Origin of the sequence: Anaerosporomusa subterranea (assembly GCF_001611555.1) — a bacterium.
Lineage (GTDB): Bacteria > Bacillota > Negativicutes > Sporomusales > Acetonemataceae > Anaerosporomusa > Anaerosporomusa subterranea.
On the sequence record NZ_LSGP01000025.1, the window covers coordinates 115344 to 346029 of the forward strand.

General features: G+C 45.4%; 213 protein-coding genes, 1 other RNA gene, 8 pseudogenes, 2 riboswitches and 1 other annotated feature (2 of these 225 only partly in view). Of the genes and pseudogenes, 50 read left to right on the forward strand and 172 right to left on the reverse strand.

What is annotated here, in order from left to right:
* Both AXX12_RS15490 and gcvH read right to left on the reverse strand, forming a co-directional pair.
* Window positions 1–1563: the 5' portion of a putative manganese-dependent inorganic diphosphatase gene (locus AXX12_RS15490; RefSeq protein ID WP_066244721.1), read on the reverse strand. The gene continues 66 nt to the left of window position 1, outside the view; the window shows 1563 of its 1629 coding nt (coding positions 1–1563); the start codon lies at window positions 1561–1563; the stop codon falls past the left edge of the window.
* 591 nt (window positions 1564–2154) lie between these two features.
* Window positions 2155–2538: a glycine cleavage system protein GcvH gene (gcvH, locus tag AXX12_RS15495; RefSeq protein ID WP_066244723.1), complete on the reverse strand. Its 384-nt coding sequence runs from the start codon at window positions 2536–2538 to the stop codon at window positions 2155–2157.
* 209 nt (window positions 2539–2747) lie between these two features.
* Here gcvH and AXX12_RS15500 point away from each other — a divergent pair, with 209 nt between their 5' ends.
* Both AXX12_RS15500 and AXX12_RS15505 read left to right on the forward strand, forming a co-directional pair.
* Window positions 2748–4364 (forward strand): peptide ABC transporter substrate-binding protein, encoded by a 1617-nt coding sequence (locus tag AXX12_RS15500; protein WP_066244725.1) that lies wholly within the window; start codon window positions 2748–2750, stop codon window positions 4362–4364.
* A gap of 22 nt (window positions 4365–4386) precedes the next feature.
* Window positions 4387–5661: an SH3 domain-containing protein gene (locus AXX12_RS15505; protein ID WP_066244727.1), complete on the forward strand. Its 1275-nt coding sequence runs from the start codon at window positions 4387–4389 to the stop codon at window positions 5659–5661.
* A 141-nt stretch (window positions 5662–5802) separates the two neighbouring features.
* On the opposite strand, the gene nirJ2 is transcribed toward AXX12_RS15505, so the two are convergent.
* The 3 genes from nirJ2 to AXX12_RS15520 all read right to left on the reverse strand — a co-directional run bounded on the left by nirJ2 (window position 5803) and on the right by AXX12_RS15520 (window position 8530).
* On the reverse strand, window positions 5803–6783 hold the full coding sequence (gene nirJ2, locus AXX12_RS15510) for a putative heme d1 biosynthesis radical SAM protein NirJ2 (protein ID WP_066244728.1): 981 nt from the start codon (window positions 6781–6783) through the stop codon (window positions 5803–5805).
* Window positions 6783–7961, reverse strand: coding sequence for a radical SAM/SPASM domain-containing protein (locus tag AXX12_RS15515; RefSeq protein WP_066244730.1), 1179 nt, complete (start codon window positions 7959–7961; stop codon window positions 6783–6785). Before AXX12_RS15515 ends, nirJ2 begins: the two co-directional genes overlap by 1 nt.
* Window positions 7962–8089: 128 nt before the next feature.
* Window positions 8090–8530, reverse strand: coding sequence for a C-GCAxxG-C-C family protein (locus AXX12_RS15520; RefSeq protein ID WP_082816917.1), 441 nt, complete (start codon window positions 8528–8530; stop codon window positions 8090–8092).
* Between the two features lie 147 nt (window positions 8531–8677).
* Window positions 8678–8890, forward strand: a binding site (T-box leader).
* Between the two features lie 57 nt (window positions 8891–8947).
* Between AXX12_RS15520 and AXX12_RS15525 the strand changes: the two genes are divergently transcribed.
* Window positions 8948–9427, forward strand: a complete 480-nt coding sequence (locus AXX12_RS15525; protein WP_066244734.1) for an Lrp/AsnC family transcriptional regulator — start codon at window positions 8948–8950, stop codon at window positions 9425–9427.
* Window positions 9424–10593 carry an aminotransferase class I/II-fold pyridoxal phosphate-dependent enzyme gene (locus tag AXX12_RS15530; protein WP_066244736.1) on the forward strand — a complete coding sequence of 390 codons (1170 nt, stop codon included), beginning with the start codon at window positions 9424–9426 and terminating at the stop codon, window positions 10591–10593. The genes AXX12_RS15525 and AXX12_RS15530 overlap by 4 nt, the downstream gene beginning before the upstream one ends.
* Before the next feature lie 156 nt (window positions 10594–10749).
* Here the strand turns inward: AXX12_RS15530 and AXX12_RS15535 are convergent, their stop codons facing one another.
* The gene (locus tag AXX12_RS15535; protein WP_066244740.1) at window positions 10750–10998 is read right to left on the reverse strand and encodes a hypothetical protein; all 249 of its coding nucleotides are present in this window, start codon (window positions 10996–10998) and stop codon (window positions 10750–10752) included.
* A 175-nt stretch (window positions 10999–11173) separates the two neighbouring features.
* Between AXX12_RS15535 and AXX12_RS15540 the strand changes: the two genes are divergently transcribed.
* Window positions 11174–11845: a TerC family protein gene (locus AXX12_RS15540; protein ID WP_066244741.1), complete on the forward strand. Its 672-nt coding sequence runs from the start codon at window positions 11174–11176 to the stop codon at window positions 11843–11845.
* A gap of 206 nt (window positions 11846–12051) precedes the next feature.
* Here AXX12_RS15540 and AXX12_RS15545 read toward each other — a convergent pair whose 3' ends face one another.
* From AXX12_RS15545 to hisG, 10 genes are all read right to left on the reverse strand, one after another.
* Window positions 12052–12468 (reverse strand): YkvA family protein, encoded by a 417-nt coding sequence (locus tag AXX12_RS15545; protein ID WP_197470752.1) that lies wholly within the window; start codon window positions 12466–12468, stop codon window positions 12052–12054.
* A 90-nt stretch (window positions 12469–12558) separates the two neighbouring features.
* Window positions 12559–13794 carry an LL-diaminopimelate aminotransferase gene (locus AXX12_RS15550; RefSeq protein WP_066244743.1) on the reverse strand — a complete coding sequence of 412 codons (1236 nt, stop codon included), beginning with the start codon at window positions 13792–13794 and terminating at the stop codon, window positions 12559–12561.
* A gap of 136 nt (window positions 13795–13930) precedes the next feature.
* A complete protein-coding gene (hisIE, locus tag AXX12_RS15555; protein ID WP_066244747.1) occupies window positions 13931–14584 on the reverse strand; it encodes a bifunctional phosphoribosyl-AMP cyclohydrolase/phosphoribosyl-ATP diphosphatase HisIE in 654 nt (217 codons plus the stop codon).
* A complete protein-coding gene (gene hisF, locus AXX12_RS15560) occupies window positions 14581–15339 on the reverse strand; it encodes an imidazole glycerol phosphate synthase subunit HisF (protein WP_066244749.1) in 759 nt (252 codons plus the stop codon). The genes hisIE and hisF overlap by 4 nt, the downstream gene beginning before the upstream one ends.
* A complete protein-coding gene (hisA, locus tag AXX12_RS15565; RefSeq protein ID WP_066244750.1) occupies window positions 15333–16073 on the reverse strand; it encodes a 1-(5-phosphoribosyl)-5-[(5-phosphoribosylamino)methylideneamino]imidazole-4-carboxamide isomerase in 741 nt (246 codons plus the stop codon). Before hisA ends, hisF begins: the two co-directional genes overlap by 7 nt.
* Window positions 16074–16087: 14 nt before the next feature.
* Window positions 16088–16711, reverse strand: a complete 624-nt coding sequence (hisH, locus tag AXX12_RS15570) for an imidazole glycerol phosphate synthase subunit HisH (RefSeq protein WP_066244752.1) — start codon at window positions 16709–16711, stop codon at window positions 16088–16090.
* Window positions 16711–17298, reverse strand: a complete 588-nt coding sequence (gene hisB / locus AXX12_RS15575) for an imidazoleglycerol-phosphate dehydratase HisB (RefSeq protein ID WP_066244755.1) — start codon at window positions 17296–17298, stop codon at window positions 16711–16713. The genes hisH and hisB overlap by 1 nt, the downstream gene beginning before the upstream one ends.
* A gap of 6 nt (window positions 17299–17304) precedes the next feature.
* Entirely contained in the window at window positions 17305–18369 is a 1065-nt protein-coding gene (gene hisC, locus AXX12_RS15580; protein WP_066244757.1) for a histidinol-phosphate transaminase, read from the reverse strand.
* On the reverse strand, window positions 18366–19712 hold the full coding sequence (hisD, locus tag AXX12_RS15585; protein ID WP_066244759.1) for a histidinol dehydrogenase: 1347 nt from the start codon (window positions 19710–19712) through the stop codon (window positions 18366–18368). The genes hisC and hisD overlap by 4 nt, the downstream gene beginning before the upstream one ends.
* A complete protein-coding gene (gene hisG / locus AXX12_RS15590) occupies window positions 19709–20374 on the reverse strand; it encodes an ATP phosphoribosyltransferase (RefSeq protein WP_066244761.1) in 666 nt (221 codons plus the stop codon). Before hisG ends, hisD begins: the two co-directional genes overlap by 4 nt.
* A 177-nt stretch (window positions 20375–20551) precedes the next feature.
* Here hisG and AXX12_RS15595 point away from each other — a divergent pair, with 177 nt between their 5' ends.
* Window positions 20552–21505, forward strand: coding sequence for a D-2-hydroxyacid dehydrogenase (locus tag AXX12_RS15595; RefSeq protein WP_066244764.1), 954 nt, complete (start codon window positions 20552–20554; stop codon window positions 21503–21505).
* Window positions 21506–21677: 172 nt separating this feature from the next.
* On the opposite strand, the gene AXX12_RS15600 is transcribed toward AXX12_RS15595, so the two are convergent.
* Genes AXX12_RS15600 through AXX12_RS15610 form a run of 3 tightly spaced genes read right to left on the reverse strand, consistent with a single transcriptional unit; the run spans window position 21678 to window position 23706 of the window.
* Window positions 21678–22205, reverse strand: a complete 528-nt coding sequence (locus AXX12_RS15600; RefSeq protein ID WP_066244765.1) for an HD domain-containing protein — start codon at window positions 22203–22205, stop codon at window positions 21678–21680.
* Window positions 22206–23393 (reverse strand): ATP phosphoribosyltransferase regulatory subunit, encoded by a 1188-nt coding sequence (gene hisZ, locus AXX12_RS15605; RefSeq protein WP_066244767.1) that lies wholly within the window; start codon window positions 23391–23393, stop codon window positions 22206–22208. It lies immediately after the preceding gene.
* Window positions 23380–23706: a YerC/YecD family TrpR-related protein gene (locus AXX12_RS15610; protein WP_066244769.1), complete on the reverse strand. Its 327-nt coding sequence runs from the start codon at window positions 23704–23706 to the stop codon at window positions 23380–23382. The genes hisZ and AXX12_RS15610 overlap by 14 nt, the downstream gene beginning before the upstream one ends.
* A gap of 337 nt (window positions 23707–24043) precedes the next feature.
* Window positions 24044–24148: riboswitch (SAM riboswitch) on the forward strand.
* Between the two features lie 71 nt (window positions 24149–24219).
* On the opposite strand from AXX12_RS15610, the gene AXX12_RS15615 reads away from it, so the two are divergent.
* The 6 genes from AXX12_RS15615 to AXX12_RS19075 all read left to right on the forward strand — a co-directional run bounded on the left by AXX12_RS15615 (window position 24220) and on the right by AXX12_RS19075 (window position 28029).
* A complete protein-coding gene (locus AXX12_RS15615) occupies window positions 24220–25278 on the forward strand; it encodes a methionine ABC transporter ATP-binding protein (protein WP_066244771.1) in 1059 nt (352 codons plus the stop codon).
* Window positions 25247–25897 carry a methionine ABC transporter permease gene (locus AXX12_RS15620; protein WP_066244773.1) on the forward strand — a complete coding sequence of 217 codons (651 nt, stop codon included), beginning with the start codon at window positions 25247–25249 and terminating at the stop codon, window positions 25895–25897. The genes AXX12_RS15615 and AXX12_RS15620 overlap by 32 nt, the downstream gene beginning before the upstream one ends.
* Before the next feature lie 146 nt (window positions 25898–26043).
* Complete coding sequence (locus AXX12_RS15625) at window positions 26044–26850, forward strand: MetQ/NlpA family ABC transporter substrate-binding protein (protein ID WP_082816919.1); 807 nt, start codon at window positions 26044–26046, stop codon at window positions 26848–26850.
* Between the two features lie 489 nt (window positions 26851–27339).
* Complete coding sequence (locus tag AXX12_RS15630; RefSeq protein ID WP_066244775.1) at window positions 27340–27684, forward strand: hypothetical protein; 345 nt, start codon at window positions 27340–27342, stop codon at window positions 27682–27684.
* Between the two features lie 22 nt (window positions 27685–27706).
* On the forward strand, window positions 27707–27853 hold the full coding sequence (locus AXX12_RS19660; RefSeq protein WP_197470753.1) for a hypothetical protein: 147 nt from the start codon (window positions 27707–27709) through the stop codon (window positions 27851–27853).
* Between the two features lie 23 nt (window positions 27854–27876).
* A complete protein-coding gene (locus AXX12_RS19075; protein ID WP_082816920.1) occupies window positions 27877–28029 on the forward strand; it encodes a small acid-soluble spore protein P in 153 nt (50 codons plus the stop codon).
* Between the two features lie 40 nt (window positions 28030–28069).
* Here AXX12_RS19075 and AXX12_RS15635 read toward each other — a convergent pair whose 3' ends face one another.
* The 26 genes from AXX12_RS15635 to thiL all read right to left on the reverse strand — a co-directional run bounded on the left by AXX12_RS15635 (window position 28070) and on the right by thiL (window position 56560).
* Complete coding sequence (locus AXX12_RS15635) at window positions 28070–28693, reverse strand: TetR/AcrR family transcriptional regulator (RefSeq protein ID WP_066244777.1); 624 nt, start codon at window positions 28691–28693, stop codon at window positions 28070–28072.
* 389 nt (window positions 28694–29082) lie between these two features.
* On the reverse strand, window positions 29083–29550 hold the full coding sequence (locus AXX12_RS15640; RefSeq protein WP_066244780.1) for a hypothetical protein: 468 nt from the start codon (window positions 29548–29550) through the stop codon (window positions 29083–29085).
* 31 nt (window positions 29551–29581) lie between these two features.
* The gene (locus AXX12_RS15645; protein ID WP_066244781.1) at window positions 29582–29905 is read right to left on the reverse strand and encodes a zinc finger domain-containing protein; all 324 of its coding nucleotides are present in this window, start codon (window positions 29903–29905) and stop codon (window positions 29582–29584) included.
* Window positions 29906–30432: 527 nt separating this feature from the next.
* Complete coding sequence (locus AXX12_RS15650) at window positions 30433–33621, reverse strand: protein kinase family protein (protein WP_066244783.1); 3189 nt, start codon at window positions 33619–33621, stop codon at window positions 30433–30435.
* A complete protein-coding gene (locus AXX12_RS15655; protein ID WP_066244785.1) occupies window positions 33618–34808 on the reverse strand; it encodes a hypothetical protein in 1191 nt (396 codons plus the stop codon). Before AXX12_RS15655 ends, AXX12_RS15650 begins: the two co-directional genes overlap by 4 nt.
* Before the next feature lie 225 nt (window positions 34809–35033).
* A complete protein-coding gene (locus AXX12_RS20040; RefSeq protein WP_269448411.1) occupies window positions 35034–35162 on the reverse strand; it encodes a hypothetical protein in 129 nt (42 codons plus the stop codon).
* Window positions 35163–35492: 330 nt separating this feature from the next.
* The gene (locus tag AXX12_RS15660; RefSeq protein ID WP_066244789.1) at window positions 35493–36011 is read right to left on the reverse strand and encodes a DUF456 domain-containing protein; all 519 of its coding nucleotides are present in this window, start codon (window positions 36009–36011) and stop codon (window positions 35493–35495) included.
* A gap of 19 nt (window positions 36012–36030) precedes the next feature.
* Complete coding sequence (gene purD, locus AXX12_RS15665; RefSeq protein ID WP_066244792.1) at window positions 36031–37299, reverse strand: phosphoribosylamine--glycine ligase; 1269 nt, start codon at window positions 37297–37299, stop codon at window positions 36031–36033.
* Window positions 37300–37484: 185 nt separating this feature from the next.
* Window positions 37485–39023: a bifunctional phosphoribosylaminoimidazolecarboxamide formyltransferase/IMP cyclohydrolase gene (purH, locus tag AXX12_RS15670; RefSeq protein WP_066244793.1), complete on the reverse strand. Its 1539-nt coding sequence runs from the start codon at window positions 39021–39023 to the stop codon at window positions 37485–37487.
* Entirely contained in the window at window positions 39023–39649 is a 627-nt protein-coding gene (gene purN / locus AXX12_RS15675; RefSeq protein WP_066244794.1) for a phosphoribosylglycinamide formyltransferase, read from the reverse strand. The genes purH and purN overlap by 1 nt, the downstream gene beginning before the upstream one ends.
* Complete coding sequence (gene purM / locus AXX12_RS15680; RefSeq protein ID WP_066244796.1) at window positions 39642–40712, reverse strand: phosphoribosylformylglycinamidine cyclo-ligase; 1071 nt, start codon at window positions 40710–40712, stop codon at window positions 39642–39644. Before purM ends, purN begins: the two co-directional genes overlap by 8 nt.
* A 1-nt stretch (window position 40713) precedes the next feature.
* Window positions 40714–42162 (reverse strand): amidophosphoribosyltransferase, encoded by a 1449-nt coding sequence (gene purF, locus AXX12_RS15685; RefSeq protein ID WP_066244798.1) that lies wholly within the window; start codon window positions 42160–42162, stop codon window positions 40714–40716.
* 26 nt (window positions 42163–42188) lie between these two features.
* Entirely contained in the window at window positions 42189–42899 is a 711-nt protein-coding gene (gene purC, locus AXX12_RS15690) for a phosphoribosylaminoimidazolesuccinocarboxamide synthase (RefSeq protein WP_066244800.1), read from the reverse strand.
* 18 nt (window positions 42900–42917) lie between these two features.
* Window positions 42918–43412 (reverse strand): 5-(carboxyamino)imidazole ribonucleotide mutase, encoded by a 495-nt coding sequence (gene purE, locus AXX12_RS15695; RefSeq protein WP_066244803.1) that lies wholly within the window; start codon window positions 43410–43412, stop codon window positions 42918–42920.
* An 81-nt stretch (window positions 43413–43493) separates the two neighbouring features.
* Window positions 43494–44864 carry an NCS2 family permease gene (locus tag AXX12_RS15700; protein WP_066244805.1) on the reverse strand — a complete coding sequence of 457 codons (1371 nt, stop codon included), beginning with the start codon at window positions 44862–44864 and terminating at the stop codon, window positions 43494–43496.
* A 250-nt stretch (window positions 44865–45114) separates the two neighbouring features.
* Window positions 45115–45216, reverse strand: a riboswitch (purine riboswitch).
* Between the two features lie 87 nt (window positions 45217–45303).
* Complete coding sequence (guaA, locus tag AXX12_RS15705; RefSeq protein ID WP_066244807.1) at window positions 45304–46845, reverse strand: glutamine-hydrolyzing GMP synthase; 1542 nt, start codon at window positions 46843–46845, stop codon at window positions 45304–45306.
* A gap of 353 nt (window positions 46846–47198) precedes the next feature.
* Window positions 47199–47939 carry a polysaccharide deacetylase family sporulation protein PdaB gene (pdaB, locus tag AXX12_RS15710; protein WP_066244808.1) on the reverse strand — a complete coding sequence of 247 codons (741 nt, stop codon included), beginning with the start codon at window positions 47937–47939 and terminating at the stop codon, window positions 47199–47201.
* A gap of 246 nt (window positions 47940–48185) precedes the next feature.
* On the reverse strand, window positions 48186–49832 hold the full coding sequence (gene groL / locus AXX12_RS15715; protein WP_066244811.1) for a chaperonin GroEL: 1647 nt from the start codon (window positions 49830–49832) through the stop codon (window positions 48186–48188).
* A gap of 34 nt (window positions 49833–49866) precedes the next feature.
* A complete protein-coding gene (groES, locus tag AXX12_RS15720) occupies window positions 49867–50154 on the reverse strand; it encodes a co-chaperone GroES (RefSeq protein ID WP_066244813.1) in 288 nt (95 codons plus the stop codon).
* 307 nt (window positions 50155–50461) lie between these two features.
* The gene (locus AXX12_RS15725; RefSeq protein WP_066244815.1) at window positions 50462–51037 is read right to left on the reverse strand and encodes an ANTAR domain-containing response regulator; all 576 of its coding nucleotides are present in this window, start codon (window positions 51035–51037) and stop codon (window positions 50462–50464) included.
* A gap of 3 nt (window positions 51038–51040) precedes the next feature.
* Window positions 51041–52456: a histidine kinase N-terminal domain-containing protein gene (locus tag AXX12_RS15730; protein ID WP_066244817.1), complete on the reverse strand. Its 1416-nt coding sequence runs from the start codon at window positions 52454–52456 to the stop codon at window positions 51041–51043.
* Between the two features lie 306 nt (window positions 52457–52762).
* Window positions 52763–53812 (reverse strand): tRNA (adenosine(37)-N6)-threonylcarbamoyltransferase complex transferase subunit TsaD, encoded by a 1050-nt coding sequence (gene tsaD, locus AXX12_RS15735; RefSeq protein ID WP_066244822.1) that lies wholly within the window; start codon window positions 53810–53812, stop codon window positions 52763–52765.
* Window positions 53813–53934: 122 nt separating this feature from the next.
* Window positions 53935–54396 carry a ribosomal protein S18-alanine N-acetyltransferase gene (gene rimI / locus AXX12_RS15740; RefSeq protein WP_407922277.1) on the reverse strand — a complete coding sequence of 154 codons (462 nt, stop codon included), beginning with the start codon at window positions 54394–54396 and terminating at the stop codon, window positions 53935–53937.
* Window positions 54389–55099, reverse strand: a complete 711-nt coding sequence (gene tsaB, locus AXX12_RS15745) for a tRNA (adenosine(37)-N6)-threonylcarbamoyltransferase complex dimerization subunit type 1 TsaB (protein ID WP_066244824.1) — start codon at window positions 55097–55099, stop codon at window positions 54389–54391. Before tsaB ends, rimI begins: the two co-directional genes overlap by 8 nt.
* A gap of 2 nt (window positions 55100–55101) precedes the next feature.
* Complete coding sequence (gene tsaE / locus AXX12_RS15750) at window positions 55102–55557, reverse strand: tRNA (adenosine(37)-N6)-threonylcarbamoyltransferase complex ATPase subunit type 1 TsaE (protein ID WP_082816921.1); 456 nt, start codon at window positions 55555–55557, stop codon at window positions 55102–55104.
* Between the two features lie 16 nt (window positions 55558–55573).
* Window positions 55574–56560, reverse strand: coding sequence for a thiamine-phosphate kinase (gene thiL, locus AXX12_RS15755; protein WP_066245227.1), 987 nt, complete (start codon window positions 56558–56560; stop codon window positions 55574–55576).
* Window positions 56561–56796: 236 nt separating this feature from the next.
* Between thiL and alr the strand changes: the two genes are divergently transcribed.
* The gene (gene alr, locus AXX12_RS15760; RefSeq protein WP_066244826.1) at window positions 56797–57912 is read left to right on the forward strand and encodes an alanine racemase; all 1116 of its coding nucleotides are present in this window, start codon (window positions 56797–56799) and stop codon (window positions 57910–57912) included.
* A gap of 320 nt (window positions 57913–58232) precedes the next feature.
* Here the strand turns inward: alr and AXX12_RS15765 are convergent, their stop codons facing one another.
* The 10 genes from AXX12_RS15765 to motA form a co-directional block, all read right to left on the reverse strand.
* Window positions 58233–58805 (reverse strand): GerMN domain-containing protein, encoded by a 573-nt coding sequence (locus AXX12_RS15765; RefSeq protein WP_066244829.1) that lies wholly within the window; start codon window positions 58803–58805, stop codon window positions 58233–58235.
* Window positions 58805–60280: an N-acetylmuramoyl-L-alanine amidase family protein gene (locus AXX12_RS15770; protein ID WP_066244831.1), complete on the reverse strand. Its 1476-nt coding sequence runs from the start codon at window positions 60278–60280 to the stop codon at window positions 58805–58807. The genes AXX12_RS15765 and AXX12_RS15770 overlap by 1 nt, the downstream gene beginning before the upstream one ends.
* Window positions 60281–60447: 167 nt before the next feature.
* Window positions 60448–60672: a DUF3006 domain-containing protein gene (locus AXX12_RS15775; RefSeq protein WP_066244833.1), complete on the reverse strand. Its 225-nt coding sequence runs from the start codon at window positions 60670–60672 to the stop codon at window positions 60448–60450.
* 2 nt (window positions 60673–60674) lie between these two features.
* A complete protein-coding gene (locus AXX12_RS15780) occupies window positions 60675–61577 on the reverse strand; it encodes a ComEC/Rec2 family competence protein (protein ID WP_066244835.1) in 903 nt (300 codons plus the stop codon).
* A 48-nt stretch (window positions 61578–61625) separates the two neighbouring features.
* Window positions 61626–61976: a type II toxin-antitoxin system PemK/MazF family toxin gene (locus tag AXX12_RS15785; RefSeq protein ID WP_156478699.1), complete on the reverse strand. Its 351-nt coding sequence runs from the start codon at window positions 61974–61976 to the stop codon at window positions 61626–61628.
* 2 nt (window positions 61977–61978) lie between these two features.
* Window positions 61979–62254: a CopG family ribbon-helix-helix protein gene (locus AXX12_RS15790; protein WP_066245232.1), complete on the reverse strand. Its 276-nt coding sequence runs from the start codon at window positions 62252–62254 to the stop codon at window positions 61979–61981.
* Window positions 62255–62428: 174 nt separating this feature from the next.
* A complete protein-coding gene (locus AXX12_RS15795) occupies window positions 62429–63982 on the reverse strand; it encodes a bifunctional ADP-dependent NAD(P)H-hydrate dehydratase/NAD(P)H-hydrate epimerase (protein ID WP_066244839.1) in 1554 nt (517 codons plus the stop codon).
* Entirely contained in the window at window positions 63960–64361 is a 402-nt protein-coding gene (acpS, locus tag AXX12_RS15800) for a holo-ACP synthase (RefSeq protein WP_066244843.1), read from the reverse strand. The genes AXX12_RS15795 and acpS overlap by 23 nt, the downstream gene beginning before the upstream one ends.
* A gap of 257 nt (window positions 64362–64618) precedes the next feature.
* Entirely contained in the window at window positions 64619–65389 is a 771-nt protein-coding gene (locus AXX12_RS15805; protein ID WP_066244845.1) for a flagellar motor protein MotB, read from the reverse strand.
* A 1-nt stretch (window position 65390) separates the two neighbouring features.
* Window positions 65391–66170, reverse strand: coding sequence for a flagellar motor stator protein MotA (gene motA, locus AXX12_RS15810; RefSeq protein ID WP_066244848.1), 780 nt, complete (start codon window positions 66168–66170; stop codon window positions 65391–65393).
* 258 nt (window positions 66171–66428) lie between these two features.
* On the opposite strand from motA, the gene AXX12_RS15815 reads away from it, so the two are divergent.
* On the forward strand, window positions 66429–66896 hold the full coding sequence (locus AXX12_RS15815) for a hypothetical protein (protein WP_066244850.1): 468 nt from the start codon (window positions 66429–66431) through the stop codon (window positions 66894–66896).
* 210 nt (window positions 66897–67106) lie between these two features.
* Here AXX12_RS15815 and AXX12_RS15820 read toward each other — a convergent pair whose 3' ends face one another.
* The 8 genes and pseudogenes from AXX12_RS15820 to pdxR all read right to left on the reverse strand — a co-directional run bounded on the left by AXX12_RS15820 (window position 67107) and on the right by pdxR (window position 74977).
* Window positions 67107–68312 carry a molybdopterin molybdotransferase MoeA gene (locus tag AXX12_RS15820; protein WP_066244852.1) on the reverse strand — a complete coding sequence of 402 codons (1206 nt, stop codon included), beginning with the start codon at window positions 68310–68312 and terminating at the stop codon, window positions 67107–67109.
* 119 nt (window positions 68313–68431) lie between these two features.
* Window positions 68432–68920: a ferritin gene (locus AXX12_RS15825; RefSeq protein ID WP_066244854.1), complete on the reverse strand. Its 489-nt coding sequence runs from the start codon at window positions 68918–68920 to the stop codon at window positions 68432–68434.
* A 111-nt stretch (window positions 68921–69031) separates the two neighbouring features.
* Window positions 69032–71116 (reverse strand): thioredoxin domain-containing protein, encoded by a 2085-nt coding sequence (locus AXX12_RS15830; RefSeq protein WP_066244856.1) that lies wholly within the window; start codon window positions 71114–71116, stop codon window positions 69032–69034.
* Between the two features lie 233 nt (window positions 71117–71349).
* Window positions 71350–71667, reverse strand: coding sequence for a hypothetical protein (locus AXX12_RS15835; RefSeq protein WP_066244858.1), 318 nt, complete (start codon window positions 71665–71667; stop codon window positions 71350–71352).
* Between the two features lie 21 nt (window positions 71668–71688).
* Window positions 71689–71934, reverse strand: a complete 246-nt coding sequence (locus AXX12_RS15840) for a DUF1871 family protein (protein WP_066244859.1) — start codon at window positions 71932–71934, stop codon at window positions 71689–71691.
* Window positions 71935–72135: 201 nt separating this feature from the next.
* Window positions 72136–72315, reverse strand: a pseudogene (locus AXX12_RS18905) (DUF255 domain-containing protein); the annotation flags it as partial.
* A 454-nt stretch (window positions 72316–72769) separates the two neighbouring features.
* Window positions 72770–73462 (reverse strand): YjjG family noncanonical pyrimidine nucleotidase, encoded by a 693-nt coding sequence (locus AXX12_RS15845; RefSeq protein ID WP_066244861.1) that lies wholly within the window; start codon window positions 73460–73462, stop codon window positions 72770–72772.
* Between the two features lie 117 nt (window positions 73463–73579).
* A complete protein-coding gene (gene pdxR / locus AXX12_RS15850; protein ID WP_066244862.1) occupies window positions 73580–74977 on the reverse strand; it encodes a MocR-like pyridoxine biosynthesis transcription factor PdxR in 1398 nt (465 codons plus the stop codon).
* 188 nt (window positions 74978–75165) lie between these two features.
* Here pdxR and AXX12_RS15855 point away from each other — a divergent pair, with 188 nt between their 5' ends.
* Window positions 75166–75543, forward strand: a complete 378-nt coding sequence (locus AXX12_RS15855) for an FMN-binding protein (protein WP_066244864.1) — start codon at window positions 75166–75168, stop codon at window positions 75541–75543.
* A 519-nt stretch (window positions 75544–76062) separates the two neighbouring features.
* On the opposite strand, the pseudogene AXX12_RS20225 reads toward AXX12_RS15855, so the two are convergent.
* The 4 genes and pseudogenes from AXX12_RS20225 to AXX12_RS15870 all read right to left on the reverse strand — a co-directional run.
* Window positions 76063–76499, reverse strand: a pseudogene (locus AXX12_RS20225) (GNAT family N-acetyltransferase).
* 102 nt (window positions 76500–76601) lie between these two features.
* Window positions 76602–76976: a pentapeptide repeat-containing protein gene (locus AXX12_RS19675; protein ID WP_197470757.1), complete on the reverse strand. Its 375-nt coding sequence runs from the start codon at window positions 76974–76976 to the stop codon at window positions 76602–76604.
* Window positions 76959–77042: pseudogene (locus AXX12_RS20265) on the reverse strand (pentapeptide repeat-containing protein); the annotation flags it as partial. The pseudogene AXX12_RS20265 and the gene AXX12_RS19675, both read right to left, overlap by 18 nt.
* A gap of 761 nt (window positions 77043–77803) precedes the next feature.
* Window positions 77804–78151 (reverse strand): annotated as a pseudogene (locus tag AXX12_RS15870) (TetR-like C-terminal domain-containing protein); the annotation flags it as partial.
* Between the two features lie 110 nt (window positions 78152–78261).
* Between AXX12_RS15870 and AXX12_RS15875 the strand changes: the two are divergent.
* Window positions 78262–79449 carry an MFS transporter gene (locus tag AXX12_RS15875; protein ID WP_066244866.1) on the forward strand — a complete coding sequence of 396 codons (1188 nt, stop codon included), beginning with the start codon at window positions 78262–78264 and terminating at the stop codon, window positions 79447–79449.
* Between the two features lie 671 nt (window positions 79450–80120).
* Here AXX12_RS15875 and AXX12_RS15880 read toward each other — a convergent pair.
* Window positions 80121–80735 (reverse strand): dienelactone hydrolase family protein, encoded by a 615-nt coding sequence (locus tag AXX12_RS15880; RefSeq protein ID WP_066244868.1) that lies wholly within the window; start codon window positions 80733–80735, stop codon window positions 80121–80123.
* Window positions 80736–80882: 147 nt separating this feature from the next.
* Complete coding sequence (locus tag AXX12_RS15885; protein ID WP_197470758.1) at window positions 80883–81980, reverse strand: efflux RND transporter periplasmic adaptor subunit; 1098 nt, start codon at window positions 81978–81980, stop codon at window positions 80883–80885.
* A gap of 171 nt (window positions 81981–82151) precedes the next feature.
* Here AXX12_RS15885 and AXX12_RS20080 point away from each other — a divergent pair, with 171 nt between their 5' ends.
* The gene (locus tag AXX12_RS20080; RefSeq protein ID WP_066244872.1) at window positions 82152–82793 is read left to right on the forward strand and encodes a M23 family metallopeptidase; all 642 of its coding nucleotides are present in this window, start codon (window positions 82152–82154) and stop codon (window positions 82791–82793) included.
* A gap of 641 nt (window positions 82794–83434) precedes the next feature.
* Window positions 83435–83771, forward strand: a pseudogene (locus AXX12_RS15895) (winged helix-turn-helix transcriptional regulator).
* Between the two features lie 583 nt (window positions 83772–84354).
* On the opposite strand, the gene AXX12_RS15900 reads toward AXX12_RS15895, so the two are convergent.
* A complete protein-coding gene (locus AXX12_RS15900) occupies window positions 84355–85788 on the reverse strand; it encodes a multicopper oxidase domain-containing protein (protein ID WP_066244874.1) in 1434 nt (477 codons plus the stop codon).
* Between the two features lie 366 nt (window positions 85789–86154).
* Here AXX12_RS15900 and AXX12_RS15905 point away from each other — a divergent pair, with 366 nt between their 5' ends.
* A complete protein-coding gene (locus tag AXX12_RS15905; protein WP_066244876.1) occupies window positions 86155–86973 on the forward strand; it encodes an alpha/beta fold hydrolase in 819 nt (272 codons plus the stop codon).
* A 259-nt stretch (window positions 86974–87232) separates the two neighbouring features.
* On the opposite strand, the gene AXX12_RS15910 is transcribed toward AXX12_RS15905, so the two are convergent.
* Together AXX12_RS15910 and AXX12_RS15915 are read right to left on the reverse strand one after the other, a co-directional pair.
* A complete protein-coding gene (locus AXX12_RS15910) occupies window positions 87233–88711 on the reverse strand; it encodes an Lsa family ABC-F type ribosomal protection protein (protein ID WP_066244878.1) in 1479 nt (492 codons plus the stop codon).
* Between the two features lie 635 nt (window positions 88712–89346).
* The gene (locus tag AXX12_RS15915; RefSeq protein ID WP_066244880.1) at window positions 89347–90189 is read right to left on the reverse strand and encodes an amidohydrolase family protein; all 843 of its coding nucleotides are present in this window, start codon (window positions 90187–90189) and stop codon (window positions 89347–89349) included.
* Window positions 90190–90450: 261 nt separating this feature from the next.
* Between AXX12_RS15915 and AXX12_RS15920 the strand changes: the two genes are divergently transcribed.
* Window positions 90451–92139, forward strand: a complete 1689-nt coding sequence (locus tag AXX12_RS15920) for a hypothetical protein (protein ID WP_066244883.1) — start codon at window positions 90451–90453, stop codon at window positions 92137–92139.
* Between the two features lie 510 nt (window positions 92140–92649).
* On the opposite strand, the gene AXX12_RS15925 is transcribed toward AXX12_RS15920, so the two are convergent.
* From AXX12_RS15925 to AXX12_RS15990, 15 genes and pseudogenes are all read right to left on the reverse strand, one after another.
* Window positions 92650–92976: a nuclear transport factor 2 family protein gene (locus AXX12_RS15925; protein ID WP_066244885.1), complete on the reverse strand. Its 327-nt coding sequence runs from the start codon at window positions 92974–92976 to the stop codon at window positions 92650–92652.
* A 29-nt stretch (window positions 92977–93005) separates the two neighbouring features.
* The gene (locus AXX12_RS15930) at window positions 93006–93809 is read right to left on the reverse strand and encodes an SDR family oxidoreductase (protein WP_066244888.1); all 804 of its coding nucleotides are present in this window, start codon (window positions 93807–93809) and stop codon (window positions 93006–93008) included.
* A gap of 169 nt (window positions 93810–93978) precedes the next feature.
* Entirely contained in the window at window positions 93979–94803 is an 825-nt protein-coding gene (locus AXX12_RS15935) for a nitroreductase family protein (RefSeq protein WP_197470773.1), read from the reverse strand.
* A 70-nt stretch (window positions 94804–94873) separates the two neighbouring features.
* Window positions 94874–95794: a helix-turn-helix transcriptional regulator gene (locus AXX12_RS15940; RefSeq protein WP_066244892.1), complete on the reverse strand. Its 921-nt coding sequence runs from the start codon at window positions 95792–95794 to the stop codon at window positions 94874–94876.
* Window positions 95795–96190: 396 nt separating this feature from the next.
* On the reverse strand, window positions 96191–96343 hold the full coding sequence (locus tag AXX12_RS19450; RefSeq protein WP_156478700.1) for a hypothetical protein: 153 nt from the start codon (window positions 96341–96343) through the stop codon (window positions 96191–96193).
* Between the two features lie 69 nt (window positions 96344–96412).
* A complete protein-coding gene (locus AXX12_RS15950) occupies window positions 96413–96847 on the reverse strand; it encodes an N-acetyltransferase (RefSeq protein WP_066244895.1) in 435 nt (144 codons plus the stop codon).
* Between the two features lie 387 nt (window positions 96848–97234).
* Window positions 97235–97762 (reverse strand): hypothetical protein, encoded by a 528-nt coding sequence (locus AXX12_RS15955; protein ID WP_066244897.1) that lies wholly within the window; start codon window positions 97760–97762, stop codon window positions 97235–97237.
* A 70-nt stretch (window positions 97763–97832) separates the two neighbouring features.
* Complete coding sequence (locus tag AXX12_RS15960; protein ID WP_231881921.1) at window positions 97833–98276, reverse strand: MarR family winged helix-turn-helix transcriptional regulator; 444 nt, start codon at window positions 98274–98276, stop codon at window positions 97833–97835.
* A 31-nt stretch (window positions 98277–98307) separates the two neighbouring features.
* Entirely contained in the window at window positions 98308–99342 is a 1035-nt protein-coding gene (locus AXX12_RS15965) for an Acg family FMN-binding oxidoreductase (protein ID WP_082816923.1), read from the reverse strand.
* A 24-nt stretch (window positions 99343–99366) separates the two neighbouring features.
* A pseudogene (locus AXX12_RS20230) lies at window positions 99367–99450 on the reverse strand (twin-arginine translocation signal domain-containing protein); the annotation flags it as partial.
* 383 nt (window positions 99451–99833) lie between these two features.
* Entirely contained in the window at window positions 99834–100502 is a 669-nt protein-coding gene (locus AXX12_RS15970; protein WP_066244901.1) for a hypothetical protein, read from the reverse strand.
* A gap of 228 nt (window positions 100503–100730) precedes the next feature.
* Entirely contained in the window at window positions 100731–101174 is a 444-nt protein-coding gene (locus tag AXX12_RS15975) for a universal stress protein (protein WP_197470760.1), read from the reverse strand.
* A gap of 58 nt (window positions 101175–101232) precedes the next feature.
* Window positions 101233–104307 (reverse strand): efflux RND transporter permease subunit, encoded by a 3075-nt coding sequence (locus AXX12_RS15980; RefSeq protein ID WP_066244903.1) that lies wholly within the window; start codon window positions 104305–104307, stop codon window positions 101233–101235.
* Entirely contained in the window at window positions 104304–105422 is a 1119-nt protein-coding gene (locus AXX12_RS15985) for an efflux RND transporter periplasmic adaptor subunit (protein ID WP_066244905.1), read from the reverse strand. Before AXX12_RS15985 ends, AXX12_RS15980 begins: the two co-directional genes overlap by 4 nt.
* 203 nt (window positions 105423–105625) lie before the next feature.
* On the reverse strand, window positions 105626–106255 hold the full coding sequence (locus AXX12_RS15990) for a TetR/AcrR family transcriptional regulator (RefSeq protein ID WP_066244906.1): 630 nt from the start codon (window positions 106253–106255) through the stop codon (window positions 105626–105628).
* A 231-nt stretch (window positions 106256–106486) separates the two neighbouring features.
* Between AXX12_RS15990 and AXX12_RS15995 the strand changes: the two genes are divergently transcribed.
* Window positions 106487–107014, forward strand: coding sequence for a CarD family transcriptional regulator (locus tag AXX12_RS15995; RefSeq protein ID WP_197470761.1), 528 nt, complete (start codon window positions 106487–106489; stop codon window positions 107012–107014).
* Between the two features lie 555 nt (window positions 107015–107569).
* Window positions 107570–108751 (forward strand): annotated as a pseudogene (gene gltS / locus AXX12_RS19905) (sodium/glutamate symporter).
* A gap of 70 nt (window positions 108752–108821) precedes the next feature.
* Here the strand turns inward: gltS and AXX12_RS16005 are convergent.
* Both AXX12_RS16005 and AXX12_RS16010 read right to left on the reverse strand, forming a co-directional pair.
* Window positions 108822–110126: a metal-dependent hydrolase family protein gene (locus AXX12_RS16005; RefSeq protein ID WP_197470764.1), complete on the reverse strand. Its 1305-nt coding sequence runs from the start codon at window positions 110124–110126 to the stop codon at window positions 108822–108824.
* A 134-nt stretch (window positions 110127–110260) separates the two neighbouring features.
* Window positions 110261–112825, reverse strand: coding sequence for a carboxypeptidase regulatory-like domain-containing protein (locus AXX12_RS16010; RefSeq protein WP_066244907.1), 2565 nt, complete (start codon window positions 112823–112825; stop codon window positions 110261–110263).
* Between the two features lie 272 nt (window positions 112826–113097).
* Here AXX12_RS16010 and AXX12_RS16015 point away from each other — a divergent pair, with 272 nt between their 5' ends.
* From AXX12_RS16015 to AXX12_RS19695, 3 genes are all read left to right on the forward strand, one after another.
* Window positions 113098–116181 (forward strand): ATP-binding protein, encoded by a 3084-nt coding sequence (locus tag AXX12_RS16015; RefSeq protein ID WP_066244908.1) that lies wholly within the window; start codon window positions 113098–113100, stop codon window positions 116179–116181.
* Between the two features lies 1 nt (window position 116182).
* The gene (locus AXX12_RS16020; RefSeq protein WP_066244910.1) at window positions 116183–117349 is read left to right on the forward strand and encodes a response regulator; all 1167 of its coding nucleotides are present in this window, start codon (window positions 116183–116185) and stop codon (window positions 117347–117349) included.
* A 456-nt stretch (window positions 117350–117805) separates the two neighbouring features.
* Window positions 117806–118639 (forward strand): hypothetical protein, encoded by an 834-nt coding sequence (locus AXX12_RS19695; protein WP_066244912.1) that lies wholly within the window; start codon window positions 117806–117808, stop codon window positions 118637–118639.
* Window positions 118640–118728: 89 nt separating this feature from the next.
* On the opposite strand, the gene AXX12_RS20085 is transcribed toward AXX12_RS19695, so the two are convergent.
* Window positions 118729–119637 (reverse strand): radical SAM/SPASM domain-containing protein, encoded by a 909-nt coding sequence (locus AXX12_RS20085; RefSeq protein WP_066244914.1) that lies wholly within the window; start codon window positions 119635–119637, stop codon window positions 118729–118731.
* A gap of 316 nt (window positions 119638–119953) precedes the next feature.
* Here AXX12_RS20085 and AXX12_RS20320 point away from each other — a divergent pair.
* Both AXX12_RS20320 and AXX12_RS20325 read left to right on the forward strand, forming a co-directional pair.
* Window positions 119954–120997, forward strand: a pseudogene (locus tag AXX12_RS20320) (glycosyltransferase family 2 protein); the annotation flags it as partial.
* Window positions 120998–121129: 132 nt separating this feature from the next.
* On the forward strand, window positions 121130–121624 hold the full coding sequence (locus tag AXX12_RS20325; protein WP_461781736.1) for a methyltransferase domain-containing protein: 495 nt from the start codon (window positions 121130–121132) through the stop codon (window positions 121622–121624).
* A gap of 259 nt (window positions 121625–121883) precedes the next feature.
* On the opposite strand, the gene AXX12_RS20235 is transcribed toward AXX12_RS20325, so the two are convergent.
* Entirely contained in the window at window positions 121884–122030 is a 147-nt protein-coding gene (locus AXX12_RS20235; protein WP_407922279.1) for a DUF6506 family protein, read from the reverse strand.
* A 91-nt stretch (window positions 122031–122121) separates the two neighbouring features.
* The gene (locus AXX12_RS20240) at window positions 122122–122331 is read right to left on the reverse strand and encodes a DUF1858 domain-containing protein (protein WP_066244919.1); all 210 of its coding nucleotides are present in this window, start codon (window positions 122329–122331) and stop codon (window positions 122122–122124) included.
* 112 nt (window positions 122332–122443) lie between these two features.
* Between AXX12_RS20240 and AXX12_RS16045 the strand changes: the two genes are divergently transcribed.
* Window positions 122444–123670, forward strand: a complete 1227-nt coding sequence (locus AXX12_RS16045) for a DUF438 domain-containing protein (protein WP_066244921.1) — start codon at window positions 122444–122446, stop codon at window positions 123668–123670.
* A gap of 370 nt (window positions 123671–124040) precedes the next feature.
* On the opposite strand, the gene AXX12_RS16050 is transcribed toward AXX12_RS16045, so the two are convergent.
* The 4 genes from AXX12_RS16050 to AXX12_RS20245 all read right to left on the reverse strand — a co-directional run bounded on the left by AXX12_RS16050 (window position 124041) and on the right by AXX12_RS20245 (window position 126631).
* Window positions 124041–124727 carry a hypothetical protein gene (locus tag AXX12_RS16050; protein WP_066244925.1) on the reverse strand — a complete coding sequence of 229 codons (687 nt, stop codon included), beginning with the start codon at window positions 124725–124727 and terminating at the stop codon, window positions 124041–124043.
* Window positions 124728–124796: 69 nt separating this feature from the next.
* The gene (locus AXX12_RS16055; RefSeq protein ID WP_066244927.1) at window positions 124797–125264 is read right to left on the reverse strand and encodes a pyridoxamine 5'-phosphate oxidase family protein; all 468 of its coding nucleotides are present in this window, start codon (window positions 125262–125264) and stop codon (window positions 124797–124799) included.
* Window positions 125265–125356: 92 nt separating this feature from the next.
* Window positions 125357–126226, reverse strand: coding sequence for a LysR family transcriptional regulator (locus tag AXX12_RS16060; RefSeq protein WP_066244929.1), 870 nt, complete (start codon window positions 126224–126226; stop codon window positions 125357–125359).
* A 270-nt stretch (window positions 126227–126496) separates the two neighbouring features.
* Entirely contained in the window at window positions 126497–126631 is a 135-nt protein-coding gene (locus AXX12_RS20245; protein WP_156478708.1) for a hypothetical protein, read from the reverse strand.
* A gap of 290 nt (window positions 126632–126921) precedes the next feature.
* On the opposite strand from AXX12_RS20245, the gene AXX12_RS16065 reads away from it, so the two are divergent.
* Window positions 126922–127692: a M48 family metallopeptidase gene (locus tag AXX12_RS16065; protein ID WP_066244931.1), complete on the forward strand. Its 771-nt coding sequence runs from the start codon at window positions 126922–126924 to the stop codon at window positions 127690–127692.
* A 109-nt stretch (window positions 127693–127801) separates the two neighbouring features.
* Here the strand turns inward: AXX12_RS16065 and AXX12_RS16070 are convergent, their stop codons facing one another.
* The 4 genes from AXX12_RS16070 to eno all read right to left on the reverse strand — a co-directional run bounded on the left by AXX12_RS16070 (window position 127802) and on the right by eno (window position 131808).
* The gene (locus tag AXX12_RS16070; protein ID WP_066244933.1) at window positions 127802–128347 is read right to left on the reverse strand and encodes a glutathione peroxidase; all 546 of its coding nucleotides are present in this window, start codon (window positions 128345–128347) and stop codon (window positions 127802–127804) included.
* A 313-nt stretch (window positions 128348–128660) separates the two neighbouring features.
* Entirely contained in the window at window positions 128661–129569 is a 909-nt protein-coding gene (locus AXX12_RS16075) for a D-isomer specific 2-hydroxyacid dehydrogenase family protein (RefSeq protein ID WP_066244935.1), read from the reverse strand.
* Between the two features lie 13 nt (window positions 129570–129582).
* A complete protein-coding gene (locus tag AXX12_RS16080; RefSeq protein WP_066244937.1) occupies window positions 129583–130368 on the reverse strand; it encodes an aspartate dehydrogenase domain-containing protein in 786 nt (261 codons plus the stop codon).
* 144 nt (window positions 130369–130512) lie between these two features.
* The gene (gene eno, locus AXX12_RS16085) at window positions 130513–131808 is read right to left on the reverse strand and encodes a phosphopyruvate hydratase (RefSeq protein WP_066244939.1); all 1296 of its coding nucleotides are present in this window, start codon (window positions 131806–131808) and stop codon (window positions 130513–130515) included.
* 344 nt (window positions 131809–132152) lie between these two features.
* Here eno and AXX12_RS16090 point away from each other — a divergent pair, with 344 nt between their 5' ends.
* A complete protein-coding gene (locus tag AXX12_RS16090; RefSeq protein ID WP_066244940.1) occupies window positions 132153–132974 on the forward strand; it encodes an AraC family transcriptional regulator in 822 nt (273 codons plus the stop codon).
* A 326-nt stretch (window positions 132975–133300) separates the two neighbouring features.
* Here AXX12_RS16090 and AXX12_RS16095 read toward each other — a convergent pair whose 3' ends face one another.
* Entirely contained in the window at window positions 133301–134539 is a 1239-nt protein-coding gene (locus AXX12_RS16095; RefSeq protein ID WP_066244942.1) for a hypothetical protein, read from the reverse strand.
* Between the two features lie 509 nt (window positions 134540–135048).
* Here AXX12_RS16095 and AXX12_RS16100 point away from each other — a divergent pair.
* From AXX12_RS16100 to AXX12_RS16115, 4 genes are all read left to right on the forward strand, one after another.
* A complete protein-coding gene (locus AXX12_RS16100; RefSeq protein ID WP_066244943.1) occupies window positions 135049–135711 on the forward strand; it encodes an RraA family protein in 663 nt (220 codons plus the stop codon).
* A gap of 13 nt (window positions 135712–135724) precedes the next feature.
* Window positions 135725–137005, forward strand: a complete 1281-nt coding sequence (locus AXX12_RS16105; protein WP_066244945.1) for a hypothetical protein — start codon at window positions 135725–135727, stop codon at window positions 137003–137005.
* Window positions 137006–137195: 190 nt separating this feature from the next.
* Complete coding sequence (locus AXX12_RS16110; protein WP_066244947.1) at window positions 137196–139331, forward strand: hydantoinase/oxoprolinase family protein; 2136 nt, start codon at window positions 137196–137198, stop codon at window positions 139329–139331.
* The gene (locus tag AXX12_RS16115; protein ID WP_066244949.1) at window positions 139321–139971 is read left to right on the forward strand and encodes a hypothetical protein; all 651 of its coding nucleotides are present in this window, start codon (window positions 139321–139323) and stop codon (window positions 139969–139971) included. The genes AXX12_RS16110 and AXX12_RS16115 overlap by 11 nt, the downstream gene beginning before the upstream one ends.
* A gap of 232 nt (window positions 139972–140203) precedes the next feature.
* On the opposite strand, the gene citF is transcribed toward AXX12_RS16115, so the two are convergent.
* From citF to AXX12_RS20055, 14 genes are all read right to left on the reverse strand, one after another.
* Window positions 140204–141751 (reverse strand): citrate lyase subunit alpha, encoded by a 1548-nt coding sequence (citF, locus tag AXX12_RS16120; protein WP_066244951.1) that lies wholly within the window; start codon window positions 141749–141751, stop codon window positions 140204–140206.
* Window positions 141748–142659, reverse strand: coding sequence for an HpcH/HpaI aldolase/citrate lyase family protein (locus AXX12_RS16125; protein ID WP_066244952.1), 912 nt, complete (start codon window positions 142657–142659; stop codon window positions 141748–141750). The genes citF and AXX12_RS16125 overlap by 4 nt, the downstream gene beginning before the upstream one ends.
* Before the next feature lies 1 nt (window position 142660).
* Entirely contained in the window at window positions 142661–142945 is a 285-nt protein-coding gene (citD, locus tag AXX12_RS16130; protein ID WP_066244954.1) for a citrate lyase acyl carrier protein, read from the reverse strand.
* A gap of 113 nt (window positions 142946–143058) precedes the next feature.
* Window positions 143059–143259, reverse strand: coding sequence for a hypothetical protein (locus tag AXX12_RS16135; protein WP_066244956.1), 201 nt, complete (start codon window positions 143257–143259; stop codon window positions 143059–143061).
* Between the two features lie 70 nt (window positions 143260–143329).
* Complete coding sequence (locus tag AXX12_RS16140; protein ID WP_066244959.1) at window positions 143330–143803, reverse strand: aldolase/citrate lyase family protein; 474 nt, start codon at window positions 143801–143803, stop codon at window positions 143330–143332.
* Entirely contained in the window at window positions 143791–144105 is a 315-nt protein-coding gene (locus AXX12_RS16145; protein ID WP_066244961.1) for a hypothetical protein, read from the reverse strand. The genes AXX12_RS16140 and AXX12_RS16145 overlap by 13 nt, the downstream gene beginning before the upstream one ends.
* Before the next feature lie 39 nt (window positions 144106–144144).
* A complete protein-coding gene (locus AXX12_RS16150) occupies window positions 144145–145809 on the reverse strand; it encodes a thiamine pyrophosphate-binding protein (RefSeq protein WP_066244963.1) in 1665 nt (554 codons plus the stop codon).
* 22 nt (window positions 145810–145831) lie between these two features.
* Window positions 145832–147757, reverse strand: coding sequence for an aconitate hydratase (locus AXX12_RS16155; protein WP_066244965.1), 1926 nt, complete (start codon window positions 147755–147757; stop codon window positions 145832–145834).
* Window positions 147758–147914: 157 nt separating this feature from the next.
* Window positions 147915–149441 carry a tripartite tricarboxylate transporter permease gene (locus AXX12_RS16160; RefSeq protein WP_066244968.1) on the reverse strand — a complete coding sequence of 509 codons (1527 nt, stop codon included), beginning with the start codon at window positions 149439–149441 and terminating at the stop codon, window positions 147915–147917.
* Window positions 149442–149454: 13 nt separating this feature from the next.
* Complete coding sequence (locus tag AXX12_RS16165) at window positions 149455–149901, reverse strand: tripartite tricarboxylate transporter TctB family protein (protein ID WP_066245238.1); 447 nt, start codon at window positions 149899–149901, stop codon at window positions 149455–149457.
* Between the two features lie 78 nt (window positions 149902–149979).
* Window positions 149980–151011 (reverse strand): Bug family tripartite tricarboxylate transporter substrate binding protein, encoded by a 1032-nt coding sequence (locus tag AXX12_RS16170; protein ID WP_082816930.1) that lies wholly within the window; start codon window positions 151009–151011, stop codon window positions 149980–149982.
* Window positions 151012–151727: 716 nt separating this feature from the next.
* Entirely contained in the window at window positions 151728–151922 is a 195-nt protein-coding gene (locus AXX12_RS19465; protein WP_331711627.1) for an aspartate/glutamate racemase family protein, read from the reverse strand.
* Complete coding sequence (locus AXX12_RS19470) at window positions 151861–152073, reverse strand: hypothetical protein (RefSeq protein ID WP_066244970.1); 213 nt, start codon at window positions 152071–152073, stop codon at window positions 151861–151863. Before AXX12_RS19470 ends, AXX12_RS19465 begins: the two co-directional genes overlap by 62 nt.
* Window positions 152074–152392: 319 nt before the next feature.
* Complete coding sequence (locus AXX12_RS20055; RefSeq protein ID WP_269448412.1) at window positions 152393–152527, reverse strand: hypothetical protein; 135 nt, start codon at window positions 152525–152527, stop codon at window positions 152393–152395.
* A 134-nt stretch (window positions 152528–152661) separates the two neighbouring features.
* On the opposite strand from AXX12_RS20055, the gene AXX12_RS16180 reads away from it, so the two are divergent.
* The gene (locus tag AXX12_RS16180; protein ID WP_066244972.1) at window positions 152662–153546 is read left to right on the forward strand and encodes a LysR family transcriptional regulator; all 885 of its coding nucleotides are present in this window, start codon (window positions 152662–152664) and stop codon (window positions 153544–153546) included.
* Between the two features lie 449 nt (window positions 153547–153995).
* Here the strand turns inward: AXX12_RS16180 and AXX12_RS16185 are convergent, their stop codons facing one another.
* Window positions 153996–155675, reverse strand: a complete 1680-nt coding sequence (locus AXX12_RS16185) for an MDR family MFS transporter (RefSeq protein ID WP_066244974.1) — start codon at window positions 155673–155675, stop codon at window positions 153996–153998.
* 291 nt (window positions 155676–155966) lie between these two features.
* Between AXX12_RS16185 and AXX12_RS16190 the strand changes: the two genes are divergently transcribed.
* Both AXX12_RS16190 and AXX12_RS16195 read left to right on the forward strand, forming a co-directional pair.
* A complete protein-coding gene (locus tag AXX12_RS16190) occupies window positions 155967–156386 on the forward strand; it encodes a MarR family winged helix-turn-helix transcriptional regulator (protein WP_066244976.1) in 420 nt (139 codons plus the stop codon).
* A 27-nt stretch (window positions 156387–156413) separates the two neighbouring features.
* On the forward strand, window positions 156414–157307 hold the full coding sequence (locus AXX12_RS16195; RefSeq protein ID WP_231881924.1) for a cation diffusion facilitator family transporter: 894 nt from the start codon (window positions 156414–156416) through the stop codon (window positions 157305–157307).
* A gap of 71 nt (window positions 157308–157378) precedes the next feature.
* Here AXX12_RS16195 and AXX12_RS19095 read toward each other — a convergent pair whose 3' ends face one another.
* Together AXX12_RS19095 and AXX12_RS16205 are read right to left on the reverse strand one after the other, a co-directional pair.
* Entirely contained in the window at window positions 157379–158242 is an 864-nt protein-coding gene (locus tag AXX12_RS19095; RefSeq protein ID WP_082816933.1) for a CDGSH iron-sulfur domain-containing protein, read from the reverse strand.
* A gap of 150 nt (window positions 158243–158392) precedes the next feature.
* A complete protein-coding gene (locus tag AXX12_RS16205) occupies window positions 158393–158590 on the reverse strand; it encodes a CDGSH iron-sulfur domain-containing protein (RefSeq protein ID WP_066244982.1) in 198 nt (65 codons plus the stop codon).
* A gap of 352 nt (window positions 158591–158942) precedes the next feature.
* Between AXX12_RS16205 and AXX12_RS16210 the strand changes: the two genes are divergently transcribed.
* Window positions 158943–159494, forward strand: a complete 552-nt coding sequence (locus tag AXX12_RS16210) for an HD-GYP domain-containing protein (RefSeq protein ID WP_066244984.1) — start codon at window positions 158943–158945, stop codon at window positions 159492–159494.
* Between the two features lie 199 nt (window positions 159495–159693).
* Here AXX12_RS16210 and AXX12_RS16215 read toward each other — a convergent pair whose 3' ends face one another.
* The 3 genes from AXX12_RS16215 to AXX12_RS16225 form a co-directional block, all read right to left on the reverse strand.
* Complete coding sequence (locus AXX12_RS16215) at window positions 159694–161355, reverse strand: ribonuclease J (RefSeq protein ID WP_066244986.1); 1662 nt, start codon at window positions 161353–161355, stop codon at window positions 159694–159696.
* Window positions 161356–161875: 520 nt separating this feature from the next.
* Window positions 161876–162313, reverse strand: coding sequence for a RidA family protein (locus AXX12_RS16220; RefSeq protein WP_066244988.1), 438 nt, complete (start codon window positions 162311–162313; stop codon window positions 161876–161878).
* The gene (locus tag AXX12_RS16225; RefSeq protein WP_066244990.1) at window positions 162310–163527 is read right to left on the reverse strand and encodes a pyridoxal phosphate-dependent aminotransferase; all 1218 of its coding nucleotides are present in this window, start codon (window positions 163525–163527) and stop codon (window positions 162310–162312) included. The genes AXX12_RS16220 and AXX12_RS16225 overlap by 4 nt, the downstream gene beginning before the upstream one ends.
* A gap of 406 nt (window positions 163528–163933) precedes the next feature.
* Between AXX12_RS16225 and AXX12_RS16230 the strand changes: the two genes are divergently transcribed.
* Window positions 163934–164818, forward strand: a complete 885-nt coding sequence (locus tag AXX12_RS16230) for a LysR family transcriptional regulator (protein ID WP_066244992.1) — start codon at window positions 163934–163936, stop codon at window positions 164816–164818.
* 279 nt (window positions 164819–165097) lie between these two features.
* On the opposite strand, the gene AXX12_RS16235 is transcribed toward AXX12_RS16230, so the two are convergent.
* The 8 genes from AXX12_RS16235 to AXX12_RS16270 form a co-directional block, all read right to left on the reverse strand.
* Entirely contained in the window at window positions 165098–165595 is a 498-nt protein-coding gene (locus AXX12_RS16235) for a DUF134 domain-containing protein (RefSeq protein ID WP_066244993.1), read from the reverse strand.
* Window positions 165596–165736: 141 nt separating this feature from the next.
* The gene (locus AXX12_RS16240; protein ID WP_066244995.1) at window positions 165737–166615 is read right to left on the reverse strand and encodes an MBL fold metallo-hydrolase; all 879 of its coding nucleotides are present in this window, start codon (window positions 166613–166615) and stop codon (window positions 165737–165739) included.
* 229 nt (window positions 166616–166844) lie between these two features.
* Window positions 166845–167048 carry a DUF1657 domain-containing protein gene (locus tag AXX12_RS16245; RefSeq protein WP_066244997.1) on the reverse strand — a complete coding sequence of 68 codons (204 nt, stop codon included), beginning with the start codon at window positions 167046–167048 and terminating at the stop codon, window positions 166845–166847.
* A gap of 33 nt (window positions 167049–167081) precedes the next feature.
* Complete coding sequence (gene spoVAE / locus AXX12_RS16250) at window positions 167082–167435, reverse strand: stage V sporulation protein AE (RefSeq protein WP_066244999.1); 354 nt, start codon at window positions 167433–167435, stop codon at window positions 167082–167084.
* Window positions 167436–167450: 15 nt separating this feature from the next.
* The gene (gene spoVAD / locus AXX12_RS16255) at window positions 167451–168452 is read right to left on the reverse strand and encodes a stage V sporulation protein AD (protein WP_066245001.1); all 1002 of its coding nucleotides are present in this window, start codon (window positions 168450–168452) and stop codon (window positions 167451–167453) included.
* Window positions 168453–168932, reverse strand: coding sequence for a stage V sporulation protein AC (gene spoVAC / locus AXX12_RS16260; protein WP_066245245.1), 480 nt, complete (start codon window positions 168930–168932; stop codon window positions 168453–168455).
* 12 nt (window positions 168933–168944) lie between these two features.
* Window positions 168945–169805: a DUF421 domain-containing protein gene (locus tag AXX12_RS16265; RefSeq protein WP_066245003.1), complete on the reverse strand. Its 861-nt coding sequence runs from the start codon at window positions 169803–169805 to the stop codon at window positions 168945–168947.
* A 14-nt stretch (window positions 169806–169819) separates the two neighbouring features.
* Entirely contained in the window at window positions 169820–170026 is a 207-nt protein-coding gene (locus AXX12_RS16270) for a DUF1657 domain-containing protein (protein WP_066245005.1), read from the reverse strand.
* 137 nt (window positions 170027–170163) lie between these two features.
* Between AXX12_RS16270 and AXX12_RS16275 the strand changes: the two genes are divergently transcribed.
* On the forward strand, window positions 170164–170877 hold the full coding sequence (locus AXX12_RS16275) for a YetF domain-containing protein (protein ID WP_066245007.1): 714 nt from the start codon (window positions 170164–170166) through the stop codon (window positions 170875–170877).
* Entirely contained in the window at window positions 170850–171233 is a 384-nt protein-coding gene (locus AXX12_RS16280) for a DUF4363 family protein (RefSeq protein ID WP_066245009.1), read from the forward strand. Before AXX12_RS16275 ends, AXX12_RS16280 begins: the two co-directional genes overlap by 28 nt.
* Window positions 171234–171435: 202 nt before the next feature.
* Here the strand turns inward: AXX12_RS16280 and AXX12_RS16285 are convergent, their stop codons facing one another.
* The 4 genes from AXX12_RS16285 to AXX12_RS16300 form a co-directional block, all read right to left on the reverse strand.
* On the reverse strand, window positions 171436–175722 hold the full coding sequence (locus AXX12_RS16285) for an acyl-CoA dehydratase activase (protein ID WP_066245011.1): 4287 nt from the start codon (window positions 175720–175722) through the stop codon (window positions 171436–171438).
* A gap of 300 nt (window positions 175723–176022) precedes the next feature.
* Window positions 176023–177114 carry an acyl-CoA dehydratase activase-related protein gene (locus AXX12_RS16290; protein WP_066245012.1) on the reverse strand — a complete coding sequence of 364 codons (1092 nt, stop codon included), beginning with the start codon at window positions 177112–177114 and terminating at the stop codon, window positions 176023–176025.
* Window positions 177111–178016 (reverse strand): acyl-CoA dehydratase activase-related protein, encoded by a 906-nt coding sequence (locus AXX12_RS16295; protein ID WP_066245013.1) that lies wholly within the window; start codon window positions 178014–178016, stop codon window positions 177111–177113. Before AXX12_RS16295 ends, AXX12_RS16290 begins: the two co-directional genes overlap by 4 nt.
* 29 nt (window positions 178017–178045) lie before the next feature.
* Entirely contained in the window at window positions 178046–179008 is a 963-nt protein-coding gene (locus AXX12_RS16300) for an acyl-CoA dehydratase activase (RefSeq protein ID WP_066245015.1), read from the reverse strand.
* Window positions 179009–179636: 628 nt separating this feature from the next.
* Between AXX12_RS16300 and AXX12_RS16305 the strand changes: the two genes are divergently transcribed.
* The 3 genes from AXX12_RS16305 (at window position 179637) to AXX12_RS16315 (ending at window position 184499) form a co-directional block, all read left to right on the forward strand.
* Window positions 179637–180218, forward strand: coding sequence for a TetR/AcrR family transcriptional regulator (locus AXX12_RS16305; protein WP_066245018.1), 582 nt, complete (start codon window positions 179637–179639; stop codon window positions 180216–180218).
* A 90-nt stretch (window positions 180219–180308) separates the two neighbouring features.
* Window positions 180309–181406: an efflux RND transporter periplasmic adaptor subunit gene (locus tag AXX12_RS16310; protein WP_066245021.1), complete on the forward strand. Its 1098-nt coding sequence runs from the start codon at window positions 180309–180311 to the stop codon at window positions 181404–181406.
* Between the two features lie 21 nt (window positions 181407–181427).
* Window positions 181428–184499, forward strand: coding sequence for an efflux RND transporter permease subunit (locus AXX12_RS16315; protein WP_066245023.1), 3072 nt, complete (start codon window positions 181428–181430; stop codon window positions 184497–184499).
* 84 nt (window positions 184500–184583) lie between these two features.
* Here AXX12_RS16315 and AXX12_RS16320 read toward each other — a convergent pair whose 3' ends face one another.
* The 10 genes from AXX12_RS16320 to AXX12_RS16365 all read right to left on the reverse strand — a co-directional run bounded on the left by AXX12_RS16320 (window position 184584) and on the right by AXX12_RS16365 (window position 194874).
* The gene (locus AXX12_RS16320; RefSeq protein ID WP_066245025.1) at window positions 184584–184985 is read right to left on the reverse strand and encodes a pyridoxamine 5'-phosphate oxidase family protein; all 402 of its coding nucleotides are present in this window, start codon (window positions 184983–184985) and stop codon (window positions 184584–184586) included.
* Window positions 184986–185427: 442 nt separating this feature from the next.
* Window positions 185428–186462 (reverse strand): ABC transporter substrate-binding protein, encoded by a 1035-nt coding sequence (locus tag AXX12_RS16325; protein WP_156478709.1) that lies wholly within the window; start codon window positions 186460–186462, stop codon window positions 185428–185430.
* Window positions 186463–186478: 16 nt separating this feature from the next.
* Window positions 186479–187558: an ABC transporter ATP-binding protein gene (locus AXX12_RS16330; RefSeq protein WP_066245029.1), complete on the reverse strand. Its 1080-nt coding sequence runs from the start codon at window positions 187556–187558 to the stop codon at window positions 186479–186481.
* Between the two features lie 50 nt (window positions 187559–187608).
* Window positions 187609–189312 carry an ABC transporter permease gene (locus AXX12_RS16335; protein WP_066245031.1) on the reverse strand — a complete coding sequence of 568 codons (1704 nt, stop codon included), beginning with the start codon at window positions 189310–189312 and terminating at the stop codon, window positions 187609–187611.
* 137 nt (window positions 189313–189449) lie between these two features.
* Window positions 189450–190106 (reverse strand): response regulator, encoded by a 657-nt coding sequence (locus tag AXX12_RS16340; RefSeq protein WP_066245033.1) that lies wholly within the window; start codon window positions 190104–190106, stop codon window positions 189450–189452.
* 4 nt (window positions 190107–190110) lie between these two features.
* Entirely contained in the window at window positions 190111–191541 is a 1431-nt protein-coding gene (locus AXX12_RS16345; RefSeq protein WP_066245035.1) for a HAMP domain-containing sensor histidine kinase, read from the reverse strand.
* Window positions 191538–192473: a substrate-binding domain-containing protein gene (locus AXX12_RS16350; RefSeq protein ID WP_082816935.1), complete on the reverse strand. Its 936-nt coding sequence runs from the start codon at window positions 192471–192473 to the stop codon at window positions 191538–191540. Before AXX12_RS16350 ends, AXX12_RS16345 begins: the two co-directional genes overlap by 4 nt.
* A gap of 115 nt (window positions 192474–192588) precedes the next feature.
* Complete coding sequence (locus AXX12_RS16355; protein ID WP_066245039.1) at window positions 192589–193326, reverse strand: sulfite exporter TauE/SafE family protein; 738 nt, start codon at window positions 193324–193326, stop codon at window positions 192589–192591.
* Between the two features lie 43 nt (window positions 193327–193369).
* Window positions 193370–194308: a DUF1848 domain-containing protein gene (locus tag AXX12_RS16360; RefSeq protein ID WP_066245040.1), complete on the reverse strand. Its 939-nt coding sequence runs from the start codon at window positions 194306–194308 to the stop codon at window positions 193370–193372.
* Complete coding sequence (locus AXX12_RS16365) at window positions 194305–194874, reverse strand: bifunctional transcriptional activator/DNA repair enzyme AdaA (protein WP_066245043.1); 570 nt, start codon at window positions 194872–194874, stop codon at window positions 194305–194307. Before AXX12_RS16365 ends, AXX12_RS16360 begins: the two co-directional genes overlap by 4 nt.
* Before the next feature lie 168 nt (window positions 194875–195042).
* Here AXX12_RS16365 and AXX12_RS16370 point away from each other — a divergent pair, with 168 nt between their 5' ends.
* Complete coding sequence (locus AXX12_RS16370) at window positions 195043–195726, forward strand: DNA alkylation repair protein (RefSeq protein WP_066245049.1); 684 nt, start codon at window positions 195043–195045, stop codon at window positions 195724–195726.
* Between the two features lie 273 nt (window positions 195727–195999).
* On the opposite strand, the gene AXX12_RS16375 is transcribed toward AXX12_RS16370, so the two are convergent.
* From AXX12_RS16375 to AXX12_RS16395, 5 genes are all read right to left on the reverse strand, one after another.
* Window positions 196000–196620 (reverse strand): DNA-3-methyladenine glycosylase family protein, encoded by a 621-nt coding sequence (locus tag AXX12_RS16375; protein WP_066245051.1) that lies wholly within the window; start codon window positions 196618–196620, stop codon window positions 196000–196002.
* A 1-nt stretch (window position 196621) separates the two neighbouring features.
* A complete protein-coding gene (locus AXX12_RS16380; protein ID WP_066245053.1) occupies window positions 196622–197080 on the reverse strand; it encodes a methylated-DNA--[protein]-cysteine S-methyltransferase in 459 nt (152 codons plus the stop codon).
* A gap of 299 nt (window positions 197081–197379) precedes the next feature.
* Window positions 197380–200631 (reverse strand): DEAD/DEAH box helicase, encoded by a 3252-nt coding sequence (locus AXX12_RS16385; RefSeq protein ID WP_066245250.1) that lies wholly within the window; start codon window positions 200629–200631, stop codon window positions 197380–197382.
* A 129-nt stretch (window positions 200632–200760) separates the two neighbouring features.
* Window positions 200761–201258 (reverse strand): ferritin family protein, encoded by a 498-nt coding sequence (locus AXX12_RS16390; protein ID WP_066245056.1) that lies wholly within the window; start codon window positions 201256–201258, stop codon window positions 200761–200763.
* Between the two features lie 55 nt (window positions 201259–201313).
* Window positions 201314–202219 (reverse strand): PHP domain-containing protein, encoded by a 906-nt coding sequence (locus tag AXX12_RS16395; RefSeq protein ID WP_066245058.1) that lies wholly within the window; start codon window positions 202217–202219, stop codon window positions 201314–201316.
* Window positions 202220–202439: 220 nt separating this feature from the next.
* Here AXX12_RS16395 and AXX12_RS16400 point away from each other — a divergent pair, with 220 nt between their 5' ends.
* The gene (locus tag AXX12_RS16400; RefSeq protein ID WP_066245059.1) at window positions 202440–202718 is read left to right on the forward strand and encodes a hypothetical protein; all 279 of its coding nucleotides are present in this window, start codon (window positions 202440–202442) and stop codon (window positions 202716–202718) included.
* A gap of 56 nt (window positions 202719–202774) precedes the next feature.
* On the opposite strand, the gene AXX12_RS16405 is transcribed toward AXX12_RS16400, so the two are convergent.
* Complete coding sequence (locus AXX12_RS16405) at window positions 202775–203953, reverse strand: M20 family metallopeptidase (protein WP_231881926.1); 1179 nt, start codon at window positions 203951–203953, stop codon at window positions 202775–202777.
* Between the two features lie 271 nt (window positions 203954–204224).
* On the opposite strand from AXX12_RS16405, the gene AXX12_RS20060 reads away from it, so the two are divergent.
* The 3 genes from AXX12_RS20060 to AXX12_RS16420 all read left to right on the forward strand — a co-directional run bounded on the left by AXX12_RS20060 (window position 204225) and on the right by AXX12_RS16420 (window position 206449).
* Window positions 204225–204764 (forward strand): 3D domain-containing protein, encoded by a 540-nt coding sequence (locus AXX12_RS20060; RefSeq protein WP_066245061.1) that lies wholly within the window; start codon window positions 204225–204227, stop codon window positions 204762–204764.
* A 277-nt stretch (window positions 204765–205041) separates the two neighbouring features.
* Entirely contained in the window at window positions 205042–205719 is a 678-nt protein-coding gene (locus AXX12_RS16415; protein WP_066245064.1) for an N-acetylmuramoyl-L-alanine amidase family protein, read from the forward strand.
* A gap of 16 nt (window positions 205720–205735) precedes the next feature.
* Window positions 205736–206449, forward strand: coding sequence for a polysaccharide deacetylase family protein (locus AXX12_RS16420; protein WP_066245066.1), 714 nt, complete (start codon window positions 205736–205738; stop codon window positions 206447–206449).
* Between the two features lie 154 nt (window positions 206450–206603).
* Here AXX12_RS16420 and AXX12_RS16425 read toward each other — a convergent pair whose 3' ends face one another.
* From AXX12_RS16425 to AXX12_RS16485, 13 genes are all read right to left on the reverse strand, one after another.
* On the reverse strand, window positions 206604–207362 hold the full coding sequence (locus AXX12_RS16425) for a nitroreductase family protein (RefSeq protein ID WP_066245068.1): 759 nt from the start codon (window positions 207360–207362) through the stop codon (window positions 206604–206606).
* Between the two features lie 178 nt (window positions 207363–207540).
* Window positions 207541–208278, reverse strand: coding sequence for an NADH-quinone oxidoreductase subunit B family protein (locus AXX12_RS16430; protein WP_066245070.1), 738 nt, complete (start codon window positions 208276–208278; stop codon window positions 207541–207543).
* A gap of 12 nt (window positions 208279–208290) precedes the next feature.
* On the reverse strand, window positions 208291–209814 hold the full coding sequence (locus AXX12_RS16435; protein ID WP_066245072.1) for a hydrogenase large subunit: 1524 nt from the start codon (window positions 209812–209814) through the stop codon (window positions 208291–208293).
* A gap of 5 nt (window positions 209815–209819) precedes the next feature.
* On the reverse strand, window positions 209820–211277 hold the full coding sequence (locus AXX12_RS16440) for a hydrogenase 4 subunit F (RefSeq protein WP_066245074.1): 1458 nt from the start codon (window positions 211275–211277) through the stop codon (window positions 209820–209822).
* A gap of 10 nt (window positions 211278–211287) precedes the next feature.
* On the reverse strand, window positions 211288–211914 hold the full coding sequence (locus AXX12_RS16445; RefSeq protein WP_066245076.1) for a hydrogenase: 627 nt from the start codon (window positions 211912–211914) through the stop codon (window positions 211288–211290).
* Between the two features lie 11 nt (window positions 211915–211925).
* Entirely contained in the window at window positions 211926–212831 is a 906-nt protein-coding gene (locus AXX12_RS16450) for a respiratory chain complex I subunit 1 family protein (protein WP_197470766.1), read from the reverse strand.
* Window positions 212828–214855: a proton-conducting transporter transmembrane domain-containing protein gene (locus tag AXX12_RS16455; protein ID WP_066245080.1), complete on the reverse strand. Its 2028-nt coding sequence runs from the start codon at window positions 214853–214855 to the stop codon at window positions 212828–212830. The genes AXX12_RS16450 and AXX12_RS16455 overlap by 4 nt, the downstream gene beginning before the upstream one ends.
* Before the next feature lie 187 nt (window positions 214856–215042).
* On the reverse strand, window positions 215043–215471 hold the full coding sequence (locus AXX12_RS16460) for a HutP family protein (protein WP_066245082.1): 429 nt from the start codon (window positions 215469–215471) through the stop codon (window positions 215043–215045).
* Window positions 215455–216897: a sodium:solute symporter family protein gene (locus AXX12_RS16465; protein WP_082816937.1), complete on the reverse strand. Its 1443-nt coding sequence runs from the start codon at window positions 216895–216897 to the stop codon at window positions 215455–215457. Before AXX12_RS16465 ends, AXX12_RS16460 begins: the two co-directional genes overlap by 17 nt.
* Before the next feature lie 313 nt (window positions 216898–217210).
* A complete protein-coding gene (locus AXX12_RS16470; RefSeq protein ID WP_066245084.1) occupies window positions 217211–217891 on the reverse strand; it encodes a TerC family protein in 681 nt (226 codons plus the stop codon).
* A gap of 343 nt (window positions 217892–218234) precedes the next feature.
* Window positions 218235–219365 (reverse strand): HD-GYP domain-containing protein, encoded by a 1131-nt coding sequence (locus AXX12_RS16475; protein WP_066245086.1) that lies wholly within the window; start codon window positions 219363–219365, stop codon window positions 218235–218237.
* Between the two features lie 136 nt (window positions 219366–219501).
* Window positions 219502–220173 (reverse strand): phosphate signaling complex protein PhoU, encoded by a 672-nt coding sequence (phoU, locus tag AXX12_RS16480; protein WP_066245088.1) that lies wholly within the window; start codon window positions 220171–220173, stop codon window positions 219502–219504.
* A 135-nt stretch (window positions 220174–220308) separates the two neighbouring features.
* The gene (locus tag AXX12_RS16485; protein WP_156478704.1) at window positions 220309–220836 is read right to left on the reverse strand and encodes a hypothetical protein; all 528 of its coding nucleotides are present in this window, start codon (window positions 220834–220836) and stop codon (window positions 220309–220311) included.
* Between the two features lie 213 nt (window positions 220837–221049).
* Between AXX12_RS16485 and AXX12_RS16490 the strand changes: the two genes are divergently transcribed.
* A complete protein-coding gene (locus AXX12_RS16490; protein WP_066245091.1) occupies window positions 221050–221295 on the forward strand; it encodes a TIGR03905 family TSCPD domain-containing protein in 246 nt (81 codons plus the stop codon).
* A gap of 50 nt (window positions 221296–221345) precedes the next feature.
* Here the strand turns inward: AXX12_RS16490 and AXX12_RS16495 are convergent, their stop codons facing one another.
* The 10 genes from AXX12_RS16495 to modB form a co-directional block, all read right to left on the reverse strand.
* Complete coding sequence (locus tag AXX12_RS16495) at window positions 221346–221900, reverse strand: nitroreductase family protein (RefSeq protein WP_066245093.1); 555 nt, start codon at window positions 221898–221900, stop codon at window positions 221346–221348.
* Between the two features lie 319 nt (window positions 221901–222219).
* Window positions 222220–222541, reverse strand: an RNA gene (rnpB, locus tag AXX12_RS16500) — RNase P RNA component class B.
* A gap of 237 nt (window positions 222542–222778) precedes the next feature.
* Window positions 222779–223993: an ABC transporter permease gene (locus AXX12_RS16505; protein ID WP_066245094.1), complete on the reverse strand. Its 1215-nt coding sequence runs from the start codon at window positions 223991–223993 to the stop codon at window positions 222779–222781.
* Window positions 223994–223997: 4 nt separating this feature from the next.
* Window positions 223998–224678 carry an ABC transporter ATP-binding protein gene (locus AXX12_RS16510; protein WP_066245096.1) on the reverse strand — a complete coding sequence of 227 codons (681 nt, stop codon included), beginning with the start codon at window positions 224676–224678 and terminating at the stop codon, window positions 223998–224000.
* Window positions 224679–224690: 12 nt separating this feature from the next.
* Window positions 224691–225764 carry an efflux RND transporter periplasmic adaptor subunit gene (locus tag AXX12_RS16515; protein ID WP_066245253.1) on the reverse strand — a complete coding sequence of 358 codons (1074 nt, stop codon included), beginning with the start codon at window positions 225762–225764 and terminating at the stop codon, window positions 224691–224693.
* Between the two features lie 35 nt (window positions 225765–225799).
* Window positions 225800–227065: a TolC family protein gene (locus AXX12_RS16520; protein WP_066245097.1), complete on the reverse strand. Its 1266-nt coding sequence runs from the start codon at window positions 227063–227065 to the stop codon at window positions 225800–225802.
* A 297-nt stretch (window positions 227066–227362) separates the two neighbouring features.
* On the reverse strand, window positions 227363–228622 hold the full coding sequence (locus AXX12_RS16525) for a sensor histidine kinase (RefSeq protein ID WP_066245099.1): 1260 nt from the start codon (window positions 228620–228622) through the stop codon (window positions 227363–227365).
* Between the two features lie 2 nt (window positions 228623–228624).
* On the reverse strand, window positions 228625–229299 hold the full coding sequence (locus tag AXX12_RS16530) for a response regulator transcription factor (RefSeq protein ID WP_066245101.1): 675 nt from the start codon (window positions 229297–229299) through the stop codon (window positions 228625–228627).
* A gap of 388 nt (window positions 229300–229687) precedes the next feature.
* A complete protein-coding gene (locus AXX12_RS16535; RefSeq protein ID WP_066245104.1) occupies window positions 229688–230344 on the reverse strand; it encodes an ATP-binding cassette domain-containing protein in 657 nt (218 codons plus the stop codon).
* On the reverse strand, window positions 230337–230686 hold the 3' portion of the coding sequence (gene modB, locus AXX12_RS16540) for a molybdate ABC transporter permease subunit (RefSeq protein WP_066245106.1). 343 nt of this gene lie beyond the right edge of the window; only the last 350 of its 693 coding nucleotides appear in the window; the start codon falls outside the window, past its right edge — the gene reads right to left on this strand; the stop codon is at window positions 230337–230339. The genes AXX12_RS16535 and modB overlap by 8 nt, the downstream gene beginning before the upstream one ends.

Below are 230686 nucleotides of genomic sequence, written 5' to 3' on the forward strand. Positions count from 1 at the left end.
CAGATGGACAACTCCATTGGCATCAGGCTGACCAAACGCTGCTGCGATCAGAGCAGCCGGCTGGCCTGCGAATATCAGATTAGATGCTTCATGCATGATATCTGTGACCATCAAAACTGAGATGTCATAACCTTCGCGTCTTCTTTCGTCTTCCAACGCGGTTTGAATCTCATTGCGGCGCTTTAGCACAGCCGCTGGATCGAGTGCGGAAAATTGGCTAATCGATACTCGGAACTCGCCGATTTGGAACTCCTTAAGATCATTTTGCACAATTTCAATTGGCAACAGTGAATCCATTTGCGATCCCGCCCGCAACACTTCCATACCATACGCTTCTAGCGAAAGACCAGCGATTTTCGCTAATTTCTCAGCAACTTCCTTATCCTGCGCTGTCGCAGTGGGAGATCGGAACAAGAAGGTATCTGAGACAATTGCTGATAACAGAAGCCCAGCAATTGGCGGCGGAATCTCAATACCCCGCCGCCAATGCATACTGGCGACAATAGTTGACGTGCTGCCCACCGGTTCGTGGCGTATGTAAATCGGCTCGCTGGTTTCCAAGCCACCTAATCGATGATGGTCAATAATTTCAATGATATGCGCTTCTTCAATACCTTCGACAGCCTGCGACTTTTCGTTATGATCGACGAGAATAACTCTCTCTTTTTGCGGTACGATCAGTCGATCCCGATTAATCATGCCCACTAGTTTCCCATGATCAACGACTGGGTAATTGCGGTAGTTTGTATTGATAATGACTTGACGAATATCGGCCAATAGATCACTCGGTTTAAACGAAATGACCTTCGGCTGCATCACCACCCGCACAGGAATGCTTTGATTGACAAGGCGAGCACTCGTGTATGTATCGTACGGGGAACGAATAACAATCGTATTCATTGTCTTGGCAGCTTTTAGGACCTCGCTGGTTAGGTCGGCATCACCAGTAATAATTAGGCAAGCGATTCCCTGTTCAATACACGCTAGCTGAGCGGTATGACGATCCCCGACAAGGACGATGTCACCCGGCTGAATAAACTTTGGCATAGTTGCAGTGCGCGCAGCGGCAATTCTGACCTTTCCCCGAATCGTTCTTTCTAAATCTTGTCCATACAGCAATTCCCCATCCAGCGCCCGTAAAACTCCGGCAAAATCGACTCCTGCCTCTGATAAATCCTGCATCTCGAGTTCATCAAAATAGCGTTTGGCCAAGTCACTTACACTGACAATGCCGATTAAGCTTTGGCCATTGATGACAGCAATCGATTTTGCATTAGCATCTTTCATGAGTCCGCCCAATTCACGCAGGGTGGCCGTCGGGCTAATTGTCGCAGGCACTTCCTGCATTACCGCAGAAACACGAGGATATAAATCGGTGACTAACGGCGGAGGTTGTACGCCAAAGCGTTCGAGAACAAATTTAGTTTCTTGATTAACCTTGCCAGCCCTAGCCGGATAAGCGTTTTCCCCGAGGGCCTGCTTAAGATGGGCATAGGCAATTGCTGAGCATATTGAATCCGTATCCGGATTGCGATGACCGATGACGAGAATAGGTTTTGACATACTGCCTCCTTATCGCTCGGACAACTAGAATTTCGTCCGTAGAAATTTTCTTTTGTTTTCTTCGTTTCGTTAGTTTGTGCAAAAATCCCTTTATAGTTTCTACAAAAAAAATCATGGAAAAAATTCCATGATTTTTTCAGACCGTTGATAAACGCCCATCTGCGACGCGCACGGACGCGCTAGTGTCGAACGCGCCAAGGATGGCATTAGCGTTCGGCCGTTGGCACCCGCAAGGGGTATGCCGCCAACTCCATTGAACAGGACGTTCAGGTGCCGCGCAGGCCATGGACGGCCGAGAGTTGCGCAATAGGCCCGCCAACCCCTTGCTAGCGTACCCTCTAGTACGCGTACCGGCACTAGCCAGCTTGGCTTCATCAGTGTGTGGTATTGCGTCTCGTAGGTAACGCGCTACTGGGTCGGCGAGCCTGCCTAGTGATGCTATCAAACCCAGCGCTTCATTTTAGTAACTTGTCTCATAGGTGACAACATCTGGGCATTTCTAAACGGTCCGGGAACGAAGTTTCTCGACAAGGCTGAATAAATCATAGAAAGTTGACTTATACTGAGCGGATTCACCAAGTCTTTTGACGTCTAGTGTTTTCCCACCAATTCGCCATATTGGGCAGCATCAAGAAGTTGTCCTACTTCAACAAGGTTTTCCAGTTCAATGACAAATATCCAGCCTTCGTCATAAGGCTGTTGATTCACTAGCTCTGGATTGTCATTCAATTGATCATTGACTTTAATGATCGTTCCTGACAAAGGCGCAAAAATATCAGATACTGCTTTAACTGATTCAATCGTTGTGACAGTGGTATGCGCTTTGGCTTTTTTCCCTATCTCGGGAAGCTCGATAAAAACAACGTCTCCCAGTTCGCCTTGCGCGTAGTCGGTGATTCCGACTATTGCCTGCGTTCCCTCAATACGCACCCATTCATGGTCTTTGGTGTAGCGTAAATCCTCAACAATTTTCATTTTAGTACCCCCTATAAAATAATTGCAACTAAGCTCGCATTTTTCTGTCTTAAATTTTATCATAATTTGAATAAAATGAAAGTAAGAATTCGTTTCTCACCTCACCAAGCTCCAGTAGTTATACACCCCAATATTTCCAATTAATGCAGGGAATACCATAACAACCGCGAATACAGTGTTTTGTCAGTTAATCTGAAGGAGGAGTCATTATGCTCTGGAAAAAAGTCTTTTGTTATACCCTGATCCTCATACTAGCGACCAGTTTGTCAGCCGGTTGCGGCGGGGCAAAAGACGGTGCCAAGCAAACCGCGAAGCCGTTACGAGTAGCCATCGGTGCTGAGCCCGAGACTCTCGATCCTCGAAAATCTACCGGCATTCCCGAATCCTATGTGGAGAATCAAATTTTCGAGGGCCTGGCTGCCAGAGATCAGAATGGCAACGCAATCCCCGGGGTAGCCGAGAAGTGGGATATCGCAGCCGACGGACTAAAATATACATTTCACTTACGCGCCAATGCCAAATGGTCAAACGGCGACCCGGTAACTGCCCACGACTTCGAGTATGCCTGGAAAACGACACTAAGCCCTGAATTGGCCAGCAAGTATGCAGATCAGCTCTACTACCTGAAGAACGGCGAATCGTATAATAAGAAGAAAGGCGCTTCGGCTGACCAAGTTGGCGTAAAAGCAATAAACGACCGCACGCTTGAAGTAACCCTAGAACGACCTACAGCGTATTTTTTGTCGTTGATGGCATTTCATACCTATTTCCCAGTCCACAAAAAAACTGCTGAAGCCAATACCAACTGGGCTAAAGACCCCAAGACCTTGATTGTCAACGGACCGTTTACGATAACCAACTGGGTCCATAACAGCAAAATAGAACTGACTAAACATGAAAGTTACTGGGATAAAGCCAACGTAAAAAGTGAGAAGCTGGAATTGGTTCTCTCAGATAGCAATACTACCGTCATGTCTATGTTTGAAAACAATCAGTTAGATATCGCTGAATTTCCGCCGCCAGTGGCAGAAACGCCTCGGTTACTAAAAGAAGGCAAACTCAAAATCTATCCCTATCTCGGCACTTACTATTTCGCTATTAATGTGAATAAAGCTCCCTTTGACAATCCGAAAGTTCGTCAAGCATTTGCATTAGCCATTAACAGGAAAGCGATTGTTGAAAACATCACCCGCGCTGGCGAGAAACCGGCCACGGCTTGGGTCCCCTTTGGCCTCCCCGGCGCCAAAGCTGGCGAGGATTATCGCAAAGCCAGCGGCGACTATTTTAAGGATAATGATGTGGAAACAGCCAAGAAGCTTTTAGCTGAAGCAGGCTATCCGGAGGGAAAGGGTCTGCCGCCGGTCACCATTCTCTATAATACCAACGAACAGAATAAAGCGATTTCGGAAGCGATTCAAGAAATGTGGAGGAAAAATCTCGGCGCAGTTGTCAATCTGACCAACCAAGAATGGAAAGTTTATCTTGCGTCTCGTAAACAGGGCGACTTCCAAGTTGCCCGATCCGCTTGGATCGGCGACTATGTTGACGCCATGACCTTCGCTGATGTTATGATGAGTGGCAATGGTAACAATGTATCGAAATGGACAAATCGACGATATGACGAGTTAATCCGGCAGGCGCAGTCCACTATCGATCAACCTGTGCGCATAAAAGCTATGCAGGAAGCGGAAAAGCTGTTGATGGAGGAAATGCCGGTCATTCCCATCTATTTCTATGTCAGCCGCGTTTTAGAAAAGCCGAATGTCAAAGGTGTCACTCGTGGTGTCGACGGCGGCGTTTATCTGAAAGGCGCTTATTTGCAATAGAATCAACCGAAGGGGTGGTTTCATGGACAATGTGGCTTTCTGGCTAAAAAAATACCCGAATGCAGAAGATCTTCTTTGCACCCCGGAAAGCATGCGTGAAATAAATCAGTTGACCTGCCACTGTCTGTCTAATTTGGTCTTCGACCTAAGCCAATACCCGGCTTATGTTTCGGCATCTGCTATTAGCAGTATGATTCTCGAAAACGAGTTCACTGAAGAAGCTAGATATGTTAACGGCGAGGCAGTAACACCAAATTACTATGCGAACCTGGATAAAGCAATGAATCTTGGCGCCTTGCAAGGCATGGTGCAAGCCGAGTACGGGTTCACGCTGCGTCGCTCAAATATCCGCACCTTTCCGACGAACGACTTTTATGTAAAAAGCCCGGAGGACAGGGAGTTCGACCGGTTTCAGGAAACAGCTCTTGATCCGGCGGAGCCTCTAATCTGCCTACATCATAGCGTTGATGAAAAGTGGTGGTTTGTTCAGGCTGCAAATTACCGCGGCTGGGTAGAGGCAAATTCAATAGCGGTCAGCAAAGACCGTTCTCTCTGGCTAAACTATAGTCAAGCGTCCGATTTCCTGGTTGTTACAGGCAACCGTCTAACTCTAAGCGAAGATCCACACCTGCCGGAGTTTTCCGGGCTAGTTTTTGCCATGGGTGCCAAATTGCCACTAGTACAAGAACAATACATTCCTGCTCTAGTCGGCAACCGTGCGCCAGAAGGCTGTCATGTTGTCTGGTTGCCAGTTCGTGATCATGAAGGAATGCTTGATTTTCGGCCTGCCCTAGTTCCGAAATCCGCTGACGTCCACCACGGCTACCTGCCTTTCACTCGTGCCAATTTGCTGCGTCAGGCCTTCAAACTGCAAGGCGGTCGTTACGGTTGGGGCGGTCTATTCGGCAGCCGCGATTGCTCAGCACTCGTCCAAGATGTTTTTCGTTCTGTCGGCATTTTCTTGGCACGAAACGCGGGAGAACAAGCGCAAGGCGCTGGCAGGCAAATCTCACTCGCCGATAAATCGTCAGATGAACGGGCAGCAATCCTGCGGTCCTTACCACCAGGAAGCACACTGCATTTCCCTGGCCATGTTATGCTCTACTTGGGAGAACATGACAGCCAGTTTTATGTGATACACGCGATCGCCGCTTGCGGCAACCCCGCCCGCCCGCAACCAGACGGCACTCTCGCCCCACTGCCGCTAAACGGCGTCATGGTAACCGACTTGTCCCTGCCGCGTGTCAGTGGCAAGAGCCTATTCGAGTCACTGACTGAAGCGAACTGTATCCCCTAAACCTCGTTCCGTCCCCGAGGGCGTTCAGATGCCCCAGATACTAGGCAGCCCCGGAAATCCCGCCGCGCCGCGTACGGTTTGGTACGCAAGCAAGGGATTTCCGGGGCTAACAACGTAGATGGGGTATATCAACGCCCGAGGTCAGCGTCCGAGGCCGCACCAAGGTTCTTCGGCTAAGTAGTCGCCTGAATAATGATACGCACGCGCCCGACAGCCGCCGCAAACATCATCAAAGCCGCATTCGCCGCAGCCACCTTTCAAGGGCTGGGTGCGCAACTCTTGGAAAAGTGGGCTATCCTGCCAAAGCGCGGCAAAATCGGTTTCCTTGACATTACCGACTTTAATTGGCAGATAAGGACAAGGATGAACATCGCCATTGGGAAGAACAACGCAATAATGGGTGCCGGCCAGACAACCGCGGCTATAGCGCATCGGAATGCCTCTTTGCTTGGCTAGACGCATGAATTGCGGAGCGCAGGTCGGCTTAATCTCGATGGGAACTTCTAAACGCTTGTCGAGAATGCGATTAAGCAGCTTTTCATATTGCGCTGTCTTTAGTGAATCGTCTTCCAGATCCTTGCCTCGTCCTGTTGGCACCAGGAAAAAGATATGGTGCGCGATTGCTCCTAATTCAACAGCTAAATCAGTGATATCGGTAATCTCTGCTTCATTCCAGTTGAGCACAGTGGTGTGTATCTGAAATGGCAATCCTGCCTCTCGGCAAGCTTCCATCCCAGCTAATGTTTTCTCCCATGCTCCTTCCGATTGGCGAAACCAATCATGCTGTTCCTTGCGACGGCTATCTAAACTAATGCCCGCGGTCCCCAAGCCGGCTTCTTTTAGCCGTTTTGCGGTATCAACATCAATCAAGATACCATTGGTTCCCAAAACCGGACGCAAGCCGATGCTTTTCGCATAGGCAATTAACTCATAAATATCAGGCCGCATCAGCGGCTCGCCGCCGCTCAAAATCACAATTTTGAAGCCTGCCCGCGCCATGCCTGATAATAAGTCTTTCCCCTGTTCTGTGGTCAGTTCATCCTGGCGGCGCGTGCCGGCATCGCGATAACAGTGAATGCAGCGAATATTGCACGCCTGGGTGGTGTTCCAGGAGATGATCATCAGCTCTGCTCCTTCCAATCTTCCAGATAGCACGCCGGGTCTTCGCCCCAGAGATCTCCATGAAACGCTTCAGCCCGAATCCGGCAGCCGCCGCAAAAATCCTTATAGCGGCACTCAGCGCAGCGACCTGTGACATGTTCGGTTTTGCAGCGAAGCGCTTGCAGGAATTCATCGTTCGCGCCTTTCCATATCTGACTGAGGGGAGTCTGCCGGACATTGCCGAGCGGTCTGTGGCCCCAGAATTGACAGGCATGTACATTGCCGGTGGGGCCCACATTCGCCATTTTGGCACCGGCGGAGCAGCCACCATGCATGGCTAACAGCTCTTTTATCTCAGGCACTCGTTTCGGCTGGTGTTTTTCCATGTACTGCAAAATGGTTGCACCATCTGCGTGATTGTCGGTTGTTAGAATCTCCACTTCAACGCCGCGGCGATACAGATCTTCAGTTCGCTGCATCAAAAACTCAATCGCCTGCCGCTTTTCCTCATGACCTAAGTCCAGAGCAGCCATTTCCTTGCCTCTGCCTGCATAGACAAGATGGTACATACAAAAACGCGGAATTTTTTCTTGTTCGACTAAGTCAAGAACTGCGGGCAAAGTATGTACATTTAATCGATTAATCGTAAACCGTATCCCGGTTTTATTACCTGCGGCGATGGAATTACGGATCCCTGCCAACGTCTCCCGGAAGGCTCCTTGCCTGCCGCGAAATTGATCGTGAACAGCCTCATCGCCATCTACGCTGACACCGACATATTGAAAACCAATCTCCCGAATTTTCTTGGCTATCGCCGGAGTAATTAAGGTTCCATTGGTCGAGATAACCGGTCGAACCCCACGCGCGCCAGCATAAGCGCCCAACTCAAATAAATCGTCTCTGACTAAAGGCTCGCCGCCGGAAAAGAGCAACACTGGCACACGCATTTCGGCCAGGTCATCAATGAAAACTTTGGCCTCGGCGGTTGATAACTCACCTGCGTAGTCGCGGTCCTCGGCATTGATATAACAATGCTGGCAAGACAGATTGCAGCGATTCGTCATATTCCAGACAACAATCGGCGTCGCATCTGACGAAAATTGGAGCATGTGCGGCGGCAAACGGTGGGAATGTCCCCCATATTTCACGATTTCGGAAACTGTAGCCCCGCCGCAGAGCAATTTTGTAAATCCAATCATGCGTTCTCTCCTTAGGCTGTAGCCTTGTCTTGATTTGTTAGTAATTACTATTAACTGCTATGTATGATTCTCTAAATTTTGTGAAAAAACCTTTTGCAATTAATTTTCTTTTGTCAAAACATGCTATTCTAAGAACGTAAGCCAAGTACCTCTTCTGCTATATCGACGGAATCCTTCACAAAACAAGCGCAATGGGTCTCGCGTAAATTCTTTTCTTTCATCAGTGCCTTACCCTCAGCTGAACTGATATCACAGCCAAGAAGAACATTACAGTTGAGTTCACTATGTCTCTCACGAAATTTTCGAGTAAATTCCTGAACTTTTTCATATACTTTCCCCTTTGCCACAGGGTCAGTAGGATCATAACCCATGCCGATAACCATGTACGCGCCACTCACAGCACCGCATTGGCCTCCCATCCCGCCCATGCCGCCGCCAAATCCCCGCGAAAGCTTCAGGATCGTGTCTGGATCGATTCCATAGTGTTCGGCAAATGCCACTGCTACCGCCTGGGAGCAGGTAAGACCTCTACCAAATACCTCGGTTGCCATGTCTTTGCGTTCCATCATTATTCCTCCTCCACTCCGGTCATTATGCGTATGGCACCATTATAGCGCTAAGTGTTTAATCAGAGAAGCAATCAACTGATATTTTTTTACGTTCAAGCACTTGCATCCACTGCCTGCATATGATAGGATTTAGAAAAGTAAATATTCAAATAAGCGATGACAGGAACAGTACGGAATCCGTTTTTCCTCAGAGAGCCGGGCCAGGTGCGAGCCGGTGAAAAAGGAATTCCCGAACGCCCTCCTTGAGCTGCGGGCTGAAATTGAGTAAGCTTAGCCGTCTTCCGGCGTTATCGGAGTTGAGTGAGCCGTACAATTAACGGCTAATACAGGTGGTACCGCGGGAGCAATCTCGTCCTTAATGGCAAATGCTTAAAAGGACGGGATTTTTTATTTTGCAGAAAAAAAGGAGTGGTTTCGATGAAAGAACTATTGGAACTGTTAGAAAAAGATCATACTCTGACACCAGAACAACTGGCAGTCATGTTAGGTATGTCAAAAGACAAAGTTACCGCGGAGATCGAACGTCTTGAACGCGAAAAAGTTATTGTCAAGTACCATACCATCATTAACTGGGAGAAAGCCGGAGTAGACAGTGTATATGCGATTATTCACGTCAATATCGCTCCACAGAGGGAAGTCGGTTTTGACGCTATCGCCGAACGCATCTATCGGTTCCCAGAAGTTAAGAATCTCTATTTAATGTCAGGCGCCTTTGATTTGTCGGTCATGGTAGAATGCAATTCACTGAAAGAAGTCTCCCAATTCGTTTTCTCAAAACTTGCCACCATCGAGGGCGTGGTCAGCACGACGACTCACTTCTTACTCAAACGGTACAAGACGGAAGGCGTCATTATGGAAGACGAAGAAGAAGACCGCAGACTGGCGGTGACGCCATGAGCTGGTCTGACCGCCTCTCCCCTACCGTTAAATCGATCCCGCCTTCTGGAATACGCCGTTTTTTCGACATTGTCGCAGAGATGAAAGGTGTAGTTTCCTTGGGCGTTGGCGAACCTGATTTCGTAACACCCTGGCATATCAGAGAAAGCTGCGTGTATGGTCTGCAACGAGGTTATACAGCCTATACGTCGAACCTTGGCCTGCTGGAACTTCGGGAAGAAATTGCCCGGCTAATCCATAACCGCTACAATGTTATGTATAATCCCAGAAACGAAGTCCTGGTCACAGTCGGGGTCAGTGAAGCGCTTGATCTCGCCATGAGAGCAATTGTCTCATCTGGAGATGAAGTGCTGGTTCCTGAGCCCTGCTATGTCTCGTATAAAGCTTGCGTTACATTGGCCGGAGGCACTGCAGTTCCTGTCCCCACTTCGGTCGAAAACGATTTCCGGCTACAGGTCGCAGATCTCGAAGTGAGAGTAACACCTCGTACCAAAGCAATCTTGATTGGCTATCCTAACAATCCGACCGGTGCAATCATGACTCGGGAAGAATTGCTTAAAATCGCCGAATTTGCCACCAAACATGACTTAATCGTTATCTCTGATGAAATTTATGGTGACTTAACCTATGAGGGAGTTCATACCTGTTTTTCCTCTCTGCCTGATATGCGCGACCGGACGATTTTGCTGAATGGTTTTTCAAAAGCCTATGCCATGACCGGCTGGCGAATCGGTTATGCGTTAGCGAATCCGGAATTCATCGCAGCGATGAACAAAATTCATCAATATACCATTCTCTGCGCCCCGATAACAGCACAGGTCTCAGCCATTGAGGCCTTAAAGAACGGTGAGACAGCAATGAGCAAGATGGTTGATGAATATAACCGCAGACGCCGTCTAATGCTTGAAGGGTTACGCTCAATAGGGCTTGATTGCTTTGAGCCGAAGGGAGCTTTCTATATCTTCCCATCGATTGAGAAAACCGGCCTGACAGCGCTGCAATTCGCCGAAGAACTTCTGAAAGAGGAAAAAGTTGCGCTGGTACCCGGAGATGCGTTTGGCGATTGCGGCCAAGGGTTTGTCCGTTGTTCGTATGCCGCCTCCTTCAGCAACCTTTCAACTGCATTAGAGCGAATCGAGCGCTTTGTCAGTCGCAGACTGGGTTAGTACCGTGTCAACCCTAATCTTGCGTATTCTGGCGGTAGATTTTCCTCAAAACTGCGTTGTCGTCAATCGGCATACTGCCGGTATGCCTCTCTCCTCCGCCTTGCCTTGCAAAAAATCTCCTCGCCAGCTTATCACATTTTTAGAGTTGACACGGTACTAGCTGCCGCGAACATCCTCAAAAATGATACCTTCATGGTCACAGTTGAACACTTTCGGTATTAATCGCCGAATATCTTCAACTAGCCAGCCCTTCTCCTGCGCGGCTAACAGTTCCAGCGCCCGTTCCAGGGTCTCGGCAGCGACAATGGCGACCGCGTCTGTATATAAATCCTGATGCACATTTGGCTCGTTGATCATACTATAACTATGAAACTTCCGGTTATGACGCCAAACGAACAACTTCATCAATAAATCCCCGCTTTCTGAAGCCCAGTATGTTTGTATTTTTTTACAGACATTGCTGGGCTTTACATTTTTCGTCCTAAATCTGCATGCGCTGATTAAGGTATACGCCGAGTTCAAACTGTGTATCTTAAACGCGAGTTATCGACAACGGATTTCATTATGTCAGGAGGCTAAAATGGACTTTTTTTCGATTTCCTTTCTTTCCTCCTTGGTGTCCATTGTCGTAATTGATTTAGTTCTAGCTGGGGATAACGCACTCGTTATCGGCATGGCTGCCCGGAACATCGCCAAGGAACAACAAAAAACAGCCATCATTTGGGGAACAGCTGGCGCGGTAATTATTCGTGCACTGGCAACACTAATCGTTGTTTGGCTGCTGAAGATTCCCGGTTTGTTGGCTGTCGGTGGAGTTGCGCTGATTTGGATTTCCTATAAAATCTTGACAGAGAAAAAAGAGATTGAAAATGTCCAGGCTGCTCCGACTATCGGGGCCGCAATCCGCACGGTCATTATAGCAGACGCGGCTATGGGAATTGACAACGTAATCGCCGTCGCCGGAGCGGCTCACGGCAATTTTATGCTGGTTATTTTCGGTTTAGCCATCAGTGTCCCGGTTGTTGTTTGGGGCAGCACGCTATTTATCCGTCTGCTTGACAGATTCCCTGCTCTCATCTATGTTGGCGGTGGAATTTTAGCCTGGACTGCCGCTAAGATGTTAGTTGATGAACCGCTGTGGCGTTCGTTCTTTACAGACAATCCAATGCTGCGGTGGCTAGTCCTGCTGCTTATTGTTGGCAGCGTGTTGGGAGTCGGAGCGATGAAGCGGCGTGAAGTAGGTGTACAGTAGGCATCAGTTAAAAGCTATCGGGTTCTAAAAAACGCCCTGCAGGGCGTTAAAAAACATAAGGAACGGAGCACTAGCGCCACTAACCGCACGAGCGCCACTATGATTACGGCGATAATAATCATCGGTTCTTTTGTGTCGCTAGTGTATCGCTAGTGTATCGCTAGTGCCGCTTGTGTTCATCGTACTATAGGGTTATTCTTGGCGTGTCAGTTGAGAACAAAGCGCCAAAACAGGTAGAACAAGATAGCCAGCCAACTCACTACGATAATAGCGCCTGCAGCCCAGATTTTCACTTTTTTGCTCAATGGATTCAAAGCAGCCTGGCGCCTGCAATCTGCCAGCACCTGCTGTGGAATCAATCGAAGCGCCAGCATAATGCCCAGCGGCACTAATATTATCTCATCAACATAACCTAACAAAGGAATAAAATCAGGAATAAAGTCAATCGGGCTGAACGCATATCCGACTACCACAGCGGCAATGATTTTAGGCAGCACCGGAGTCCTGCCATCACGAGCCGCTAAGTATAACACATAGAGTTCAGCCTTCCACTTTCCGGCTTGTTCTGCTAGTTTGCGTAAGACACCCCACTTGAAAAAACGACTTAGCAAGCGACTTCCCACGTTTGTACCACCTAACAATAGTATCATAATTTGAATAATGGCAGACTAAGAATAACGCACGTGCGTATATTGCTCAGTCTGCCATTACACTTATAGCTTGAGACGAGTTTTCAAGCGTTCCACAGCCTCAAGCGTGTTTTCTGCCTTGCCAAACGCTGTAAGGCGGAAATAACCCTGGCCGCTCGGGCCGAAGCCAACCCCGGGAGTGCCCACAATGTGAGCTTCATTTAACAATTTATCAAAGAATGTCCAAGAATCCATGTTTTGCGGCGTCTTTAACCAAATATATGGTGCATTCACGCCACCGAAGACTTCAAGGCCGATACTTTGCACTCCTTCACGAATTGCTTTGGCATTTTTCATGTAGTAGGCAATGATTTCGTGAATCTGCTTTTGTCCTTCAGGAGTATAGACTGCTTCTGCGCCCTTTTGCACAATATAGGGAGCTCCATTGAATTTAGTAGTCTGCCGACGATTCCAGAGCTTATTAAACGGATAGGCCTCACCGCTTGCCGTATAACCCATGACAGTTTTAGGCACAACGGTAAAGGCGCAACGGGTACCGGTGAATCCTGCGTTCTTTGAAAAGGTGCGGAATTCAATCGCCACTTCTTTGGCGCCTTCTACTTCATAGATGCTGTGAGGAATATCATCTTCTTGAATATAGGCTTCATAGGCAGCGTCGTATAGAATAACAGCCTTATTCTCCCGCGCATAATCAACCCATTTTTTCAGTTCAGACTTCTTCAATGTTGTACCTGTCGGATTGTTCGGGAAACAGAGATAGATGAGATCGACTTTTTCTTTTGGCAGCTCGGGAACAAATGAATTGCCAGCATGACAAGGAATGTACACAATATTAGCATAGCGGCCGTCTTTGCCGAGTAGACCGCTGCGTCCTGCCATGACGTTTGTGTCAATATAGACCGGATAAACCGGATCAGTCATAGCCACCTTAGTGTCCAGGCTGAATATCTCCTGAATATTGCCGGTATCGCTTTTTGAGCCATCACTAACGAAAACCTCGTCAGTGTCGAGTTGAATTCCGAGGGGAGCATAATCAAATTGAATAATTTTTTCGATAAGGAATGTGTAGCCTTGTTCCGGTCCATAACCACGAAACGTTTCGTCACTGCCCATCTCATCCACCGCTTTGTGCAAACCATCAATGATGGTTGGGGGAAGTGCCTTCGTGACATCGCCGATTCCTAACCGGATAATGTCTGCCTCAGGATGGGCTGTTTTATAAGCTGCCACCCGCCTGGATATTTCTGCGAACAGATAGCTTCCAGGTAAGTTAAGATAATTCTCATTAATTTTTGTCATGCGGTTGCTCCTTTCGTCCAATCACAGTTCACGTAGTCTGTTCTCATTAATAGAGTGTTGCCCCAGGGGCTCACACTATACATATTTTCGCTGCACTCCCCACTTTTTCCTTTTGCAGCACCGGCAATTTGTTTGATTACTTACGTCTCCCTTGCAGTTCCTCTAGCAATTCTGCTGGTGTAATATTATGATAGCCGAGCAAAACCAAACAGTGATACCATAGATCGGCCATTTCATAGAGAATTTCACTCTTGCTCTGGTTTTTCGAGGCGATGATGGTTTCCGCCGCTTCTTCGCCAACCTTCTTCAGAATTTTATCCTGTCCTTTATCAAACAGATAATTCGTGTATGAGCCTTCTTTACGATTGGTCTTACGACCAATAATGACTTCGTAGAGTTCCTGGAGCACGACTGCCGCAGGGCGTTCGTCAGCAGGCTGACTTCCGTTAGTTTCGTCGACAGGTATGGCCGCAGTTTCAATCCGCCGGCTGAAGCAAGAATAGGTTCCCTCATGACAGGCAGGGCCTGTTTGTTCCACTTCAACCAAGAGTGTATCAGCATCACAATCATAATGGATTGACTTCACCTGCTGAATATGACCAGAGGTTTCGCCCTTTTGCCACAAGCGATTACGACTGCGGCTGTAAAACCAAGTCAGACCGGTAGCCAGTGTTTTTTCCAAAGACTCCTTGTTCATATAAGCAAGCATCAATACAGTCCGCGTATTTACGTCCTGGATAATCGCCGGTACTAGGCCCCTATCATCAAATTGAATCATGTCAACAGTCATAACCGAACCTCCAAACCATTTTTTTGTAGATACTCTTTTACTTTCCGAATGGAAAATTGGCCATAGTGAAAGACTGAGGCGGCCAATACAGCATCAGCGCTACCGGTTGTCAGAGCGTCAGAGAAATGCGTCAAACAACCGGCGCCCCCAGAAGCGATAACCGGAACGTTGACCGAGTCAGACACTGCCTTCGTCAGATTTAAATCATAACCATCCTTGGTTCCGTCGCAATCCATACTGGTTAGTAGAATCTCACCAGCGCCAAGCGCCGTGCCGCGCTTTACCCAATCGATAACATCGATGCCGGTAGCCGTCCTGCCGCCATGAATATATACTTCCCAGCGGTTATCACCCGCCCGGCGGGCATCCACCGCTAATACAATGCATTGGCTGCCAAACCGTTTGGCGCCTTCGGCAATGAGCTCCGGATTTTGCACAGCCGCAGTATTTAGCGATACTTTATCCGCTCCCGCCATCAACAACTGGCGGATATCTCCCATGGTGCGGATACCGCCGCCAACAGTAAAGGGAATAAATACAGCCGCCGCTGTTCGTTCCACCACGTCAAGCATAGTAGCCCGTCCATCTGACGAGGCGGTGATATCAAGAAAGACCAACTCATCAGCAAGTTCTCGGTCATAAAAGGCAGCAAGCTCAACCGGATCACCGGCATCGCGGAGACTAACAAAGTTTGTGCCTTTTACCACTCTGCCGTCCTTCACATCCAAGCAAGGAATAATTCGCTTCGTTAGCATGGACTGCCTCCCTCGCCGCGAATTGTCTTTAACGCTTCCGGCAGTGACAATGTCCCCGCATACAGCGCTTTACCGACAATGACTCCCTCAATGCCACTAGGAGCAGATTGCAGGGCGCAAATATCTGTCATGTCTTTGACGCCGCCGGAGGCGATCACTTTGATATTTGCTTGTCTAGCCAAATCTACGCTAGCAGCAATATTCACTCCCGACAAGGTGCCATCGCGACTGATATCGGTAAAGATTATCCTCTCCACACCAGTTTTCGCCATCGTGGAGGCCAATTCGACCGCCGTAATGCCACCGCTTTTCCCCCAGCCTTCCACTGCAACCATGCCATTACGAGCGTCGATGCCGACAACAATCTTTTCACGATAGCGGCGACAAGCTTCGGTTACCAAGTCTGGTTGCTTGACTGCCACTGACCCGAGAATGACGCGGTTAACCCCGGCGCTGAGTAACGATTCGATGGTATTCAGATTGCGAATACCGCCGCCGACCTGCACGGGAACTTTGACAGCGCTAACAATAGCCTTAATGATGGCAAAATTGACTGGCTTTCCCGCCAATGCGCCATCGAGATCAACAATATGGAGAAATTCGCCGCCCTCTGACTGCCAGCGCACCGCCATCTCAACCGGGTTTTCCGCAAATACAGTTTCTCGGTCAAAACGCCCTTCCGTCAGCCGCACGCATTTGCCGCCGCGAATATCGATTGCCGGAAATAAAATCATGCTTGTATCTCCTCTCATTCCACAGCCAGGAAATTGTTCAGTATGCTCATTCCGCTGGCGCTTGACTTCTCAGGATGAAACTGCACTGCCTGGACCTTGCCTCGCCCGACAGCGGCTGTAACGATCCCGCCATAAGTCGTGCTAGCAGTTAGCAGAGATGGATCAGCGGGAACTGCATGATAACTGTGCACAAAGTAAACGAAAGGAGCGGCCGAAAGCTGGTTAAACAACAGACTGGTTTGATGAAACTGAAGACTATTCCACCCCATATGTGGCACCTTCAAGCCTGATGCTTCAATCTTTCGAACAAAGCCGGGGAAAATTCCTAATCCTTTCACACCAGGCGCTTCGTCACTACCTTCAAATAACATTTGCAGTCCCAGGCAAATGCCAAGAAATGGCTTGTCATCAGCAATTAGCTGATAAATTACTGTATCTAGTCCGTATTGACGGATATTATCCATACAATCGCCAAAAGCGCCAACTCCTGGCAACACCACCCGTTTGGCTGTCACTATAACCTCAGGAGAACGAGTTACTGCGACAACAGCGCCAAGTTTTTCAAACGCCTTGGCAACGCTGCGGAGATTGCCCATACCATAGTCAATAATTGCCACATCGGCTGCAGTCTGCCCCATTACACCAACACTCCTTTAGTGGATGGCACTCCCTTGACGCGAGGATCAAGACTTGTCGCCTCATCGAGCGCCCGCCCCAGGGCTTTAAACACAGCTTCGATAATGTGGTGAGTATTTTTGCCTGCCATCTGCTTAACATGCAGAGTAAGCCCGGCATTCACAACCAAGGCGCGTAAGAACTCTTCCACCAGCTCGGTTTCAAAGCCGCCAAGATTAGCGGCTGGAAGCTCTAGGTCACAGGCAAGGAATGGCCTGCCACTGATATCAATTGATACCATAACCAGCGCTTCATCCATCGGCAAAAACACCGTCCCGTAGCGGCGAATTCCCTGTTTGTCGCCCAAACATTTGGCGAGCGCCTGTCCTAATACAATACCGCAATCTTCTACTGTATGATGCCCGTCAACACACAAGTCTCCCTCTGCCTTCAGCGTCAGGTCAATCAAGCCATGCTTTGACCAAAGAGTAAGCATATGATCGAAAAAGCCGATGCCGGTACTCAGCGTTGAATTTCCTTCACCATCAAGACAGAGACTGGCGTAAATTCGGGTCTCCCCAGTTTGACGTTCAATTGTTGTCTCACGCATAGCATCTCACTCCTGTCGATTGCCTTGTAATCGGCTAAACCTCTCAATAACCGAGAAGACTAAATTATTTTCCGATGGTGAACCAATCGAAATCCGTAAGCAATTAACAAGTCCTGGCGATCGGCTGAAATCCCGGATACCGATGTCTGCAGTTGCCAACAGCGCAGCCAAATCCGCGGATCGCTCTGTTTTTATTAATAAGAAGTTAGTTTCTGAGGGGAAAACAGTAATCCCTGGCAAGCCAGCTAGACGATTAGCCAATCGACTACGTTCACAGATGATCTGTTCGATACCCGGAACGAACTCAGCCTGGTAGTCGAGAACAGTTTCCGCAGCAAGTAGCGAGAGCGCATTGACATGATAAGGTAGCAGGACTTTGCCAACCGCGGCACTGATATCGGTCGATGTTAACAAGTAACCGATCCGTGCTGCTGCCAGACCATAGGCTTTGGAAAAAGTGCGTACAATGATCAAATTCTTATTTGTCTTGAGCAAATCGACTGCCGAAGTTTTATAAAATTCGAGGTAGGCTTCATCCACCACCAACGGGCAGGTGAGCTCTCGGGCCAACTCAGCAATACTATCTGGCGGTAGCACATTGCCAGTCGGATTATTGGGATTGCAGACAATGGCCAAATCGGCATATTGCGCCTGATTCCGAAACGCATCAATAGACAGTGAATAATCGCTTTCCAGTTTTACAGGAACTGGCTGACTGTCAGCTAAACGGATATAAACAGGATACATGGAGAAGGATGGTTCCGGATAGACAATCTTGTGGCCTGATCCGCCAAACACATGACATATCGCCGCCAGCAGTTCGCTGGAGCCGTTGCCAACCTGGATTTGTTCCACCGTACAACCCACCGCAGCGGCGAGCTTCTTACGCAGCGAGTACGCAGTTATTTCCGGATAGCGGTTAAACGGCAGTGCAGCCAAGCGTTCACTAATTACCTTAGCGACTGTTGGCGGCAAGCCATCAGTCCGCTCATTCGCATCCAGTTTTATCGGCCAATTGGCCTCTTCGATACTGTAAGGTTGTAATGCCTCAAGTCCTGACCGAAACTTCATTCTTCTTCCCTCCGCACAGCCACAGCTCTGGCATGAGCGTCAAGCCCTTCTGCGCTGGCTAAGGCGATAATATCGCTGCTCGCAGCTTGCAGCGCCTCACGAGTATAGGCAATAATGCTGCTGCGTTTCATAAAGGTTTCGACATTCAAAACAGAATAAAAGCGGGCCGTACCGCCGGTTGGCAGTACATGGTTCGGCCCGGCGTAGTAGTCACCGACCGGTTCCGGCGACCAGGGACCCAGGAAAACTGCTCCCGCATGTCTGATCTGGGGTAACAGTAAAAACGGTTCCGCGGTCAGGATTTCTAAATGCTCAGGAGCGGCAATATTAGCATATTCTACGGCATCGTCTAGGTTGGACGCAATAAGGATCAACCCCTGCTTTTCGAGCGAAGCTGACGCAATCTCTCGTTTAGGCAAGTCTGTCAGCTGCTTTGCTAATTTGATCTTCACCGCGGCCGCCAGTGTTGCGCTATCGGTAATCAAGATTGCGGCGGCTAATTCATCATGTTCGGCTTGGCTAAGCATATCTGCCGCGATATAACGCGGATTGGCGCTAGCGTCGGCAATGATCAAAATCTCGCTGGGGCCGGCCAACATATCAATATCACAATAACCGTAAACTGCCTTTTTAGCTAACGTTACAAACAGATTACCAGGACCAGTGATTTTATCCACCTTAGGAATTGTCGCCGTGCCAAAGGCCAAAGCAGCGATAGCCTGGGCGCCGCCCATGCGAAAAACTCGCGTAACCCCAGCCTCACGCGCTGCGATTAGCACAAGTGGATTAACCGAACCATCCTTTGCCGGCGGTACTGCCATGATAATTTCTTTGACACCGGCGACCGTAGCCGGTACGGCGTTCATTATCACTGATGAGGGATAGGAAGCCTTGCCGCCAGGTACATAGATACCTACCCGATCAAGCGGCAGACATGTCTGCCCAAGCATTGCCCCATGCTCCCGGTAGGTCAAAAAGGATTTGGGTTTCTGCTCCTGATGATAGCGTCTGACATTGGCGACTGCGCGTCGCAGCGCAGCCAGCAGCTCTGGCTCAACAGAGGCAAACGCGGCAGAAAACTCCTCCTCGCTGACCTCTATGTTATCCGTGTTAATAACGGCGCCATCAAGGGCGGCTGTATAATCAAAAACGGCTTTATCGCCAACGGTACGCACGTCAGCTACGATTTGATTAACCACCTCTTGGGCAGTCATATCTCGCCCAAACATCTCAAACACGCGCCGTCTCGCCGACGCATTCAGCACTACTGAGTCGAACGCCGGTTTAATCAATAAGCGCTCTATTTCTTGACGGCTAATGTCTGCCGCTACAACAGTTCTCACTTGACAACCCTTCCTTCCATCTGTTGTTTCAAACCAGCAGTCAATTGATGAATCCGCTCAAATTTCATCTTAAAACTTACCCGATTCGCAATCAGGCGAGCAGTCGTTGGCAGCACAGAGGCGATCTCAACCAGATTATTTTCTTTTAGCGTGCGGCCTGTTTCCACCAGATCAACAATTAATTCAGACAGGCCTACCATCGGCGCCAGCTCAATTGAACCGTTTAGTTTGATAAATTCTACTTGAACTCCCTTATCCCGAAAAAACTGTTCGGCGATGACAGGATATTTGGTGGCCACCCGCATGTGCGCATAATCACTCAACTTTTCTCGCTGCAGATGTCTAGGCACTGCGACTACCATCCGGCAAAAGCCAAATCCCAGGTCGATCAGTTCGTACACGTCACGCTTGTCTTCGACGAGTACGTCTTTACCGATAACACCGATGTCAGCAGCGCCATATTCAACATATGTAGGCAAATCTGACGTTTTGGTGATGATAAAGCGGAGTTTAGCATCTTCGTTTGTAATAACCAGTTTTCGCGAGTTTTCGCTCAAATCTTCTGCGCTGTAGCCTAATTGAGCCAACATATCGGTTGCTGGTTTGAATAACTTGCCTTTTGGCAAAGCTATTGTCAAATAATTCATATCAACTGAGGTCATTATATTCCTCCGTATTCTTTATTACGTTAAATTATTAATATGATAACATGGTATCATGGGATATTCTTAGAGTCAACAATTTTCTAATCTTCATTTGCCTAATCAGGAAATGTAGGACTTTTCAATTTTTTGTAGAAGTATACTTAAAATAGTGAAGCTTGAAGGGGGCTTATCGTTATGACACCCACACTTAATGTGCTGATCCTCAATCCCCTGAGTGATCGCCACATCACTACCATCACGAATTTGGTTCCACAAGCTCGAATCACCGTTAGTGATTTGGAAAGTGCTCGAGAGTATATAGAGAATACCGACGTAATCGTTGCCATGGGGATGACTGATATTCGTCCGCTGTTTTCGCAAGCGCCGAAATTAAAGTGGGTTCATGCCTTAACTGCAGGAGTGGAGAATCTAGTTTTCCCCGAAATGCAAAATAGCAATGTAGTTTTAACCAATTCGCGCGGTATACATGGCATCCCGGTATCTGAGCATGTCTTATCACTCATCCTTGCGTTCAGCCGTTGCCTACATGTATTGATTAGGCAGCAAATCGATAAAAAGTGGAAGCGAACTTTACCTGATGAAATTCATGAAAAAACCATTGGCATTATCGGCTTAGGCAGTATTGGCCGTGAAATTGCCAAAAAGTCCAAGGGACTGGGCATGCAAGTATTAGCGACAAAGCGCAGAGCTTCCCAAGAGATTTTTGTTGATAAAATGTATGCTCCTGATAAACTGCTGGAAATGCTCTCCTTTTGCGACTTTGTTGTTGTTTCTCTGCCGCTAACGGAAGAGACGAGGGAGTTATTGCGTTTAGAGCACTTCACCGCCATGAAGCGGTCTGCCTATCTGATCAATATCGCCCGCGGCGATGTCATTCGTCAATCAGACTTGGTTCAGGCACTTCAAGAGGGATTAATTCGCGGCGCTGGCCTTGATGTCTTTGACCAGGAACCGTTGCCTGAGGACAGTCCCTTATGGGATATGCCAAATGTCATCATTTCTCCCCATGTTGCCGCCAGTTCGCCATATTATTTAGATAGGGCGATCAAGACCTTCGCCGATAATCTTGCCCGCTATGCAAACGGCGGAGAGATGTTTAATATTATCGACAAGTCCAAGGGATATTAAATAACAAAAAACCCGGCCGAAGCCGGGTTTTTGCTATTTCAGGGTAGAGGCTGTTACAAAATGTTCAGATGCTAGGCGCGACGAGGATTACGCCGCGCCGCGTACGATACGGGTACGCAAGCAAGTAACCGCAGGAGCAACAACGCAGATGGGCGTTTTGCAACAGCCTCTATTAATTCAAATCATCTGCTTGGCGCAGCAGGCTAAGTTCCTTTGAATCGGCCATGCCGGCAGGGTGATGATGATAGCGGACTAAATTGATGACCTGTTCTTCGGTTCCGGCTTGTCGCAGCAGTTTGGCGCCAATTTCTGGATGGTTCGCACTTACATAGAACGCATGGCGTAAGTTTTCCCAAGCACCGCCTCGTCCCTGTTTGCCCCACTTTTGAGCAAATCCGCTACCGAACACAGCCCTGCTGATAACAGCCATGATCTTATCGCTGGTGCTGACATCGCCTCGCCTGCGCCCAACATCATGTAACAGAGCTGCTTTGATCAAAACCGGCTGGTTAACTTCGCGCAGTCCACCAGCCAGCTCTGCTACAGTGTTTGCCACATTAAGACAATGCCGTTGATCTGGAAGGCTCATCTGCCTAAACAGCTCAAGTTCTGACTGAGTGAGATGCTTGGCGACAAAAGCCGCATCTTGCGGTGTAACTTCAGCCCGTATCGCTGATAACACTTGTTTAACGCGTCGCATTTACTCACCTATATACAGCAATTCCCGAAAACCGCGTTGACGTTGATTCTGTTCTGCCTTTGCTCTTAATTCAGCGATCGGTGAGAGTTCAACAACTGCGCCATCTTCGCGTAGTCGCCTAGTTGCTGCGATTGCCTCAAGTAGTTTTCCCTCTTGCCAACTTACATAAACGTCGCGCATGCCCTCTTGCTGATTGAGACCTTGCCGGTTAAGCGCCAGCAATAACCGCTCAATGCCCATTGCAAAGCCTGTGGCCGGACACTCCAGACCAAACGAAGCCAGCATGCGATCATAGCGTCCGCCGCCGCAGAAGGGGAACCCTAGTCCGGGAGTATATCCTTCAAACACCATGCCGGTGTAGTAATCGAAGTCACGAATAATGCCTAAGTCGAACGAAACATATTGCTGCAAACCATACGCGTGCAGCAATTCGAAAATAGCTTCCAAATTGTCGAGAGCGGCTCGGCTCGCAAAGTTAGTCACAAGGTCTCTAGCCGCGCTCAGTGCTTCCCGTCCACCACTCAAAAGTGGTATCTGACAAATTGCCGCTTGCTTTTCATTAGTCAGTCCACTCAGCTTCGTAGTGCGCTCGAGTCCCACTAAATCCCTTTTCACCAGACATTGTTTAATTTCTTGGCGTTCTTGCTCACTCAAGCCACCATCAGCCATGATACCGTTGATAAAATCCACCTGTCCCAGGCAAATGCGGAAATCGCGCAACCCGGCTGCAAGAGCGGCAGAAATAGCCAAGCCGATGACTTCAGCGTCAGCAGAAGGCTCAGATGCTCCCATCAACTCCACTCCAGCCTGGTGAAACTCGCATTGCCTGCCGGCTTGCGCTTCTTCATGGCGAAATACGTTTGTCAGATAAAACAGCCGCAACGGCAACGGCTTTTCCCGCAGCCGAGTCGCAGCCAATCTGGCAATTGGTATGGTCATTTCCGGTCGTAGCGCCAGTATTCGATTGCTACGATCAAAAAGGACAAACATTTGCTCAGACAGGTCTAAGCCCGTTCCGGTTGTTAAGGTCTGGAGATATTCCATTGTTGGAGTAACTACTTCCTCATAACCCCAAGAACCGAACTGGGTTGCCAACTTTTCCTCCAACACGCGTTTACCTCTGGCCTCAGCGGGCAAAAAGTCCTTAGTGCCATAGGGAATCTTGATTGCCGGCTCATTTGGTTTCATTGTCTCCTCCTTGCGCGAGTTGTTCCTCCAGACGCGTTAGCACGATATTATATCCGTCAGCGCCATAGTACAAACAGCGTTTAACACGACTAATTGTCGCTGTGCTTGCACCTGTTCGTTCGACAATTTCTTCATAGGTGTGACGCCGTTTTAACATACCCGCCACCTCAAGTCGCTGCGCTAGAGCCTTAATTTCACCAATGGTACAAACGTCTTCGAAAAATTGGTAACACTCTTCTTCTGTACGCAACAGCAAGATCGCCTTTACCAACTGATCGGTCAGTTCATCTTTCAGCTTTGGGTTTACCGTCATGACAGAATCCTCCTTTGTCTACACATATAACGCTAATTCGCCAATCATAACCATTTCCCTGCTTTACTTCTTTTATTCTTTACAAAGAGAAAATATAACAGAATAAGAGAACCGCTGTGGCGTCTTTGGGATATGGGCGAAACGATTTAGCGGTTAAAGCGTGCACTAAGATCGCTAGCGGCGCAAAGATAGTTATTATTCCGCTTTGCGGCGCTTGCGCCCTTCGCGGGCTTCGCGCTAACGACTTCTACGGTTATAGTTTCTGGACATTATAAAAAAGTATTGACTCCATATATTCAGTGTGCTAATATATATTTCATCAACTTCACACATTACCCATTCATCATGAGTTAGCTGAGGGACTGGCCCGATGACGCTGCGGCAACCATCGCTTTTGCGAAACGGTGCCAATTCCAACAGGAGTAATCCTGAGAGATGAGGGGAGACGGTATGTCTGCGTACCTCTTCACTCAGTGAAGAGGTTTTTGTTTTTTGTAGAAAGGAGAACAGCCTATGATTAACCTAAGTGGCATTGTAAAAACTTATCCGGGATCGTCGGGGCCGGTTCACGCGCTTAAAGGGGTCAGCATCCAGGTAAACAGCGGAGAAATATTCGGCGTCATCGGCAAAAGCGGCGCTGGTAAAAGTACGCTCATCCGTTGCATTAATATGCTGGAAAAGCCGACTGTTGGTACAGTCGTCGTGGATGGTCAGGAACTTTCATCCATGTCTGAAAGAGATTTGCGGGATGCCCGTAAGAAAATTGGCATGATTTTTCAGCACTTCAATCTATTGTCTTCACGTACGGTGTATGACAATATCGCTTTTCCGCTGGAATTAGTCGGCTGGGATAAGAAAAAGATTGAAGACGCGGTTTTACCTTTGTTAGATCTGGTCGGACTTAGCGACAAACGCAATCAATATCCTTCCCAACTAAGTGGCGGTCAAAAGCAGCGTGTCGGCATCGCCAGAGCGCTGGCAAGCCGGCCAAAGGTGCTGTTATGCGATGAAGCCACCTCTGCGCTTGATCCTCAGACCACACAGTCGATCCTGGAATTGCTAAAAGATATCAATAAAAGGCTTGGATTAACCATTGTCTTGATTACCCACGAAATGCAAGTCATTAAACAAATTTGCGACCGGGTTGCTGTGATCGAGAACGGTGTAATCATCGAACAAGGGCCTGTCATCGATTTGTTCGCCAAGCCAGAGACTACCACTACCCGCGAATTCATCCGGACGATTATCAACTATGATTTACCGGATATTTTCAAAGATACGGCCTTCTCGCCGGTTCCCTTGACAGACAGTCACTTAATCGTTCGCGTATCGTTTCTGGGAAAGGCCGCGAAAGAGCCGATCATCGCCTCCCTGATTCGCCACTGCAACGTCGATGTCAGTATTTTGTTTGGCAACATTGACCACATTCAGAACATACCGTTTGGAACATTAATCATTGAAGTAACTGGTGACACAACCTCAATGCAAAGCGCTCTAAACTATTTAGAAGCAAGAGAATTAGGAGTGGAGGTGATTGGCTATGTCAAACGAGATGCTCTTGCTATTAGCTGAATCACTGCTTGAAACGATATATATGGTTGGCGTCTCATCCTTCATCGCTACCTTGGTTGGCCTGCCGCTGGGAATAATCTTAGTGACAACTGCCCGCGGCCATATCCTGGAAAATATCGCACTCAACCGAACATTAGGCGCAATCGCTAACGCCGCCCGTTCCACTCCATTCATCATCCTAATGGTTGCGATTATTCCTTTAACCCGGTTGCTCGCCGGAACCTCGATCGGCACCAATGCCGCCATTGTGCCACTAAGTTTAGCGGCTATACCGTTTGTTGCGAGAATTATTGAGTCCGCACTGCAGGAAGTTGATCGCGGAGTAATTGAAGCAGCACAGGCGATGGGCGCGTCACCGACTCAGATTATCATCAAAGTTCTAGTCCCAGAAGCGCTGCCCGCAATTATTCTCGGTCTTACTCTCACGATTATTAATCTAATCGGTCATTCGGCCATGGCGGGCGCCATCGGTGGCGGCGGACTGGGCGATCTGGCCATCCGCTATGGCTATCAGCGTTTCCGGGCCGACGTTATGCTCATCACTGTCATTATCTTGATTGCTCAGGTTCAGATTGTACAATCCTGCGGTGATGCACTCGCCAAGAAGTTTAGGAAATAAGAAAAACGCTGCCACGGTCTTTGAGAACGAAAGAACGGTTTTTGGGCCGCGAAAACGCGAAAGGCGCTGCGTGTCTTTCGCGTTTTCGCGGCCAATCACTTTCACCGAGCGCAAAGGGATTGTGTTAAAATGGAGGATTATTAAAAATGAAAAAACTTTCCGTATTACTTCTTGTCGTATTTGCCGCCACTGTGTTCGCGGGTTGCGGCGGCGCCAAACAAGACGCGTCGAAAGCCAGCTCGATCAAAGTAGGCGTCACAGCAGGTCCGCATGCCGAGATCATGGATGTAGTGAAGAAAATCGCCGAAAAAGACGGCCTCAAGATTCAGGTCGTTGAATTTAATGATTACATTCAGCCCAATGTTGCTTTGAACCAAGGCGACATTGATGTAAACAGTTTCCAACATGAGCCGTATCTTGACAACATTGTTAAAGATCGCAAATTTGAACTTGTTTCCATTGCCAAGACTGTAATCTTCCCCATGGGACTGTATTCAAAAAAAGTGAAGAACCTGACTGAGATTAAGCCTGGCTCGGTTGTCGCCATCCCTAATGACCCGACGAACGGCGGCCGCGCATTGGCTCTGCTCGAAAGGCACGGAATGCTCAAACTCAAGCCTGGTCTTGGTCATAAAGCCACTGCCGCTGATATTCTAGAAAATCCGAAAAACCTGAAAATCAAAGAACTCGACGCTGCGCAATTGCCCCGTTCTATCGCCGACGTGGACTTGGCTGCAGTCAATACAAACTACGCCATCGCGGCTGGCATGGTTCCGGTTAAAGATGCCATTGCTCTTGAGGACGGCAACTCCCCTTACGCCAATCTGATTGTTGCGCGCATTAAAGACAAAGACAACCCAGCTTTCCAGAAATTAATCAAGGCCTATCAAACTGAAGAAGTCAGAAAGTTCATTCTCGATCACTTCAAAGGGTCTGTTATCGCAGCTTGGTAAGTTATATACTGTATACTTGTCCAGTCGCTTGAAAATTCAAACAACTCGTGTTATACTGTAATCAGAACAGAGGGAAAAGAAGCAGTTGGGCTCTCCGACAGGGAGCGATGGAGGTGATTCCATTGAAGGACGAAGGCGATTACCACCCGACAAGAAAATTCAGCGAGTTTTCTGTCGGTCAATGGAAGCCTTGCGACAATTGCATAGTCTAAGTATCACACATGTCATGACATGTTATGAACACAATCTAAATTGTGTAAGCAGCCGGCAAAACCCGGCTGCTTTTTCGTACGTTGATAAAGCCCCATCTACGTTGTTGACCTCGCAAACCCATTGCTAGCGTACCCTCTTGTACGCGTCGCTGCTGGATTCGCGAGGCCGCCTAGTATATGGGGCTTTCTAAACGCCCTTGTAAAAATATAAGGTTGATTTTTGCCACGGATAAAACCAGGCAAGTTTCTGCACGCTATAGATAGGGAGGTGACAAAAATGGCCGATCAGAATTTATCTATTAGTCAGCCTACGTTGGTTGCGGCATGGAACGAAAATTTACCGTTTCAGCTCCATCAGACAGATTCCTTTAGCGTGCGCGGCGATGCAGCTGATTCACAAGCGCTAAACATCCATGTTGACACAGCTGGTCATACAAAGTATAGCTTTGATTTCAAATGCACCTACCTTGACGACCGGTCTGTGCGAGTTGATTTAATTGATGTGGAAAAAGACGATGAATCAATAGATGAACGCACAACTATCGTCCAGGATCTAGTCGAAGATTATGTCCGTCATATCCACGAATGCGCTCAAGCAGTGCAATCCATCACTCACGATTGAGCCTGAGAACGGAGGAAAACCTATGAAAAAGCAGACAAGCCTCAACCCAGACAAAAATTTGATAAACACGGTGGATGAATTAAGCGTGCGGCCAACCAACAGTCACCAGGCCCAACAAATTCAGCAAGATCGCCGTGACAGGCGTAATGAAACCTTAAAAAATTCTTAACAGTTGCAAGAGGAGGAAACGCTATGACAAAACCCGAAGCATATCCCGTAGACCAATCCCCTGGACCAACGCGCGAAAAGAATGATGACAAAAATATGCCTGAACCCTTATCCGGGTCAAAAGAGGTTAAGAATAGAAACCACAAGGGCCAACGCCATGGCGGCCAAGGTTTCTAATGTGAAAGAGAAAATCGTCAATAAGTAACGCAAATTTGCGTTACTTATTGACGATTCCATAGAAGAATGTTTCAGTAACACGCTCGGCAGCTGCTTCGGCATCCTCTCCTACATACTTCTGGAATGCCATCATTGCAATAACGCTGAACATGCCATGGGCGGTGACAACAGTATCGCAGGGTCGGATAACTCCGGTTGCAATACCTTCGGTAAGCACCTGCTCGATAGAGCCAATCGTCCGTTTGAAGAAGCTATGGTATTTATCACGCATTTCGGCACTAATGTGAGAATATCCGTCATTGCCAAAACCGCGCATCTCGTGCATCAGCACCCGCCACAGGTCGCCATGCTTTGTGTAGAAAGACAGAATCAGCGTAACTAATCGTCTCAGCTTATCAAGCGGCTCTGTATCGGCCGTTACCGCCCGCTCTAGATCTGCCTCAAAGGGCTGACTGATTTCCTGGGTCAAGGTATAAAAAAGCTGCTCCTTATTCACAAAATAGTTGTATACTGTTCCCTTGCCAGTATCAGCTATCGCAATAATCTCATCAATTGTTGTACGATGGAATCCTTTACGGGAAAACACAATATAAGCAGCATCAAGTATTTGCCGCCGCTTGCTGCCAAAATTCTCTGAATGAGCAGAATCGCGTACTAAAGCCATGACTGCCTCCAACATGATATGTAATACGAGCATATAGAAATATTATAGATTACTCCAGCAATAAAGCCAAGATAATAATGACATTAGCCGACGAAAAGGCTTGCCACCCAATACGGAGCTGGCAAGTGCATCCCGGCAAATTGTATCTTGCTGACCGCCTGATAGGCGGGATTGCCGAATCCAACGCGCCCACACCCATGCTCGCCGCATCCATGTTTCTCCAGGCCCTGTTACCGTTATAAAGATTCACATGGAATAAACATCCACCAGTCGATGGATATTTATTCCATGTGAATGGACACTTTAACCGCAAGCGTCTAAAAAGACAGTGGATGGAAACAGTTACGCTTCCTGCCTCTTTGCCTAAAGAGGTGTTTTCCATTTCTAACTCAACCGTTTCTATTTACTTTTTTTACTTTTTTAATTTTGTTAAAATGGTTATAAGCATCCCCCATCGCTTTGGCTATTTTCTCCGGTTTTTCCCCGACACTAATCCTATAAAAATCATCCGCTAGCATCCACCCCAAGGATTCGGTAATCGCTAGCGCCGTCGCAGCTGCCACGACAGAACCAAACGGCGGATTCACCACCTTCAATAAATTTGAAACCACAAAACGCCCGGTGGTCGTAGCCAGACCGAGCCCTGCAATTGACTCAGCCATAGACCTCCCGATTGTAAGGTCAAACACTTCTCCCAATGATATAATCATTGCAATCTGAGTGGCACCGATCGGCAGCGCATCAGCGAACGGTAACGGAATCGCTCCAGCGGCACCTGCTGCCGTAGCCGCGGTATGTATTACCACATGACATTTACCAACCAAATCCTCCGGCATTGTAGTTCTGTGTTTTGCCATATCTATATCATCCTCCCAAATATTTAAATTATCATTCCTGCTCGAGTCCGCCAATTCCGTTACATATCGGGCATACATGATACCCACTTCCCCCACAGGCTAGGCAGTCCTCATCTTCACTGCCCTCAATCCCGCCACTGCAGTCACATTGAACCCGTCCCGATCCGTCGCACTCATAACATTCGTCATACTCTAGTTTGCCTGAACCGTCACAACGGGAACAACGTTCTTCTTTGAGATAACCTTCTTCGTCTTCCTCGTCAAGTTCAACATACCCTATCCCATCGCATTTAGGACAGTCATAAAATCGGGGAAGGCTATCATTATCGAAAATATCTTCGGGCTTCTTACTCATACAAAAATCCTCCTTATGCCGTAATTGTGTGGAAAGTGTTGACGATGGTCTCCGTGTAAACCGTTTACAAACTAATGCGTCTGGCGGTGGATGAAATCGACCGTCGTGGCAACAGTAGACTTTGGAACCGATTACACAACCCTCGCAGCATAAGCTGCATGTATTATTGTTTTGAATAGATAGTTCCCCCTTCCTTGGCTATATCTGTCACCCTGTAGGATGCCCTTGCCGTATCAGCTCGGTAGGTTAGCTGCCGGGAGACTCTACGCGACCCCGGCTTCGCAGATTGCTTTGTTGATGGTTTCAGTGTACATCAGGAATTTGCGGTTTGTCGGAAGCGTTTTGGTGTGTCGTTATTTTTGCTCGGATTTTGCTTAATGAGTACAGCATGAACCAGCGGGAAAAGGGGCAAGGAAGCGTCAAACCTGATGACTCTTTTTTTGAATAGTATCAGCTTAGATTTTAGGAAATAAAAAAGCCCGACTCATTGAGTCGAGCAGTTTATTGCAAGGCACGCATTTGCGCTCTTACGTTATATGTTTCAGTTCGCTTATCGCCTTCTGTATATTCTTTACTTTGATATGGTTTTCCGGGTAAGAAATCTTGTATATCCTCAACGCTTCAATATAATGCTGCCACGCTTTGGAGTATTCATCTAATTCGTAATATATAACTCCAAGGTTATAGTGTGCCCGCCCTATTTCCGGATGGCACTCATTGTAGATGGCTAATCGTATCGAAAGAGTTTTATCATAATAATCCAACGCTTTTAAATAATTCTTTTGCCTGTAGTATATAGTCCCGATACAACTACAGGAAATGGCAACAGGTGAAGATTCTTTCCCATATGACTTAACGCGGATATCTAAAGCAGTTTCGCAATACTTCAAAGCCTTGTCGTACTCGCCAATATCCGTATACAAAACACCGATGGAATTGTATGTAATCGATGTGTCGGGGTGCTCTTTTCCGTATTCGTTTTCTTTAATCTCTAAGGCTTTAAGAAAGTAATCAAGAGCTTTTTCACTATTGCCTAACTGATTGATTAATGTACCGATATTATTATACAGTAAAGCGACCGACCGATGGTTTTCACCAAGAATTCCGACAAAAATATCGGATGATTTCATAAAATACTCCAGAGCATTAGTTTGTTCATCCATCTGAATATAGATCGTAGCGATATTATTAAGTGATTTTGCAACGTCCACGCTATTAGCGCCATATAGGTCTTTTTTTAATTCCAATGATTTTCTGAAATATTTCAAGGCACTATCATATTCGCCCATTTGATCGTATGTTGATCCTATATTATTGTACACATCCGCAACATAGTGATGGGTCTCTCCAAAGCCAAACTGACATATCTCCAAGGATTTGTCAAAAGAACGAAGTGCATTATTGTACTCATCCATTTCCAAATAAACCAGACCAACGCTATTATATAAATCAGCAATGTCTTCATGCAATTCACCGTATATTTTTGTTCGGATACTAAGGGATTTAGTATAGCCGTCAAGTGCCAAGTTATATTTTGCCAGCCTAAAGCATATATCTGCATAAAAATCTAATAAATTTGCAGTGAGTTTTGTCTCGTCCGAAATGCGACCGTACGCTGTCTCAAGCATTTTTGTTCCTTCAATGTATTCGACATAAGTCTTGTCTAGACAAAGTCTCGCGCATTCCTTGATTAAGTTCCCGACAAGATCTATGCACTTCACGCTATCTGGCATCAACTCCCGACACGCTACGTCTGATATAACCGGGTGCAGGGAAACATACCGCACATTTTCGCGGATTTCCTCCTGTATCCATCTGCGGTCAACCAAGCAGTCTATATCGGTGTAATCCTCGTCATCATATTCATCGCTCCTATAGCGTTCAGAGAGCGCCCAATCATAGAATATCTTTTTTTCTAAGCCTGTATAAGGCACAATCGCCATATTGGTCATTATAAACGCATAGTTTTCATTGGCTGCTATATCTTCCAGATTGAATAGGCTACGGATATGCCCATAGACTACGTTTTCCCGATCCTCTGCGCTTATTTCTTCCTTGTCAACGGCAATTTTTGTGCGCAGTTTCGGGTCAAGTCCTTTTTTAAAACGAGCAAGCATTTCTTCGGACGTTTTGTCGCTTTTTAGCATGACGGTTGCGATAAGCATCAGAGTCATCGTATGACCAAGCACAAGGCGGATGATTTCACGTACAGCAGGTTCTTGTTCGCCCGTCAATTTATATGGTGAGTAATATTCACGGAATAACATTAGTAGGTCGTCTTCGCTTTTCATCTCCGTAATCTCAATAACGCTCCCGTTGTGTTTCTCACGCGATGTGAATATGACCTTATACTCCCCAGAGATAAACTTCGCAAAATGGTCGTCGGCAACTGTGTTGTAGTTATCGACAACGATTAAGGTTCTCTTGCCGTGATAATCTTGCTTTAAACTGCTCATCTTGTCACAAAATATGTGTTCGACGGCCTCATTGCCGTATTTGCTCTCATACTGGGCGATTTTAGCATTGTCAAAATTACGGAATTTCATTGAATATGCAACGGTTGTCTGTAAGTCGCCGCTATATGTAATGAACTGCACGATGTCATATTTTTCGCGATTCTCCCAAGCGTACTTTTTAGCCAGTTCGGTCTTTCCGATCCCACCGATTCCCTCTAATATGACATAGCTGTCCCTTTGGAGATATTCATCAATATCCGAAATCTCTTTTTCCCTGCATACGAAATGCACATTCGGTCGCTTGGGGCTGTTTTCAAGCTCAATGCGTTGTCTCAGCCTCTTTAACTCTTCAATCTTTGCCCGCATCTCCGCAACACTTTGCAGACGCAGTTTCGGATTTCTCGACAGGTTTTTTTGCAAAAAAGCGTTTGTGCTGTCAACAAGCAGCTTTGACGCACCTTTTAAATAACCTTCCTCATTGTTCAAAAACCAGCGGGATGGGATAGCCCAGTCATTTTCTTCAATCGGTCTTCCTTTAAGCATGGTAAAGAAAATTGCTGCAACCGAAAATAAGTCTGTGTCAGGGTTGAGACGTAACGATTTTGCATTAGAGATTCCTTTGAGTTCCGGAGCTGAATAACCCCTTTTGACTGACGGGAAAAATTCACCGGAAGGATCGGACGGTGAATATGCGCTGTTGTAGTCAATCATGCGCATGATGCTCAGTTTAGAGCAGTGAATGTTGTCAGGAGATATGTCCAGATGGAGATATCCTTTGTCGTGTATCGGTTCCAACGCGTCTAGGATCGCCAGGATGCAATCGCAGAGTACGGTGAAATCCTTGTCCGCATAATAACCATCGCTGATTCTCTCGGACAACATCTCCCCTTTTTCAGTTGCTATGATCGTGTATAACGTATTATTCTTTTGAATCGGTTTTTCATACAGCAAAATCCAGGGGTCGTTATTCGCCTCGGTGTGACGGAGTCTCATAGCTATTTCCGATTCGCGCATAGCACGCGACTTTCGGCTTTGAACAGCAGTGGTTTGGCCTGTCAAGAAGCGGACTGTGCCGTCTGCCTCGCGCCCTTCAGCTAAATCGTGCGGATAAAATTCCTTAACCATACAGTAATCGGAGTCGCCATCCGGGCGTGCTTTGTAAACAATTGACGACCCGCCAACACCGGCAATTTTTAGTAGCGTGTATGTTTTCTCATTCAATACCAATGTATCGGCGCCTACATCAAGCAACGAGGTCATTCTTCATCCATCCTTTTGAAGAGTTGCTCCATAACTTTATTGATTCGCTCCACCGTATCGCCCCCCTCATCTTCACCAGCACCTGTGAAATAGGCGTAATTGAGCGCGTTCATGATAACCCAGTCAAAGGGGTTGCGGAGGTCGATTAGTGGCATCCCACATGGTTCTAATAAATCATCGTTGATAGTGTAGATACATTCTGCAACTGCTGCCTGACGGTCGGAATACTCGCTATAATCCGGGTTTCCCGCCTTCACATAGAGCCACATAAGAAGAAGATGTTTCCGTTTAACCTCGGTTATCTTTTTATTGCTCCTTAATTCCTGTTTTCCGATTATCTCTGTCAAGGTTGTACGCGGGAGAGCATCTTCGGCAATTTTTTTTAGCACAGTATTAATTATGGATTGTTTGCCTTTCAACGAAGGGATATTCATGGCAAGCAGTCTGCAAATTTCCTCGTCAGTTGGGTAGTCGTCGGTTCCTTGCATCTCTCTAATCGCATCGTAGTTTTTTATCGTGTTGTACAATTCCATAAACTTTTTATAAGCCGACCTGCGAAATGAGCCGAAATTGGGTTTATTCTTTAAAATAAATTCGTTCAGTTCGTCAACAGATGAGATTCGTTGAACATTTCTATCAAGAACCTCTGTTAAACACTCACCAAATACAGCATTTTCTACCGGGTCGGGATTCGGCACATTGTCAAGATAACTGTGCTGCTTGATCAATGCCTCAGCTTGGTTATACTCTAATTTCCCATCAAGACAATACCTGTAGATTACATCCTTATAGTCGCGCATATACAGACCATCAAGCCAACAACTCTGCATTAAAAACCATGATGCTTCTTTAGCGCTCATTTGTAGAGCAAAAGCGATCTTGAGAGCGGATTCTTTGGTCAACGCTTTCGCCTTGCCGCTCAGCCAGTTATTAACATTGACCTCTCCGCACTTTTTCCGTAAATTTCTTACGATTTCATCACGTGTTGTATTCAAAGCTGCCACTCTTAATTCAATTTCTTTCTCCAATTCTTCTTTGATTGTCCGAATCGGGAAATCATCATGCAAAAAGCGGATGATTTCATTAATGTCAGCCATACCGTGCGCCTGTTTTTCAGCAAAATCGGTTAATGCAGGAACACATATATCATCATTGATTTGCATAAGCGATTTTTGTATTATGGACATTCATCATACACACCTTTCGTAAGAAATTGGTGAAGATAACCTATACTATCAGCAGACGCTGTAGTTTAGTTTTCAAGCATTTGCGACATAGGAGGCATTTCTCGTTTGTTACAGAGTATTGGCAAATTTTTTATTACATTAGCCATTCGCCAAAGTAATCCAGCCTCCTGCAACTTTTGCTAATCTTCTCTCATACGTACTCTCAATCCCCTGAAACGGTCAACCTCACGCTTCGACATAGCAATTCCACACCGACGTCACGGCTACCGCGCCCATGAGGAGCTTTTTGCCATATCCCTTATGGATAATAAATCGCTTCACCAACTCATACAGCTTGCCAAAGCTCTCATCCACTTCTGTTACTGCTGCAAGTTGCGCTGGGTGTGGCGAGCACCTGGCATAATTCAAATGGAAATCGTGTGTGAGTACAGCTAGTCCGCCTGCGGCGTGAACTTTGCCAACGAATTCTGCTATTAAGTCACATTCTGTAGTGCTACATTTTCAACCAATGCGCAAAAATTAGAAAATAAAAAACCTTGCCCCGGTATGAAACATACTGGGTGGCAAGGTTTTTTTGGTAACGTTGTGGGTCAAGCATAGCTTGTGAAAGAGGGATGGCGGCGTAGCCGTCAGAGGGATTGTGTGCCCTTTGCGTTAACGTACTAAGACCGCTACAGCGGGAGTTTAGCCACCAATCGGCAATCGCGCTAGTATCGCTACAGCCATCGCCAGACCGACAGCCAGCTTGAATACCAGGCCAAACAGTTGCCCGATCACCACATTAACGGCAACATTCCTGGCCTGCCTGCCACTGCCGGTCTGCTGAAACTCGCCCCAATAACCGGCAGCAAATGCACCAATCATTGAACCTGCTAACGTTCCGACGACAGGCAAAATGGCGGTCCCTGCCAGCATCCCCAGAAAAGCGCCTACATAGGCCGAAAAAATTGCGCGACGCGAGGCTTGAGCTCGTTTTGCGCCAATTGCCGAAGAGAAAAATTCAGCCGCCTCGCCCAGTACCCAGGCGCCTGTTAGCATTGCTAAGAAGGACCAGTTTAATTGGTTAAAGCCTTCATAGTAACCAACACCGGCGGCAAAGAGCAGAAGCAGAAAATTACCAGGTAAACCAAATATGGTAGAAAGAACTAGAATGAATACGAACAGGCCGGAGACTGCATAAAGCAACCAAAAACCTACATCCAAACGTGTCTCACCTCAGTTATCAACGCCCTTGCGCCCTATGGGCGATATCGGTTCGGTATTGCATCCCCTTAAATTGTATCTTTGCTACTGCCTGATACGCATTATTAATCGCTGAGGCAACTGTATCATTCACACCTGTCACCCCTAACACCCTGCCACCGGCGGTGACCAATTGTCCGTCACAGTTGGCGGTTCCGGCATGGAACACCATTCCACCCGCCGCCTCTGCCTCTGCAATGCCGTTGATAGCGTCTCCCTTGCGATACTCACCGGGATAGCCGCCAGCAGCCAGCACCACACAGACAGCTGATCGGTTATGCCAAACCAGATCACAATTGTCTAAAGAGCCGTCTATGCAAGCTTCCAGAACGTCAACAAGGTCGCTTGCCAACAAGGGTAGTACAACTTGAGTCTCCGGGTCGCCAAAGCGGGCGTTGAATTCAACGACCTTGGGGCCAGACTTCGTCATCATCAAGCCTAGGTACAAACATCCCTTATAGTTTCTTCCTTCACTGGTCATAGCATTCACGACAGGCTGAAGAATCGTTTCAATAATGGTATCCAGCAGCGCCGGGGTAATCACTGGCGCGGGTGCATAGGCTCCCATGCCGCCAGTATTCGGCCCCTCGTCTCCGTCAAAAATTCGTTTGTGATCTTGTGCGGCCACCATAGGGCGCACAGTATATCCGTCTGTAAAGGTAAGGATCGAAGCTTCTTCGCCTTCCATGTATTCTTCAATGACAACCTGACTGCCAGCTTGGCCAAACGCCTGTTGGCAAAGTATGGTATCAATGGCAGCCAGCGCTTCTGCTTCTGTCATCGCGACCACAACGCCCTTGCCGGCAGCAAGACCGTCAGCCTTGATGACAATAGGTGCGCCCTGCTGCCGGACATAGTCTTTCGCCGCGTCAGGTGATGAGAAGACTGCGTAAGCGGCAGTGGGAATATGGTATTTACGCATCAGGTCTTTGGCAAACGACTTAGAGCCCTCGATCTCAGCGGCGGCGCGAGTTGGTCCAAAGGCACGCAGACCATTTGCTGCAAAAAAATCAACAATCCCATTCATTAATGGTGCTTCCGGTCCGACGACAGTCAAGCCAATCGATTTTTCCTGTGCAAAGCGACAAAGCAATTCATTATCCGCTATATCTATATCGACGCACTCCGCAATGGCAGCGATACCTGGATTGCCTGGGGCGCAGTAAATCTTGGCCACTTTACGGCTTTTCGCCAATGTTGAGACTAGCGCGTGTTCACGCCCGCCGCCCCCTATGACTAGTATATTCAAAATGACCCTCTCCTCACGCAGATAGTTCAGCTTGTTGAGAAACCTATTTTTTAGACCGTTTAGAAATGCCCAGATGCTAGGCGCGCCCGCAAACCCAGCAGTGCCGCGTACGCTCGAAGGTACGCAAGCAATGGGTTTGCGGGCGCAACAACGCAGATGGGCGTTTATCAACGGTCTGTTAGTTGTTAATGACGGAAATGACGGACGCCAGTGAATACCATCGCAATACCATGCTGTTCGCAAGCCTGGATCGATTCTTCATCTCTAATCGAGCCGCCTGGCTGAATGATAGCAGTTATTCCGGCCTGTGCCGCCATATCGACTGTATCACGGAAAGGGAAAAAGGCATCAGAGGCCATAACCGCGCCGCGGGATTTTTCTCCGGCTTGTTCCATGGCGATTTTAGCCGAGCCAACCCGGTTCATCTGGCCGGCACCTACGCCAATGATTTGGCCGTCTGCTGCCGCGACAATCGCGTTTGACTTAACATGTTTAACCACTTTCCAAGCGAATTGCAGTTGTTCCCACTCAGCTGGAGTGGGTTGCTTGCTAGTAACGACCTTCATATCGTACTCAACCGCATTAGGGGCATCTTGTTGCTGGGCTAAAAGACCGCCTGACGTGTATTTCCAAGTTAGACCCGGCGCAGCGTCGCGACTAATTGGCAGTTCTAACAACCGTACATTTTTCTTTTGTTGCAGCAGCGCTAACGCATCTGCCTGATAGCCTGGCGCAATAACAGCTTCGGCAAATAATCCGGCAATTTGCTTGGCGGTATCTAAATCGACTTGTCTGTTTAACCCCACAATGCCGCCGAAGGCTGATACCGGATCGGCTGCAAACGCGTTGCCATAAGCTTCAGCAAGCGTACTGCCAATGGCAGTACCGCAGGGATTAGTATGCTTAACAATGACAGCCGCCGGTTGTTCAAACTCAGCGACCAAAGCATAGGCGGCTTCGACATCAACGATATTGTTATAGGACAATTCCTTGCCATGCAGTTGCTTAGCAGCGGCAATACCGTGGCTGGTATGCTTTTCACGGTAAAAAGCTGCTGTCTGGTGCGGATTTTCGCCATAGCGCAAGTCTTGGATTTTTTCAAAGGATAATTGCAATGACTGGGGGAATTGTCCTTCACCAAGCTGAATCCCTAGATAGCGGGAGATATGAGCATCATACTCTGCTGTATGCTCAAAGGCCGCTTGCGCAAGCGCCATGCGCGTTTGTGGACGAATGCCACCGAACTGAACTAATTCTTCCACTATGCCATCATAGCTGGCAGGGTTGACGACAACGGCTACGTCATTGAAATTTTTAGCAGCAGCCCGAATCATGGCCGGACCGCCGATATCGATATTTTCTATCGCGTCAGCCAGCATCACACCTGGCTTGGCAATCGTCTGGCGAAATGGATACAAGTTGACGACAACTAAATCAATCTGAGGAATATTATGTTTGCGCATCGCTTCCATATGTTCAGGATTATCACGTACTGCCAAAATTCCGCCGTGAATTAGCGGATTCAGCGTTTTTACCCGACCGTCCATAATCTCTGGGAAACCGGTAACATCACTTACATAGGTAACTGGCAGTCCTGCTTGGCGCAACGTGTTCATGGTGCCGCCGGTCGAAATAATTTGCACTCCCATTTCATGCAGACTTTTCGCAAAAGGCTCTAGTCCGCTCTTATCTGATACGCTGATCAACGCAGTCCTGACTTTCATTAGTCAACCTCCTCTGACTCAATGATCTTAACCTGCCGTCCGCAAATTTGCAGCCGGCCTTGACTATATAACGAAATAGCTAATGGATACAACAAATGTTCCTGTTCCAGTATCCGTTGAGCTAGTGTATCTGTCGTATCCTCTGGCAAAACAGGCACCGCCTGCTGCAAAATAACCGGTCCGGAATCCATGCCTTCATCGACAAAATGCACTGTACAACCAGATAGCTTCACCCCATAGCGAATAGCTTGGCCCTGAGGGTCGAGACCCGGAAATGCGGGTAACAGCGATGGGTGCACATTCATTACCCGACCAGTAAAACGCCGTAGAAAGACGGGTCCTAGTAACCGCATAAATCCCGCCAGTACGACCAAATCCACCTTGCAGCTCTCCAAGGCGTCGGCCAATGCGGTTTCAAACGCCTCTCGGCTGGAAAAACTCCGCCGTTCAATACATAGGGATGGAATGCCGGTGCCATCGAGCCGGGAAAATGCTTGCGCCTGCGGGTTATCACTAATAACCACTCCAACAGACGCATTAAGGGTGCCTGCGTGAATAGCATCAAGAATTGCCTGCAGATTGCTACCCCGGCCGGAAACAAACACTCCCAGCACGGTTTTAGCCACCAAACACGCCTCCCTGTAAAGTCACTTCTTTTGATCCCTGCGTGACTTTACCAATACGATAACAACGCTCTCCGGCTGCCTTCAGCGCATCGCAAATTGGCCCAGCTTCCGCTTCCGAAACAAAGAGCATCATGCCAATTCCCATATTGAAGGTGCGGAACATTTCAGGCCAGGCGACTTGTCCCCAGCGTTGCAGCATACCGAAAACCGGCGGCATTGGCCAGGAAGCGGCATCAATCTGGACAGCGCAGTCTTGCGGCAAAACGCGAGGAATATTATCATAGAATCCACCACCGGTAATATGAACCATTCCCTTGATTTCGAATTGATCCAATAGTGGCAGAACCACTTTGGGATAAAGCCGAGTCGGGGTAATCAGTTCATCCCCCAGCGTTTTCTCTAATTCAGGCACAAAGGTAGCGGGCGAAATACTCTTAATCTCGAAACAAATCTTTCTAACCAGTGAAAATCCATTAGAGTGCAAACCGCTTGAGGGAAGGCCAAGAATGACATCTCCCGCCTTGATTTGCTGCCCAGTGATTAGTTTATCCTTGTCGGCGACTCCCACGGCAAATCCGGCAATGTCGTATTCGCCTGGACGGTAAAAGCCGGCCATTTCCGCCGTTTCTCCGCCAATCAGAGCACATCCTGACTCTTTACAGGCTTGGGCGACCCCGCTCACAATCGCTGCAACTGTTTCTGGCTCGAGCTTACCAACAGCCAAATAATCGAGAAAAAATAACGGTTCAGCACCTTGGGTCAGGATGTCATTCACACACATAGCAACAGCATCCTGGCCAATGCTATCATGCCGTCCCAATCGAAACGCAATTTCCAGCTTCGTGCCGACTCCGTCTGTGCCGCTGACAAGCACAGGTTGCTTATATTTAGCACAATTGAGGGCAAACAAACTGCCGAAGCCGCCGATGTCACCAAGAACTTCCGGGCGATAGGTGGACCGGACATGCTGTTTCATCAATTCAACCGAACGATTACCAGCGTCAATATCGACGCCGGCGTCACGATAGGTCAGACCGATGCGTTTTTCATTCTTGTTTGTCATCTTAACAGCCTCCACATGATTCACACTTACTCTTCGCTTCAAACATATACTTGTCGCCGCTCTCGCTGGTCTGGGGAACGCTGCTGGGATAGTCGCAGTTGAAGCAGGCGTAACACATGTGTTTAGGGGATAAATTAGGCACAGAGCGCTCGAGCCCCTCAATCGATAAATAATGCAATGAATCAGCGCCAATGAACTGACGAATCTCATCAATCGCTTTCGATGATGCAATGAGATCTTTACGCATTGATGTATCAATCCCAAAGTAGCAGGGGTAGCCGATAGGCGGAGAACTGACACACATATGAACAGCCTTCGCTCCCGCTTCTTTCAGCATGCGCACGATTTTACCGCTTGTCGTCCCGCGAACAATTGAATCATCAACCATAATAACTGATTTGCCTTCAACGACAGAGGTAACAGAATTGAGTTTCATTCGAACACTGGTATCGCGTTTCTTCTGTTCTGGCTGAATAAAAGTACGACCGACATAGCGATTTTTCATCAGCCCTTCAGCGAAGGGGATGCCTGACTCGTAGCTAAAGCCAATAGCGGCGGTTGTGCCGGAATCAGGTACCGAAATAACGATATCGCCACGGATTCCACTTTCTCTGGCCAATTCACGTCCCATTTGCAGCCGAGCCTCATAGACACTTTGTCCATCAATGATACTATCCGGACGGGCAAAGTAGATATATTCAAAGATGCAAAGCGCCTGTCTGTCACCCTGAACAAACTGGCTAAACGTAATTGTATCTTTATCGATAACTACCATTTCGCCTGGCCGTACATCGCGATAGAACTCCGCCCCCACGGTATCGAGAGCGCAAGACTCTGAAGCAATCACCCAGCCGTCGTTGAGTTTGCCGACACACAGCGGGCGAAATCCGTGAGGATCACGAACACCGATCAGCTTTTCTTCGGTCATAATAACCAGACAATAGGCGCCCTTTACCCGTGCGAGGCTTTCCGTGATTCTTTCCTCCACTGTCGGTTTGGTAGAGCGTGCGATCAAACTAACAATCACTTCACTGTCAATCGAAGTTTGAAAAACGCCACCTTGCTTTTCCAATTCCCCACGCAGTTCACTGGCGTTGGTCAGATTGCCGTTATGAGCCAAGCTAATGCGGCCTCCCGCGTAGGAAACCATCAACGGCTGTGTATTACACAACAGACTTGAACCGGTTGTTGAGTACCGGACATGGCCAATCGCAATATGGGCAGCCATTGACGGTAACCCTTGACGAAAGACTTCGTTGACAAGGCCCATACCGCGTTGTACGTCCATTTGGCAACCATCAGTTACGGCAATTCCCGCACTCTCTTGACCACGGTGTTGCAGTGCGTACAGCCCCCAATACGTATTCAAGGCAACAGCTTCACCAGGCGCAAAGATGCCAAATACCCCGCACTCTTCCCGCAGCTTATCATCGTCTTTAGAGTAAAACACAGTACTTCTCCTTTTCCTTCTGAAGATCAGGCCTTTTCCCCTGTCAAGCGAAACAGAATCTCGTGGTATGCCTCTTCCACATTTCCTAAGTCGCGACGGAAACGGTCTTTATCCAGCTTTTCACCAGTTTCACTATCCCAGAAGCGGCAGGTATCAGGCGAAATCTCGTCTCCTAACAGAACCTCGCCATTATGCAAACCAAACTCCAATTTAAAGTCAATCAGTTCTAACTTTTTAGCTTTCAGATAGCCGCTGAGGATCGAATTGATTTTCAGCGCGTATTCGGCCATCTTTGCGACTTGCTCCGGCTGCGCCAGACCCATCGCGTAGATATGGTAATCGTTGATCAGAGGATCACCAAGCTCATCGTTCTTATAATACATTTCGAGCACTGGACGGGAGAGCTTTTTCCCTTCCTCCCAACCAATACGCTTGGCCAGGCTGCCGGCGGTGATATTGCGAACGACGACCTCCACCTTTAAGATGTCCAATCGTTTCACAAGCATTTCTCTGTCGCTCAGCAAACGGATAAAGTGATGGGGAATGCCATGTTTACCGAGAAGTTCAAAGAAGAATGTGGAAATTTTATTATTGAGCACGCCTTTATTGATGATCGTACCCTTTTTCTCGCCATTCAACGCAGTAGCGTCATCCTTGAAATACACAACCAGTTCATCGGGATTTGCGGTTGTAAAGACTTGTTTCGCTTTGCCTTCGTAAATTGGTTTCTTTTCCATGATAATTCCTCCCATTTTTTATTGTCTTTGAATAGCTTCTGCAGCCTTTTGAGCTTTTCGCTCCACTTCTTCCGCCATGCGGCTTCGGTGGGCTGTTAGCTTGGCTTGTACTTCTGTATCTTGAACACCCAAAATCTGCATGGCGAACAGAGCGGCATTCTTTGCGCCATTGATCGCCATTGTCGCTACTGGAATGCCAGCCGGCATTTGCGCGATGCTCAGCAGGGCGTCGATGCCTCCCAGTGAGGTGCTGTTTACAGGCACTCCGATGACCGGCAAAGTCGTATAAGCAGCCACGACTCCCGGCAAGTGGGCAGCCGCACCGGCGGCAGCGATGATAACTTGTACGCCTCTGTCTCTGGCTGTTGAGGCAAAGTCATGGACCTTATCCGGAGTCCGATGGGCAGATGCGATGACCACCTCATACTCAACAGCAAACTCCTTAAACGTGTCAAGTGCAGGTTGCAAGATTGGCAAATCAGAATCACTTCCCATAATGATAGCAGCTTTCAATACAATCCCTCCTAATCTATCCTCAGTTTTTAGTAAACCCAGATACCGGTTAACCGATATCTGGGTTTTAGTAGTAATTTTTTATTCAGCCAGGAAAACGAATCGCATAACCACCAGAACTGCTAGCAAGTACACGATCCAGTGCACCTCGCGAGCGCGTCCGCTAACCAGTTTGAGCAGCGGATACATGACAAGGCCCACTGAAATGCCATTGGCAATGCTGTAAGTGAAAGGCATAATTACGATAGTCAGAAAAGCTGGTAGCGCTTCAGTAAAATCGTCAAAATCGATACGTTTAACAGACTCCATCATCAGTGCGCCAACAATAATCAAAGCAGGCGCCGTCGCCGCATCAGGAATAAGGCCAGCTAGCGGAGTAAAGAACAACGCCAACATAAACAAGATGCCACAGACTACAGCCGTGAGACCAGTACGACCGCCAGCGCCAACACCGGCAGCGCTCTCGACAAACGCAGTAATTGTGCTGGTACCCAAAACCGCGCCTAGACTGACACCAGTCGCATCAACCAGCATAGCCTTGCCAATGCCGGGAAATTTACCATCCTTGTCAACCAAGCCGGCTTTTGTCGCTGTTCCGACCAAGGTCCCCATGGTATCGAATAGCTCAACAAACGTAAAGGTAAAGATAATTGTCATTAGGCCCATCTGTAGAGCGCCAGCAATATCCAAGGCAAAAAAAGCGTTATTACTAAAATCAGGAATAGACACAGGACTAAAGCCAGCGGGAATTTTTACTACCCCCATAGCTATGCCAATCAGCGTAGTGGTAAAAATGCCAACAAGCATGGCGCCACTGACGCGACGAGCCATCAAAACGCCGGTTAGAATCAATCCGAAAACAGCCAACAGAACAGGGGGATCTGCTAAGTTCCCCATCGCGATAATTGTTTCAAAATGCATTGGCGTACCATTGCCATGGGATGCGATTAGCTTTTCCAACGTCGGTGGAATCAGTGAAACACGGATAGTCATGAGTCCAGATAGTTTTAATCCAACGACGGTAATAAACAGGCCAATGCCCACAGTAATGGCGTACTTTAAGGAAGCAGGCATACCTTCCACCAGCAATTGGCGAATATGGGTTACAGTCAACAGGATGAAGATAAGACCAGAAATAAAGACTGCCCCCAGAGCAACCTGCCAGGAAACACCCATACCAAGGACAACGGTAAAGGCATAGAACGCATTTAAGCCCATGCCAGGAGCCAATGCAATCGGGTAATTAACAAACACACCCATCATTATAGTGACCAGGCCTGCGCCAATGGCAGTTGCTAGCAGCACCGCATTCTTGTCCATACCGGCAGCGCCCAAAATACTTGGATTAACGAATAAAATATAGGCCATGGTCATAAAGGTGGTTATCCCTGCCATAACCTCTGTTTTCACATCTGTCTGTCTAGCACTTAACGCAAAAAGTTTTTCAAGCATTGTCTCTCTCCTCTTCTGTTATGTACATGAGCATCCCGGAGAATGTTGCATGCAAAAGGTTCTTATAGTATCTGACTTCAAGTCTTGCCTCATACTGGCAGGTGAAGCAAAACAAAAGCCCGGAGGAGAAATTTCCGCAGTTTGAGCGAAACTTCCCCGCCCGGGCTTTTTTCCCTTCGGTGTAGCACCAACATTGGCACCTGCGACGCTTGGTCACAGCCGTGTCAGATCGCAATCCATCACGCGGAACCCTAGACGCACTTTCACCCGTAGTCAGGCAATTTACGGCTACCTGGCAACAACGTCTGAGCCATATCCTCAGAACTGTACGAGCAGTATTCAGTTTGTATGTTTATTTTAGCAGGCTGTGGCGAAGCCTGTCAACAAAAATATGAACGTTTTTTTACTTTTTCAACAAAATGTTCGGTTGTTTTTCGAATTATTCCCACTCAATCGTGGAAGGTGGCTTAGAGGTAATGTCATAAACAATACGGTTCACGTCTTTTACTTCATTAACAATCCGACGCGATATGACATCAAGAACCTCATAAGGAACCCGCACCCAATCAGCAGTCATGCCATCTTCGCTGGAAACAATACGTAGTCCTACTGTATATGCGTAGGTACGCTCATCGCCCATCACGCCGACACTCTTCATCGCCGGCAAGACAGCGAAGGATTGCCAAACTTTGCGGTACAGTCCCGCATTTTTAATTTCCTGGTGAACAATAGCATCCGCTTCCCGCAGGATGTTTAACCGTTCCTCAGTAATCTCTCCGATTATCCGAATGGCAAGACCCGGTCCCGGAAAGGGTTGACGCCAAACAATATCTTCCGGTAAGCCTAACTCTTTTGCCAATAGACGAACTTCGTCTTTAAATAAATCCCGCAGCGGCTCAACCAAACTAAATTTCATATCTTCCGGCAAACCGCCGACATTATGATGACTCTTAATCACTGCCGCAGTTTCTGTCCCGCTTTCGATGACATCAGGATATAATGTTCCCTGAACCAAATAATCGATCTCTCCCAATTTAGCAGCTTCAGTCTCAAACACACGAATAAATTCGTCGCCAATCAGTTTTCGCTTGGCTTCAGGCTCAGTCACCCCGGCAATGCGGCCCATAAAGCGATCTACGACATTTGCATAAACCAAGTTCATGTGGAAACCATCACGGAAGGTTTTTACCACCTGCTCAGGTTCACCCTTACGCAAAAAGCCATGGTTAACAAAAACACAGGTTAGTTGGTCACCGACAGCCCGGTGTACCAACACAGCAGCAACTGACGAGTCAATACCGCCACTGAGCGCACATAGCACACGCTTGTCCCCAACTTGGGCGCGGATTGAAGCTATTGCTTGGTCGACAAACGAGCCCATGTTCCAGTCCCCTTTGCAAGCGCAAATGTCGAACAGGAACGTGCGCAGCATCTTCATTCCTTCTGGGGTATGCTGCACTTCGGGGTGGAATTGCACGCCATAAATCCGACGCTGTTCATCAGCCATCGCTGCTACGGGAGTATTATCAGTTCTCGCAATGACAGAAAAGCCAGCAGGTGCCTTGGCAATAAAGTCACCATGGCTCATCAATACTTGTGTCTCCTTGCTGACGCCAGCGAAGAAGGAGCTTTCACCTTCTATGCAAAGCCGAGTGTTTCCATATTCACGCGTTTGCGCCCTGCTGACTTCGCCGCCAAGCGTATGGGCGGTAAACTGCATCCCATAGCAAATCCCAAGTACCGGGACACCCAAGGTAAAGATCGCCTCATCACAGCGAGGTGCCTTTTCGCCATACACGCTGGAAGGTCCACCGGAAAAGACAATCCCATTCGGCTTCATTGACTTGATTTTCTCGATAGGAGTCGAAAACGGAATAATTTCACAGTATACGCCGCATTCGCGGATACGGCGGGCAATCAATTGGCTATACTGACCGCCAAAGTCCATGACCAAAACCAGGTCCTGGGTTTTTGCATGCATAAGCTAAGCCTCCTCGTATTCTTTAGCATTTATATAGCTATATAAATGAAAACTATATCATACCCTGCAAGCGCTGTAAAGATATTCATAGTATCACCTTACACAAAACAGCCATACCTTTAGCGATAATTCGAGTCGGAGTGACAAATTTCCTGCAAAAAAAAGAAAGACCGCTACGGTCTTATGATACGGGAGAAACGGTTTAACACGAAGCGCGCAAAGAGCACTAGCGGCGCAAAGATATCTTTATTATTCCGCTTCGCGGCGCTTGCGCGCTTTGTGTTCTTTGCGCTATTGGTCAACTGATATTTCTAATCCTTTAGTAAAAGCAGGCCGCTAGATAAGTCTAACGCCTAATGCCTTATAACGCCGTTCTCTGCATACTTTGTCAACAGCTCACCCACTGTTACAATCTGATATCCTTCTGCTTTAATTTTCTCAACCAGAATTGGTAGTGCCTCAGCGGTTTGCACTGGCGTATCTGACGCATGCAGTAAGATGATGGCCCCTGGCTTAAGCCGCTTGACCACTCTGTCAATAATCACATCTCTCCCGGGGTTTTTCCAATCCAATGAATCGGCATTCCAGATAATCGTCTTATAGCCCATTTCCTCTGTCGCCTGTAATGAGCGGCGGCTATAGTGGCCATTCGGCGGGCGGATTAATGCCGGTTCCACACCTGTTGCTTCTTTAATTTGCGCGTGCGACTTCTTGATATCTTCCTTAACCCACTCAGCAGTCATATCGCCATAGTTCTCATGCTTATAGCCATGACTGCCAATTTCGTGTCCGTCGTCGACCATGCGTTTTGCCACATCGGCATACTTCTGTGCCCAAGGCCCCATGATAAAGAAGGTTACCTTCAGATTATTCTTTTTCAGTGTATCGAGAATCGATGGCGTGAACTTATTCCCCCAGGAATGATCAAACGTCAATGCCACCACCTTCTGCTCGGTGCGGGTTCCGGCGATGGCGACCGGACCACTGTTGGCGTACTCTGCAACTTGGACATAAAATGAACTGATTGCAAACAAGCCAACAATACTATAAAACCAATATCTGCGGTTCAACCACCGACGCAGGTCGATAAGCACACAATCACCCCCAGCTAGACTACAGTAGTATTTATGCTGGGAAACTGATCAGTATGACGACATTAATCGCCAAACTCTTGCCGCTAGCAACAAGCCGGGAGTGAGCTGATGCAAAAAGAGGTTGCCCGTGAGTTTCATCAACTCATAGACAACCTCTAATCGTTTAGCTATTCGGTAATAAAAATGGTAACATTGACGGTTTTCAGATGCCTAAGCTCGCTCCGCTACCGGGGCGATGGCTTCTGATTACATCATGCCGCCCATTCCACCCATGCCACCCATTCCACCCATGCCGCCCATGCCAGCAGCAGCGCCGCCGTCTTTTTCAGGCTTGTCGGAAACAAGAGTTTCAGTGGTGAGAACCATAGCCGCAATGCTAGCTGCGTTTTGCAGAGCAGAGCGAGTTACTTTAGCCGGGTCAACGATACCAGCTTTAATCATATCAACATACTCTTCAGTCAGAGCATTGAACCCAAAGCCTTTGCCTGCTTTCTTGACGCCTTCCACGATGACAGAGCCTTCGTGACCGGCATTGTTGGCGATTTGACGAACCGGTTCTTCGATAGCGCGTCTAACGATTTGAACACCGGTTTTAACTTCACCAGCAACATCAAGACCGTCGAGTACTGACTGGATGTCGAGGAGAGCAGTGCCACCGCCAGCGACGATGCCTTCTTCAACTGCTGCACGGGTAGCGTTGAGAGCGTCTTCGATGCGAAGTTTCTTCTCTTTGAGCTCGACTTCTGTAGCCGCGCCAACTTGGATGACAGCTACGCCGCCAGAGAGTTTAGCCAAACGCTCTTGCAGTTTTTCTTTGTCAAAGTCGGAAGTAGTTTCTTCGATTTGCGCTTTAATTTGGTTGACGCGGAGTTTGATTTCTTCTTCCTTACCAGCGCCGTCAACAATAGTGGTTTCTTCTTTGGAGATACGAATTTGGCGAGCAGTACCCAGATCTTCGAGAGTAACGCTGTCAAGCTTACGACCAAGTTCTTCGGTGATGACTTTGCCGCCAGTCAGAATGGAAATGTCTTCGAGCATAGCTTTGCGGCGGTCGCCGAAGCCAGGAGCCTTAACAGCTACAGCCCGGAAAGTGCCGCGCAATTTATTGACAACCAAAGTGGCAAGCGCTTCGCCTTCCACATCTTCAGCAATGATCAGCAGTTCTTTGCCTTGCTGTACAACCTTTTCCAGGATAGGCAGCATGTCGGCAATAGCGCCAATTTTGCGGTCAGTGATCAAGATATACGGGCTGTTGAGAACAGCTTCCATTTTGTCAGGATCGGTGATCATGTACGGGGAAATGTAGCCGCGGTCAAACTGCATGCCTTCAGCGAACTCAAGGCCAGTAACCATGGCTTTTGATTCTTCAACAGTGATAACACCGTCTTTGCCGACTTTATCCATTGCATCAGCAATCAGTTTGCCAATTTCTGCGTCATTAGCGGAAATAGCGGCAACTTGAGTGATCGCTTCTTTAGTTTCCACTTTCTTGGAGGTTTTCTTGATTTCTTCAACCAGAGCGACAACAGCTAGCTCGATACCGCGTTTTACGATCATCGGATTAGCGCCAGCAGCGACATTGCGCATGCCTTCGCGAATCATCGCTTGAGCCAAGAGAGTTGCAGTCGTGGTGCCGTCGCCAGCCACATCATTAGTTTTGGTGGCAACTTCCTTAACCAATTGAGCGCCCATGTTTTCAAACGGATCTTCCAAATCGATATCGCGAGCGATGGTTACACCGTCATTGGTGATGGTAGGAGCGCCGAATTTCTTGTCAAGGACAACATTGCGGCCTTTAGGTCCTAGAGTTACTTTAACGGCATTGGCGAGGGCATTGACACCTCTCTCCAGTGCGCGGCGGGCGTCTTCATCAAATAGAATTTGCTTTGCCATTTATTCATTCCTCCTCAAATATGTAATCGAGTAATTACTTTTCAACAATTGCCAGGATGTCGCGTTCGCTGAGGATCAGGTAGTCCTGATTGTCGATCTTGATCTCGGTGCCAGCGTACTTCGAGAAAATTACTTCCTGGCCTTCCTTAACTTCAAGCGCCACTCTTTGGCCGTTGTCGAGAACCTTACCAGTGCCAACTGCAATAATCGTGCCTTTTTGAGGTTTTTCCTTGGCAGTATCAGGAAGAACGATACCACTTACAGTCTTTTCTTCTTTTTCCAGAGCTTTAATCACTACTCTGTCGCCTAACGGCTTAATCATTGAAAACAACCTCCTTTTATCCTGTACGATTCATTTGTTTATTTGTTAGCACTCACTCAACATGAGTGCTAATTACATAATTTATCATATAGAATCTGGCAACAAAAATCAAGGGGGTCAGCAAAAAAAATGGTAGATTATCCAGTATTTTTTTAATTCCCCCCGTGACCGTTGGTAGTATCTACAGTAAACGGAAGTTTTATACAGAAGAAAAGACCGCTGTGGCGGTCTTGGTGATTTTGAGATACGTCATAGTACATTGAACACAAGCGGAACTAGCGGTACACTAGCGACACAAACGGGCCTACTATTTTGTCGCCGCTCTGATAATCATCTCTGCGATTTCTCGAATGGACTTTCGCTTGTTCATGCTATACTGCTGGATGCGGCGATACGCTTCATTTTCAGTAAAACCGTGGGCCTCAATCAGGATACCCTTGGCCCTGTCGAGCAGTTTGCGGTTAACTAATGAATTCTTTACGTCTTCCAGTTCCTTTTCCAGTTCCATAAACTCATTGAACCGAGACATAGCTATCTCCATAGCTGGGAATAAATTGGCTTCTTTAACCGGCTTGACTAAGTATGCAAGCACTCCCGAATCTTTTGCTTTTTCTACAATTTCTTTTTGACTGTATGCTGTCAACAAAAGAACAGGCGCTAAGCGCTCGTTCGAAATGAGCTTGGCGGCAGCGATTCCATCCATTTCCGGCATCTTAATATCCATAATAATTAAGTCGGGCGAATATTTTCGTGCCAGTTCTACAGCCTGCACACCATCAGAGGCTTCCGCCAGCACAGTATGACCTGCTTCCTCCAACAATTCCTTCAGATCCATGCGAATGATGGACTCGTTATCGGCGATAATAATGCGTAGTGCTTGCATGATTTAGCCTCCTCCCGAAATTCGCGGAATGATGATTCTAGCTCGCGTGCCAGCGTTAGAATAAAGGGTGAACTGACCACCAAGGTCATTTTCCACCAGGGTTTTGACGATTTGCAGTCCCAAGCTGCGCGTTGCCTGTGGCGTAAAATCAGTAGGCAGGCCAACACCATTATCATAAATTTCGATTTGATACGCATCTTTGCCGGAAGCGATATCCACGCCAATTACGCCTTCATTGAGACCGACAAAACCATGCTCTAACGAATTTTGAATGAGTTCGTTGATGGCAAGCGCCAAACTGGTTGCTTGTTCTGACGGCAGAATAACGGTGGGACCGGTAAAGACAGTTTGAATATTAAAATCAGGTTCCAACATATTCTGGATGATTAAATCCAGAATATTCTTGGCGACTTCTGCAACATCAATACTTTCCTTGTCTTGCTGAGAAAGGAATTCGTGCACTACAGAGATGCTAAGAATCCGATTCACGCTCTCCCGCAGAGCGGCCTTCACCTCAGGAAAAGTGCTGCGCCGCGCTTGCAGGCGCAACAGACTGGCAACCGTCTGCAAATTATTTTTCACCCGGTGGTGAATCTCCTGAATCACCGCCGACTTAACCAGCAGCTCTTTTTCTTTTTTCTTGATGTCTGTCACATCGGCGATAAGCAAAATGATCCGGGTAGTTTGCCCCTTTTGCACAATCGGGATAGCGCGTTGTAGCAGAGTAGTCCCGCCAAGCTCCAGCTCATGCTCTTGCGATTGGTGAGTATGAAGTGCCCTTTGCGCAATACGAGCATTAAGGTTGCGGTCATAAATGCGCCGTCCGACGATTCTGCCAACCCCGAGCATTTTGTATATACTGACAGCTGCCGCATTAGCATAAAGAATCTGGCCATGACTGTCAATAATCATAATACCATCTCTCGGCGCAAGCGGGCGCTGAGTGCCGCCTACCGATTCAGCTGAAGCTAACAGCATTTTAGCTGTTTCGACCAAACTGCTCGAGCTGCCGGCGCCTGAATCATCAATGCTAGCTTCTAAACTAACAGCAGCGATAATGTTGCCGTGAGAGTCATGCAAAGGAAACGTATGCATAACGAGGGTCTCTCGGCCCCAGGCCCACTCACGCTGTCCGGTGATTGACTCGCCAGTAGTGATAGTTCGCCAAACGAGCGGTTCCTCTGAGGAGTGAATAGTTGAACCCAGCAAGTTTGCTTTATAGTCAATAAAGCTGGTATGAGGTTTGGCTTGCGTGACAATAACCAAGAAGTGATCGGCGGCCGCACTTGCATAAACAGTAATTTGAGCACAGGCAATGTCAGCTGCCAGTTCAATCATTCCCTCAATTGCTTCCAGCCCGGCGATTTGTTCTGCAGATAAGGCGGTTGCCTTCCGACAGATGTCTGCTGTAATACTCATTACGACCACCTACAGTGTACATTGTTAATATAATTGGATTATATTCAATCAGAATTAATAAAATCCTGTTTTAAATATAGAAAAATGTTATCTAATTGTGCAATACTACTCTCCATTTCGAAAAATCCCTGTGTACAAATCCTATCACATGTTTTTCATTGTGAGGTTATTCACATATTTTGCGATCTTTTCCCCAGACTTATCCACAAAACCCACAGGTTTATCAACAGCGTTTTTTCGGGTTTTGGGTCGTTTCTTGGCAATTAGCCACAGTATCCACAATTGAAGAACAAACTGTTTTTCGCCCTATTCTCCAAGTTTAAGCGAAGGAACCGCATTTAGCGTCAGATCGGATACTTTTCCTACTAGTAGCTTATAGTTAGCTCGACAGGCAATCATCGCTGCATTATCAGTACAAAGAGCCAACGGCGGCGCAAAGAAGCGAAGATTTTCCTGTTCGCAGATAACGCTCAGTTCACGTTTCAATTCTCCGTTCGCCGCCACTCCGCCGGCGACAACAACAGTATCCACTGCCGCTTTTCGCGCCGCCTGCAGTGTTTTATTAACTAGCACAGATACAATGCTAGACTGAAAACTCGCTGCGACATCAGCCAACACCACTGGTTCACCCTTTTGTGCAGCGCTATTGAGATAATTTAACACAGCTGACTTGAGGCCACTGAAGCTGAATTCCAAATTATCCTTTCCAGCCAAAGCGCGCGGGAAAGCAATCGCGTGCCGGTTCCCTGAAGCAGCCAAACGTTCAATTTCCGGGCCACCCGGATAGGGTAATCCCATAACCCGGGCAATTTTATCAAATGCCTCGCCTGCGGCGTCATCACGCGTCTGACCCATCAGTTCAAAGGTATTGTAGCCTCTCACATGGACCAAAGATGTATGACCGCCTGAGACAACCAGCGCTACAAATGGCGGCTCCAATTCAGGAAATGCCAACAGATTCGCGAAAACATGGCCTTCCAAATGATTGACGCCGATTAACGGCACATCGAGTGCAAATGCCATGGCTTTAGCGGCTGCCACGCCAACCAGCAGCGCCCCCACCAATCCAGGACCGTAGGTAACTCCTACTGCGTCAATATCGCTGAGCTTTTTGTCTGCAGCCGTCAGTGCCTCGTCGACTACCCCAATAATATTTTCAATGTGCTTGCGCGATGCGATCTCAGGCACAACCCCGCCATATTTTCGATGCAACGGAACCTGAGACGAAATGACGTTAGATAAAATAGTACGGCCACCTAAAACCAATGCTGCAGATGTTTCATCGCAGCTTGTTTCCAGAGCCAACACCAGCCGTTTCACATCTTGGTTGGCAGCGTGTATTTGAATAGTATCCATCAGACTGTCCTCCTCAAACAGCGGTTTCTAGCAGCCTTTAGTAACACCTGGCAGGGTTCCGGCATATTGTACTATACAATCACCCTCAGCCACGAAAGTGGCTATTTTTTTTACCCTGATCATTATGCCCAACGCGCTAAGTCTTCAAGCCAAAGCAAAAGAGCATCTTCACCATTATCTGTATAGTATCCCGGTCTCACGCCGCGTTCGATAAAACCGAATTCGGCATAGAGATGGCGGGCTGTACAATTCGAACGTCTGACCTCAAGTGTCATGCTTTCAACCCCATTGCTCGCCGCAATATGAAGCATCTGTTGCATCAGAGCTTTGCCAAGACCACGGCCACGGCAAGAAGCTTCAATAGCTACATTCATAATGTGAGCCTCGTCAAGCACAAACCACATTCCCGCATAACCGACAAACTTTCCGTCTTCTTTCATTACGATATACCTAGCCAGTGGATTTGATGACAGTTCTGTTTCAAAGGCGTCCCGACTCCACGGCATGCTAAATGTGGCTTGTTCTAGAGCAACAACCGCATCAATATCATCCCAAGACATCGCATAGAAGGAAACGTTAGCCACAGACATTTCCTCCATGACGCTGCTCCCACAATACTTCGGCTTCAGAGCGACGTATATAAAGCGGTTCTAACGCTTCAATGTCATCTTGTTGACCGTTGCGCAGCCGTTCCAACCCGAGCAACGCTACGCTGCCTGCCCGGGGGATCACTGAATGCGCTGGCGGCAAGAAAAGATTGTCATATGGTTGCGCCTGATCCTGAAACATAATCGCAGCCTCGCCCAGCAGCACCACAGATGTCTCCATTTGCGACAGACGGAGCAAAAGCGAATCTGCGGCTGCAACTGCTGGAGCAGTTAGCTCGTGAAACCCGTCTAACCGCCACTGATATAAGGCAAAATAGACATTGCCCTTTTGCGCATCAAGCATTGGAGCCAAGGTGACTCCAGGTGCATAACAACCAAACGCGAGAGCAGCCATTGTCGGCACGCCAACAAGCGGCAGCTTCAGCGTATATGCTAATGCCTTGGCTGTGGCAAGACCGATACGCAAACCGGTAAACGATCCTGGCCCGATACTGACAGCAATCGCAGTCAGGTCAGACCTCTTCTGCGATGCTTTATCCAGCAAGTCGGCAATATGGGGCATCAGGTGTTCTGAGTGCGTCTTCTTCGTTTGCAAGGTTATTTCTGCTAACAGCCGATCCGACTCGGCCAAAGCAACACTAGAGACAACAGTGCTAGTATCAAGCGCTAAAATGCTCATTGTCAGCTCAACTCCTTCAGCAGAACCGAATAACGGTTTCCGTGCGGCGTAAGTGTTATCTTTCTGGCTTGTCCATCAGACTCAGGCGATAATTCTACCCACAGCGCTTCTTCTGGCATACTCTCTGGAAACATATCCGGCCATTCGATGAGAGTTACACCGCTAGGACCGCTATACTCATCAAAACCAATATCGATCAATTCCTCTGACCGGCGGAGGCGATATAAATCGTAGTGATAAACAGGCAACCGCCCTTGGTATACCTGTAATACGGTAAAGGTCGGGCTAGTTACAGGATCAGTCACACCTAATCCACGCGCAATTCCTTGCGCCAATAGGGTTTTGCCAGCGCCAAGAGTACCTGTCAGGCATAAACAATCGCCAGCCTGTAGCCGAGTCCCGATCCGAAAACCAAACTCCTCGGTTTCTTCTGGTGTCATCGTAAGTAAAGCTAACACATCGATTCTCCTTTGGTTAACGAAAATGATTATATCCCTTCGGCTTGATCGCCACTTTCGAACCATCGTTGGCAATCAAGGTTACCTGTCGTTCTGAGCAGACTTCACCTATCACTCGGCAACTTCCGGCTATCTCTAGCTGGAGAAAACACTGAGCGGCTTGTGGCGGCATAGTAAATAACAGTTGATAGTCTTCGCCGCCATAGAGAGCGTAGTCCAGGCAATCTTGCCCATTCCGGCTGGCAAAACACTGCAGTTCACTAGACAGCGGTATCTTATCAGCATATATAATGATTCCAACCTGACTGGCATTGGCAATTTCGTTGGCTTCGCTAGCCAATCCGTCACTGACGTCATCCATCGCTGTTGCTCCGGCGGCGGCTGCTGCTTGTCCTAACGACACTTGTGGTTTGGGGGTGAGATGGGCTGAAATTAGGTGAGGCGCTTGCTCAACCGGATTTTCTGTCAATAGCCACGCCAAACCAGCCGCCGAATCACCAAGACAGCCTGTTACTAACACCAGATCTCCCGGGCAGGCCCCCGAACGACGAATCATCCTCTCAGGCACTACATCACCAGTTAGCGTTACATTGATCACGATCGGACCTGGACTCGACACCGTATCACCGCCAATGATATTGACCCCATACTCTCGTCCGATCGACTTCATACCCTCATATAGTTCTACCACAAACTCAACGCTGCTAGTTTGCGGCAAAGAAAGCGACACAGCAGCCTGCCTGGGTCTGCCTCCCATGGCGGCGATATCGCTAATATTAACAGCCAGCGACTTGTAGCCGAGTTGCCAAGGAGATATCCACTTCAAATCAAAGTGAACTGTTTCCACAAGCATATCGGCAGTCAGTAGCTGCAGCCGTCCTGGCTCAGGCCAAAAAGCGGCCGCATCATCACCAATGCCAAGTTCGAGGCCGTTTGGTTCGACAATTGTTCCCTGCTTTATCAAATCAATCAGACCGAATTCACCCAGTGTTTTTAAATTCATCTGTCTCACCTGCATGAAAAAACTTCCTGTTTCGCATATCATAGTATAGCACAACAAGAAAAAAAATTGTATTCCCTAGAGGATTTAGCCCTTGAATCGCTAACACTTGACATATACAGCTTGTTGAAACTTATTTCCCAGACCGTTCAGTAAGTTCCAGATGTTGTTACCTCTGATGCTAGTCAAAGGCTTGATGCAACATAGCGGTCTGACACATACTATTCGTGGAGGTTGCTATGAGACCAACAATCGCTTATGTCGATCTAGCTGCTATTAGGCACAATATGAGTACCATCCGTAAAGCAGTTTCTCCCACGGCGGAAATTATTGCCGTTGTAAAAGCCAACGCCTATGGACATGGCGCAGTACCTGTGAGTAAAGCGGTATTAGCCTCAGGCGCTGATTCACTCGCGGTCGCCATTCCTGAAGAAGGTGGACAACTTCGTCAAGCGGGAATCACCGCCCCAATACTGATTCTAGGTCTATCTTTACCAGAGGAAGCCCCTTACTATGTCGAGCAAAATTTGACGGCAACAGTCTCGACTATCGAAGGCGTAATGGCTTTGTCCCAAGCGGCGCGTCAGTTGGGCCAGAAAGCTAACCTCATGGTCAAACTCGACACTGGGATGGGCAGAATCGGTCTTTTGCCTGCTCAAGCGTTCGATTTCATTCAGACTGTGTCCAAGCTGCCAGAAATTGAACTTCGCGGCATTATGACCCATTTGGCTTCCGCAGATGCTGCAGATAAAACCTCTGCCTATCGGCAATTGGCTGTATTTGAACAATTGGGACAGACACTCAGAGATAGTAACCTCTCTGTCCCGGTCCTGTCAGCGGCAAACAGCGCCACCATTATCGATTTACCGGCAGGACATCTGTCTGCGGTCAGACCGGGTATCATCCTCTACGGCCTGCCGCCATCAGAGCAAATGAAAAATCAGCTTGATTTACAACCAGCCATGGAGTTCAAAACCAAGATTGTGTATATAAAAAGAGTCCCCAAAGGAACTCCTGTCAGTTATGGAGGAACCTACACGACCACTAAAGATGTATATCTAGCGACACTCCCTATCGGCTACGCGGACGGCTACAGCCGCCATCTCTCGAATAAGGCGTCAGTTCTCATAAACGGCAAGCGCAGACAGCTAGTCGGTCGCGTCTGTATGGACCAGGTGATCGTCGAACTGGGAGAAACCTGTGATGCGTCCATCGGCGATGAAGTGGTATTGTTTGGCCGCCAAGGTTCTGAAGAAATTACAGTAACTGAATTAGCCGGATTGGCAGGTACAATTAACTATGAACTGGTATGCGCCGTCAGCCAGAGAGTACCGCGAGTATACCTTAATGAATAAGAAAAACTACACATCTTTCTGATAGCTAAGAAAAACTGCACGCAGTCCTTTAGGAGTTACGGAGACGGAGAACGTTAACCGCAGAGTACGCAGAGTAACACAGAGGATATCCGCAGAGGGTTACTAAATACGGTTTTCCTATAGAAATATCATACTCATTCGTTCCCTCTGTGTCCACTCTGCGACCTCTGTGTACTCTGCGGTATCATTCTTCTGTAAGCGGCGGCCCTTGTTTTATCTAAATTTGCGGTCTCAAAAAACTTATAATCTCTGTAAAAAAGGCAGCCAAACGAGTTATCTCGCCAGGCTGCCTTTTTGCATTATTTTGTGCGTTTAATAATCTTTTCCGAACGGCTGAGCGGTTCACTGATATCCAGATGTCCCCCCAGTGTTTCAACCTTTTTCCCCTCGATTAATATCTGCACAGACTTAATTTCAGGGAATTCGGTCAAGGTATTTACGATTTCCGCCACAAGCAGAATCTCGTTGGCTGAGCCACCGCCGAATCTTCTCAGATTCGAGCTAAAGTTGGCAAAAGCCACACCATCTTGAATTTTTAAGCTAAGTAATTTAGCGCTTACCGGCATGACTCGCATCAAGCTTTTATCGATTGGCTCAGCCGCTAATAACGCAATCGCAGTTCGCGCCGGATTGTCGTTTTTATCAACGACGTGGATCTCTGGTACTAAATTCATAGCATCCTTTGTTGCATGATACACCGTAATGCGCATACTTTCCTGAGCCTTACCTGCATCCGGATCTTTGGTTTTATCTGAGGTAGTTTCTGTTCTGACCAGGTTTTTCTCCAAAACCGGGGCCGAATCAGAGCAGCCAGCTGCCAGCAGGATAATGGCACACAGTGCAAGCGCAATCCATTTGCTTCTCGCTGTCACTACTCTTCACCTCCCTGTTTCGACGCCTGCGCGAAGAACTTATCAAGTCCGCGTACGATTCCTTGCGCCATTTGTTGTTGAAATTGTGGCGACCCCAGTAGTTTTTCGTCATTTTTATTTGACAAAAAGGCAAGCTCAATCAGAGCAGCCGGCATCATCGTCCGTTTGATAACATAGAAATTAGCTGAGTTTACTCGGCGGTCGGCTAATCCGCCTGCTTGCAGCAGTGATTGTTGAATACTTTGCGCCAGCATGACATCATACGGCGTCTTTTGATAAAAGTATGTAGAGGTTCCGCTAACATCCCGGTTTACGGAAGAGTTAGAATGGATGCTGATAAACACATCTGCTTTTTGATTATTAGCAATAGTCGTTCGGGATTTAAGTTCTTCCACATCACTAGCATCTGGCCCATACACATCAATATCAGTTTCACGAGTCAGCAGCACTTTCGCCCCAGCCTTCTGCAAAAGCGCTTTCGTCTGCATAGCGACAGCTAGGTTAGCGGTCTTTTCTTGCAAACCGCCAAGCCCGATGGCTCCTGGATCACTACCCCCATGCCCGGGATCGATAACAATCACTTTATTTGCCAGGCCAGGAGTAAACGTAAACTGCACCGGCGGCAGTTTTTTATCGATATCAAGAACAACTCGGAACGGCTTGTCCGCCTTTGGATCGGCAGGTAAGGTAAATAATTTGTAATCACCAGACTCCAACATCAACGGTAAGTCAACAATCAAGCGACTGCCAGCGCCCCCCGGGCCCGGTATAATTGCCGCGCGATCAATAATCTTACTATCAAACTCATACTCACGGTCAATCTTCCCAGGTGCAGCTCCCTTTACATCAACAAGCAAGCGTGGTAAAGGCGTAGAGCTGAGCGATGCCGAGGCGACCACAGGGACGCTCGAATCCAAAACCATGCGTATCTTGCTGGCTCCAGTTACAGCGTCAACATGGGTATATGACCGCATTTGCAGCAGTTGAGGACCTTGAACAACCGGTTCCACCTGCTTGTCCAACGCTGCAGAATTAGGATTGCGATTAATGTCGACAACAACGCGAAACACCTTATTCGCTTGCGGGTTTCCAGGCAATGTGAATACCTTGAAATCATTCATAGAAATCTTCTGCTTCAATTCAAGCATCACCTGAGTGCCAACTGAATTAACGGCAGAACTGGCACGACTAACTACTTCGTCTTCAACTTCCAGACCGAGTCCTTCGGCAGGCACAGCATCTTTTATGACGACCGATAGCCGGGAAGACGCACCACCAACAACGACAAAGCCTTCGGCCGTAACCGGGCGAGATACATCAAAAACATATCGCATGACATTAGTACCCAAACCCTTATCGACAAACGGACCAGAGCGGATACCGGTTATCTCAGCCTTAGCCGCCGATTCCGCCAGCGAAACTTGCGGAATACTCAGGCACCATAAAAGCAGAAACCACATTACCGTCCGACGCAAATAGCAGCACCTCCCATATTGCGACGTATTGTATACATATTCTGCTTTTATCGTAAAATTCCTGCAAAAACTGATGTAAAATGTTGTAACTCATATAAAAAGGCAAAAACAGGCGGTTTGTCCTAATAAGAAAAATGCGAGCGGCAGAAATCTGCCGCTCGCATCAATTACTTTTGATTTCCCTCCAGCAACTGTCGCAGTAAATCTTCAACTTCTTGCTTGGCTGACCGGCTAGCCTCTTGATCGATACGGAAGCTAACTTCCAGATGATCTCCCTCAGCTACTCCCTGTGGCAAATACTCACGCGGCCAAACGGAACGCGCTTCGGCCTCACCGATCAAAAGAACAGCTTTATTTTCTTCAATCCGATCAATGACGACTTTGAGCTTCATCACTACTTCTCCTTCGCGATCTTATAGGTTTTGCCATCACTAGTGATAGTCACCGTTCCATCCAGATCGGTACGGTAGATTTTCATCTTAGCATCCTGATATCGCTTCATTATCGAAGGATGGGGGTGATGATAGTCATTATTAGCTCCCACAGAAATGACTACTGCTTCAGGAGCTACTGCCTTTAAGAAGGCCTGTGACGAAGACGTGCGGCTGCCATGATGCGGACTTTTTAGCACCTGGCTCTTTAAATCAGCTCTGAAGCTCTTAAGCATTAGCTCTTCAGACTCTGTCTCCGCATCACCAGTCAGCAGCATAGAAAAATCGCCATAGGATAATTTTAGAGCAATAGAACTGTTATTGACGTCCGAATCACTGCCTTTGATAAATTCTTTTTCAGGAGCAAACGCTTTTAAAGAAATACCATCACCTAAGTCTACACTGCCCCCTGCTTGTAAGCGGGAAAAAGGAATTTTCTTCTTTTGCACCGTGGTTAGATAATTGCGGTATGTGGCTGTCGTAGCAGGAAACGCGCTATCATATACCTGTTTAATCGGTATGTTTTCCATCAGTTCGGCCATACCACCTAAATGATCAGCATGGGCATGGGTGATGATTACCTTGTCAAGAGCAGTTATTCCTGCCTTCTTTATGTACGAAACGAGTTTTTCTTTTGTACCTACATCACCTGTATCGATTAGAATTGCTTGTTTAGGGGTCTGTATCAGAATTGCATCAGCCTGACCGACGTCAAGTACTTTTACAGTAAGATTAGCCGCGGCGTTTGAGTCTAATTTTGCTCTAGACTTGGGCTCAGCAGCCGGAGCGTTGCCGCAAGCACTGACCAGCAACAAAAGGATCATCAATAAACTAATAACCAAGTGGTTAGTTCGCAATTTAGGCATATCATCGTCTCCTATGCATCAAAAACGGTATCACAAAACCTCGGCTTGCTACAGTGGAACAAGGCCGAGGCTAACGCGAATCGCTTCGTCGACTTTAGTCATCGTCTCATCAGGTAGATGAGTAATTTTTTCTTTAAGACGGCGTTTATCAATCGTTCGAACCTGTTCAAGCAGCAGAACAGAGTCTTTGTCCAAATTACATTGTTTGCCGTTAATTTCAACATGGGTTGGCAGCTTAGCTTTTGATATCTGTGATGTGATGGCAGCGACAATTACAGTTGGACTGTATTTGTTGCCAACATCATTCTGTATAATTAGAACCGGCCTGTGCCCACCTTGCTCTGAGCCGACTACCGGATTGAGGTTCGCGTAATAAATATCTCCGCGCTTTACCTGCATAGTCATTCACGCTCCGCAAACAAGACCGGCATCACGGCAAATACCTCATCATCAGCTACCGCGCCTTCCTCTGCCAGCGACAGATTAATGACAGCCATTTCCTGATAGCCCTTTTTCATCATATCCCGTACCGCCTTGCGTTTTCGGTCTTCGATGTATAGTCGCATTGCTTCACGAATAAACTGACTGCGACTGAGTTTATCCACCGCTACAATCCCGTCCACCTCCTGCAGCAGACTGTTGGGAATACTAATCATGATACGTTTCAATTCGGCCACGCCCACACCCCCGCCTCCGCAAACATACGACACGCTAGTATAGCATAATTATATGAATCACGATATACCATTGTCAATGTTTATATATATTATACATTTCTCCTCTAAAATCCTGCTGGTGATTTCAGTTAAAAATTGGGGGGTATTTACTCAGTATGGACATATAGTAAATTTTTATGCTTTTTTAGTCAAGCTGTGGATAGCGGCAGGAATCGCCTCAGCTAAATCGCCAGCCGTCATGCCAATCATGCCGCGGTCAGCAGCGATATCGCCGGCTAATCCGTGAACATAAACCCCAGCCACCGCAGCATCATGGCTAGACAAGCCCTGAGCGATAAAGCTGGCAATAATACCTGCCAAAACATCGCCGGTTCCACCGGTTGCCATTCCAGGATTACCAGTAGAATTGAGATAAACCTCGCCATCGGGGAAAGCAACGACCGTCCCTGCGCCTTTCAACACAACAATGCTCGCCCAATCAATCGCTGCTTGCCTGGCAACATATAAGCGATCCTGGCTAATCTCTTCAACCGTTAACCCAGTCAGCATCGCCATCTCACCAGGATGTGGCGTCAATACCGCCAACGCTTCCGTCTGTTGCAAGATATTTATATCAACTGATAATGCGGTTAAAGCATCTGCATCAATAACGAGTGGGCGGCGAGCCTCTTTAATAAACTGTCTAATGGCAGTTTGGGTCTCCTCGCGTCTGCCTAAACCAGGACCGATTAGAGTGACATCACTTTGCATCGCCAATTCATCCATATATGGCACAGACTTTGCGCCAAGGGCCCCGTCTGCATTCTCCGGCCAAGGACAAGTCATCACTTCAGTCAGTTTAACCTCCAGAACAGGATTCAAGCTTGCGGCAATACCGAGAGTAACTAGGCCAGCTCCCGAGCGCAACGCTCCCGTCGATGCCAATACTGCAGCACCAGTCATCCCCTGTGACCCAGCGATCACTCCTACACGACCGCAACTGCCTTTATGAGCATCTGGCGCTCGTAAAGGCAACAACGAACGAACATCTTCGGCTGTCACGGTATTTTGTTTAATTGCTCGGGACTGAAGTAAATCTGCCGGAATACCAATATCAACCACCGTTACTTCGCCAGCGTACGCAGCGCCGGGATGCAGATAGAGTCCTGGCTTAGGCAGACCGAAGGTCACGGTTTTCGCCGCTTTAACAGCGGTACGAGTTACGCAGCCAGTATCAGCTTCAACGCCGGAGGGAATATCCACTGCAATAATAGGCTTACCGGATGAGTTCATTAAATCAATGGCCGCAACCATACGCTCACTAGGAATACCGTGCAGACCTGTGCCAAGCAAGGCATCTACCAAACAGTCGGCAAAGGAAACAGCGACACCGGCCTTATCCCAATCTCGTTCTCCAGCTATCTCCAAAATATCGAGGCCCATCTTTTGCAAAACGGTAAAATAAATCAGTGCCTCCCCAGAAAGAGAAGATATATCAGCAGTTAAGCATACTTGCACTTTATAGCCGTGATTCGCCAGACGCCTGGCCACGACAAATCCGTCGCCGCCATTATTACCCTTGCCGGAAAAAACACAAACTCGCTTCCCACCAGATCTAGCTAATAGGGTTTCCACCGCAGACGCGGCTTCGATTCCCGCACTTTCCATCAAAACAGCACCAGGGATTCCGTAATCTTCCATTACCAAGGCGTCAATCTGACGCATCTCAACCGATGTGGCAACTTTCATGTTTTACACCTCCCCATGTTATTGCCTGCGCAACTGCAAAGTCTCTGGAATGGCTCAGGGATAGATGGACTTCCACGACTCCCATTTCCCGGGCAATCGCCGCGAAGAAACCGCCTAGTTTAACAGTGGGTTTACTATCTGGTGCGGATAATATCGCCACATCAAGCCAGCGCCCCTTAGACAAACCTGTTCCCAGCGCCTTCATCACCGCCTCCTTGGCAGCAAACCGAGCCGCATACGAACTAGTCTTCTGCGCCCCTCTTGACTCGCAATACTCCCGTTCCTGATCAGTAAATACCCGTTCCAAAAAACGTGGATTCTTCACCGCCTCAGCAATCCGTTGAATCTCAACAATATCTATTCCTGTTCCTAAAATCATTGTATCACCTCAAGCCTCATATACCAATGAAGGTAATATACTATTTCGTTATTCTCTGACACAGAAGCCCAAGGGCGTTCAGAAAGGTCCAGGTGCTAGGCAGGCCCGCTACCCCAGCAGCGACGCGTACTGGATGTACGCTAGCAATGGGGTAGCGGGCCTGATTGCGCAATTCTTGGCGCGTCAGCGCCTTAGAGTTGGCGGCATACCCTTTACGGGTGCAACGCAGATGGGCCTTTATCAACGCCCGACTAGCACTATTGTCTGTACTGGCGCAGTATCAGCACCTCAACCCTTCGATTTTTCGCCTGGCCCTCTGGGCTGGTATTCGGCGAAACAGGCCGGTATTCGCCATGTCCTGTTGCATTAAAACGGGCAGGGTCAAGTTGTGACTGCTGCGATAGAATAAAACGCATAAAGTTTAACGACCGCTTTGAGCTTAGCTCCCAGTTAGATGGAAACTCGGCTGTATTGATCGGGACAGTATCAGTATGCCCGGAGATCATAACCTTCTGAGGTACCGCCAGTAGAAGTTTGGCGATTTCTCCGCCTAAGCGACGTGATTCAGGCAGCAGTTCGGCACTACCGGAAGGAAACAGAGCGCTGTCTCGAATACGAAGCATTAGCCCATCACCTGTCAACATTGTGTTGAGATCTCCAGTTAGATTGTTTTGCTGAATATAGGTGTCTAGCGCTCGCTTTACTTCCAGCAGTTGCGCTGTCTCACGAACATATTGCTGCTGTTTATTATCCGCAGGATTGATTGCCTCCATCTGTTGTGGCGATTCTGGCGGTCCAGCAATAACAGTAGGAGCAGAACGGGATTCAGGCATAAGTGAATTGGTTCCCGCACCAAAAGCGGAGCCAAACGATGCTCTAATTTGCTCAAATTTTTTCGCGTCTACCTGAGCGGAAGAAAACAGCACGATAAATAATGCCAATAATAATGTCAGAATATCGGCATAGGGGATTAACCATGACTCGTCCGCATGTTCTTCATGGTGTTCTTGGTGCTTTTTCTTTGCCATATTAAGCCTCTTTCCGTCTCAGCGCATCACGCTCAGCCTGAGGAACAAAGACCAGTAGTTTCGCTTCAATCGCCAACGGCGAATCCCCTGCCTGTAACGACAGTATGCCCTCAATCATCATCCGTTTAATCTCTGCTTCTTTCTTAGACAACATTTTTAGTTTATTAGCAAATGGATTCCACAAAACATAGCCGGTAAAAATGCCCAACAGAGTAGCGACAAATGCTGCCGCAATCGAATGACCCAGCACCTCAATATCATTTAGATTACCCAGTGCGGCGATCAAGCCGACAACCGCGCCCAAAACGCCCAAGGTCGGCGCATACGAGCCTGCTTGGGAAAATATAAGCGCGCCTGTACGATGGCGATCTTCCATTGCCGCCACATCGGCATCTAAAACATCCTGCACAAACTCCGGATCCATCCCGTCGATGACCATACTCAAGCCATTTTTCAAAAATGAGTCGTTAACTTCACCCAATCGGCTTTCTAACGCTAAAATCCCCTCACGCCGGGCTGTCTGTGAAAGTTCCACAAATAAAGCTAATAAATCAGCTTTAGGCAAAAGAGTTTGTTCCTTAAATAACTGCTTAAACAACACGGGGAGCTGCTTCATCTGAGCCATTGGGAAAGCGTTGAACAAACTGGCTGCAGTTCCAGCGAATATGATCAAGAAGGCTGCCGGGTTATAAAGCGCGGCCAGGCTGGCTCCTTTCAGTACCATACCAACACCAATCGCCAGAAAACCAACGACCACCCCAATTACGGTTGACTTTTCCAAAAAAACACACCCTCCTAATAAGTCCAGGCGCAATCGGACGCACTTATTCTTTCTTCTTCAACAAAATTCTCCATGTATCCGGTATTTCCTGCCTCTAATTAACTTGAATTGGCAAAAAAACAACTATAATCAGTTAACAATTCGTTAAGATCGATTCCTTCTATTGCAATTTTGCTAAATTAGGAATACTACAAGGTATTATGCAGGTTCAGCCTGGTTATCCTAAACCTGGAAATAGAAGGCGAGGGGAGTAAACAAGTGGCGAGAAAAATATCGATTGGTTTAGCTGCCGCTGGAATCATCGGAATCATGATCAGTTTCGTTATCTGGCATTCTGCATCAACATATATGCAAAGCTTTCTTAGCAGCGGCAAACCTTTTCACGATCAGACTGTTATCACTGCCATTGTGGAAGACAGTATTCATAATCCTGACGTGCAGCAAATATTGCGCACTCAGATTATGCTGTATTTGAAATCGCCTGAAGGCAAGGCGAAGTTGGTTGAAATGATGAAGTCTCCAGAAATGATTAAAGCAACAGCCGACAACCTGAAGTCACCGGAATTACGCCCAGCGGTTATCCAGCTAATGCATGACCCCGCATTTCGCGAAACGCTAGTTGGTATTGTGCGGGATGCGCCGGAAATGCGAGTATTGCGAGTACTGGAGTCTGCGATCGAGTGGAATATACCTGCTGAATCCAGTAGCGAAGAAAGAAAAGACTGAACAGGGCAACAATGCCTCTGTTCAGTCTTCTTCTTTCTCAAAACTTCTAGAAACTATAACAGTAGAAGTGCAGTAGCGCGAAGCCCGCGAAGCGCGCAAGCGTCGCAAAGCGGAGGTAGAATTATCTCTTTGCGCACTTTGCGTGCTTTGCGATCTTTGCGCTATAAACGTTTCCCCGTTCACCAAAAAGACCAAACGACGGTTTTAAAATCACAGCAACTCGATTTCGACTTCGGCTCCAGCCGCTAGTGGTGGACTATTCGCAGGGATGATAATCAGCGCATTGGCATGACAAGTGGATTTAAGCATGCCATTTCCCTGTAGACCAAGCGGTTTAACCCAAAGCTGATCCCCGTCTTGCCGCCACTGGGCCCAGATGAATCTTGGCACATTGCTGCTTTTCTCATAAGGTTCCAGCAAATATGCTTTCAGGCGTTGTCGCGTAAAATCCCGACAGCCACCCATCTTCAAAAGAACAGGCCGAACCAACTGTTCAAAGGCGATGCTTGCCGCCGCCGGGTTGCCAGACAACCCAATGTACAGTTTGTTGTCTTTAATGCCTGCTATGACAGGCATTCCGGGTTTAATCCCTACACGTTCAAATAAAATCGTTATTCCCTGTTTCTCAAATGCTTCACCGATTAGGTCATAATCACCAACTGACGCTCCTCCGGTCGTAACTACCAAATCGCATTCTTGCGTAGACACGAGCATTTCGTCAATTACCTCGACCGAATCGCCAGCAGTCCCCAGCAAATACGCCACCCCACCTGCTTCAGATACTTGCGCGCTCAGCATGAAACTGTTGGAGTTGCGAATCTTTCCGGGAGCAAGTCGTTGATCAATGCCAACAATCTCACTGCCTGTCGCCAGTAAGGCCACGCGGGGACGGCGATAGACCAGCGGATTAGCCACACCCAAAGCGGCTAGCAGCCCCATCACACCGGGATTAATCAGCATGCCTGGGAAAAGAACCTCTTCCCCGCAAAAGATTTCCTCGCCTTGCCTGCATATACTTTTTTCTGCCCCTTCACCTGCGAACAGCCGGACAATATCACCTGACTGTTCTGTGTCCTCAAGCCGAACAACTCCAGTAGCGCCTTGAGGAATGGGAGCGCCAGTCATAATGCGACTAGCCGTTCCGTTCTCAATTGTCTTCTTCGGCACAGCGCCAGCTGGAATTGTCTCGATCAGCTTCAAGGCAACCGGCGCCGCATGAGAAGCTTGACAGACTTCACTGGCAAGAAGCGCATAACCGTCAAGCGGCGAACGATCAAACGGCGGAAAGTCCAAGTCGGATACAATGCGTTCAGCCAATACCCGATGCCAGCAGACCTCAAGCGGAATCCGTTCTGCCGTTATAACCTCAGTAGCTGCCAACAGTATTTTCCGCGCTGACTCCAACGGCAGTACCATTACATTCACTCCCTCATGCTTGTCTACAGATATACTTCCCGGAAATGTTCATCATTCCTGCAACAGGCAAAAATAAAACCCGACGGCTCATATGAGCCGCCGGGTGGTCGGACCGATAATTAGTCGCGGCCCCGTTTGCCAAGTTCTTTGTCCAGATATAGCAAAGCGCGATCGCCAGTCATGCGGATCTTTTCCAGCACTTCACTGGCAGAAGCTTCTTCTTCAACCTGCTCACTGATGAACCATTGCAGGAAAATCTGGGTTGCATAGTCTTTATTCGCGAGCGCCACTTCATACAATCCGTTGATGGAAGCGGTAACATACTGCTCATGTTCCAAAACTTGCTCAAACATTTTCAACGGAGTTCCAAAATCAGCCGGAGGAGCCTGGATAGCCTGAAGAGCCACTGTGCCGCCCCGCTCTAACAAATAATCATATAGTTTCATCGCATGGCTGACTTCTTCCTGATACTGAATCCGCAACCAAGATGCAAATCCTTTCAGGTTTTTCGCTTCACAATCTGCCGCCATGGCTAGATACAAATATGCAGAATATGTTTCTTTTTGGATTTGTGTATTGATGGCATCTTGAACAGTTTTATTGATCATTATTTTTATCCCCCTTCTTGTCGCAAGCAGGTTATGCTTGTTTCTGTGCCTTAATTATACCAAACAGTTCCAGTAAAGCGCAAGAGTTTTTTTAGTAATTAATAATAATTATTAATTGTTTCTTCCTGAGAACTCGTTCAATAGCTTTTGGAACTGCTCCACCTCGGTAATAGGCGGGCGACATTTTGTATCATCACAAATATAGGCTGCTGCCTGCCCTGAGACTGCTTCTTTTCCACTAATACTTGCAAAAGACTCGGCATCCTCACAGGGCTTATCGATGTCGCGAAACAGGAGTGTAACTTCAGGCATGTAGAATTGCTGAACAGATGCAAGCATAGACTCCGTCCGCCTATCCTCACGCGAACCTGCGATAACGATCTGTTTAGGTGGGTCCAGATACAAGTCCAGAGCCAGCAAGAAAAATACGTAGCCCATTGGCATCTGGCGGACTTCTGCTGTGAAAACGCCCATCGCCGCCTCAACGGCAGCAAGTAATGAAGAATCGCCCGTAAGCCGGGATAGTTTTACTAACGCAAAAGCCGCCACCGAGTTTCCTGACGGAATGGCACCATCGTACAGTTCCTTCGGACGTATCAGCAGTTCCTCCGCATCCTTGCCGGTAAAGAAAAAACCGCCTGCTGTCTGATCAGCGAACAAAGCAATCATATCCTCAGCGATCAGTATGGCTCGCTTTAGATATCCGATATTAAAAGTCGCTTCATATAGCTCGATCAACGCCCACAGTAAGAATGCATAATCATCTAGATAAGAAACATAAGCTGCTTCACCCTCCCTGAAGCGGGCCAAAATTCTGCCATCATCTCGTGTCAACCGAGTTTCGATGAACGTCAATGCAGACTCAGCCGCCCGCAAACAATCAGGATTCTCCAGCACTTTACTTGCTTTCGCAAGCGCAGCAATCATTAATGCATTCCAAGAGGTTAGTACCTTATCATCGCGAAACGGTCTAACCCGCTGTTCGCGTAACCCATACAGTTTTTTGCGACCTTCAGCCAACAAAGTGGCAAACTCCTGTTGATCCATGCGCAATTTGCCGGCATACTCTTCAGGATTCCGGCCAATCGCGTGGAGAATGCTCTTGCCATGTTCAAAGTTTCCCTCTGCGCTTACATGGTAATAATCCGCAAAAATACAACCTTGCTCCCACCCTAACGCATCGACGATTTCGTCTTTCGTCCAAAGGTAAAATAAGCCCTCGACTCCCTCAGAGTCGGCATCTTCGGCAGAGTAAAACGCCCCCTCCGGACTTGTCATGTCTCGCAGCACATACTCAATGATCTCTTCGGCTACCCTAGCGTACTCGACATTACCAGTTGCTTGACAAGCCTCAAGGTATGCGTAGCAAAGCAAAGCATTATCATACAGCATTTTCTCAAAGTGAGGCGCAAACCACATGAGGTCTGTTGAATAACGACAGAAACCAAATCCCAAATGATCATATATGCCGCCTTGCCGCATCCCAGTAAGCGTCTTTTCAACCATGGCCAACGCTTTTTCTTTACCCGTCCGGCGCCAATAATACAGTAAGAACAGCAGATTGTGAGGAGTCGGAAATTTCGGTGCAGAACTGAAGCCGCCGAACTCGCCATCAAAGTATTTTTTCAGACCGGCATAGGCTTGATCAAGCTGAGCCGAACCTAATCCTGTGGCAGGATTCGACACTGAACGCCGCAACAAAGACTGCACAATCTCATCACCATAGCTCGCCAGTCGCGAGCTATCTTGCCGCCACTGAGAAATCACGTTCCGCAATATATCTGTCAGACCAGGCCTGCCCCACTTGCTTTCTTTAGGGAAATAGGTACCCGCAAAGAAAGGTCTTTTGTCCGGCGTCAATAAAACAGTCAGTGGCCAGCCGCCACTGCCTGTCAGCGCCTGGCAAACTTCCATATAAATATGATCAACGTCAGGCCTTTCCTCGCGGTCGACTTTCACTGATATGAAGCCATCATTCAAGATAGCAGCTACGCCGTCATCCTCGAAAGATTCTCTTTCCATCACATGACACCAATGGCAGCACGAGTATCCACTACTGAAGAACACTGGCTTATTTTCTTGCCTTGCTTTTTCAAATGCTTCATCGCACCAAGGATACCAATCTACTGGATTATAGGCATGTTGGAGCAGATACGGGCTTTTTTCCTTTATCAAACGATTAGGCGTTTTGTCCACGAAATCACCCCTATGTATTAGTTACATTACATGGCACGTTCATGATTAGTATGTACAAAAAAACACCATCATTACGCTGATAGTGTCATATGCTTTAGCTTTATACATTCCTGTTATCCTTACATGCCGCCTAAATGGGCAAGTAAATCTCGAATGGCTTGGGCGACTGTATGTAGGGGATAGGAACCAGCTTTTACAACTGCTGCTTTTGTCATGTGCAGCACTCCATATTACTAAAATTCGTCGAAATTCACTTTATTCTCTATCTTGTAACTATTACCAACTTTTAATTCAATTAACTGAATTACTTGAGCCAATTGGCTTAAAAATTCTTTTTTCTTTACTTCGTCCGCAAACCCTTTATATCTAAACTCAATCTTATTATCAATAAAAAGACTTTCATATGTACTTTGAACCTCATTTAGCAGTTCTTCAATTGCTTTTTCACCTTTCAATTCATCAATTAAATCATTCTTTATTAGTTCACCTTGTTCATTATACACCCACATTGGATAACATTTATAATCCAAAAGCATCTTAATTTTTTTCACTTTTTACTCCTCCGCTTTAACTCATTTTTCTAATGCCATTATTTTTTTCGCAATAATGGCGCAATCCTCAACGCTCTTTTTAAATAGTTCCTTACCACATGTCTCCAGAAAAATATCATAAATTATTTGAGCTACTTCAAACTCATTAGAAATATCATTTATGATATTTCTAATCATTTTAATTTCCAATTCATATTCATCATCTGGCGCATGTGACATTAAGTCTATAGGGTCCCATTCATTTATTATTTCAGTTAATCTATCCAAACAAGACTAACCTCCTTTGGATGAAGTGATGTCTATTTAGCAACTAGTTTTATTTAGGATTAGCACAATCTTGCCGTTACCCTCAATCTACCATTTTTATAAACATTAGCCAACTATACAAATAATCCTGCAAATATAAAAACCAGCATGCAAATGCTGGCGATATCCATATAAACTATTATATATTTAGTTCCACGAGCCGACATGGCACCAGTGACATGTACTATAGCCGACACTCAAAAACACAGGTTTATTTTCAGACCTCGCCTTCGCAAACGCCTCTTCACCCCACGGATACCAATCCACGGGATTATAGGCATGCTGAAGCAAATAGGGCGATTTTTCATGTATCAGGCGATTGGGGTTACGGTTTTGCTCCATGTCCATCACCTTTCCAAACGTACGTGCTTATATTATAGCCAAAAACCGGCCTCACCATGAAAGATGATTGGCCGGTTAATTTGGAAACAAACTTATTTAATTCAACAAATAAGCCCCCGAGGGCTGGGGAGGGTATATTCATTAGGAAAAACTAAATTTGGCCAAACCATCAATAAATGATTCCTTTAGATTATAATCATATACCTAATATTCCATTACATGCCATTCCGAAAGATAAGGAATAACAATTGGCATCAGGGCTAAGTCCATAAATGACTGGCCTTCCAGCTCATCAATTTACTTCTATAACATGCGACGCTATATAACCCAATCTAAAAATAGACATTAGACAATAATTTGCCTAATGTCTATTCCTTCACCATCGATTAGAACTATTATTTAGATCACCCAGAACCCCTGGAGGCATTTCCATCAATAATGGTTCCCATTATGCTCATTTTATAGGGGTGCAGATGTCATATAATTCCACTAAACTTGTGACCGTGTATGTACTTTGAATTTCTGCAGAGCATTTTTGTGACTTTGTGTTAATCCAGCACGTATCAATTCCTGACAGAAGGCCACCTTTTATATCTGTATTTAATGAATCCCCGATAATAAGTGCTTCCTTTATATTAAAATCTTTAATATGACTCATCACGTAATCGAAAAATTCTTTTGATGGCTTTTGAAATCCAATGCTTTGAGAATCAAAGATGTCTTCAAAAAATTCATATAAGCCTGACTGCTTCAATCGCTTTATCTGAGTTTTGGTTATACCATTAGTGATAACAAACAGTCTATGGGATACAGATAAGCTCTGACACACTTCTAAAGCGCCTTCCATATGCTGACATCCATTGCCCAAAAGTTCTCTATACAGATTTTCCCATTCAATTCCATCCACAACTTTTCCCAGTCTTAACATAGTTTCTGAAAATCTTGAGTTTAGCACATCATCTAATACAATATTTCCATTTTCATAATCAGCCCATAGTTGTTTGTTGACGGAATTATATACTCGAAACAACTCATCCGAAAAAGTATATTCGTGTTGCTGAAACAATTTGTTTAACGAATCAGTTTCATTAGCGCCGAAATCTAACAATGTATCATCTAAATCAAATAGAAGTATTTTATAACTCATTTTTTCTCCCCTAAAATATCAATATGAGTATAAACTAAAGTATTTACTAGAAATCGAGACCTATGGTGCGTTCGGGAGAACTCGAACCACCGACCAAAGCATAAAAAGGAATCCATGTTACAAATTCCAGGCTTGCGACAATAGCTCAATCCCCTTTTCCAACTCATCAGGATTCATCCTACCGAATCCAAGCATTACTCTCGTGGGATAATAATTCTTGCATTGATAAGTATCGGAGAGTGGTAACATTCGGACATTTTTCTCCCAAGCACGACTAATAAGATCCTTTTCATCAAGAAAACCATTGGCTAACTCTAAAACAACATGGAGACCTGCCCCTTGCCCTAAAATCTTAACTTGATCGCCAAAATGACGATCAATGGATTGAATGAGTGCATCGTGTTTCTTTTTATACATTGTTCGCATCTTCCGCAGATGTCGTTCCCAATATCCTTGCCTCATAAATTTATATAGTGCTCTTTGTTCTAATAATGAAACCGTAGCTGCGTAATTACGGAATAGCTTGTTATATATACTAAGCAAGCGATATGGCAAAACCATATAGCTTGCTCGTAGAGCGGGAGATAGAACTTTGGAGAAAGTACCTACATATATTATGTCTCCTTCGGGATGTAATCCTTGTAGGGCAGGAATGGGTTTTCCGTGATACCTGAGTTCGCTATCATAGTCGTCTTCAATAATTACTCCCCCAACGTTTTCTGCCCAATTAATTAGCCTTAGCCGGTTTTCCACCGGCATAACATTTCCTAATGGGAATTGATGGGATGGAGTAACATGTATAACAGTGCTATTGGTTTTCTTTAAATAGTCCAAGCTTATGCCGTCTGAATTTACCGGAATGGGATTGAGGAGAAATGAATAATTTTGAAAAACGGATCTTGGAATCCAGTGACCAGGGTCTTCGAACGCAAATGCTGAGTGATTACCTAGCAATATTTGAGCTAGGATGGACATACTATCTTGTAGACCACAACAAACGACAATTTGCTCAGGATCGCAAGAAACACCGCGAAACCGCTCCAGATATCGCTGAATCTCATAGCGCAGATCAAATTCCCCTTGGGGATCGCAATATAGTGTAAACTGTTCAGGATTTTCCTGTAGACAATTCGTTAAGAGTTTACTCCAAATCTTACCAGGAAAGCTTTCTGGCGAAAGACAAGCTGGATGAAAATCAAACGAAAATGTCTTCCCATCTCCAAAAGCTGGTTCTATGAGAGTAGCTGTTTTTCGACAAGGGCGAGAAATATATTCTTGGTCTAGAAGTGAAACATAGTATCCACTTCGCGGTCTACTGTATATAAAACCCTCAGTATATAATTGTTCATAAGCATACTCCACTGTATTGCGGCTTACAGATAGTTCAACAGATAAATTCCTGATGGATGGAAGCTTAGTGTTTGGAATCAGTTTTCCTGATAAGATTTGATTTTTAATCTGATTATAAATTTTAACATGTAACGGCCGACGATCTTTGCAATCCAAAATAAACATCAAATCACCAACAAACATCTTTAATTCAGGAGCTTGCTATCGTCATTATAACTATGCGTAATAAGCAGTGTCAAGGTTAGTCGCCTAAACTGACCCCATACTATTTCTCAAATCTGTCTCTACTGTCAGGGTCAGTTTTTATATATACTATATCTTACCTGATATTCTAAATGAAAGGACGTATTATTGTGCTAAACGAAAAATTATTGGCGATTCTTTCTCATCCTGTAGATGGATGCGTTTCTATTGTAACTACCGGTGTCGATGGTCCTCATCTAGTTAATACCTGGAATAGCTATATCGAAGTAACTCCTAATGACAAGCTCCTTATTCCAGCTGCCGGCTTTGTAAAAACCGAAAGAAACCTTTCAACTCACAACGAAGCAATCCTTTCCATTGCCAACAGAGAAGTTGAGGGCTACAAAGGGACCGGAACAGGTTTTATCGTGAAAGGAGGCACTCGTTTTATAAAATCCGGTGAAGACTTTGATCGTATGAAGGAAAAATTCTCATGGATTCGCGCTGTCTTGGAGATAACGGTGACATCTGCAAAACAAATGCTTTAACATAAAGCTGGATCTTTCCATATAAATATTCTAGAATATAATTTCTAAAATTAATATGTAAAAGAAGAATATGATATACAGGTAGTACAAATTAAAGGATATCTGCGCACTTGCGCGGATATCTTTTTTGACCTTAAGCTTTATGCAAGGCCACGAATTTCATAACTCTTTAAATTATTACTTTTATGGACATGACATCACTGTCACTTAAAAAAATATTTACAAATCTTGAAGAGCCAGCAAATCCAAGCCCTGTAAGGCTCTATCGCCTCTTCTATTACATGTCATCTAATGTTCCATTACATGCCATGCAAAATCTGTTAGAACCATATGGTATCTAACTTTGTAAGTCCTTAAATTCACTTCCATAACATGCCAAGAAGCATAAATAGACATTAGTCAATAATTTTGACCAATGTCTATTTATAGCGTGAATCAGAATTACCCAGTACCTCTGGAAACAACTAAAAGTAAGTCTAATGGGAAAATATATAACCTATCCTAACGTATCGTTGAATATCAACATTTTAGTTTCTTTTTAAATCCCTTATGTGTAATAGGACTATATCCTACAGATTCATAAAAATTACAAGCATCAATTCTATTAGTTTCTGTTACAAGAATAATTTGAGTGCAATTTTTATTAGCAGCGATTTTTTCTAACTCAGAAATCAATGCTTTGCCTACTCCTTATTTCTGTGATCATTGTCAACTATCATGTTTTCCAGAACCATAAATGGTTCGCAACAGCCATATAACTCCTCACAGATAACTCCCATTACGGAACCAATCAGCCGTCCATTGTCAACAGCGCTCAATAATACATGTGTACTGCTTTCGGAAAATTTATTAAACTGATTATACATTGTATCAATACAAGAATCTTCATTCCAGAATTGTTTGTATAATTGTGCTAATTCAGGGATATCATCTGCGACCATTTGACGTATCATCATCCTTACACCTCCAAAAATGCAAAGGGCGGTTCAGTTGGATGTCAGCGGGACGGGGTTGCTGACGCTCTTAGCATTAAATGTTAATAACGCCGTCCCTCACTCCTAATCTTTGATAATCAAGCCAAATAATTTTGAAAAACCAACTGCTTGCTGTGGGGAAACGATACACCCTTGCACATCTTCTATGGTAACACCAATCTGTCTAAACTCACAGCTACTTAAATCAATGCCTGCTAGTTTAGTACCAGATAATTGAATCTGATCTAAACTTGAATTCGAAAAATGCACATGGAGTAGTGTTGATTTATAAAAATCGGCATTAGCTAATGAACTATTATGAAACTTCACCTGTTTGCAATTTACATTACGAAAGGTAGCATAGTCCCCATAGCAGTTATCAAATAGTACATTGCGCAAAGTTGCTCCTAATAGATTAATCCCTAAAATTTTACAATTTTTTATCTCAACTTGATGCATGATAGCTTCATTAAAGTCTACATTTGATAAATCACAATTTACAAAAATAACATTGGTTAATTCTAATCTGCTAAAATTAACTTTTTAAAAAATTACATTTTTAAATATGACCTTATCAAAACACACACGTTCTGTCCTTTGATTCTCAATTATACAATTACTGATTATTCCCATTTCAAAATAATCTTCATTACAAATTCATCTGTCTGAAAATATAACTTCAGCTAATTCTTCCGGAATATCTGGTAATAAAATCTTCAAATGTGTTTGTAGCTTCCTAATCCTAATAACCTCCCCCAGAATATATAAAGAGAGTGTCAGCGAGACGGGGTTACTGACACTGCTCGGCATTGGTTGTCAATAACTCCACGTTTAACTAACATATCATTTATATATTTAACTTGTTCGCTATTAACTACTAGAGCCATAGCTATCGCAATAGTAGCTATGGCTCTAGTTCGATATTTTACTTATTTCCCCTGCAAAAATGTTACTTTTATGGACGTGCCACCAATGTCACTTAAAAAACTGTTTACAAATCTTGAAGAGCCAGCAAAACCAAGCCCTGTAAGGCTCTATCGCCCCTTCTATTACATGTCATCTAATATTCTATTACATGCCATACAAAATCTGTATAAGCCATATATTATCTAACTTTGCAAACTCGTAAATTCACTTCCATAACATGCCACGCTGAAGAATCGAATCTCAAAATAGACATTAGTCAGCACTTTGACTAATGTCTATTTCCTTTACCTGTACCCTTCCCTTTCTGCCTAGAAGTAATTTAACCGACCTATATAAAGTTAAAAACTTAGTCATACAAATTATCTCTTTGACTTAATGCCTTCAAAAACATAGTTTATTAATGCTTCTATAAAAGGTTCATCTAATTTTTCACCTGTTACTAATAATCGATAAAAAAGCGGACCATAAATTAGGTCAATACTCAATTCAATATCCAAGTCTTTCTTCAATTCTCCTCGATGCACCCCACGCTCTAAGATGCGTCGCGAATCAAGTCTTCTAGGGTTAAAATATCTTGATCGATATTCCTCTGCCAACTTTAAATCAAATTGTCCTTCTGCAATTAGCTCATTGATTACTTTTCCTTCTCTGCTAGTTAAAAACCGAGCTAAATTGGTAACTTGAATTACTATATCATTGATAACTGAACGTTCAGTTTACAATAGGTCTATCGAAACCGAACGTTTAGTATTGTATTTAATTACATAATACCATATAAACGTAAAAGAAAAAAATAAACTAAGGACGGGATTGTCATATGAACAACGTACGACCAGAAACTAAGAAAGTTCCAAACTGGATTACATTCCTGTTAGCAATTGCATGTGGGGTTATTGTTGCAAATCTTTATTATGCACAACCTTTAGTTGGCCCTATCAGTGCAGATACCCATCTTCCTCTGGCGTCAGCAGGATTAATCGTAACACTGACCCAAATTGGCTATGTTTTTGGGTTGTTATTTATTGTTCCGCTTAGCGATCTCATTGAAAATCGACGATTAGTTGTGTCAGCATTAGCAGTCGTTATTTGTGCATTAGTTGCAGCACCCCTGGCATATAATGCGCTATTCTTTCTTGTGGCAGCAATGTTTATCGGACTAGGTTCAGTGGCAGCTCAAATATTGGTACCATATGCAGCCCATTTAGCAACAGAAGAGCGGCGAGGTCAAGTAGTAGGTAATGTGATGAGTGGACTACTGCTTGGAATAATGCTTGCCCGGCCGATAGCCAGCTTTATTACTGATCTTTGGGGATGGCGGGCAGTCTTTACTCTATCTGCCGCCATTACTGCAATATTGGCTGGACTGTTGGCTTTAGTTCTTCCTGAGCGTAAACCTTCACCTACCATGAATTATGGTGAATTGCTTAGCTCCTTGTGGTCACTTTTTAAAACAAAGGCTGTTTTACGCCGCCGTTCCTTATATCAAGCTTGTTTATTTGGCGCTTTTAGTCTGTTTTGGACAGTAATACCGTTATGGTTAGCTAGCCATTTCCATTTGTCACAGCAAGGGATTTCCTTATTCGCCCTTGCTGGTGTGGCCGGCGCCATAGCAGCTCCTATCGCGGGAAGATTGGCCGATAAAGGATGGACAAAAATATTGACGGGTGTGACACTTGTAATTGCGGCTCTATCTTTTTTACTTACTCATATATTTGAAGATCATTCAACAATAGCTTTAGCTATGCTAGTCATTGCAGCTATTACGTTAGATATGGCGGTATCCGGCAATCTCGTTCTCGGTCAGCGTGCGATTTATTCACTAGGAAGTGAAATACGTGGGCGCGTAAACGGAGTATTCATGGCTGTTTTCTTTATTGGTGGAGCGATCGGATCGGCATTCGGAGGCTGGGCATATGCTTATGGAGGCTGGATGTTCGCATCAATTTTAGGACTAAGCATGCCAGTTGCAGCATTATTATACTATTTCACGGAAAAAAACAATTAATGTATATTGATAGACACTCTTTTTATTTCCGATTTTTAAGTGAAAAGCCACAACCCCTCAATTTGTCAAGGGCTGTGGCTTTTTCACTATTTTCAACAATACGCATCTCTCTCACTAATCGTAGAAAGAATGTTACTTTTATGAACATGGCACCACTGTCATTTTAAATACTGTTTACAACTTTTGAAAAGCCAGTAAATCCAGTCCCTACATGGCTCTATCACCACTTCTATTACATGTCATTTAATATTCCATTACATGCCATACAGAATCTGTAGAACCCATATGTTATCTAACTTTGCAAACTCTTAAATTCACTTCTATAACATGCCACGCTGAGTTGTTGAACCTCAAAATGGGACTGACTATAAAGAGAAAAACGCAAGCCTATGCACCCAAAAGTGGTGCCAGCTTGCGTTTTTTCATGTCATTACTCTGGAACGGTGGATTATTATTTTCTAAACGCTTATTTTGGGGTCCATAACATGCCGCGCGTACAATCAAATCTTAATATAATATTAGTCAACAACTTGATCAATATTATATTAAAACGCAAATCAAAATCACCTATAACTCCAAGAATCACCCGAAATACTTAATAGGAATATATTAACCTATAAAACATGCTACTCATTGTTAAAATGATCCACACCAGCTCATATTTATCTACGTTATTGCCTTTGTCTATTAATAAAATCAATAGTTTTCCTAATTGTTTCTTCACTTACCTCTGAGCAATAATTACTGGACCATGGATCAGCAAAGCCATGTAATGCATTAACTTGTACTATGCTAATATCTTCTTTGGTTGATAGCTCTTGCGTTAAGCTATTAATGTCAAAAGCCTCTTCCTTCCTCGGAAAGAAGAGTAGAGTAGGACACTTAGGAACGATATCTTTATAATCCCTTATTCGCGAACCGTAGAAACCAACTATTCCATTATACAGACCCTCCCGCTGACTACATAGCCAAGCTAACGTAGCTCCTATACTATAACCAATAATGAAGCGGTACTTATAATCATTTCGAATTTTCAATGACAATTTTTCAACCTGTTGTTGTGCAAAGCTAAATCCTACGTTTTGTATGAAATTCTTGTAAGCAATAACCTCTTCCTCGGGGCTAAACGATTGACTTGGCAATAGCAGGTTCGGACAGATCACATCATTTTTTCCATTCGCGAGCATTTCGCAAATTTTTCTAATATGATTATTAATCCCGTATATTTCATGCAATACAATAATAACAGTATCCGAATTACATTTAAAAACTATAGCGTTATCCATTCAGTTACTCTCCCATTATTTACAAGGTTTTCCATTGTCCATTTGGCCATTGGGTCACTGAAAAGCTTATGTTCAGTCACACGAACAATCTTATCATCAGAATCCTACATCTTACTGGTGAAAGTATTTGCCCGATATAATCTAAATTTACGACGCATCTATAATTGCATAACTCTGTTTTATTTTATCAAGATTGCTCTTTATGACCCGGACTTCTGCTGGCACATTTGATGTAATCTCTGTAAACTCACCTTTCGTTTCACCAATATCCACTTGTTGGCGGACAGCTTTCCCATTATCTGCAATATAAATAAACGTTTGTCCCTGATTATCCTGTAATATTGCGGCGGTCGGGATAACAGGAACTGTCACTGAATCACCAGTGCTGATACGTATGTTAGCAGACATACCCGGTTTTAGTGTATCGGCTGCCTTGCTCGTAAATTTAATATGGACCCAAAAAGCAGAAACTTGGTTCGCCTCAACTGCTGGATAAATTGCGGCCACTTGACCCGTTATTGTTTGACTGGCTACTTCTATTGCAGCCGGAGCACTTAACTGAATACCATATAAATCAGACTGTTCTAATCTAACTACAGCCTCTATTGCTTGACCATTCCCTAAGGCCATTACTTGCTCACCTGCCTGAATCATCTTTCCCGGGGCTCTCGTTAAGCCAATCACTGTACCGTCAATGGGTGACTCAATGGTGACTGTCCGGTTTTCTGCTGTAGTTGTCGCTGATGCCGAGTTCTTGCTGCCAACCGAGCCACCCTGTACTGCTTGCAGTCGACTCTTGGCATTCTCCAGCTGTACACGGGAAATCCCCCCTAGTTCATACAACGCTTGATAACGGTTGTATTCCTCAAGCGCCTTGACATAATTAGACTGTGCTGCTTGAGATGGATTCGCCGCCGTATCACCAGCGGCACCGGGAATCGCCTGCAGCTTAAACAGTGGCTGTCCTGCCTTGACTGATTGTTTCTCTGTTACAAATACATCACTGATACTGCCGGCAAACTCGGCATTCACTGGTATAGTAACTGCGTTTTTTACAGAACCAGCACGGATAATCGTCACCGGCTTATGTATCGTACTAACCGCAGCTGTAGTAACATGAATAGGTGTACGTGAACCCGTAGTAATCGGTAAAAGCTCGCTGCGAACAGCTATAAATATGGCACATGCACATAACAATGCAGCCATTACTATGGGAGCGTATTTTTTTAGAGTATCTTTTGCCACATGAGTCATCTCCAATAATTGTGTAGTTGAGTAGTTAAGTCGTTACTATGTTCTCACTTCACACTTTTTCCGTCAAGTGTTGACATATTGCAGCCATAAGAAGAAAATAGTAAGGTGCATACCTATTGTACCACACCGGCATCGGACTTTTTAAATTTTGAGGTGTTATCCATGACTGCTTGGCACGAAAGAGTTACCAAACAGCTTGCAGGCAGTATTACTACGCCCGCTATTCCTATACCATGGCTTATTTTCTTGGGCTCCTTCCTTATCCTTATCGTAACAGGGCTTCTAGCACATTATCACCGCCCCCTGAGTGCCAACGCTATTGCCACAACATCACTGGCTTCCCGATCTGTGGGCGAGCTTGGGCAACCACAAGCCCAGGCTATAGTGACAACAAGTACAGATATGCCCATAAACACGCCCGCCCTTTGGCCGGCTAGCGGGGCAATTACCTCCGGTTTTGGCTGGCGTAATCCCCCTGTGGAGGACGGTACTGAATTACACCAGGGAGTTGACATTGCCGTAGAAACAGGTACACCTGTCGTAGCAACTGCTAATGGCGTTGTTACAAAGAGCGGCTGGACGGGAGGCTATGGCAATCTTGTACAAATTGATCATGGCAATGGCATGGAGACCCTGTACGGACACAATTCACAGCTGGCTGTCAGTGTCGGCCAGAAGGTAAAAAAAGGTCAGGTTATTGCGTACGTCGGTAGTACCGGCGTTAGTACAGGCCCACATATTCACTATGAGGTAAGAGTAAATGGTACTGCCGTAAATCCCATGAGATTCATGGTTCGTTTTTAAGTTTTTGAGTCTCTTGGTCGAGGATAAACTAGCATTATAACATAGTTAATCCGTCTATATTATGACTATATATAATACTAAAAAGGCCGTACTCACTATTTGAGTACGGCCTTTTTTCCAGCTTCCATTCCAATGGTACGGCAAGATACGAAAACAATAATATCATACTGCATACGCTCTGCAGTCGTTTCCATAACATCGTCGCTTAATGATGTGAAATGGCATATCAATTCCAGTAAAAATTACGTCAGAGGTAATAATTGTAACTTATCCATTACAAATATTACATACCATTAATGTTATTCTAAATTATGTGGAATACGACGCTCAAAATGCTTATATATCAATAATGCGGATAATATCAAAGTTAGCATTTCAGCTATAGGTACAGTTAGCCATATGCCTTTTATACCAAATATCTGCGGCAACATGACAATGCCTATACCTATCCATACAATGCCTTTACTTAAAGCAATTAATGATTACAAATAGCGGTAAAAAAAACTGATGCGACGATATTCAATCCATTTACTATAAATGCGAAAGAGTACAGTTTCGCACCGTAAATAGCAAAGTTAAGAACATGCTCATTATTAGTATCTAAAAAATGGTAACAATAGTTGCTTTTACTGGAGGTTTGAATGAAAAATATTAAACTTTGCCCGATAGAAGAAACGGTCAATCTCATAGGGCATAAATGGAAAGTACTTATCTTAAGAAACTTGTTGAATAAAAGCCCTCAGCGTTTTAGTGATCTTCTCCGGGGCATTAACGGGATAAGCCAGAAAATGCTGACACAGCAACTTCGTCAGATGGAGCAAGATGGTCTTATTTTCTGAAAGATTTATCCAGAAGTTCCACCTAAGGTTGAGTATTCTTTATCTGAACTCGGCTGGAGCCTGCAGCCTAATTAGCATTTGGGGGAAAAACTATTTAGTAACAAAAGGTAGACATCAAAATAATTTTATTGATGATTAATTTTTCTTTAGCTTATATTCCTATTTTTAAAATTTGGTGCAATTAGGTAAGCGTTTTCTAATCATGTCACAGGATATCGCCTTTCTTCTTTTGTAAACGGCTACTGTATAGCTCTTACAGGTAATAACGAATAAGATAAGAACAGGAGATGTGTCATCTACACATCTCTGTCAGCACTCATGTACTATATTTTAATCAAATCAATATTTATACTATATTCCGAATAAATATAAGTGGCTGGAAACCATAGCTTTGAATAAACATCCCCATTGTGTGACATTCCTACTTTATCACTAAATAAGGCATCCGTAAGAAAAACTGCTGGTTTTTATACGGTGATCCCTTTCTCCCGCTAATCGCAAAGACAAAAAAACGACTATTTATCCTTTAGTAGACAAATAGCCGTTCCTATTTGTGTAAAATTCTTGTATGGCAGCGGAGAGTAAACGCACCCTAACCACTGATCAGGTTGGCTAATCTATCGCTGGAATTGGTTACTTTAGCAAATGTGTCATCAATCTGAGGCAAAATCGTTCTCTCCGAATGGCGGCACCGCCTGACGTAACCGGGATAGAGCATAAGGTCACTGATCGCAGTCACCATCATCCCGTACAGGGCAGCCACAGTTACAGTCAGGAGCATCAATTTGCATAAAACAGAGTTGACCGCCGGGGTACAGACATTGATCTTCTGACTCAGGGTTAGCTAAATCCTTAGGAGTAGTCGCCTTATAATCATCATGATTATGCATGATATAAAACTGCGGGAAAAATTGATCAGGGTGCTGTCCGTAATTATAAAAGTTAAAGAGCCTATTATATGGGCCGTTGCCAGTAAACGTTCCTTCTTCAGGTATACTTTGCCAGAGTTGTTGCCCAGAAGCAATTTCGGCCGCTTTTACCTGCTCCATAAGTGAATTAATAATCCCTGCAAAGCCGTGATTGACATATTGGCCATACAACGGTTGTTTGTTATCGGCAGTTATAAGAAGATCATAGCTTTCTCCAGACCCTATAAGTTGAGTAAACGCCATTTGTGAGTTCTTAGATTTCGGATTAGCTGACATGGGATGAGCATCTTTACCGATAATACGGAAATGCCAGCCATGGATATGCCATGGTATGGCCTGATAGCCCATATTAATTAACCGGATAAGAAATCTTTCCCCAGTTTTTACGTGAACGTAGGAATCATACCCTTCCGGAATAGAGTAAGCACCCAAGCTGTCCGGTACTTGCGTAGGCAAAAGAGTGTCAGGAAAGGAACGGCCATTCACTAGCCAAGCGGTTGGTTTGAAATCCGCCGGGCAAAACCTTTTGCCTTCAAGGACATACTGGTGCCATATTTGGTCAATATCGGAAAGCAACAAAACATACTCCTTCTCAAAGAAGGTATGTTTGTTGGCATAGGCAAAATTTCTATTGCTATACCCCTCGGGTATACAGACTCCTTCACAGTGTAAATGTTCCATTGACGGGTAGACGATTAACGCACCGTACATACCCATTTGGACGTGTTCGGCAGCTTCTTGGTGGCAATGATAAAAATACGTGCCTGGATGTTCCGGTACGAAATAATATGTTATAGCCTGGTTAGGATCAACTGAAGGATCTGGCATTGCACATTTAGGCATCATTCCATCATGCATCTGCATGGGAACGCCAAAGGAGGTTTCAGGAACACCATCAAGCTGTGTGGCCACATGTCCGCCATGGATATGAATGGAGTGGACATCGGGAAGATCCGGACGGTACTTCATACCGAGATTAACCAACGTAATAAACAATTGATCTCCACAATCCACATCAATGCGCGGGGAAGGAAAACTGGCTTTACCAAAAAATTGGCCGCCATTTTCAACAGCGAACTCCGGATTTATTATGACTCCATCCTTTTCATATAGACCGCCGGCAAACCCCCAGATATAAAGCTCAGTCCTAGGGCCGCAGGGGTCCGGAGTTAAGGGAAGCATGATCTTATTATCAGTTGCAAACAGATTATATCTCACAATCGCCATTTGATCTACTCCTCTCTCCAAATCATCTGTTTTATCTTTGCGGGAGGATAGGTGCCCTAGCATTTTTACTTCCCTGCGAGTTATTTGGGACAGTATTTTGTTAATGGCAGGTATCCTCTGAGTCTTACTTGGGAAGCAAGGAGCGGGAGGCTTCCCCAGTAAGAGTTCTACCATCATATTCCATAAAATCCCTACATGCATAAATATATGGGATATCTTGCTACATAATATGTTATCTAGTTGAAAAAGGTTCAGTTGGCCTTCGGGGTAAGGCTTTATCTTGAGACCTCCTTTCGCCGGTATCACACTATTAGTACCAAGTGAATAAAATATTATGTAAAGGTTTAGATTTAACGGAGGCTCAATATGGGATTCTATATTAAAGTAGAACCAGACGTAAAGATTTATGTAGAAGACCTTAACCCAGAGGGCGAGAAAACAATCGTGTTTATACACGGTTGGCCAGCGAATCATAAGATGTTTGAATATCAGTTTGACCAACTTCCCAAGATGGGATATCGATGCGTTGGAATAGACAGTAGAGGATTCGGTAATTCCGATAAGCCTTGGGAAGGCTACGACTACGATACTGCGTCAGACGATATTCGCTGTGTGGTCGAAGCACTCGATTTGCAAGATTTCACACTTGGGGGTCATTCCACGGGGGGAGCGATTGCCATTCGATATATGGCCCGCCACAAGGGATATGGGGTATCCAAACTCGCCCTTTTTGCAGCTGCAGCTCCCAGTCTGATTCAACGTCCATATTTTCCTTACGGATTGCAAAAAGAAGATGTAAACAAAATCATTCAAGAAACATCTAATGACCGTCCAGCAATGTTGCGGGGATTTGGAGATATGTTTTTCTTCCAGCATGTATCTCAGGCTTTCTCAGATTGGTTCTTCCAACTGGGATTACAGGCGGCAGGTTGGTCCACAGCGGCAGTTTCATCCTCCTGGATAGACGAAGAACTATTTTCTGATCTTGGAGAAATACACGTCCCCACTTTAATTCTTCATGGTATCCATGACAAAGTTTGTTTATTCCCATTAGCAATTGCCCAACATGAAGGAATCAGAAACTCCAAGCTTGTGCCATTCAAATACAGCGGTCATGGTTTGTTTTATGACGAGCGCGATAAGTTTAATAAGGAATTGACACAATTTATTGAGGAATGCATTTGAAAATAAATACGGTCTCCGTGAACTAATCTTCGTGATATGGTGAACAAAATTATCCTCGCCTATATTGGCGAGGATAATTTGCGCTAATTATAAAAGATGTTACTTTTATGAATATGGCACCACTCTCACTTAAAATACTGTTTACAAGTTTTGAAAAGCCAGTAAAACCGAGCCCTATAAGGCTCTATCGACGCTTCTATTACATGATATTCCATTACGTGTCATACAGAATCTGGTATGTTATCTAGATTTGCGCCTTCTAAAGTTCAAAAATCTTTGTTGCGATATTTTTGCAAAATTCACTGTCATGCTCCACAAACAGAATAGTTGGTGAAAATTCAAGCAGTAATTCTTCGATTTGCATACGTGAGATAACATCTATAAAATTAAGCGGTTCATCCCAGATATGCAAATGAGCTTTCTCGCAAAGGCTTCTTGCAATCAGCACTTTTTTCTTTTGTCCACCGCTAAAATCGGACATATCCTTTTCAAATTGTACTCTTGAAAAATCAAGTTTCCTTAAATTAGCCTTAAAAATACTTTCATCAATATCATTATCTCTGGCATAATCGGTTAAGTTGCCTCTAAGGTGAGAGGTATCCTGAGAAACATAGGATATTTTAAGTTGACTTGCTTTTCTGAAAGTGCCTGTATAGTTTATATTTTCTCCACAAATCAGCTTAATAAGGCTCGACTTTCCTGAGCCGTTTTTTCCGTAAAGTGCTACTCTATCACCTTGCTCAATGCTGAAACTTACACTCTCACATGCTACCTTTTCGCCATAGACTATTGAAACGTTTTCAAATTCTACCAGACGGTCTGCATGAAAGTTCACTTGGGAAATTTTCAACCGCTCAGAGCTTTCAATATTGTGGAGAAGCTTTGACTTGTTTTCAATCGCTGCTTGTTGTCTTGCTTCGATTGACTTCGCACGTTTCATCATCTTTGCGGACTTGTGACCTATATAGCCTGTATCCGGCCTTAAACCGGAGTCCCGTGTACCCAGCTTTGTTTTTTCCACTTTATCCGACCAATCAGAGGTACGTTTTGCAGCAGACGATAGGCGTTCAATATCTCTTTGGAGTTTTTCGTTTTCAGCCAGCTCAAAGTTATCCTGCATTGTTTTGTTTTCCCACCAAGATGAAAAATTCCCTTTTTGTATTTCAATATTGGTTTTGTTAATGGAAAGGATGTGATCAACACAGTTATCAAGAAATGCTCTGTCGTGAGAAACCAAAATATAGCCACGTTTAGAGCGGAGATAGTCACTGACAAGCTTTCTGGCATTCATATCAAGGTGGTTCGTCGGCTCATCAATCAGCAAGAAACTATTTTCCTTCAGGAACAAAGTAGCGAGCAACACCTTTGTTTGCTCTCCATTTGACAGTGTGTGAAAAGGGCGATATAAAACGTCCTCTGAAACCTGAAGCAGTGAAAGCTCACGCATAACCTGCCAAAGAACGTAGTCCGGATAGATGTTTTCAATTATCTCTATGGTGTTGTCTTCCGGGTTCGTTACCTTGAAAGGAAAATATTCGAAGTTTACTGATGCTGAAATTGTACCGTTGTATTCATATTTACCAAGCAGCAAATTCAGAAATGTCGTTTTCCCTCTACCGTTTCTCCCTGTGAAGCCCAATTTCCAATCTGTATCTATTTGAAAACTCACGTTTTCAAATATGTTATCATAACTGCCATCATAGCCAAAGGTGAGATGCATCACGTTTATTAGAGACATGGCTTACCCTCCTGCATAAAAATTATGAGCTGCAAGAAAGTAAATTCTTACAGCCCATAAAATACAGCAAAGCCAAGCCTATACTGGCGTGACCAAGATATATCGTTGAGTGAAAAGAATGAATTACTTTCTTGCATAAGCACAACAAAACAAGAGGCATGACGTGCCTAAAATTTTTATTATGCTTAATAAATTAGCAAGAAAGATTCTTCATCTTTTCAACTCCAATCACTTTAATTGTGAATAGCATATCATACTGCTTTTCAAAATTCAACAAACAAAACCTGGGGATAAATCAGACAAGTCTTCACGATGACTGTCTTACATAGCTTGAGGAGATAGGGAGATCTTCAAAAGTCCCAATCCCTGCTTACACAAGGATTGAGTCCATTTGGAACTGTTAGAGATAATACGGTTCTCCGTATCGGGTCAAACGGTGCAAGATTAGGTTGTTTATCACCCTGATTGCCCTAAGGATAAGAATGATACTTTTCTCTGCACCAACAGATGTGAGCCATCTTAATGGAGCGCTACATAATCAAAAATTCAACCCCTGCATAACTGTGCACGCAATGTCGGATCTAGCAGGGTAATTGATGTTGCAGTTAAATACGGATATAGCTCACCAGATGCATTTACAAGAGCTTTTCATTAGCTTCGAGTCCTGTCAGGCCAAGATCATAAATCCTGTTAGCGTTGTCAAAAAACACTTTGTCATGATGCTTTGCTGGGATAATCTGCGCAACAAACTCAATATAATTGGAGATATTAGCCAGCGGCCAATCTGTCCCATACAGCAGGCGGTCATAGTTGTCCAGGTATTCCAACCATACTTTTAAGAAGTTAATATAGCCGTGCTTTTTTTCAAAAAAATCTGGCATGCTATCGATCCGGCCTTCCAAAATTCCCGAAAGGTCGGCAGCTACATTTTCATTTTTCGCAATGACCGCGATAGCGTCTACAAGCCAGGGATTACCAATATGGCACATAACAAACTGAACATGAGGATAGCGTACCGCTACCTCATCCAAGGTCATAGGATGACTGTATTTCAACAGGGCATTGCTGGTGGCTGTCAATCCGGTATGAACGGCCACTGGTTTCTTATACTGCATTGCCAGCTGATAAAACGGGTCAACCACCGAATCGTAAATATAAAAGTGATTGTAGCCCGGATATAGCTTAATGCCCACACAATTCTTTCTTTGCAAATGTTTTTCTACCAAATAAGCTTGCTGCACTACCTCTTTCACGTTAAAGCAGGTGCTATCCAACCCGATACAATAGCTAAGATCATCGTGATAATCGTGTTCGCTCAACTGCAAACCCCGGTTGCCCATGACCACACCATGAACAATGTTATGCGCAGCATATTGGTCTTTCAGATGGGCACTGGTATTTTTATGGCCCGCCAATTCTGCAATCTGGTCAAAGTAAGGCTCCTGGCCGAAGTGGATGTGGGCATCAATAATCTTCATTGGACATTAGTCCTTCCTCAAATATTTTCTTATGCATGTATTCCTATCCTTCATGTCATCCTCTGCAAGAGTAAGATTTCATACTTCTTATTATCTAATATCTTCCCCTAATTGTGAATGGTTAATATTCCGGTTTCCGGCTCTGGCTTGAAAGCGGGTTTGTTTCTTCCGCCAATAGAATGTATTGCGACATACTCTTCACCCCCCGTGATTAACTCAACATATAATGATACTAGATAGTTATGAAGAGGGGTGAATACATTGGACACAAAAACCGCCAGACTGGGCAAATCCGATAAAGTCAATTGCTCGACAGGCCGCGGCAACTGCTTAGGTTGCGGTAAATTCCCGTGCGACTGCTGCAATCCAAATATTATTGATCTGGCTAACTGTTTTACACAGATAAAAAATGTGACAAAGTGCGTGTTAGACTGCCTGGACGAGCGCCCCAGCCTCTGCAAGGAGGAACGAGTCGCCGTCTGCATTCTGTTAAATGAGATTCGGTCTATAGAAGATTTTATCAACAACAGCACCTTCGGTTTACCAGAAATCAAAAATGAGATCAGGTTCCTAGAAAGTTTTATCAATAACACTATCTTCGGCTTGCCGGAAATCAAAAATGAGATTATCGAAATCAACATCACTAGCACTGCCATTCTGAATGAAGTAATTATTATAAACGAAGTTGTCAATGCCATAAAGAATACATGTAACTTCTGCGAGTTCTTAACAAATATCAACGAAGTTGTCATCGACATTAACAACACGGTCAACAATGGCACCAAAGGTATCTTTGAAATTAAAAATGAAATCATCGACATCAACGAGATTGTTACCACTATTAACAACACTATCAACAACGGCACTTCCGGACTGCCCGAGATCAAGAACGAAATCATTGACATTAATCGCATTGTCACCGCCATCAACAACACAGTTAACAATGGTACCAAAGGCGTCTTCGAAATCAAAAATGAAATCATCGACCTCAACGAGATCATTACCACTATCAACAACACCATTCACAACGGAACCTCCGGTCTCCCGGAGATCAAAAACGAGATTATTGACATTAATCGTATTGTCACCGCCATCAACAGCACAGTTAACAATGGTACCAAAGGCGTCTTCGAAATCAAAAACGAGATCATCGACCTCAACGAGATCATTACCACTATCAACAACACCATTCACAACGGAACCTTCGGTCTCCCGGAGATCAAAAACGAGATTATTGACATTAATCGTATTGTCACCGCCATCAACAGCTCGGTCAACAATCAGTTCTTCGGCCTTAATGAGATCAAGAACGAAATTCGCGGGATCGAGAATATACTAATGACATCAGGGCCTAACCGCTCTCTGTCCTGCAGCAATGATAGCATACTCATCTGCGGCAGAGGCGTTGACGACGTAATTCGCACCATCAAAACTGATGTTCACAATGTCACTGCTACCCTTCCTAGCGCCAGTACCCATTCGCAAATTGGAGCGCTGTTTTCGCTTGTTACTAGCTTGTTTGTCCAAGGTAATAGCGCAAATTTTCTTTTTCTATTTTCTAACCCATCAAGCAAAACCATGTATTTAGATAAAATAATGGTCGGTTCTCAAGTTTCTCCTTCGGCTACACCGCTAAACTATGTAGAGAGTATAAGAATTCGAATAATAAAAAACAGTATCATATCAGATCCCGGCACGCCGCTATTTCCAACCAATCTCAACGCCGGATTTGCGGATACACCTTCAATTGTAGTTACACAAGACCCTAGCTCGGGTGGCGGAACTCTAATATTTGATACAAGAGTTTTAGGTGAGTTTACCTCTATTGATTTTGAAGGACGAATCATTGTGCCACCGAACACAAACATTCTGATAAATTCTATTCTCGTTGAGCCTCCTGCAGGGCTTGGCGTCGATCTTAGTATAACTATATTGTGGTATGAACTGTAAGCCCTAAGCCGCGCGAACGGATAGAAGCACTGAAAAGGCGCCCTGAACAAAGTACTCCATGCATAGCCGGTAAAAGCATTCCAGTAACCGTTGGCGTGCACAAAGGCAGGGCAACCCACAATCAGGTTGCCCTGCCTTTGTGCTTTTATCTTTCCTGCGAAGTTGCCTACGCCCTGCTTTCACAGAGTATTTGTGAGAACTACCGATCCAGCTGCTTGGTATATCTTTTAGTATTTGCTAAAAGTCGAGGACTAAAAAAGGAGTCTATTAAGCTGCGCGTTAAAAGATCCCTTTTAGGACATTCGGTGGGCAAAATCCGTGGGATTTGCATGGTGGAGGCGAGCCTCACCGAACTCCTGTCTTTATCCTGGTTTATTACATTTTCTCCGTTACCAGCGACACGTTTCAACCCAGCCCATCTAAAAATGTTACTTTTATGGACATGCCACCACTGTCATTAAAAAACTGTTTACAGTCCTCCCTTTTACTAGAGAGTGCTCATTTGCTGACCTATTCACAGCGCAGGGAAGTGATCTTTTGATTTTCGACCGTGAAATAAAAGTTAATAGAAATCGGGCTCCCCTCAAAATTTCCGGAAGCCTGGGCAGTAACAACGGTTTCTCCATTTTCTTCAACAGCGGAGATGACATCCAAAGTGAGGTCATATTTTTTACCGGCTGTTTCATTCCATTCTTTGATGGCGGAAAGACCGTGGTAATCTTTCCCTTCATCATGCACAACAGCATCTTCCGCAAAGCAGTCTGCAAGCGATTTGCTGTCATGAGCATTTGCCGCGTGAAAGTAAGTTTCTATAGCTTGTGATAATTTTGTATTCATGATAACTCTCCTTTCTTATTATGGTACTTTTAGATTGTACGAATGATTCCGCCATCAATGATATGCTCGCAGCCGATAATATAGGAAGCTCGGTCGGATACCAAGAAAGAAACAAGTTCCGCTACTTCTTCCGGACGGGCAGTTCGTCCAATCGGAATGCCACCAAGGGAGTCCATCAATTCTTGCCGTGCACTATTATAATCAGTTTCGGAATTTTGTGCCATTCGATTGATGAGCCTCTCCGCGGCCTTTGTCTCAGTGAATCCGGGTGCGACGGTGTTTACACGTATTCCCTTAGGTGCCATCTCGGTTGCCAGTCCTTTGCTGTAGTTTGTTAGCGCCGCCTTGGCTGCCGAATATGCCATGGTATTGTTGCCCGGGAGTCGTCGTTGAATAGACGTAATATGGATGATAACACCGTAACCTTGTTTAATCATTGGCGGCAACAATCCCCGATCCAGTCGGACCGCAGCAAACAAATTGGTTTCGAAAGCCTGCTGCCAATCATTGTCGCTTTGTGCGAGCACTCCGCCTGTTGGAGCAGAGGAGCCTCCAACATTGTTGATCAGAATATCAACACCACCAAAACGCTCAAGCACTTCTTTAATAATCTTTGTCGTCCCATCTGGTGTACTGACATCTGCCTGAATAAACAAATCTGAAGCTTTCAACTCATCCGGGGTCTTTCGTGCGGTGGTAATAACCGTTGCTCCGGCATGAGCAAGACGTTTCACTATCGCTTCACCAATTCCTCCCCTCGTCCCGCCTGTAACTAGGACTCGCTTACCATCTAGTTCCTTCGTATTGAACGAGTTATCTGTTAAAAATCCCATTACTTAATCCTCCTGTATATTGCTTCCCTATATCTTTTGTTTGTCTTTGCCTACTGGCATTACAAATCACCCTATATTTCGTCAATCATTAATATCTCCAACATTTTCACCCAAATAGTCTTCTCTACCCGTGTCTTTCATTCCGGTAAAGGTCTCTTAATCTCTTGAACTACTGCCATGTGACTTGTAAGGAATTTCGATCAACCAACCGCTTATAGGCATATTTCGGATAACCCACCATCAGTCCACTGATGACGCGCATGTTTGCCGGCAGAGCCAAAAGATCAAGAAGCGGTTCATAACCGGAGGAAGCGCAATACTCAAACAGACCCGTCCAGCACGTCCCCAATCCGATAGACGTCGCAAACAGTTGCGCATATGTTAAAGACAAGTAGGCATTATCCCGAACAGGTGCCAGAAAATCTTTGTCTGCTACCGCTACTACCAAACATGGAGCTGACCGCAGCACGACATCCTCACCGGTTTGACGGTAAATTTCAATTTGAGCGGCAGAATTTGGCGCCCATGGTGAAGCTGCCATTGCCGAATCTTTGTTTAGTTCGTCTTCCGCCCATTCGATGACAACAGTGGCAATCGCACGCAATGTATCTGCATTATCCACGACATGATAGGCAACCCCTTGAGAATTGCAGGCGGTAGGAGCCATACGGGCAATGTCGAGAAGCTGTAATATTGTATCGCGAGGTACAGGCCTTTGTTGATAGTTTCGGATAGACCGGCGAGAACGTAAAAATTGAGCTGCAGTATCTGCAGCAAGAACTGGCATTTCTTTTAAGGGCGCTTGATTGGCTAGCGGCGATTTTGCATTATCGAGCGCCCCTTGAGGACAAATAGCCACACATTGACCGCAGGCAATACAGAGCGGTCTAATTACCTCTGGCCCATCACCGCCCATACCTAGAACGCCACGGCAAACACTAACGCAAAGGCCACACCGGGTACATTTTCTTTGATCAACTTGAATTAAATTCATATCTGACATTGTCCTATCACCTCATTTTTTCTTAATTGTACTTCAGGTAATAAGACAGCTGTGTGTCATATTAGGAACACTCATCGTAAATTGTTAAAGTTTCCTTCACTCGTTTTACGATTGTTTTTCGTATATGCTCTGGTTCCAGCACTTCAACGAAACTACCGAACGATAAAATATAGCTATAGAGCCACTCTCCCTCCGGAAGTGACGCCTCTAAAGTAAAACTCCCGTCCTTGTTCGGCCAAAGAAACGTATCATCAAAGTAATCATAAATCCGGTTTATAGCATTAGCCTGAAAGCGTAGTTTTAACGTAATAATCCGCGTTTGTGAATCTTCCCTTGCCGCATCAAGATCTTGCTTTGGGGAACTTTTGGGTTCAAATATTTCCGCTATTACTTCTAATTTTTTTATCCTCGATATCCTAAAGGTTCGTTGTTCCTGCCGCTGTCGACAGTAAGCCAACAAATACCAAGCATTGCTTTTAAAGATGAGTTTTTCTGGTTCTACCGTACGTTTACTTTTCTGCCCCTCTCCGTTGACATAGTCAAAACAAATGACATTTCTCTGCAGCATGGCACGTTTAATATCGCTGAACTTGTTTTTGTCATTTTGAGAACTTCCCCATGGAGAGAAGTCGACTTCTACCCAATCATCTCTGGTGGTACTTTTAAATATTGCTCGTAGTTTTTCAAGAACGCTATCCAATTCCGGATAATGCGTTGCTTGCAGAGATTTAATTGCCATTAGCAGGGTTTCGCTTTCCTGTTGAGAGATAAGCGTTCTGCTTATCGCATAGGTTTCAAGCAAGCGTATACCTCCGCCATTGCCTTTATTCATATATATAGGTACACCCGCCGACGATAGGACATCAACATCACGGTAGATTGTACGGGTCGAGACACCAAATCGATCTGCTAGTTCTTGAGCTGTAACCGTCCCCTTATTAAGCAATATTGTCACTATTTCAAATAACCGATTCATCTTCATTTTTATCACCCAAATAAATTATAGCATTAAATATGACGTCATATTTAATGCTATAATTTTCCCCAGTCCATTTATACAGTATTTTTTTACATTTTTCTGTACAAAGCTTTTCTTCGCACCAAGGGTATATTTTCAAGTGAATCTTACTTTAATGGACGTGCCACCAAGGTCGTGTTATAAAACTGTTTACAACTTAAAAAATCACCAAATCCAGCTAAAGCAAGGCTCTATCTGAGATTTGTTTTATCTATCTCATATTTAAGATATCTCATCATCTGAGCACAAAAAGATCTTTCTGATACATTATGTTTAATGGAGCCAGCCTCATTGCGCAAAAAAACCTGATTTGCTTCTAAAAATGTTTCCATTAAGATTTCAGTCGGTCGGTCAATCTCCTTATTTGCCAATGGCTTCAAATAGATGCTGTTTCTTGCCAAGCAATTCATCCTCCTTGGCGGCTAGGGGGTCAAGCCAATCCGCTTTATTTTCTGCCCACCGCACCCAACTCAGTAAGATTTCCTTTTCATGACTATCAACATTCTCGCCCACTATTAATAACTCCATCTGGTCAGCAATTTGTCGTATTTTTTGTGTTTGATCCCAGTCAATGACTAATAATTATTCTTGTTTCATCCACAACATTATATATTCTTTAAATCCGGAATCTCCATTCGGCTGCTCTGATTTAATCACAAAACCACAATTCTTATAAAAGTCAACTGCACTTATGTTTTCTGCATAAACTGCCAATTCTAGGCTTGGATATATAGACTTACAATAATTGAGGAGCTTTATACCTATGCCTTGTCCTTGATATTCTTTTAAAACAAATAACGCCCCAATAAAAGAGTTATTAATAATGCTTATAAATGCCTTGATAATATTATTTTCTTTATAAACAAAGGTTTTTGAAATAGGCATGTATTGTTCTTTAACTACGTTATAATTGTCAATCCAATATTTTTCTTGTATGAAACTGTGAGCCTTAATATTAGTCTCTAACCATATATCCATAACTTCTTTTATTTCAGAGCTCTCCAATACTTTAATCATGTTTTTCTCCTTGTATATTAATATTGGTGTCATAACCGCCAGAACATGCCAGTCTTCAATCCTTTCGACGCAATAATAATGTTTCCCTTTCCGTCATCCATAAGGGTAAATTTTGAGTCATCTAATTTTTTTACTCCTTTAATAAAATGACTCCTGCTAGTTTTCACGATACTAGCAGGAATTTATAAAAAAATGTTACTTTAAATGGACGTGCCACCACTGTCATTAAAAAAACTGTTTACAAGTCTTGAAGAACCCACTAGTCCAGCTAAATCAAAGCCTTATCGTTCGTTCTATTACATGTCAATTAAAATGAAGAATACTCATTTCTTCCATAACAAGCCTAGTCCATCTTTGATTAATGAACTCTTATCTCATTTTTTGAGGCTAACGCTTATTGCTAGCAATCTTAGTATCTTCCTTAATTTGCAGATTTACTTCTACCCCAGCCTTAACCACAGCTTCTTTTCCTTTTATGAATCCACCGACCAGCGAATATTTTATTAAAATATTTGGCTTATCACCATACAAACGAAGCATACCAGTCACAGGTAACGAATGACCATCCTTTGATTTAACTTCGGAAATGACAACTTCAATCTGCCCACTTCTGCCCCAAGGACCGGCTTTTTTTACTTTTGTAATGACGCCCTCAACATCAGTATTAACTGGAACTACTGTAACGTCCCCAACCGTTATATCCTCTATGACTCTGAAATGCACTTTCTCATTGTGCTTATTCTTTTGTGAACTTATGGTATCCACTGTTTGAACTTTGATGATCGTACCTTTTGCAATTAATAAATCTTGCGGCATACTTGCTGTCGCTGTTTCATCTGCTGACGCAGATGCCACGCTCGCCATTATCATCACAATGATTAGACTAGCTAATACAATATACGATTTTAGATTCATACTAAACCCTCCAAAAATAATTTGTAAAGTTTAAAGTTAGTTTTATCTAACTAACTTTACATCAAAATTTTTATTTATCTATCTCGTTAACGATTTTTCTTAAGAGCTCTGTGAACTGTTTTTTCTCATCATCCTCAAGACACTTTGTCATCTTTCGTGCAAAATAATAATAACCCATGCTCTCAATCCTTAAAACCTCTTTCCCTTTTTCCGCTAAGTATAAATGGAAAGTTCTTAAATCTTCTTCTGACTGCTTCTTATAAACCATATTACGCTTGATCAGTCTGTTAACGATGTCCGTGACAGTGGATTTTTGGACATTAAACTTTTCTACCAACTGTTTAAAAGTAGGGCCATCCATTTCATTAATCGCATGGAGATAATGCAGTTGTGTTATGGTTAGATTAAATAACTCTCCGCTGTCTGCTTCTTCCTTATACTTCCTCATGGACTGCCGCATGGATTCCGATAGAATATCTATATATTTTACAATAAGAGCTTCCGTTTCCATCATATTCTCCCTTCAAACCTTAGAGCAACCTGTATTACATGACAATTATTTTAGACACAGGCATACGTAAACTGACGGGTTGTATATACTCTTTAATATAACCTATCCTTATTACAAACTGTATACTTCCACTATGACCAAGCTCTTTAGCCAGTTCCGTACGCCAGGGGGCTTCCTCTAATATCTGGGTCATAGGATGGAAAGCAATTAACTTCTCGTGAGCACGCAACCAAGCTGACTGTAGCACCCTCCCTGCATTTATCAAGTCAGCTACAGTAGAACTATCGCTTTTCACAACCAGCCATCCGGCGCAAGTTTGCACCTGGTCCTCAATTAACTTCAACGTCTCATTTCTGAACGTCTTACCCAGTACATCTCCTTTACTAAAGAAGTGTTTTGCATACCAACGAACAATACCCTGCATTTCCATGCTTTCAGGGGTAAGACCGTTGCGATATTCTCTTGCTTCCCGATCGGTCCATCTGATCCATTCGGCTAACTCAGTCTGAGCATCTTCCCTATATACTTGAGCTTTATTTGCCAGCAAGTTAGCTTGGCTCAAATATGTTCCTTCTTTAGAATTCAGCGGATAATAAAACACGACGTTTTTATCATTTTCCACTAGATGACTTATATCTTCCGTCCTTATCGCACTTTTTAGCAAATGTTTTCTTACCGTCCTCCGTTCTTTTATCAATTTGTCAGAGACACTTGTCTCTTTCCCCTTGACTAGCCTTACCTCTGCTATCTCAGAGCTATAGTTATCTTTCCCTATAACGTCAATTTCCGCTTCATATCCGTACATTCCCGCTGCTACCGACAAATTTTCTATAAAAGCCCCTATTGATAACATCATTTCCCGATTGTCAGGATCAACAGCCGGTAGCCATCGCGTTCTATCGGATCCTATTACCCATCGTTTCGGACCTTTAATTGTTATGATCCAAGGCTGCGTATTGTGGCCACTAGGAGCAAGAGATGCTAAATATAATATTTTGATTTCAGCCTCGGTTAAACCCGGTACATATTGCAGCGTGTATTCTTTTCTCATTGCAGCTTCATCTTCCATCTGCAGCCAAGAGTACGAAAATGATCCAACTCCAAGCGCAACTACCCCGGCACAACTATACTTTATAAATTTCCGCCTGTTCAGAAAGCACTCCCCCTCCCCAACCAGAGCCTTTTTATTAGTTAGACCTAACTAACTAATATTAAACTATACATGCTTTGATTTGTAAATACCTAAAATACATTTTTTCGACCTCAACTTTGCATAATTCCATTACCAGCTCGCAATTTGAAACAACACATGCTGTTAATACTTTCTGGCATCCAAGGGATACCCAGTCACAAAAACCGCTGCTTAGTAAGGTATCACACTATTAGTACCAAGCGCATAACATATTATGTAAAATTCCAGGACGATTTAAATAATACTAAATGCCCCGCTATCCTTTGTGACAAAAAAGGACCGTCCCTCCTTTCTCTCCTATTCTGTTGACATTATTCGTTCTCCCAAATATAGAAACGGTTAATCTAACGTGAATCTGAATTACTCAATCAATAATTTTGCTCTGAACCACGCTTTATGTAAAAAGGGTTTCTTGCTTTGGGCTGAAACTCAGCATAAAAACCAAGATTCACAGTTAAACTCACCAAGGCAACATAAGCCACCATTTCTGCCAATTCTTCAAATAAACCATGCCTGAGACCAATCAGACCTGCTAGGCTATGCTCGAATAAATCTGCACCAACTACCGCGATCAATAGTATGATCCCATCAACGGCTGGGAGTTTAGCGTTTTTTAGCCAATACACTACTTCTTTATGCAAATCATTTTTGATCATATACGCCGCAATAAGGGCCAGCACAATAACGATGCCGGGATAGACATACGGTCCATACCACAACTGTTTTAGAGACAAGAAACCTCCTTTGCCGTTCGGGTAAAAGACCCGGCCCCAACTCAGCTCACGACTGACGAGAATCAGCCAGAAGGGGACACTGCAGAGGAATAAACGTTTCGCGCTACTATTGCCGATTCCATAGAAATATGCACCGATGGCAGTCACACAGCCAATAACTAATATAGCCACTTGGCCCCATTCAATTGGTCCATTCTCGCTGGCAATATCAGGCGATAGACATAAACCTAAAGGGATAACTGACAGTAGAAGAACTAGTAATAAAGTTGACACAGGGGTAAGAGTCCAATAAAGTTTGTACATGGGATAGTTAACACTCCTTCCTGCTGACTACAAGCATAGAATGCTGATCCTTCAAAGAGCAACGCTGTCCAAGCGATAATTCTACAGACGCCGCTGATGCAGATTGACCAAACATGAGTAAAGCAAGCCCTAATAGCATGCTTCTATTAGCGTAAACTGGCAGTGATTTCACAATAGTCCCTCCAAGTTAAACTGGTTTACATTTCAATTTAGCAGTTTTAGTAAAGATTATTTAACAACCAGTACCGGGCAACGCGCAGCGTGAACAACATAGTTGCTAACACTGCCAAGAACGAGGCCCGAAATGGAGCCGAGGCCCCGGCTGCCGATAACAATAACATCATAATTATTTTGTTCTGCAAACTCTGTAATGACAATGGTTGGTGATCCAACCTCATTATATGCTTGCACTTTAACAGTGCTGGGGACGCACTTCACCCCTTCGGAAAGTATCTTTTTCGCAAACTCTTCCGGTTTAGCAACCGAGTATGTCGGAATCTTATGACCTTCGATTTGAGAGGCCAGTGGCAGTTGTTGCGATAAAACCGACACATAAAGCACACCTAGCTCAGCCCCTGCGTAGCGGGCTAATGCGATTGCATGGGCCAATGCCTTAAATGAGTTTTTAGAGCCATCAATAGGTACTAAAACTTTTTTATACATTACATCCATCTTTAGCAACTCCATTTCGAAAATATATTTTACCAAACTTTCACATTACTTCCCGCTATTAAACAGAATGACCTGTGTTAACCACGTCAGAAACAGGGGGTCGCGCCTTATACAAGGCAGCATACATGACAGGTAAAACCAGTAAGGTTAATACCGTCGCACCGGCTAATCCCGCTGCTATAGTCACGGCCATCGGACCCCAAAACATATTTGAAAAAAGCGGAATCATGCCCAAAATCGCCGCTGCCGCAGTCAGTAGAATGGGGCGGAAGCGAATGACGGTGGCATTAATAATGGCATCCCAAAGCGTGTCGCCTTCGGCCAACTGCTGATCAATCTGATCCATCAAAATAATCGTGTTGCGCATAATAATCCCGGCTAACGCCAGTATGCCCAGTTGAACGACAAATCCCATGGGGCTACCGGTTACGAAAAGACCGATAGAAACGCCGATCAGACCAAGCGGCGCAGTCAGTAAGGTTAAGATCATCTTGGGTATATTCTGCAATTGAATCATGAGAAGAATCATGATGGTAACAATCATTGCCGGTATCGTCTCGGCAATATACCCGGCAGCAGCAACACTATCTTCTTTCGTCCCATCGTATTCAATGCTGTAGCCTATAGGGAGCGTTGCACGCAAATCGTCGAGTTGGCTATAAATCTGCTCTGCGACGCTATCTCCGGTCGCACCGGGGATGATTTCCGCCTGAACATTAATCATCGGTTTTAAGTTCTGGCGGTAAACCAAACCTTCTTCCATCTCAAACGTTATTTTAGCAATTTGGTCTAGCGGCACGTACTTACCATTGCCGATATGAATATTCAAGTCCTTCATCCGCGAAGGATCTTTACGATCATGATCGGCCAAACGAAATACCATACTGATTGTTTTATCGCTTTCCCGGAATTCAGAAAGCGGTGCACCCGATACTTGTGTTTGAAGCGCGCCCGACAACGCCTGCGAAGTAACTCCCAGCATTCTGGCTTTGTCCTGATCAATTTCCAAATGCATCACTTTGCTTTTTTCATTCCAGTTGAGGTTGACGTTTTTTACATTAGGATTACGGGCCATAATCGTCTCCACTTGTTGCGCAATTTCCCGCACTTTTTCATGCTCATACCCGTTTACACGCAGCATAACCGGATAGTCGGCCGAAGGCCCGTTACCAATTACTTTTGTATGAACCTGAACGTCTGGGAAATCACTTTTCAACATTTTACTGACTTTGGCCTCCAACTGGTTGCGCGCGTTATAATCCTTAGCAACAATAATGAACTCGGAGAAATTGGGTTTATTGAAGGAAGGCTCAAAACTTAAAACAAAGCGTGGCGCTCCTTCTCCTACATGATATGTATAATAAGAAATCAATGGATCCCCATCTAGTTGTTGCGCAAACTGGCGGGCGATTTCTTCGCTATTTTTGATGGTGGCGCCTTCTTGCAGTTTCAATTGAACAATAAGCTCTGGCCGCGTAGAGGAAGGGAAAAATTCTAGTTTGATCAATCCCATCAATGCGACAGCAGCAAAAAAACAGCCTACCGTAGTCAACAAAACCACTTTGCGGTTCAACAAAAACCGATTCAATACTTGCCTAAACAGCAAATAGAATTTTGAATCGTGCACGTTTTCCGCTTGATGATTAGGTTTAATTTTGATAAACAGATAACCTAATAGTGGCGTAACCGTACCAGCTACAATCCATGATGCGAGCAGCGCGATGGTTATAACGGAGAAAATGGTAGCGCAATATTCAGATCCGCCCCCCGCAGCGAATCCGACCGGTATGAAGCCGGCGCAGGTCACTAACTCGCCAGTTAAACGTGGGTACGCAGTAGACGTGTAGGAGAAGCAAGCGGCATCGAAGCGACTCCAGCCCTGCTCAATTTTGACCATCATCGTCTCAATCGTGATAATCGCGTCATCAACTAGTAGCCCCAAAGCGATAATAAGCGCACCCAATGAAATTCTTTGCAACTCAATTCCCATGAAATTCATAAAAGTAAACACAATGGCAATGACGAACGGAATACACAAGGCAACAATAAAACCAGAGTGGATGCCCAGGCTAATGAAGCTTACAATAAGCACAATGACAATGGCTTCGACCAGGGATTTTATGAATTCGTCAATAGACGTTTTTACAACCTTTGGTTGATTAACAGTCTGATGAATTTCCATCCCGGCTGGCAACGATTTTTGAATTTGCTTAATCGTTGACTCAAGCGTTTCGCCTAGCTCCAAAATATTCCCGCCAGGTTCCATTGCTAGAGAAATGCCAACCGCCGGTTCGCCATTATAAAAGAACTTTGGGTCGTTGGGATCCGCATATGCACGCGAGATCTTGGCAATATCGCCTAGGCGAATAGTCCGTCCGTTAGCTTGAATGGGCAGATTCCGAATATCCTCCACCTTTTCAAACATCCCGGTAACGCGCAAATATATATTATCAGAGCTTGTTTCGATCATGCCGGCTGGAGTCATGGCATTTTGACTTTGAATGGCAGCGCTTATCAGATTCGGATCAATACCTAGTTGAGCTAGTTTACTGTTTTCAATTTCGATATAAATTTTTTCTTTTTGCACGCCAAGCAGATTCACTTTCTTTACACTGGACACACCTGACAAAATACGGCGGATCTTTTCGCCTTTTTCCCGCATTTCTTCATACGTGTAACCATCGCCGGTGAGCGCATAAACCACGCCATATACCTCGTCGAAGCGATCATTAAATTCCGGCGCTAACACACCTGTGGGCAGTGTGCCTTTTATGTCATTGACCATATTACGCGCTTCAACCCATTTATTGCGAATTTCTGCTTTCGGCACTGTTTCCTTCACGTTGACGTAAATAACACTGAAACCGGGCACTGAATAGCTTTTTAAGAAATCGAGTCCAGGTAAATCCTGTAGTTTTTTCTCTATTTTATCGGTAACTTGATCTTCTACTTGACGAGCTGTTGCGCCCGGCCAAGCAACAGTCACAACCATCTGCTTGATGGTAAAGTCAGGATCTTCCATGCGCCCGAGATTTTTATAGGAAGCAATACCGGCAGCAAAAAACAATATGATAAAAAACCAAACAAATTGTTTATGCTTAAGTGTCCATTCCGTTAAATTAAAGTTGCTCATAACTGTTCACCGTTAATTCTGACGGTTTGTCCTTCTCTGAATTTATGAACACCAGCGACAACAATACGCTCTCCCTGCTGCAGTCCGCCGATAACTTGAACGGTATTATCACCATACTTGCCAAGTTTAACAGGCCGTAAAGCGAGTACATTTTCCTGTACTACCCATACGCTTGGCGTGTTGCCATTCTGGTAAATAGCAGATAACGGAATGGTTATAGCTTGCTGTGCATTGTTATTGATCAGGTTGACAGATGCCGTCATGCCCAACTTCATTTCCTGCGGCGGATTTAATAAGCTAATCCGCACCTTAAAGGTACGTGTGGCTGGATCAGCCATCGGAGCAATTTCTCTTACTTTGCCATCGACAGTGCGTTCGGCTAGCGCCCAGAAAGTTACTTTGATTTGTGTGGCTTTACTCAATTCCGCAATTCGATTTTCAGGAACACTGATTTCCACTTCCCGTTCGCCATCTTGCACTACAGTGACAATGGTTTGTCCCGCGCTAACTACTTGCCCTATTTCAGCAGCAATGTTAGAGATAACGCCTGGTTTATCGGCTTGCAAGAAAGTGTAGTCCAATTGGTTAACGCCTTGTGCGTATTGCGCCGAAGTCTGCCTCACTAAGGCTACGGCTGCATCATATGCTGTAGCATATTGATCGTATGTCATACGACTGACAGCGCCGGTTTCATGCAGGTGCCGATAGCGATTAAGATTGCTTTCCGCCAATTTAAGCTGTGATTCCGCAGAATAAACTTGAGCGGAATTGCTGTTGACTGTCTGTTGAACATCTTTGGCATCGATTTGCATGAGCACATCACCAGCGTTCACTGCACTACCTAGTTGAACATTCCGCTTGGCGATTTTCCCATTCACTTGAAAAGCCAACTGACTTTCATAGCGCCCGCGCACCTCACCGGAATAGGTATAATCCTGTACATTTTTTGCAGCGCTAATCACAGCCGTTCTGGCTACCGGCATTTCTTCTACTGCTGGTTCAGACTGACCACGGTTTCCCCAAATGACTCCTCCAGCGATGGAAACACCTATAATTGTTGCAGTTAAGACATAATAGAATTTCTTTTTCGATACTTGCGCTAACCATTGTTGCATTTTTCTCCACCTTTTCCCGAATTATTTGAGTTGATATAGCGGACCACTTTCATAGGCAAAATGTGATCCTCCTTACATTTGTGTCATTTCAGGTATCGCTTTGTTGTAAGATTTTTTAGAGCATTAATTGAACGTATTCAATTAATGCTCTAAAAAAAACGCCTATTCAATTGACACATTTGAATAGCGATCTTTTTATGTAATCAAGCTTTAGCTTGTAACTTTAAATTAATTGTACCTGCTTGTGCTCCCAGTACGTTCTCAATAAACGTGCCTGCCATTTTCAACCTAGGTGATAATTGTTCCTCAGACATTTGGGCATACATCGCCTCGACTAACAAGTCTACAAATTTTAAGATGAAATCTAATGCGATTTTAGGATCAAAGACCTGAAAATGTTGCGTTCGCATTCCATCCTCAATAATTGTTGATAAACAAGTACTAATTGAAAGTTGAATTTGGCGCGTCACTTTATCTTTAATATGCACATTTTTTTCATCAAATAATGCATTAAGCAAAACACTGTCTTTATAGCGAACACTACATACCAATGAGGATATTACTAATTCGATTTTCTGAGGCGGAGTAATGCGAGTAAAGGACGGCATTGTTTTTATCATAGAAAGTACAGATGCTACGTGCCGATTGATCAAAGCCTCCAAAATCTCCTCTTTCGATTTAAAATAGTAATAAAACATGCCTTGGGCGACACCCATTTTTTTTGCGATATCACTAATCGTTGTTTTGTGGTAGCCTCTGATAAGAAATAATTGTTCAGTAGTATCTAAGATTTCCGTCATTCTAATTTGTGGATCTTGCGGAATTCTAGCCATAGCACACCTCATTAATTGAATACGTTCAATTATAACCTTTGTTGTAATTTATTGTCAAGGTTGAAATCATAATTCAGTCTTGCGAGAGATACAGCCGAACATTTTTCCTTGCCGTTCAGTGCCCTCTTTTTAGCGGGCCTCCACGTCTTAACTCGGGAATCAATACTTTTTGGTAGCAGCCCATTCCACAAGATGCGATGAATATTTCATACGGGAATAGGCCACACTATATTGAAAATTCGGAAGCAAGGAGGAATAGTTACGTTCAAAGTAAATGATTATGTCGTTTACGGTTCAATGGGAGTATGCCAGATTACAGATATTAGAAAAGATGAATATATCAATAATGACGAAACCGAGTACTATGTGTTACAGCCTGTTTACAACAATAATATGACCATTAAGACCCCTGTGAATAATCCAAATGCTTTTATGAGAGCAATCATTACAAAAGATGAAATTTTATCATTAATAGCGATGATGCCAAAGATAGATCCCATTTTGATAGATAATGGGAAACAAAGATGTGATTATTTTAAGGCTGCCCTTAAAACAGGAAAAAACGAAGAATGGGTAAAAATTATTAAGACTTTATATGAAGAGAAGAAAGCAAAATCTGTCGTTAAGAAAAAACTAACGAAGACAGATGAAGGTATTATGAATACTGCTGAAAAGCAATTGAATGAAGAATTTGCAATAGCGTTAAACATTTCACCCGACGAGGTTCTTTCCTATATTCTTGAACATATTCCAGAATAATACATACTCTAGACTGAGCTGCGTATCACCTCTAACAGAGAATTAATGATTATACTGGACAGGGTTCAAGTTCGGGACTCTCCCCATAGAGATGAAGTCCATGCAGGGCGTACAACTCAAGTCTTCTAGCGATTTCGCAAGAAGGCTTTTTCAGTTCTCTCTTGTTTTCTTGCCATAACCTTCACCCCCTAAGAAGACTCTATCACCTCTTCATTTCAAAACAGCTTCCCTGTCCCTGCGTTTTTCCCTGTTTGTCCTCTGGTCGCTGCCGGAAATCGAACATATCGGCCAGGTTGACCAGCTGGTTTGTGCGCTTCAAAGTGCCGGTATGACAACAATCGATTCAGAAGAAGTCTCTCTGGAAAAATACAGCACGAGTTATGCGAAATGCGATTGGTTAGCTTAATTGATATAAGCCATTGCTTTACCCAGCAGATAAAAAAAACTCATTTATAGCTGTTATGAGGAATCGTACAAATTTTGCAGAACAGAACGCGGGAGGGAATCTAGTTGGAATCAAAAATCATCGACGGTATTCTTACAGTTAAAGTCAACATGATCCAAGCGGTAGCTTTAGCTATGATGGTGTTTTATCTCGGTCATGCCATCCGCAACAGATTAGCATTTCTACAGCAGTTTAGTATCCCAGCCCCGGTTGTCGGCGGCTTGCTGTTTGCGTTGTTAGCATCGATTCTTCGTTTGACAGGCATACTTGCTCTTGATATTGACAGCACGTTGCAAACTACACTAATGCTTATGTTTTTTACTACAATCGGCATAGGCGCCAGCCTTGTTCTTTTGCGCAAAGGCGGAATGCCGCTGGTAATTTTTTTCTTTCTAACTTGTGTATTGGCAGTTGGACAAAATGTCCTTGGTATATTTTTAGCAAAACTGACCGGTATTGATCCACTGCTTGGTATTATTGCCGGCGCAGTTACACTAATGGGTGGCCTTGGTACAGGCGGCGCGTTTGGTCCTTTGTTTGAGGAATGGGGTGTCACTGGCGCAACCACTGCCGCAATAGCCAGTGCGACGTTTGGCATGGTTGCCGGCAACCTAATGGGTGGACCATTCGGAGAATGGTGCATCAAGCGATATAAGGTTACGACTCCCGCGCAGCAAGGGGTTAGCATGAAAGAAGGGGAAGTCTTCTATGCTGAAGAGGAGGCTGCTGTCACCGGCGAATTGCTGATGATAAACCTCGGATATATTGTGGTAGCTATGGGCTTTGGTTCTATTCTCAGTTTTTATTTTACTAAAATGGGGATTACACTGCCGGCTTATATCGGGGCATGCTGATAGCATGTATTATCCGCAACGTCGCCGACTTTTCCAACTCCTTTGAGATCGATGGAAAAGCAGTGGATATCATTTCCGACATTTTCTCTATCTCTTTATATCACCATGGCAATAAATAACTTAAAGCTGTGGGAACTCATCAACCTTGCTGTTCCGCTTCTGATCATCCTCATCGGACAGATCATCCTGATGTTTTTCTTCTGCTGGCTGGTTGTATTCTTTCTGATGGGTCGCGATTACGAGGCTACAATGCTGTCTGTCGGTATGATAGGCTTTGGCATGGGTGCTGTACCGAATGCACTTGTTAACATGCAGGCTCTCAGCCAAAAATATGGTCCTTCGCCAAACGCCTTCTTTTTAGTGCCACTAGTAGGCGCATTCTTAATAGACTTTGTTAATGCGCTAATTATCACTGGTATGGCTAGTCTGTTTAGATAGTGAGTTAGCCAAAAGGGGCTGCCAAAGAACGGGGTTTGCAGAAAGTGGCCCCTTCGCGGGGACAGCATCGCTATTTATCCTCGCGGTAAACCACGCCGTCCTTCATAACGAAGTTAACTTTCTCGGTGACGGAAATGTCTTCAAACGGGTTTCCGGGCATAGCGACCAAATCAGCACGCTTGCCGACAATGATGCTGCCGGTATTCAGCTCAAGCATCTCCGCCGCCACCGACGTCCCCGCTTTCAGCGCCCTTAAAGGCGAGATCCCGTTACGAACCATCTCGGAAAACTCCGTCGCCCCATTTACCGAAAAATCAAATGTTCCCAAATCGGTGCCCAAAGCTATTCTTACGTCACTTTTGGCTAGATTATTGGCGCATTCGAGAATTTTGCCGGCATATTTGACGTTTTTCTCGCGCGTCCATTCCGGCACATACATATTGAGATTGCCCTTGGCAGTTTCCCTGGCGTTGGCCACCACCGCGATCTGCGTCGGCACCATATATATGCCTTTTTGCGCCAGCATCTCCAGCGTCGAAACCGATGACAGGCTGCCGTGCTCGATCGATCGCACCCCGGCGATCGCCGCCCGGTGGACGGCTTCATCTCCGTAGGCATGGACAAGCACGTGTTTGCCAAGGTCCCTCGCCGCCGCCACCAGCGCGTTCATCTCTTCCTGCGAATATGATACATCATCCGGCCCGTCGCTCGGCGACATAAAGCCGCCGCTGCCGGCAACCTTAATCCACTCGGCGCCGTGGCTCACTTCGCTGTGAACGACGCGCTTCACCTCGATCACGCCCTCAGCGACCGACACCTGCTGCATGGTGATGCCGTTCCGCAACAGCCCACTGAAGTCGAAGTGCCCGCCCACCGCGGATATCATGTGGCCGCCGTGGACGATTCGTGGTCCTCGAATGTCTCCGGCTTCGACCGCCTTTTTCAGTTCGGCCACTACCCAAGCATTGATACTGAAATCGCCGGCGTCGCGCACGGTCGTAAAGCCGTTATTCAGAACCTTTTCGCAGGCCGACACACCGGCGAGAGCCAAAGCGGCGTCGTTCAATGACGCCAGATTCGCCACCACTTTAGGGCCGCCGGTGAGGTGAATGTGGGTATCGATAAAGCCCGGCATGACAAATCTCGTGGACAAGTCGATTATTTTTGCCCCTTCTGGCCGTATAACGCTTTTACCTATTTCGGCGATTTTTCCGTCGACAACGAGGATTTCGACGTACCCCTGCGGCCTATTGGCCAATCCGTCCCAATAATCTCCCGCCAGGATAACGGTGGTTTGACCGGGTGCCGCCATTCCGGCGCAAGTGGCAGACAGCATTACCAGTACCAGCAGTAAACTAATGATAATTCGCATCATTTTTTCATCCTTTCCGAATCCAAAATACAGATCAGAACTTATAGGCGACAATGAGCACACCGAAGTTTCCATGCATGCGGTTATGGTCCTGGACGTCATGCAATTTCCTCATCGAACACGCGAAAGTTGAGTTATTAATTTATTGATATAGTTACCGGGTTGCCCGAGCCTATCTGCCTCGTACTAGGTGTACAGGTGCCTACATTACTCGTAATTTGATAGGTTGCTGTCGGCATTATGTTGGTTGTATACCGCATATTCATGTTTGGTGTCAAAGGTACCCGGACTGAATACCCACTACAGGTAAATTGTATATAGGTAGCGTTGACTGAATTATCGCTGATTGTAATGAAAAAATAGTTGCCGGAATTTGCTGTTAAGCGTGCCGTTTTACTTTGTCCCGCTGAAATTGTGCCGGATGTGCTTGAAGTACCCGGCATAGTTACCGTATAACTATAAGCTATGCCTGAAGTCAGTCCGTTAATTGTCACTTTCCCATCGTCAGCTGTTGGCTGCGTAAGCGTTGTTCCGCCGTCAGTCAGGGAAACGGTGGCGCCGCCGAGATAATCGCCTTTTTCGTCAACTACCGTGAACGTGCTGCTGGTTGATCCATTTCCCGCCAACGTAATGGTGGCGATACCTGTTGTCCCTGTCCAGGTAATGGTACCCGAAGTATCATTATACCCTGTTACACTGGCGATTACCGATGTCGCGCTTGTGGCTATGTTGTTTACCAACGCTTGGCCACTTGCATCAGTTATTCCCGTGTAGGTTGTTCCGCTAACGCTAAGGCTATAAGACGTATTGGCCAATAGGGTTCCTGCACTATCCTTCAGCGTCACTGTGAGTGTTCCCCTTTGACGCGTCAAGATCAGACCGCTCGTGCTTGTTTTTCCTTCGCTTATCTCGACGCTGGAGGTACTACTGGCAGTATAGTCTGCTAAAGAAGCTGATACCGTATAGCTCCCCGCTGCAATCCCGCCTATTATGGCCACACCATTCGTACCCGTTGTTCCGGTTGCCACGGTGGTAGTACCAGACAAGACTTTTACCGTAGCTCCGCCCAAAACTGTACCACTGTCATCTGTAACTACGGCACGGATATTGCCACCACTCGTTGGCAGCAGGATGGTTACATCACTTGTCTTGCCAGCTGTTATTGAAACCGCTTCACTTGCCATGGAATTGCCTTGGTATGCAGCCGTAAAGGTATACGTTCCTGGAGGTAAATTCGTAAAGGTCGCAAATCCATTTGCATTTGTTGTCATTGATACGCTAAAGGATGATGTGGGACTGCTGCTTTCTGTTGCGACAACAGTAGCTCCGCTAATGCCTACAGAATGGGCATCCAGCACGGTTACCTTTGCGCCTCCGCTAACTACGTCCAAGCTTACATTTGCGGGAACAGTTGTATCTTTGGCTACCATTATGGCGTCGTTTGTTTTACCATAACTGCCATACGTCACGTTGACTGTATAGCTTCCTACTGCCAAGCCGCTGATCGTTGCGATACCGCTGTTATCAGTAACAACAGCCGTTCCCACTGCAGCACCGTTCTGATAGGCTTGCACAGTTGCGCCAACAATAGCCGTATTGCTATGACTATTCGTGACGGTAGTCTTAATACTGCCTCGATAGGCAACAAACTTCGTCCAGGTTTCCGTCTTAATATCATTCTCCCGTTCCACCAATTGCAAAAGCTTATCACTTAAATCGTAGGGGCCATCTTCTTTTGCTTGACCTTTATTACGCGACATTGCCATGGTATCCGCCAGTTGGTATGTAATAAGTGCATAAGGATCATGGTTTAAGTTAGAACAACGATACCCCAGTTCCAGGTTAAAACGGGGGGAAAATTGCATAGTCGTGCGTAGCTGATAACCACGTTCATCATCCTTATGCTTATTATCGTAGTAATAGCCTTTAACAAATGCCTTTAGCCACCGGGCATGGGTAAAAGACGTGCCCAGTTCAAAATCTACGCCATCAACAGCCCGGATATAGGAATAGAGAATTCCGTTGTTTTGGTAATTGACGTTTGCTAATTTATCACCTGTTATCGGATGATAGACGTTAAAGCGATATTCGCTTAACTTATTAAAATATTCGCCACCTAACCCAATACGAGCCAGATTGTACTTAAAGCCGTAGTCATAGAAAAGGTTCATTCCCAGCAGGCTTTGCCTGTCCGGAGCAAGATTACGCCAGCCTAATCCAAAATTGAACGTCGAAGCGTCTTCACTACGGGCGTAACGGCCCTGCCAGAACCAGTGGTCGCCAGGATTGTTGTTCCGCTCGCCAAAGGGCTGGATTGTTTCCAGGGAATATGTTGGCTTAAAATCTTCACTGATATAAAAATTTAAAGTTGTTGTTTTCAGCCATTCCGGCCCCTCGGACTTGCCCTCCTGCAAATAGTAGGACAGCAGTTGGTTGCCAAACTGAAACATTTTATCTTGATCGGTAGTTTTATTTTTGCTAGAGGCTTCTATTTTTCTTGGCACTAAGACCGTTTGAGGAGTCTGGGATTTATCTAACTTTAGTACGATTGTAGCATCCTGTGATGCAGCCTGTTCTTGGGTAACTGCGGTTTTCTCTGCTGTATTAGCAGCCTGTGCCGTAGGAAGCACCAAATTAGTTAACACCAGTAGCCAAACAAGGATGTTAGTCAAATTTTTTTGTACCTGTCGTACCAAGATCATGTAGAAACGCCTCCTAAAATGTCCAGCCGAATCCACTTATAAATCGTAATATTTAGGCAAAAGACCCATTCGCTTTTATCACAATTTAGCACACCTGCCATTAAATGTTAATTATCCAAATAGATAGAATTTTTTATCCATTTGGATAATGACTCAGCAATTACGCGATTTTGCGCCAGTTCCATTTTCTCATTGGTATTTCTTGTATCCTTGAGTTGTTAACAATTACCGGGTATACTGGTGTTAAAATATACCTATTTTCAGGAGAAATTATGAATTTTTTTACCAGCAAAAAACCAGTGCTCTTTCTCACACTGGTTTTACTCCCTTTGCTTTTTGTCTATCTGCTAACCGTCATTCCTTTATCATCCGTAAAAGTTCCCAAAATCCGTCAGGGCATTTTGGATCTAAGCGATTGGGATTTTGAGCAAGATGGCATTGTCCCGTTGGACGGCGAATGGGAATTTTACTGGAATCAACTTCTCACCTACCAGGACTTTCACAACGGTACCCCCCAGAAAAGTTACGTCACTGTGCCCAGCATGTGGAATTATTATACTATTGACGGGTTCAACCCGCCTGGGTACGGATATGGCACCTATCGGTTAAAAATAAAAACAGCCGCTGCCGATCCGCAAAAAGCGGTAAAGATGACCACCATCTTCACCGCCTACAAACTCATGGTCAATAACGCCGTTGTGGCGGAGAACGGCGTTGTCAGCACTGACACCCAATCGTATTCTCCTGAATTCAAGCCGCAAATGGCAGTATTCAAAACTGACGCTGCCGAGTTTGAAGTCATTGTCCAAGTAGCCAACTTTACCTACGCTCGCGGCGGCTTAGGCTACTCCATCTATCTGGGAACCGCTCCGCAAATCGCCGCCTGGCACGAAAATAAACGGCAAATCGATGTTTTCCTGTTAGGTGCTATTTCTATCACTATCCTGTACCATGCCGCTTTTTATGTATTGCGGAGGCGCTGCAACAACCTCGCTGAATTATATTTTATACTGATTATGCTGATATTTGCCGGCATTATCGCTTTTGAAGACGAATGTATTATCCTGAGTATCTTTCCCACCTTGAGCTTTGATTGGATTATATTTTTCGAATATGCAACCCGTTACTGGGGTGCAGCGGCTTTTGCACTCTTCATGCACGAATTGTATCCAGAGGAATGTTCCCGGCGGATTCGAAACCTCCTTGTGGCCATATCCGCCTTTTGTACATTGGTTTCTCTGGTAACCTCCATCGGTTTTTATACGCAATTTGCTATGCTGATTGAACTTCTTCTCGGCGCTGTCGCCTTATACTATACCTATGTAGCTTGGGTGGCGGTCACCAGAAAGAGAACCGGCGCCGTCTTGCTGTTTGGTACCATTGTATTTTCCATCGGCGCCTTTATCTTTGACACCACATATTTTTGGAACATCCACAACAAAAAACATATCGCCGTCTTTCCCCTCATCAGCTTTATCCTCATTTTCGTCCAGTCCTTCATTTTATCCCAGCGATTTTCTGCTTCCTTCACCAAAATCGAAGCGCTGTCCAAAAAGCTCTTATCGCTAGACAAAATAAAGGATGCCTTTTTGGCCAATACCTCCCACGAACTGAGGACACCGCTCCACGGCATGATTTCGGTAACCCAATCGGTACTGGAAGACGCCGCCAACACTTTACCGCAAAAATGCCAGGAAAACCTTTCGCTGGTAGTATCCAGCGGCCAACGCCTGGCCACTCTCATTAATGACATATTGGATTACGAAAAAGTCAAATACGGCGATATCTCCCTGCACAAGCAGGCCGTCGATATCCGTCAAGTCATTCCGGCGACATTGGAAGTAAGCAAATATCTGGCTTTTTCTAAACCAATCACGCTAACCAGCAACCTCCACAGCGACCTTCCCCTTATCGAGGCTGATGAAAATCGCTTGATCCAGATCATCTATAATCTGCTCGGCAACGCCATCAAGTTTACCGAACAGGGCACAATCACCATCGCCGCCGTGCAAACCGAAAACATGGTAGAAATCAGCGTAACCGATACCGGGATCGGCATCCCCCCGGATAAAATCCCCGATATCTTTAAATCGTTTGAACAGCTAGAAACAATTTCAGGGGGACAATATAGCGATACCGGATTAGGTCTAAGCATCACAAAATACTTGGTAGAGATTCACGGCGGCAGCATCTGGGCAACTTCCGAGCCGGGCCAAGGCTCTACCCTGACTTTCAGCATGCCGATAAGTCATGCTCAGCCAAAAGCCGGCCAACCCTTACCCATTCTGTCAGGTAAACCAGGCACCCAGCTACCCCACTCGCGGTTAGAAACCCCCGCATTCTTTCCCCAAGATGGCGAATTCACTATCTTATTTGTCGATGATGATTTTGCCAACTTACAGTTTCTCCTCAACATTGCGGCGGCCGAGCATTATTCTGCCATTGCCGTTGCCAGTGGTAAAGAAGCGTTAGAAGTACTGGCTCAAAACAAAACCATTGATCTTGTCATTCTCGATATCATGCTGCCCGTTATGTCCGGTTACGAGGTATGCCGCAAGCTGCGGGAAGATTATTCGCTGTTTGAATTGCCTGTGCTGATGATGACGGCACAGCACTCTGCCGACAGCATGCTGACTGGATTTGCGGCAGGGGCCAATGATTTTTTGAGCAAACCGTTAAACCCCAGCGAATTAAAAGCCCGCATGAAAACCCTCCTCCAGTTGAAAAAATCAGTCAGTCAGGCCATCCAAGCCGAAATGGCCTTTTTACAGGCCCAAATCAAACCCCATTTTCTTTATAACGCCCTCAATACCATCATGTCGTTCTGCTGGACGGACGCCGAAAAAGCCGGCCAGCTGCTGCTTGCTTTGAGCGACTACTTGCGCGGCAGCTTTAATTTTGGCAATGTGAACCAATTCAGTACCTTGGAAAAGGAACTTGAATTTGTCGATTCGTACCTGGCCATCGAAAAATCGCGGTTTGAAGAGAAACTCAGTTGCCAGTACCATATTACCGTCCCGCCAGGCAGCGTAAAAATTCTCACCCTGGTAATCCAGCCACTGGTGGAAAACGCTATAAAACATGGCATACTACCCAAAAAAGACGGTGGCAATGTCGTCATCTCTGCTGCCCGGCAGCAGTCCAAAGTTGTCATCACCATTCAAGATGACGGCGTCGGCATTCCGCAAGACAAGCTCGACAGCCTGCTAGCCGGTCCAACAGGCAAAAGCATAGGTCTTATCAATATAAACCGCCGGCTGAAGCGCCTTTATGGACACGGTTTGGAAATTGTCAGCAAAGTGAATAGCGGAACGATTGTGAGCATTACCATTCCTGACGAAAGGAAGGAACCATAATATGATAAGAACGGTACTCGTAGATGACGAACGGCCTGCCTTGAAAGCGCTGGAGCATTTGCTCAGCCAATATCCCAACGTTGAAATTGCCGGATCATTTACCGATATAGAGAAGGCCTTGAAGCTAATAAAGAGCGGCAATATTCATCTCTTGTTTTTAGATATCGACATGCCTAAACAAAACGGCATCGAATTTGCAAAAAAAATACACCGCCAAAACAGCAATATTGAAATTGTTTTTGTTACGGCCTACCAGCAATTTGCCGTCGATGCCTTTGAAGTTAAGGCCATTGACTATGTTATGAAACCAGTATCCAAAAAAAGACTGGACAGCACCATTGAGCGCCTGGCGCGAAACAGCCAGGCCGTAAATTGCTTGGCTGTCAGCCAGAACCAAACCGATTTTCTAAACCAGTTGCTTACCAAAACAAACATTGACCCGGAAGCTGCCCTTCTGCAAGCCGCCGAACTAGGGATCAATTTTGCCAAACCTTTTTCCATTTACTTTCTGCTGCCGATTGAAGGGAACAAACAAGCACGCACGTCCTTCATTAGTAAACTAGTTTCCGATCCCGGTTTTATGGCTTGGGAAACACCCCACGGAATTGGCATTTTAGACTATACCATTACCGCTCCCAACAATGCCAAAGAGCTCGAACTGGCAAATGCCGAAACCATCAAAACAATCGCCGCCGGCTATTTCCCAGAAAAAAAAGTCATACTTGGCATCGCGGAATATAACCCCAACCTGGAATCCTTTGCCGACCGCTATGTACAAGCCCGCAACACTGCAGTTATCGCCGCCCGCATGGTTGCCCACTCAGCGGTTTACCACTTCCTCGACAGCTGCTTCCTGCCTGTTTTGGACCAATACATTAATAATCATAACCGCGATGTGCTGATTGATCGCACCATCGGCAAAATTCTTGAATACGACCGGCTAAACTCCACCGACCTGTTTCCCACTATGGAGCAAATTTTTTTCAACAACAGCTTGCAGGAAGGAGCAAATACCCTATTTGTCCATTATAAAACTATCGTTTTCCGCAAACAGAGCATTGAAAAAGTACTGGGAATCTCCCTAAACTCGTTTTCCGGCCGCACCATGCTGGGCGTCGCCCTAACCATTTACTATCTGAAAAACATCCCCGTCCTCAGCGACGACTGATAGCCAACTGCTTATACTCCTTCCTATAGCCGTGTTTTCCGTTTTACTTCTTTGTGCGGTGTATGGTGCGGTTAATACTGCCGAATTTATCGTCGAACATCTGCTGCCGGATTAAGGTACCGGAGAATATAGAACCATGCCGCTATTTTAGTCCCCTGAACATACAAGAGCTTCTACCAAATACAGAAATATTTGGCAGAAGCTCTACTTTTATCGCCGTTACCAATGATACGGTTCTCCGTATCGGGTAAAACAGTGCAGGAAAAAGAGCAATGAAAACTGCGCCCTCATCGCCCGCAATTTTTAATGGACTAAGTTAGGACTAAGCACGACCTGAATCACGGGGGATGGTCCTTTGTCTTTATACTATTTACATCCAAACAAGTTGCCGTTTAGCATAATCTTTCATATTATACTGTGCAAAGCTCTTTATTTGAAGTATGGAAGGTGGACAATATGGAGAGATCAAAAAAAGCTGGTGCAAAGCTACCTGAAGAAACAAAAGAACGCGACTGCATCGTCGATATAATCCCCTCTGGCTCATGTGATTGCTATGATCCTTACGATCCCCGTGATACTTGCCAGCCCTCTAAACCTCGCAATTCTTCTTCAGACGACCGCCACATTATGGATAAATTTGGTATTCAAGAAGCTATGGAGATAATAGCCAAACAATGCGATCACCCATGTAATCCATGCGACCTCTGCCCACCGGGTCCTACCGGTGCCACAGGTGCTACCGGTGCTGCTGGTGCTACTGGTGCCGCTGGTGCTACCGGTGGTGCCGCTGGTGCTACCGGTGCTGCTGGTGCTACCGGTGCCGCTGGTGCTACCGGTGCCGCTGGTGCTACCGGTGCCACAGGCCCTGCTGGTGCCGCTGGAGGAAGTACGATCTATTTAAGTTCAGATACATCAATGGGCGAAAACGATTTCATGGGGCTAGGTACCGCATCATCAGATTTCAGACGCAATACTGTAGTCATACCACAGAACGCAACCATTGTAGGATTAGTTTTTAATATCCGAAATGAACCATTAGCAAACAATACGCAAACGATAACGGGTGAGATATTTAGAAGTACAAATTGTGGTAATACTGCTACAGCTACAGGAATACGAGCAACTGTAACGGGACCAAATTCTACTACAGCTCCAAATTGTTGTGCATTTACAACAGCTAGTTTGGCTGTAAACCGATGTGATCTATTATCTGTCCAACTTACCCGTGCGGGTAGTAGCGGTGCCTTACAAGGCGGTGCAGCAGCTACCATTCTATTAACTATCCCATAATTGAGGAAACCAGTTCTCTAGGTACGCTTGTGAGAAAGGATGTTCCAAAAGTATAACTTTGGGAGCATCCTTTTTTTGTCGATTAGATGCTAATCGGCTTTTTCTGTCACAAGAAACAGATTAGCGCACTCTTTCTCGTTGACAAGTCCTACAAATTGACAGCAATTCACAGTGCAGCAAGGACCACCCACTGATCGGAAGCGTTGGTTGGCCAGATGGTTAATAATCTCCGTTCTCTTCGTGGAGAAAAACACCGCATGTAGGCTCTCCTTCCCTACATTTCCCAAAACAACCTCATTCTTGGCATCATAACAGCATATATACCAATCTCCGTTGGGCGCAATAAAAGCCTCTCGCATTACGCGGCTTAAGTTGGTACACTGATATTTTGCAAAATCTTTATTTTTACTTACTCTTTCCCGTTCTGCCCAGCACATGACCTTATCTACCTTGGTGACACGATCTATGGCTGGGTCAATTAATTTTTCCAAATAAGATCGTGTCTCATCAAAATCATCGTAAATGCTTTCTCCCATGCATCTGTCGGCTTTAGCCGGTAACACACCAAAATTATCATAGATCGCTTTTACATAGGTATAGAGAGTAATGCTGTATATCTGAACAGGGATATTGCTAGCATATTGTCGTCGCAAATCAAAAAACAGCTTAAGATTTTTCAACACCTTACTAAGATCAATGCCTTTTATCCTATGATACATATCTTCGTTTACGCTATCGATATTACAATTGACAAAATCGACGAGTTTCTCTTTATGAATTGTTTCCAGTATCGCCTGATTGGCATTCTGAAAATTAGTGAATATGGTAATTCCCATTGTAGGGCATTTTATACGAATATATCGCATGATTTCTAAACAGGCTTTGTTTAAAAACAAGTCCCCATTTTCCCCGAGTACAAAGGCCTGAGTCCCATGAACACGCTGAAATTCCGGCTCGGAGACTTCATCAATAATTTTTTTTGCCAACTCAACCGGCATCACCCGTATATGTCGATCCCCTCTGTCTGTCGGGCAAAATATACAGTTAGCACCGGGACAAGGTAGCTAGAGAAAGATTAATGCTGAATAACACGGGATCTCCTCCAAACGTTTTTCTATGATGATAATTATTTATGCTAACTGTTCCATAAATGTTCCATCATTTGTGACCAAGGGCTTTCTGCCTACATCCGCTTGAAATGTTTATATCCTCCAAAGCGTTCACTCTTATTTCTACATGAATATGATGTACAGACGTTTTTTTTGTTGAGGTGATATAGCTTTGGGAGAGCAGTCCATCACGATAAGTCTTTGTATGATCGTGAAAAACGAAGAAGACGTGATTGCGCGCTGTCTAGTATCTGTGCATGGGATCGCCGATGAAATTATTATTGTAGACACCGGCTCTACCGACCGAACGAAAGACATTGTCCGTACCTTCACTGACAAACTGTATGATTTCGCCTGGATCAACGATTTTGCCGCGGCCCGCAACTATGCTTTCAGTTTAGCCAGCATGGAGTATATCCTTTGGCTTGATGCTGATGATGTTATTTTTGAGAAAGACCGAAACCAATTTCTCGAATTAAAACGAACCTTGGACCGAAATGTGGACTCTGTCTCTATGCATTATCAAGTATCTCTCGACGATCAGGGAACTGTGACTGGCAGCCTGCGCAGAAACAGGTTAGTCAAACGCAGCAAGCAATTTCAGTGGATCGGATCCGTCCATGAGTATCTTGCGGTTCATGGTCATATTATTGACAGCGAAATAGCAATCACCCATAGTCCCCTTAAATATGACACCCACCGGAATATAACTATCTATGAACGGCGGCTGGCGGCGGGGGAAGATTTTACACCACGAGATCTTTATTATTACGCAAATGAATTGCATGACCATAACCAATATGAAAAAGCAATCGAATACTACAAAAAATTTTTGGACACTAAGCAAGGCTGGGTAGAAGACAGTATTGCTGCCTGTGGCAAGCTGGCTGACTGCTGCTTAGAATTAGGCTACCAGGAAAACCAACTGAGATATATTTTTAAGTCTTTTGAGTATGGCCTCCCCCGGCCTGAGTTCTGTTGCCGCCTCGGCTACCATTTCATCCAGCAGAATAGAATTCACGAAGCTATTTTCTGGTACAAACTAGCCACACAATTTGAAAAACCTAAAGATGGGTGGGGCTACATCGACCATACCTGTCGGACTTGGTTACCCCATATTCAGCTTTGCGTCTGCTATGACAGGTTGGGACAGCATGAGTTAGCCTTCAGGCATAATGAATTGGCTGCTGCCTACATACCAAACGATCCGAAGATCATCTATAACAGGCAATATTTCGATAAGGTTCTTAGGAGTAGCCACAATCAAGTCAATGTGAAAAACGCTGAAGGTCAGAATATAAGCTTAACTAAGCTGCACTTAGGCTGCGGTAAAACACTCCTCAAAGGATGGGTTAATCTCGATTGTACGGCTTTGCCAGGTGTGGACATCGTTGCGGATCTAGACAAATGCGCTACACATCTACTCCCATTTCCGAATAATACATTTGATGAATTCCTCGCCTGCCATCTGCTGGAGCACATCAGCCAGCCCTTGCCAATGATGCAGGAATTATACCGAATTGCTCGCCCTAGTGCTAAGGCAACATTTGTCCTACCGTACGGTTCCAATGATGATGCTTTTGAAGATCCGACCCATGTACGTCAGTACTTTCTACAATCCTTCGGTTATTTTTCTCAACCCTACTACTGGCGAGCCGACTACGGATATCAGGGAGATTGGCTTGCACGCAAAATTATCCTGAAAGTTTCGACCAGTGATTATAGGGGGGAAAACCGGGATACGATCATGCGTGATGTCATGACACTGCGTAACGTCGTTCATGAAATGACAGTAGAGATGATTGCCATTAAACCAGCCCGTCCGCCAAAAAAAGATTTACAGGTAGCACCGGTCATCGACTTCGAATTTGCTTAGAAAAACGCATCCACCGAAGGTGTTCACAAATGCTAAGGACCGAATCCCTATTTGTAGATTCGGTCCTTAGCATGTTGCTGTAAAACGCCGCACTTGATGAGTTCGCCTAACTGCGTCACTCCTTTTCCGGATTGGAAGGGGAATTTTCGCCGTTACCAATGATACGCCTCACCCCGACTAATCTTGAAAGAAAATATGACTTTTATGGACATGGTCCATAAAAGTATGCAAGTCGTTTTATAGAAAATAAATCTTCTTGTCATTTCACTTTTGAAATATACTCTGAAGCAATTTTGCTGCTGTGATTATCGCCACGGGCAACACAAATTCCAACATTTTCGCCAACCACATCACATATTTGAGCTATATTCTGATGCGAAAATCCTGGGCATAAGCTCTTAATGATATTTTAGCATTTGAACAACAGGCGATTTAGTTTACAGTTTTGATCTTGCGCTCCCTACCCTAGTTCGCCTTTTATTTATGCAGAGTCGGGCTTAAAGATTTCGATTTAGAAACCTCAGAAGCTCGTCTAAATCTTCACCCGTCTTTTTAGCAGCATCGGCGACAGTCGCGAATCGACCTACGGTATTTAGCATGATCGGGTTTTCTAAGTTTTTAAACTTCGGCGATCTCTCGATTAATTTCTGTTTGAGGTGAGGATGTTGAGATAGTATATTGCCAATCTTATCCTGCGCTGTAATCACAAAAAGCAGTCTCCTTTGTTAGTGCTTAAAACCAGAAGCCTTTAGCTTCTTGATGAATATATTTACCCTCAGTACCAAAAAATATCAAAAAAAGTATATGGGAGGGTAAACAATGAGTGAATTAATCAATAATCGGGAACACAGGAAGCAGGTTGTTAAAGAAATACTACTTGATTTACACCGTGGGAAGACGGTCGCGGAGGTCAAATCCCGATTTAACGCTATCGCAAACGACATGGATGCTGCGGAGCTCTCGCTAATTGAGCAAAGTTTAATCAATGAAGGTCTGCCTGTTGAAGAAATTCAGAATCTCTGTAATGTGCATGCCTCCGTATTCAAGGAATCGTTTAGTGAGAAGCCGGATGTAGATGTGGCTGAAGGACATCCGCTCGATATCTATGGGGATGAAAATCACGCACTGGAACAATTGATGGAAAAGGAAATTCGTCCATTACTGCAGGATCTTCGAACTGCCCCGCCCGAAAAGGAATCAAATATTGTGATCAACTTGGCAGAAAAACTAAATTTACTTTGGGACGTTGATAAACACTACAGCCGAAAAGAACATCTTATCTTTCCCTTTCTTGAAAGCTATGGCATCACCGCACCACCTAAAGTAATGTGGGGAGTAGATGATGAAATTCGGGCTTTGCTTAAGGAATCCAAGCGGTTGGCTTTACACTATGAAGTAGACGCCAAGGACCAACTCGTCGCCAAAGTAGAGGAAACATTGGAGCAGATCCGTGAGATGATCTTTAAGGAAAGTAAAATCCTTTTCCCGATGCTCATGGAAACGTTAAGTGAGAATGACTGGGTCCGTATCCTGGAAGATAGCGATCAAATTGGATATTGCCTTATCGAGCCGTCTCTCAAATGGGTGCCACATATAGCAGAGCCCGCGGACAGTCAGCCCGAACTTGCCAATCCGAACGTTCAGGGTTTCATTAAGTTCGCAACTGGAGTTCTCACTCCAAAGGAAATTGAATTGATTTTCAGCCACCTTCCAGTAGATATAACCTTTGTCGGTAAAGATAACGTTGTTAAGTTCTTCTCCGCATCCAAGGAACGTATCTTCCATCGGACAAAAACAATCATTGGTCGAAAGGTTGAAAATTGCCATCCTCCTACTAGTGTCCACGTCGTTGAGCAAATTGCGAATGACTTGAAATCTGGCAAAAAAGATAAGGAGTCCTTTTGGATCAGACTGGGTGATAAATACGTATACATCCAGTATTTCGCCGTACGAGATGAGAGCGGAGATTTCGTAGGGGTTCTTGAAGTAACACAAGATATCAAGCCACTCCAGGAGATCACTGGCGAAAAGCGAATAATGGACTAACTAAAAGTCTAGACCAAACAGTGGTATCACTGCTATGCCTGGAATTATCGGCGAGCTTGGAGTAGGATCGGTGATTAGTCGCGAAACAGCTCCCCATAACCTAGGCAATGCTAAAGGATATATACGCTTACGTCAATATAAAAGACCAGAAACCGTAATTAATGACGGTACCTGGTCTTTAAATCTTAGCGATACCTTAACAAACAGGCCCCTCACCGTCATTGTTTACAAATCCTAAAAAAGCCAGCAAATCCAACTAATTCAAGGCTTTACCGGCTGTTCTATTACATATCATTTTAGATTCCATTACATGCCACATTGTATTATCGAATTTTAAAAAGGCATTAATCATTAACTATGACTTACATTCTTATTCGGAATCCCGCAAAGTTTCTTTGTTGTACAGTAATTCAATATTATAGTCACCTATACCGTAATTTGAATATTTCTCAATAATTTCTTTTATTATATAGAGTTTGCTCTGATTATTTTGAACCATTTTTTTAATAGCCGCTCTAATTTCACTGTTATCCGAAATATAATTTTCATATAGGCGAATACCTTTTTGCATTTCTTCTAAAACAGGAAATTTATTTTTTGTAAAAACGTTTCGTATCATAACATCCTTGTAAATTGAGTAGTACCCCTTTACGTTTAATTCATAGGATTTTATTACTATATCTCCCACATTATATTGGTAAAAATTCTGGGGAATGATATTCAATCGAACTTCTCCATCAAAATGAGTGCTGTCCAAATAGGCATATAAGGTCAGTAGATTTATTTGGCAAAACATATCTTCATCAAACCACAGTACAATTTTAGAATGTGCTTTATTTAATAATTCATCTAATTCAGCAACTGTAATTTGAAGATATTGATCATAATTTATACCCAATGATTTAGCGCGGACGCGAAAAAATTCATCATTAAAAACCGTTTCACTGCTCTTACCTGTAATCATTGATTCATTAAATGAAATAATTTTTTCATCATTAGCATATTTATCAGTTAAATACTCTTTCAACGCTGTCCCATTCGCAATATTTAAAACCATTGCAACCTCCTTTACGGCACTATTCCCGGAATTCTATTTTACTCTCGTTTTTTCAAATCTATAATTCAGCTATCGTCCTAATTTTCCAGTCATCTGTTCAATTTGTATTTTAAAAACAGTAGTAGCATTTATACCCTTTTCTATGTACGCAATGCCTTGCTTACAATAATCGCTTGAATACTTTTCTACCAGTAATATAAGAGCGCGTTTCTTTTCCTCCTCGTCTGTGATTTCAACTGCCTTACCATAGATTACGGCACTATCATATTCAGTATCAAACTTGTCGGGTAGTAATTTATGATAACTCACAATTGAAAAGCTGACTTTATTGTTAAACTTTATGTTTTCTACTTTATTACCCTCAGGAGCAGAATGAAAATATATCACATCGTTCTCATAAGCATAATTTAAGGGTACAGAATAGGGATATCCATTTCCCCCAATGCTAGCTAAAGTCCCGAATTCGGCTTCTTTTATGATTTTGATTGTATCGTCCTTAGACATAAGTTTTTCTTTACGTCTCATTTCTCTAAACAAGGTAACTCCCCTTTGCAATGATTTTTCTCATTATAAAAGTAGACGTTGCACCAATCACAAAACTCGTTTCACCACATAAACAACGGCATATCTTACCCCATCATATTATTAGCTCCTTCCTGCAGAATTTTTATTAAATTCATTGCTTCCCGGGATAATATTTTATCCTTATGAAAGACTACCCAAACACTAAAAGCGGGACGTGGAATATTTGTAAATTCAATTAACGTACCGTCTTCAAGATGTTGCTTAATCATAATCATCGGCAAGGCGCCACATCCCAAGCCCTGCAAAATTGCATTTTTCATCGATTCCGAATCACTGTATTCGATTATCGGTTCAATTTTTTTTCGTCCTAGTGTTTTTTCGTATAACGTGCGAAATAGTCCCCCTGTTTTATATACTAAGAGCGGATAGCTCAAGATGTTAGTGCTGTAATTAAAATTCTCCGCTAACTTCGGATGCATAACCCAAACCAATTGATCTTTGAATACCTCAAACCCAGCTAGGCAATCTACCGTAACTTCATTTTGAATAAAACCCAAATCAAACCGATTTTCCACTATACCCTTTACAACTGCAGTTGTATTGAGGCACATTTCCATCGCAACGGAGCATTTAGGCGCTTGTTGTTGAAACTCTTGGAGAAATGGTACCAAAATGTAATTGACAGATGTTGTCGCAATTCCCAGGTTAATATTCCCTGGGTGAACGCTTAATGCCTTTTGCGCCTCATCATAGGTCGTCAATAGCCTTTCTGCGTAATCCATTAGTACTCGTCCTGCGTCAGTTATGTATAATTTCTTGCCGACGCGGTCAAATAACATAACACCAAAATGTTGCTCTAAGGTGCGTATCTGCCCCGTAACCGTTGGCTGTGTAAAGTTCAGTTGTTCTGCTGTCTGGGTCATGTTGCCTAGTTTCGCAACCATTAAAAAAGTTTGAAAAAACTGAATGTCCATATTTCACCTCTTGAACCAATTGGGATGTCAGTTTATATCCCTGACGTAGTAATGCTTTATACTCTTCTAATTACAGCTCTGTTCTCCTGCTTGGCAATACGAATATGCTTTCTAAGAAAATCCTATTGATACAATAACCAACGCCAATTTAACAGATTAATGCAACAGGACTATACTTTAATTAAAACTTGGATATATTGCGAGGGAGGGAACTGAAGGTGGAAATGCTTATATTTTATACAATTGCTATCCTCTTGTCAGCATATGAAACTAATAAAGATAAGCAAAAGTGCGAAAAGCAATCAGAAATTGAGCCATTTGACATTCGAAATTGGCATCAACAATATGAGAACAATGCGTCATGCGGTCAACGATAGCTACCGTCAGCATCGGATCGTCAAAGATCTCCGTCCAGCGGAAAACTCTAGGTTCATCGTGATGATCACACTGTCACTCTCGTTCAGGCTGGATAGGATCTGAAACACTATCCACTGTTACGTTTTGCTAGTAGTTAATGCTCTTTCATTAGGCAGAATAAAAGACCAGGAAGCCCTTATAAATGGGCTTCCTGGTCTTTAAATTTAGCGTTAAGAGCGTTAATTCATAAATTAGCATTAACATATAGAGGAAGGATTCTACAATCTACGGTAGAATATACATATCAATCAAATATTCCCAACCGGAAAGGAGCTCTTATGCCCTCTTTAATACATCCAAAGGAAAAACTTTATTTCGCGATTTCCGTCATCGTCAGCATTCTAATTTATTTCCTATTGGTATTGTCCGTAATAGGGATATTCTATCTCATTATTGGCGCCTTAGTCGGTCTTATCGTTCAAGGCTTGGCTGTCGGACATCTCCGAGGAAATGGGATTCGAGTTTCCGAGAAACAATTTCCAGAAGTACATCAACTTGCCCAGGAAATTGCAGCCCAGATGGAACTTAGAACAATGCCTCCGATCTATATCATCCAATCTGGTGGAGTATTAAACGCTTTTGCCATGCGCTTCCTTGGTAGAAACTATGTTGCCGTATACTCGGAAATTTTAGAATTGGCTTTTGAACAAGGTAAAGATGCTCTAGGATTTATAATTAGTCACGAATTCGCTCATATAAAAAGGAATCATTTGAATTGGAGATGGGTTTTATTACCTTCCACCTTCATCCCATTTTTATCCCAGGCTTACTCAAGAGCCTGCGAATACTCTTGTGATCTCATTGCCGCTCATACTCAACCCGCTGGCGCTACAGCCGGAATCCTTGTATTAGCCGCTGGCAAAAAGCTATACTTGGACGTAAATACCGATGATTATCTCGCTCAGGCTACCAAGGAAACCGGGTTTTGGATTTGGTTTTCGGAAATACTCTCATCGCACCCGAATCTTCCCCGCCGAATTATGGCTATAAATCAAAGCACTACCCTTAGAACTGAAATGCGCACCCAAGGGATTAACAACCGGGTGTAAGCACCATATACACTGAACGCAAGTCATCGCTACAACAAAGATGACTTGCGTTCTATTTTTTTATAGTTTTTGAATTTGTCTCTTCCTCCGCATAGCTATTACGATCAGATTACAGAAACTTCTCAATTTCATTTTTCATTTCCATTGGTGAAGTTGTAGGCTCATAACGACCTACAACTTCACCTTGCCGGTTAATTAGGAACTTAGTAAAGTTCCACTTAATAGAATCCCCCTCAAGTAGCTCCGGAAATTTTTCCTTCAATATTTCCTGCAGCTTTCCGCCAATAGGGTGGCTCGAGTCGAAGCCTTTAAATGGTGCTTTATCAGTCAAGTAAACAAACAAGGGATGCGCATTTTTTCCGCGAACCTCTGTTTTCTCAAACATTGGGAAACTAACCCCATAATTAATCTGGCAAAATTGTTGCACCTCTGCATTGCTCCCAGGCTCTTGTTCGGCAAATTGGTTGCTTGGGAAGCCAAGAATCTCTAAACCTCTATCAGCATAAGCGTTATACAGCTTCTGCAGTTCTTCATACTGCGGAGTAAATCCGCATTTACTGGCAGTATTAACAATGATTAATACTTTACCTTTATAATCAGCTAGCGAAACTTCCTTGCCGTCAATGGTACTCACTTCATAATCATAGATACTCATATTACCCCTCCTTTAGTTTCCGGTGCAGTCCATGGTATTCACGTTAGCAAGAACTGACAAAAGTGAACGTATCTATTATTTGACTTGAAAGGTTTTTCAATCCAAGAGTCACCCATTAGTCTATCAGACTAAAAAAAAGAAACCGTAAAATTCACGGCTTCAAGGCTTTCAGAACTCGAATAGCGAAGGCGTTTTTTTGTTAATTTGTCTATCCTTTAACGGACGAGACAATTTGCTGGCTACCGCTGGCTATCTGTGCATACTGCCAAGATTTCCCCTACTTGGTTAGAAACCCGTGTTGCCTGTATAACGTTTAAAGGCTATTTTCGTTTATAAATATTTTGATATTTTTTAACACCTTTTCGCTTAGGCGGTCAAAAGCCTGCCTGGTGCGCCCGGATGATATGTTCATGCAGTTTACATGGGGGCTGGCAAGAAGCTTACCGGTATCATCGCCGAGAGCAGCAGCAGTGTCGCAGAAAAATTCGTTATCACCATGTTCGAGCCATTTGGCAAGGGCGGGAATATCGTGCGACGGACCTATAGAGGTATTGAACATTATTTTGTGATTGCCAAGCCATTCAAATTGTTCATCGTGGAATAAGATAACGTTTTTATTCAGGCAGGTGCAGACGACATCAACTGTGTTCAGCAGTTCTTTCAGTGGCAGGTATTTGATATTTTTTGCTTCTTCTTGTTCCGGCTTGCGGGTGCGGCTGAAATAATACAAATCGGCTCCCAGGGCCTGAAGGCCGGCGGCAATCATCTGTCCGGAAGTACCAAGGCCGACTATGCCGACTCTTAAATCTGTAAGCTCAACCGGCAGTCCTTGCCACTGTTTATCACCGAAACCATGGAGATAACGGATAAGTTCGCTGGTTATATATTCGACAACGCCCTGGTCGCCGTAATCGCGGATACCGTATACTGTGATATTTTTGGCACGTGCGGTGCGAATATCTACATTGGCGCTTGCTTCCGAATATAGGCTGCAACACATGCCGATGTAGCGGATGTTGGGGCAGGCATCAAGTACGTTTTTTTCGATACGGCTGGTATAACTGACCAGTACGGCATCAGCATCGCCGATTCGACGGATGATTTCCGCATCGTCCTTCGGGACGTCATCAAACAGCACTACTTCTTTTGCATACTCATGGAGTTTTCGTTCCGCAGACGGAATCAGGCTTACCGGTTCTATGGCAACTAATTTTTTAAACATTGCATGAACCCTCCTAAAATACAATCGGCGCTACGGCATTTTGCAAAACCTCTACAACGCTCCAGGCGGCAATTGCGCTAGTACGGGAATAGATGTTGAGTTCGGCGCGTACTTCTTCGCCTTGTATTTCAATCTTGTATTCATCGCCTTTGAAGCCCGGCACGGCTTTGATATTCATTGTTGTGTTTTCCGGACCCGCGCTGGCAAGGGCGGTAGCGATTGCTACGTTTACCTTGGTCGGCAGTATGGCTATCGCTTCCTTGGTAGTGCCGCTGAATACCTGCTGTGGTACCGTGATGTCCATTAATTCATTAGTGAAAAGCGGTGTATTTTTAAGCGAAGCCGGTGCTTTCTGTGCGCCGATGGACGCTGTAATCGGGCTCATCAGCGCGGCTGTACGCAGAACATCAAAGCCACCCACGGCGCCGCTGGCAATGTATACGCGACGCTTGTTCTGAGCGGCGGTATTTTTTACGCGTTCGTAGAATTCACGATCGGCAAATGCGCCGATTGACAGCACAACGAGGTTTGAGCCGCCATTTAATATTGTTTCGCTGTATTCCTGTATAGCTTTTACTGATGCAGCTTCAGCCGTAAAATCCGGCTTCATCCCCATAAGTTCATCAATATCGGCACAGGCCTTGCAGCCGTGTCGTTCAGCGAATGCTTTTGTGCGATTAGAGTCTTTTCCCAGAACAGCAATAAGCTCATACTCCGGCAGATAGCCGTCCTTCAATGCATTAGCTACGATTTCGTTAAGATAGCCGCAGCCGATAAGTGCTAATTTAATTTTTCCCATGGTATACCTCTTTTCAAGTTTATTTTATACTTTCTAAATTTACTTTTTAGCTAGTTGCGTGAATTTCTTTGCTGTTTTGATCTGATGCAACAGCATAAGTATATGCCGTTATGACTAAAGAAGTAACCTGGGCAGTGCTTTTCTTCACGAATAGATAGCCAATGACAGCCCAGTCGGCTCGCCAAGTCTCCGACTGGCGGTCCTAATCGTCTTCCTATCCTCCTCGATACGGAGAAGTTGGTTATATACAGCGACCTGATTAGTGCGAGCCGGCGGTCCCACTTTGATTCGGGCAGCGTTTACCCCTACGGCAATATCAGCTATCACAGGGTCTTCTGCTTCGCTCGAACAGTTAGCAATAACGCAGCTGTATCCAGCCTCTTTTACCCTTTTAACCCTATCGAGAATGTCCGAAAGTGTAGCTGCCTGGGTGACCTTGATCAGGATAGATTTCCCCATTTTGCTTTCCATACGGCGCCCTGCTTGCTCAACATTGGCAGCAAAAATATCATAGCCCAGCAGTTGCACTTTGTCGCCCAGATGCCGGTAATACAAACTCCGCCCTTCATGGTCATCTCTTGCTATACCGTCTTCAATGGCGATAATCGGATACTCGTCCATTAAACCGATGTAATACTCTACCATCTCTGTAGGTGTTTTAATAAAACCTTCTCCGGTGAAATTATATTCTCCGCCTGCAAAAAAATCTGAGGCCGCCACATTAATAGCCAGAGCGAATTGTTTACCCGCCTTGTAACCGGCTTTATGAATAGCATTACAAAGCACAGCCAATGCTTCTTCATTGGATAGTAAGTTAGGAGCAAAAGTTCCTGTGTCACCGCAAGCGGCGTTCCGCCCACAACTTCTAAGGATATTTTTCAGAGCATGGTAAACTTCAGTACACATTCGAAAGATTTCAACAAAAGAAGCCTCCACCACTGGAACAATCATGAATTCTCGAAAATCGAGATTGTTGGCAGCATGTTCGCCACCGCTTAAAAGGTTAATCATCGGAACAGGCATTTGCAAAGTGTTAACCCCGCCAATATACCGGAAGAGTGGCATATTAAGTGATGCAGCTGCCGCTTTTGCGACAGCAAGCGAGACCCCTAGGCTAGCGTTGGCCCCCACACTCTCCTTGCTGTGCCTGCCATCCTCCATCATAATATGGTCCACCCCTGCCTGATCCAGAGCGTCCATGCCCACAAGCTTGGTGGCTATGCTCTTTACGTTCTCCAGCGCCGGTATTATCTCCTTGCCAAAGAGACCTCTTTCATTATCAATGTGAACTTCTGCTTGTTCATCCATACTGAGGGGAGTACGATAGGGTACGGCGGCACGACCAAGTGTCCCGTCCGATAGAATCACGTCAACTTCAACCATGGGATTACCCCGGAAATTGATAATCTCACGAGTTATGAATTCGGCAATGTGGAGCATTTATCTCCCCCCTTAGGAAAATACCTCACAGCAGGAGTTTACTAAAACTTTAGAAGAAAAACCTGCACGGTCATTAACATTAACGGAAGTACAGGGTACCATTCCACAGAGGCCTCCTTTACTCTGCGGAATCGTTCCCGTCCTTGTTTTATCCGGCTTTACCAGTTCAAAGAACTTATACATGCTATACTAGCATTAAGTTGCCATAAAAATATCAGGTATGATACTATTGTACTTATAACCCCCCTAATAATTCATGAACGATGTTGTTATAACATAGCACAATATTGACAGAGGTGATTCGTACGGATATAACCAAAATCAGCGGACGATGCGACTTTAGTATGAAGAGAGATTTTCCCGTAGACATCCACCGCAGTGAACACCAAAGATTGGGAACCGTTATTGAATGCCACTGGCATGAAAATTTTGAAATACTGTATTTTGAAAAAGGCGAAGCGGTAATCTACTGTAATTCTCGCCCGATTCAAGTTGGCCCCGGAGAGTTAATCATTGTCAACAGCAATGACGTACACTACTGCGAAAACCTATCTCCCCAACTTGTTTACTATGTAGTGGAATTCGACCTTTCCTTCATTCATAGCAACCAGATTGATTTATGCCAGACTAAATACATGACACCCTTAGTACAAAACCGGATTCTCTTTCGCAACCAGATTGACCGGGATAGTGAACTGCTGGAGGAGGTTCGCCAGCTCATTTTCGAATACTACCGCCAAGAACTGGGATATGAACTGGCTGTTAAAGCGTACATTTATCGCATTCTGGTTTTGTTGCTACGCTATTACGGGGAACAAACCCTTAGCGAGACTGAAAAGGACCGTCAGCGCAGAACCTTAGACCGCCTTACACCAGTGCTAGAATACATTGACTATCATTACACAGAAAAGCTTAGTCTTGGCCAACTTTCCTCTCTGGCCAACATGAGCCCCCACTATTTCTGTCGCCTGTTTAAGAGCCTCACCGGCAAAGCACCGACTGAATACATCAACCATCTCCGTTTAAACAAAGCGGCAACTCTGTTACAGGAAAGCAAGCTGAATATCACTGAGGTTGCCATGTCTGTCGGATTTAATGATAGTAACTACTTTAGCCGCCAATTTAAAAAGTACAAGCAAGTGGCACCTTCTAAGTTACTGAAGTAGATATATCATGAGACTAACTTATATTAAGTTACCTAGGATCGTCTATCCTTAGCTTTGCTATCCCTTTTTTCATCCCCTCCTATTCTCATTTAGCCTTTATCATTAAAAATGTTTATATTTGCTTATAAAACATAAAAGGGGCTGTCTCTATAGGTTCAAAAATACCATTTTGAGACTGCCCCTTATTTCTCATCTATAGCTAAAATCCTGCTCGAGCCATTCCTAGCTCAAAACCATTTTTCGCCTTTACCAATGAACGGTTCTCCGTATCGGGTCAAACGGCGATTTTTTTAAGAATATACTGCCATGGACAGGGGGAAACAAGTCTATTTGGCCAATTTCTCGTTAATATAGCTTTGGAAATCAGCGCTAAACTGGTCGAGCGTCATGCCAAAGGCCGTAACAAAGGCACTAGGACCGTCGGTAGTCGCAGCCAGTCGCACATAGTCAAATAGAGGATTATACCCTTTCTGCTGTACGAGATAATCTACTGCCAGTCCAGCAAAGTGTATTACCGTAACATCTCCATATGTTTCCTCCGCCTTGAACCATTGGCTCTGGTTTCCCAATACCTTCACGTCTAGGGGGCGATTAGGTTGCTTTCGCATATAATCGAGCCAAGTTTTCCGTGTCTGTGCCAGCGTCTGAACGCCTTTGTCAGCCATGATCTGAGCCGAAACCATGTCGGCCATGCCCTCCCAAAGCCAGCTCATTTTCCCCGGCGGCATGCCCGGCGCGAGCTGGCGTTGATAGTTGTGGGTAAGTTCATGACAAAGAAGGGCATAATACACCCAAGTCGGTGCACCCTTATTCAGTGCGGATGTGATGACTCCGTTCCCTTGGGAAATGCCGTTAGTATGGGCGGCCCATTTGTCGGCAGCGGACGGAGTAAGTTTGAATACCTCCATCAAGGCTTTGCGATAGTTCTCTTTATTGGCCACCATGAGTACTTCAATTGGACTTGATAGAGTAACGCCATATTTATGCTCATAAAACTCGCGAGTCTCCTCCACGACCATTTTGGCCTTGTCTACCACATCGGGTGATAACTGGGGATCAGCTTTCACCGTTATTCCCGCTGACAGGCGATTCGTGTCTTTCGCCTTTGCCTCAGGGGCGGTAGCCAGGTTATTACTTAGAGCTTTTAAATTGAATCCTTCCGGGTTTCTCCGGTACTCGGCAAAAATACGAGTCGCGCTAGAACCGATTGGTGAGCTAGGCGTAGTCACACTCCATTTATCCGATGTATTTTGGAATGAGCTGATGACGACTCCGGTTGCCGAATTCATCGTTCTTTCTTTTAGGATGAAGCTCAGGCCGTTTTCCTTCACCAGATAATGAGCCACCATGTATGATCCAGTTCCATCCTTTTGGAGAGTTTTCATCCATATTTCCAGTTGTTTATCAGAATCTTCTCCGGAAAATACTACTGCTTCCGCGTCTATTTGATAGATCAATGTTGGCTTTTCATCCATCGTAATCCAATTAGGAGAAGCAAAAACAGGTGCAACGATACATACCAGTACTGAGATTACGATAATTAACGCTTTAAGCATTCTGATCATATTTCCCTTCCCATAAAATAATACTTTCTCGACTTGAGTTTATTTACCTTGAAGTAATTAACCATATAATCATAAAAACCTGCCAAATTGATGCAAAATTTTACAGGATTTCCCCCCCATTATCTAATCAGCAACCGATAAGCCTTATTCTTCTCACTCGGCTTAGCAGCAGCGCTGTTCTTGACGGTAATTTGTAGCTCCATAAGTATTGGACCCCTTTCAGTTTTTGGTATCTAACTGAAAGGGGTCCAATTTTTTAACATCTTTTTTTATGGCGCAAATTATTTTAACTGTTGTTCTTTGCGATTAATTCACGTTCAGCTTTTTCAAGTTGCAAACTGATTTATAAATCGTTTGCTTTAGTTGACGTCTTACTGATTTTCCTGTGTCACTGGACAAGGAAACACACGTATTTTTGTTCTTACCATACTGCGGCGTGAATAACAATGAGTACTGGCAGGGTTCTTATCTTGCCTGTCAGCCAATCAGTAAAAGGAAGGTGAATTGAGATGGATCTTGCAGAATTAGCGTCAATCTGCAAGCGCTACCAAAAGCTCTATACCGGCGCAATTGCCGACATGCTGGACAAACGTGGCTTTAGAAGCCAAGTTCTTCCTTACTGCATTACCCCCTATACTGCGGTAAAAACCGTGGCGGGACTAGCCTTTACAGGCCGAGGCGAACTAGCGGAAAACACTAGCGACAATGACAGTTCTCTGCGCATTGCAATGCTTGATAGCATTACCCCCATGACGATTTCGGTCTGGGCATGCGGCGGACATCTAACATCAGCTCACTGGGGTGAAATCATGTCTACAGCGGCGCGCGAACGTGGCTGCCTCGGTGCTGTCGTCGATGGAGGCGTTCGCGACGTAGACTTTATCGATCAAATGCAGTATCCCGTATTTGCCAAATTCAAGTGTGCCGCCAGTTCCATCGGCCGCTGGAATATTTGCGAGTGGCAAATCCCCATTATGATCGGCGAGACGGTCATCCATCCCGGCGACTTCGTATTCGGCGATACGGACGGAGTGGTCATTGTGCCCAAGGACATGATTTTCGATATCCTGACGGCAGCAGAGGAGGTGTATACTCGAGAAAGTGGTATGCGCAGGGAACTGCGCGCAGGACTCCCCATTACAGAAGCCTACAAAAAATATGGCGCATTTTAAAGGAGGGAGTTAAATGGAAGGTCTACAAACGATTCTGCTCTTGGTCGTGTACGTTGGTTTGGTGCTCTTTGCCATGCGTGGCGGCAACCTAATTTTTGGCTTTCTGGTTTCCGCCCTGGCTTGGGCCATCATTGGTCAAATGCCCTACACCGCTGTAGTGAATGACATCATCCAAAAAGGCGCCGAAAGCTACGGGCCGACAGCCATCGTCGTCATCTTCGGCAGTTGGTTCGGGCGCATGCTGGTCGAGACCGGTATCGCCGGCTCTCTCATCCGCCGTGCCGTTGAGTTAGGCGGCGACAAGGCGCTCGTGACAACGATTCTGGTATCACTTGTTACTACCTTTATCTTCACCAGTACCTTTGGCGTTGGCGCAGTCATCGCGATTGGCGTCATTGCTCTGCCGGTCCTCCTATCGATCGGTGTGCCGGAAAAGGTCGCTGTTCCGGCATTCACGATGTCGATCGGCGCGGCAATGTATATTAACCAGGTTCTGTTTAAGCAAATCATCATGTTCTTCCCGCCAAACTCGGTTCCGTTCAACGGCCCCTACTTTACCTTCGGACTGACGGCTATGCTTGTGTCACTCAGTGTTATCGTTCTTATGCTGATTTATAATCTGTCTTTGAAAAAGACAGTCAAGGCCTGGTCTGCCCCTGCCGCGCCGCCTAATACGGCGCACGTTTCCGCTATCGCCTATATAGTACCTGCTGTGCCGGTCTTGATGGCTGTTCTGTTTAACTGGCCCCCGCTACCCGGTATGATTCTTGCTATTTTCCTTACCTTAGTGACAACAAATAAACTGCTTCCCTGGCAAAACGCGCAAGCCATGCTGCTTCGGGGCCTAAAAGACGGCACCGCTGACGTGGCACTACTCCTAGGCATGTTGTTTACCCTTGCGATGTTCGGCGCGGCGGCAGGAAAAGTCGCCGGCATCTTCAAAGCCGTTCTCGGTCCATTCATTCCCACTAATCCGTGGACTATCGCCATAGCCTTTGGTGTAGTAGCGCCGCTCGGACTGTTCCGTGGTCCGCTAATGGCTTGGGGCGCTGGCAGTGCAACGATCTCTATCCTGGTTGGGCTCAATATCTTCCCACCTGCTCTTTTGCTGCCGCTCGTTTACGTACCGACCATCTCAATGGCTATTTCCATGTGCCCAACCCAATCCTGGAATCTCTGGGCAATCAGCTACAGCAAAGTTCCTGTAACGCAGCATCTGCGCAGCGGCGTCGCCTGGGCTTGGCTGTGTGTGCTTATCAATTGCCTGCTGGCTGTGTCTTTCTTTGGCAAATAATTAGTCTGTCAAGAGAAACTGCTGCGGCGGTTTTTAGAAACGGAGAACACTAACCACAGAGTACACAGAGGTACCCACTCTGCGAACTCTAGCTCCCCTCTGTTTACTCTGTGGTAAAAGTGGCCTTTTCTCTGTAGATTCTCGCACTCAAAAAACAGCGGCGCACCACAGAAGGAGCTGATGTCATCTCATGGTCAAACGTGCAATCCGTATGGGAATAGACGTGGGCGGCACCTTTACCAAGGCCGTCGCCCTCGATAATGACACGCATGAAATACTCGGCAAGGCGTCTGTGCTCACTACCCACACCCATGAAGCCGGCGTTGCGGCCGGCGTGGTCAAGGCTTTTGAACGCTGCCTGTCAGAAAACAACATCAGTCCAGATGAAGTCATCTTTATCGCCCATAGCACGACTCAGGCCACTAACGCGCTGCTCGAGGGCGACGTAGCAGAAGTCGGCATCGTCGGTATGGCCTCGGGTTTCTTTGAAGGGCTCTTGGCTAAACGGCAGACAAATTTGAATGATGTCCCGCTTGGCACAGGAAAAAGCATCAAAACACACCATATGTACCTTGACGTGAAAAGCCTATCCAATGCCTCGGCAAAGACTATAATCAGTGAACTTAAAAGCCGTGGCGCGCGCGTCGTCGTAGCCTCCCGCGCCTTTGGTGTTGACTCAACGGCAGAAGAATCGCTCTTGCAGGATGTCGCCGCCCAGCTAGGCATACCAGCTACAGCTGGTCATGAAATCACCAAACTGTATGGACTCACTGTCCGTACCCGCTCAGCAGTCATTAATGCGAGCATCCTGCCCCGTATGTTTGAGACAGCCAAAAGCACCGAAGGCAGTGTCCGCAAAACCGGCATCAAGGCGCCGCTCATGATCATGCGCGGCGACGGCGGCGTCATGGACATCGCCGAAGTGCAGCGACGTCCCGTCCTGACGATGCTCTCAGGCCCGGCCGCCAGCGTCATTGGCGCACTGATGTACCTGCGAGCCTCAAACGGAATATACTTTGAAGTCGGCGGCACCAGCACCAATATCGGCGTGATAAAAAACGGCCGTCCTACCATCAACTACGCTGTAGTAGGCGGGCACCGCACCGCGATCAGCTCACTGGACGTACGGGTGCTTGGTGTAGCCGGTGGCAGTATGGTACGGATCTCAGGCGGAAGTCTAGTAGATGTCGGGCCGCGCAGCGCTCACATCGCCGGCCTCGGCTATGCCGCCTTCACGGATGAAAGCGAGATCGTCGATCCTGTCATTGAATTCGTCCAGCCGAAACTAGGCGATCCGGCTGACTATGTTACACTTCGTCTGAAAAATGGCAAACGCATCGCCGTCACCAATACATGCGCCGCGAATGTGCTAAAACTGACCCGGCCTCAGTGGCACGCCTACGGCAACTACAGTTCCTGCTGCAAGGCAATGAAGCCGCTGGCTGAGATGCTCGGTATGACGATCGAAGAAACCGCCCGCGCCATCCTGACCAAAGCAACTGACAAGATACTCCCTATCGTCGAAGCTCTGGCCCGCGAATATAAGCTAGAACAAGACCAGATTATGCTGGTCGGGTGCGGTGGTGGAGCGTCATCTCTCTTGCCCTTCACCGCTGAGCGAACCGGCCTCAAGTTCAAAATTCCTGAGCAGGCGGAGGTCATCTCTTCCATCGGCGTCGGACTGGCAATGGTTCGGGACGTGGTGGAGCGAGTGATTCCCAATCCCACCAGCGAAGACATCAAAGCCATCAAGCGCGAAGCGCGTCAAGCGGCGATCAGCAGCGGCGCCGTGCCGGATACAGTAGAAATCTATATAGAAATAAACGCGCAAACCCAGCAAGTTCGTGCTATCGCGTTAGGCTCCACCGCCGTGCAGACAACCGACTTGTTAAAAGAAGCAAGCGTTGAAGAAAGCCGCGCCCTCGCCGCTGACTCGATGTGTACGACTCCTGAAGATACAGTGCTGGTCGGTCAGACTCCGGCGCTATTTGTCTTCTCCTCTAAAGCTGCCAAACAGAAAGGAAAACATCCGATCCGTGTGGTGGACAGGAAAGGCTTCATCAAAGTCCAGCGCGGCGATGCAGCGGTCCAAGAAGGCACCGTGTCCTCCGTATCTGGGCTCATTGATGAGTTATGGGAAACCATGACAAACTACAAGAGCGACATGATCCTCTTTCCTGACGTTTATCTCTGTATCGGCGGCCGTGTACTCGACTACTCCGGCATGCCAAGTAAAGATCATATCATGAATGTCATTTCTACCGAGCTCGACGAATTTCTGCCTGAGGACCAGTCGATTGTGGTGGCGGCTAAAAATGACTTATAATTTTTATTCGCGCTTACGTGAAACTGCCCAACTGTCTGACAGAGAGTGGGCCTCGCTGCAGTTCGAGCTGGATCCTTTGCGGGGAAAGGCACCAGCAGGACAGGAAAAGAAGATCATTGCTGCTGCACTCGCTTGCGCCGCTTGGCAAGCAGAGCAACTTCTCAGTCGCTATGGCCGCAAAGCCCCCTCAGCAATCGCCGCGGAATATGGGCTCAAAATCCGGCATACTGATACATCCTCAGGTTCTCATCCCATTCTCTCCACATACGAACCTGCCGCGCGTATCATCACACTATATGATAAAACTCTGCGGCTGCTTAGTTCGACTCTTCGCCAACGGAGCTTCTCTGATTGGCAGACTGGTTCACTGGAAGAGATCGCAATAGCCCATGAACTCTATCACCATCTCGAGGAAATCGGCCCGCGGCTGTTCACCGCTCACCACAGCATCGTTCTCTGGCGAGTCGGGAGCTTAATGTATCGCTCACACTTTCCTTCACTCAGTGAAATCGGGGCATTCCATTTCAGCAAGCTGGTCTGCGGCTTGTCTTATCACCCGATGGCGCTAAGCCTGCTGGCTTTGCACAAAACAAAACCGGCCGAAGCAGACAGCCTGCTCGCAAAGATGACTAGCAAGTAGTTTTTGTCCATGCCTGGGTTAGTGCCTAGGCGGAGGATAAGATGTAGTACCGTCAAAACTGGTACTAATCCTGGCTAAGGGCCGCCAATAGCCACCAGCCTTCATTTTCAAGGCTTATGTTCTCATAGTTTAAACTTTGGGTACATTAAAAACGCCTTCCGGCGATCACCGGAAGGCTTATTTCATAACACCCCATGTAGGCTAAAATCCTTATCATGGGTTTTTTTATTCATCACAAGATCGGTCGCCTGATTACATCTAATACAGTGCCATCACGGTATTCCACAACAGCAACGATCTCCTCACTGATATTCAACGGCGCCGGTTTACCACCAAGTTCGTAGGCCAAATCGCGGAGCTGCTCAATCGTCATCAGTGGAAGTCCTGAGCCCTTAAGGTTCTCGATCAAATCTGGACGTTTGGGGTTAACTGCCACGCCGCGGTCTGTAACGATCACATCAACCGTATCGCCGGGTGTGGAAATTGTTTGCACGGCATCAGTTATCATTGGCAGACGCCCCCTCAGCAGGGGTGCACAGATAATGGTGCATTTTGCCCCAGCAGACGCATCCGGATGTCCTCCAAGGGCGCCCATCATGATTCCGTTGGAGTCGGTCATGACGTTTACGTTAAAGTTAACATCTACTTCTGTAGCGCCTAAGACTACGTAATCAAGCTTATTAACCATGGCCCCCTTATTCCAAGGGTTGCAATAGAATGTGCAGTCATACTCCTGATGTCTAGGATTATCTCGAAGGGATTGAATGCTCCGGGCATCAAAGGACTGGGTATCAAACAGCGTTTTAATCAGACCTTCATCAAGAAGGTCGCAGAATGGCCCCAGTATGCCGCCAATGGCCATGTTCGCAACAACTTTGTCACGCAGCATAGTCTCTCTCAAGAACTTTCCAGTAGCCACAGACGCGGCGCCTGCGCCCAACTGCATGCCAAATCCCTCTTTGAAATACCCTGCATACTCTATAACTTTAGCGGCAGTCTTCGCCATCAGGAGATCACGGGGATTGGAGGTAACACGCAATGCTCCAGTCGATATACCTTTCGGATCACCGATCGAATCAACTTTCACAATATAATCGATTTGATATTGAGGTATACTCACTGGGCAAATCGGGTGGTCAACCAGATTATCTGTAATTGCCACAACCGTATCAGCCATACGGGCGTCCACCATTGCGTACCCTAACGAACCGCAGGCCGCCGGCCCATAAGCCCCGTTGATATTACCATAAGTATCGCATGTCGGCGCTGAAATAAATGCAACGTCAATCTTCAGTTCCCCGCACTCAATGGCGCGAACCCGACCGCCATGAGGCCTAACAATAGTTGGTTTAATGAGCCCTTGCACCGTCATCATTTTGCCAAGTTTACCCCGCAAACCACTGGTTTGGGCCGCAGTAATAACTCCTTGCTCAAAATAAGGAATAAGTGCGTCATTATTATCCAAAAATGAGCTTGGCGCCAATGTTAATCCTCGAATGCCCCTACGGGCGATCGCATCAATGACCATATTCATTACATAGTCGCCATTACGAAGGGCATGATGGAATGAAATAGTCATCCCATCTTTTAATCCAGATGCTTCAATGGCTTCATCGAGGGATTGTAAAAGTTTATCCTTGCCCGGATACACGGCTTTGAGTATTGGGCCAGCCTTGCGTGCATCCGGCGTTGGCTGGGTTGCAAACGGCCCCGCGTATAATATCACTTCCTTATAACCCTGTATGCTGGCTGGAATTTCCCTTCCTGCTGCATTAATCATTCGATTTCCTCCTTCTGGTAAACGCCGGCAGAGCGGGCATTAGCCAAGACACGCTCCGCTCTTATGACCATGGGCGCATCGATCATTTTTCCATTCAGGGCGATAACCCCTGAATTCTTTGTCAACGCATCCTTATAGGCTGCAAGAACCCGGTGAGCATAATCAATTTCTTTCTCAGAAGGAGTATAAACCTGGTGGATAATATCTATCTGGCGGGGATTAACACAGGATTTGCCGTCAAAGCCCAGTTCTTTGGCTAGCTCCACTTCGGCAAGAAATGTTTGTTCATCGCGCAAATCGGAGAATACAGAGTCAATCGCCTGAATGCCTGCTTCCCTTGCGGCAAATACAATCATGCTTCTTGCGACAAACAATTCCCTGCCGCCGGTAATGGCATTGCCTTTTGTTTTTTCCGTCTTTAGCGAAGTGGCAAAATCTTCACCACCAATGGCGATGGCTATCATTCTGGGACTGGCAGAAGCTATTTCATAGGCGTTTCGCAGTCCCTTGGGACTTTCAATTGAAACCATAATCTTGATCGTTCCCGGCTCGAAGCCATATTCTTCTTCCGCTTTTGTAATAATTTTATCGATATCTCTGATCTCGTCCCCGCTCTCACCCTTTGGCAGGCGAATGTAATCCGGCTTGGCGGGCAGCAGATAATCCAGGTCATCATATCCCCACGGAGTGCTAATATGGTTAATCCGTACACCAATTTCACAAGAAAATTTGAGATATTTCAATGCATTATAGACAAGCTCGCGTGCACTATCCTTTTCTCCAACGGACACGGAATCTTCAACATCGAATATAACGCTGTCCGCTCCGTAAATCCCTGCATTTTGCAGCAGCCCCGGGTTATTGCCAGCAGCGTACATAACCGATCTCCGCAGTCTCTCTTCCGCCATCTTAAAACCCCCTCCGGCCACTTGCCCGTTTTATGGCAGTCTTTACCCGAGCTTCTATCGTGTAGTCCAAAGCGCCTTTTTCATTGGCATGCACCTCTGCATCTGTGATCCCCTGGCTTTCCAGCGTTCTGACTATTAAATTCTCAATATGCTCACCGTATTGCTGCATAGTAGGACTTATCAACCGAACTTGTATTCCCGTTCCCGGTTCGGCAGGAGCCAGCATGATGAGAATATCGGACGACTCCACCGTTCCAGCCTGCGCTGGCGTAAGCAACTTGTACATAAACAAATCCCCCATTATATTAATCACAAAAAGAAACCTACCATTTGAAAGCGCTGGTGCGTACTTGCATCATGCCGCCTCTAAATCTGAGAGCATTTGCTGTGCAGGATGTATTATACTTCAAGCCCCACCCGGCGCATCCAGGCTAATATCTTATCTTCTTGATCACTATCCAACCGTAGTGGTGCTGCAACCGTCGGACCGCAAATACCGAGTTTACTGAGCCCCAGCTTGACTACGGCCGCATTAGGACCAAAACTACCCATCATCGGAATGAGTGAAGCCTTTTTTTGCTTTTCGACAGCGGTAGCCATATCGCCTCGAACAAAAGCATTGTAACCTCAACACACTGTCTGGGGAAAAGGCTGCAGCCAGCTGATTGTGTTATTGCAGGCCTAAAATAGAGGATAAGCTCTTTATCTTGGCGGCATCTTCTTGATATAATTCACCATAATATCGCTGTTTCAATTCGTACCAATGATACTCAAAGGTAAGCGCTAGTCGAATACCTTCCTCTATATTTACTTTCGCCTTATCATAGTCCCCAAACACGACTTTTCTCGTTTCATACCCGTCAATGAGCCCATTTAATTCTCGTAAAAACGGCACCGATCTAGCGGTAATACCGCCTCCGACCAAACACCTGAGGTTATGTTGTTTGACTTTCGTGAACAGATCTTTTGCAAGTGACAATATTTCTGGAGCATTTGGATCCTTAACCTTTAAGGCATTGCATAAATCGGTCCGGCCGAGCACTATCCCATATAACATATCGAGATTGGATGCTTCTAAAATCCGATCGATTTTTTCGTGTCCGTCAACAGTCTCTATGTTAATTAACAGCTTTAGATCTTCCAATTCGTCTGGAGTACGTCTCCAGACATTCCCAGGAACTTTTCCAGCGAAAATCTGGATTCGATCATTGGGGCCATAATGGAATTAGCCTCATACATTTTTGCCAGCCGGATATCGGTTAAGGCCTCACAGCCACCGATTTTAATGGTAAGGCCGGCGTCTGCTTTAAGGACAATTTCCTTTGTTGTTAACAATTCATTCAAACAGATGCCTTCCGCTTCAAATGATGCTTTGACCGCAGTCGCTCCATAGTTCTCACGCAGTATCTTCAGTATCTCAACCATCTTTTTTTCTAAGGTGTTCATTGCTTGACCTCCAGCAGCTATTCATTCAGGTTAGGAATATCAAACAAACTCTCTGACACTATCAACAGCAAGCCCCATCGAGCAATCTGTCTCCAACTCACAGACGATATCAATAACATACGGTATCTTAGAATTGGCTGCTCTTGCTAATGCACCGGTGATATCTTCCGGATTGAAGACTCTTTCAGCGGCGCAAGCGAAGCCTTCGGCAACTTTGACATAATCCATAACGCCCTGATTCACTTCCATCTTGACTGCATGTTCAAAACTATAAGCATACTTTTGATTTTGTCTGATGAGACCAAGAAAGGCGTTATTCACTATGACAACAATTATCGGAACGCCATAGGTCGCCGAAGTTGCTAACTCTTGCACATGGAAAGTAAAACCGAAATCCCCCATGACCGCTACGGCGTGTTTATCAGGATTCGCAACTTTTGCGCCAAAGGCGGCAGGAATATCAAAGCCCAATGTTCCTGCGCCGCCAGAGGGGAAATACAAGCCTGTTTCATCAATATTCTGAAGCTGTCCAGACCATATCTGATTCAATCCGCAGCCGGTAGTAAACATTGCATTATCCTTAAAGGATTTATTCAATTCCTCATAAACTCTTTGCGGCTTAATAGGCACGCAGTTATAATCGGTTTTCCGTTTTAATTCGGTTCGCAGTTGAGGCAAGGATGCAACACGGGAAGAAATTTTTACCTTGCCTTCTGATGCCGCAACCTTAAGCAATGCTTCTAACGCGTACTTGGCGTCCGCTACAATACCGAGATCGGGTTGAAAGATTTTTCCAATCTCTTTGGGTTCAACATTAATATGAATGAACTTTCTATTTCCCTTGTACACATTGATATTTCCGGTATGCCTGTCAGTAAAACGGCAACCGATGCCGAGGATAAGATCAGAGTCAGTGAATACCTTATTGCCGACAGGCTGACCGACCTGAATCCCCGCATGGCCTGCGTTAAGGGGATGGTCTACGGGTATTCCGCCTTTGGCCATATATGTGGTAATCACTGGTATCTGCAGCATTTCCGCAAACTTTACGCAGAAGTCTGCAGCCTCAGCCAGGATAACACCACCGCCCATAATAATGGCGGGGTTCTCGGCCTCATTGATCATGGCAATTGTTTTTTGGATATCTGCCAAATTAGGGCGTGGATTGTCGTATGGCAGCGGCTGGTATTCGTCTGGGTTGAAATCGATCTCTGCCATCTGTACATCAAGCGGCAGGTCAACTACAACTGCGCCCGGTTTCCCGGATTTAGCCAGCATAAAGGCTTTCTGCATTACTTCAACGATCTTCGAAGCATCCGTAACGCAGAAAGTTGCTTTGGCAACCGGCTCGCAAATTTTAGCAATATCGACACATTGAAATGCATCTTTGCCAAGTTGGGCGGTGACTGCTTGCCCAGTTATAGCGAGAATGGGAATCGAGTCGACATTTGCTGTGTATACACCAGTAACAAAGTTAGTAGCCCCTGGGCCTGAAGTACACATCGCAACAGCCATCCTGCCGCAAGCTCTGTAGTATCCATCTGCAGCATGAACAGCTGCTTCTTCATGTCTGACAGTATAATGTTTGATCTTCGAAAGGCCCAAGTACTTATATACCGGATTGATACCTGCACCAGGGATGCCGAAAGCATCTGTAATTCCTTCTCTTTCCAATATTCTTACAATGATTTCCGAGACTCTCATCGATAATCCCTCCAACGTCTTTTTACCTTTGTCTATCCTTGACCTGATTGATCCTGCCCCCAGCCTTCACTGCGTCGAGATCTGCCTGGCATAACGGGGAAGCCACGATAATATCCATCTTTTTCGTTTCGTTTCTGAGAATAAGATTCTCACCTTCTTTCAGCCGATCAGTATCCATTGCTAGATAATCTCCCTGGCCAATCTTGTCATAATCTTTGGCATCGATGAACATTAATGGGAAAAGCCCCCAGTTAACCATATTAGCCAGATGCAACCGGGCAAAGCTCTTGGCAATAACTGCTTTTACCCCTAGGTATCGAGGCACCATGGCCGCCTGTTCACGGCTGGATCCTTGCCCGTAGTTTGATCCGCCGACAATAAACCCGCCACCGGCTTTTTGGGCCCGTTCAGCGAATGTTTCATCAACTACCTTAAAGGCATGTTTGGAAAACTCAGGAATATTGGAGCGAATCGGCGTGTAATTAGCTCCCGCCGGAACAATGTGATCGGTTGTAATGTCATCCCCGACTTTAACTAATACCTCGCCACTCGTAACATCCGGTAAACTCGGCATTTCCGGGATGGGCTTTGAGTTAGGTCCTCTGCGGATAGTGATTTTTTCTGGTTCGGCTGAGGGAAGCTGGAACATGTCGCGATCATCCGCAAACACTTCGGGCATCTCATAGGTAAGCGGAGGTAAATTCAGATCCCGGGGATCTGTGATAACCCCGGTCAGCGCAGAGGCGGCTGCTACTTCGGGACTGACAAGATAAACCTGCGCCGAAGCAGTTCCGCTGCGCCCCAGGAAATTTCGCGGAGTTGTTCGCAGCGAGACCCCATTTGTCTGCGGCGCAAACCCACATCCGTTACACCCCCCGCAGACCGGTTCAAAAATTCGTACGCCAGACGCCAGAATTTTATCGTGTGCGCCGCGGGCAATGCTCTCGCGGATAACGGTGCGGGTAGCGGGATAAAGTCCGGTATCGACATCTCGATGAATAGGATTTCCTCCTAAAATATGGGCGACAGAAAGAATGTCTTGCAAGGATCCATTCGTACAACTGCCCATCATTACCTGATCCACTTTTGTCCCTGACACTTCGCGAACAGAAACCACCTTATCCGGCTGGTGTGGTATGGCGATAAGCGGTTCAAGCTTAGTCAAATCAATAACAATGGTTTCATCATATACAGCGCCTTCATCGGCTGCCAGCGGTACCCACTGTTCTTCCCGGTGGTAGGCCCGCATCCACTTTCTGGTGTTTTCGTCGCTGGGAAAAACGGATGTAGTCGCCCCTGTCTCCTGCCCCATATTCGTGACAGTAGACCGTTCCGCGACATTCAATGTTTCTACCCCCAGCCCGGAATACTCCAGAATCTTGCCAACACCTCCATGTACGGAAATGCGGCGCAACAGTTCGAGAATGATATTTTTTGCCGATACAAATGGCGGGAGCTTGCCGATAAGCTGGACATTAACAATCTTGGGCATGGTTAGGTAAAAAGGCTCTCCCGCCATTGCCACCGCGCCATCAAAGCCCCCTACGCCGATGGACAGCATCCCAATACCGCCGGCAGCAACCGTATGCGAATCGCCGCCGATCAGCGTTTTCCCTGGACGCGCCCAATGCTCTAAATGCAATTGATGACAAATTCCGCTGCCTGGGCGGGAACAAATAACACCGGCCTTTGCTGTGATATCCTGCAGGTACCGATGATCATCGGAATTTTTATAGTCGGCTTGGATCATGTTATGATCGATATAATGCACTGCCAAATCAACCTTTACTTTGTCTAAACCCATTGCCTCAAACGCCTGGTATGACATGACCCCGTTAAGATCATGCGATAAAGTCTGATCCGCGAGGATTCCTATCCGCTGGCCTCTGATCATTTCCCCTTCGGCAAGTGATGCGGCGATCAGTTTCTCAGTAATTGTCTGTTTCATTTCCACCCTCCCCTAATCTAGGTAACCAACTTCTGCAGATTTGCACTGTTTGAGTTAAGTCGGTGCCTGCAGCAAAATTCTTGGCTGGTTTAGGCTATAACTACGCCAATGCAAATTGCATGCCAACGGCGATTCTTGAACACCCATGCGATCCTCTTTAGACTCCTTCTTCTACAATCACCTTTTTACCCCTTAACTTCATAACGGCCGGTATTGCGACCCATAAGACGGCAATCATCAGGAATATTAATGAAATCGGATCCCTAACGAACATACTGTAATCACCGTTATAAAGGTTCATGGCTCTACGCAGATTATTTTCAATCATTGGGCCCAAAATAAGGGATAGAACAAGCGGCGCTATTGGGTAATCATTTTTTGCCAGGTAGTAAGCGGCAAGACCGCTGCCAATCATCAGAAACAGGTTAAACACACTTACTTGTACAGCGTAAACACCGAACACAGAGATAGCAACTATCCCGGGAATCAGATATTTAGGCGGTGTTTCAATCACTTTAGCGAAGACTTTAACCAGAGGAAGATTTAATATTAAAAGCATAAAATTACCTACGATCATACTGGCGATCAAACCCCAGGCTACTTGCGGATGGTCTTGGAATAAAAGGGGCCCAGGGGTGATGTTAAACATGATGAGTGCACCCATTAAGACGGCTGTGGTTCCTGTGCCGGGTATTCCCAAGGTTAATAAAGGAATCATGGCTCCACCGGCGGCTCCATTATTGGCAGCTTCGGGTGCGGCAACACCTTCAATAGCCCCTTTCCCGAAATTCGCTTTATTTTTGCTTAGCTTTTTCTCCACGGTATAAGCCATAAAGGAAGACAGAGTAGCCCCGCATCCAGGTATTAGTCCCTGAAAGAATCCTAACAGTGATCCACGCAGGATTGGCACGGCGCTATCTTTTAAGTCTTGTCTGGTTGGCATGACCTTGCCGACTTTAATAAGTTCACCTGTTGCATAATCGTTGGTTAGAATTGTCTTAAAGACTTCTCCCAAGGCAAACATTCCTACAGCCATCGTCAGGAATTCGATACCGGAATAAAGCTCTGAATAGCCAAAAGTCAGACGCGCCACTCCGGATATGGGATCAACGCCCACCGTCGACAGTATCAAGCCCAGTGTGGTCATGATAAAGGCTTTAATCTGCGATTTACCGGCCAGACTGCTCAAGGCGCAAAGCCCCAGAATCATTAGGGAGAATTGGCCAGCGGGACTAAACTTTAAGGCAAATTCAGCGAGAGGAACGGCCATAAAAACAAGCCCTATACACGCAATCAAACCGGCGGCAAAAGAACCAATGGCACAAACAGCCAAAGCAGCTCCTGCCCGGCCTTGTTTAGCCATTTGATATCCGTCCAATGTCGTACATACCGAAGAATTTTCTCCCGGAGTGTTGATTAAGATCGCAGTTGTCGATCCGCCGTACATCGCGCCGTAATAGACACCTGCCAGTAAAATTATGGAGCTTGTGGCAGCTTGTTCTGTCGGCAGTCCGCTTGTTAACGTTGCTGTAACCGGAATAAGAAGGGCGACGCCGCTAATCGGTCCGATACCTGGCAGTACACCCACCAGCGTCCCTATCAAACAACCGAAAAATGCAAAGAAAAGATTAAGAGGCTCTAAGGCTACACTGAGCCCCTGTACAAGAAATTGTAATGCATCCAATTCTATCCCCTCCTTAAAAAGGTAATGGCGGTAATACGCCCAAAAATACTTCGACATAGAAATAGTAAATGCCAACAGCAAATGCGGCAGCAATGATTACCGATTGCAGGTATTTGCCTTTTTCCATGGTTTGAAAACCGATTAACAGGAACAAAAAGGTAGTGATAACATAACCGAGCGGCTCGATTAATAGCGCATAAAGGACCAACGAAACAAGAATAATTAAAAACTTCTTATACTCGAGTTTTTCTTCTTTTTTATCATGAGTCGTAGACCGAATTGCCACAACAAGATTTACTGCACTGAGAATGATGAGAATTACCGACAAAAAGCTAGGAAGCGCTTTAGGTCCGATAGCAATTCCCACATTCGATACTGTTAAGGTTTGGGAATATATATAAATTGCGACACCTAAAACCAAGAAAACTACGCTCACATAGCGGTCAAAGGTTTTATTCACAGTGTTTTTCACTTTCCTTTCTAAAAACAGGGAGAAGAGCAAGCCTCTTCTCCCCTCTTCAGTACATTGTCTAAAGTTTTATTTCGCCATGCCTAACTCTTTGTAAATTTCGGTGTACATTACTTGCTCAGCTTTGATGTGATCATAGAAACCTTTGGCATCCTTATAAACGTAGATAACTCCTTGTTTCTTCAGCTCATCTTTCCATGCTTGAGCTTTACACAATTCTGCTACTTTCTCTGACCAGTATTTCTTAGCAGCTTCAGGTACATCTTTTCCGGCAAAAATCCCACGCCAGTTAGAGGTTACGACATCGAAGCCCTGTTCTTTATAGGTTGGGATATTTTTCATAACCTCATCGTCAGCAATCCTTGCTGCCGACGAAACACCTAATACTCTTACCCTGCCAGCCTGAACATATTGCTTGATTGACGATACATCAGATGTCAGAGCATCAGCATTCCCACCGAGCAGGGCGGTTAATGCTTCGCCGCCGCCATCATAGGTATTGTATTTCATGGTTTTGATATCAGCGCCAGCTTTACGTGCAAGTAAAACAGAGTTAAGGTGGTCCCATGTTCCAGGGGCGCCGCCACCGCAGAATTGTACGCTAGCGGGATTGGCCTTAACTGCATCAAACAGTTCTTTTAAGGTTTTATACTTGGAATCTGCTTTGACGGCAATAACACCGTAATCTTCCTGCAGCAGTGCTAAAGGATATATTTGGTCAGGACCGATCGGGCTGTTTCCGTCTTTTTTAATATGGTTCAAGATAAATGGAGTAGACGCTATCATTAATTTATGATCGTTTTTAGCATCCTGGTTAGCAAAGCTAACAGTACCTGTAACTTGTCCGCCACCTGGTTTGTTCTCTACTATGATTGGCTGGGTAATGATTTTTGTCTGATCAAAGAGCTTAGCCATGGTTCTGGCAACCATGTCAAGGCCGCCGCCTGCACCTGCAACTGCCAGAAGCGTTACTTGTTTCTGCGGAGCCCAACCCTTCTTTTCTTCGGGAGCTGCCGCTTTTTTGGAGCAACCAGCTAGACTGATTACGAGTGCGATGGCGATAAGAAGCGATATTAGTTTTACTTTTTTAGAAATCATCATTTCCACACTCCTTTTTACTCACACTTTATTTTAGGAATTGTTAATAAAATTCAAGTATGAACCTCCCTTCAATAATGGTTCTTGTTTCTTCGCAATAGTTGAGATCGTCTTGCAAGAGCCCGAAAATGAAACTTTGATTATTCGTTATGTTTGACACGTTAGGTTGTCAAGCTATAATAACTATATTCCGTTAAGATACAACTTATTAATAATTTGCCCGTTCCTCATTTTTATCCAGTTGAGGCATCCCCTAACCTTACGCAATCCATCTCCTCTTGAGACAGGTGGCTTTTATCTGTAAACTTTTATAAGCAATTCACCCACTGCAAAATAGCCGCTCGTCAATGAGACAAGCGGTCAGACCGTCGACAAAAAAGGCGCTTCACGCAAAGCGTAAGGTGCCCTTTTTGTCGACGGTCTGAAACCCGCGATGGTATGCGGGTTTAGTATGTGTTGTAGTATTTTAATTTGATATTTAACTTTATAGGTTACAGTATTTTTCCCCGCTCTCCACCTACCGGACATGATTTCATGCAAGTGAAGCACATGTACTGGTTACCTAAATGGGCAGCCTGCCGCAGCCGCGCATATCGTTCGCTCAGAAACAACTCCTTTTGTTCCTCTGGCGAACTGTTCGTGAACTGAGTCCAAGATGCAATATCTGATCCTAGACCGTATGGCTGGGAGTTTTTCCTTCATCATCCAAAGCTCTTCCCCTATGCAAGCATGTAGCTTAATATGGCGTCGATATGTATCTGAGTTGTGTCCAAAATCAATGTGTCTAAATCATTTTCCTGTATTATAAGTGGCAGCTCGGTGCATCCGAGAATCAGTGCATCTGCATTTTTCTCAGATAGTATTCGATTTGCAATCTGCAGCATTGTTCTCATCCCATTGCTTGTTTGATACATAGGAATACATTTCGGCGAGATTTAAGCTGTCGATGATCATTTGGGGATAGTTGTCGCCAGCTGTCCTCACCCGATAACCATCGATGATCCCTTTGTAGTAATCCAGCGTGGATGCTGGGCCAATCCCACCTACCAGTCCGACTTTTTTCATTATATAAGCACCTCCAGCAAATTAGCTTGCTTTTCAATCATTGTTTGATTATACAGATGCTAGCTACTACTTACACTAACCATCTCTACTTCTTATGTATTATAATTAGAGCTATAGTATCATAAGGTTAACTATAGCTCTTAGTTCTTTATATTGGATTTACTTTCCTGCAAATTTATTACTTTATGGACGTATCACTCTGTCATTAAAAAACAAAACGTACCCTAATCCTCTTCTTTAAGTCCGAATACGATATCCATAAGATATTTTATATGTAGATTCAAAATTCTGATGGTTACAGAAAAGCGAGCCGCTGCAATTAGCGACTCGCTTTTCTGTAACCCTTATGCGGCCTATCCTGATCCTTCTTGAGAAATTGACAAGCCCGATGCGCCAATGCAGCTGTCCAAACGATAGAAATGATAATGAGAAGCACGATTTCATGTATTGCCATTCGATTCGCCTCCCTATTATTTTAATGTATGTTTATAAACGCTTGATTACATTATATCTTCATAATTCATTAATTTGAAATATAGTCCATCTATGTTATTATATATACAAACTATACTAGGAAGGTTTACGATTATGGAATTGCGGCAATTAGAGTATTTTCAAGTGGTTAGCAGATTAAATAGTATGTCGAAAGCGGCAGAAGAACTGCGCATCGCTCAGCCCTCTGTGTCAATTGCAATTCAAAAATTAGAAGAGGAGCTCGGCGTATCCCTGTTTGACCGAAGCAGGCGACAAATAACACTAACTCCCGAAGGAATTATATTTTCTCAGCGCGCAAATGATATTCTCTCGCGCATTGATGATTCGGTAAGTGAGATGCAGGACTTTAGATCACTCCAAACAGGATCTATTAAAATAGGTATCCCCCCCATGATTGGAGTGTTCCTTTTTCCACACATCTTCGCTGGATTTCGAAAGCAATATCCCCATATCAAACTTACAGCCGTAGAAGGGGGATCATTAGCCATTGAAAACTTACTAGAGCAAGGCAGGCTTGACATCGGAATTATAACAAGATCTAATAGTTCTTCTGTCTTAGAAACATTCCCCATTACCACAGGCCAAATCCATGTGTGTATGCATTCCAACCATCCGCTTAACAAGTTGTCAAGTATACCTTTTAGTAGCCTCAGCGATCAGCCATTTATTTTACTTAAAGAAGACACCTATAACCGACAGGCCATCATGGCAGAATGTAAGAAGTACCACTTTACTCCTCAAATCATCTTTTCGTCTAGCCAGATCGAGACGATAATCAGTCTAGTGGAACTAGAAATAGGCATTTCATTTCTCTTTGAATCAATAGCCCAAAGATATTCTACTATTCGTAGCTCCCCCCTATCTGACCCAATTCACTCCCATATTGTGCTAGCATGGAATCGAGACAAATACCTTTCAAAGGCATCGAGGGCGTTCATCAACTTTATTACCGGCATGTATCAGATCCGCTGTCCCTAAAAAGCAAAGCCTCATCCCCGCACTTCGCCTTGGCGAACACTTTTCGCCCCACCGCTCTGATATAGCCTTGTCCGTTCAAGATAACAATTTGTTTCTGAGAAAAATGTTTATAGTTCATCAAAATTATAAATATTTTACTGTCTAATCTACGGGGTTGTAGGCTTGTTGGAGCAAATAGGGGGATTTTTTGTTCATGAGACGGTTAGGTTTCCAATTTGGTTGGTCATGGAAACATCTCCAATATATAGTCAGCTTATAAACATAAACCGGCGCAAGCATGATGTTTGCGCCGGTTATTTGCTGTTGTTCATGATAACCATTTAGTTGTAGACCTGCTCAGTTTACAACCCCGCTAAAATGTCTTTGTGAAATCATTCGCTTCTTGGATTACCCGTTTAAGATAGCATCAACATCCTGCCCGATAACGTCAAGATTATTGGCGGAAATCGTCACTTTTTTCGTTTAGGTTGGTCCCCATCAATAAGGTCAGGAACGAGTTCAGCAGCCAATTCCATCTCAGCAGCTAGCCCGTCAGCATATAAGGTTACACCTGCTTGCTCTGCAATTGACCTGTCGACTTTGTTGTTAAGCTTAGCTCCCCCCATTAGCAGACTTACAAGTATACCGGCAATTGAAATGATCATGGCAACCCAGAAGACAATATGGAGTGAATCAGCCAAGGCAGTTTTAAGTGCCGGCAGCAATAGCTGTTGCATATTGACTGTCATCATATGAATGGCTTCCGGGCTGAGCAAAATATTGAATAAACTACGGGGATCGGCTTGGGCTCTTGCCAGCATGTCCGCCATAGAACCAGTCATCGCCAATGGTACATTTTGTATGACAGGGAAAAATTCCTGTTGCATCACGTTGACTGAATAACGATTAAAAATTGCCCCAAGTACTGTAATGCCTATAGTTCCGCCAATACTACGGAAAAATTGAGTTGCCGAAGTTGCCACCCCGCGCTGTTCTGGCCCAAAAGCGCTTTGCACAGCAAGGGTAAGAATTGGTGTTACTATTCCGATTCCAGCTCCCAGGATAACAATAAATAGCATTGCAGTGAACTGTGTGGTGTTCACTGTCATGGTACTCAGCAGAAAAAAAGCAAATGACATTAAAGTCATCCCAGCTATATACATCGACCGAAAGGCAATCTTAGTTGCAAAACGGCCAACGATAACACTTGTCAGCATCATTGAGATCATCATAGGCAACATGGTATTACCTGAACTGGTCGCGCTTATACCCAGCACTCCTTGGAAAAATAAAGGTAAAAACATAGTCGAACCAAACATGCCTAAGCCCATTAAAAATCCGACAATGTTAGAAACCGTGAAAATCCTGTTCTTAAATAGCGATAGACTTAATACCGGTTCGACAGCCTTGTTTTCGAAATTAATAAATAATATCCAAGATATTAACGATACTCCCATCAAACCAAGGATTTGCCACGATAGCCACGAGTATTGCGTACCGCCGAAATTTAATCCTAACAATAAACCTACAGTCCCGGTAATTAGTGTAATAGCGCCGGCATAATCAATAACTACCTTATCAGTCAGTCTCTTTTCGTTCTTTAACCCAAGGTATATCGTAATTGTCGCTAAAAGTCCAATTGGTAAGTTTATGTAGAATACCCACTTCCACGATGAATAATCAACAATCCAGCCCCCAATTGTTGGGCCAATTACTGATGCTAGTCCAAATATGGCCCCCATAATCCCTTGCCATTTACCACGTTCCTCGGGAGCAAATATATCTCCCACAATCGTCATAGCTAAAGGCATCATGATACCACCGCCGATACCTTGGAACGCTCGATAGATAATCAATTGCGGCATATTGCTACTAGTCCCACAAAGAATAGACCCCAGCATGAATATTGTTAGTCCGGTAATATAGATCACTCGACGTCCATAGAGGTCTGCAAGTTTACCGGCTATCGGCACTACTGTTGTCGATGTCAACATATAAGCGGTAGTTACCCATGTCATAATGCTTAACCCGCCAAGTTCACCAATAATTCTCGGCATAGCGGTCCCAACTACAGTCTGGTTAAGCGAAGAAAAAAACATTGCCAATAACAGTCCTGCCACGAGCGTTGTACGTTGACTTTTAGCAAACACAGTTTTTCGTTCGCCTCCTTTTAGGCTTTGGATTAGGCCTTATTATAATGTACATGATAGGGCGAAATTATTTTGGCAGTAACCTCAACCCATATCGCTTAGCATCCTTATTCGACAAGAAAAAAACCGCGAAATTCGCGAGTTTAATAAGATTCGACCTATCATTGTACGAAAATGCTACCATTCCAGAAACAGAAGCAATTAATCGATTCAAATGGCATCGCAATTTGTTTGATATTCAAACTGTTTTGTAGTAGAGTAATTATAGATCCAAGCTAACAAAGGAGAGTTATCATCGTGAAGGAACAATTAACCCATGAACTACTTGCTTTTTTTAACGGCTTTTCGTCATGGGAGAACTCGGTTATACGAGCAAGCGACCTGACTGTTTCGGAGGCCCACGCCATTGAGGTTATCGGGGAACTAGGAAGAATGAATATGAAGACACTAGCGCAAAGACTGGGCGTAACAACAGGTACGACTACAGTGACAGTTGACCGATTGGAAAAGAAAGAATATGCGATTAGGGAAACGCTGAAAGAGGATCGGCGAGTATACCTAATTTCTTTAACCTCTAAGGGACAACAAGCGTATATCGAGCACCATCAGTACCACACACGCTTATCGGATCAAATTTTGTCGACTCTCTCTGAAGAAGAGGCAACCTCACTCTATTGTTTGCTCCAAAAGATCAATTCAGAAGTTTTCTAAATCGGTTACATGAAGGAAGGTACAGTCGTGCACTCACACCACGCTGAGCAGAGAAAAGGAAATCAGAAGGGATTAGCCATTGCGGTGGCGATCACCTCAGTCATCTTAGTTGCAGAATTTATTGGGGGGTTGATTACAAACAGTCTGGCGCTGCTCTCGGATTCGGGCCATATGCTTAGCGATGTGACATCCCTGCTATTTAGTTTGTTTGCCATGTGGCTGGCAGCAAAACCGCCTTCTCCGCAAAAAACATTCGGCTATCATCGTTTTGAAATCATTGCCGCACTGTTTAATGGAATAACGCTGTTCGTAATCGCTGTCCTGATTATTATGGAGGCATATAAACGTCTCCTGGAGCCTCAAACGGTAGCGAGCGGTACGATGATGGTAATTGCTCTAATTGGACTTATTGCCAACGTTCTTAGCGCAGTGGTTCTTCTACGTCAAGGGGATGTTACGCACAACCTAAATATGCGTAGCGCTTACCTCCATGTCATCGGGGATGCTCTGGGATCAGTAGGGGCAATCGTTGCTGGCCTTCTAATGTATTATTTTAATTGGTTTATTGCAGACCCAATAATCAGCATGGCAGTAGCACTCGTTATTTTAAGAGGAGCCGGGCGGGTGATTAAACAAGCAGTCCATATCCTCATGGAAGGAACACCTTCAAACATTGACCCGGTCCAAATTAAGGAATCGCTTGCACGTATCGATGGGGTCCTTGACATTCATGACCTGCGCGTCTGGACAATTACTTCGGGTGTTCACTCGTTTGCCTGTCATTTGTTAATTGATCCAAGAGCTAATAGCCAATTGATTCTAGACACGGCTACATCCGTTATTAGGAATGACTACATGTTTCAATTCTGTACTATCCAGACGGAAGTGCGCCATGATATGAGCCGGGATTCTGGTGATTAACCCATCAACACAAAAACTGGCACGTTACAATGTGCCAGTTTTTTATTGGAAAACTAAATTATGATGCTTTTTTATTTCGCTTTTGGTGAACTGCTAAACTTTCCTTGGTGAGACCCATCACAGAACGGCATGTTCTTCGAGAGGCCACATCGGCATAATGCCCACTGTTCACCTGTTTTAAAGCGCTTTCCCTGTGCGTCAACTACTTCGACATCCTTGCTTAGAACTAGGTTTGGCCCATCGTTTGTCACTTTAATCGTTGTTTCTTCATTTTGCGATGTTTGGTTGGCTTTCGGCGAGTTGCTAAACTTTCCTTGGTGAGACCCATCACAGAACGGCATGTTTTTCGAAAGGCCACACCGGCATAATGCCCACTGTTCACCTGTTTTAAAGCGGTTACCCTGTGCGTCAATTACTTCGGCATCCTTGCTTAGAACTAGGTTTGGCCCATCGTTAATTACCTTGATTTCTGCTACATCATTCGTAGTTGATCGAGGTAGAGGCACTTTGTCCTTATTATCACCGTCTCCCTTTTGTATTGGTTTCGCACATGCTGGTTGTAAGGGTGACGACGTAACATCGCGCACCCGTAGTAGTAATGCTAGTAGTATCGCGGATAAGAGCAAAAGAGCAAGCGAGGGGACGGCTGCTCCAATTCCTTGACCGGCACGCAAATGGGTGAAAACTGCTCCCGCCATGGTTACCAAGAGTACGCCAGTCGGGATAATCGATAATCGTGGTCTCCATAAGCCCACGATAAGTCCAATAGCAGATAGTACCTCTATAGCCCCCACCACATACATAAATCCAACGGAATAGCCAAAAGGCCCTGAAAACATAGCCACCTGCTCTGGGCTTCCTGATAACTTCATACTACCGGATAACAAAAAAGCAATAGCAAGTAGTCCCTGAATAATTCGCGTCGCCCAAATCATATTGCAAAGCCACCTTTCTTAATGACATATAGATTAGCGTGAATACCACTATAGAACAGCTCTGATCTTAATTAAAAAGGGATGGCTCTCAAATACGTTTCAGTAGTGGTATTCACTGTATTTTAGATGGATGGAAAGCTACTTTCTAATCTACTTAGCTCGTGGAGCACTATTGAACTTCCCTTGATGTGATCCGTCGCAAAACGGCATGTTTTTAGACAACCCGCAGCGGCATAACGCCCATTGTTCGCCTTTTTTGAAACTATTTCCATCCGCATCGACCACATCCGCATTTCCTATAACTATATTGGGGCCATTGTCTAAAACCTGTATTTTCAAATCGGCCATTGTTATATTCCCTCCTTTCGTCTTAGTTGCCTATTATTGTCTCCCCCATCCTTTGTTTATATGTGCAAGTTGAACCAGCAAATCATGATCATGCCCGAAGTCTAATGGTGAGCATGAAGCTTGCGCCCAGGAAAACGATTATTAAGATACAGAGAATAATGGTAACTACTTATCATCACATAAAAATAGATAATGAGCGCTTTTCAAGAATTAAGGAATAGACTTGCTTAGCAAACATGCGTAAGCCGCCCTCTTTGAGGCAAGCTTACGCTTTTAATTCTGCTTCTTGTATCAATACAATTGTCCATTGAATACTATGTAACAGAATAAGTTTACTGTTAGGAGGAGAACAATGGCAGGCGAGCATTTGCTCCCTGATTGGTCTGCCTACTCCATGACACCAATCACGGAACTGACTGAATTAATCGGGCATTCGCTTATTGTATCCCATATCGCCATATATCTTGCCGTACATCTGGACTGCTTAACAGCAGTCGAAAAAGTGCATCTTTTCCTAGGATGCTTATTACATGATATCGGGAAAGTTGCATTCCCCCAAGCAGACTTGGCAAGTATCCAATCGGAACAGGAATTGTCCGAACTTAAAAGGCATCCATTACTTGGATACATTTTTTTAAGGGAAAATAAAATTCTACCCGATATTGCGGAGATTGCTCTATATCACCATGAGCGATACGACGGTAGCGGATATCCTTTCGGTTTGAAAGGTAACGAAATTCCCCTTTTAGCCCAAATCTGTTCTATAGCGGACGCTATAGAAGTAATGCTTAATGGAAGACCTTATCAATCACCTAAAACAATTAAAGAAATTGCCGAAGATTTTCGGCAAAATAGCGGCGGCCAATTTCATCCAATATTAATTCGACTCCTAAGGCTTATATAATGATTATCAAATTATACAAACATATTAGTAGTAGCCTCATGCCTGACTTGCCTACTGTGGAGGATCCGGAAAGATAGGGATTTCTCGTCAGGGGTAAAAAAAGACCAGGAAACCGCATTTTATAACGGTTTTCCTGGCCTTTTATTTAGCGTGTAGTAACACTACGGTTCTCTATAACCCACTAGATTAAAGAAGCCTTTCAGACCTCCATAATAATCGGAATGATCATTGGACGACGACGGGTCTTCTCAAATAAATATTTTCCTAAGACTTCGCGAACTTGTAATTTAATTGAAGACCAATCACTGATATTATTAGATTCGCAACGTTCTAAAGCAGCTCTTACTCTAACTTGCGCCTCATTCATGAGTGCGCTCGAATCCCGAACGTAAACAAAACCACGCGATACCAAATCAGGCCCTGACAGCAACGCCCCGCTCTGCTTATCAAGTGTGACAACGACCACAATAATGCCTTCTTTGGAAAGCTGCTGCCGATCACGGATGACAATATTACCGACATCACCAACACCAAGTCCGTCAACGAAGACTCGCCCGGCCTTTACCTTGCCGGCAACACGGCCTGTGTCTTTTGTGAATTCAAAGACATCACCATTATTACCCATAAAGACATTTTCATGGGCTATGCCCAAATCTTCGGCAATCTTGCCATGTTTTTTCAGCATTCGGTATTCCCCATGCACCGGGATAAAGAACTTAGGCCGAACCAGATTCAACATTAATTTCAGTTCTTCCTGGCTAGCATGCCCGGAAACGTGAATGCCTGATATTTTTTCATAGACTACGTGCGCCCCTAGGCGGAAAAGGCTGTCAATGATTTTGGACACCGAAGTTTCATTGCCAGGAATGGGCGTCGCTGCAATCAGAATAGTGTCGCCAGCAGATATAGAAACACTGCGATGGGTATTAGTAGCCATTCGACTAAGACCAGCCATAGGCTCACCCTGACTACCAGTGGTAAGGATCAGAATTTGATCATCCCGAAACCGTTTCATCTCTTCTGGTTCGATCAACGTTCCTTCCGGCATCTCTAGATATCCTAAGTCTGTGGCAACATTGACTACATTCACCATGCTCCGGCCAAGTACGACGATTTTGCGGCCATACTTGCAGGCCGTATAAACAGCCTGTTGAATGCGTGATACGTTAGACGCAAAAGTAGCCATAACAATACGGCCTTTGGCTTGCTTAAATTCTTCATCTAAGGCTAGGGTAACCTCGCGTTCCGAGCCTGTATAGCCAGGGCGCTCGGCATTGGTACTGTCTGACATCAGCACCAAAACACCTTTGTTGCCTAATTCGGCAAACTTATGAATATCAATTAGCTTACCGTCAACTGGGGTTTGGTCAATCTTAAAGTCTCCTGTATGCACGACAGTGCCAACTGGTGTGGTAAAGTACAAGCCGCAAGCGTCAGGAATTGAATGACTTCCTTGAATAAAGCCAATTTGAAATTCACCAATGGTAATTTCGTCCCCTGGTTTGACTGGCATTAGGTTGTAGCCAGTCAGCCGATTTTCTTTTAACCGTCCTTCTACTAGACCTAATGCCAACCGGGTTCCATAAACAGGCACATTGATTTCTTTCAGAAGATATGACAAAGCCCCGATATGGTCTTCGTGACCGTGGGTCAGAACAACTGCACGAACCTTGTCCCGATTATCGATGAGATAAGTCATATCAGGTATGACCAAATCGATTCCCAACAGATCATCTTCCGGAAATGCAAGGCCGACATCGAGAATGACAATATCATCACCATACTGGAAAACAGTCATGTTTTTCCCTATTTCGCCCAGCCCACCAAGAGGGATGATGAGTAATTTGTTTTTTTGTTCCAAGTGAAAACCTCCATATATTTTTAATTTTAGCCACAACGAACCAGATCTCACTTATGGTTGAGATCGCAACCCTTTTGACAAGCCAACATCGTCCGCTCAAAGTCGAAAAAAGCTAAAGCACGCCGTTCAATGTAGTTGATTTATTATACCCTACATTTCCCGAAAGTACAAGTTATTGGCAAGAGCCTCTTTAAGCAGGCGTATTGGAGCAAGAATAATCACTTTCTTAGTATAGACAAGAATAAACGGTTGCATAACATTAACTTATTTGACGCCTGTTGAGTTTAGGCAACTGACCTTATAAAAGTTGTTCGACAACGTGTTGACAATCCAGACAAAATTAAACAGCCTTAGTCCGATAGATTTTCGAACCAAGGCTGCTTAAACAATTTTATTTGGGTTGTCTACTTGTTTGTCAAAGAGCGAATCCTATGCAATCGTATATTCAGTGACAGCGTTTTCGTTGAAAGCTCTGACATCCATATTATCGGTTTTGGCGGCGATAATGGATGCTTGACCATCATACAGAGATTGCAGCGACGAGCTGTATCTCCACCGGCGCATTGCCGGGCAGTGAGGCAACCCCTATCGCAGCCCGACTTCCGATACCTGCGTCTCCGATTTCCTGATGCAAGTACTCTGAAGCGAAGTCTGCCAGCCGCGAATGCGCTTGAAATGTTTCGTCTGCAGCAATGAAAACGGTGAGACTGATCACCCTCGCCAGATGCTCCTGAACCGTGATTAAATTCCGGGCTGCGGTAAGTGCGTTGGCGGCAGCTAGTCTGACGGGATCTCTATACGTATCAAGCGATTCAGAAGAACTGACTTTTCCCGTGAAAGTAAGGACACCATTCTTCCTCGGCGTCATTCCAGATGTGTATACAATATCGCCATGTCGAGTTGCAGCTACATATTTTCCTTGCGGGAGGGGATTTATATCTTGGGATACGGCATTCATTTACGATACCTCTCAATTAGTTCAACAATGCGTTCGATTGCGTGTATGGCAGCCTCGTGATTTTGCGAGAAGTTGAGACGGAAACTATCGGTTAAGTATGGAGCGAATTCCGTACCTGGTGTCACAGTTACTCCAGCCTGAAGCCGAAGAATTTTAATGAATTCCTGTGTGGTAACAGCTAATTCCGGAATCCGGGGGAAGATATAGCTGCCGGCTTCCGTCGTTCTCACTTTAACCCCTTCCACAGGTCGAAATTTCATTAGTAAATCATCCCGTATTGCCTGATGCAACGTGATTCGTTCATCCATCCACCCAGTTGGCTCGGAAAACCAGGTTTTTAACACGGCCTGGCTATATCCGGGAGCGCGCAGTGACACGATCGCCTGTAGTTTCTCCATGCGGTCAATGATTGTAGATGAGCCAAATGCCACTCCTAACCGGTAGCCACTTAGGGATTCTGTCTTTGACGGGCCCATAATGGTGATCACATTGTCCGGATTGATGTCCATCGCGCGCAGGTGTGTGTAAGTCCTTCCATCGTAAAGCAGTCGGGAATAGAGTTGATCCACGATGACTGTGGCACCGTACTTTTGTGCAAGGTCGGCAATGGCACGGATCTCGGTTGCCGAATAAATCACCCCTGCAGGATTATTGGGGTTGGAAAATAAAAAGAGTCTAGCGCCAGCTTTGAATGCATCTTCAAGTTGCGTGAGGTCTAAACCGGTGTCTTTGGTCGACCCAAGATAGTCCATTCGGACAGGAATGAGCTCGCCATCAAAGAACTCAACGAGCTTTCGATTGGCAAAATAGTCAGGCTGAACGATTGCAACCTTGTCACCCCTGCCAATGGTGGCACCCATTGCCAAGAACAGCGCTCCCTGCGATCCAGGGGTAATGATAAGACCATTATCAGCGGAAACAATAGCTCCAGTAAACTTAGCGAGTTTTCCGGCCAAATCCTCGCGGGTGCTGCTACTCCCGCGATATTCGGTATAGGCCACTTCGCCGCCGCGTTTGACCCCTGCTATAAATTCCTCCAGCGCGCCAGGTGTTGGCTCAAATGCATTTGTATTTACATCGCCATGGGAAAAGTCGACAGGTACTCCGGGGATTTTTTCTCCGCGGAATTGAATTTCGCTCACATGCTGGCGCCCCTCCTGGCCGGGAGCATTATCACAGCCCAGCTTTGAAAACTTATCAGTTAACAAATTCATTAGGATTCGCCTTCCTCTCGTCAAATTAATTTTTAATAATAGGTGCTATCCTGCCCGTATAGGCGGAGCCCTACCCACTGCAATTTCGATTATAAATAAGCCTGTATTAAAAGTAAAATTGATTATTAGGGTTTGAATTATCAACTTTTTCGATTATTTATAAAATTGAACTTTTTGTATTAAAACCTATTTGAGGCGGCTCTTTGTCCTATGTCGCTAAACAAGCGATACTGTTTTTCCCTTCCTTTTTATGAACCAGCAAAGCCAGGGATTAATTTTCCCCGGCGTTTTGCTGTGTCGCATTTGGTGCGTAACAGCCTGCTATACATCCCTAGCAAGCACTATAATATTGTTATTTTAGTTTTTTCATATTAAAATATTAATAATTACGATATTGGAGGGACACATGAATACGATAGAGATTGAAGCGTTTCTTGCCATTCTACGTCATGGTAATTTAACTGAAGCTGCAAAAGCTCTATTTATATCTCAGTCCACCCTTAGCCATCGACTTTTTGAACTTGAGCGAGAAGTAGGGATGAGTTTAATTCAGCGTGGGCGAGGGGGCAAATCCCTGGTTTTAACCGATTACGGGAAGCAGTTTTTACTTATCGCGAAGAGATGGGAAAATCTTGTTCAGGATACAAAACGGCTTCAATCTCAAACTAATAATTTGTCTCTATCCATCGGTGCCGTCGATACGTTTCATACATTTATTTTTCCTCCTTTGTATCAAGCATTGTGTGAACATATGCCGAAAATTAACCTTAATCTTAAAACTCATAATTCAACGGAACTATATTTACAAGTAGATCGCGGTGAGATTGATGTTGGATTCACTCTACTGGACTTACCGATGCGAAATATTACTGTTCAAAAAATTTATACGGAGCGCAGAGTTGTTTTACGCAAAGAAAAGTCACCTAACAAGTGCGATGAATTTATAGATCCAGAAAGTTTAGACCCTGCAGGCGAAATCTTTTTTGTCGGAGATACAGCATTTCATACATGGTATCAATGTTGGAAAGGGGAAAAAGGATATCCGTCTTTACAAGTAGACACAACACAGTTGTTGCTATTATTGCTGAACAAAGTCGGAAACTGGTCCATTGTTCCAATGTGCATTGCTCAAAAACTGGTATCCATGGGTTCTTATTCATACTATCGACTGGAAGACCCACCACCGGAACGGATTTGTTACAAAATCCAATCAAAATATCTTAACGCAAGCGTTGCAGAAGGTATCGGGATATTAGATTCATATCTTGCTTCAGTATTAAATAAAGAATGAGCGATATCCTCAGACTAAAGGGGCGCCTCAATAGGTTTTTAAAACCTATTGAGGCGCCCCTTTATTGAAAGACCATCTTGGTAATTTGGTAAAAAACACAGTGGAAGAAACCTTAAATAGCCACTAGATCAAGAAGCAGATCGATTGGCTAATGCAAAACGTTATAAAAGTTCCGAGGCCTGCCACGTCGGTTATTACAAACTATACTCCTAAAAAAGAGCCTTGCGAATCTATCGCAAAACTCTCTAGTATGTTTATAACTCTCTTGAGATTACGCTATCAATGACCGCAGCAACCGCCACTGTGTCCGTCCCCATGCTCGTGACCATGATGCCTACCACCACAAGCTTGTTTTTGTCCGTCGTCGTTGATCTTCATTTTTTTCATGCTGCCGCACTTCGGACAGGCAATTTCATAACCATGCTTACCGCCTTCACTGCAAGGTTCGACTTCCCAGACATGAGCACATTCCTGACATTCAAACCGCCGATTCTTTACCATATATGTACCTCCCTTGATGATAATGGTTTTCCCCTCGATCAAAGCGGATGCAATCGTTTGTCTGGCCGCTGCGAGGATTCTTTGGAAGGTGGCACGGGATACTCCCATCGTCATGGCACACGCAGCCTGATCCATGTTAGTCAAGTCTTTCAACCTTACGGCTTCCAATTCTTCAACCCGTAAGGTTACTACCATCGTATCCTTCGCCTCTTCTGGACTAAACCGGCGATGGAAAGGTTCCTGCTCTACTAAACCGCAACAACGTCGTCTTGGCATGTATCCACCTCCCCAAATGAGCATATGCCCATTTATAGTATATACCAAGGAGTGGAAAAGTACAATAATTATCTTGCCTAGAAAAAACAAAGAGCGGCAACTCATACCCCAAAAGTTAGGATATGAGTTGCCGCATAGTGGCTAAATTACCTTCTGTTGAATTAACCAGGTATTTAGTATCGTTTTTATCATCGGCTGTATGTTCAGTTTAAAGGCATTAAACGGCTGTTCCGACCGGCTATACTCATCACGAAATGTCTTCTCATACTCGATAAAAATCTCTTCTTCGTCATATCCCTGTTCAGCTAAGCGAAGAATAAACTCTTTGGTTTCTTCCATGGCCAGGATACAGTTTTTCCAATAGTCATTTGTATCACTTTTATTTACTAGGCCAAAATGAGGTGAAATGATGAATCGTGGATTGAGCTTTTCACATTTATGGATCGAGTCCATTGCATCAGAGTAGCTGGTGATAAAAGAAGGGTAAATCTTGCCGGACTGGCTCATATATCCAGTCGATTCGCTGGGAAACAGGGTTTCATTATTCACCCAAAAGGATAATGAACACTTTGTATGACCTGGCGTTTCTATCACTTTTACGCTGACGCCGCCCAGATCCACGATATCTCCATCACGAATGATCGTATCCACTTTCAATAACTCATCATCATATTTTTTTATATCATCGGCGCCATAAATTTTTGCAGCTTCCTCACTAAGTCTTCTAATCGCGATTAACGCGTTTGGCCTAGTAAAAGTTCGTTTAGCATGCTCCGCGCCTAGTACCTGGCTAGCAGGCCATTCTTCTTTTATATAAGGTATAGCGCCAATATGGTCATAATGAGAATGGCTGATCAGGATGTAATTTAATATCTTGTTATTGAGCGCTTGCTTGATGTTACTGATAAGAGTAGACGCGCAATATGCCATGCCGCAATCAACTAACGCAGTTTTTTCCTCTCCCAGTAGTAAATAAGCGCTACCGCCTTTTCCGCCTGTGACATCCACAATTTTGTCCATTTAAAATCACCTTTACTTACTGCAGATAAATTTCGACCAATCTCATGCGGAAATTCAACCTATACAGTCTAGTTCGTTTTTTACCCAGCATTCCTATTTAAAAAAGTATACACTAGAGTTCGGAGTTCTGGCAAATAATTGAGCAACTTCAATTAATCCGTACAAATTGGGGAAGACGACCTTAAATCACCTAAGGTCGTCTTCCCAATGAGGATCATCCTATGCTTTATTACTGTTTGTATTGAGGTTCCTGCTTTTGAACGTACTTTTCTCGTTTCTGTAGTGTAACAACTGCATCGTCAAGAGTGCTTGCTAATTGCTGAAATGTTTGCTTTGCCTGCTGATCCTGAGTCTCCAATGAAAACGTCTTCATCGTGGCTGCAGCATTCTGCACAGTTGCGATAGCCTGGGTCATTTGAGTACCTACTGTCATACTTTTTCACCTCCTTCACAGTGCTCTACAGATTTAACCTTTTGGCTTAAATAGCAAGGCTGATAAAAATCCGAAAATAATCGCTGCGGAGATGCCTGCACTGGTGATTTTAAAAATACCGGTTAACACCCCAACCAGCCCGGTCCTTTCCGCCTCCTGGAGAGCGCCCTTTACCAATTGGTTGCCAAAGCTGCTTATCGGAACTGAGGCGCCAGCACCAGCAAACTTAACTAACGGATCGTATAAACCAAGTCCTCCTAAAATTGCTCCAGACACGACTAGCGTAACCATCGTATGGGCAGGCGTTAGTTTTAGCCCATCCATGAGGAGTTGGCCGATTACGCATATAGTTCCACCAACAATAAATGCCCATATGAACTTATCCAAACGTAAGCCTCCTTATTACCTCTCTATTGCCACCGCATGGGCGACACACGGTATGGTTTCCTTTTGCTGGTACGACATGGGAGAGAGCAAAGCGCCGGTAGCGATGATGAGCATTCGATTTAGTTCTCCTCTTCGCATACGATTTAGCAAATGTCCAAAGGTAGTTGTGGCAACACAAGCGCAGCCACTTGCTCCTGCGAAAACGGGTTGGTTTTCTTTATACATCAGAATCCCGCAATCCGTCAATTTCTCTACCGGGATAGTAAGTCCATGCTTTGTAAGCAGATCGCCGGCGATGCGGTGACCTACCTTGCCTAAATCTCCAGTCGCAATCAGGTCATAATAAGATGGGGCGATGTTCAAATCTCTAAAATGGGCTTCTATCGTATCAACTGCAGCCGGAGCCATGGCTGCCCCCATATTAAAGGGGTCAGAAAGCCCCATGTCAATTACGCGTCCAATAGTTGAAGCGACTACATGCGGTCCCTCTCCTTGCTGAGCAACAACCGCAGCGCCTGCACCTGTGACAGTCCACTGTGCAGTTGGCGGTTTTTGGGCGCCATATTCGGTAGGATATCTGTATTGTTTTTCACTAGCTGCGTTATGACTGGAGGTTCCCACCAATGCATTCTCAGCAAATTTACTATTAACAATAAGGGAGGCTAAAGAAAGACCTTCTATCGAACTGGAGCATGCTCCATAAATGCCTAAGAATGGAACCGACAATGTACGCGCAGTAAAGCTGCTGGGGATAATCTGGTTTATTAGATCGCCGCTGAGGAAAAACTGGACATCCTCTTTTTTGAGTCCAGCTTTTTTAATCGCAGTCTCACAAGCCTGTTCTAAGAGCTTCTTCTCCGCTTTTTCATAGCTATCCTGACCAAGCCATATATCGTCATGAAGCAGGTCGAAGTCCTTTGCCAGGTTTCCCTGAGCCTCGAAAGGTCCGCCGATTGCCGCAGAACCAATGATAACGGGTTTAGATTCAAACAGCCAAGTTTGATGACCTTGCAGCATTTACATACCACCTAACGACTGAATAAGTACACTTGCAATAGCAACTACAAAAGCGGAGAACACGCCATATACAATAACCGGCCCAGCGATCTTGAACATGTTGCCGCCGACGCCTAGTACAAAACCTTCACTTTTGTGGTCAAGCGAAGCTGAAGCGATGGTATTGGCGAATCCTGTAACCGGAACGGCCGTACCGGCGCCGCCCCATTGCGCAATATGATCATAGATACCTAGGTTGGTAAGTATCACTGAAATCAGAATGATAACCGCAACCGTAGGATCTCCCGCTGTCTTTTCATCAAAGTTGAAATAGGTCATGAAAAACAGCTGTATTCCCTGGCCAATGGTACAGATAATGCCTCCTGCAATAAAAGCCCGAATGCAATTGGCTACTATAGGACGCTGCGGTTCCCTAGCACGAGCAAAGTCTTGGTACTGCTGCTGTACCGGATTTAAATTCTTCCTCTTACTACTTGACAGCCGAATCACCTTCTATCGCAATAAGTATGGTTTAAGCTTTTCCGTAAGTTTCTTTACTGTTTCGGCATGTTGAAAATACATTTTCTTAGCTGTTTCATTCTGTGTTTCCAGCGCAAAGCTCATGAGGTCAGCTTGAGCTTTCTCAAAATTTGCATAAAGCATTTCCTTAACCTTAGGTTGTGGCAGTTCTACAGAGTCATCAAAAAGGTCCAAATACAAATCCCCAGACGAATCCACCTGTCCAATAAAGACATTATCCAGCGAGACACCCGTGCTTTCTAACTGTATCCCTAGCCATTCTTTATTTAACCCCAAAGAAAACAGGGGCTCGTTTAATATGGTACCATCAAGAATAATTGTCTGTGGTTCCGCCTGTGGCGCTACTTTCTTTCCTAAAGCATAGGAGGATACAGGCTGTTTGTGGGATTTCATCAATACATTAATGTCTCCTGTATCTTCCATTACAGCAAATTCTACATCTGCTAGATTAAATGCATTTTTCGAGCGAAGCTCTCGCAGTAGCTCTTCCCCTGTTAACCGTGTTTGAAGAAGACTCTGTTCCATAATTTTCCCATGCTTGATTAAGACGGTTTCCTTCCCATTAATCAGGTCATGAATCATCTTGCTTTTTAGCGATAAATAATCTAATGCAATAGGAAGCAGTACCCAAACACTTAGTGCAAGCAACCCGAAAGCAAAATTCGTAATTAGATTTACAGAGAGTAATGCAGCAATCACTGCAGTGACGATATAACTTACAAAGCGAAAAGGCGTTATTCGGACGATATTTCTTTTTCCCATTAGTCTAGTTGCGAGTAGCACTATAATAAATAAAGAAGTCGATCTAAGTACTATTTCAATCCATTCCTGCATTGTCTATCTCCTGACTAGTTGCCTTTATATTGTGGCTCCTGCTGTTCTAAAATCTGCAGTCTTTTCTCCAGATCGTCTATTATTATTCCTGTAGCTTCCAGCGCCTCATTGTATATTAACCTGGTTTCTTCATCCCTTGTCTGCATTTCGTATAATCGTAAAGTGCCCTGATTGCCTTTTAAAGTGGCTAGCGTTTTCTTGACCTGAGAAGCAACTGTCATCCAGATTCCCTCCTTCCCGCTTATTATTATTGCTCCAGTTTCGGATTTAATGCAGAACAATCATGAATAATGAACTACCGGCCTGTCGAAACTACTAGCAAAAGTTGGGGTAAACAAGGAGCGGGGAGGCCGAGTAATTGCCAATTACACTCGTAGTGATAATACGATCAATCATTTCGTTTTTTATTTTATTGGTGCTTGTGCGGCTCATGGGTAAACAGCAGGTTGCTCAGTTAACATTTTTTGACTACGTCGTTGGTATCACCATTGGCTCTATCGCCTCTACCTTGTCAGTACAGGTGAATGAAAGTCTCATGTCTACATTGGCAGGGTTAGCTACTTGGGCAGTACTAGCAATATTACTGGCCTACTTAAGCATGCATAATGTAAAGCTTCGTAATCTAGTAGATGGTGAACCTACAGTTGTGATTGAAAACGGAAAAATTCTTGAAAATAATTTAAACCAAATTCGCATTCCCATCGAGCATCTCTTGTCTGAACTTCGAACCATGGGAGTATTCAATATATCAGATGTCCAGTCTGCTTTGTTTGAACCGGGGGGCAAGATTAGTGTACAGAAAAAATTTCAAAAACAACCCGTTACGCCTGGCGATCTGAATATCTCACCGCAATATGACGGGCTTCCGATAAACCTGATTATAGATGGTGTTTTATTGAAAGATTCTCTTCGCTCTCTCAACCTGACCAAAGCCTGGCTACATCATCAATTAGAGAAACAAAATATTAGTGATGTAAATGAGGTTTCATTGGCACAACTGGACACTAAGGGAAATCTATATGTTGATCTACAAGGAGACAAATCATGTTATATAATACAAACAAAGGACTAATCAAACGAAGCGTTATTTCTATTTTTTTGGTTGGCAGTGTATTGTTTACTGCGTCCTGTGCGTTAATAACAAAGCCACTTGATAACCGCACCGGCTTTTCAAAATATTTAATGCAAGTTGAAACTAGCATCCGAAGTGAAGATTGGTCTAATGCAGAAACAAATCTCGAAGACGCAAAAAAAGCATGGAAAAAAATAAAACCACTTATGCAAGTGGACATAGATCATGACTATATAAAAGATATAGAAGACGGTTTCGAGCAATTAGACGCGTATCTTTATACAAAGGATAAATCAAATGCACTGGCGTCTATTCTTCTAGTTGAGAGTACGTGGAGAAATATAGGGTCACTCTGATAGGCTAATAATCCGGCTATAAATCTCCATTGCGCAGTTAATCCTATATTAGGAGCCGCAGCCGACTTATCATGGTTTACTCTGAGGTGAATCGTTTAGACACGACTTCGCGGATGCGGCTCTCCCTCTAATAAGAAATCAGTTATAGGCCATCCACCGCCCGGCAGGCGGTTTTTCTATGCCCCTTTTCTTGTGCTTGAAGCTATTCGCTTTTATTTGCGTTATCGAAGTGCTTGCGAACCTGCGCGCTGAACATCTCCAGTTTCGCCTCAGTCAGCATAGAATGTGGATTGCCGTCAGTCTCTAATCCCATATAAGGAGTATTTTCCCTAGACGGTGCAGGGACTAGACTGCGCCAATCTTCGCCCGATTTCTGACGCAATGTGCTACTCAGTATTGCATCCGATACTCGGCATGCCAAACAGCCGAAAGGACCGATGGAAATGATTCCATCCACTTTGCCATTCTGCTCTAACGCACTCCCAACTGTAAGAACAGATTCTCCAGCCGTAAACCGCGGAGAAAGCACACTTTCACTTATCCCAACCGTATGTCTTATGTTGATTAGCTCATTCTCTACAAGTCCAGATTGCGCAAAAACGTTCTTTATACTTCGCTCCGCATAACGTTTAGCTATGCCTGCTAAAAACAATTCTGCTTTCTGAGCAAAAGGCAATGTTACATGATATAGTGAATTTTGGAGCAGAAAATCACAGAAATAGATGAACTCCTCATTTGGCGCGATCTTTACCATGATTCCGCTATCACTGAACCAGCGAATCAGGTTTTGCCGAGAAAATTCATCGTTGCGAACAAATATCTCTCCAAGTAAAGAAACCTTCGGAACCTCATCTTTACTCTTTACAAGGGGAATGTCTCTAAAAAGTTCTGCAACTGAGGTCAGCGTCTGTCTAAGACTCCGCCATGGCATAGTCGCCACCGAGTCAAAAACCATATCACTAGCCGTTTTCATGACATCCGCCGCATGTTTCTTGTCTTTGGCAAGCGCCAAGAGAGTATTCTCCGCTTCCATCATCACATCGGAAATGACGATCGCCTGCCAAGCCCGGAAAAAGAATCTCGAATCCAAACCGCTGTAACCGTTATCTGATGTAAGCGTTAGGATGGCTACATTTTTAATTTGCTTTTGACGAATGCATTGCTCTAATTGGACGTGATATTGTCCGAACCGACAGGGTCCAGAACTGTCTGCCATAAAATACACTAGAACTTTATTCGGGTCTTCCTTTTGCCGCCTTGCTATATCATTCAAGATGCTTCCGCAGACAATAATGTATGGCAGACACTCCTTACAAGTTGCGTTAGAGCGTCCAGTCGCTAAATCGGTTGATGTAGCAGGTTCGAGGTAAGTCGCGTTATAACCAGCGTACTGAAAACTCGCTGCAAGTAACCGCGAACCAATCGCCCCCATTGAGGGAACGACTATCTCAACGGAATCATCATTGAGTCTGTGTGACTTTCCTGCGGAGTCAGTGATGTAATATTTCTTGCTTGCGACGTAGCCAACAGCCTGCCGGTACTGTGGTTCAGGTTGTACAGTAGTCTGGTTGTGGGATGCCCGGTATCTCTGGACGATATCAAGAAAAGCCTCTATTCTCGTTTCTACTCCCGCATCTGCCGTATGGCTGTCTAACTCTAGTATCAGTAAAGGCTTATCACCCATAATCTCACGGAGTTGCGAGATAATAAACGCGTCCGGCCCACAGCCGAAATTCGTAATGAATACCCCGAAAAGTTGATCTGAGGATTTAATATACTTTGCCGTCTTCAACAACATCTGTCCCATTCCCCAGTACATCTTTAGGGCAGGCTTCTCTTGCTCGAAGGGCAGGAAGTCCCATGGGATAACAAGATGACCTCTCGATGCGAATTTGCGGGGGGCGCCCATGTTAGCCACCTTGGATAACGCGTTATACGGTCTTCCAAAGATGACTACCCCTAAACGGCTTGGAGCCTTTATGAGTGTCTCGATTGCCTTTTGCCCTAATTGTTTCGCTTCGGCAATATATCGTCCTTGACTTTCAACCGCAGTCTTATATGCCCGCATGCTATCTTTCGCGCGAACCCCTAATGAACTGCCAATACTGACAAAATCCTTACCTAACGAATCATATCCTTTCGAGAAGTCTAAAACCGGGGTCAAAACCCGCTTACCTTCAAGTTCAGAAAAAGCGGACTTTAAGTAGTAGGGCTCTCCTTGAACAAGCGGACAGGTAACACTTGAATCTATGCCGTTCTCCACAGGCACGCCAGATACATGGGGAAGAAAGATATAATCTACTTTTTGGGATAACAAATTGGCTAATAACCCGTGGCTCATTTCTACTGGGTAGCAGAATGATGCTCCGGTCATTTTCATGCCCTCTTTGTTTGGGGTCTCCGATAGAACGATATCATAGCCTAGCTGACTGAAGAAATTTGAATAGAGTGGATAAAGTGAATTTATCAGCAAGGATTTTACCATACCTACTGTACCGCGGGAACCTCGTTCTTTCGGTATATGAACCTGCGACGAATGCGGCGGAAATACCATCGACTCTCGTATTGCGACAAAATCTTCCCCCTTGTCGGGTGCGCCCTTCTTTCTCAGATTGGCGTATTTGTTGCAAGCTCCGCCAAAAGGATAACTCTTGCTGTTCATTTCGAACAGGCTAATGGCGCATTTTCTGTCGCACTGTTCTGAGCCGCCATTGCAAATAAAAGTTGACTGGCATTTCATTTCCTTTCGAGACAGTTCTCTTAAATCAAACATCTGTTCTTGCATAATCCCGGCTTGAAGCCGATTCCTGATTTCCAAAGCTACACCAAAGGCTCCCATCAAGCCAGGCTGCGGCGGGACGACAATCTCTTTTCCAAGCAATGTTGCCATTGCGGTTGGTACAGCCTTGTTATAGCAGACCCCACCTTGCATGAAGACTTTTTTGCCGACCGGTCGATTGCCTTTTACACGGTTCATGTAGTTTTGACAGACTGAATATACAAGCCCGGCAACGATGTCTTCACTTGGTAATCCCTCTTGAATTGCTGTCTTTATGTCGCTACTGATAAACGCCGAACATTGGTCACTAAAATTCAATGGTTGAGTGCTTCGGAGTGCTATATCGGCGATTTCCTCTGTGCTAATACCGAGCGTTTCTTTCGCCGCTTCCTCAAGGAACGAACCCGTCCCTGCAGAACAGGCTTCATTCATGGCATAATCGAGGGGTACGGCTTGACTAATATACGTATACTTCGCATCCTGTCCGCCGATTTCAAAGATCGTGTCTACTTCAGGGTCAAAGTACAAAGCCCCGGTTGCATGGGCGATGATTTCATTGATTACACCTTCGGTCTGAGCGTGAAGACCGCTAATCTGCCTTCCCGAGCCTGTAACTCCTAGACCTACAATGGTAACTGGTACTGTTATTTGCTTACTGAGCGCCTTGTAACAAGCTTGCGACGCAGCTACAGGATCCCCCTTGGTGCGCAAATAGACAGACGCGAGAATGGCGTTATCTTCCTGACGCATCACAATTGCTTTGGTTGTCGTAGAACCCACATCGAGCCCGACGATGCACTTATCCTTATACCGAGGTACACCGGAGATGCATTCCTTAAACACTACGTTTCCTGTATTAATGCTCAGTGTAGGCAGTGTCGAAAAAGACTGCCTTTTAGTGGAACTAGGAAAAAAGACTCTGCCATCATTGATAACCTCGGTCTCATTGTTAAGGCACCAGAGTGCTGAACCCAGAGCCTCAAAATAGATGGCTTCCGAGGGAACGTATAGTTCCTGACTGCCTTTGAGCATTTGATTCAAATAGCCGACCATGTGATTATTACTTGACGTGCCGCCTATGAGAAGCATTCTCTGGGCCTGGCATTTCTCTGCCAGTTCATAAATCTTGTCCGCCATCATCTGGCAAAGACCTGCGACGATTTGCCCCTTGGGTTCCCCTTTATTAAGAGCGTGGGTGCAATCGCTTTTGCAAAACACAGAGCACCTTCCGGCAATTTTTCTCGGGTTTTGAAAATCTGCAATGTTCATCGCATCAAATAGTGTAAGGTCCATGCGATTAATCTGTTGTAAAAAGAATTCGCCTGTTCCTGATGCACATTTGTTTCCTGTAACAATATCGATAATTCGGCCCCGGTCGAGCTTATATGCAAGAAACGTTTCCCCGCCTGCCGATAAAATGGTGTCGCAATTAGGATATTGGGGTGAAAGAAAGTTATAGGCAACCTCAACTGCTTCGGGTTCGGAGATAGTTGTCAGACCCACATCATCCTTATACTTGCGTCCAGTCACGGCGACTTTTCCCAGACTAGCGATGTCGTCGCTGACTAAAAAGCGCTCAAAGAACTGTTGTACTTTGCCGTAGTGTTCTTCCGTCATTCCCTTAATGAGTCGGATATTCCCTCTTGATGTCTTCTCTAACGTTACCCAACCGACACGGGACGCACCTATACAAAAGCCTGTTGCCTTCATTAATCTTCCTCCGTCCTCATGATGAAAGTCCTGGACATCTGCCCAGGACTTAGCTTGACCGACCAAAAGCATACTTCATGCTGCTGAATTACGGACAACTGTTCCTTCCTGGTCCTAGTGCTTTGCATAACCGGGTGTGCCTGCTACATTGCTTCTTAAAGCTGTCGAATCATACCGTGAGGAGAAGATGGCACGCTACAGTTATTATTTCAGTCTAATCGTGTTTGATTCTCATACTTCAAATCCAATTTGTGGGGACTTCCGGTTGCACCAACATTAGAGTAAGATGCTGTACCTCGTTTAGCAATCCCACTCACTAGCATTTCGCAAACGGCGGTATTGCAATAAGTCGACAAAAGCTTCTAACCTAGTTACCAGCCCGGCTTCCCCAGATTGTTCATCAAAGGCAATAGACAATATGGGGATACCAGTATCTTCACTAACTTTAGGCAATATATTTTTCGCAACAACTTCAGGCATACAGGTGAATGGAAATACATGAATGATACCATCATAGTTTTCTTGTCTCATACTGATTGTGTGGGCAATACTTTTTAGAGCATGACCGCCAACGTAATGGCCAAGATATGGTTGTGCTAGGTTAGCAAGGCGCTTATACATTTCAAGGTACTTACTCTTTCGGAACAGATGTCCGTTAACGTAGTCACTTAAATACATCGTGGTATCTACCTCTACACCCATGTGTCCTAAACGCCTAGCTAAATCCAGGTTAATAGAAGGCTCAAGCATGACAAAGATTTCCCCAACAACACCAATTCGTAGCGGCCTAATACTAGATTTCAGTTTAACCGTGTCTAGATTACGTTCTGCGCCATGCCATGCATTTCTTAATGTAACCATGGTGCTAGCATCATCGATCTCACCAATAGCATTATTCCATAGCACGTCTGACTCGCCTTTCTTCATTTCACGTGGACGTATAATCTGCACCTTTCGCTGAACGTTGTCGAGGGCATTCATTTTTGCCAAAACCAAGCGCATCGTAGAGTAAATCTCCCGCAAGCTATGCTTAGGAGCAACCCTTCGCAGATTCTTCCAAACACTAGCAAGATTTGGTTCAATAACAATCATTTCGAATTGGTAGCCAAGTTCCTGGAGAATACATCTTTGTACTTCCGCATAGTAGCCCAACCGGCAGGGGCCAACCCCACCACAAGTAACAATTGTATTTGCACCCTGATCGAGAGCTTCAATATAATTCCCTAAGGTAATTTTAAATGGCAGACATACCGCCTCTGGGGAGTATTTGATACCTAGCTCTATTGATCTTTTGGAAATGGGTGGAGGTGTTAATACTTCACAACCAAGGCCAGAAAATAGCGTCTTCAATACAACACTTAAATTCCCCATATGGGGAAAGGAAATAATCATGGTTTCTTCCTCCGGCTCAGCATGTCGGTAAAAGCCTCCAGCCTTGTGATAAAACCCGCTTCAGCGGTGTGTTCATCTATTGTTAACAGCATAAAAGGAATATTGAGCGATTGGGCGCGCCGATTAATCAGTTCGCCAATTAAGGTGTCAGGCCCGCATGAAAAAGAAGTAATAAATATTATCCCATCAACTGGCCTTGGCCGCTGCATTAAGACTAATGCGGCCCCTGCCATATGATGAGATGAGGACCAAAATATTCTTTTCCAATCTTTAACGGCAGCAGTAGACTGATGACAGCTTACATCCTCAGGTGTTTCAACAACACAACCAAATTTGCGCAGTTTGTTAATAACATTCATGCTAATCTGACGATCATTGAGAATGTATGGATGGCCGATCAGCCCAATACGTTGCTGGTCAGGTTCATCCTTGTATGAAATCCTCTGCTGTTTCTGGTACTTAGATGCGGAATACCATGCATATAGACTGGGAATTGGACCTCTCCCTAAGGTACGGCCTAGGCTAACTATCGCCTGATAAAGACTGTATTGATTTTGGCGTAGATTTACGTTTGTATCGATAATTGGCGGGAGTTTCTTGAAATTGCTGCGCAGCATATCTGTCATGCCAATTATTTTCGGACAAGTATATTGCCTTGCTGAAACGCTAATCAACCGTGGTGAAAACAAATAATCGACTTCCTTATATAAATCACATACATGTCCGAAGTATACTTTAACCGGCAAACAGACCTCATCTAACACGCTCCCATGATCTAATGTTGCTTTCGTAGTATCGCCAGAAATTACTACCTCTGCCCCGAGCTCATGCAGAAATTTCTCCCAAACTGTTCCATACTGATAATATAACAGGCCTCGTGGTAGTCCAATTCGAACTGACAAAATACATCAACCTTCTCTTCTCTCCTGCTCTAGGCAACGACTATACTATTACTCCATTTTCCGCACTGGTCACCCCAGCGAGCTACCGTCCTATCGTTTACCTTAAGGTCAATAACTTCACACATATTGGCGCAACCATTACACTCAAAACTATTAGGCACATATGTCAAATCGACCACATCGAACCCCCGAAAATTAGTGTGGTTTCTCTGACTAACTTGTTCTCCTGCCAACAAAGCCGCGCCAATCGCTCCCATAACATCGTGGTAAGCTGGAATAACAATCGGACACCCCAATGCTTCTTCGAAAGCTCTTTGCATGCCTTTGTTAGCCGCTACTCCGCCTTGAAAAAGAACGGGGCTTTGAATTTTTTTACCTTTACCGACATTATTGAGGTAGTTCCGTGATAAAGCGTGACACAACCCGTTGAGAATATCTGGAATGCTGTGTCCGGTCTGCTGCTTATGAATCATGTCAGATTCAGCAAACACCGCACAACGGCCTGCAATTCGGACTGGAGTCTGTGACTGTAACGCGATATCGCCGAAATCTTCAATAGAGATATTAAGACGGGCAGCTTGCTGGTCCAAAAACGACCCGGTACCAGCGGCGCAGACGGTGTTCATAGCAAAATCAATGACTACGCCATCGCGGAGGATGATAATTTTAGAGTCTTGTCCACCAATTTCTAATACTGTTTGTACTTCAGGCGTAGTATGCATAGCAGCCACCGCATGGGCAGTGATTTCATTCTTAACGCTGTCCGCTCCTACTATTACACCCATCAGATTACGACCGCTTCCAGTAGTGCCAACCCCCTTTACCTTTATATCTGGATTCCGCTCTCGAATAAGGCGCAAACCGTTTTGCACTGCTTTAATTGGATTCCCTTGGGTACGTATATATAACGTATCAATTACTTTTTTAAATTCGTCAAGAGCAGCAATGTTGATACTTACTGACCCCACGTCAATACCTAATAAGACGTGCATGAATATGCCTCCTTTAACCCCGATACTCCAAGTATTCCATCTATCGGATAAATTAATACAGTTGCCGCGAATATTAAGGAATCTCGAGGAGTCTCTAAAACAATCCCCGTATAATCACCTTACCTTCCGTAATTGAACGTCTTTCGTGCAACCAGTATAAAAGACCAGGAACCGCAGTGTATAACGGTTCCCTGGTCTTTCATTTAGCGTATTTACAATTTGCACCATTGTCATTCTAATCGTTCTAATCGCGATTAAATCGATGTTACTGATAAAACTAGACGCGCAATATGGCAAGGCGCATCAATTAACGCTGTTTCTTCTACTTCCAGTAGTAAATACGCGTTACCACCTTTTCCACCTATGCCATCAATAATTTATTTATCTAATAATTATAGTATAAGCAAAGGGCGATTCCAGGCAAATATCGTGCAATTGAGTTCCAAGCACTAGACTTTCAACTAATCCGCACAATTCGCGCAAGGCGCGCAGCGATTCTATAAGCATGCTTGTTAAATCCTGGATTAATTGACTCAACTATCCGTTGACATTCAGACGCCTTTCAGCGATAATAGCCACATACCGACTGGTAGGTACGAAGCAAATTCGTTGTGCTGAAGGTGAAGAAATGACTAAAGAGAATATCATAATCGCCGCATTGCGTTTATTTTTAATGCGCGGTTACAAGTCGGTCTCCCTCATCGATGTTGCTAATGAGGTAGGTATTACTAAGGGGGGAATTTATCATTATTTCTCCAGTAAAGATGATTTGCTGCATGTGTCGCTTCATCTCCTCGTTGACCGGTTTGAAGCAACATACAGGGATATCTTCAGTGAACAGAACACGATCAAGACTGTACTCCACTCACTGATAGTAGAACGGTCTGTAGAAAACTATTTCAAAGATCTATTGCAGGTGACAGAAAGCTGCACTCTTGACTACGCACATTTCGTGATTGAGGTCATGAGTAAGTTTCCCGATATCAAACAACGAATTGAACAAAACAGTCTGATAGTATGCGAATCCTTGTCGCAAAAGATTCAGCGCGCCATGGAAAAAGGGGAGTTGAAGAGCGGCTTTGATAGTTTCGCACTGGCTGCCGTCATCCTCTCGCTAGTCAATGGGCAGAATTCACTAGGCAGTCATTTTCAGTCTCCGGTTGTACGTCAGAGAATGATGGGAACAGTTTCAGGGATGCTGGATATTTAACAGCATTAGCACAACCGCAACATACCGACCGGTAGGTATGTTTTACCAAGTAAGTACATTATCGCTTGCTATAGAGGAGGACTTTACTCAATGATGAACTGGAAATCAAAAAAGTGGTTAATTCCCGTCATTTTATTGATTGGGATTACAATCGTTTGGCGCAGCGGGGTCCTGGCTGGCGACAAAACCCAGACCAAAGCGGCTGACACTGCACTAAGCGTTAAGGTCGCGGCAGCGCAATACGTGGACATCGTACCAAGCCTGAATTTCAATGGAACGCTCGAAGGACAAATTTCGGCGACAATAGGCGCTAAAATTTCCGGGCGGATTGAGCAGGTTCTCGTGCAGGAAGGCCAGCAAGTCAACGTCGGCGACCCGCTAATAAAGCTGGAAGCAATTGAGCTCGCAAACTCTGTCCGTCAGGCTGGCGACAGCGTGCGGAAAGCGCAGGCCAGCTATGAGTTGGCGCTGAACGACTTTAACCGTTATCAAATCCTGTATGATAAGGGCGCGGTTTCTGAGCAGCAGCTGGATAATGCCAAAGTCAAGCTGAAAACCGCAGAAGCCGATTTATCGAGCGCCACGGCGAATCAAAGCAGCACGCAGCAGCAGTACAGCTATGGTGTGATTAGCTCCCCTGTCGACGGTGTTATCGCCAATCGAACAGCTACCGTCGGTCAAGTGGTTTCCCCCGGAGCAGCGCTGATGGTAGTACAGGATATCAATCAGGTATACGCGGTAATCAATGTCGAACAGAAAGATTTAGGAAAAGTGAAGATCGGCCAAACAGCCAGTGTTAGTGTCGACTCCTATCCAGATACAGTGTTTGCTGGAACCGTAGAGGTGATGAACCCGGAAGCAGGCTCGGTAAGCCGGATGTTCCGGACAAAAATTAAAATCGACAACAGCGCCGGCGAGCTGAAACCAGGCATGTTTGCCAAAGTGGCGCTGTCAACAGGCTCAAGTGCGCAAATCCTGACCATTCCGCAATCGGCAGTCGTCCAAAAGCAAGGTTTATATTATGTCTTCACCCTGGAAGGCGATAAAGCAGTCCGCCGCCAAATTGAAATCGGCGACATGATGGAAACCGCCATCGCAGTGAAGGCAGGCCTAGAGCCGGGACAACAGGTTGTCACGACGAATACAAGCCGGCTCAAAGACGGCGATGCTGTGCGGGTCGCGCAATAGAGATAAATTAAGGAGAAGGTCATGAAACTTACTGAGATTAGTATCAAGCGTCCGGTATTTGCTACAGTTATGATTTTGGCGCTGGTCGTTTTAGGCTTGGCGAGTTACATGTCCTTGAATGTGGACGAATATCCGAGCGTCGAAATCCCTGTCGTCGCGGTAACCGTTGTTTACCCTGGCGCATCTCCCGAGCAAGTCGAGTCGAAGGTCACGCTTAAGGTTGAGGAAGCAGTCAACGTAGTCGCCGGCGTCGAGCACGTCACGTCCACGGCCAGCGAAGGGATATCAACAACAGTCATTCAGTTTACGTCAGATACCAACGCAGATGCCGCAGCCCAAAATGTACGCGACAAGCTCGGCAGCCTGCAGGCAGAATTGCCGGACGATGCGAAAGCGCCAATCATTTCCCGGTTTGATCCTTCAGATACTCCGGTCATGTCGATTGCGCTTACCGGAGATATGAGTCAGCGGGAGCTGACGATATTCGCTGAAGATATCCTGACCAAACGGATAAAAACCGTCAATGGCGTCGCCTCAGTCGATGTCCAGGGCGGGCTTGACCGGGAAATCCAAATTCAGTTGGATGGCGGCCAGATGTCGGCATACGGGATCACTATTCCGGAAGTTTTAAATAACCTGCGCAGTGAGAATATTGATTCTCCTGGCGGTAAAGTAACTGACGGTCAGCGGGAAACCGACCTGCGGGCAGTGGGCAGCGTGACATCCAGTCAACAGTTTCTTAATCTGCCGGTCGGCCAACGCGATGGCGTTCAGCTTTACGTCAAAAATATTGCCTCTGTCAAAGACACGACAGAAGACGTCGCTGTCGTTACCAAGCTGAACGGCAAGCCGGCCCTGGGGCTTGACATCATGAAACAGTCTGGCAGCAACACAGTCCAGGTGGTTGACAATGTCAAGAAGCAATTAGACTCCATCCAGAAGGAACTGCCGTCTGGAGTCGATCTGGTCGTTGTCCGGGACAATTCGAAAAATATCCGGGAATCAGTCGATGATGTTCTGTTTAACCTGATCGTGGGTGGTTTCCTAGCCGTTGCCATCGTCTTCCTGTTTCTGGGCAACTGGCGAAGCACCATCATTAGCGGTATAACGATTCCCGTTTCAGTCATCACGTCCTTTCTGGCAATGAAAGCACTCGGTTTTACGCTCAATACCATGTCGCTTCTAGCGCTTTCTCTGGCAGTCGGTCTCTTGATTGATGACGCGATTGTCGTTATCGAGAATATTGTCCGCCATTTGGCGATGGGCAAGGATAAGACCACCGCCGCACTCGAAGGAACCGCAGAGATTGGTCTTGCCGTTATGGCGACCACCTTCACCTTAGTCGCCGTTTTCCTGCCGGTCGGCATGATGAATGGTATTGTCGGCCAGTTTTTCAAAGAATTTGGCGTCACTGTAGCTGCTAGTGTGCTGGTTTCCCTGTTCGTCGCCTTCACCCTTACGCCGATGTTATCAGCGAAATATCTTAACCATTCTGAGATCCACGATGACAGCCGGTTGGGGCGGGCCTGGCTTAGCTGGAACCGGAAGTTTGATGAAATAACGGCAAAGTATGGTGAATTCTTGCGCAAAGCGCTCAGCCATCGCCGTAAAGTCATGCTGACAGCCGCAGTGTTGTTTATTGCCAGCCTAACACTCATCCCGTTCTTAGGCTCGACCTTTATACCAGATGCCGATCATAGCGAGATTAGCATTAAAGCAACGGTTGATCCAGGCATGAGTGTACAGGCGTCAGCCGCAATGGCTGACGAAATGATCCAAATAGCGCAGGCTGTTCCTGAAGTTAAGCTGACCTATAGTGTGGCAAATTCGCGTGAGATCACGATTTTTACGCAGCTTTCAGCGAAGAGCGAGCGTTCTGTCAGCGATAACGCGATTATTGAAGACCTCCGTCAACGCTACCGGGATATTGCCGGCGCCGAAATCAGCGTCTCGAAGAATTCTGGTTTGAGCAGCGGTAAGCCAGTGTCGCTGGTTATCCAGGGACAAGAGCTGGAGACGCTGGCCGAAATTTCCGAACAAGTCCAGGCTGCCGTCGCCAGTGTTCCGGGAACTGTCGACATCGCTTCGAGCTATGAAGCCGGCAATCCTGACGCACAGCTTGTGGTAAACCGCGATCGGGCGGCTGACCTGAGCATTTCGGCGGCAAGCATTGCCGACACATTGCAGACCATGTTCAACGGTAAAATTGCTACCCAGTATAAAGAAGGCGATGACTCCTATGATGTCCGGGTCATTCTCGACCCGAATTCCCGCCGCAGCTTAGCTGACGTCAATAGCGTCTATCTGTCTGGTACTACAGGCAGTAAAACCGGGCAAACGGTAATGGTTCCGCTATCGCAGGTAACCGATACCGTTTATGCGACAAGCCCGGCTCAGATTAAACGCTATGATAATCAGCAGCAGATTACGATTTCGGCAAATTTAAGCGGAATATCGCTAGGTGAATTCAATAAAGAGTTTAACCAAAAGATTGCTGCCGTAACTATGCCGGAGGGCTATGGCTTTGTCGCCACTGGCCAAGCCAAGTCGATGAGTGATGCGTTTAGCAGCATGGTTATGGCGTTGACAATTGCGGTGCTGTTTATCTTCTTCGTGCTGGCAGCGCAATTTGAAAGCTATATCGATCCGCTGTCCATCATGCTTGCTTTGCCGTTGTCTGTCATTGGTGCAATCGGCGGTCTCCTGATGATGGGCAGTGAGCTCAGCATCATGTCGCTAATCGGCATTATCATGCTGATGGGACTGGTAACCAAGAACGCGATCCTGCTGATCGACTTCGCCAAGCAGCGCCGCGCTCAAGGCGTCGAGCGCAACCAGGCTCTGGTTGACGCGGCGGTGCACCGCATGCGACCGATCATTATGACAACAGCCGCGATGATTTTCGGCATGCTCCCGCTTGCCTTAGGCATCGGCCCCGGCGCGGAAGCCCGCGCGCCGATGGCGCACGCCATTATTGGCGGATTGATCACATCAACCATCTTAACCTTGGTCGTTGTGCCGGTGGTGTATACGATATTGGACGACATGAAAAACGGCAAATACAGTTTCAAGAAGTTTTTCCGCAAAGCCTAACAAGAGGATGCTAACTCCTATTCCCCGAATAAAGATAAAATGCCTTCCCAGGGTTAATCCCTCGGAAGGCATTTTACTATATGCTTAGAACTCAAACGCCTTTGCTGGCTGACCACTCATATCAGAGAGCACTGCCTTACCATGCTCTAAATAAAAGATCTCAAAAATTGGATTGTCCGGGGTTTTATAGATTTCTTTTATCATTGGGCGATTTTCTAAAATGTACCGCTTCATTTCGATGTCTTTACTGAATTTAGCTTCGCCGCTTACTCTGACAAACGCAAACTTTTGTGTCATTGAAGAAAACTCTATAGATGGATTTTTCCGCAGCTGATGGAAAACACTTTTGTTATTTGCCGTGCAAAACCATAGCCGACTATCCCTCTCCAACATAAAGCCCCAGGGCCGAACACGCGGGTTTCCGTCTTCTATTGTCGCTAGAAATCCCAGCGGGTTAGCATTTAAGAAGTCGATTACGTCTTTCATGATCTCCCTCCACTGTGTTTAATCATAGATACTATAGTGTTCCCACTTACTGTATTTTATCCTTCACACAGCCTGTAACACCCCGCCCTCTTAGGTCGTGGATTAACAGGCTGTAGCTCGATTCCCCAAAAGGGAGCCTTCGTCTTAGCGAAATCGTAGATTTCGAGGCTCGGTCCCCGCTAAAGGGAGTCTTCGGCTTAGCGAAATCAGAGATTTCGAGCCTCAGTCTAAATTCGACTAAGCTTCAGTTAGAGTTAAAACTCCACCTGAAGCAAGTCTACATTTATGTACTGCCTCCTGTTCTATTACGAACAGGAGGATCAAATCCCTTAAGACTAGCCACTGTTGATATTTAATCTCCGCTTGCTAATGTCATAGCAAAAGGCCTCGAACCCATTTTTCAAAGGGTTCGAGGCCGCTTTCCGTCGTTACGGTGTTTCAGTTATTCTTTAATTGCTTTATTCCACGATTCAACTAGACGTTGCCGGTTATCGCCAGACCATTTAAGATCATAATTAATGAGTTTGGCGCCCTTAAATGGTAACGCTTCTGCAGGGGGATTGGCTTCCGGATTGGTCAGGAATTGGTATGAACCGTTGTTTTGTCCCAGCTCTTGGGCTTTCTTGGTTAGACACCAATCAACGAATATTTTGGCAGCCTCTAGCTCGGGCGCGCCTTTGATGATACCTACTGCGCCCACTTCATAACCAGTACCATCTTCGGGAACTGAAAGTTTGACATTTGTATAGCCCTCTTTAATCAGGCGAATGCCATTATGAATAAAGGTAATCCCGACCGCTGCCTCACCTAAAGCGGCAGACCGCGCCGGGGCCTCTCCTGCCTTGGTATATTGTTTTATTTGTTTATGTAACTTTGCCATGTATTCAAGGGCCTCTTTTTCGCCCTTTGACTGTACTAGTGTTGAAAGTACCGTATAGGCCGTACCGGCTGAACCAGGGTTAGCCACCATTACTTGGCCTTTGAACTCTGGTTTTAGCAAATCAGCCCAAGTTTTAGGCAAAGGAAGTTTTCTTTCTTCAAAAAAACGCCCATCAAGTACAAACCCTAGGTAGCCTTGATATATTCCCGTCCAATATCCCTCTTTGTCCTTAAAATTATCAGGAATTTTTTCAGCATTCTTCGATTTGTAAGCTTCCAGTAAGCCTTCCTGCTTTGCTGCAATAAACGTATCTGCTGGTCCACCATACCAGACACTTGCCTTAGGGCTTTGCTTTTCGGCTCGTATCCGGCCAAGCGTTTCCCCGCCGCTCATCCGAACAAAATTTACTTTAATTCCGGTATCTTTTTCAAACTCTTTGGCAATGACTAATGCCTGCTGCTCGACGGTGCCGATATACATAGTTACTTCCTTTGGTTTCTGGGGCGTAGCAGGCGCTTGCCCGCCACATCCTGCTAACAGAGATGCCAAAAACAACACAACTAGCCCCATAGCAATAATCTGACGCCGTTTTCTCATCATTTTTCTCTCCCCTTCAACAGTTATCTTTGATGATGTGAAGACTATCCAACCCGAACGAAACCTTTACTTTTTCGCCTTCAGCGTAAATTTGTTTTCCGGCAGGATCGGCTTCTTCCACATAAAAATCCAATCCTCCAACTGTGACCGTATATTCTTGAATTGCTCCCATGAAGGTTGACAATACCACCTCCCCGTCGTAACTGCCTGTTTGGCCAAGCCGTATCACTTCTGGACGTACTACAAGTTGAACCTCCTCTCCTATGCGGAATTCAGTCGGCGATTTGCGCGGTATGGGCAGTAATTGCCCTAAGACATCACAATGGATAATGTGTTGATCAACGTCTTTGATCATCGATTTAACAAAATTCGTACCACCGATGAACTCAGCGACAAATGCAGATGCGGGATGCTGGTAAATGTCTGTTGGCGTTCCAATTTGTTCAATCTTGCCGTTTTTCATCACAATAACTTTGTCAGAAAGACTCAATGCTTCCGCTTGGTCGTGGGTAACGTAGACACTGGTCAAACCAAGTTTGCGTTGAATTCTTCGAATTTCTTTACGCATTTGTACTCGTAATTTGGCGTCAAGGTTAGATAACGGCTCATCGAATAATAGAATTTTAGGCTCCATTACCAGCGCTCGCGCCAAAGCAACCCGTTGTTGCTGGCCACCTGAAAGCTGATTTGGGAAACGGTTCTCCATCCCCTTCAGGCCGACCAGTTCGATAATGTTCATGACCTTTTCATCAATCACATTCTTGGGTAACTCTTTTATTTTCAAGCCAAAAGCCACATTATCATAAACCCTATAATGAGGAAATAATGCATAGCTTTGGAACACCATCGCTGTATCGCGTTTTTCGGGTGGAAGATCATTGATACGCTGCTCGCCAATCAAGATATCTCCTTCTGTTGGTATTTCAAACCCGGCGATCATTCGTAAAATCGTTGTTTTTCCGCAACCAGACGGCCCGAGCAGAGTAACAAACTCGCCGCTATGGATTTCGGCCGAAACAGTATCTACAGCACGAAATACGTCTTCAGCTCCAGTAACAAATTCTTTTACGATCCCTCTGAGAGATAAATTAGACATTACTTTCACTCCTCAAATGATTAATACGATCATTTTTTCGTTATATTTCTCTACGTCAATTCAATTTTCTTGTCACTGGCGCCGACATATTCCAGCACCCTATTCATGATGATAATGGCCACATAGACAATACAAATTAAGATCGTCGAAAAGGCGGAAGCCACGCCAAACTTGCCTGATTCTACCTGATCGAGCACGGCGACAGTCAGTAAGTTATATTTAGCGGTTATTAAGAAAATCACCGCGCTGATGGATGTCATGCTGCGAATAAAGCTATAGACCAGACCGCTAAAAAAAGCGCTTTTAATTAAAGGCAGTGTAATCTTCGTAAATACCTGAGTCGAGCTCGACCCTAAGTTTGCTGCTGCTTCCTCAATACTTGGATCAATTTGCTGGAGTGATGATACCCCAGCTCTGATGCCAACTGGAATACTACGAATAATAAAAGCAATGACGAGTATGGCAGCAGTACCAGTCAACACAAGGGGCTTGGTATTGAAGGCTAGAATAAAGCCAATGCCAACTACAGTCCCTGGAACTGCTATACTCAGCAGTGATGCGAAGTTAATAAAGCCTTTACCGATAAAGTTCTTTCGGACAACTAAGTAAGCAATAATCATCCCCAACACACCGGTAATAGGGGTGGCGACAAGCGATAGCCATGTTGTATCAAAAATTGCCTTGCCGCCGACATTGATGGCGTATCGGTAGTGATCAAGTGTCAAGCTGTAATTTATACCCCACAACTTTATAACAGACCCAATTGGAATTAACGCGTACAACAGAATAACAACAAGTGACATTGCATAACAAATCCCGGCGACAGGCCAAACTACTGAGCGATCAGCGATGAGGGTTCTGGCTCTGGCAGCCTTACCTGTAACTGTAACATATACCTTTTTCTCTACCCAGTATTTTGAGATGATGAACAAGATAATCGATATATCAAGCAAGATAACCGCGACAGCCGCACCGCCCTGCATGTCATAATTACCAATTGCTTGGATGTAAATCTGTGTTGCCAGCGTTTGGAAGTTGCCGCCAATGGCCATCGGATTAGCAAAGTCTGCAACCGATTTGATAAAGACGAGTAGAAATGCATTCGCTATCCCCGGTGTGACTAAGGGCAAAGTGACTCGCTTAAACGTTTTCCACTTCGATGCCCCTAAATTTCGGGCTGCTTCCTCGACAGCAGGATCAATAGACTTAAACATGCCGACTAATAACAAATAGGCAATAGGGAAAAAAGAAAGAGATTGTACAACGATTAACCCTTTTAAGCCATATATATTGCTATCTCGTAACCCCAGAAGCGTGTTAGAGATTAAACCCCGGCTGCCAAATAATAAAATAATCGATAAAGCTACCGAAAACGGTGGCGAGATCATTGGTAAAATAGCGATGAAATTAAATATCTTTTTCCCTGCTGTTTTGAGGTATGCAAAGCAATAGGCAAAAAGGAAGCCGGCAATTGTAGACAGAATGCCGACCACCGTCGCTAGAAAAAGCGTGTTCGCCAGTGCCTTTAGGTTTTCGCTAGAGCTGAACACTCTTGCGTAGGCAGAGAAGGATATGCTGCCATCATTTGAATAGATGCTTTGTTGAAGGATGGTAAGCAAAGGAACAATAATAAAGATAAAAAGCGATAGTATAACAAACAGAATAGCTGCTGTTAATACCGGATCTCTTACTATCTTTTTAAGATTTTTTACTTCTGAGCGGATATTGTAATTTAACTGCCGCGCTAAGTTCATCGTATTTTCTCCCCCAAATAGCTCTTTTATCTAATTATTGCATATACAATTCGGATAATTAATCAGTAAAACCCATCTTTTCTCGTAGTGAAAAACAGAAACCGGCTGTCGGAAAATTTCCGACAGCCGGTTTCTATTTAACTTTTATCTGAAAGTAAGCCATACTTCAAGGCATAATCGATTAACTCGCTCTTTTTCGTAAAGTTCAATTTTTCCATCATGCGGGTTTTATAGGTATCGACTGTCTTGATGCTGACAGCCAAATGCTCGCCGATCTCTCGCATCGATAGTCCTCGTACATGCAGTTTTAATACTTCGCGCTCACGCGGGCTTAGAATTGAATAAGGATCGTTATCATCTGGCTTGTCCTGCCCCACTCGCAATACAGAAATTAGCGCTCGTGAATCTGCCGGATTTAAGTAGACTTCCCCTCTTACGACGTGGTTGATTGCCTTAAACAGTTCACTATCTACCGAGCTCTTCTTGATATAGGCATCGGCGCCTGCGAGCATAACTTCTTTAATATAGTTCTCATCTTCATACATGGTAAGGACAATAATCTTTGTTCGCAAACCTCTGGTTTTAATCTCTTTGATGCATTGTATTCCGTCCATCCCCGGCATCGCAATATCTAAGATCGTTATATCCGGTTGCTTTTCTTCAACGAAATGTAATGCTTGATTGCCATCAGAAGCTTCTCCGACCACCTCAAGCGAAGCGTCATTCTCGATTAACATTTTTAATCCAGCCCGCACGAGTTTATGGTCATCAGCCAACAAGATTCGAATTGCCATCTGCCTATTCCCCTTCACTTTCTTCAAATGGAATGGTTACGATAATCGTTGTTCCACCCATTAGGGAAGAACTCAGCATCTGAAAAGTCCCATTAAGTAATTCCGCTCTTTCTTTCATCCCATAAATGCCCAAGCGGTTTTGTCTAACTGCCTGTTCTAACTCATCGTCAGCAATTCCATGACCATTATCGGCTATTTGCATAAATATAGAATTTTGGTTATGACTTATACTCACATCGACAACAGTAGCTTTTGAATGCTTGACAATATTCGTTAATGCCTCCTGCATGATGCGATAAAGCGCAACGGCAATCCGTTTGTCTAAATTGTTTATTTCTGGAACTGAGGAAAATTTTACATTGATATCAAAGCGCTGCTGGTAGGTCGCTATATACTTCTTCATAGCGGCTATAACGCCAAGATCATCAAGCACTGGTGGTCGTAACTCCACAGCCATATCTCGTATTTCCCCAAGAACTTCTGAGGCAACATCACGAGCGTTTAGCAATACCTCACGCTGTTTATCGTCTGCCGCCTTATCGGCAAGAGCCCGCATTGACATGATTAGCCAAGTAAGGGACTGTCCGGTTTCATCATGCAGTTCCCGTGAAATATGTCTGCGTTCATCCTCTTGGGCTGTGATGAGCTTATTGAGTAGAGTTGTCCTAATGTATTCCTTTTCACGAAGTGTTCCAACCAAAGAATCTCTTTCGTCGTTGGTGGCGGCCAGACTTGATGCCATTTCATTGAAGGCTAATGCCAGTTTACCGATCTCGTCATTCCTGCTGACATCTGCCTTCGTATGCAACTGACCTTTTGCAATGGCCTGTGAAACTAAAACCAGTTTACTAATGGGGGCCGTGATTAAGCTTGCCATCTTCGTAGCCAATAAAACGGCTAGCACGCACACAACAAGAATAATGACAGCAAACTTTTTCAGCGTGCGGCCAATGATGTCCTTTGTTCCCTCTTCTGCTATGCCAACTCGAATATAACCGACAGATCCACCTTCTATGGGAACGAGGATATCCCGGATTTGCCCTTCATCACTGTTATATGGAACGACTCGCGTTTCAGTATCCTTTGGGGAGACATTCAGTTCTTTCAGCCCTTTGGGAATCCCGCTCGGAAACGTATGGGCGATAACTCTTGCTTGATGGTCGGTGATCAAAATATATTTAACATCTTCAGTGTTGACTTTTGTTTCATGAATTAACTCATGCAAAGCATAACGATCGTCTACCAAGATATGATTTGTGCTTAATGAAGCAACATGATTCCCAATCTCAGCGCCACGCCGTTCAAGCTGTTGCCCCATCAGGTCACTTAGCGAATCCCATATCACAACAGCAGATAGGAAGCCAAGCAGAAACACAACAGACAGAACCACTGCAACCACTTTTCGATAAATACTGAGATCATGAAACCGCATCATAGCTGTGATCTCATTTCTTGCGTAATTCTCGCAGGATATTCGTAGTATTCGGATTTTGCCGCAATAAAACGGTCAATCATCAGGCCCTTTAGAGTCTGCCGCATGTCTACATTATGGTGCATATTTAATAAGATACTGCGTAATAATTCCTTCTGGTCTTCACTCATATTTTTCTTAACAACCACCGGCCCTGTTCCTATCGGCATCGAGGTAGATATGATGCGAACTGCATCAATCAATTCCGGGGAATTTTCTTTCGCATATTCATATACCGAACTATCAATCGCTGCCCCATCCACAACCCTCTCAGCCACAGCGCGCAACGACTTCATATGGCTATAGGTAAAAAGATATCGACTAAAGAATTGTTCAGGTGTCATTGCGCTTCTTTTTAGCATATACGATGGGATAAGATAGCCGGAAAAGCTTAAAGTATCTGTAAAAGCAAACGACTTTCCTCGTAACGACGCGAACGTAATGATGTCAGTATCCTTGGGCACAACAACATAAGAGTAATAAAAGGGAGTGCCTAGTCTCTGCTGCATAGCTAGCGCTTCCAGAGTATGAGATTCAGCATACGACACATAAGTTCCCGTCGAAAACAGAGCAATATCCGCTCCTCCATTCGCCAGCAAGATGCTCACTTCCATATTGCTTTGACGCTGAATCAGCTCTGTTGGACGCCCTATTTGGATAGCCAAGTGTTCGGCAATTTGCCGATAGTAGCCACTAGTTTCTTTGTACGGCAAAACTGACGATACAACAATGCGTAGCGGCTGAATGGTTTCCTTGGCGGAGCTTTGCTTCACCTGTTGAAGTTGTTCTGTCTCTTTAAAGCGAATGTAAGGCTTTGAATCACCAAAGCCGCAGCCGGAAATAAAAAGAGAGGAATTTAGCATGAATAAAAAGATGAAAAATATAGCACGCATCATAATCTCCGATTACTATCTTGCTACTATAGGACTCCTCTTACTTCTCAGACATACTCCTCAATTCCTGCTTATCAATATACATTAACTTTCTTTTAGCATATGGATAACCTACACATCAGATGATTCCTAAAACCATTAACACTCCGAGAACAAGAACTCCAACTAATATTATATTCTTAAACAAATCATATGAGACTTTGGGTAATATTCTGCTACCAGCAACTGTCCCTAAAATCGCTGATAGCACAATCAGGGAGAGCAGAACTATATTTTCCTGCAAATAATGAAGGTTAGTATAAGCATAGACCGGGATACGCGTCGAGTCAATGATGATAGCAATGAGCGCGGAAGAGACGATTAACTCCTTCTTTTCCAAACCGTAGTTCAATAGATACAACGAACGGATTGCTCCTTGATTACCAATTAAACCACCGATTAAACCAGATAGAAAGCCGCCAATAAAATCAACATTACTAGGCAATTTAAACTTAATGTTATTAGGAATCAATGACAGTAAAGCATATGTTGTTAAAAACAGGCCAACGCCGACTTTTAGCCAATCACTATCTATGTAGATCTGAGCGTAAGACCCGATAATGGCTCCAATTAAGCTCACAATCCCAAAGCGTTGTATGATTCTCCAGTTTATTTCTGACCGATATAAGGCTAATCTCGACATATTATTAAAAAAGTGGACAATAGCGGTAAGGAAAATTGCCACTTTTACATCAAAAAATAGAGCCATAACTGGCATCATAATTGTACCAACCCCAAAACCAGTAAAAAGTGTAATCACTGACGTTACTAATGTAACAAGAATTAATATGATGTACTGTGAAAATACCCCCTCCATCTTGCGCACTCCTTTCACTTTTCGCATCAATGTATGCCGTTTCTTACAATAATGACATCTGCATAATTTTTAGCGATTTTGTTTCTCTGGTTGTCATTATTTCATCTCCGGCAGGATGACCGATTAGCATGGGCGAATCCGATTCGTGCAACTGTCTGTTTTTACGCACCAGATTTTCACTCGTTGTGGCGTAGCAATAGACGCAGCCATGAGAGCAACAGTCATAGGCTCCTATATCAATACTATCCATACAGGCGCAGTCAAGACGCTGGTTAGTGTCCTTTTTTGCACGAATGGAACAGCCGATGACATCCTCAATCATGGCTTGGTCAATGCAGGACGCATGGGCAATGCCATACGAACTGAGGTCAATTAATTCAGAGCAGGTTGCAAGCTCTAAGCTGTGACCTTTCGCAATCGCAGAAAACCCCTGGGCAATTTGGTTTATGTTTAACGTGTTCACCTCGGAATCCACAATCCCCTTTACACTCTTTTGCATTTTCGCGTACAGGTCGATAAAGCTGAAAGTGCACTTATTCGTATAGCCGCAAAGAATATCGCACATTTTGCCAAACATATCAAAATGATATTGCACAGATAATTGCTCATTGACGATGATCGGGTCATAACGCCAGACGACACGGTGCCTGCCGATTTTATCACTTAATCGTTTAAAGGTCTCCATGATTTCCGATTTCGCAGGCAATCCTTTTTCCACCTGTTCATCATATGGCGTAATCGTAAATTGAAAATAATATGGATAGCCCATCGTGTCAATGGTATCCAGCTGGCTTAGCATTGGCTGCGCGTTTTTTGTCCAGAACACAATACAATCAACGACATCTGCGTTCAACTCAACACTAGCGATCCGCTGCGAATTTCTTGGGTTTTTGATATAGGCAAAGCCTTCTCGCAAACGTTTGATGAACCATTCCGAATAAAAAGCAGGAATATCCGTCCGTCTGCTGGCGCTGATAATCATTTCTTATCACCGTTGGTATTTTGTGTTTTGCGATATTCCTTGGGACTTAGTCCGACTTGTTTTTTAAAAAAATCATAGAATGTGGAAAGACTGCCAAATCCAGATAGCATTGCAATATTCAATATCGTGGTATCCGTATTTGCCAGCAATTGCATCGCTTTTTCCACGCGCAGTTTATTGGCATATTCTACAGGCGTCATCGTAAATTGCTTGCGGAATAATTGAATGAAATGATTTTGACTGACGCCCAACTCTTTGATTTCAGTTGCAAGTTTGTGACGGTCACTAAAATAAGTATCAAAAATATGTTTTGCTTTTTCCAGCAAGTCCAACATCGGCCTGAACTCAAGCAAATCCGGCCGGCATCGTTTGCAAGGGCGTAATCGATGAGCATAGGCTTGTGCGATAGTATCAAAAAATACAACATTCGCTTTTAGCGGTTGCTTCGATTTGCATGACGGTCGACAAAAAATTCCTGTTGTTTTCACGCCGTAAAAAAACACGCCATCATAGGAAGGGTCGTTATGAATGACCGCGTTCCACTTTTCCTGATTAGTCAGTGCCATACGCCCCCTTCTCAATGCCATTGAACGCCTACATTGTCATATTCACATTGTACCAAAGCGTTTTGCGGTTGTCTTTCGGTATTTCATGTTGTAATTTTTATCACTTTAATTGGCTAATACCACTATGATAAAATAAAAGTAATATTGAAGCAAAATACGGAGGATTTAATGGACGAGACGGTAAGAGAACGCATTCTCGAACTTGTGGATGAGGAATATCGACAATTTCACAGTAGTTTACTGCCAGGAACAAACAATATTTTAGGCGTGCGACTGCCGCTGTTGCGGGAGCTTGCCAAGGAACTGGCCAAAGGTGATTGGCGCGGTTATCTAGCGATGGCCCAGGATGAGTATTATGAAGAAGTTATGCTGCAAGGACTGGTCATCGGCTACGCAAAGGCTGATATAGACGAGATACTTGCCTATGTCGCCGCTTTTGTTCCGAAGATTAACAACTGGGGAGTGTGCGACAGCTTTTGTAGCAGCTTGAAAATCACGAAACAACATAGGATGCGGGTTTGGGAATTTATCCAGCCTTATCTGCTGTCGGAAAAAGAATTTGAATTACGATTCGGTATCGTAATGATGCTGGATTTTTACATGGAAGGCGAGTACATTGACCAGGTGCTGACCCTTCTGGATGGTGCGAAGCATGAAGGCTATTACGTTAAAATGGCGGTAGCCTGGGCGATTTCTATCTGTTTTATTAACTATCCGGAGAAAACCATGGCATATTTACAGAATAATACACTAGATGATTTTACCTATAATAAAGCACTGCAAAAAATCACAGAATCCTTTCGCGTAGACAAAGAAACGAAAGCGCTGATTCGCAGTATGAAACGCAAGTAACGCAAAATAACCAAGCGACTAGAAAAACCGCGGCCCTTTGAGAAAGTACGGGTTCCGATAGCACAAACTCCACAAGCGGCACTAGCACCACTATGGATGACTAACATTCTTTTTGTAGAAGACTCTGCCGCTAAATAGCTAGTGATCCTTACGTTGCAAGGTCTCACCGCTTCAAAAAACCTATAAATTCTGGTAGCTTTATAAAAGAAGACTTGCTCATCATCTGAGCAAGTCTTCTTTATGGAAACTTATCACGTAAATGGCCAATAGTTATCATCTGTCAACAGATAGTTGCCAAAGATAAAGCGAAGCAACAGATCCATACGGCGAATACCGCTTTTTATATTGTGCAAACTGCTGTTTGCTAATCCCTGTGAGACCGTACAGGTTTATCATGCCCCGCCGAATAGCGAGATCTCCCCAGCTAACAACGTTAGGGCGCTCTAGCGAATTCAGCAGCAGCATTTCCGCTGTCCAGACACCAATACCACGAAGTGTCGAGAGACGCTTAATCACTGTGTCGTCTGGCAGCTCATACAGTTCCGCCAGGTTAATTTCACCCCGTGTCACGGTTTCGCCAATACTCTTGATATAACCCGCTTTGCGGGTGGTCATGCCACACTGTTGGATTGCCTCTACTGTCGCGGTTGCCATGGCTTGTGGCGTAATGTCAGCAAAACGCTCCTGCATTCTGCACCAAATCGTATGTGCCGCCTTGACAGAAATCTGCTGCCCAACCATTGAGTGGACAAGAGCAGTAAACAGGTCGGGAATGACCTCACGCTCGACTCTTCCCATTCGCTCGATGGCAGCCCCGAGTGTTTGATCCACGTTTGTTAAGTAATCTATTTCCGTTTGGCCATATTCGAACAATTTTGTGGTAACAGTTTGCATGCTATCTTTCCAGATTCAACAGATATTGCTTGGCTTCCAGTCCGCCTGCATAGCCAATCAGCTTTCCGTTGGCGCCGACGACACGGTGACAGGGGATAAAGATCAAAATCGGATTTCTGTTGTTAGCCAGGCCGACTGCGCGGGCAGCCTTTGGCTGACCAATACTCTTGGCGATTTCTCCGTAGCTGCGGGTTTCGCCGCAGGGGATTTGTTGCAAAGCCTGCCAAACACGCTGTTGAAATTCTGTACCGTCAGGGGCGAGCAGAAGATCAAATGATTTCCGGTTTCCTGCCAGATAGTCTTTAAGCTGCCGACCTGCTTCTTTGAGTAAAGCCGTTTCCTTTATAGTAGCATCCTGCGGAGCGGTTTCTCTGTTGAAATATAAATGTGTAATCGCAGTTCCGTTCTCCACAATGCCGATTTCGCCGATAGACGTTTGATAGATATATGCGTTTTTCATTACTCTTGCCTCCGATTGTACCTGTTGCTATATGTCTATCATACGAGAACGGCATCTGTTTGTCTTTCGGAATATCACTTTTCAATTCAGCTAAGGCTCTAGATATGTAAGAAAATGCGCTGATACGAACATATGAAAAGTACGATGAACACCAGCGGCACTAGCGATGCACGAGCGCCACAAAAGTGCCGTTTATTATCGTTTAGTTGCGTTCGTGTCGTCTCGTGGCATTCGTGTTCCGTTCCTTACGCTACAAGGCTTTGTTTTCGCGGCTGACCCTTTCCCTTTGCCGTTCAAATCTATTGGCGAAACAGTTCCCTGATCTCATCTTCACTCATTTTGGTTAAAAAATTCTCTCCAGGCTTAATCAGAGCGTCAATCATTTCTTTCTTTTTCTGCTGCAAGGTATAAATCTTATCTTCAATCGTGTTTCTGGTGATTAGTTTGTAAACTTGAACCGAGTTCTTCTGCCCAATCCGGTAGGCTCGGTCTGTTGCCTGATCTTCCACTGCCGGGTTCCACCACGGGTCAAAGTGAATGACCATATCGGCACCAGTAAGATTTAGACCTGTCCCGCCCGCCTTTAACGAGATCAGAAAAACAGCTTTTTCACCAGAGTTAAACGAGTTAACCAGCCGAATTCGCTCCTCCGCTTTGGTTGACCCATCTAGATAATGGTAAGAGATCTGCATTGCGTCTAAATCCTGTTGAATCATACCCAACATACTGGTGAACTGAGAAAATAGCAAAACTCTGTGACCGCCATCAATTGCGTCTTGTAGTATTTCCTGCAGCATTTCCAATTTACCGCTGCCGCCCTGGTAGTTCTCTAGGAAAAGTGAAGGATGGCAGCAGATTTGCCGCAATCGGGTTAAGAGAGATAGTATCTTGATCTGACTCTTGGCAAACCCATTGGCGACCATCTCCTGCTCAAATTCGGCCTGCGCCTGCAACAGCCACGCACCGTATAACTTAGCTTGCTCATCAGTCATTTCGCAGGTCATTTTGCTTTCAATCTTTTCCGGCAGCTCTTTCAAGACCGTTTTTTTCATGCGCCGCAAAATGAAGGGTTTAATATGCCGATTTAGTTCCTGCAGAGCTGTTTGATCGCCATTTTTGACAATGGGGGTTTCAAACCTGCTGGTGAATTGTTTATGTGTGCGCAAGTAGCCAGGCATGATGAAGTCAAAGATTGACCACAATTCTGTCAACGTATTTTCGATAGGAGTTCCGGTGAGAGCAAAATAACTGCTTGCCTTGAGCTGCTTTACCGACTTGGCGTTCATGGTATTGGGATTCTTGACATTTTGCGCTTCATCCAAAAAACAATACTTGAAAGTGAATTCTTCATACAGCTCGATGTCCCGTTTGATCAGGCCGTAGGAGGTCACGACCAGATCTGCCTGGCCGATATCCTGAAGACGCTCCTGCCGTTCGGCCTGCTGACCGGATATCACGATGACCTTAAGGTCAGGAGTAAATTTTGCAGCTTCTTCCTGCCAGTTATAGATGAGCGAGGTTGGCGCGATAACTAGCGAGGGAGCTGGCTTCTCCGCTTTGTCGAGCAGAATAAACGTGAGAACCTGCAAAGTTTTCCCTAAGCCCATATCGTCAGCCAATATTCCGCCAAACCCATAGTTGGCAAGTGACTTCAGCCATTTGAAACCAGTCTTCTGGTACTCTCTCAGTTTTCCCTTTATGCCTTTAGGGACAGTATACTCGATGTCCTGCGGTTCCCGGATGTCTTGCACCATGCGTTTAAACGCGCTGTTGCGCTCGATCGAAAAGTCCGTGTTTTCCCGGGCTACACTATCGAGATACATGGCGCGGTATTTGGGCAAGGCAATGACAGGTTTTTCAATATCAGCGGTACGCAGGCCAAGCTGTTGGATAAGATTGGCTGCCGTCTGAAAGTCAGGCGAATCAAGCGGAATAAACGAGCCATCCCGTAATCTATGATAGCGTTTTTTCAATTTATAGGCAGAAAGCAGCTCGATCAAGTCTTTGGGTGAGACATCTCCATAGTGAAGCGAAAGCTCCAGCATGTCGCGGTCTGTATTCAGCCGCACGCCGGCAGTGATTTTCTCCATTTGTTTAATGTTGACCGGTTTAAACTCATCAGTGTGATAAACTTCTGCAATATCCCGCAATTCTGGCAAGGTCTGCTGCAAAAAATTATAGGTTTCCATCTCGTCTGACTGTACCAGCTTGCCAGCTGCAGCGGTAAAGCCGTGCTTACGAAACAAGCCCAACAATTGACTTTCTTCTGCTGTCGAGCGCAGCAACCACTTATCCTGAAGGCTTGGCTCTGCCGTCGTGGGGTCAGCGGGATTGAGAATGATTTTGCCATATTGCAACTCGATGCGAGCGCTCATGCCGTCACCATATTTGTCAAGAAAAACTCGTTTTTCTAAAGGTTCGCGGAAAAAGCGGTTGTTAATTGAGTCATCCATGTGAACTGTGCCAATGGTTTCTAACGCAGGCAGCATAGCATCAATAAAATCAGATACCAACGTCGCCGGAATGTATGCTTCCGGCTTTCGATTGTCGCTGAAGCAGTTCAGTAATGGCTTAATTTGCTTGGCAAACGCATCATCAACCTGGTAGATGCTCTGTCGATGGTATAGGTAATGAAAGTCCTTATCGAGACCATAGAAGACATCGTCTGCCAGATTCATTGATAGCTTCAGACCGCCGCTGATTGCGTTAACAGACAGATTGACTGGCGGCCTCTCAGCACGTATCTGCACGTCTCCTACAGACTGTTGATTAATCTGTGCAGCAAATGAACGGTCCTTCATTACCGCAAAAAATCGCAACAAATTCGTATTAGTTAGCTTGAACCGGCGCGGGTCAGAAAACGCTGAGCCGGCAGAGGCGCTATAGCTCCATCTGGATCGGTCTTTTTCCTCCGTATATGCCTGAGAAAGCATATCAAGTAAGGCTTTTGACGAGTCTGTGAAAACTGCCTTACTGGGTTGCAAGCTAAAAGCTTTGCCATAGTTCAGTTCCTGATTATTTGCCAGCGCCTCTAGTAGTCGCGGAATATCCTTTACAACATACATCCGTTCCGTCCCAATCATGAACTCCAGCCAGCTTGTTTTACCGCCAGACATGATCGAAAAAGCAAAAATTGGTATGAGGTTGACTGTCTCTGGCTGAACTGGCGCCGCCACATCGGTTAAGTTACTTCGGTAAAAAGCCAGCAGCTTCCGGGTGGCGAGCGTCAACGGCAACGTGTCATCGATTAGTTCAGTGCCAAAATACGTTTTCCAGTCTTTCTGGATTTTCATCAGCACGGCGACAACATGCTTACAGGCACCTTGATATTTCTGAAATGCCGGACAGTCACATTCGTAGTCCCGCAAGCTATGCTGTTGGTCAAAATTGACAGATACTGAATAAAAGTTCCAGCCAGTCACCCGGGCTGTAAAACGATTATCTTCTTCGGAAAAGCGTAGCGACCGTACTGCGCCATCCAGATAGTATTCGCGGCCTTTAGCATATGAGGCGCCTGCTGCTTCTGATCTAATTATTCCGTCTGTCAACATTGCTGCCATTCCTCTTCCTTGCTGTTCTGCCTATATCCTTAAAAAAGGTGGGGATACTCCCCACCTGATCAGTACTCGGTTTAGTTAGTATCGACTAAATTAGTTGCAAACATGACACTAGTGAAAACTTTAATAGGCATCCTGATGATTAAACTCTGCTGCCTCTACCCAGTCATTCACATGGTTCAACATTTCAATAATATTGCCAATGACTTCAGCATGTTTTTTTTCTTCATGGAGAAGCTTTTCGCAAATTACTATTTCCGCTTGCTGCTGGGAACTTTCTTTTAGTTTCTTGTAGAGTTCCACACTCTCCTGCTCTTTTACCAACGCTGCCCGATATACATCAATTTGTTCGTCTTTTAGTTTTGCAATAAATGCTTGCTTATCTCCGACAAATTCTTGATTAGCAAAAACATTTTCTAGTTTACGTAAGGAAGGGTCAGACTCAATATATTGAAATGTCTGCCGTTGAGCTAGCTGAATGATTTTATAGTGACGTTGCTCATCATCAGCAAGAGCTTCTAAAACTGTTTTTAGATCAGCATCGTTCACAGTTGCAGCAAGATTTCGATAAAACGCTTCACCATCTAGCTCCATTTTTAAGGCGTAATCAAAAATATTCATCGTGAACCTCCTATTTTTATTACCAACTCTATTGTAAGGCCATTTGGCCTTAAGTTCAATAAATACCGTTTATTCTACAATTTGCTTTTTTATGTTTGACTATCCCGTATAAATCTTTTAAGCACTCCAGTACCTCATAACTGTTGCTCTTTACCTGCCCAATATGAATATGAGGTTTAGTTTTTCCGTGAAAGTCGCTGCCACAGGTGGCTAGGACCTTATTCGCCTGGCAGAATCGATAATAATGTTCTTCCTGTTCTGTCGTGTGCCAAGTAGTAAAAGCTTCAATACCCATCAGCCCAAATCCCAAAAGATCATAGAGTAACGAATCCTCGTCATGAGTAAGAGTGGCCGCAGGATGAGCCAAGACAGGAACGCCGCCACTTTGTATGATTAGGCTAATAACATCTTGCACCCCCGGAATATAGCGAGGAGCATTATACGGCCTACCTGTTACAATCCAATCCATGCAAAACTTGATGATGTGATTTTCCTGTGAGCGATATTGATTCATCAGCTTGTTATCGTTATTACGCTGATCGAGAAACATCGCGCGACAATAACTAACCGGCATGGGCTGGGCTCCACTCTCAACCACCTTATCTTTATCTAAATAAAACCCCGCTTCGCGCAATTTGGCAATTTGAATATCAACATTTTCCTCAAGGCTCTTTTCGATTTTTTTGCACCATTTTTTTATAGCAGGATTATTGTGATCGATAAAATAGCCCAAAACATGCAACCATTTGTCTTTATATTGAGCAGAAAATTCGCAGCCGGGAATGACTTCAATTCCATATCTTTCACCCCAATAGAGAGCTGATTCAATGCTATTAATCGAATCATGATCCGTTATGGCAATGGCTTGAAGCTGATTCTCTTTAGCGAGTTTGACAATCTCTTGCGGTGAAAACTCGCCATCACCGCTTGCTGCAGTGTGTATATGTAAATCTACTTTCATTGCTTCCTCCCGTATATATTTTTCTCATCTATCTAAAATTAGACCTGAAAAAATGCATAATCGGCACAGTTAGCCTTCTTAGAGTCAGCATATGCTACTTGCAAATTCCGCATTACGCCAAACATCTCCTGCCGCCAATTGATATTTGTCTTCATAAGGTTGATTTTGCGGCACGTCAGGAATGCTTTACACTGAAATAGTTTCAAAAGGAGTGAGAACAATGAATAGCGAAAAAAAAGGCTTGTTGATTTGCGGCGCAATAACCGGCAGAACAAAACGGACTATTGGCAAAGATAGTGAGCGTATCGTCGTAACATACCGCATTAATGACGGCAATGCTGACTTTTTTGTTGACGAATGGAGTCCCACAGCGTTCTATAGTATTGGCGAGTTGGTTTGTTTACCGGTATATGTGAAGATTTATTCACGTAATGGGATTAGTCAACTGAACTATGTAATCAAATCTAATTCCGCCGCTATGGCAGGGGAAGAATTTTAAGTGTTTACATGGAAAAAGGCTTCGCACCAGCACTTTTCTGGTGCGAAGCCTTTTCATTACAGTCTGTTCAAATTCAGCACACAGTCTGCCAACAGTTTAGCACGCTCAAATACACTCTCGACCAGCGCATACTCCTCAGGACTATGGTTGCGGCCGCCTTTGACACCCATGGCACAAACTGTCGGCACACCGGCAATGACCGTATAGGCCGAGTCAGCACCGCCGCCGACCACTTTTTCATTCGGCGTGCCAAAGCCATTCTCCGCATAGACTTCTTTCACCAGATTAAACAGGCGTTTGACTCCTTCGGTGGTCTGCATCGGCTTAAAGCTGGCGCCGCCTGTCATCGTCGTTGTCGTACCAGGCACGTAAGTTGTCGCTGCAATATCTTCCAATTGTTTAGTGAACTTAGGAATTGCGGTTTCGTCCGCAAAGCGCACATCAATCTTGATTTTTGCATAATCAGGAGTAGCGTTCGGCACTGTGCCACCTTCAATAACGCCGACGTTAAAAGAGGTTCCCGCCTGCCAGTCTGTGAGTTTTTCAATAGCAAGCAGTTTGTGAGCAATCTCGACGATCGCACTGCGGCCGTTTTCCGGGTCATTGCCAACATGGGCGGCAACGCCGCGAACCTCCATGTCGTATCTGCCGACACCCTTACGCCCGACCACGATAGCATCATCAACGAATCCAGTCTCACAATTAAAGGCGGCAATACATCCGGCGGCTTCCTTGACAAAAACCTCTGCCGCGTTGGAATTGGCATGGCCAATCTCCTCGTCACCAGCAAGCAGCACCTTAATCGGCCGTTCAGCAAAGCCGGCAGCATTGAGGGCTTTGATCGCATAAAGGAATGCCACCACACCACCCTTCATATCAAGCGCGCCCGGTCCATAGGCTTTGCCGTCCCGAATGGTGAACGGCCGCTTTTCGATAGTACCGTTCTTAAATACCGTGTCGACGTGACCAGAGAAAAGTACAGGCGATTGAGTACGGTCGCTGCCGATTTCGGCGATAAGCAGATTACCCGCCTGTTCATACTCGACAATGCGGACCACAGCGCCCTCATTTTCTAAGAAATTCTTGATTTTGGCCTGAACTTTATCAATTCCCTCTTTATCAGCTGAACCGCTTTCCTGATTGACAAGATCACGCCATAAAGTCAGCATTTCTTCTCGATGATCATCAATAAATTTAAATATTGTTTGTTTCTGCAAGCTATTTTCTCTATTCACCCAGCAACTCCTCCTCTAATATTACTTCTCAATCGGCTGCGGCAAAGGAAACGGCGAAGTACTTTAGCCTCATAGGTGAATTCCGCTGATTTTGGCGCACCCTATGTTTGTCCCGCCCCTATTATTGTAAATCACTTTCCAAGATTTTAATTATTATCATTGTATCGTTTTATTGGCAGTTATGAAATGCTATTTTGATTCATACAAAAATTACTTAGGATGCGAAAAAGCGGTCAGCAAACACTATCATTATGAAAGGAGGAATAAAATCATGAAACATGAGCGTCGCCATACGATTAGTCGTTTAAAAAAGAAGTACAAGCATCTTGCGGCCGCAGTTGCCGGGGTCGCGATACTGGCCGGAGCATCATTGCCGGGTGTTCCTGCGTTAATCGCCCAAGCTTCGGCTAGTCCCATTACGGAGAACGCCCCTGATGAAAATTCGATACCAGTTGGTGATACCAGTATGGCAGCGCAAACAGCGAACAAAGCGAATGGGGCACCTGCCGAATATAAGAAAGTGTTGGATATCAAGGCAACAGCTTATGCTCCTGGTCCGCATGATAACGATCAATGGGGTAATAAAACCTATCTCGGCACTCAGATTCGCCCTGGTATCATCGCCGTCGATCCGCGAGTTATTCCGTTGGGATCACGAGTCTATATTCAATATCCTGACGGGCACGGTGAGTATGCTATAGCCGAAGATACTGGCGGCGCGATTAAAGGCAACCGTATTGACATTGCTAAATGGACTGTAGGTGAAGCAGAGAAATTTGGTGTGCAACCTGTTAAGGTTTTTGTTGTCTGAGCGAGCAGTAAACGTATGCAGCAAGACTGAATACAGTTACTCCTGATCGCCTCCCATCTGAGTAACTAAAGAGGCTCGAGCGTAACGCTAGAGCCTCTTTTCGTTTTGCCTTTTTCTAGAGTAACGTAAGGAATCGTAAGAAACATACGATAGAGATTTAACCATTCTTAAACCGACGGTCAGTGCAAAAAAGTGAGAATATTTTCTAAGGAACCGCATTAGTTTTAGCATTGATCTGCTTTTTTCGCATATAGTTTCATTGTGAGGTGATCATGCCATGAGAATCTTATATATTGGCAAACGTCACTTTTTTTTGCTTTTATTACCTGTTATTTTGCTGTTCTACCCATTATATACATACAATGCTGCCCATAAACTAACCGGCAAGGTTATTGTCGTCGATGCCGGTCATGGCGGTATTGATCCTGGCGCAAACCGGCCGGGCGTACGCGAAAAAGATATTAATCTGATGGTTGCATTACAGCTTAAAGAGGTTCTGAATCAGTATGGCGCAAAAATCGCATTGTCCCGCCAAGCAGATATCGAGCTTAGCACTGAGTGTGACAGTGAAAATGTCAAAGGACGCTATCATCGCGATCTGATGGCACGCGTGGAAATGGTCGAAGAATCAGATGCAGATGCCTTTATCAGTATTCACGCCAATGCTGTCGCCAGTGCCAAACGGCACGGCGCTGAGGTATTCTATTATGCCAAGTCGGAATCAGGGAAAGCATTAGCGAATAGTATTCAAGCAGAACTGCGTAAAATTACGCAAGCTCCCCTCACGCCCAGTGCGGCTGGCTACTTTGTATTACGCCGCAACAAAATACCCGCCGTGCTCATCGAAGTAGGCTATATCACAAATAAGGACGAACGTTTGTTATTACAATCTCCAGAATATCAACGAAAGCTGGCTGAGGCAATCGCCGCCGGCATTAACAATTTTTATCAGTAAAAGGGAGGGGCCACTGATGACTAAGCCCCACAGGATGTTTCTAACGGTAGCCCTGCTTGCAGTGATCGTCGGTGTCGCTGAAATGCACCAATCAGAAGACACACACACCATTTCTCAGATTTCTACTAATCAGAAGGTCGTGGCATTGACAATAGACGATGGCCCACATTATAAAATCACCCCAGAGATATTGACAGTTTTAAAAGAAAAACAGGTAAAAGCGACCTTTTTCGTTCTTGGGGTAAATGCCCAACAATCGCCAGCGATTCTGGCTCAGGAAGTAGCTGACGGTCATGAGATTGGTATGCATACCTATAGCCACCCAATATTGACTAAGTTAAGCCCGCAGAAAATCCTCGACGAATTTGATAAAGCCGAAAAAGCGCTTCTGCCAATCGCCCCTAAGCCTACTTTATTCCGTCCGCCTGGCGGCATATATAATTCACGAGTGCTTGAAATCGCGCAACAACGAGGCTATACGACAATTCTATGGTCAATTGATCCGCATGACTGGAGCCGCCCGCCGAGCGAAAAAGTGGTTGACAGAGTATTAGCGGATATTACTCCTGGCAGCATCGTCCTGCTTCACGATGGCCAGTACCCCTTACCCACAGCGCAAGCGCTTAGAACGATTATCGACCGTCTCCGTAAGCTCGGCTATGAATTTGTCACCATCAGCGAGCTATTACAATATAATGAGGTTCGGCATTCCCTCGATTGGTTCCGCTAGTAAAGAAGACTAGGATTCAGATGGATCTTTAACTCCATCTGAATCCTAGTCGCACTTATCTAGGGACATGAAATTCCAAAAGGGAAAAGCCCCGCAAGTTTCGCTCGTCGCGAAATTCGCGGGGCTAGCATTCGTTATCTGCTTTTTAGCTGAATTATCCTGACTCTACACTGCAAATATAATAATATCCGTCCGGCGGATTAGCCTTTGCTTCGTCATTTTGACCAAAGGTTACGCTATTACCAGCAACCTGGGCTGCCAGCCACAGATGATACAACGCAATACCCATATCCACTTGATTCATCTTTTCATAAATCAAAGCCTTCAGGAAATTCGTTTTAACACAATATGCATGAAGCAGACGATGATCGCCAGTGAAAAACCAAGGCTGGCTGTTTGTCGCTGACGGAGCTAAGCGCACTGGTTCGAGCAAATCGTCCAAGCCGATTGTATTGCTAATTTTATCCAACGGTTTTCGTTTGAACTCTTGTATGCTGTTGCGGTATAAGGGCTCTTTTGCCATACCAAAAGACATAACAATGACAAATTCCAGCTCAGAGCTGGCTCGCACTTCGTTCGTCGGCCTGGGGATTCCCTGCCAACAACTACCGATGCCCTTAGCAGACAGAAACAAATCGAGTTGTTGCAGCATAAAACCGATGTTGGTCAAATAGCCTGCCTTGTTCTCCGAAAAGGCGACAAGATAATGCGGCGCCTTAATGCGCAACAGATTATGATGCACCTCTGTTTGCGATACAAATTTCATTGCGGTCTTTATTGTAGCATCAAGTGGCTGCAAAGATCGAACAAATTCCGTTATCTCTGCCATCGTACTATCCGCTAACGGAGTGAGGTCATACTTGCGAATCGACTTACGCTGGAATACTACTGAATGTAAATCGTTGTTATCCATACTGCCCCCCTATTAGAGCGTGTTTCAAAAAACACGCAACCATAAAAAAGAGAGGCTGTTAGAAAATGCCCAGATGCTAGGCGCGACGAGGATTACGCAGCGCCGCGTACGATACGGGTACGCAAGCAAGTAACCGCAGGAGCAACAACGCAGATGGGCGTTTTCTAACAGCCTCCTATCATCGTTCGGATAGGCGGTCGAGCGCCAGCAGCAAACCATGAAGTAATGCCTGCGGCTTGGGCGGACAGCCTGGTACATAGATATCAACTGGGACAAGGTCGTTGACTGCGCCGCGAATCGCGTAGGTCTGGCCGAAAGTCGCTCCGCCAGCGGCGCATGCACCCACGGCCATTACCAGCTTCGGCTTAGGAACGGCTTCATAAGTCATCAAGAGCGCCTGAGTCAGATTGCGGGTGACAACTCCAGTCACCATTAACATATCGGCGTGCCGTGGCGAAGCCACGAAATCAATACCATATTGCTGCAAATCATAAAGAGGATTGCTAAGAGCATTCATCTCAAAATCACACGCATTGCAAGAACCGGCATCCACATGCCGGATCTGCAGCGAGCGGCCGAGAACTGAGAGTATCCGATGGCGCAGCCCCTGTCCGGCGGGTTCAGCTAACTGTCCGGCGAGGCTAGCCAGGCGATACTCACCACTCTGCTTAATACCGCCGTGTTCACACTGTTCTACACAATGACCACAAAAGATGCAGGTATTGTAGTCAATGGTTAAATGATCGTCCTGCCGCGTAATCGCTCCCACCGGACAAGCGGCGGCACAGCGGCGGCAGTCAGTACAGGCGGACGCTTGCACCATAACTGCGCCACGGGCGCGCGGTGCAGGCGAAGCAGCGTCATATCTTTCAGTTACCGTTCCGGTATAGAGAATTTTACGCAAGATATTGATCACTAGAATTCCCTCCTAACGGTCCAAGCAAGCATAACAGAGTTCAAAACTTTTATTAATGAGGGGAAAGTCAGGAATGATATCCCCAGGCACCGCAACCGTCAGTGACGGCCAGTTAGAGTAGGAAGCAGAACGGACAAAGCAACGGTAAACTGTATTGTCTTTTCCAGTCATCAGCCAATGGATGTTAGCGCCACGAGCTGATTCACTCCAGCCAAATGCCTGCTTATATGCCGTGATTGGCGGCAGCTTCAGGCAAAGCGCTGGCGGCGCATCGGCTAGTCGCGCCACAGCTTGCCGAATAATTGCGATGGACACTACTACTTCATCAGCTCTGACCCATAATCTTGCGGCGACGTCACCATCCTTATAAACAGGAGTCCGAAAATCCAGCTCATTATAACAGGCGTAAGGATGATCATGCCGCAGATCCTCGGCTACGCCTGAGGCTCGAGCAGCTACCCCCACCACCCCTAAGTCCAAAGCGGCTTGATGAGGTAAAATGCCAGTTGTCTCAACCCGATTTAGGAAGGCCTCATTTTCTCGTAATAAAGCCATCAGTTCGGCAAAATCAGTTTCAATCGCTGCCAATTCAACAACAAGGTCTATTGCCATCGCGGCCGGGAGATTGAGTGTGACCCCGCCGGGAACCACCCAGCCCCGCAAAAAGCGATTGCCGCTGATAGTCTCATTGATCCGCATCAGCTTTTCTTTGAGCCGGGCGCCATGGCTAGTGCCCACGGCAAATCCCAAACCGGCGCAAAGGTTGCCAACATCGCCGATATGATTGTACAGTCTCTCTAACTCAGCGGCGATAACGCGAATCAATTGAGCGCGATAGGAAATCTTGATTTCTGCCAGTGATTCAACCGCCTGACTGAACGAAATCGCGTGTGATACCGAGCAGGCGCCGCAGATCCGCTCAACAGACAAAATTGCTCGCTCGATCGGCATACCTTCTACCGATTTTTCAATGCCGCGGTGGGTGAAAAATAACTTCGCCTCCAGATTAATGACACTCTCACCCGCCTGGCTAAATCGAAAATGCCCAGGCTCAATGATACCAGCATGGATCGGACCAACTGGGACCTCAAATACACCTTCGCCAGCTACGCACGGGATTGGATAGGATTCATCAGCTGTATCAATATGGCTTTGATTGAAGTCCCTGCGCAACGGATATAGCCCTTCCGGCCAATTTTCATGCAACACCAGCCGACGTAAATCCGGATGTTCCAGCGGTGTAAGGCCAAATAAATCGTGTATTTCCCGTTCATACCAAGCGGCCGCCGCAGTCAGTGGCGTCAACGAAGGGAACTCTAACGGCCCAGAAGCAGGCACTACCGCCCGCAGCAGACGAAACGGAGTTTTCGGTGCTTCCCGTTCAGCAAATAGACAATATATAGCGAAACAGTTATCTAGCTCTCGCTCATCGTTGGCAAACATGGCAATAAGCTGACTCTTGCCGCCTCGATAGATAACATTTGCTGCAGCCCGCAGACCTGCAGCCGAGATATTCTGAACTGAAACAAGACTCATGGACATCAACCTCCCGTCACAAGCGCCGCTGCCAGGGTCAATACAGATCCCAGCCAGGGCGGCAGATAAAAACCGGCAGCCAGAACTATACAGATCGATAAGCCAATTGCCAGTGAGGCAGAGGCCGACGGCGAGTTAATCGGCTTTTTGGGCGCCGCGCCAAAACAGATTCCCATCGCATAATAGATCATACCGGCAAACACAGCACCTAACAGAAGTAGGTATAGACCGGCAAGCAAGGGACGCCCGTCGTCAACGACTGCTTGGATAATCAAAAATTTGCTGGTAAATATGCCAAATGGCGGCATGCCCGTAATAGCCAGTAAGCCGACAAAGAACAGACCGCCTAGTAAGGGGGCCGAACTGATTAATCCACGGATTCGCATCAGCTGCTTTGTGCGATATTCTTGTGTAATCGTACCTGCTAAATAGAACAACGCCGATTTGGTTAAGGCATGGTAAAGAATATGCAGAAGGGCGCCGGTAGTAGCCAACGGAGTGCCGATGCCAAGACCGACCGCAATCAAACCCATATTTTCCACGCTGGAATAGGCTAATAACCGTTTAAGATCATGCTGTAGAAGGATAAATGGCGTCGATAAAGCTATTGATAATAGGCCAAATGTCAACAGCAGCGTTTCGGCAAAGTTAGGCCCGAGTGAGTGCTGAACCACAGCCATATTGCGCATGATCGCGTAGAAGGCGCAGGGCAGCAGCGCGCCAGATAGCAGTCCGCTGACCGGCGAGGGCGCTTGACTATGAGCGTCTGGCAGCCAGGTGTGCATCGGCGCCAGACCGGCTTTCGTACCATAACCAATCAAGATAAAGACAAAAGACAGTTTTGTCATATCCGGATCAAGCCGAGCAGCAGCGCCGGTCAGTGCCAGCCAGCTTAGCGCTTCTTTGCCTTCACCTGCGCTCACCTGAGCATAATATAATAGGATCGTTCCTAAAAGTGCCATACAGATGCCAACCGTGCAGACCATAACATATTTCCAGGCTGCCTCTAGAGAGGACCGATTGAAAGAAGACGCTACCAGCAAAGCACTGGCCAGAGTCGTCGCCTCAATCATGACCCAGAGAATACCCAGATTTTCAGCAACTAGCGCCCCAATCATCGTGAAAACAAAAACTTGCAATAACGCATAATAGCGGGCTAACGCCTTCTCGGTAATATGCCCGTCTTCCAGTTCACGCCGCATATACGAAAGCGAAAATAGCGTAGACGAAACAGTCAACAACGCGACAACCAATAGTGGTACCACGCTCAATTCGTCAACGAGAAATAAGCCAGTGTGAATACGGCCCTGAGTCGCAACTTGCCATATTAACCGAAGGATGACAGCAGCAACCGCCAAACCGCTAGATATATTCAAGGCGCCAAGCGGCAAGCGCAACGGCAGCAGGGACAGCACTGCGGTTATCAGGGGTATCGCGAGAGCGACAAAAATAAGTTCGTGCATAGACTTTCTTTTATCCTTTCAGTTCTTCTAATACGCTCGTATCAGTTGAAGCAAATGATAGTTTTAAGCGATAGGTTAGAATCACCAGCACTAATACTGCAACCAGAACATCGAGGAAAATGCCCATTTCGATGATCAGCGGCAAGCCTTGAGTCACAGACAACCCTACCAAATAGATGCCATTCTCCATGGTAATAAGCCCTACTGTTTGCAGGATTGCCTGGTGACGAGTCATCATTAACAATAAGCCAATAAACACTAGGGTGATAGCAGCCGCTAATGCGTCACGGCTGACCACTCCCGGCAAAGCATGATCAATCAGCGAATAGGCGAAAAAAATCGCGACACAGGCAGACAGTGAAGCCGCGTTCGGACCTAATATCGGATGCTGCTCTTTTTCCCGCTTTAGCCTTCCTGACAGTCTGAACAGCGCAAAGGGAATGACGCCAGCCTTAATCACGGCAGTAAGCAATGCGGCGATATACGTATGCAGTTCACGCGTCTCGAGCGCCACAACTAAACAAGCACCTGCAACCAGTACAGACTGTACCAGCAGCACATAAATAGCGGTTCGCAAACTAGTCACCCGGGTTTGCACAGCCGCAAGAGCCAACAGAAGAATAGTTAAAATCTGCATGACCTGTCTCCTTACTGCGCCACAAGCGCCAACAATGATAACAGCCCTGAAATGGCAATAAAGCCAGGCAATCGAAACAAGCGCATTTTGTTTGTACAAGTTTCGGTTACTGCCAAGGCGGCGGCGGTAATAACTACCTTCAACGCAACTTGCGGCAAAATACCACCCCAAGATGCCTGCCAAGGAATAAAGAAAATCACAAACAATAAAATGATAATTAACTGTCTAACAGCAGCAGCCAAGTGGATTAGACCTAGACGGCGACCAGAATACTCGAGCAACATGCCTTCGTGAATCATCGTCAGCTCAAGATGAGTGTCAGGATTGTCAACTGGCACCCGGCCAGTCTCGGCCAGCAGCAAAATGAAGAATGCAAATCCGGCGAACACGTAAGGCACTGAAAACGGCGCTTGTGCCGCTTGCCGAGCCATCGCCTCGAGCCCGGTCGAACCAGCCGGCGCTGCGACAGTCAGAAACGCTAACACCAGTACAGGCTCAACTAGAACTGACACATACATCTCGCGCGACCCGCCCATACCACCAAAGGTACTGCCTGCATCAAGTGACGCTAAGACAAGGATAAAGCGGCCTGCCGCCAAAACATACATCAGTAAAAATACATCAAATATGTCCGGATATGTCTCTTGCTGACCGGGTAACGGCAGAGGCAGCAAGGCCGCCGCTGCAAAAGCCAGGGCAAGATAGCCAAAGGGAGCAACTCGAAATACCCAGCATGTTGTTGGTGAAACCACTTCGTCTTTTTTTAATAGTTTGATGATATCAAGATACGGTTGCCAAAGTCTCGGCCCACGCCGATTCTGCAATTTCGCTTTTAACGATTTTATCAGACCAAGAACGAGCGGGGCGAAGAACAAGACCGCTACGGCCAACGCAATGCGTGTAATGAAGATACTCATGACTGCCACCCCGCACTCCACAGCAGAGCCACTATGGTTGCCGCCATAATATAGGCAATGTATACTTGCACATTGCCTACTTGCAATCGTTTCATTTTGGCAGATAAATGCAGAATTTCCCATTTAAGCGGATAATATAATGTCTCGCTCAATAGATACTCAATCTTCGAACGGAAGGTTAATTTGCGGCCAAAGTATAAATTCGTGTTTGAGTCTGCCAGTATTTCACGCTGCGGCTGCAGAATCGCACCAAACGCGCGACGGACAGGTTTAGAAAAACCGAGTGATGAATATTGCATCCGCGAGCTTGGCGTAATACCGCAGGTCCAGGTTTCCCCTGCTGTCACTGTCGAATGCCCAAAAACGCGATACAGGCAAAATGCAACTAGCAGCGCTACCGCCAGGATGCCTAGCAGAGACGCGGTGCCTAACGGCGCGGCCAAAGCACCAGATTGGAAAACTGCCGCCTGCCAAGAGTCTGTACTAATTGATGGATGCACCGCAGTAAAGCCAGTTAAGACCTTTTGCAGCACGCCAATTACTGCTTGTGGCCAAATCCCCAGCGCTACACAACAGATGGCCAAAACACCGATCGGTAACCGCATGGCAAGGGAAACCTCCTTAGCTTGCTCAGACTGGTGACTACGCGGCTTGCCAAGGCAGGCTATACCGAAGGCTTTCACAAAGCATGCGGCTGCCAGCGCGCCGGTCAAGCCTAGCAATGCAGTTATCATCACACCAGCCAGTCTGCCAAGCGTTCCTGGAATAGCCTGTGGTAGAAAAAACAATGATTGCAGAGTCAGCCACTCACTGACAAAACCGTTTAAGGGCGGCAGCGCGCCAATACTGACTGCACCGACAAAAAACAGCGCCGCCGTGAATGGCATAGTGCGAATCAGCCCGCCCAGCCTTTCCAGGTTGCTGGTATGAGTACCTTTCAGTATCGAGCCAGCCACCAAAAATAACAGGGACTTAAAAATTGCGTGATTTAGACTATGGTACAGCACCGCTGTCCAGGCCAGAGCCGCTAAGGCAGCTTGTTCGCGTGCAGCAAACACCAGCCCAGCGCCCACACCAAACAGAATGATGCCAATATTCTCCACACTCGAATAGGCAAGCAGCTTTTTTAAGTCGTTTTCCATCAACGCCCAAAGGACGCCAAGGAAGGCAGTAACAGCAGCCAGTAGTAAAATCGTATAACCCCACCAAACCGGTCCTGGCCCTAAAAACTCCAGAAAAAACCGGCATAGACCGTAAACTGCTGTTTTGATCATCACTCCAGACATCAGCGCAGCAGCGTGACTGGGGGCCGCGGGGTAGGCGCGGGGCAGCCAGATATGCAATGGCACGATGCCGGCTTTGGCGCCAAATCCGATTAACGTACAAATAAAGACCATGTTACGAGTCACCGGGTCAAGAGCCACTCCTGACAACTTAGCAAAGTCAAGACTTTCTGCCGCTCTGCCCATCAGTAAGAAAGCAATAATCAGAAACGCGGTGCCAATATGAGTCATAACGACATATACGAACGCGGCTCGACGAATTTCCGGCTTCTCATGTTCATGATTAACCAGAAGAAATGAAATAATCGCCATCATTTCCCAGGCAATGAGAAAGCCGGCGACATGGGCAACACTAAACACTAGTGTCATCGAAAGCAAAAAAAGATTGAATAGACCAGCCAAGAGGGAATATTCTTTTGCGTAGTATCCGCGTGTATAAGCACCTGCGTATATGCTAACAGCCGTACCCACGATACCAAGCAAAAGCAGAAACCACGCACTCAGCGGATCAAGTCTTAGGTAGATATCACCTAATGGAAAAGCAATCGCAGATGTAGTCAATGTTTCCTGGCTATATAAGATCAAAAGTGCACATAGCCCGGCAGCCAAGCAGCCTAGAACAGCCAACCCATGAGCCGCCAGATTAACGCGCAGTGGTCGTTTGCGCAAAACCCAAGCCAGGACAGTGCCTGCGCTGAAACAGGACAGCGCGGCGCCTAAGAGCCAATGTTGCAGTGACATGTTTTCACCCTTTTATTATTTAATAGTGTAATATTTCTATTGTATCATAACGACACACTAATAATAAAAAGGATACAGCCCGATTTGGGGCTGTATCCTTCCATATCTCGTCAATTTGATGATTTACTCATCTATCTTGTCAGACTACTTAAAATAGCGGCGATTTTCTTTTAGACCCTAGTACTAGTCACAGCTCATCTTTTGGTAATGAGCGATGCGCTAAGCCGACCGCCACTTCGTTGAGATTGAGGACGCCGACGCCAAAGTAAACAGCGACACAGAGGTGCTCGCCATGACGAGCCATACCGATTTTACCGCCAACATTAAGCCCTACCGCTGTAGGTGTCACTTGAGCAAGAGCAGCGTGGGTCGCCCCCGCTATCGCTCCTTCGCCGACATGATTGTCAGCAACTAAGCCCTGGCGTTGGGCTGCAACGACAGACCGTTCGATAATTTTCTTGACTGATGGCACAAATTCGCCGCCAAAATCCACCGCTGCCGATCGGATATTGCGTTTTTGCAAGGCGGCTCTAGTGTCTTGCTCTTCCTGGCGGCTTTCGCTGGCTGCCATTTTTAGGGCAGCTCTGCCGACTTCAATACTAGTGAGTTCCTCCATAAGCAGCTCCTTCATCTATGTTGTCTGGTACATGTTCTTGCGTTGTTATCTTATTTGAATCTAACACAGTAACTGCAAAGAAGGTCACGAGGCAAACCAGCCACTCAAAATAAATCGGCTCGGAAACTATACGGACCGACGGCAGAATCTGCCAAGCAGCCAGCGCCAATATTCCTGCAAGAGTGGTGTAGAAAGCGGAACTTTTTCTACACAGACTTGGTGCAAACATCGTAAATAAGAACACGATCGTGAACGCTGTTGTCAGGCTAAGACCGATCAACAGAGTCCGCAAAATACCAACTGCATTGAATGCCAGCCAAAGAGTGAGCAGGCCGGTACCCAGCACCGTAAGCCGGTTAACAGTCAGAAATTTCGTCTCACTGACTGACGGATTAATAAAACGCTGATAAATGTCTTGTGCGAACAGAGTCCCTGCCCCCAGCAGCAAAGTGCAGGCTGTTGATACATCAGCCGCCCAGAGTGCGGCCAAGGTAATGCCGGAAACGATCGGGTCAAGACTCATAATAATCTTTGGCAAAGCTAGTGTGGCTTTAATGTCAGGATAGGTGACGCGTGCAGCCAGACCCATAATGGCGCAAAGAAAACCAATGGGGAAGATAATGACCGCCCCCCATAAGAATCCCTTTTTCGCCGTTTTGCCGTCCACTGCGCCGCAAGCGATCTGAACCGGGCCTTGGGCAGTAATCGTCTGCGTAATCATGACAACAAACCAGCCAATGATGGTGGCTAAGCTGAGACCGCCGATCGGTCCGAACCAGCTTACTGTCTCTGGAAGTTTGGTAGCAAGTCCACCTAATCCGCCTTGTTGCGACACTGTCATATATGTGCCTACCAATACCCCTAGATAGATCAGAACAACACTTACAATATTGGATAAACCGGAAGACCAAAGGCCGCCGATTAACGTTATACTAATAAACACGATCGCGCTCATGATCATGCCGCCTTGCATCGTAAAGTACTCAGGCAGCAGTGAGGAAAGGATGGCGCCGCCAGCCAAATACTGCATAGACGTGATAACCATCATAATGATAACGAGACAAACCGCGCTAATTACCCGACCTTTTTTATCATAATACCGTTCAAACAATTCGGGAACAGTGGTGCAATTCATTGACCGATACTTATCGGCGGCAACCATGGCCATGACAACCGCACCAGCTGACCAAGCCGCATTATACCAGCCAGCGGCTATGCCCACTGTGAACGCATTTTCCGCGACGCCGACTGTCGATGCGGCGCCAATCGCCAAACCGGCAACATTGACCGCAACCAACAGAGAGTTCATTTTCCGTCCGGCGAACAAGAAGTTGGCGCTACCGCCAGATGCTCGCTTTTTCGCATACAAACTAATCAAAAACAATAAGGCAATGTACAGAATAATAATAACCAGTTGAATAGACAGGACAATCTCCTACCTTTCTACTTTCCTACTACACAAAACCGAATACGGTTATCACCAGCTTTTCCCCGAGGCCGGATGGAAAAGAAAAAACACCCAAACAGGGTGTGTAAGAGATCTCTCCATCCTACCATCCTGCAATACTACAAAAATCCTCCAAGAGGTGAAAACCATTCTACATATTACAGGTTATCAGTCATTTATTGTTTTGTCAAGCTTCGGATTAACACATAGCAAAGCCGCCGTTACATACGGGACTTAGGCTGAATCATATAAAAAGCCTGGCAAAAACTATGCCTTGCCAGGCTTTTAAAGCTTATGCGGAAGTTTTTTCGGCTTCGGCTGTTGGAACCGCCGCATGGCGAGATTTCAGCCAGTAGCCGAGTCCAATTACTCCAACCGTGAATACGACCTTGATAATCAATGCGTAATCGTGGAGGTAAACTCCTAAACTACCATCGCTGGCAACCATTTCACCGGCAGTCCAACCAAGGATTGCCGCGCCGACATAGATAAGAACAGGGAACCGATCCATCAATTTGAGGAAAAATTGACTGCCAAAAACGACAAGCGGAATACTAAGCCCAAGACCGAACAACAACAGCGGAATATTACCCTGAGCAATGCCAGCGACGGCCAGCACGTTATCTAGGCTCATAATCGCATCAGCAATCATAATAACGCGAATAGCTTCCCAGAAGTTCGAAGCCTCTTTAACTTTTGTTTCGTCTTCCTTTTCACCGGCCAATAGTTTCACCGCAATCCAGAGCAACGCAATGCCGCCAAAGAATTGCATATACGGTATTTGTAACAGCATTGCTGCAACCGTAGTTAGAAGTACTCTCAACCCCACAGCACCGGCAGCACCCCATATGACAGCTTTTTTTCGCTGATTTGAGGGCAAATTTCTACTCGCCAGAGCTATGACCACAGCGTTGTCACCGCTTAGTATTAAGTCCATAAAGGTAATACTAATTAACGCCGCAAATAGTTCCATCGAAATAACCCCATTTCATTTTTTATTATCTTGCCAGTATGAAGCCGTGTGCCAGGATGTTGAGACCACCTCTTTTCAAAAAATATAAGACCTTACAGATGTAAGGTCTTTGTATACAGGATGCTACAACGACCTCATTAACTATCCAATACGGGGATGGTTAATAAAGGTCTGGCTATTGAACAAACCGCTCAACGGTATAGCCATGCATAAATGCAGAGCTGTTGACTACACCTGGTAGCTACTCCCCTTTAATTTATTCAATTATCTGCTACCTTTTTATTATGCCAGATCAGTTGAAATTTGTCCAGCAAAAGATTCGCGTTCTCTTGCCTACACATGATTAACCAACTTCGATGCGAGTCAGCGCGGGATTGCCAATCCTCCGGGCCAGAGTCGCGACATCTAGTTCCGGCAATACTTGGTTTACAAATACCGTTAACTCAGTGCTGAGGTCAATTTCGGCATCTGAATTGTAAAGGGTATTGGATGCATCAACGAGCAATCGGACAATTGGCCGCGTCTGCAATCCGGAAAAAACGTGAGTCACGATGCCAATATCACCCGTATTGAGTTTGACTATGCTACCAACCGGGTATAGCGCAACATGGCGCAAAAACTCGCGCAGAATATCTGGATCAAAATGTGTACCAGATCCAGCCAGTAGAAATTCATACGCCTCGCCCGGAGACAACGCGGGACGGTAGGGACGATCAGATGTTAATGCATCATACACATCGGCAATCGCGGTAATGCGGGCATACTCGTGAATATCAGTCTCTTTTAGACCACGTGGATAACCGCTGCCATCAAATTTTTCTTGATGTTGAAAAGCCACGTGAATAGATAACCAAGACAACTGTGCACTATATTTTCTCAATATCTCAAATCCTAATTCAGGATGCCGACGCATTAGATCCATTTCTGATTCACTTAAATGCCCTGGCTTATTTAGGATTTGTTTTTCGATCGCCATTTTGCCGACATCATGCAAAACAGCTCCAACCCCTAACTCCATCAATTGGCGTGGTGTATATTGCAGAGCTGCTCCAACCAAGACTGCTAATACACAAACGTTGACCGAGTGAGCAAATGTATAGTCATCATACATACGAATATCATTAAGATGAAATACAGCATTGGGATTGCGGATAATTTCGTCAACAATACCTTCTGTCAGTTGTTTAAACTGCCCCATATCGATCTTCTTCGTGTTGCGGAAGCCTTCAAATGCTTCTTTGACTGTAGAGATTGCCTTGACTCGAGTTTCCTCAGCCAAGATATCTGGCACGTCAATGCTTACTGCCAGAGGATTTTGAATATAAGCAACCCAAATGCCCAATTCCTGCAATCGATTTATGTAACGTTTGGTAAATGTTGCACCTTCGGCAAGTAACATCCTGCCATCTGCAGTATATATACTTTTGGCGGCTACCATGCCGGGGGCAAGGTCCTTGACAGCTATTCTCTGCATGCTCGTCCATCCTTAACATCATACAGTGTCTCGATCACGTAAACATTGTTCAATATAAATTGTGTATATCCTTTAGCGACTAAAAAAGTGCTGTCAAAAGGCAACCAAGGAGCGACAGTTACGCCGCTATGAATTTTTAGTTCTTTTCCTTGAAACGATAGCCGGTTGCTGAGTAAAATACCCATTCAGCGATATTAGTCGAACGATCAGCTACCCTCTCAATATAACGAATAGCAGTATGCACCTGCAAAATTGTTTCCTGCGCCTTTAAATCAGCACACGCTGTTTCAGCAAGAATCCGGAACAGTGCTTTATTCAATGCGTTAACATCTGAGTCGCGCTCAATGACCTGGGTGGCCAGGTCCGCATCATTTGTTTCATAGGCCTTTACGGCATCAGCCAGCATAGCTGAGGCTAAATCACCCATGGTTCTAACCGTCTCAGCTACTTTTTTCACTGGCTCGGGATCGAGCGATGCCAGTTTCTTTTGCACGATTTTTGCAATATTATTACCATAATCTGCAACTCGCTCAATCTCACTTGCAATTTTTAAGCTAGAGACGATAAAACGCAAATCAGACGCCAGCGGCTGCTGGGTCGCAATTGTTCGAATCAGTTCTTCATCCATCGTTTGATAGAGCACATCGACTTCTTTCTCATATTGGCGAGAAAGATCAGCCAGTGCAGGGTTGCCTGAAACTAGCGCGCTGATTGCGGAGCTGACAGAAACCACAGACTTTTCTCCCATATCGGTAATGACTTGACGCACTCTAGCCATTTCAATGTCATAGCCTTTTCGCATTACCATGATCCATCCTCTCCTTGCCAATTTCGACTGATAATACGGTTATACTTTTATCGTATTTTTATTCGCCTTGTCGGAAACATTTTCCTTCATAGCAATAAGAAAAAAGCGCCGACAAACTGTCGACGCTTCAGAAGCTTACTTATACATGGTGAAGACACTACGTCCTGGATGCCAACCTTCCTCTCCAATAAAGATCTCGCTAGGGTCAATCCGCTTTCCGTCCATATAGAGATCAAATTTCACCTTGCTGCCGCCGATTGTACGGAAGGTAATCCCATCAACATCACGGCCTGAATTATTAAAGCGGAATTTAATCGTATCACGGTCATGATCAATCTTTATACTATCTTGCCTATTCGGTCGATTGTGATTGTACATGCGGGCAAAGGGGGTTTTCGCACTATTCTCCAAGTCTACCGCTTTCACTTCGAACCGATCTCCATCTGTAGTGATGGTACCGGTAAAGACATGACGTTGCCCATTAGTCGTGGAAGTCCATAAATGGAAACCATTTTGATCACGCCAGATAAAATAGCCTTGACTTCGCCCTTGACGGAAACTATCCGGCCTCTCGTCAATTTTTGGCCCCCATGCGAAGGCAGATGTACTGAAGGCAACTAGCGTAAAGGCTAAAACCAAAAATGCGGTAATCTTTCTCATCATCAATTCCTCCTAACTATTTCTGATGCCAGAATACAGTAATCCTATGACAAAATTATGACAGTATGCATATTTTCGGCAAATCCGGGTTCTTCTCCCACTCTTGTTATCAGTAGTTGTCTCTAGCCTACAGCCTATGCTATAGTTAAAGGGTGCGTGTTTTTGAAACACGCTTTATTATGCGGGCTTCAAACCGCTTGTCAGGAGTGAATTCTTATGGCCATTTTTAAAACTCAAGGTGTCTGCGCTACTGATATTATTTTTCAAGTAGAAAACGGAACAGTAAAACAGCTCGAATTTATCGGCGGCTGCCCAGGTAACTTAGCCGCTATTGCGAAGCTTGTGCAAGGAATGCCGGTTGCCGACGTGATTAGCAAATTGCGGGGAATTCAATGCGGCGAAAGCGACACCTCGTGCGTGGATCAACTGGCGATTGCACTTTCAGAGTTTGAGAAGAAGTAAGAAAAAACGCCCGGAGGGGCGCTTAAAGTAATCTATTGATATTAATAGGTTTATTTGATACAAGTAACTACATTTTTCTTTCTAGGGGCGGCAGCCGGTACTGCGCCTTTCCGATAACCGAGCGCTACCGAGTATAATGGGCTATACCCTTCCGGTATGCCAAGAAGTTCATTATACGTTGATCCGCTTTCACTACTAAAAACAAAAAGACCAAAATTAATCCAACAAGCAGCCAAGCCAAGAGATTCAGCCGCAAGTAAGATGTTCTGCGTTGCAGCAGCACAATCAGCAGGCGTCCAAAGGCTTTCATCACCGCAAACCAGGATCACGGTCGGTGCATTATAAAATGCATGAAAGTCTTTATTATTAGCCATTTTTCTAATAAATTCCACTTCATGATTTTTTGCAACTTCCTTGGATGCATTGCTTAATTCGTTAATCAGCTCTTCTTTTTGGATAGCAATAAACTGCCATGGTTGAGATCCGGCAGTAGGCGCGTACTGAGCGGCTTCCAAAACAGCCTGCAATTCATTATCTGTAATTTGCTTGTCGCTGAAACTCCTAACGCTTCTACGGCTTTTGATTGCTTTTAGAATGTCATTCATTATTTATTCAACCTCCCTTAATACTCACCCTATACCAATCATTCCCGTTTCTTCTTTCTGTATAACTTTCGCCGCAAGGTAATGTTTTCCTGTCAACAATGGTAAACAAGAAAACCCGCGCACGGTTTTTGAGAAACGAAAAAACGGTTCTTTAGCCGGCGAAAACGGTTAAAGCGGGCGCGCAGCGCCTTTCGCGTTTTCGTGGCAACGTACTATTGTAATGTGATCGTCGCATTAACCGCAATTCGGTGCCCTCCAATCGGCAAAAAAAAGCCCCGCTTTTCAGCGGGATTTTTTATTGCTTGTTCTGCCTGTCAAAAGCCGTAAGCCATTTTCTGTTCTAGGAATCATTTCTCTGACAGCAGACGAGCTGCTGTCCCCTCCGTCCGTTCGGTTTCCTTTCGGAGGGCTCCCCTACACACTGGGTTTCTTCCTCGTGGAGTTTACCTTTGCACCAGGCCGTCGCCGACCTGTATCGTTTCTGTGGCACTTTATAGCTACTGGCGACTACGTGAGCCGCTTTTGCCGTCGTCGGGAGATATCTCCCGCCCTGTCTTGCGACAGGCACGAACACTACAGCCATCGCAGGCTGTGGAAGTATGGACTTTCCTCAACAGACCGAGTACCGTATCAACCCTAATCCTGTATATTCTGGCGGTAAATTTTCCGCAATGCGGCGTTGTCGTCAATCGGCATACTGTCGGTATGCCTCATTCCTCCGCCTTGCCTTCCAAAAAATCTCCTCGCCACTCTACTTACAGTTTTAGGGTTGACACGGTACTAGTCTACCGCGATTCCCCGCTTTTGACAGGTGACAAGCAAGTGTTTAACAGAACTAAATTCTAGCACGCTTAACGCAGCTTGTAAAGTGGCAATATTTACTCATAACGCAGGGCAACGATCGGATCAAGCAGCGCGGCTTTCCGAGCTGGATAGATGCCGAAAAACATGCCGATAGCCACGGAAAATGCAAAAGCGGCAACAATCGCCAGCGGTGAAATGACCGTATTCCAGCCAGCTATTGAAGCGATAACGGCAGATGAACCCACACCTAAGGCGATGCCGATCACCCCCCCCAGCACGCCAATCACCACAGCCTCAATCAGAAACTGCATGAGGATGTTTTGGTATCTAGCGCCAAGGGCCTTGCGGATACCGATTTCCCGAGTTCGCTCAGTTACCGAAACCAGCATGATGTTCATAATACCGATCCCGCCGACCAGCAGGGAAATGGCGGCAATAAAGCCGAGCAGCAGGGTAATGGTGTCTGTAGTTGTGGCTGCTGTTTCCATGACACTAACCATATTGCGAACGGTAAAGTCGTCTCCTTGGTCGTTGGTGAGTCCATGACGGGCCCGCAAAAGCGCCGCTACCTCTGCCTGCACCCCATAGATAACCTCTTCACTGGCTGCTTGGATGCTAATCATCTGCACATACGTGATCCCCATCAGTCGTTCCTGAGCGGTGGTAATGGGGATAAGAATGACATCATCCTGGTCGCCGCCGCCTGCCGACTGTCCCTTACTAGCTAACACACCAATGACGCGAAAAGGCGATTTGTCGATACGAATGGTCTGCCCTACCGGATTCGCATCACCGAACAGACTTTGGGCAACCGTAGAACCAATAACAGCTACCCGGTCACGGGCATCCACAGCTTGATTCGTAAAAAAGCTGCCGACATCCACGTTCATGTTGCGAACCTCAAGAAACTCCGGCGTTGTACCCTGAACTTGCGTATTCCAGTTCTGATTGCCTGCTACAATTTGATATTGACGGCTGACAGTGGGCGCCACCGCATTAACGTCAGATACGTCCCGAGCGATGGCTTGAGCATCTTTGATTGTCAGACTGGTATTTGAACCGGCGGCCTGCCGCACGCCTGCGGACTTTACCGCTCCCGGCGACACCATGATCAGATTGCTGCCCAAGCCGGCGATTGAGCTTTGCACTTTATCGCGAACGCCCATGCCGATGGAGATCATGGCGATAACGGCGCCGACACCGATGATAATGCCTAACATCGTCAGCACTGACCGCAGTTTATTACCTAGCAACGCGTTTACCGCGATCGTGACGCTTTCTTTAAACATAATCTCACTCCTCTCCCGTGTCGCGAACCACCAGTCCGTCGCGCACGTGGATCACCCGCTTGGCATATTCAGCGATGTCTGGCTCGTGGGTAACCAGAATGATCGTACGCCCCATAGCATTGAGTCTTTCAAATATCCCCATGACCTCTGTACCTGACTTAGAATCCAAGTTACCGGTTGGTTCGTCAGCCATGATAATGGTTGGGTCATTGACCAAGGCCCGGGCAATCGCTACCCGTTGCCGCTGACCACCTGACAGTTCGTTCGGCAAATGGTCCATCCGGTGATCGAGTCCCACCGCAGCTAAAGATTCCTCTGCCCGGCGCTGCCGTTCTTTCGCGTCAACGCCTGCATAAACCAGCGGTAGAGCCACATTCTGCATCGCCGAAATACGGGGCAGCAGATTGAAGTTTTGAAAGACAAAACCAATTTTCTTGTTTCGGGTCACCGCCAGATCATCGTCACCCAGTGAGGCGACTTCCTGGTCATCAAGCTTATAGGATCCGGTGGTGGGCCGGTCTAAGCAGCCCAAGATATTCATTAATGTTGACTTGCCTGAGCCGGACGGTCCCATGATGGCGGTAAACTCACCATCAAAGATGTTTAGATTAACGCCTGCCAGCGCGTTGACCGTGGTTCCGCCCATTTGATATGTTTTGGTGACATCAGACAGTGCGATTGTCATTTGTAGCCCTCCTTAGCGGCGTCCGCCCATGACGGGCGGGAATCCGCTCGACTGAGTAGCAGCCTTCTGTTTGGACTGTGCTTGGGCTAAAACAATTTGTTCCCCTTCGCTGACGCCGCTGGTTATTTCTACACGGTCTTCGCCGACGAGACCGGTTGTAACTATCATATCCTCAGATTTGCCATTGCGAAAAGCGCTAACATATTGTTGTTGCTTTTGGTTGGTCTTTAAGGCTGCCAAGGGTACTGTCAGCGTATTCTTACTTTCCCCTGCATGAATGGACAAACGGGCTGTCATCGACGGCTTCAACAGATTGCCGGCGTCATTGACGTCGACCGTGACAGTATAGTACACGACATTTTGAGTAGTATTAGCTTTTTGAGAAACCCTGGAAATAATACCATTGAAGGTCTTTCCCGGGTAGGTATCGACCGTAAAGGACACCGTCTGGCCAACAGCGACTTTGCCGATATCGGATTCGTCAACCTGGGCCTCGATTTGCATCTTTGACATATCAGCTATTGTCAGAATAACCATCGGGTTAGATATGCCTTGCGCTACCATCTGCCCTGCCGGCAGTGGCTTACCAATGACAACACCGTCAATCGGAGAGGTGATGACAGATTCATTCAACTGGGAAACCACCTCATCATAATTAGCTTGAGCGACATTATACTCCATGCGGGAGTTGTCAAGCTGCTGCTCAGATACAGCACCGATCGAATGAAGGCGGTTATTGCGTTCAAAGTTTACTGCTGTATTGTTCAGTTTTTCTCTGGCTTGCGTCACTTGGGCCTTGAGTCTAGTATCGTCGAGGACAACTAGCACTTGACCAATTTTTACCTGTTCATTTTCTTTTATCCTGACTTCCTTTAATTGCCCAGTAATCTTAGAACTAATATCGACTTGGTTAACCGGCTGGATCGTGCCGGTAGCAGACACGATCGATATGATATCACCGCGTTCAACTTTCGTGAGTTTCGGCGTCACAGCTGCGGCGTTAGCCTGGTTGGCCTGAATATCAATACCTACTTTTACTACCACAATCGCAACAATGCCGATGATTAACCATTTCTTATTTCTCATAAGTTTTTGCCATAGAGCTTTCACAGTTGTCCCTCCTACTGAACCATATTTCCGACAGCTTTATCGAGCTTTGCCTTGCTCACATTAAAGTCATAAAGTGCTTGAATCCGATTAGTGCGAGCTTGCGTTAACGCTAGTTGCGCATCAATCACATCCAGGTTCGTCCCTACGCCAGCGCGGTATTTTTCTTGAGCGATAAACATGTCTTCCTGCGCTTTTTGGCTGGCGACGTCAGTTGTTTGGATGCGCTTTTCTCCTTCCAGCATATTCAGATAAGCTTGACGGACTTCAAGCGCAACGCTATCACTGACTTGCTTTGCCTGTTCTTTCGCCTTGACCAGCGAAGCATCCGCTTGACGGACTTTCGATTTGGTCAAACCAGCGTCAAATATATTCCAGTTGGCTGACACGCCAGCAGACCAGTTCCCATTATCAGGCACGACATCATTCCAGCCTTTAGAAGCTGACAGCGATACTGTCGGTGAATTGCCGCTCTCTGCAATGGCAACTCCTTGTTCAGCAATGCGAACATTCGCTTCAGACTGTGTAATATCAGGACGGTTTTTTCGGGCTAGAACTAAACTTTCATCTAAACTGATAGTCGATTTTTCATAACCAAAGTCATCTTTTAACACGACCTCTGTCTCTGACGTGCGATCCATGATGTTTAGAAGTGTGGCCACTGCCACGTCATAACCGTTCTCAGATTTAATTAGATTTTGTTCAGCATTGGCTAGCTCGACTTCAGACCGCAATACATCCGACTTAGCGACAACACCGACCTTAAACTTCTCCTCAACAATTTGCAAATGCTGCTTAAAATTGTTGACAGTTTCTTGATTCACATTTACCATGTTTTGCGCTTGCAGTACATTAAAATAAGCGGTGGTCACATCAAGTTTAAGCTGCTGCTTGGCCTTTTGAATGCCTAATTCTGAGACCAGTACGCCTTCCTTCGCTTGCTCAACTTGCCGGTCTGTGCGACCGCCATTATACAATTGCCAGTTCATCCGTAGACTATTATTCAGACTGCCATCACTGCCTGCCTGAGATTCAGCCCAGTTGTAACTACTGCCTAGTGAAAGTGTTGGCAGTTTACCAGTCTGTGCTTCGTTGACTCCCCATTCTGATCGTTCTTTATCTGCCTGCGCAATTGTAATGCTGGCATTCTCCTTAAGCGCTATCGCGATGCTGTCACTTAGAGTCAATTCAAGCGGTGCTGCAAACAAGGACGCCTGATTTATCAACATCAGCCCAGCGGCAAAAACTGCAATTTTACGTTTCAATATCTTAGTTATCATGTCAAAATCCTCCTCACACGAATATGGGACTACTGCAACTGTATTGTAGCGTTAGATTTTTTGATTATCTTTTGAAAAAAAATTAAAAACCGCCTTGTGGCGGTCTTGGGAAGGAGAGGCACGTTAAGCGCAGATACGCAGATGGTTCCCGCAGAGGGCTACAATGTCTTTTGATGAGACAAAAAGTCACCCTGATGTCTTCGGTAGCCTGAACACCTGTGCTAAGCATTCGCCTGCGCAGAGGTTAAGCTGTAGCATCGGAGCGTGATGCTTAACCTTGGCTGGCCATTTTGGGATCTACTGCGGCAGAGTCACTTGAATTTTTGTACCAATTCCGAACTCACTGTCCACTCTGATCTTCCCGTCGTGGGCCTCGACGATCCATTTAGCAATCGCCAGACCAAGCCCCGTACCGCCGGATTCACGATTACGCGCTTTATCGCCCCGATAGAAACGGTCAAAGATATGCGGTAAGTCATCTTCTGGAATACCACAGCCAGTATCGCAAACGGTTAGAATCACATTATTGGATTTTTGGAAACAACTTATCTCAACCGTTCCGGAGGTTGTATACTTAATCGCATTATCCAGGATGATGATGCAAAGCTGATGAATACGCTCTCGGTCGGCGGTTAAACAGACGTCACTTGGCATCATTAACTTGATCAAGATAGCTTTCATTTCCGCTATCGGCTGGAATTGTTCGATGACTAATTCGAGTATCTCCCTCAGAGTGAAATTTGTCAGACTCAGCCCTGCCTGATTGGCGTCAGCTCTAGCCAAGGTTAACAGTGAGGAAACCAATTTGTTCATCCTCATGGATTCACGAATCACATTAGTGATCCGAATGCCTTCCTCTTCAACCGTATGGTTGGGGTGACGCAGCGTCAACTCTGCATTACTTTTAATGATAGCTAGCGGCGTACGCAATTCGTGAGATGCATCAGCCACAAATTGCTGCTGCTTTTCCCAAGCGATTCGGACTGGCGAAAGTGCGCGACGGGCAAGATAATAGCCAGCGAGCACGATGACTATTGCCCCGCCGATCAAACTGGTCAGCAAAATGAGCAACAGACGTTTTAGCAATGCGACTTCAGAGTCGACGATACTGATGGCGATCACGTCCTGTACGGTCACCGGATCTGTCCCAGACCGGCTGTATATCACCTCTTCGTGCCGATAAGGAGTAGCGTATAGCCGATACGTATGCGGCCCTTGTTGACGGCCGACGATTTTCCCGGACTCAGCATATTGGGCTAGTTCATTAAACCTGTCGGAATCTTCAATAAAGCTTGCATAAAAATTAATCATTCGCCCGTCTACGCCCCTTAGCAGTAAGAAAACTCGGGGTTCAAACACAGCTGCTTTGTTAATTGCTAATGAAGGACGCCCATTGCGTATCTGAAAGGCGTCCGCTTTCAGTCGCATCGCATCATCCACCTGATCAAACAAGCGATAAGACACATACCCGTAAATATTCGCGCCAAATAAAATGAATAGCGCAACAAATACCATGGAGTTGGTCGCTGTCAATCGGATCAACGTCTTACGAAACATGTTTACTTCTCCCTTAGGATGAATCCTGCGCCGCGAACGGTTCGCAATAACGCATCTTTGCAATGCGGCGTCAATTTTTTCCGCAGATAATGAACATATAAATCCACATTGCCGATTGTGGTTTCTGAGGCAAAGCCCCAGATGCGGTCGTAAATTTGCTCGCGCGTCAGTATTTGATCATGGTTAAGCAGCAAAAACTCGAGAAGTTCATATTCTTTTGCCGTTAACTGAAGCGGCTGACCATTCACAAACCCTTCCTTGGCTTTCGAGTCTAGAACAATGTCTGCAAAAGCCAAGCCTGTCTCCTTGCCGCCGCTATTGCCGCGCCGCAGAAGCGCTTTAACCCGTGCCAAAAACTCTGGCAATGCGAAGGGTTTAACTAGGTAATCATCAGCGCCAATATTCAACCCCCGCACTCGGTCTTGCACACTATCCCTGGCTGTTAGAATTAAAATTGGTGTGGCAATTCCCTGTTCCCTTACAGCTTTGACCACTTCGAATCCACTCATTCCGGGCAGCATGATGTCCAATATCAGCAAGTCATAGATTCCTTGCTCAGCCATGAATAACCCGTCATCCCCAGCCGACGCTTCATCAACAAGGAATGCTTCATCTTGCAAAAGTGCGACCACAGCCTCTCGCAGCATGGAGTCATCTTCTACAACCAGTATTCGCATCCAGCCGCCTCCTGTGTGTTTTCGTTCTTTATTAGTAAGATACCCACAAAGCAGAAAAAACTGCCGCGGTAGTCTGAACTAAAAACAACCCCGCTTTCAAGCCAAACGACCTGTAAGCGGGGTTCTCTGGTCACAGAAAATGTTTCTATCTAATTATTCTCATCTTGCTGCCGGGTGATGTCGCTTTTTTCCGACCAAACTACCCGTGCTTGTACTGACTTTGACGTAGCAGAGGAGTCGGAGACGCTCTCAATAACTCCATTCTTACTGTCTGCCACTATGCTGCTTTTACCGGCCAGACTACCAACAGTACTCTCATTCTTGACATTACCAATATTGTAAGAGATCTAAATAAAAAGTAACGAACAAAATCCGAATCCGTTTGAAGTTAGTTCTCCCAGCCAACAGGCTGAGTTACCTGACGCCCCTTCTCAATAAACAGGAATTGGTCGCCTAGTGCCTTGGCTTCTTCTGGATCATGAGTGACCAAAATGAAGGGGATCTTCCATATTGACTGCATTGTCCGCAGTTCGGCCTGAAGCTCGCACCGTGTATCTTTATCCAATGCTGATAATGGTTCGTCAAGCAATAGGATGTTCGGCTGTGCCATTAGAGCGCGGGCAAGTGCAACCCTCTGTCTCTCGCCGCCTGACAACTTATCGATAAGCCGTGAAGCAAGAGTCTCTATTTTCAACAGATCCATCAATTTTCCATATAATTCATCAGCCTTTTCGTTGCTCCCCTTAACACCATACCAAATGTTTTTTTCTACATTCATATGCGGAAACAGCGCATACTCCTGAAACATATAGCCGACACGGCGGTGTTGCGGTGCCAGAAATGTTTTGGTGACAGAGCAGAAAAAAAGTTGATCACAATAACTAATTGTACCTTGATCTGGCTTGATCAGTCCGGCAATCGAGCGCAAAATAGTCGTCTTGCCCGCACCTGAAGGACCGAATAACACCAGTATATTATTCTCAACCGAAAAGCGCACATCTAACGTAAAATCTACTAATCTTTTCTTGATATCAACGTTAAGCATCAGTGCACCCCTTCGCGGCTAAGCCTTTGTTACGCGATTTAGACCATATGTTAAGCCATAGGATTAGCGAAAACGTCAACAAACTGATGAGTAAAACATAGATGCCGGCTGTAGTCAAATCATTCGATTCGGCCGCGAAGTAGATGGCAAGTGGGATGGTCTGTGTTTTGCCTGGAATATTGCCAGCCACCATGATGGTCGCGCCGAATTCGCCTAACGCCCGGGAAAAGGAGAGAACCAAACCGGCAATCAAGCCTGGCCAGGCAAGCGGAATGGTTATCGTCCAAAAAACCCTCCATTCACTGGCGCCTAAAGTCCTGGCCGCATCTTCCAATTTGTTAT

What these genes read in the sequence shown, in the direction of transcription:
- AXX12_RS16170 (WP_082816930.1), bottom strand. Translation starts at nt 151,011, where the DNA reads ATGATGATTTCTAAAAAAGTAAAACTAATATCGCTTCTTATCGCCATC.
- AXX12_RS16515 (WP_066245253.1), bottom strand. Translation starts at nt 225,764, where the DNA reads ATGAGAAATAAGAAATGGTTAATCATCGGCATTGTTGCGATTGTGGTA.
- AXX12_RS16315 (WP_066245023.1), top strand. Translation starts at nt 181,428, where the DNA reads ATGAAACTTACTGAGATTAGTATCAAGCGTCCGGTATTTGCTACAGTT.
- AXX12_RS15925 (WP_066244885.1), bottom strand. Translation starts at nt 92,976, where the DNA reads ATGAATACAAAATTATCACAAGCTATAGAAACTTACTTTCACGCGGCA.
- AXX12_RS16125 (WP_066244952.1), bottom strand. Translation starts at nt 142,659, where the DNA reads ATGGCGGAAGAGAGACTGCGGAGATCGGTTATGTACGCTGCTGGCAAT.
- AXX12_RS15630 (WP_066244775.1), top strand. Translation starts at nt 27,340, where the DNA reads ATGGCCGATCAGAATTTATCTATTAGTCAGCCTACGTTGGTTGCGGCA.
- AXX12_RS15940 (WP_066244892.1), bottom strand. Translation starts at nt 95,794, where the DNA reads ATGAAGATGAATCGGTTATTTGAAATAGTGACAATATTGCTTAATAAG.
- AXX12_RS16265 (WP_066245003.1), bottom strand. Translation starts at nt 169,805, where the DNA reads ATGCAGGAATGGATTGAAATAGTACTTAGATCGACTTCTTTATTTATT.
- AXX12_RS15910 (WP_066244878.1), bottom strand. Translation starts at nt 88,711, where the DNA reads ATGTCTCTAATAAACGTGATGCATCTCACCTTTGGCTATGATGGCAGT.
- hisC (WP_066244757.1), bottom strand. Translation starts at nt 18,369, where the DNA reads ATGAAGTTTCGGTCAGGACTTGAGGCATTACAACCTTACAGTATCGAA.
- AXX12_RS16535 (WP_066245104.1), bottom strand. Translation starts at nt 230,344, where the DNA reads ATGCTTAACGTTGATATCAAGAAAAGATTAGTAGATTTTACGTTAGAT.
- AXX12_RS19675 (WP_197470757.1), bottom strand. Translation starts at nt 76,976, where the DNA reads ATGCATCAAGTTGAGATAAAAAATTGTAAAATTTTAGGGATTAATCTA.
- AXX12_RS16230 (WP_066244992.1), top strand. Translation starts at nt 163,934, where the DNA reads ATGAATACGATAGAGATTGAAGCGTTTCTTGCCATTCTACGTCATGGT.
- AXX12_RS15540 (WP_066244741.1), top strand. Translation starts at nt 11,174, where the DNA reads ATGGACTTTTTTTCGATTTCCTTTCTTTCCTCCTTGGTGTCCATTGTC.
- AXX12_RS15725 (WP_066244815.1), bottom strand. Translation starts at nt 51,037, where the DNA reads ATGCAAGCACTACGCATTATTATCGCCGATAACGAGTCCATCATTCGC.
- citD (WP_066244954.1), bottom strand. Translation starts at nt 142,945, where the DNA reads ATGTACAAGTTGCTTACGCCAGCGCAGGCTGGAACGGTGGAGTCGTCC.
- AXX12_RS16115 (WP_066244949.1), top strand. Translation starts at nt 139,321, where the DNA reads ATGACTTATAATTTTTATTCGCGCTTACGTGAAACTGCCCAACTGTCT.
- AXX12_RS16495 (WP_066245093.1), bottom strand. Translation starts at nt 221,900, where the DNA reads ATGAATGACATTCTAAAAGCAATCAAAAGCCGTAGAAGCGTTAGGAGT.
- AXX12_RS15610 (WP_066244769.1), bottom strand. Translation starts at nt 23,706, where the DNA reads ATGACGGTAAACCCAAAGCTGAAAGATGAACTGACCGATCAGTTGGTA.
- AXX12_RS15650 (WP_066244783.1), bottom strand. Translation starts at nt 33,621, where the DNA reads ATGACCTCGTTGCTTGATGTAGGCGCCGATACATTGGTATTGAATGAG.
- AXX12_RS16050 (WP_066244925.1), bottom strand. Translation starts at nt 124,727, where the DNA reads ATGGTTTTAAATATTGCGAATGGGACAGCGTTGAAAGAGTATTTAACT.
- AXX12_RS16505 (WP_066245094.1), bottom strand. Translation starts at nt 223,993, where the DNA reads ATGTTTAAAGAAAGCGTCACGATCGCGGTAAACGCGTTGCTAGGTAAT.
- AXX12_RS15975 (WP_197470760.1), bottom strand. Translation starts at nt 101,174, where the DNA reads ATGGATGTAATGTATAAAAAAGTTTTAGTACCTATTGATGGCTCTAAA.
- AXX12_RS16440 (WP_066245074.1), bottom strand. Translation starts at nt 211,277, where the DNA reads ATGCACGAACTTATTTTTGTCGCTCTCGCGATACCCCTGATAACCGCA.
- AXX12_RS16150 (WP_066244963.1), bottom strand. Translation starts at nt 145,809, where the DNA reads ATGAGAGTCTCGGAAATCATTGTAAGAATATTGGAAAGAGAAGGAATT.
- AXX12_RS15600 (WP_066244765.1), bottom strand. Translation starts at nt 22,205, where the DNA reads ATGCGACGCGTTAAACAAGTGTTATCAGCGATACGGGCTGAAGTTACA.
- AXX12_RS19095 (WP_082816933.1), bottom strand. Translation starts at nt 158,242, where the DNA reads ATGATTTGGGCGACGCGAATTATTCAGGGACTACTTGCTATTGCTTTT.
- AXX12_RS16390 (WP_066245056.1), bottom strand. Translation starts at nt 201,258, where the DNA reads ATGAATATTTTTGATTACGCCTTAAAAATGGAGCTAGATGGTGAAGCG.
- purH (WP_066244793.1), bottom strand. Translation starts at nt 39,023, where the DNA reads ATGAAAGTCAGGACTGCGTTGATCAGCGTATCAGATAAGAGCGGACTA.
- gcvH (WP_066244723.1), bottom strand. Translation starts at nt 2,538, where the DNA reads ATGAAAATTGTTGAGGATTTACGCTACACCAAAGACCATGAATGGGTG.
- AXX12_RS20060 (WP_066245061.1), top strand. Translation starts at nt 204,225, where the DNA reads ATGAAACATGAGCGTCGCCATACGATTAGTCGTTTAAAAAAGAAGTAC.
- AXX12_RS15805 (WP_066244845.1), bottom strand. Translation starts at nt 65,389, where the DNA reads ATGGCAAAGAAAAAGCACCAAGAACACCATGAAGAACATGCGGACGAG.
- nirJ2 (WP_066244728.1), bottom strand. Translation starts at nt 6,783, where the DNA reads ATGATCATCTCCTGGAACACCACCCAGGCGTGCAATATTCGCTGCATT.
- AXX12_RS16475 (WP_066245086.1), bottom strand. Translation starts at nt 219,365, where the DNA reads ATGCAGAGAATAGCTGTCAAGGACCTTGCCCCCGGCATGGTAGCCGCC.
- AXX12_RS16420 (WP_066245066.1), top strand. Translation starts at nt 205,736, where the DNA reads ATGACTAAGCCCCACAGGATGTTTCTAACGGTAGCCCTGCTTGCAGTG.
- AXX12_RS15780 (WP_066244835.1), bottom strand. Translation starts at nt 61,577, where the DNA reads ATGCCTAAATTGCGAACTAACCACTTGGTTATTAGTTTATTGATGATC.
- AXX12_RS15985 (WP_066244905.1), bottom strand. Translation starts at nt 105,422, where the DNA reads ATGCAACAATGGTTAGCGCAAGTATCGAAAAAGAAATTCTATTATGTC.
- AXX12_RS16100 (WP_066244943.1), top strand. Translation starts at nt 135,049, where the DNA reads ATGGATCTTGCAGAATTAGCGTCAATCTGCAAGCGCTACCAAAAGCTC.
- groL (WP_066244811.1), bottom strand. Translation starts at nt 49,832, where the DNA reads ATGGCAAAGCAAATTCTATTTGATGAAGACGCCCGCCGCGCACTGGAG.
- AXX12_RS16370 (WP_066245049.1), top strand. Translation starts at nt 195,043, where the DNA reads ATGGACGAGACGGTAAGAGAACGCATTCTCGAACTTGTGGATGAGGAA.
- AXX12_RS15915 (WP_066244880.1), bottom strand. Translation starts at nt 90,189, where the DNA reads ATGAAGATTATTGATGCCCACATCCACTTCGGCCAGGAGCCTTACTTT.
- tsaD (WP_066244822.1), bottom strand. Translation starts at nt 53,812, where the DNA reads ATGGATACTATTCAAATACACGCTGCCAACCAAGATGTGAAACGGCTG.
- pdxR (WP_066244862.1), bottom strand. Translation starts at nt 74,977, where the DNA reads ATGTTTATTTTGGATTGCAAAGATCGTCGGCCGTTACATGTTAAAATT.
- AXX12_RS15535 (WP_066244740.1), bottom strand. Translation starts at nt 10,998, where the DNA reads ATGAAGTTGTTCGTTTGGCGTCATAACCGGAAGTTTCATAGTTATAGT.
- AXX12_RS16110 (WP_066244947.1), top strand. Translation starts at nt 137,196, where the DNA reads ATGGTCAAACGTGCAATCCGTATGGGAATAGACGTGGGCGGCACCTTT.
- hisH (WP_066244752.1), bottom strand. Translation starts at nt 16,711, where the DNA reads ATGGGGCAGACTGCAGCCGATGTGGCAATTATTGACTATGGTATGGGC.
- AXX12_RS16350 (WP_082816935.1), bottom strand. Translation starts at nt 192,473, where the DNA reads ATGATGCGTGCTATATTTTTCATCTTTTTATTCATGCTAAATTCCTCT.
- AXX12_RS16380 (WP_066245053.1), bottom strand. Translation starts at nt 197,080, where the DNA reads ATGAAAAACGCATATATCTATCAAACGTCTATCGGCGAAATCGGCATT.
- citF (WP_066244951.1), bottom strand. Translation starts at nt 141,751, where the DNA reads ATGATTAATGCAGCAGGAAGGGAAATTCCAGCCAGCATACAGGGTTAT.
- AXX12_RS15880 (WP_066244868.1), bottom strand. Translation starts at nt 80,735, where the DNA reads ATGGATAACGCTATAGTTTTTAAATGTAATTCGGATACTGTTATTATT.
- AXX12_RS16525 (WP_066245099.1), bottom strand. Translation starts at nt 228,622, where the DNA reads ATGTTTCGTAAGACGTTGATCCGATTGACAGCGACCAACTCCATGGTA.
- AXX12_RS16460 (WP_066245082.1), bottom strand. Translation starts at nt 215,471, where the DNA reads ATGGAGGAACTCACTAGTATTGAAGTCGGCAGAGCTGCCCTAAAAATG.
- AXX12_RS16210 (WP_066244984.1), top strand. Translation starts at nt 158,943, where the DNA reads ATGGCAGGCGAGCATTTGCTCCCTGATTGGTCTGCCTACTCCATGACA.
- AXX12_RS15640 (WP_066244780.1), bottom strand. Translation starts at nt 29,550, where the DNA reads ATGGCAAAACACAGAACTACAATGCCGGAGGATTTGGTTGGTAAATGT.
- groES (WP_066244813.1), bottom strand. Translation starts at nt 50,154, where the DNA reads ATGATTAAGCCGTTAGGCGACAGAGTAGTGATTAAAGCTCTGGAAAAA.
- AXX12_RS16205 (WP_066244982.1), bottom strand. Translation starts at nt 158,590, where the DNA reads ATGGCCGATTTGAAAATACAGGTTTTAGACAATGGCCCCAATATAGTT.
- AXX12_RS16345 (WP_066245035.1), bottom strand. Translation starts at nt 191,541, where the DNA reads ATGATGCGGTTTCATGATCTCAGTATTTATCGAAAAGTGGTTGCAGTG.
- AXX12_RS15845 (WP_066244861.1), bottom strand. Translation starts at nt 73,462, where the DNA reads ATGAGTTATAAAATACTTCTATTTGATTTAGATGATACATTGTTAGAT.
- AXX12_RS16375 (WP_066245051.1), bottom strand. Translation starts at nt 196,620, where the DNA reads ATGCAAACTGTTACCACAAAATTGTTCGAATATGGCCAAACGGAAATA.
- AXX12_RS15965 (WP_082816923.1), bottom strand. Translation starts at nt 99,342, where the DNA reads ATGGAAGATGAAGCTGCAATGAGAAAAGAATACACGCTGCAATATGTA.
- AXX12_RS16065 (WP_066244931.1), top strand. Translation starts at nt 126,922, where the DNA reads ATGCCCTCTTTAATACATCCAAAGGAAAAACTTTATTTCGCGATTTCC.
- AXX12_RS15970 (WP_066244901.1), bottom strand. Translation starts at nt 100,502, where the DNA reads ATGTACAAACTTTATTGGACTCTTACCCCTGTGTCAACTTTATTACTA.
- hisIE (WP_066244747.1), bottom strand. Translation starts at nt 14,584, where the DNA reads ATGACTGTTGACATGATTCAATTTGATGATAGGGGCCTAGTACCGGCG.
- AXX12_RS16290 (WP_066245012.1), bottom strand. Translation starts at nt 177,114, where the DNA reads ATGATTATTTCCTTTCCCCATATGGGGAATTTAAGTGTTGTATTGAAG.
- AXX12_RS16045 (WP_066244921.1), top strand. Translation starts at nt 122,444, where the DNA reads ATGAGTGAATTAATCAATAATCGGGAACACAGGAAGCAGGTTGTTAAA.
- phoU (WP_066245088.1), bottom strand. Translation starts at nt 220,173, where the DNA reads ATGGTAATGCGAAAAGGCTATGACATTGAAATGGCTAGAGTGCGTCAA.
- AXX12_RS15505 (WP_066244727.1), top strand. Translation starts at nt 4,387, where the DNA reads ATGGACAATGTGGCTTTCTGGCTAAAAAAATACCCGAATGCAGAAGAT.
- hisA (WP_066244750.1), bottom strand. Translation starts at nt 16,073, where the DNA reads ATGATTTTATTTCCGGCAATCGATATTCGCGGCGGCAAATGCGTGCGG.
- AXX12_RS16320 (WP_066245025.1), bottom strand. Translation starts at nt 184,985, where the DNA reads ATGAAAGACGTAATCGACTTCTTAAATGCTAACCCGCTGGGATTTCTA.
- AXX12_RS15785 (WP_156478699.1), bottom strand. Translation starts at nt 61,976, where the DNA reads ATGCAGGTAAAGCGCGGAGATATTTATTACGCGAACCTCAATCCGGTA.
- AXX12_RS15935 (WP_197470773.1), bottom strand. Translation starts at nt 94,803, where the DNA reads ATGAATTTAATTCAAGTTGATCAAAGAAAATGTACCCGGTGTGGCCTT.
- AXX12_RS19470 (WP_066244970.1), bottom strand. Translation starts at nt 152,073, where the DNA reads ATGAAAAAAGTCGGACTGGTAGGTGGGATTGGCCCAGCATCCACGCTG.
- AXX12_RS16060 (WP_066244929.1), bottom strand. Translation starts at nt 126,226, where the DNA reads ATGGACATTCAGTTTTTTCAAACTTTTTTAATGGTTGCGAAACTAGGC.
- AXX12_RS16220 (WP_066244988.1), bottom strand. Translation starts at nt 162,313, where the DNA reads ATGAATGCCGTATCCCAAGATATAAATCCCCTCCCGCAAGGAAAATAT.
- AXX12_RS20080 (WP_066244872.1), top strand. Translation starts at nt 82,152, where the DNA reads ATGACTGCTTGGCACGAAAGAGTTACCAAACAGCTTGCAGGCAGTATT.
- AXX12_RS16340 (WP_066245033.1), bottom strand. Translation starts at nt 190,106, where the DNA reads ATGGCAATTCGAATCTTGTTGGCTGATGACCATAAACTCGTGCGGGCT.
- AXX12_RS15645 (WP_066244781.1), bottom strand. Translation starts at nt 29,905, where the DNA reads ATGAGTAAGAAGCCCGAAGATATTTTCGATAATGATAGCCTTCCCCGA.
- hisG (WP_066244761.1), bottom strand. Translation starts at nt 20,374, where the DNA reads ATGACCTCAGTTGATATGAATTATTTGACAATAGCTTTGCCAAAAGGC.
- AXX12_RS15955 (WP_066244897.1), bottom strand. Translation starts at nt 97,762, where the DNA reads ATGAATCTAAAATCGTATATTGTATTAGCTAGTCTAATCATTGTGATG.
- AXX12_RS16270 (WP_066245005.1), bottom strand. Translation starts at nt 170,026, where the DNA reads ATGACAGTTGCTTCTCAGGTCAAGAAAACGCTAGCCACTTTAAAAGGC.
- AXX12_RS16400 (WP_066245059.1), top strand. Translation starts at nt 202,440, where the DNA reads ATGAATAGCGAAAAAAAAGGCTTGTTGATTTGCGGCGCAATAACCGGC.
- AXX12_RS16395 (WP_066245058.1), bottom strand. Translation starts at nt 202,219, where the DNA reads ATGAAAGTAGATTTACATATACACACTGCAGCAAGCGGTGATGGCGAG.
- AXX12_RS16455 (WP_066245080.1), bottom strand. Translation starts at nt 214,855, where the DNA reads ATGTCACTGCAACATTGGCTCTTAGGCGCCGCGCTGTCCTGTTTCAGC.
- AXX12_RS16280 (WP_066245009.1), top strand. Translation starts at nt 170,850, where the DNA reads ATGTTATATAATACAAACAAAGGACTAATCAAACGAAGCGTTATTTCT.
- AXX12_RS16075 (WP_066244935.1), bottom strand. Translation starts at nt 129,569, where the DNA reads ATGTTTAAAAAATTAGTTGCCATAGAACCGGTAAGCCTGATTCCGTCT.
- AXX12_RS15990 (WP_066244906.1), bottom strand. Translation starts at nt 106,255, where the DNA reads ATGGCTAGAATTCCGCAAGATCCACAAATTAGAATGACGGAAATCTTA.
- AXX12_RS15700 (WP_066244805.1), bottom strand. Translation starts at nt 44,864, where the DNA reads ATGCTTGAAAAACTTTTTGCGTTAAGTGCTAGACAGACAGATGTGAAA.
- AXX12_RS16310 (WP_066245021.1), top strand. Translation starts at nt 180,309, where the DNA reads ATGATGAACTGGAAATCAAAAAAGTGGTTAATTCCCGTCATTTTATTG.
- AXX12_RS16240 (WP_066244995.1), bottom strand. Translation starts at nt 166,615, where the DNA reads ATGGACAAAATTGTGGATGTCACAGGCGGAAAAGGCGGTAGCGCTTAT.
- AXX12_RS16325 (WP_156478709.1), bottom strand. Translation starts at nt 186,462, where the DNA reads ATGAGAAAACGGCGTCAGATTATTGCTATGGGGCTAGTTGTGTTGTTT.
- AXX12_RS19660 (WP_197470753.1), top strand. Translation starts at nt 27,707, where the DNA reads ATGAAAAAGCAGACAAGCCTCAACCCAGACAAAAATTTGATAAACACG.
- AXX12_RS16155 (WP_066244965.1), bottom strand. Translation starts at nt 147,757, where the DNA reads ATGAAACAGACAATTACTGAGAAACTGATCGCCGCATCACTTGCCGAA.
- AXX12_RS16530 (WP_066245101.1), bottom strand. Translation starts at nt 229,299, where the DNA reads ATGCGAATACTGGTTGTAGAAGATGACTCCATGCTGCGAGAGGCTGTG.
- AXX12_RS19075 (WP_082816920.1), top strand. Translation starts at nt 27,877, where the DNA reads ATGACAAAACCCGAAGCATATCCCGTAGACCAATCCCCTGGACCAACG.
- AXX12_RS16105 (WP_066244945.1), top strand. Translation starts at nt 135,725, where the DNA reads ATGGAAGGTCTACAAACGATTCTGCTCTTGGTCGTGTACGTTGGTTTG.
- AXX12_RS16450 (WP_197470766.1), bottom strand. Translation starts at nt 212,831, where the DNA reads ATGAGTATCTTCATTACACGCATTGCGTTGGCCGTAGCGGTCTTGTTC.
- AXX12_RS16090 (WP_066244940.1), top strand. Translation starts at nt 132,153, where the DNA reads ATGAAGAGAGATTTTCCCGTAGACATCCACCGCAGTGAACACCAAAGA.
- AXX12_RS16355 (WP_066245039.1), bottom strand. Translation starts at nt 193,326, where the DNA reads ATGGAGGGGGTATTTTCACAGTACATCATATTAATTCTTGTTACATTA.
- hisF (WP_066244749.1), bottom strand. Translation starts at nt 15,339, where the DNA reads ATGCTAACGAAGCGAATTATTCCTTGCTTGGATGTGAAGGACGGCAGA.
- AXX12_RS16010 (WP_066244907.1), bottom strand. Translation starts at nt 112,825, where the DNA reads ATGATCTTGGTACGACAGGTACAAAAAAATTTGACTAACATCCTTGTT.
- acpS (WP_066244843.1), bottom strand. Translation starts at nt 64,361, where the DNA reads ATGATTTTAGGAACAGGAATAGATATTGTTGAGATTCAACGGATTGCT.
- AXX12_RS16445 (WP_066245076.1), bottom strand. Translation starts at nt 211,914, where the DNA reads ATGCAGATTTTAACTATTCTTCTGTTGGCTCTTGCGGCTGTGCAAACC.
- AXX12_RS19695 (WP_066244912.1), top strand. Translation starts at nt 117,806, where the DNA reads ATGGAGAGATCAAAAAAAGCTGGTGCAAAGCTACCTGAAGAAACAAAA.
- spoVAD (WP_066245001.1), bottom strand. Translation starts at nt 168,452, where the DNA reads ATGCTGCAAGGTCATCAAACTTGGCTGTTTGAATCTAAACCCGTTATC.
- AXX12_RS15960 (WP_231881921.1), bottom strand. Translation starts at nt 98,276, where the DNA reads ATGATGGAAACGGAAGCTCTTATTGTAAAATATATAGATATTCTATCG.
- AXX12_RS20085 (WP_066244914.1), bottom strand. Translation starts at nt 119,637, where the DNA reads ATGCCGGTTGAGTTGGCAAAAAAAATTATTGATGAAGTCTCCGAGCCG.
- AXX12_RS16330 (WP_066245029.1), bottom strand. Translation starts at nt 187,558, where the DNA reads ATGTCTAATTTATCTCTCAGAGGGATCGTAAAAGAATTTGTTACTGGA.
- AXX12_RS15625 (WP_082816919.1), top strand. Translation starts at nt 26,044, where the DNA reads ATGAAAAAACTTTCCGTATTACTTCTTGTCGTATTTGCCGCCACTGTG.
- AXX12_RS16020 (WP_066244910.1), top strand. Translation starts at nt 116,183, where the DNA reads ATGATAAGAACGGTACTCGTAGATGACGAACGGCCTGCCTTGAAAGCG.
- AXX12_RS15655 (WP_066244785.1), bottom strand. Translation starts at nt 34,808, where the DNA reads ATGTCCATAATACAAAAATCGCTTATGCAAATCAATGATGATATATGT.
- AXX12_RS16015 (WP_066244908.1), top strand. Translation starts at nt 113,098, where the DNA reads ATGAATTTTTTTACCAGCAAAAAACCAGTGCTCTTTCTCACACTGGTT.
- AXX12_RS15620 (WP_066244773.1), top strand. Translation starts at nt 25,247, where the DNA reads ATGTCAAACGAGATGCTCTTGCTATTAGCTGAATCACTGCTTGAAACG.
- AXX12_RS20055 (WP_269448412.1), bottom strand. Translation starts at nt 152,527, where the DNA reads ATGGCAATACATGAAATCGTGCTTCTCATTATCATTTCTATCGTTTGG.
- alr (WP_066244826.1), top strand. Translation starts at nt 56,797, where the DNA reads ATGAGACCAACAATCGCTTATGTCGATCTAGCTGCTATTAGGCACAAT.
- AXX12_RS15900 (WP_066244874.1), bottom strand. Translation starts at nt 85,788, where the DNA reads ATGGCGATTGTGAGATATAATCTGTTTGCAACTGATAATAAGATCATG.
- AXX12_RS16435 (WP_066245072.1), bottom strand. Translation starts at nt 209,814, where the DNA reads ATGAGTCTTGTTTCAGTTCAGAATATCTCGGCTGCAGGTCTGCGGGCT.
- AXX12_RS16005 (WP_197470764.1), bottom strand. Translation starts at nt 110,126, where the DNA reads ATGATGCGAATTATCATTAGTTTACTGCTGGTACTGGTAATGCTGTCT.
- AXX12_RS15530 (WP_066244736.1), top strand. Translation starts at nt 9,424, where the DNA reads ATGAGCTGGTCTGACCGCCTCTCCCCTACCGTTAAATCGATCCCGCCT.
- hisB (WP_066244755.1), bottom strand. Translation starts at nt 17,298, where the DNA reads ATGCGTGAGACAACAATTGAACGTCAAACTGGGGAGACCCGAATTTAC.
- AXX12_RS16485 (WP_156478704.1), bottom strand. Translation starts at nt 220,836, where the DNA reads ATGATGAGAAAGATTACCGCATTTTTGGTTTTAGCCTTTACGCTAGTT.
- AXX12_RS19465 (WP_331711627.1), bottom strand. Translation starts at nt 151,922, where the DNA reads ATGTATCAAACAAGCAATGGGATGAGAACAATGCTGCAGATTGCAAAT.
- AXX12_RS16145 (WP_066244961.1), bottom strand. Translation starts at nt 144,105, where the DNA reads ATGAACACCTTAGAAAAAAAGATGGTTGAGATACTGAAGATACTGCGT.
- AXX12_RS15515 (WP_066244730.1), bottom strand. Translation starts at nt 7,961, where the DNA reads ATGATTGGATTTACAAAATTGCTCTGCGGCGGGGCTACAGTTTCCGAA.
- AXX12_RS15635 (WP_066244777.1), bottom strand. Translation starts at nt 28,693, where the DNA reads ATGGCTTTAGTACGCGATTCTGCTCATTCAGAGAATTTTGGCAGCAAG.
- AXX12_RS16300 (WP_066245015.1), bottom strand. Translation starts at nt 179,008, where the DNA reads ATGCACGTCTTATTAGGTATTGACGTGGGGTCAGTAAGTATCAACATT.
- AXX12_RS16235 (WP_066244993.1), bottom strand. Translation starts at nt 165,595, where the DNA reads ATGCCAAGACGACGTTGTTGCGGTTTAGTAGAGCAGGAACCTTTCCAT.
- purM (WP_066244796.1), bottom strand. Translation starts at nt 40,712, where the DNA reads ATGACAAACAAGAATGAAAAACGCATCGGTCTGACCTATCGTGACGCC.
- AXX12_RS15905 (WP_066244876.1), top strand. Translation starts at nt 86,155, where the DNA reads ATGGGATTCTATATTAAAGTAGAACCAGACGTAAAGATTTATGTAGAA.
- AXX12_RS15525 (WP_066244734.1), top strand. Translation starts at nt 8,948, where the DNA reads ATGAAAGAACTATTGGAACTGTTAGAAAAAGATCATACTCTGACACCA.
- AXX12_RS16470 (WP_066245084.1), bottom strand. Translation starts at nt 217,891, where the DNA reads ATGGAACTATTTGCGGCGTTAATTAGTATTACCTTTATGGACTTAATA.
- AXX12_RS16360 (WP_066245040.1), bottom strand. Translation starts at nt 194,308, where the DNA reads ATGATTATCAGCGCCAGCAGACGGACGGATATTCCTGCTTTTTATTCG.
- AXX12_RS16135 (WP_066244956.1), bottom strand. Translation starts at nt 143,259, where the DNA reads ATGGCTACCGCTGTCGAAAAGCAAAAAAAGGCTTCACTCATTCCGATG.
- AXX12_RS16365 (WP_066245043.1), bottom strand. Translation starts at nt 194,874, where the DNA reads ATGGCACTGACTAATCAGGAAAAGTGGAACGCGGTCATTCATAACGAC.
- AXX12_RS16080 (WP_066244937.1), bottom strand. Translation starts at nt 130,368, where the DNA reads ATGGGAAAAATTAAATTAGCACTTATCGGCTGCGGCTATCTTAACGAA.
- AXX12_RS16335 (WP_066245031.1), bottom strand. Translation starts at nt 189,312, where the DNA reads ATGAACTTAGCGCGGCAGTTAAATTACAATATCCGCTCAGAAGTAAAA.
- eno (WP_066244939.1), bottom strand. Translation starts at nt 131,808, where the DNA reads ATGCTCCACATTGCCGAATTCATAACTCGTGAGATTATCAATTTCCGG.
- AXX12_RS16070 (WP_066244933.1), bottom strand. Translation starts at nt 128,347, where the DNA reads ATGAGTATCTATGATTATGAAGTGAGTACCATTGACGGCAAGGAAGTT.
- tsaB (WP_066244824.1), bottom strand. Translation starts at nt 55,099, where the DNA reads ATGAGCATTTTAGCGCTTGATACTAGCACTGTTGTCTCTAGTGTTGCT.
- AXX12_RS15795 (WP_066244839.1), bottom strand. Translation starts at nt 63,982, where the DNA reads ATGAAAGTTGCCACATCGGTTGAGATGCGTCAGATTGACGCCTTGGTA.
- AXX12_RS16490 (WP_066245091.1), top strand. Translation starts at nt 221,050, where the DNA reads ATGGCCATTTTTAAAACTCAAGGTGTCTGCGCTACTGATATTATTTTT.
- hisZ (WP_066244767.1), bottom strand. Translation starts at nt 23,393, where the DNA reads ATGAAACCAAATGAGCCGGCAATCAAGATTCCCTATGGCACTAAGGAC.
- AXX12_RS15950 (WP_066244895.1), bottom strand. Translation starts at nt 96,847, where the DNA reads ATGATTAAAGTATTGGAGAGCTCTGAAATAAAAGAAGTTATGGATATA.
- AXX12_RS15615 (WP_066244771.1), top strand. Translation starts at nt 24,220, where the DNA reads ATGATTAACCTAAGTGGCATTGTAAAAACTTATCCGGGATCGTCGGGG.
- AXX12_RS15520 (WP_082816917.1), bottom strand. Translation starts at nt 8,530, where the DNA reads ATGATGGAACGCAAAGACATGGCAACCGAGGTATTTGGTAGAGGTCTT.
- AXX12_RS16180 (WP_066244972.1), top strand. Translation starts at nt 152,662, where the DNA reads ATGGAATTGCGGCAATTAGAGTATTTTCAAGTGGTTAGCAGATTAAAT.
- AXX12_RS16385 (WP_066245250.1), bottom strand. Translation starts at nt 200,631, where the DNA reads ATGTTGACAGACGGAATAATTAGATCAGAAGCAGCAGGCGCCTCATAT.
- AXX12_RS16285 (WP_066245011.1), bottom strand. Translation starts at nt 175,722, where the DNA reads ATGAAGGCAACAGGCTTTTGTATAGGTGCGTCCCGTGTCGGTTGGGTA.
- AXX12_RS15775 (WP_066244833.1), bottom strand. Translation starts at nt 60,672, where the DNA reads ATGAAGCTCAAAGTCGTCATTGATCGGATTGAAGAAAATAAAGCTGTT.
- AXX12_RS16415 (WP_066245064.1), top strand. Translation starts at nt 205,042, where the DNA reads ATGAGAATCTTATATATTGGCAAACGTCACTTTTTTTTGCTTTTATTA.
- AXX12_RS16510 (WP_066245096.1), bottom strand. Translation starts at nt 224,678, where the DNA reads ATGACAATCGCACTGTCTGATGTCACCAAAACATATCAAATGGGCGGA.
- AXX12_RS15930 (WP_066244888.1), bottom strand. Translation starts at nt 93,809, where the DNA reads ATGGGATTTTTAACAGATAACTCGTTCAATACGAAGGAACTAGATGGT.
- AXX12_RS15980 (WP_066244903.1), bottom strand. Translation starts at nt 104,307, where the DNA reads ATGAGCAACTTTAATTTAACGGAATGGACACTTAAGCATAAACAATTT.
- AXX12_RS15595 (WP_066244764.1), top strand. Translation starts at nt 20,552, where the DNA reads ATGACACCCACACTTAATGTGCTGATCCTCAATCCCCTGAGTGATCGC.
- AXX12_RS15875 (WP_066244866.1), top strand. Translation starts at nt 78,262, where the DNA reads ATGAACAACGTACGACCAGAAACTAAGAAAGTTCCAAACTGGATTACA.
- AXX12_RS15550 (WP_066244743.1), bottom strand. Translation starts at nt 13,794, where the DNA reads ATGACAAAAATTAATGAGAATTATCTTAACTTACCTGGAAGCTATCTG.
- AXX12_RS15730 (WP_066244817.1), bottom strand. Translation starts at nt 52,456, where the DNA reads ATGAGTATTACAGCAGACATCTGTCGGAAGGCAACCGCCTTATCTGCA.
- AXX12_RS16095 (WP_066244942.1), bottom strand. Translation starts at nt 134,539, where the DNA reads ATGATCAGAATGCTTAAAGCGTTAATTATCGTAATCTCAGTACTGGTA.
- thiL (WP_066245227.1), bottom strand. Translation starts at nt 56,560, where the DNA reads ATGAATTTAAAAACACTGGGTGAATTCGGTCTGATTGATTTGATAAAG.
- AXX12_RS16305 (WP_066245018.1), top strand. Translation starts at nt 179,637, where the DNA reads ATGACTAAAGAGAATATCATAATCGCCGCATTGCGTTTATTTTTAATG.
- AXX12_RS16520 (WP_066245097.1), bottom strand. Translation starts at nt 227,065, where the DNA reads ATGATAACTAAGATATTGAAACGTAAAATTGCAGTTTTTGCCGCTGGG.
- AXX12_RS15500 (WP_066244725.1), top strand. Translation starts at nt 2,748, where the DNA reads ATGCTCTGGAAAAAAGTCTTTTGTTATACCCTGATCCTCATACTAGCG.
- AXX12_RS15825 (WP_066244854.1), bottom strand. Translation starts at nt 68,920, where the DNA reads ATGATCAATAAAACTGTTCAAGATGCCATCAATACACAAATCCAAAAA.
- guaA (WP_066244807.1), bottom strand. Translation starts at nt 46,845, where the DNA reads ATGCATGCAAAAACCCAGGACCTGGTTTTGGTCATGGACTTTGGCGGT.
- AXX12_RS16425 (WP_066245068.1), bottom strand. Translation starts at nt 207,362, where the DNA reads ATGGATAACAACGATTTACATTCAGTAGTATTCCAGCGTAAGTCGATT.
- purC (WP_066244800.1), bottom strand. Translation starts at nt 42,899, where the DNA reads ATGGAAAAGAAACCAATTTACGAAGGCAAAGCGAAACAAGTCTTTACA.
- AXX12_RS16245 (WP_066244997.1), bottom strand. Translation starts at nt 167,048, where the DNA reads ATGACAGTAGGTACTCAAATGACCCAGGCTATCGCAACTGTGCAGAAT.
- AXX12_RS15820 (WP_066244852.1), bottom strand. Translation starts at nt 68,312, where the DNA reads ATGGTACTGCCGTTGGAGTCAGCGCGGAAAATACTGTTGGCAGCTACT.
- AXX12_RS16225 (WP_066244990.1), bottom strand. Translation starts at nt 163,527, where the DNA reads ATGAATTTGTTAACTGATAAGTTTTCAAAGCTGGGCTGTGATAATGCT.